The sequence below is a fragment of the Bradyrhizobium sp. FW305-F6 genome (assembly GCF_058782905.1).
Genome location: NZ_JBYSYD010000002.1, coordinates 1,670,457 through 1,900,127 on the forward strand (window position 1 = coordinate 1,670,457; position 229,671 = coordinate 1,900,127).

Sequence of the window (229,671 nt, forward strand, 5' to 3'; positions counted from 1 at the left end):
GCAGAACGCGGTCAACATGATCGACGGCGCGCTGGCAAGGAGCGCGTGAGCGCGCTTCCTCTGTCATCGCCCGGCTTTGACCGGGCGATCCAGTACGCCGCGGCAGTGGTCATGAATCGAAAGGCCGCGGCGTACTGGATTCCCCGCCTTCGCGGGGAATGACATCGACTACTTTGGCGAAGCAGCGGAGTGACGCCGCTCAGATCGAGCGCAGCACGTAGCGCCGGTTGTCCTTCTGAACCGGGCGCGCGTTCATCGGATAGAGCTTTGCGAACGAGGCGACATCGCTTGCTGCCACCTGGATGGGGGTGGTCAGCAACAGCCATTCGACTACTTCCGAGCAGGGCGGCGTCGTCAGCGACCCGGGATAACGGTAGTAGCTCAGCTTCGTTGGCAGCAGGGCGTGCGGATCGATGCCTGCATCGGCCTTCACCGCGGGGCCTTCCGCCGCGGGCATGGTCCTGACGATCTTGCTGAACGCCGGGTTGGGCCTGCGCTCGGCCATCAGCACGCCGACCACGGCGAGCCCACCGGCGTCGTTGCGATGGACGAAATGCGCCTCCATCGGGAAATTCTTGCCGCCGATCATGTGCTCGCTCGGGCGATGGAAGTGCACCTGAAGCAGCTTGTACTTGACGTTGCCGAGCATCAAGCTGCTGCCTTCGGCGAAGTTGAGCTGGATCGTGTGCCCGTTGTTGACGATGGTGTCGGCGCTCCTGCCCCAGTTCAGTTTGAGAACAGGCAATTGCGACTTGATCGACCCCTCGATGTCGATCGGCGACTGTTGCGCGCCGACCGCGCAGGCCTTGTTGGCCGCATCGAGATCGCCCCACTTGGCCGGACCGCCGGCGCCCTCATAACTCCAATGCGTGCCTTCGGCGGCGAAGGCCGGCTTGCAGAGCGGACATAGTGCAAGACCCGCCAGGGCCTTCAATGCGTGACGGCGATTCATCGTATTCCCCTAAAATAAAGCCGGAAGCCGTAGTATCTGCCGGAACCTATGCGAGAGGGCCGGTGAGTCGCAATGGAGATCGGGACGAAATGCGGCCCGCAGAAATGCGGATCACAAAGCCGCACGGGTCATCATCACTGGCTCGTCCACACGATTCGCGCGATCCACGCCACTTCGCCCGACGCAATGGATCGCACGGACTGCGATGCACCGAGCGACTGCAGCTCCAGCGCCTTTGCGGTACGGCGCTTCAGCGTTGCGATCGTCAGCTCGCCCGCTTTGCTCCTCACCAGCACGCGATCACCTTTGCGCTTGGGCGCGCCGGGCGAAACCAGTACGATGTCACCGTCGCGATAGACCGGTGCGAGCGCATTGCCGGAAATCCTCAGCGCAAAGGCGCGGCTATCCTCGGTGGCGGGAAGCGCGATCGCGGTCCAGCTCCTGCCGGAGGGAAGGCCGACCTCGTCGAAAGCGCCGCTCGCCCCGGCCTGCGCGAAGCCGAGCAACGGGACCGAGCGGCCGTCGCCGGCGCCATCACCGTCGATCAACTTCGCAAAGCTGTCGATCGAGGCGCCGGCCGCAGCCAGCGCCTTCGCGATCGATTCGGTCGAGGGCCAGCGCTCGCGGCCGTCGGCGGTGACGCGCTTGGACCTGTTGAAGGTGGTGGGGTCGAGCCCGGCACGCTTGGCAAGGCCCGAGGGCGACAGTCCGGCGCGCGCCGCCAACCGATCCAGCGCGGCCCAGATCTGGTCGTGAGTCAGCATCCTCTGCGCTTTGGCCTGTCCGACCATGGAAGGTCTAGCCCGTCGCAACTCAGGAAAACTATCCTCAAATCAAGCGGTTTTCCGTTTTCCGCGCAAGAGGCGGCGGACGACAGCGTCTACAAGCGAAGCGGGTACCGGTTCGCCTCGAGAAGACATGTCAAAACAACAACCTGGAGCCTTTCCGCCCCGATTTCACCGGAACGGTAAGGCTTGAGGTCTTGAGTTCGGAAGGGGCGGCCTTTACGGTCGCGGCCGGGTTTGAAGGACCCGCGAGAGACCAAAAAACTCAAAAGACTCAAAGAACAAACAAGGCTGCGGTAGCGGTGGTCAAGATCTACAAAATCTGTCCGGCCTCGGCCTGGCGCGAGGCGGAACGGCAGGGTGTCTACCGGGGCAGCGCGGACGATGCGCGCGACGGTTTCATCCATTTCTCGACCGCGCCCCAGCTTTCCGAGACCCTGCGCAAGCACTATTTCGGGCAACGCGCGCTGTTCCTGGTCGAGGTTGACGGCGATGCACTCGGCAGCGAGCTGCGCTGGGAGCGCTCGCGCAATGACGAGCTGTTTCCGCATCTCTATGGCGAACTCGATCTCGGCGCAGTGATCGGCGTGATGAACCTCAGCATGCGCTCCGACGGCGGACACGACGTTCCGGAGCTTGCTCCGTGATCCGCGCGTTCGACGCCTTTTCGCTGCCGGTGCTGCGCTGGCTCGACCCCGAGGACGCCCATCGCCTCGCGATCCAGGGCCTGCGCTTCCTGCCGCCGACCAAGCCGCGCGCCGATGACCCCAAGCTCGCGGTGCGCGCCTTCGGGCTCAACTTTCCCAATCCCATCGGCATGGCGGCCGGCTTCGACAAGAGCGCCGAGGTGCCGGACGCGCTGCTGCGGCTCGGCTTCGGCTTCGTCGAGATCGGCTCGGTGACGCCGAAGCCGCAAGAAGGCAACCCGCGGCCGCGGCTGTTCCGGCTCGAACGCGACGAGGCCATCATCAACCGCATGGGCTTCAACAACGACGGCGCGGACGTCGCACTGCGCCGGCTCGCTGCGCGGGCGCAGCACGGCGGCATCGTCGGCGTCAATGTCGGTGCCAACAAGGATTCGCCCGATCGCGTCGCCGATTACGTCAAGCTGATCGAGACCTTCGCGCCGGTGGCGAGCTATTTCACGGTCAACGTCTCCTCGCCGAACACGCCCGGCCTGCGCAATCTCCAGGAAGGCGCACTGCTCGACGAGCTCCTCGCGCGCGTGATCGACGCGCGCGAGCGCGTCAGGCAGAAGGCCGGCGACACGCCGGTATTGCTCAAGATCGCTCCGGATCTCAGCCTCGCCCAGCTTGACGACGTCGTGCAAGTCGCGCGCTCGCGCCGCGTCGACGGCATGATCGTGTCCAACACCACGATCGCGCGGCCGAGCACGCTGCGGGAGCAGACCCGGGCGAAGGAGCAAGGCGGCCTGTCCGGGCGGCCGCTATTCCGTCTGTCGACGCGCATGGTCGCTGAGACCTATGTCCGTGTCGAGGGCGCGTTCCCGTTGATCGGCGTCGGCGGCGTGGACTCCGGTGGCGCCGCGCTGACCAAGATCCGCGCCGGCGCCAGCCTGATCCAGCTCTATTCGTCGCTGGTTTACAAGGGCCTCGGTCTCGTCGACGAGATCAAGCGCGACCTCACCTCGACGCTGCTCCGCACCGGGCGGGATTCGCTGTCCGAGATCGTCGGCGCCGATGCCGCGACGCTGACCGCGGAAGACTGGCCGGGGGTGTGAGGCCCTTCCAGTGCCCCGGACGCAGCGCAGCGCGCCGACTTCGGCGTGGTGCGCTACAGAGCCGGGGCCCATGTGGCGGCGCTCTGGGTCCCGGCTCTGCGCAGCAGCGTTTCACGCTGCAGCGCGTCCGGGACATGAACATTTCCTCGCAGCGCTCGCCTACGGTCTCGAGAACGTCGCCCGATACAGCGCCTGGTATCTCGCACCTTGCAGGCCACCGCGCGCGACGTAGAACGCGATCAGCGCGCACCACAGCCCGGTGTTGCCGAGGGATTGCAGCGCCAGCCAGACGCCGAAGAAGATCGCGAGCGAGGCCAGCATCAGATTGCGCATCTCGCGCGCCCAGGTGGCGCCGACATAGATGCCGTCGAAGCCGAACGCGAACACGCCGGGGATCGGCGCCAGCACGATGAACGGCAGGAACTCGCGCGCAGCACGGCGAACTTCCTCGCTGGCCGTCATGACATTGATCAGGTTGGGACCGAACAGCGCGAACAGCACCGAGACGACAATCGCGAAGCCGAGTCCCCACAGCAGCACCAGTCGGGTGGAATCCAGGAAACCTTTTGCGTCGCGTGCCCCCAGCGTGCGGCCGCAGAGTTGCTGGGCCGCGTTGCCGATGCCGTCGAGGAAGAAGGCGCTGACCAGCAGGAAATTGTTGAGAACGGAGTTCGCCGCCAGCGTCACGTCGCCGGCGCGCGCGCCCTTGGCGGTGAAGAACAGGAACACGGCGATCAGCGCCGCTGTGCGGATCAGGATATCGGTGTTCACCGCCAGCAGCCGCATCAGCTTTTCGCGGTCGAACAGCGTTGCACGGGGGACGGCGAAGCCACCGGCGGCGAAGCGTCGGCACACGATCAGGCCGAGCACGAAGCCTGATGTCTCCGACAGCAGCGCGGCGATCGCTGCGCCGGCGATGCCGGTGTCATAGACCAGCACCAGCAAAATCGTCGCCGCCATGTTGACGAGGTTGATGACGACCTGCAGCGCAAGCGCCGGATTGGCACGGCCTTGTCCCACCAGCCAGCCGAGGATGACGTAGTTGGCGAACGCGAACGGCGAGGACCAGATCCGGATCATGAAGTAGGTCTTGGCGGCCCGCGTCACGCCGTCGCTGCCACCCATCAGGTCGAACAGCACGCCGGCGAGCGGAAGTTGCAGCACGATCAGCGCGAGCCCGATCAGGCCGGCGACGATGAAGCCGCGCACCAGGATCACGGTCTGCTCCCGCGTCTCGCCGGCACCGAGCGCCTGCGCGGTAAACGCCAGCGTGCTCATGCGCAGGAAGCCGAACAGCCAGAACAGGCAGTCGAAGATGATCGAGGCCATCGCGACGCCGCCAAGCAGCGCGGCATCATCGAGCCGCCCGATCGCGGTGGTCGAGACCACCCCGATCAGCGGCGTGGTCAAGTTCGCGACCATGGCCGGTCCGGCAATGGCGAACACTTGTCGGGAGCTGATCCTGGGATGAACCGGCGCGTGCATGTCAGAACACGAGCACCATGCCATCTTCGGCGGCGAGGTGCTCGACCTCACCCAGGCGCGACAGCATGTCGTCGCTCATATGGGTGAGGACGAGACGTTTTGCGCCGATTGCTGGCAAGTGCTTTTCCAAGGTCTTCAGGCTGAGATGGTTCTTGGCCACCTTCTCGTACATATAGGCCTCGGCAATGAAAAGGTCCGCGCCATGCGCCAGCGGAATGAGCGTCTCCGTCCATTCGGTATCGGCGCTGTAGGCTAGCGTGCGACCCCCGGCCTCGACGCGGTAGGCCAGGAAAGGTCCGCCGGATTCGCCGTGCACCACCGGATAGGGCGTCACCGTCACCGCGCCGAAGATCCGGCTCTGCCCGGGGGCGAGTTCGACGACATCAAGCTCGAAGCGCTGCCTGGTCTTCGAGGAGTGCTCGAATAGCGCCTCCATCACCTCGCGCAGCCGCCGCTCGATGCCTTGCGGGCCCGCGATCGTGAGCGGCCGCGTCCGCCGCGAGAATTGCGCGTCGAGCAGGAGGAACGGCAGCCCGGCGAAATGGTCGCCGTGGAAATGCGTGATGAGGACGAGATCGATCTCGTCGCAAGCGATCTCCAGACGCTTCAGCGCCGGCAGCGCCGACGCGCCGCAATCGATCAGGAAGCTGGCCTCGCGCCCGGAGACGTGGAAGCAGGTGTTGAGCCTGCCGCCGGAGCCGAAGGCGTCACCGCAGCCGACGAAACGCAATTGCATCGGCTGCGAGCTCCCAAATCCTCACCGGCCGCGCGGCGCGCCGAACACGCGCGACAGCAGCCAGATCGGGATCACGATGACCGCGCCGAGCAGGAAGTAGCGCCACAGCCAGTTCACGGTGTCGAAGCCGAGATCCCAAAGACGCTGGAACAAGAGGCGGATGCTGTAGAGGATGTTCCAGGGATCGAACCCGATCGCCGCCAGCACGACGCCGACCAGGATCGAGAGCAGCACCAGCCGGAACGCGACGGCCAGCGGCGAGCCGCCGAGAAAGCGGTGCAGGCCGTCGCTGCGGCCGGCCGGCAAATCTCTGACGTCTTGGACCATCGCAAACTCCCGAAGCGGATTCGAGCCCATTATAGGCACGGCGAGGGACATGGGGAACCCGCAAGGGGCCGTCAATCGGGTTACCGGAGTTTAATTCGGGCATACGCGCGCGTCTGTTGTGGCGCGCTGCTGGCCGTGGGCGCGTCACCTCTCCCACGAGCGGGAGAGGTCGGCGCGTAGCGCCGGGTGAGGGCTTTCTCCTCTAGGGGGTACTCTTGATAATCCCACCGCGGAGACATCCCTCTCCCCAACCCTCTCCCGCGAGCGGGAGAGGGAGCGGACCGTTGTCTTGGCGCGCATCGAGCCTCACACCTCGATCTCCGCCGCCTCGCCCTTCAGCATCTTCTCCAGCGTCTCCAGCCTGTCTGCTTCCCGTGGCGGCTTGTCCCAGCGCAGGCGGCTGATGCGGGGGAAGCGCATGGCGACGCCGGACTTGTGGCGCGGCGAGCGCTGCAGGCCCTCGAAGGCGACCTCCAGCACCAGCCCCTGGTCCGGCTCGTGAACGACATGGCGAACCGGGCCGAACTTTTCCGTGGTGTTGCGACGGACGAAACGGTCGATCTGCAACAGCTCCTCGTCGGTGAAGCCGAAATACGCCTTGCCGACCGGCACCAGCTCGTCGCCGCTATCGCGCGCGGTCCACACACCGAAGGTGTAGTCGGAATAGTAGGACGAACGCTTGCCGTGGCCGCGCTGTGCGTACATCAGCACGGCGTCGATGATGTGCGGGTCGCGCTTCCACTTCCACCACTGGCCCTTCGGCCGCCCCGGCAAATAAGGCGCATCGCGCCGCTTCAGCATGACGCCCTCGACGGCATCCGCATCCTCGCCGGCGCCGGCGCTCGCGGGATCCGCGCGCACGGCGGTCAGCGCCTCCCAGCTCGTGAAGGCAATGGTGGGCGACAGATCGATGCGGGAATCGTCGAGCTTTCTGATGAAGATTTCCAGCCGCTCGCGCCGCTCGGCAAAAGGCAGCTCGCGCATATCGTTCTCGTCGTCGCCGAGCAGATCGTAGGCGCGCAAGTGAATGGGAAACTCCTTGATCAGCTTCGGGGAGACGACCTTGCGATTGAGCCGCTGCTGCAGGACGTTGAAACTCTGCACGCGGCCCTCGCGCAGGATCAGAAGCTCGCCGTCGATCGCGCCGGGCAGGCGCAGCGACGGCACGAGATCCGGAAAGCTCCCCGTGATGTCCTCGCCGGTGCGCGAATAGAGCCGCGCCGTGATGTGCCCGCGCTCGTCGCGGCCCGCCACCGCCTGCACGCGGATGCCGTCCCATTTCCATTCGGCGATGTAGTCGGCGGGATCGAGCGCGGCGAAATCGCTGTTCTCGATCGCATGCGCGAGCATCACGGGACGGAACGGCGCGGGGTCGCGATTGATCGGCTTGTCTGCGCGCCCCTCCAGCCAGGCGAACAGCTCGAGATAGGGCGGTGCAAGGCCAGGCCAGACCAACTCGACCTCATGCGGGTCCTTGTCGCCGAGCGCGGCGGCCGCGGTCTTGGCAAGGCGCGCGGAAATGCCGATGCGCAGTGCGCCGGTGACGAGCTTCAAGAGCGCCCAGCGACCGGTCTCGTCGAGCTCGTCGAGCCAGCGCTCGAGCTGCCTCGGCAGCTCGCTCTTGCCGAGCGTGCGCAGCGTCGTGACGACCTCGGTGAGCGTCGGGGGCGGTGGGTTGTTGTGGGCGGCGAGCGCCGTCTTCGGCCACATCAGCGCCACCGTCTCGGAGAGGTCGCCGACATAGTCGTAGCTCAAACCGAACAGCACCTCGTCCGTGCGCGATGCGATGAGATCGCGGATCAGCGCGGGCTTGGCGTGCTTGAAGCTGAGCGCCCCGGTCAGCGCGGCCAACGCGTAGCCGCGGTCGGGATCGCCGGTCTCGCGGAAATAGCCGGTGATCAGGCGCAGCTTGTTGTTGCGGCCGGGCTCGTAGGCGAGCCGGTCCAGGAGTTCGGCGAAGCGGTTCATGCCTCGCCCTCGCCTTGAAGCTGGGCCTCGCCCTCTTCCTCATCGCCATAGCCGACGAGATCGAGCGGCTGCGCTTTCAGGCCCTTGCTCCGGCACCAATGCACCAGCGCATCTTCCTGCCCGTGGGTGACCCAGATCTCGCCTGCGCCGGTCGCGCCGATGGTGGCGGTGAGGCCGTCCCAATCGGCATGGTCGGAGATCACCAGCGGCAGTTCGACGCCGCGCTGCCGCGCGCGGGCGCGCACCCGCATCCAGCCCGAGGCGAACGCGGTGACGGGATCGGGAAAGCGCCGCGTCCAGAGGTCAGACGTCGCCGAGGGCGGCGCCAAGGTGATGGTGCCGGCGAGCGCCGCCTTCTTCATGCCCTTCGCCGGCCTGAGCTCGCCGAGTTCGATGCCGCGGCTCTGATAGTAATACGTGATCTTCTCCATGGCGCCGTGCAGATAGATCGGCGCGTCGTAACCGGCCTGACGGATCAGCTTGATCACGCGCTGTGCCTTGCCGAGCGAATAGGCGCCGACGAGATGCGCGCGTTCCGGAAACAGCGCGACGGAGGCAAGCAGCTTTTTGACCTCGGCGCTCGCATCGCCATGCCGGAACACCGGCAGGCCGAAGGTTGCCTCGGTGATGAAGACGTCGCAGGCCACCAGCTCGAACGGCGCACAGGTGGGGTCGGGCGCGTCCTTGTAGTCGCCCGAGGCGACGATGCAGGTATCCTTGCAGGTCACCGCGATTTGCGCCGAGCCGAGCACATGGCCGGCCGGATGAAACTTGACCTTGACCTCGCCGAGCCGGACCTCCTCGCCATAGCGGATGGCTTGCGTCGATCCGGCGAAATTTTCGCCGTAGCGCAGCCGCATCATGTCGATCGTTTCCTGCGTCGCCAGCACGGCGCCATGGCCGGCACGGGCATGATCGGAATGGCCGTGGGTAATTACGGCCCGCTCCACGGGACGGACAGGGTCGATATGGAAGCCGCCGGGCTTGCAGCACAGGCCGGCGGCAACTGGCAGCAGGATGTCTTGGGGACGCATGTGAGACATATAGGAGGCAGCCGCTCCAAATTAAGCTGTCCTGCGCGCTTGACCCGCGCATTCATCCTCTTAAAGAGTCCTCGTTTTGACGAGATAGTTCCAATGCCGCTCCGCCTGTTCCAGTCCTCCGGCGACCTCATGGCCGACCGTCGCTTCGAGTTCGCGCGCGACCTCCAGCTCAAGGGCGATCTGGCCGCGGCGGCCGATCTGATCGAGCAGGCCATCGAGCTAGCACCGAACTTCACCTCGGCCTGGTTCACGCTCGGCGAGATCCGCCAGCAGCTCGGCGAACGCGACAAGGCGATCGCGGCGTTCCGGAAAGCGCGCGAGTCCGATCCTGAGGATCAGCACGGCGCCGGCCTGCACCTGATACGGCTTGGCGACACCGAAATGGCGGAGATGCCCAAGGCCTATGTGCAGGCGCTGTTCGACCAGTACGCGCCGCGCTTCGAGCACGTGCTGGTCAACGACCTCGGCTACCGCGCCCCTGGCCTGATCTTCAAGGCGGTGCTGGCGGCGCGCGTTGCAGCGAGGAAGCCGGCCTTCTTCAAACGCACCATCGATCTCGGCTGCGGCACCGGACTTGCAGCCGCGGCCTTCGCCAGGCAGGTCGATCATTTCGTCGGCATCGATCTCTCGCCCGGCATGATCAAGCAGGCGCGCGCGACGAATCTTTATGCCGAGCTCGAAGTCGCCGACATGATCGAAGGATTACGCACCAAGAGTGACGCGAGCGCAAACCTCGTCGTCGCTGCGGATGCGTTCGTCTATCTCTCCGATCTCGCGCCGGTGCTCACTGAAACCAGGCGCGTGCTCGCACCAGGCGGCGTGCTCGCCTTCACGGTGGAGACCTACGACGGCAGCGGCATCGTTCTCGGCGCGGGCCTGCGTTATGCCCACTCGGCGGAATATGTCCGTGGTGCGATCGGCAGGGCCGGCTTGAAGCTGCTGACCCTGGAGCCGGCCTCGCCGCGCACCGAGAACAACGAGCCGGTGAGCGGCCTCGTCATCGTCGCCGAGAAAACTTGAGTCTAGGCGCTGGCACCTTGCGATTTTGAGCGTCATTGCGTCGCAAAGCGGCGACTTCCCACTTGCGAGCCGAGCTGCGATGCCAGCACAATGGACTCGCTAGGGAGAAACAAACAATGACGAAGAATCCATCGCGGCGCGATTTCAGCGCTGCTGCGCTCGCCACCATCGCCGCATCCACCTTGCCCGCGCCGTATGTCTGGGCCGCGGAGAAGAAATACGATGCCGGCGCCAGCGACACCGAGATCAAGATCGGGCAGACCGTGCCGCATTCCGGGCCCGGCTCGCTCTACGGCGTGCTCGGCCGCATCGGCGAAGCCTATTTCCAGATGCTGAACGAGAAGGGCGGCATCAACGGGCGCAAGGTCAAGTTCCTCACCATGGACGACGCCTACAGCGCGCCGAAATGCGTCGAGGCCACGCGGCGGCTGGTCGAGCAGGAAGAGGTGCTCGCACTGTACGGCTCGCTCGGCACCGCGCCGCAGACCGCCGTGCACAAATACCTGAACTCCAAGGGCGTGCCGCAGCTCTTGCTCAACACCGGCGCGTCGAAGTGGAACAACCCGAAAGAGTTCAAATGGACGATGGCGGGCCTGCCGCTCTATCCGACCGAGGCCCGCATCCTGGCGCGGCACGTCGTCGCCGTGAAGCCGAACGCCAAGGTCGGCATCCTCTACCAGAACGACGATTTCGGCCGCGACTTCCTCGGTCCGTTCAAGAAGGTGCTGGCCGATGCCGGCGGCACTGCGCAGGTGATCATGGAGCAGACCTATGATCTCACCGAGCCGACCGTCGATTCCCAGCTCATCAATCTCTCGAAGTCGGGCGCCGACGTCTTCTACAACATCTCCACGGGCAAGGCGTCCTCGCAGTCGATCCGGAAAGTCGCCGAGCTCGGCTGGAAGCCGCTGCAGCTGCTGTCGGCAGGCTCGACCGGCCGCTCGATCCTCAACGCCGCGGGCCTGGAGAACGCCACCGGCATCGTCGCCATCCGCTACAACAAGGAGGTCGGCCTGCCGAAATGGGAGAAGGACCCGGACGTGATGGCGTTCGAGGAGCTGCGTAAGAAGTACACGCCGGCGATCGATCCCGACAACACCATCGCCTTCGCCGGCTACGGTCAGGCCGTGACCATGGGCGAGATCCTGCGACGCTGCGGCGACGAGCTCACCCGCGCCAACGTGCTGAAGCACGCCTCGACGCTGGCCGGCTTTCATTCGCCATACTTCCTCGACGGCGTCACCTACAGCTACACGCCCGACAATTACACGCCGATGAAGACGCTGTTCATTTCCACCTTCACCGGCAAGGACTGGGACATCTCCGACAAGCCGATGTCGGAGTAAAGTCGCGGAGCGGCTCGTTCACCTCTCCCGCTTGCGGGAGAGGTCGGCGCGAAGCGCCGGGTGAGGGCTTTCTCCTCTAGGGGATTGTCCCATTGCGGAAACACCCTCTCCCCGACCCTCTCAGGCCAATCGCATATGGGGCTTTGAAAGATCCGAGCGCGCGCCTCGCCCTTCGAGACGACCGCTTCGCGGTCCCTCAGGGTGAGGCTGAGTGGCACCAGTGTGCGCTGAAACCAGCCCAACACGCTTGGTCCTCATCCTGAGGGCCAGCCAACGGCGGGCGTCTCGAAGGATGGCCACAAGCAACATCGCTCCCATATGCGATGGTCCTGCGCAGGCGGGAGAGAGAGCGCACCTTCGTCTTTGCAGCGATCGAGCCTCATTTCATCGCGCTCTAAGCGGGGACACCAACCGATACGCAGCCTTGGCGTTCACACCAAAAGCCTTGTCCCGCACACGGCTGCCAAGCCTCGCCAGGCAATCCTCCAGCGCGGTCTTGATCTCGCCGTAGCTCCCGGCGAGCAGGCACACCGGCCAGTCCGAGCCGAAGATCAGCCTGTCCTCACCGAAGCAGCTCGCGGCGTGCGCGACGAATGGAAACAGGCGTTCGGCATCCCAATTGTCCCAGACCGCTTCGGTCGCCAATCCCGAAATCTTGCACCAGACATTGCCGCACGCGGCCAGCGCGGCGATGAGCTCGACCCATTCCGCGCTGCCGCCTTCGGCGATCGGCGGCTTGGCGGCGTGGTCGAGCACGAAGCGCGCGTCCGGGAAGGCCTGCGCGGTTGCGATCGCGGCGGGCAGCTCGCGGCTGCGAACGAGTAAATCGTAGGTGAGATCGCGGGCGAACACAGCCGCAAGGCCGCGCTGGACGTCCTCGCGCCGCAGCCAATCAGGATCGGCCTCGTCGTGCACCTGGTGGCGGATACCGACGAGCTTGTCCCCGCCCGGCAGAGCGCGCAGCCGCTCGAGCGTTTCGTCGAGCGCGCCATCGGTCAGATCGGCCCAGCCGACCACACCGACGACGAAGGAATTCGCCTGCGCGACGCGCAAGAACTCCTCGGTCTCCTCCAGAGAGGAGCGGCATTGCACCACGATGCTGGCCTCGATGCCGCTTGCCTGGAGCAACGGCGCGAGATCGGCCGGACCGAAGGCGCGGCGGATCGGCGCGAGTTCAGGCGCGTCCATCCAGGGATAGTCGGCGCGCACCGGGTCCCAGAAATGCTGGTGGGCATCGATGATCATGCCTCACGCTCCCGCCGGCAGCGGCGCGCGCGTATCGACGAGCTTCCGCGCACGCAGCTCCTGCCAGAACGCGGCCGGCACCGCCAGCTCCGACATCGCGATGTTGTCGGCTACCTCGGCCGCGTTGCGCGCGCCCATCACGGCGACCGTCACTGCCGGATGGGCCATGCAGAACTGGAGAGCTGCGGCTTTCAGCTCGGTGCCGTGCTTGCGGCAGAGCGCGTCAAGCTCCAGCGCGCGCTCAACCAGCGCCGCATCGGCGTCCTGATAGTTGAACTTTGCGCCGGTGTGCGGATTGGCCAGGATGCCGCTGTTGTAGATGCCGCCGAGCAGAATGCCGATGTTCTTCGCCTGACAGAGCGGAAACAGCGCAGCCAGCGCGCCCTGGTCGAGCAGCGTGTAGCGGCCCGCGAGCAGGAAGCCATCGACCGGCACCTCCTCGGCAAAGCGGACCAGCATCTCCGACTGGTTCATGCCGGCACCGATCGCCTTGACGGTGCCGTCCTCGCGCAGGCGCTGGAGCGCACGGAAGGCCCCCGTGACGGCTTCGTCATGGTGATCGTCGGGATCATGCACGAGCAGAACGTCGACGCGGTCGAGCCCGAGGCGACCCAGGCTCTCCTGGACCGAGCGCATCACGCCGTCGTAACTGAAATCGAACACCGGCCGCTCGCGCGGTGTGCCCTTGTAGTGTTCGTCCTCGCCGTGCGCGCCATCTGGTGCGCGCAGCAGGCGGCCCACCTTGGTCGAGATGACGTAGGAGTCGCGCGGCTGTTCCCGCAGAAAAGCACCGAGCCGCCGCTCTGCGAGGCCGAAGCCGTACAGCGGCGCGGTGTCGAAGAAGCGGACGCCGAGCGACCAGGCGCGTTCGATCGTGGCTTGCGCATCGGCGTCGCTGACGGGGGCGAACAATCCGCCGAGCGGGGCGGACCCGAGCCCGATTGAGGTGACGTCGAGAGCGCCGAGCCGTGACCGTTTCATTTCCACGCCTTCCAACAGTCTGGCTTCCAGCAATCATCACCCCCGCTCGCGGGAACCGCAAGCGGGGAGATATGCAGGAGCGCCGGGGCCGATAGCGCTCCTACTTCAACATCTGCGCAACGTTGTCCTTGGTCACGAGGTCAAGGCCGGTATAGACGATCTCCGGCACCTTCTCGCCCTTCTTGATGGCAAGCAGCGTGTCCATCGCCTTCTCGCCCATCTCAAACGGACGCTGGCCGACCAGCGCATTGGCATAGCCGTCGCGCAGCAGTTCGAGCTGCATCTTCAGCGTATCGGCGACGACCAGCGTGAACTTGCCGGAATCGATGTCCTTCTTGTTCCTGCTGGCGAAGGCCTTGAAGCCTTCGGGGGCAAACATCGGCCAGCCGCCGATCGGAACGATGGCGGCGAGATCGGGCGTTGCGGTGCGCATGTCGGTCATCTGCTGGACGGCGAGCGCGGGATCGTCGTTGCAGAAGGTCGGTGAGCCCGCGACCTCGGTCCATTTCGAGCCCTTCAACGCCTCGCGCACGCCGTCGACGCGCTCGGCGAGGTTCTTGGCGCCGGGACCGCCCGAGACCATCGCGTATTTGCCACCGTCAGGCCGCATCTTCAGCAATTGCTTGCCGAGCGCGACGCCGAACTCCTTGTTGTTGGTGCCGATATAGGCGATGCGCTTGGAGCCCGGCGCGTCGGCATCGAAGGTGATGACCGGAATGCCGGCGGCGGTCGCCGCCTCGATCGACTTGGTCATGGCCGCGACGTCGGCGACCGAGATGGCGAGACCATCGACCTTCTGCGTGATGAAGTCCTGGATGATCTGGGCTTGCGTGGCAGGCTCGTGCTCCACCGGGCCCTTGTAGATGCACTCGATGTTGCCGAGTTCCTTGGCGCGCTTCAGGCAGCCGTCGCGCGCGAAATCGAAGAACGGATTGTTCATCGCCTTCGGCACGATGACGAAGCGATAGTTCGCGGCGAATGCCGGCGTTGCCATCATTGCCACGGCGATGCCGGCCAGAAGCAGTTTCCTCATTGTCTCCTCCATCCTTGTTGGTGCCTATCCTCTCGAAAGCGCCGGGAAGCGGACAGGCGGCGTTTTATTTGCCTTCCCGAGATGATGTCATTTCAGCTCATCCGCGAGCGGATGCGGTCGACCAGCACGGCCAGGATGATGATCACGCCCACCAGCGTCTGCTGCCAGTAGGAACTGACTTGTGCCAGTACGAGCCCATTGCGGATCACCTCCAGCAGCACGCAGCCGACGATCGCCCCGAGCGGGCCGCCGATGCCGCCAGCAAGATTGGCGCCGCCGATCACGGCCGCCGCGATCACGTTGAGCTCGTAGGACGTCGCCATGTTGGCCGGCGCCGACCCGAGCCAGCCCGAGATGATGATGCCTTGCAGGCCGGCAGCGAGCGCGCAGATGACATAGACCTCGATCTTCACCCGGACCACCGGGATGCCGGTCAACTCCGCCGCCTTCTCGTTGCCGCCGAGCGCGAAGACATGGCGGCCGAACGAAGTGTGGTGCAGCACCACGGCCATCGCCAGTGCGAGAATCACGAGATAGATGAACGGCACCGGCACGCCGAGCACGTCGCCCGAGGTCGCTGCGTAGAAATAATCGGCGTCCGGCCCGCCCGGAAAGCTGCCACGGCCGTTCGAGACGACATAGCCGAGCCCGCGCACGATCGAGAGCATGCCGAGCGTGGTCACGAAGGGCGACAGGCCGAGCACCGCGATGCAGAAGCCGTTGACGAGGCCCGCGATCAGCGCGACGCCGAGACCGGCTACGACCGACACCAGCAGGATCAGGCCGGGTACATTGGCGAGCACGGTCTTGCCGTCGGCGGCCATGTGCACCAATGGCGAGCCGGGCGCGGACAGCTCGGTCATCACCATCGAGGTGATCATGGCCGAGAAGCACATCATGGAGCCGACCGACAGGTCGATGCCGCCGGTGATGATCACGAAGGTGACGCCGAGCGTCGCAATGGCAATGAAGGAGAAGTTCTTCGCCACGTTCTGCATGTTGCCTTGGGTGAAGAAGTAAGGGCTGGCGAAATGCATGATCACCAGCAGCAGCGCCAGCGCGAGCAGGACGTAGCCGGTCTGCGAGGCGAAGATGCCGCGCTGCCACCACCTGATCTTGCCGACATTGGTGAAGCTGATCGGGGACTCCATGGGCATGGCCATCACGCCGCCTCCTTCGCGCCGGTGATGAGGGCGGTGACTTCCTCCGGAGAGGTCTCTTGGATCGACTTGTCGGCCCGCTTCTCGCCGCGACGCATGACGATGACGCGGTCGCACACGGCGAAGACATCGGGCATGCGGTGCGAGATCAGCATCACGGCGACGCCTTGCTCCTTCAGCCGGTGAATGAGGCCCAGCACCTGCTCGACCTGGCGCACCGAGATCGCCGCGGTCGGCTCGTCCATCATGACAAGCCGGGCATTGGACAGCCGGGTGCGCGCGATCGCGACGGCCTGCCGCTGGCCGCCGGACATCTGCCTGACGAGATCGTCGGGGCGTGTCTCCGAGCGCAGCTCGCCGAACAGCTCCAGCGCGCGCGCCGCCATCGCCTTGTGGTCGAGCAGAGCGACGGGTCCGAATTTGCGCTTCAGCTCGCGGCCGAGGAACACGTTGGCGGCGGCCGTGAGATTGTCCGCCAGCGCGAGGTCCTGATACACGACCTCGATGCCGACGGCGCGAGCATCGACCGGCCGGTTGAAATGGACCGTATTGCCGGCGAAACGGATCTCGCCGTGACTGGGGCGGAAATTGCCGGCGATGATCTTGACCAGCGTCGACTTGCCGGCGCCGTTGTCGCCCATCAGGCCGACCACTTCGCCCGGCTGGACCTGCAGATCGACGCCGTGCAGTGCGCGGATGGCGCCGAACTCCTTGCCGATGCCGGAGAGCTCGAGGACCGGGGTCACGTCAGCATGTGCCATCAGCGGACTTTCCTCAGACATGACGGTTGACCAGGGATTCCAGGTATTCCTGCCGGCCCGAGCGCGGCTGCGGATCGAAGCCGGGCGCAAGCGCACGGTCGGCCAGATCAGCGAGCGACCGCTGGCCGGCGAGAATGGCGCGGCCCTCGGGGCCGGACCATCCGTCGTAACGCTGCGCAAGCGGCGCGGTGAGCACGCCGGCATCCAGCATGTCGGCAGCGGCGAGGAACGCCCGCGCGCAGGCATCCATCGAGCCGACATGGGCATGGATGAGATCATCGGGATCGATCGATTGCCGCCGGATCTTGGCATCGAAATTGAGCCCGCCCGTGGTGAAGCCGCCGTGGTTCAGGATCTCGTGGAACACCAGCGTCAGCTCCGGCACGTTCATCGCGAACTGGTCGGTGTCCCAGCCGAGCAGATCGTCGCCGCGATTGATGTCCAGCGAGCCGAACACGCCGAGCGCCTCGGCCAGCGCGACCTCGTGATGGAAGGAATGGCCGGCAAGGATCGCGTGGTTCTGCTCGATGTTGAGCTTGACGTCCTCGAGCAGGTCGTAGCGTTCGAGGAAGCCGTAGCAGGTGGCGACGTCGAAATCGTACTGATGCTTGGTCGGCTCCTTCGGCTTGGGCTCGATCAGGATCGGACCTTTGAAGCCTATTCTGTGCTTGTGCTCGACCACCAGCGAGACGAAGCGGCCAAGCTGGTCGAGCTCGCGCTTGAGATCGGTGTTGAGCAGCGTCTCGTAGCCCTCGCGGCCGCCCCACAGCACGTAGTTCTGGCCGCCGAGCCGGTGCGTCACCTCCAGCGCGGCGCGGACCTGGCCGGCGGCATAGGTGAAGATCTCGGGGTCCGGATTGGTCGCCGCACCCGCCATGTAGCGGCGATGCGTGAACAGGTTCGCGGTGCCCCAGAGCAGACGGACCTTGCTCGATGCCATTTTCCTTTCCAGCAGATCAGCTATGGCGTTCAGATTGGCGACGGACTCGGTGAGCGAAGCGCCTTCCGGCGCGACATCGACGTCGTGGAAGGTGAAGTAGGGCACATCCAGCAGGCGGAACAGCTCGAAAGCGGCATCGGCCTTCGCGCGCGCCATCGCCATCGCATCGCTGCCATGGTGCCAGGGCCGCAAAAAGGTCTCGCTGCCGAACGGATCGCCGCCGGGCCAGCACAGCGAATGCCAGTAGCAGACTGCAAAGCGCAAATGATCTTCCAGCCTGCGGCCATGCACGAGGCGGTCCTTGTCGTACCAGCGGAAGGCGAGCGCGCTGTCTGTCTCCTTGCCGCCGAAGGCGACGGGTGCGCTTGCATCGAAGAATTTGGTTGGCGCGTTCACTTAAAAAGACTCCTTCAATGCGGGATAAAGCGCGCGCCAATGACGATAGGCCTCGTCATAGGCCGCAGCGACTGACGCGCGGGGCGTGAAGCTCGCGAGCCGCCGCGGACGGGTGCAGACCTCTGCGGGGTCTTCGCCGGTGGCGGCGAGCCGGCCAAGCCTGGCGGCGCCGAGCGCGGCGCCCACCTCGCCTTCCTCGACGCGATGGACGACAATGCCGAGCACGTCGGCGCAGACCTGCGCCCAGATCGGCGAGCGCGAGCCTCCGCCGACGAGATCGAGTTCGGTGATCGGCCCGCTGGCCGCGCTGAGCGCCGCCAGATTGTCACGGGCCGCAAAGGCCACGCCTTCGAGCACCGCCTGCACGATCTGGCCCCGGTTAGTCGCGCTGCGCAGGCCGACGAACGCGCCGCTGGCGGCAGCATCGTTGTGCGGCGTGCGCTCGCCGTCGAGATAGGGCAGGAATTTGATCGGGCTTGGCCCATTAACTCGCTCGCCGAGCGGCGCCAGCAGCGCTGCAGCCGGAGTCTGCATCACGGCTGCGAGCCAGGCGAGCGAGGCCGCCGCCGACAGCATCACGCCCATCTGATGCCAGAGGCCGGGCAGCGCATGGCAGAAGGCATGCACGGCCGATGCCGGCGCCGGGGCGAAGCGATCGGTGACGCGGAACAGCACGCCCGACGTCCCCAGCGACAGGAAAGCATCGCCGGGCGCGATGGCGCCGAGCCCGATCGCGCTCGCCGCATTGTCGCCGGCACCGCCCGCAACCACGACGTTTGTCGACATGCCCCAACGTTGCGCGTAATCGCGCGCGAGCACCGCGCTCACCGCATTGCCCTCGACGAGACGCGGCATATGGTGGAGATCGAGGCCGGTGGCGTGCAGCAGCAAAGCCGACCAGCGGCGAAGGCCGACGTCCAGCCACAGCGTGCCCGCGGCGTCCGACATGTCCTCGACCATCTCGCCGGTGAGGCGATAACGGACATAGGCCTTTGGCAGCAGCACCTTTGCGAGGCGGTCGAACGTCCCTGGCTCGTGCCGTGCCACCCAGAGCAGCTTCGGCGCCGTGAAGCCAGGCATCGCCAGATTCCCGGCGATCGCGTGCAGCGATGGACAGCGCCGCTCCAGCGTGGCGCATTCGGACTGCGAGCGGCCGTCGTTCCAGAGGATGGCCGGACGCAGCGGACGGCCGTCCTCGCCCAGCAGCGTCGCGCCATGCATCTGGCCCGACAGCCCGATGCCGCGGACCTGCGCGACGTCGCGCGGATGGCGGGCGGCGAGGTCGTCGACCGCGCCGACGGCCGCATCGACCCAGGAATCGGGATCCTGCTCGGACCACAGCGGCGCGGGATGCGACAGCGCAAGCTCGCGCGCCGCCGTCGCGACGACCGCGCCGGCTTCGTTCACGAGTACCGCTTTCACACCGGATGTGCCGATGTCGATCCCGAGATACAAATCATCCTCCCTTCTTCCTGCCGCGGTGCGCGATCTTGCGTCGCTTTCTCCGTAACGGGCCGTTGCCGAATTCACCTGCCGCTAGGGCAGATTGTCCCGCATCACGATGTCGATCCTGATCTTCTCCTGCTCGCTCAAGATCGGCTCGCCGCGGGCGAGCGCGAGCAGCACGCGGACGGCCGCGCGCGCTTCATGTCCGGGGTTCTGCGAGATCGCCGCGTCCATCAATCCCTGCAACAACAGCCGCCGCGTCAGCGCGGTGACGTCGTGCCCGACGAACACCACGTCGTGGCGACCGGCATCGCTCAATGCCTTGGCAACGCCTTGCGTGCCCGCGCCGACGTTGTAAAGGCCGACGATGTCGGCATGCTCGCCGAGCAGCCGCGTCAGCAGTTGCTCGGAACGGTCGTCCTCGTCGCGCCCTTCCAGCACTGGCAGCACATCGAGGTCAGGAAATTCCGCCGTCATCACCTGGTTGAAGCCGAAAATTCGCTCGGCATGGTCGCGCAGCCCCTGCGATCCCGCGACGATCGCGACCTTGCCGGACCTCTGGCCGACCAGCCGACCGACCAACGCGCCGGCGGTGCGGCCCGCCGCGATGTTGTCGATGCCGACATAATGATGCCGGCGCGAGGACGGCACGTCGGAGACCAGCGTCACCACCTTGGTGCCGGCATCGACGAGATCGTTGATGGCGGCGCGGACGATGGGGTGGTCCAGCGCCACCACGGCGACGCCGTCGTAGCCGCCCGACAGCGCTTCCAGCGACGATGCCAGCACGGGGGCGTCGAACACGTCGGTTGCGATCATCTCGACATGGAGGCGGCGAGCCGACAGCCAGGCCGCCATCTCGCCGAGATAGGCCTCGATCTGCTGCATGAACGGGTTCGGCCCCGACGGCATCACGAACGCAAAGCGGCGGGCGCGGCCGCGGGCGAGCTCGGCTGCGGCCACATGCGGCTGGAACGAATTGCGTGCGATGGCTTCCTTGACGCGCCGGACCGTATCCGGGCGGACCCCCGGCCTGTTGTGCAGGACGCGATCGACCGTGGCGAGACTGACACCGGCCTCGCGGGCAATGTCCTTCAGCGTTAGCGCGGTCGCGGTGAGGGTCTCGGCCATGACTGAAGGCTAGCAGAGGTGTTTTGAGGTACGCAACTCATTTTGAGGAAATGAACGTCATTTGCCTTGCCCCGGTGCCGAGCAACAGTTGAAGAAATTGAGGCCTGACGCCGGACCGCCGGCTCAGCTGGCGCTCAGATCGAGCGTCAGGAACAGGCTGTTGGGATCCTCGGCGTAACCCTCGAAGGGGCTGCAGAGGACGAAGCCGTGCGCCTGATAGAGCGCATGGGCCGGCCTGAAATAGGCCCATGAGCCGGTCTCGAGGCTGAGCCGCCGCAAGCCGCGCGCCCGAGCTTCCGCGATGATGTGACGGAGCATCTGGCCGCCGAATCCGCGCCGCCGCGTGGTCTGGAGCGTGTGCATCGACTTGACCTCGCCGTGGCTGGCCGAGAGCGTCTTCAGCGCACCGGTGGCAACGAGTTGATCGCCGTCCCAGCCGGTCCAGAACGCGACATCGCTCGCCCGAAGGCCCGCCAGATCGAGCGCATGGGCGCTCCCCGGCGCGGTCTGCGCCCTGGCTGCGGCGACGTGATGATCGAGCAGCGCGATGACACGGGGATCAAAGGTGTCGCCGGTGCGGATCTGCATCGTCATGATCTCCACGCTCTCACATCTTGCCGTAGGAGGCGCCGCGCCGCGTGATGATGACATAGCGCGCATCCTGCTTGGTCTCGTTCTCGAACATCACCGCGCGCATCACGTCGAAATCCAGACAATCGCCCTCACGCAGCCGCACCGCCTTGGCATCGATATGCACGGCGATGGTGCCCTCCAGCATCAAAAGCTGCTGGGTGAAGGCGTTGCGGCCCCAGGGGCTGTAGGACACCCGGGCCCCCGCCGGCAGGTCGACGACGATGATCTCGATGCCGCTCGCCGCATCCGGCGGCGAAGCATGCCGCCGGCGATAACCGCTGTCAGGGTCGCGCCAGAGCGGCTGATCCGCCAGCCGCACCAGGCGCTCCGGCGGCTTCGCGGTGAGCGCGACGACATCGCTGAGCGTGACGTCGAGCGCCGCGCAGAGCTTGTTCAGCAGCGCCGCCGTCGCACTGCTCTGCGCCCGCTCCACCCGCCCGATCATGGCCCGGCTGACGCCGGAGCGGCCTGCAAGCTCGTTCAACGTCATGCCCGCCTGCGTCCGCAGCGTCTTCAGGCGCCGACCGATGGCGCGATCGAGTTTTTGCTGGTCCATGGGTTTCATTGCAGGCGTCGCCGGGCATCGTACCGAACACGGATCGAGAGCTTACTACGGAGCGCCATGAATCCCGGATGTCTGAGGCGAACATATTAGAATCTTGGACGGCACCGCCACCCGGACGGATTCGGCTCCGCCAGGCATTAACCCTCTGCCTACCCATTTTTCTCATTGGAGAAGATCGCCTCGATATCCTGCCTGCCATCGAGCACTCGCATCTCAGCCCGGTCATCCTTCAAGCGGTAGAAGACGATTTGCGGAGCGGCGGCCAGCGAACGCAAGCCTGACCGGATTTCATCGCGTGCCCGCCCCGCGAAGGGGAAATCCTCGATGAGGGTGACGGCCTTCCCGATCGCGCGCAATATCTTGTCGGCGGTCCCGGTTCCTGCCGCGTCGGCGTAATAATCCCAAAGGCGATCGATATCCTCGACAGCTTCCGGTGACCAAATGACCGGAAGCCTATGCTCCACCATGCCGTGAGTTCTTTTCGCGAAGAAACTCTTCCATATTCAGGGTCTCGCCCTTGCCTGCATCGAGCGAATGGATGCCCCGGTCGATTTCAGACCGAAGGGCGCCGAGCTTTTCGACATGCGAAAGCAATTTCCGGCCAATCTCTTCCTGATCGGCGGCCGGTAATCGGGAGATTTGCGCAATCGCTTGTTCGAGTGTCCTGACCATGGCTTGAGCCTACCATATAGTGGTCGGATCGAAAACTTGGAGCGGGCGAAGGGAATCGAACCCTCGTATGCAGCTTGGGAAGCTGCCGTTCTACCATTGAACTACGCCCGCGATGCGCGCCTTGCGCCCCACTGATTAGCCGAGACGGCGTCTGCCGCCAAGCGCTTTGGCGCCGCGGCCCGGACGCTTGTTAATGTCCTGGAAAGATTCCAGGTGCGCCGGATTGTGGCGGTGTTATGATCTGATGTCTGGGCGAAACGTGCACTGAGTGGGGCGTGTGCATGGCGGGGCGGGCGTACGCGATATTCGACACGGCGCTGGGGCGCTGCGGCATCATCTGGAGCAGCACCGGCGTGGTCGCCGTGCAACTGCCGGAGGCGCGGGAGATCGATACCCGCCGGCGGATTTTTCGGGTTCATCCCGAGGCGCGCGAACAGCGCCCATCTGAGAACGCCGAGCTTGCGATCGAAGGCATCACAGGCCTGCTGCAAGGCAGCGATCCGGATTTTTCCGAGGTCAGCCTGGACGCCAGCGGGGTGCCCGGTTTCAATCGGCGCGTCTACGAGTTCGCCTGCACCATTCCCCGCGGGGAAACGCGCACCTATGCCGAGGTCGCCAGGGCGCTGGGTGCCTCCGGCGCGGCATATTCCGTAGCGCAGGCGATTGCGAAGAATCCCTTCATGCTGATCGTGCCCTGTCACCGGGTGCTGGAAACAGGCAATTATACCGACCGGCTCTCGCCCTATGGCGGCGTGATCTCCAAGCGCCGGCTGCTGGCGCTGGACGGCGCCCATCCCGTCGCCAGCAAGACGCTGTTCGAGGTGCTGCTCCCGGTTGCTCCGCCCCGCGCGCCCACCTAGATAAGGCGGATGGACGCGACCACCCTGCTGACGACGCCGTCGATGGCCGTCTCCGAATTCCGCTGCGATGCGGGGCCGGACGAAAGGCCGTTTCCCGAGTGCCGCACTGGCCACTCCATCGCCTATGTCCGCTCCGGCAGCTTCGGTTGCCATTGCCGTGCCGGTTTCTTCGAGCTGGTGGCGGGCTCGATGCTGGTCGGCGCCCCGGGCGAGGAATACACTTGCACTCATGAGCACGTGTCCGGCGACGTCTGCCTGTCGTTCTTTCTCGGCGAGGAGCTTGTCGACTCCCTCGGCGGACGGCGCGAAGCCTGGCAAATCGGCGCGACGCCTCCGCTGCCCGAGCTGATGGTGCTCGGCGAACTCGCCCAGACGGCAGCAGATGGCAACAGCGACCTTGGGCTCGACGAGATCGGCCAGATCCTCGCTGGCCGGTTCGTCGAAATCGTCTCGGGCAGAGCGCGCAAGCCGGCGACGCCGACCGCACGGGACCGCCGCCGCGCGGTCGAGGCCGCGCTGTGGATCGACGACAACTCGCATGCGGAGCTCGACCTCGAGCAAGCGGCAAAGCAGGCGGGCCTCAGCCCGTTTCATTTCCTGCGGCTGTTCTCGCGCGTGCTCGGCGTGACCCCGCATCAATATCTGGTGCGCTCGCGGCTGCGGCACGCCGCGCGCAGGCTCGCCGACGAAGACATCGCCGTCACCGACATCGCCTATGACGTCGGCTTCGGCGATCTCTCCAACTTCGTCCGTACGTTTCATCGCGCCGCAGGCGTGTCGCCGACGAAATTCCGGCAGGCGTCGAAAGGGGAGCGCAAGATTCTCCAAGAGCGTCTCGCCCTCAACTGACTAGGGTCGTCTCCGGCGCGCGCCATCCGCGGCGCGCTTTTCGCAATGGAGACGAACATGTACGACCACATCGGATTGCGCGTTGCCGATCTAGACGCAGCCACGCGCTTCTACACCGCGGTGCTGGCGCCGCTCGGTTACGTCCTGTGCTCCAGCGGCGACGGCTATGCCGGCTTCGGGCCGAAGGGCGAGCCGGCGCTGTGGCTGCACCTGAACAAGGGCCGGAAGGCCGACGGCGTCCACATCGCCTTCCGCGCCGGGGATCATGACGCGGTCAAGGCGTTTCATAGCGAGGGCATGAAGAGCGGCGGGCGTGACAACGGCGGCGCCGGGCCGCGGAAGGATTACAGCCCGACCTATTATGCGGCGTTCCTCATTGATCCCGACGGCAACAATGTCGAGGCGGTTTGTCCGTAGAGGCGCAGGCCATCGCAGCACAAATGCCGTCATTCCGGGATGGCGCGTAGCACCAGCCCCGGAATCTCGAGATTCCGGGTTCGGCTCTTCGAGCCGCCCCGGAAGGACTTCCGACGCTGGCGGCGGCCGGATCATTCACTGTGAGTTGTCTCACAGAAGCCCGCCCTCGGCGGCCGTAACCATGCCCCCGTGCGTCCGGTTGGCTCCGCTCTCCCGGCGGCGCCACGCACGTGAGGAGCATGCCATGAGAGGTGCGGACAAGGTGATCTGCCAGGCGGCCGCCGTGCTGCTGCTGTTTTCGATCTCGAGCGTGCCGGCAAAGGCGCAATTCCTCGGCGGCGGCGGTGCTGGCGGCGAGGACATGATGACCCAGATGGCGCCGGTGCTGGAGATGATGAAGGCGAAGATGGGCAAGCGCCGCTTCGCCATGTTGATGCAGACCATGGGCCCGATGATGAGCCGCATGATGGAGAACGGTGGCGGCGGGTTCGGCGGCATGATGGGTGGCGGCCTTGGCGGCATAGGCGGCGGCGGCTTCGGCGCGCCCAACTATGGCGGTTACACGCCGATGAGCGGTGGTTATATGCCGGTCGGGATCGGCAGCATGGGCGGCGGCGACATCATGGGCATGCTCGGCGGCACCGGCGGCAGCGACATGATGGCGATGATCCCGCAATTGATGCGGCTCGCCAATACCGGCGGCGGCCATCGCCGCCACAAGCGTCGCTAGTCGACAACAAGAGCAGGCGCGACCGCGGGCTTGCGCTCGTGCGGTCCCCAGCGTGTCAGCATCACGCTGGAGCATGACAGCAGGCCGAGCACGACCATCGAGCTCGCGGCCAGCCAGAAGAAGCTCTGCGCGCTGGCCTCGTGCGTCGACAGCCACCAGCCGACACCCGCGATGTAGATCAGCCGCGCCGTCTGCGCCAGCACGGGACCGATCACCTTCGCCGCGCCTTGCGAGGAGAAATACATCGTCGTGGCAAGGCCGAAGAAGGCGTAGAACGGTCCGACCGTCGAGAGATATTGATGGCTCGCCGCGCGTACGGCTGCACTGTCCGTGAACATGTTGATCCAGAGATCGGGAAACATCGCAACGAGGCAGGCCGGCGCGCCCACGGCCACGAAGGCGGCAGCACTGGCGATCCAGGCGACGCGCCGTGCGCGCGCGATGCGGCCTGCACCGATTGCCATCCCGACCATCGGCACACAGGCGATGCCGAACGAGAACGCGATCGAGGTCAGCAGAAATTCGAGCCGCGCACCGATGCCGTAGCCGGCCAGAATCGCGGTGCCGAATTTCGCCAGCATGTGGGTGAAGATCGAGATCGTCAGCACCGATTGCAGCGGCGAAAAACAGGCGACGGCGCCGACCTTCAGGATGTCGAAGAACATCGCCCATTGGACGCGCAGGCCGCGCAGCTTCAGAGTGATGCGCGCGCGGCCGGAGAACAGGTACCAGCTCATGATGCCGATGTTCATGATGTAGGCGATCAGCGCGCCGGCGGCGACGCCGCGCATGCCAAGCTGAGGGACCGGGCCGAGCCCGAGGCCGAGCGTGCCGCCGAGCACGATCTGCCAGGCCGCCGAGTTGAGGATCAGGAACGACGGCAGCTTCATGTTGCCGGTGCCGCGCAAAATGCCCGCCATGGTGTTGAGCAGCCAGGGCAGCACAGCGCCGCCGAAAAACACCTGCGTGTAGGCGATCGCATGCGTCAGCACTTCACCGCGACCGCCGAGCATTTCGAGCACTTTCGGTCCGAAGATCAGCATGCCCAGCATGAAGACGAGGCCGAAGCTGATGCCGATCAGCAGGGCATGCACGGCAAGCGTGCCGGCGCGCTCGCGATTCCCCGCGCCGAGCGCACGCGCGATGGCCGAAGCTACCGCGCCGCCCATGGCGCCGCCGGACATCGTCATGGTCAGAATGATTGTCGGAAACACCAGCGCCATCGCGGCCAGCGCCTCGACGCCTAGCCGACCGACATAGGAGGTTTCCGCAATCACCACGCAGATGCCAGCCGACAAGCCGATCGCGTTGGGCCAGGCGAGCGAAAGCAGCGTGCGCAGGATCGGCCCGTCCGTGAGCGCGCTCCTGACCGACGGCGGAGGCGGGGGCAGCGGGCGCTCTTGCTCATCGACCGGGATTTCGGCGATGTCGGACATGTCCTCTCCCGGGCACGGGCGCCGTTTGCGGCGCGGCATTGAACAGGTGCCAATATCTATTCGCGCCCACGGCGCGACACGGGCTTAGCACGGCCCAGCGCGATTCCGCCTGCGCCGGGTGCAGGCGTGCTCTGCGACAGCACATCTCGATCGTGAAGCTACCCGATCGTCCAAATCAGCGGCGGCCGGCCGCCTGCTGACGGCCGCAGATGCACACCGATATGCCGCCCGCATCCCGCAGCGAGGCCCTCGACCAGTCCCTCCAGCACCTTCGCGCAGCCGGGATGATAGTCAGCGATGTCGTCCATCAGCTTCCAGCTCTGCTGGCCGATTTCGAACGTGCCTTCCGATGATGTCATCTCGGCCGCATCGTCCTGCGCCGCGAACAGCGCATTCAGGAACGATGCGAATTCTCGCGCGCCGCCGCGACCCATTGCCAGCGCCGCCGCGACCTCGTCGAAATACTGCATGCCGATCAGCTTGCCGGTGAGGCGCAGCAGGTAGCCGGCGTCCTCCGGCCCGAACAGCTGCACCATCACGGGAGCGGCCGTGCGCACATATTCCATCGCGTAGTTGCGATAGGCTTTCTCCAGGCGCGGCCTTGGCCAGCTCGCGACCGGCAGCGCCGGCGCAGTCTTCGCGTCGAACAGCGGCGCTTCGAGGTGACGCGCGAACACGAGCCGCTGATCGACTTCGAGCGAGTGGTCGTATTGACAATAATAGCCTTCGAGCCCGTCCTGGCCGTCGACGCTCTGCTTGGTGCAGACGAAGCCGAGCCTGAGATCGCCGAGCGCGACGCCGTTGTTGGCGTGCCAGCCGCGCAACATCGCACGCGAGACCTCGCCGGGAATGCCGCAGATCGCGGTGCCCTTCCAGATCCAGCGCGGCGGCGGATAGCGGATCCAGGCTTTTGTGTCGCTCTCGTACATGTACTCGACGTGCACGCCGCCGATCCAGTTGGAGAGGTAGTGATATTGCGCGGCGGCGACCGCGGGCGGCAGATGATCGATCCCGAGCTTCTTCAGACCGGGAAGGAAGCGCTCCTGCTGCTGGCGGCGGAAGACGCGGAAAACGAACTCGGCGGCGTCAGCGGTGCCGCGGCGCGTGACGACGGTGAGGATGAGCCCGGTGAAATAGGCGTGATAGAGATCGGCGACCGCGCGCCAGCGCTTCCATTGGGCTTCTTGCGCTGCGTCTGATGCGGCGGCCATGTTCGCTCCCGATCTTTGATTTTGATCGAGTGTGTCACCGCAGCTTGCCGCAGGCAACATGACCCCCATGCAGGGCGCCCTGCGCGGCCGCCCGCCAATTCCGCTTCACGAAGTTTGCGGCGGCGGCTGTCATCGCCCGCGCAGGCGGCGATCCAGTATTCCAGAGGCAGTTGCTATTGAACTCGAGGGCCGCGGCGTACTGGATTCCCCGCCTTCGCGGGGAATGACAGCGCTGGATTATCGCTACACCCGAAAATGCTTGGATAGTTTGAGGCCCTGCGCCTGGTAGTTGGAACCGATACGCTGGCCGTACATCGCGTCAGGGCGGCCCAGCATCTTCTCGTAGACGAGGCGGCCGACGATCTGGCCGTGCTCGAGGATGAACGGCACTTCGCGCGAGCGCACCTCCAGCACGGCGCGCGCGCCCTGCCCGCCCGCGCCGGCATAGCCGAAGCCGGGATCGAAGAAACCGGCGTAGTGCACGCGGAATTCACCGACCAGCGGATCGAACGGCACCATCTCCGCGGCGTAGTCCGGGGGCACCTGCACCGCCTCTTTCGACGCGAGGATGTAGAACTCGCCGGGATCGAGGATCAGGCTGCCGTCGGGCCGCGCCGAGATCGGCTCCCAGAATTCCTCCACCGCGTAGCCCGCGCGGCGATCGACATCGACGACGCCGGTGTGGCGCTTGGCGCGGTAGCCGACGAAACCGCTCGCCTTCTCGCCGGACAGATCGACCGAGACGGCGACGCCGCCGGACAGATCGGCATCGTCGATGTCGACCAGACGTTCGCTGGCGTGCAGCGCATCGAGCTCGTCGGCATTGAGGATGGCATCGCCGGTGCGGAAGCGCACTTGGCTGAGGCGCGAGCCTTCGCGGACCAACACCGGAAACGTCTTCGGGCTGATCTCGGCATAGAGCGGGCCGTGATAGCCGGCGCCGATCATGTCGAAGCGGCGGGTGCCGTCGGCGATCACGCGGGTAAAGACGTCGAGCCGGCCGGTGGAGCTCTTCGGGTTGGCGGCCGCGACGATCTCCGGCGGCAGCGCGAGGCTCTCCAGCAGCGGCACGATGTAGACGCAGTTGGTTTCCAGCACCGCACCGTCGGCAAGGCTGAACTCGTGCAGCTTCAATTCGTCAATACGCTCGGCCACGGTGGCGCCGGGACCGGGCAGGAAGCTGGCACGGACGCGATAGGCGATGTCGCCGAGCCGCAGATCGAGGCTGGCCGGCTGGATCTGGCTCTCGATGAAGTCGTAGGCGGGCAGGATGAGACCTTCTTCCGCCATCGCCGCGATCATGCGGTCGGGCAGGATACCATTGGCGTCGGCGGCGACCGTGAACGTCAACCGGGGGTCCTCATCAGGGCTCAAACGCATCCGGACATGCCGGGAAATACAGGTCTTTTACGGCTATCCGATGGACGCCTTGACGGAAAGGGCATTGCGGAATATGAGCATCACTTATCCCGTGGTGATTTGAGCCGGCCGGCTTGCAGCCACGTTAAATAAGTCGCTAAACAGGCCGGGGACCTCTGTGATCCCGGCCCGTGGAGATATCCAGGCCGGTTTTTTTGTGACCGTTTTCGACGCGGCGGTCATGTCGGAGGTACCTATGTCGAAGTCGCCTGCTGCCTACCGTCCCGAAACCCGCCTGGTCCATTCCGGCACCCTGCGCTCGCAATTTGGCGAGACGTCTGAGGCGCTGTTCCTGACCCAGGGCTACGTCTACAACAGCGCCGAGGAGTGCGAGGCCCGGTTCAAGGGCGAGGATCCCGGCTTCATCTATTCGCGCTACTCCAACCCCACCATCGCGATGTTCGAGCGCCGCATGATCGAGCTCGAAGGCGCCGAGGCCGCCCGCTCGGCCGCAACCGGCATGGCGGCGGTGACAACCGCGATCCTGGCGCCGCTGAAGGCCGGCGATCACGTCGTGGCCTCGCGCGCGCTGTTCGGCTCGTGCCTCTACGTGATCCAGGACCTGCTGCCGCGCTACGGCATCGAGACCACGCTGGTCGACGGGCTCGATCTCGACCAGTGGCAGCGCGCGCTGCGGCCGAACACCAAGACGTTCTTCCTGGAGAGCCCGACCAACCCGACGCTGGACGTGCTCGACATCCCCTCGATCGCCGAGATCGCGCACAAGGGCGGCGCGCGCCTGGTGGTCGACAACGTATTCGCGACCCCGATCTGGCAGAGCCCGCTGGCGCTCGGCGCCGACGTCGTCGTCTATTCCGCGACCAAGCACATCGACGGCCAGGGCCGCTGTCTCGGCGGCATCATCCTGTCATCGGAAGCCTTCATCGCCGAGCACATCCACAACTTCATGCGCCAGACCGGCCCGTCGATCTCACCGTTCAATGCCTGGGTCCTGCTCAAGGGCCTGGAGACGCTCGGCGTGCGCGTGCGCGCGCAGACTGACACGGCCGGGCGCATCGCCGAGGTGCTGGCGAGCCATCCCAAGATCTCGCGGCTGGTCTATCCGGGCCGCGCCGATCATCCGCAGGCGGCGCTGGTGAAGAAGCAGATGCGCGGCGGCTCGACGCTGGTCGGCTTCGAGGTGAAGGGCGGCAAGCAGGCCGCGTTCCGCGTGCTCAACGAGTTGAAGCTGGCCAAGATCTCCAACAATCTCGGCGACGCCAAGAGCCTCGTCACGCATCCGGCGACCACGACGCATCAGCGCCTGAAGCCGGAAGACCGCGCCGCGCTCGGCATCAGCGAAGGCTTCATCCGCTTCTCGGCAGGGCTCGAGCATGCCGATGATCTGATCGAGGATCTGACCGCGGCGCTGGAGAAGGCGTGAGACGACGGAGGTCTGGTAGGGTGGATTAGCCGAAGGCGTAATCCACCTCTTCTGCATCCGCGGGGAAAGACAGTGGTGGGTTACGGCTTCGCCTAACCCACCCTACGCAGCCTACGGCAGCGTGCCTACATCGGCCGGTACGTCCTCACGTCCGCCGGCACGTTCACACCCAGCTTGATCTGGCCGACCGAACGGATGATGTCGTCGCCGAGCAGCTGGGCGAAGCAGGCGTAGCCCCAATCGTTCATGTGCAGGCCGTCGGCGATGACGAAGTTCTCGACCGGGATCGACTGGTTCTCGTGCCAGTCGCGCATCACCTCGAAGCGCGGGAAGATGCCGACGTGGCGAAGCTCGGCGACTTTGCCGAGCATGTTGATCATCTTGCCGGCGCTCTCCTTGCGCTGGTTGACGGCCGGCGAATATTGCGGATCGACCAGCACGATGTCGGTGCCGCCCGCGGCCTGGATGCGGCTGATGCCTTCCTCCACCAGCTTGACGGTCTCGCCGGGATCGAGATTGCGAAGCACGGCGTTGGTGCCGACCTGCCAGATCACGAGATCCGGATGCCTGTCGATCACCTGCGTCTGCAGGCGCTTCATCATCTCGGGGGCATCCTCGCCGCCGACGCCGGCATTGACGACGGTGATGTCGGCGGTCGGGTAGTGCCGGCGCAGCTGCGCGGCGAGACGATTGGGGTAATTGAACTCCGGCGAGCTCGCGCCGAACCCTTGGGTCGACGACGAGCCGAACGCGACGATGACGACGGGCTGGCCGGCGACCAGCTTACTTGCCACGTGGGGCAGTGAGCCCACCGCCTTCGAGCCGCCCTTCGGCGGCAGGCAGGGCACGCGGTTGAAGATGTCGGCGGCGGACTTCGCGACCTCCTTCACCTTGTCGATGGCGCGAGACGTGACGCCGCGCGGCTCGGACGACCTTGCGGCAACGTTGGTCTGGGACGGCGGAGCGGGCGCAGGATCAGCCGACTGGGCGGGTGCGGGGGTCGGCTCTGCGGCTGGCGTCTGCGCATGCGAGGCCGGCGTCAGCAACAACAGCGCCGCCGCGGCGGGCACGGCCAGCCATGTCGTCAGGCAAAAAGGGCGGAGAGAACTCATTAACGCTAGACCTCAATTTTGCTGCTGCGCCGGCTCCAGACGGGCTGCGTCGATCACGAACTGCGCCAGTGACCGGCCAAGGCAATCATGGACCTGCTTCGCAAGCTCGGGCCCGCGGGACGGGCTGAACAGGTCGAACTGGCCCTGATCATTCCACTGCCGCATGATCGAGAAACGATCGAACAGCGGGATGTCATGCTCCTGCGCCACCACGCGCATATTATCTAGGAAAGGCTGTGCCGAAATCATCGTTTCGGTGCGGGGACTGTACTGCAAATTCATCAAGACGACGTCAGCCCCTGCCTTTTGCAGCGCAACAACACCGTCGGTGACCGCGCTACGAAATTCGTCGGGATCGATGGATCGGATAGCATCCACGGTCCCGGTCTGCCAGATCACCAAAGTAGGCGTTTTTGCTTCCATCAGCTTAACGAAGGTGGACGCGGTCTCCTCTGCCGTTTTCTTGCTCTGTATTTCTACGGAGACGTGCACGACCTCGGACGGCGGCAGCTTTTCCTTGAGGATCGCCTCCATGCGCGCCGGGTATGAGCTGCTTTCCGACGACGGAATCGTGGTCGAGCGGCTGCCGATGACCAGGATATCGAGCGGTTTGCCGGCCTTGACCGCATCCGCGACCTTGGGCAGCTGGCTTTCGCTGGAGAGCAGATAGGACGGCAATTCGCAGGCCGCGGGCACAGGGGATGTGGCAGGTGCGGCCGTGGTGGGTGAGGTCGTGACAGGCGTGGACGCGGCATCGCCCGCGCGCGCCAGGGGCGCGGCGAGGCCACAGCATAGCAGAACCAGGCTCAGGAGAACCTTCGCCTTCATCAGCCCCCTCCCGCCAGATCGGCGTTGCCGACGGCGTTCTTGGTTTTCGCACCGCTCTTGTCAGCCACGCGCTTGTACCATGAAATCACCCAGGCGACCCCCCACATGATCAGGACTCCGGAGAGACTAATCAACGCATGCATGGCCGGGCCGCCGGAGACTTCGGCAAGCACGAAATGGCCGGCAAAGGCCAGGAAAACGCCGAGGCAGAAGATCTCGAGGGAATGCTGCCCGCACAGGATCAGCGGCCGCAGCCAGGGCGACTTCAGGCCCGGCCAGTCCCGTGGCAGGAAGCGCACCGTGAGCGCGGCCAGCGCCAGGAAATGGATGAAGCGCAGCACGTCGAGGTCGGTCTTGTTGATCGGATACATCCACTGCTCGATCCGCTTCGGCATGAACAGGGAGAGCTGCGGCACATACCAGGTCAGCGTCACGTAGAACGCCGCGACGAGATAGGCGATCGCCATCCACATCGTAACGCGTGACGACAGAATGCGCGACATGCGCCGCGCACCTCCGAGCGCACACCATGCCCCGAACACGAACAGCAATTGCCAGGCAAAGGGATTGAAGGCCCAGAAGCCGTTCGGATAGGCCGACAGATAGAGATCGTACTCCCAGGTAACCGCGTAGAGCAGCACCGAAAGCCCGAGCGTGACGTCGGGCCGCCACTTCATCGACCACAGGATCAGCGGCAAGGCCAGCATCAGCACGATGTAGAGCGGCAGCACGTCCATGTTGACGGGACGAAAACGCAGAAGCAGCGCCTGCACGATGGTGACATCGGGCTGCTTGAGGAAGTCCATGATGCCCATCTCTTCGGTATAGAGCGGGTTCTCGAAGCGAGTCGCCACGTATGAGATCTCGGCGAGGAAGATCGTGAACAGGAAGACGTGGGCGACGTAGATCTGCCAGACGCGGCGCAGGATGCGCGCGGTGGCGATAAGTACGCCGCTCTCCAGCATCGCGCGGCCGTAGACGAAGGCCGCGGTGTAGCCGGAGATGAAGATGAAAATCTCCGTGGCGTCGCTGAAGCCGTAATTGCGGATAGTGAACCAGGTCAGCAGGCTCGCCGGCAGATGGTCGATGAAGATCAGCCACAGCGCGAGCCCCCGGAACAGATCGAGCCTAAGCTCGCGCTCGCCGATGGCGGGCAGCGTGATGGCCGGCGCGGCCGCGCGCGGCCTCGTCCCCGCAGGCTTGGTCCCCGAGATGGTCGATCCCGTCACCTGGTCGGCAATGCTCATCGGGGCTCAAAACCCTTCCGCAAATCGACGTTTCAAGCAGTGTACCGGCCCCGCCGATCTCTCGCAAAGCGGCCGCACGCAGCGAGGTCTCCTACCCTTCCAATTCTGGCGGGACGATGTCGCCTAAGCCGCTTGAGGGGTTTGGTTCCCGGCGGCGGATTCGGTATGATGGAGGTCATGTACCGCGCCGTGACCCGCCAGATTGAAGTGACCGTCGAGCCGAACTTTGTTCCGGAGCAGTCGTCGGCCGACCGCTCCCGCTATTTCTGGTCCTACACCATCGTCATCACCAATTCGGGCGACGAGACCGTCCAGCTCAAGACCCGGCACTGGATCATCACCGATGCCTCCGGCCGCCAGCAGGAGGTAAAGGGCGAGGGCGTGGTGGGCGAGCAGCCGGTCCTGGCCCCCGGCGAGCGCTTCGAATACACCTCCGGCGTGCCGCTCTCGACCGCCTCCGGCTTCATGACCGGCCGCTACCAGATGGTCAGCGAGACCGGCGAGCGCTTCGAGATCGACGTGCCGGCGTTTTCGCTGGACAGCCCCGACAGCAAGCGCGTGCTGAACTGACCCGCCGCTCTGGCGGCAAGCGCAGCACGCCCACATTTTCGGTCGTCCACCGAGCCGTTCTTCACATCACGCGGATCGGGAACACCATCCGAACGCCTCGCCCGGCAGGAAAGAGGGCCTCGAGCACCACGGTATCCGATCCGAGATAGCCACGCTGCGAGGTGTAGACGGCCTCGACGCCGGGCACGCGGCGGCGGTTGCAGACGCTGCGGATATTGCTCTCGGCGAAACGCGGAAACACACCGATGTTGCGGATCTTGACGCTGCCGTGCTCGGGCGCCTGTGCGACCCGCAGCACGACCGTACCAGCGGAGGTGCAATCCGGATTGGTGGCGGAGGCCTGATAGAGCATCAGCGGCCGGCCGGAAGCGACCACCTTGCCGGCGGGCGCCGCACCGACCGACAGCAACAACGCAGCAAGCACGCCCAAGACAATTCGCATCGTATCCCCCAGCCCCAATTGGACAGGATGATACACGCCGAAATTGCCCTGCGTCGAGAGAGCACGCAGGTTTGTGGGGACGGCTCTTTAGAATTCTTCTGACGGTGGCGGCGTCAGCGAAGGACGAGTGCTTAGGCGTCCTCCACGCCCGCCTCGTGCGGCGTGAACTGGTAGACCGACGAGCAGAACTCGCAGGTGACGACGACCTTGTCGTCCTTGACCATTGCGGCGCGATCGTCGGGCGAGAAGCTCTTCAACATCGAGGCGACCGCATCGCGCGAGCAGGAGCACCGCGCCTCGAGCGCCTGCGGATTGAACACGCGCACGCCGCGCTCGTGGAACAGTCGGAACAGCAACCGCTCGCCCGAGAGTTCGGGATCGATCAGCTCGACGTCCTCGACGGTCTCGATCAGCGAGCGCGCCTCGACCCAGGCGTCGTCCTCGGCAACGCTGTGCACCTCGGTGCCTTCAGGCGCATCACCGGGATGCAGGTCGGCCTGCCGCGCGCGCTCCGGCGCTTTCGGCAGAAACTGCATCAGCATGCCGCCGGCGCGCCAGCGATGCTTGCCGCCGTCGTTCGAGCGCCATTCCTCGCCGACCGCGAGGCGCACGCGCGTCGGGATCTGCTCGGAGCGCAGGAAATATTCGTGGGCGGCGTCTTCGAGGCTGCCCCCGTCGAGCGCGACCAGCCCCTGGTATCGGCTCATATCCGGACCCTGGTCGATGGTCATGGCGAGATGACCGCGTCCGAGCAGCGTGCCGGAATCCCTCGCCGTGCCCAGCCGCGAGGCATCGAAGCGGGCATAGGCGCGCAGATGGTCCGGCGCATTGTAGTCGACCACCAGGAACGACACCGGACCGTCGGTCTGGGCCTGGAGGATGAAGCGGCCTTCGAATTTCAGCGCCGAGCCGAGCAGCGTCGTCAGCACGATGGCCTCGCCGAGCAGCTTGCCGACCGGCGCGGGATAATCGTGCTTGGTGAGAATGTCGTCCAGCGCCGGGCCGAGCCGGACCAGTCGCCCGCGCACGTCGAGCGCGTCGACCTCGTAAGGCAGCACGGCATCGTCGATCGGAACCGCGGATGGCGCGCGAACCGGGCCTTCAGGCCCGGCTTTCATGTCAGGGGATTGGGAAACCATGGCGCATTATCTGGGGTCGGAGGGCGGAAATGGAAGGGGCGTGGGGAACCTCAAACTCAGTGTCGTCCCGGGGGCGCGCAAAGCGCGAGCCCGGGACCCATAACCACAGGGTGACGTTATTGCGCGAGATGACAACTCCGAGTCATCGCCAAACTCAATCCTGTGGCTCTCGCGACGAGCGCAAGCGCTCGCGCGGAGGTCCCGGATCGGCGCTTCGCTTCGCTGCGCTTGTCCGGGACGACAATTGCTTGTGAGGCCGCAGCCGGGCTTCCAGCGCACCTACTTCACTGCGTCGAAACACCAGGCCAGAATGCCCTTCTGTGCATGCAGGCGGTTTTCGGCCTCGTCGAACACGACCGATTGCGGGCCGTCGATCACCTCATCGGTGACCTCCTCGCCGCGATGCGCAGGCAGGCAATGCATGAACAGCGCATCTGGCTTGGCCAGCGACATCAGCTTGCCGTTGACCTGGTAGGGCTTGAGCACGTTGTGGCGATGCTCGCCCTCCTTGTCACCCATCGACACCCAGGTGTCGGTGACGACGCAATCGGCGCCGCGCACGGCGGCTTCCGGATCGGTGCCGAGCACGATCGGCGCGCCGGTCGCCTTGATCCAGTCGCGCATCGCCTTTTTCGGCGCGAGCTCCGGCGGCGTCGCGACATTGAGCTGGAACTTGAAGCGCTCGGCAGCATGGGCCCAGGACGCCAGCACGTTGTTGTCGTCGCCCGTCCAGGCCACCGTCCTGCCCTCGATCGGGCCGCGATGCTCCTCATAGGTCATGAGGTCCGCCATCACCTGGCAGGGATGCGAGCGTCGCGTCAGCCCGTTGATAACGGGCACGGTGGCGTTGGCCGCGAGCTCCAGCAACGCGTCGTGATTGAGGATGCGGATCATGATGGCGTCGACATAGCGCGACAGCACGCGCGCGGTGTCGGCGATGGTCTCGCCGCGGCCGAGCTGCATCTCGGCACCGGTGAGCATGATGGCTTCGCCGCCGAGCTGGCGCATGCCGACGTCGAACGAGACGCGGGTCCGCGTTGAGGGGCGCTCGAAGATCATCGCCAGCGTCTTGCCTTCGAGCGGCTTGACCGGCTGCTGCGCCTTCTGCTTCGCCTTCATCGCGGAGGACGCCGCGAGCATGCGCTTGAGCTCCGACAACGGCAGCTCGTTGATGTCCAGAAAGTGCTTCGGGGTCTTGTTGGGCGTCTGGCTCATCAGCTTGCCGCCCGCTTGGTCTGGCTGGACGAGATCGCAGTGCAGGCACGTTCGAGCCTGATGACGCTGTCCTCGATCTCGGCTTCAGTGACGATCAAAGGCGGCAGGAAGCGCACGACATTGTCGCCGGCACCGACGGTGAGCAGTTTTTCGGCGCGCAACGCCGCAACCAGATCGGCGGAGGGCACCACCGCCTTGATGCCGACCAAGAGCCCCTCGCCGCGCACCTCGCTGACGATGCCGGGGTGTCGGTCAACAACGGAGGCGAGCTTCTGCTTGAGCAGCAGCGACATCTTTTGCACATGGTCGAAGAAGCCGGGCTTGAGCATGACATCGAGCACGGCATTGGCGGCCGAGATCGCGAGCGGATTGCCGCCGAAGGTCGAGCCGTGCGAGCCGGGCCCCATGCCGGCGGCCGCCTCCGCGGTCGCCAGCACCGCGCCGATCGGGAAGCCGCCGCCGAGCGCCTTGGCCAGCGACATCACGTCGGGTGTGACGCCGGTACGCTTGTAAGCGAAGAGATCGCCGGTGCGGCCCATGCCGGTCTGCACCTCATCGAAGGCGAGCAGGAGGCCGCGCTCGTTGCAGAGCTCGCGCAGCGCCTTCAGGAAGCCGGCAGGCGCAGAACGAACGCCGCCCTCGCCCTGGATCGGCTCGATGAGAATGCCGGCGGTGTGCGGGCCGATCGCCTTCTTCACAGCCTCCAGATCGCCATGCGGCACCTGGTCGAAGCCGTCCATGGGCGGACCAAAGCCCTCGAGATATTTTGCAGATCCGGTCGCAGCGAGCGTCGCCAGCGTGCGACCGTGGAAGGCGCCCTCGAAGGTGATGAGGCGATAGCGCTCCGGATGCCCCTTGGAGAAGTGATGGTGGCGCACCAGCTTGATCACGCCTTCCAGCGCCTCCGCGCCGGAATTGCAGAAGAAGACGAAGTCCGCAAAGCTCTCGTTGCAAAGGCGCGCCGCGAGCTTTTCGCCGTCCGGGCTCTGGAACAGGTTCGACATGTGCCAGAGCTTCGTCGCCTGCTCCTGCACGGCCTTGACAAGCTCCGGATGAACATGACCAAGCGCATTCACCGCCACGCCCGAAGTGAAATCGAGATAGCGATCGCCGTTGGTGGCGATCAGCCAGCAGCCTTCGCCACGCTCGAAACCGAGGTCGGCCCTGGCGAAGACGGGGAGCAAATGCGGCGCTGCGCTGTTAGTCATGACGGCCACTTGAATGTTGCGGACGGTATGACGCGCGCATTGCGCAACGCACCACTGACCGGCCCCGGAAAACGAAACGTGCCGCCTTTTAAGGGCGGCACGTGGCACTATCTTATGCTTGGCAAGACGGGTGTCAATGCCACCCGGAAAGCCTCGCGAAACGCTGAATCCGTAGTCTTGCGGTGCCGATTTTGCGGGGTTTTCACTACGGAACATGTGGAAGCGAGTCTGCGGACTCTTGCGCGAGAGTCACGCCATATTGTAGCGTTTGGACTGTCAGATACGACATCTCGTGCAGCAGTTCTGATCCCAAGAGTCCTCATGTACCGGCGTAACGTTCGGGCGTCTTGAGCGCGCCCGGCGAGCCTTAAGGGATTCTGGCGGCACGGGTTTTTCACGGCTTAGGCATTCGCTGCGAAGGCCCCAGGATGGCAGGCGCGCAGCGAGGGAAAGGGTGCAATGACGGTTTTGACCTGGTCCGATGATCGCGTCGAGCAGCTGAAAAAGCTTTGGGAGGCCGGACTTTCGGCCAGCCAGATCGCGGCGGAGCTCGGCAATGTGACCCGCAACGCCGTGATCGGCAAGGTGCACCGGCTCGGCCTGTCCGGTCGCGCCAAGAGCCCGTCATCGGCAGCGCCGCGGCCGCGGAAGGCGCGGCCCGCGCAGCACATGATGCGGGTGACGCGGCCCGTCGCGCGCGGCAACACCGCGCTGGCGCAGGCCTTCGAGGTCGAGGTGGAGGCAGAGCCTGTCACCTACGACAACGTGGTGCCGATGAGCCAGCGGCTGTCGCTGCTGGAATTGAACGAGGCGACCTGCCACTGGCCGGTCGGCGATCCCTCGAGCCCGGATTTCTTCTTCTGCGGCGGCAAGGCGCTCTCCGGCCTGCCCTATTGCGCCCAGCATTCGCGCGTGGCCTATCAGCCCGCAGCGGACCGGCGCCGCGCAGCACCAAAGCCGGGCACGCGGTGAGTTCGTTAATCTACCTGATGGCAGTCGTGAAGCGATCACGGCTCCAGTAACTCGGTGTCATCCCCGCAAAGGCGGGGATCCATAGCCACAGGGCGCAGTCGTTGCGCGAGATGGTCATTCCGAGTCTTCGCCAAACCTCGTCCTGTGGTTATGGATCCCGGGCTCGCGCTGCGCGCGCCCCGGGATGACGGCGAGATTGAAGCCGCAGCTCGCTAATCCGAGATCAAGAAACTCAGGTCTGCTCCGCCTTCGCGAAGCGATCGTCCAGCGCGTAGCCGGCGCCGCGGACGGTGCGGATCGGGTCCTGCTCGCGGCCTAGGTTGAGCAGCTTGCGCAGGCGGCCGATATGGACGTCGACGGTGCGCTCGTCGATGTAGATGTCGCGTCCCCAGACGCTGTCGAGCAGCTGCTCGCGCGAGAACACGCGGCCGGGATGCTCCAGGAAGAACTCCAGGAGGCGATATTCGGTCGGGCCGAGGTCGATCGGCCGGCCCGAGCGTGCCACGCGGCGCTTGTCGCGGTCGAGCTCGATGTCGCCATAGGCCAGCACGGTGGCGAGCCGCTCGGGGCTGGCGCGCCTGAGCAGGCCCTTCACGCGGGCGAGCAGCTCCGGCACCGAGAACGGCTTGACGATGTAATCGTCGGCGCCGGTCGCAAGTCCCCGCACCCGCTCGCTCTCCTCGCCACGCGCGGTGAGCATGATGATCGGCAGCTGCTTGGTCTCCGGGCGGGTGCGCAGGCGCCGGCACAGCTCGATGCCCGACAGGCCCGGCAGCATCCAATCGAGCACGATCAGGTCGGGAATGTGCTCCTTGAGGCGGGTATCGGCATCGTCGCCGCGCATCACCGTCTCGACGTCATAGCCGTCGCCTTCGAGGTTGTAACGAAGAAGCTCTGTGAGAGCTTCCTCGTCCTCAACCACCATAATGCGTGCGCCCATGGTGTCGTCGCTCCTTAAGGTCTTCAGGTATTCGGTATCGTCGTGGCGAAGGTCGTCATGTCGCCCTTCGGCCGCTTGTCGGTGATCGCCTGGCCCTCGATCATGTAGAACACGGTCTCGGCGATGTTGGTGGCATGGTCGCCGATCCGTTCGATGTTCTTGGCGCAGAACATCAGGTGGATGCAGAACGAAATGTTGCGCGGATCCTCCATCATGTAGGTGAGGAGCTCGCGGAACAGCGAGGTGCAGATCGCGTCGACTTCCTCGTCGCCCTTCCACACCGCCATCGCCGCCGGCAAATCGTGCGCGGCATAGGCGTCCAGCACCGACTTGACCTGCTGTTGCACGAGGTCGGTCATGTGCTCCAGGCCGCGGAACAGCTTCAGCGGGTGGAAGTCCGTCTCCAGTGCTGCGACGCGCTTGCCCATGTTCTTGGCGAGGTCGCCGATGCGCTCGAGATCGGTCGCGACGCGCATGGCGCCGACGATCTCGCGCAGGTCCACCGCCATCGGCTGGCGGCGGGCGATCGTGAGCACCGCGCGCTCCTCGATGCGCTTCTGCAGCGTGTCGATATCGGTGTCGGTGGCGACGACGCGCTGGCCGAGCGGGACGTCGCGGCGGATCAGCGCGTCGACGGAATCGACGATCATGCGTTCGGCGATGCCGCCCATTTCGGCGACCAGGCGCGTGAGTTCCTGGAGGTCGCTGTCGAAGGCCTTTACGGTATGTTCAGAACCCATGTTCCGTCTCCTCAGCCGAACCGGCCGGTGATGTAATCCTGCGTGCGCCGGTCTGTCGGCGACGTGAAGATCTTGCTGGTGTCGTCGAACTCGATCAGCTCGCCGAGATACATGAAGGCGGTCTTGTCGGAGACGCGCGCCGCCTGCTGCATGTTGTGGGTGACGATCGCGATCGTGTAGTTCTCGGACAGTTCCTGGATCAGCTCCTCGACCTTGGCGGTCGAGATCGGATCGAGCGCCGAGCAGGGCTCGTCGAACAGGATCACCTCGGGCCGCACCGCGACGGTGCGGGCAATGCAGAGGCGCTGCTGCTGACCGCCGGAGAGCGAGAGGCCGGAGGCGTTGAGCTTGTCCTTGACCTCGTTCCACAGCGCGCCGCCACGCAGCGCCTTCTCGACCCGGCCGTCCATCTCGGATTTCGAGATCTTCTCGTAGAGACGGATGCCGAAGGCGATGTTCTCGTAGATCGTCATCGGGAACGGCGTCGGCTTCTGGAACACCATGCCCACGCGCGCGCGCAGCAGGTTGAGGTCGAGCTTGGGGTCGAGGATGTTGGTCTGGTCGAGCAACAGCTGACCGTCCGCGCGCTGGCCCGGATAGAGATCGTACATCCGGTTGAAGATACGCAGCAGGGTGGACTTGCCGCAGCCGGACGGGCCGATGAAGGCCGTGACGCGGTTGGCGCCGAGCACCAGGTTGATGTTCTTCAGCGCGTGGTGATCGCCATAGTAGAAGTTGAGGTTGCGCGCCGTGACCTTGGCGGGCGCCTCGGGAAGCGGCTGCGAGCCGGGGTGAACGGTCGGCGCACTGACGGAAACAGACATTTCACTCATTTCGGAGTCCTCTCGGCGCCGATGATGCGCGCGCCAATGTTAAGGGCAAGCACGGTCAGGGTAATCAACAACGCGCCGCTCCAGGCGAGCTGCTTCCAATAGGCGTAGGGGCTCTGCACGAAATTGTTGATGGTCACCGGCAGGTTGGCCATCGTCTTGTCCAGGCCCAGGCTGAAGAACTGGTTCGAGAGCGCAGTGAACAGCAGCGGCGCCGTCTCGCCGGCGACGCGTGCGGTGGCGAGCAGCACGCCGGTGATCAGGCCGGCCCGTGCCGCGCGATACGCGATGCGCTTGATCACCAGCGAGCGCGGCAGTCCCAGCGCGCTGGCGGCTTCACGCAGCGGATTCGGCACCAGCAGCAACATGTCCTCCGTGGTGCGCACCACGACCGGGATCACGATGACGGCGAGCGCCAACGCGCCTGCAATCGCCGAGAAGCCGCGCATCGGCACCACCACCGCGCCATAGATGAAGAGGCCAATGATGATCGAAGGCGCCGACAGGAGAATGTCGTTGATGAAGCGGATCACCGAGGTCAGCTTGTCGTTGCGGCCGTATTCGGCAAGATAGGTGCCCGCGAACATGCCGAGCGGCGCGCCGATGCCGACGCCGATCGCGGTCATGATCAACGAGCCGACGATGGCGTTGCGCAGGCCGCCCTCGGTCGATCCGGGCGGCGGCGTGTCGGCGGTGAAGACCTGGAAGCTGAGCCCGGCCAGGCCGTTGTAGAACAGCGTGACCAGGATCAGCGCGAGCCAGGTGACGCCGAACGCGGCGGCTGCGATGCAGAGACCGCGAATGATGATGTCTCCGCGGCGGCGGCGTGCATAGATCGGGTTCATGGCTTCACTTCCCGGCCTTGGTTTCGAGGCGCATCAGCATCAATCGGGCGGCTGCGAGCACGAAGAACGTCAGCACGAACAGGAGCAGACCGAGCAGGATCAGGCCGGACTGGTGCAGGCCGTCGCTCTCGGCGAACTCGGAGGCGATCGCCGCCGAAATCGTCGTGCCCGGGGCGAAGATCGACGAGGAGATCCGGAACGAGTTGCCGATGATGAAGGTCACCGCCATGGTCTCGCCGAGCGCGCGTCCCAGCGCCAGCATGACGCCGCCGATGATGCCGACGCGGGTGTAGGGGATCACCACGCTGCGGACGACTTCCCACGTGGTGCAGCCGACCCCATAGGCGGCTTCCTTCAACACCGGCGGCACCGTCTTGAAAACGTCAACCGAGATCGAGGTGATGAAGGGCAGCACCATGATGGCGAGGATCAGCGCGGCGTTGAACAGGCTGAGATAGGACGGGGGACCGGCGAAGATCGCGCCCAGCACGGGAACGCCGTCGAACACGCTGATCATGAATGGCTGGAAGGTGTTGGCCAGGAACGGGCCCAGCACGAAGAAGCCCCACATGCCGTAGATGATCGAGGGAATGCCGGCGAGCAGTTCGATCGCCATGCCGATCGGGCGGCGCAGCCATTGCGGACAGAGCTCGGTGAGGAAGATCGCAATGCCGAGACCGACGGGAATGGCGATCAGCATCGCGATGAAGGAGGTGACGAGCGTGCCGTACATCGGCCCGAGCGCGCCAAGCACAGGCGGATCGGCCGAAGGGGCCCAACGCTGCGTCCACAGGAACGACAGGCCGTATTCCTTGATCGCCGGGAAGGCGCCCACGATCAGCGAAATGATGATGCCGCCGAGAATGAGCAGCACCGAGATCGCAGAAAGCCGCGTGATCCAGTAGAAGGTGACGTCACCCAGCTTGAACGCGCTCAACGCCTTGGCGCGGTCATACGGTCCGGCAGCATCAATTACATTGCTCTCGACAGCCATCTCAGCCACGCCGATCCCCTATTTTACGTCACGCCATATACACGCCGCCAATAGAGGCGGTCATGTCGACAATCTGTCCCGCGCGCTCGGGAAAGTTTAACCGGGCCCGCGAGGTGCGCGGCCCGATGGGAGATACTCCCAACGGACCCGGAATCTCGAAGGCTCCGGGCTCTCTCGCTTCACTCGCGCCCCGGAAATACGGGGCGCGAGCTTCGCGACGGTGCAATCAGCTCTTAATTTCCGACGACCACGTCTTCTCGATCTGCTTCACGACCGAGTCGGGCATCGGGATGTAGTCGAGCTCCTCCGCCATCTTGTCGCCCTTCTCGAACGCCCACTTGAAGAACTTGATGGCTTCCTGGGATGCCGCCTTGTCGGTCGCATCCTTGTGCATCAAGATGAAGGTCGCACCCGTGATCGGCCACGACGTTTCGCCCGGCTGGTCGGTCAGGATCACATAGTAATTCTTGGAGCCGGCCCAGTCGGCATTGGCGGCTGCAGCCTGGAAGGCCGCAACGGTCGGCTGCACGGTCTTACCAGCCTTGTTGATCAGGGCACCGTAGGTCAGCTTGTTTTGTTTGGCATAGGCATACTCGACATAGCCGATCGAGTTCTTGGTCTGGCTGACATTGCCCGCGACGCCTTCATTGCCTTTGGCGCCTACACCCGCTGGCCACTCGACGGCGGTACCGGCACCGACCTTCGTCTTCCACTCGGCATTGGTCTTCGAAAGGAAATCGGTCCAGATGAACGTGGTGCCGGAGCCGTCCGAGCGACGCACGACGGTGATGGCGTCCGAGGGGAGCTTCACCTTGGGGTTAAGCTTGGCGATCGCTGGGTCATTCCACGTCTTGACCTTGCCCAGATAGATGTCGCCCAGCAACTCACCAGAAAACACCAGCTCGCCCGACTTGATCCCTTCGAGATTGACGACCGGCACCAAGGCACCCATCGCCTGCGGCCACTGGATCATTCCATCCTTTTCAAGTTGCTCGGACTTGAGCGGCATATCGCTCGCGCCGAAGGTCACGGTCTTGGCCTGGATCTGCTTGATGCCGCCACCGGAACCGATCGACTGGTAGTTCAGACCGTTGCCCGTCTCCTTCTTGTAGGCGTCAGCCCACTTCGAATAGAGCGGGAACGGGAAGGTCGCGCCGGCACCCGTGATGTCAGCGGCAAGCGCCACCGTCGTCGATGCGGCGACCAAGCCGACAGCGACCATCGTCTTGATGAAATTCATGCTGGTCTCCATACAGGGGAGCGAAGCGCCATCAGCGCCCGATCGCGCTCCCCGCGCCGCCCCGTTTAGGAGCGGACCGCTGTGCTTTTACGAAGGTTACGTGACAGTTGGATGACACAGTCAATCCATTGAAATCACTGAGATTTCAGCTCGCGACGGGAGCCTTTCCCTGAGGAAAACAAGCGGTGAAGGTGGCGCCCTGTTTGGGCACGCTTTCGATCAGAAGCCGGCCGCGATGACGGTTAAGAATATGTTTCACCAGCGATAATCCGAGCCCGGTGCCGCCCTGCGAGCGGCTGTCGCCGACATCGACCCGGTAGAACCGCTCGGTCAGCCGTGGCAGATGTTCCGGAGCGATGCCCGGGCCGAAATCGCGGACCATGATCCGGATTTCCTGAGTTCCGTCAGCGGCCGGGGCTTGATTCAGCGACACGATGACGCGTCCGCCCGAGGCGCCGTATTTGAGCGCATTCTCGATCAGGTTCTCGAACAGGCGAAGCAGCTCCTCACGGTCCCCCGCAATCATCACCGGTGGGTCCGGCAGTTGGATCTCGACCTCGACCTGACGCTCGCGCGCCAGCGGCTCGAGCCCGTCGGCGACCTGGCGGATGATCGGGATGAGATCGACCAGGGTGTCGGGCCGGACATGGGCGGACAGCTCGACCCGCGACAGCGACAAGAGATCGTCGATCAGGCGCGCCATGCGGGTGGCCTGGTTGTGCATGATGCCGAGGAAGCGCTCGCGGGCCTTGGGATCGTCCTTGGCCTGGCCCTGGAGCGTGTCGATGAAGCCCGACAGCGCGGCGAGCGGCGTGCGCAGCTCGTGGCTGGCGTTGGCGACGAAGTCGGCGCGCATCTCTTCGACCCGGCGCAGCGGCGTCTGGTCGTGGAAGGTCATCAGCATGCATTTGTCGGCGCCGCCGAAGCTGGTCGGCACCGGCACCGGCGTGATCATCAGCTCCATCCAGCGATCGACCGGAACGTGGTCCAGATAGGTCGCGCGCCGCGCCTCGGTGGTCGCGATCGCCTCGCGCAGCGCCGTGATGATCTCCGGCGAGCGCAGTGCGAACTGGGCCAGTTCGTTCCGGCGCAGTGCCGGCGCGAGCTGGGCGGCGGCGGCATTGAGATGGATGACGCGACCCGCGCGGTCGAGCAGCACCGCCGGATCCGGCATGCCGGCAACCACCGCGGCCACCGCCGCGCTCTCGACCGGGTTGATGCGCCTGACGTCGTCGCGGGAGGCCGCGGGATCATGCAGCCGCCACGGGATCAGGGCTGCTGCTGCGATGCAGAGGAACACGATCGCGGCGTGCAGCGCCGACAATTCGCCCAGCGAGACCACGATGGACAGCGCCAGCGCCGCGGCGATCAGGATGATGGTCGAGTGCCGCAGCCGGTCGGACCAGGGCTGGGCGGGGGGAGAAGATGGGGCGTCGATCGCCATCTGGGCGGCTTCTCCTTGAGGCGTTGCGCCGGTCAGGCGCCGCCGTCGCTGCGCTCTCTCGCATAGGCGGCTTCACGCGCCGGGCCGGGGTCGAGCTTGAGCGCCGCCTGTTGCAGGCGCTTCGAACGTGCGCCGATGATAACTTCTCGAAGCGTCAGCAAGATTACAGACAGGACGAAGGGGGAGAGATAATACAGGATGCGGAACAGGAGCATGCCGCCCAGAAGCTCCTCGCGGTCCATCTGCCAGAGGCCGACCAGCATGGCGGCGTCGAACACGCCGAGCCCCCCCGGGGAATGGCTGGCAAAACCGAGCAGGGTGGCAGAGACGAAGATCACCGCTACCACGACGAAGCCGACATGGGGCTCGTCCGGCACCAGGACATACATCGCCAGCGCGCAGAAGCCGAGATCGACGATGCCAATCGCGATCTGAAGCAGCGTCAGCGGGCCGCCCGGCAGCACCACGGTCCAGGGGCCGCGGCCGACCACCCGCGGCTGGGTCCAGACCCAGACCACGTAGCCGATTAGCGCCACGATGATCATCAGCGCCAGAGTCCGGTTCAGCCAGGGCGGAAGCTGGTCGATCGAAGCGGCGGCCTCCGGGTGATAGGCGATGCCGAGACCGAGCACCGCGGCATTGCCCAGCCAGAACGTCAGGCCGGCGAGGAAGCAGATCTTTGCGACGTCGATCGCGTTGAGGCCATAGGCCGAATAGATCCGGTATCGCACTGCGCCGCCGGTGAAGACGGAGGCGCCGACATTGTGGCCGATCGAATAGCTGGTGAAGGCCGCTAGCGCATTGATCCGGTAGGGCACATGGCCATGGCCGATCGCGCGCGTGGCGAAGAGATCGTAGAAGGTCAGGGTGAAGTAGCCTGCGGCGACGAACAGCGCCGCCATCGCAATCTGGCTCGGCTCGGTGCTCTTGATCGCTTCGAGCACCTCGTTGAAATCGATGCCGCGCAGCATGTGGTAGAGCACATAGCAAGCGATGCCGATGACCGCGACGCTGATCACAACTCCAAGCTTATGCAGGATTTGCTTCTGGCGCAGAAACGACGTCGCCCTGCGTATGGCTTCCAGCATCTAGACCTCGAACAACGCTTCAGCGGCCAGGGTGGCCGGCGGACAGGCGGACGACGCACAGGCACTCAACGAACCCTCGCCGCCGGCTCCGGCGTCGCGCATGCCCCCTGCCCTTCCACTAGCCTGTTTTCGGGCGGAGTGGAATTCGCCAATTCGAACAAAAACACGTGCCTTCAGTATTTTAGGCAGGGTGACGGCTCCCGGTGCAGGGTTTGACGCCTTCGGCGGCAAGGCTTGACGCGAATCTCCATGGCAATCCTGCGCAAGCGCCATGAAGTTTTGATGATTTCGGCCGCACAATGTTCCGTCACGCCTTAAGTCCACGTCAATCTATGGGCCCGACCTGCCTGTTGAAAGAGGGGGCGATCGACGCGGCCGGCCACCGCCTTGTGATGCGCCGAAAGGCCGCGGACACATCTCGTCCCCTTGGGGGAGGGTGCACAGCAACATCACAGAGAGGCAGGCGGGGCGGTGCGCGAGACCACGCGGTCGCGCAGCCAGGCACCGATGGTGCAGCCGACGAGATAGCAAGCGAACATGATCAGGCCGAGGTCGAGCCAATAGCCGAAACGGCCGGGGACCACATGGGCGAGCGAAGCCGCGACCAGGGCGACAGCCAGCGCGGCGAGCCACCAGGCCGTCACCTTCGAGGTACCCTTGCCGCGCTGGACCACCGAGATCCAACCCATGCAAAAGCCCAGCAGCAGCGAGCCGATCAGCCAACCCAGATGAAACGAGACGAGATAGGGCATCGTCACCTCACCAGAAATTCGATGCGGCGGTTCTGCGCCTTGCCCTCATCGGTATCATTGCCGGCGACGGGCTGCGTGCTGCCCTGGCCCACCGCAGTGAAGCGGCTGGGGGGCAGGCCCGCCTTGACCAGATAGTCGATCACCGCCTGGGCGCGCTTTTCGGAGAGATCCTGGTTGAAGGAGTCCTCGCCGTCGGCGTCGGTATGTCCCACGACCTCGATATTGACGGTGGGACAGCGCAGCGCCGTCTCGATGAGGCGATCGAGAATACCGGCTGAATCGGGATCGATCTCCGCGCGCTTGTTTGCGAAGCGGATCTTGCTCTTGGTCAGGAGCTCGGAGAACAATTGCTGGCACACGGTGCCGTCGACCGGACCTGCCGCGGGCTTCACCGTGATCTCCGGCTTGTACTGCCAGTTCTTCGGGAAGTCCTTGCCCAGCCCTGCGCGGATCTCGGCGGCGGCGCCCTCGTAGAGCGCATCGCCCGACAGCTTCACCTCGCGATCGGAGACGACGAGCGTTCCGGTCGACAGCCGCGACAGCGCGCCGAGCGCAGCGACGACCGCGGTGTTGAAGGCGCCGGGTGCGCCGATGCTGGCCTTGAGATTGTCGACGACCTTTTCGGTGAAGAACTTTCGCGAGGCGCTGGTGGCGATCGCGGCGTGGACGTTGTTGTCGGGAACATAGCCGGTTAGCGTCACCGTCGCGGCGACCGGGTCCTTGTAGGCCTGGAAGATGTAGGGCGGCGCCTTGATTTCGTTGGCGGCAATCGAAAAGCCCTCGGGCAGGTTCTTCAGCGCCGCCGCAATCGCCTCCCGGCCGCCGAGCTCGCGCGCCATGCCGGACAGGTGGACCTTGGTGTCCGTGATCGTGATCTTGCCGTCCTTGAGCTTGCCGATCTGATCCAGGAGCAGCATCGCGGTGGCCTCGAACCGTGGCGGCGCGCCGCGCGCCAGCCCCATCTGGTCGGCGACCTCGACACCGCCGACTTCCTTTCGGGCCGCCTCGGTCAGCCGGGCCTTCATCGAGGGCAGAGGCGCGGAGCCCGACAGCGTCACCCGCACCACGTCGCGCTCGGCGTTCCAGACAAACGGGTTGGCCTCAGGAACAAGGCGGGTCCGGTCGTCGACCAGTCGCACGCCGGGGACGGTTTCGACCGCCGTCACGGCGTCGCGGCGCCCCTCCTCGGAAAACGCCTCCGCGGCCAGCCGGACGTCGCGGCCATCGACCGCGATCCGGGTCTTGTCCAGAACGGTATCCTTCAACGCCGCCGAGCTGCGGGCCGACAGATCGGCCTCGACCGGTAACGTATTGTTCCAGGCCGCAAATCCCCACATGACGACCAGAGGGATCAACCCCAGCCACCACTTGCTGGCCCACGAGAAAAGCTTCTGCATTCGACGACCCGAACTCTGGAAACGGAGACAAAACAAACCCTTGGCAGGCTGTCAAACCGGAAATGGGGCCTGCCTGGCGAACCTCCGTGGACAATCGGACTAACTTTTTCTTCAAGGGTTCTTCCGTAAGTTGAGGACGGAATGCCAGAGCCTCCGGCCGGTCATGAAACAACTGCGTAACAACGTCATCCGTGCCGGGCTGGGAGCACTCTATTTCAGCGGGGCGCACCACCTGTTGCGCCCGCTCCTGTCGGGCGTCGGCGCCATCTTCATGCTGCACCATGTGCGGCCGGCGCGAGAGGCCGCGTTCCAGCCGAACCGGCACCTCGAAGTCACCCCCGAATTCCTGCGCGCCACGCTGTGCCATTTGCGCTCGCGCGAGATCGACATCGTCAGCATGGACGAGCTGCATGAGCGGCTGGTGCAGGGCCGGTTCGACCGCCGCTTCGCCGCCTTCACTTTCGACGATGGCTATCGGGACAATCTGGAGCACGCATTGCCGGTGCTGCGCGAATTTGACGCGCCGCTGACGGTCTATGTGACGAGCGATTTTGCCGAAGGGACCGGACGGTTGTGGTGGACGGCGCTGGAGGCCGTGATCGCCGGGACCGAGCAGATCGAAATCCAGATCGGCAATTCCGCGCTGCGGCTCGATGCGACGACGCCGGCAGCCAAGCAGGCGGCGTTCGACCGCCTGCATGACTGGCTGCGCGCGCTGCCGGGCGAGCAAGATCTTGCGCGCGAGATCGGAGCGCTGTGCACGAGGTACGGTGTCGACATGGGAGCGCTGTGCCGCAGCCTCTGCCTGTCCTGGGCCGAGCTGAAGACCTTTGCCGCAGATCCGCTGGTCACGATCGGCGCGCACAGCATCAGCCATTGCAACCTCGCCAAGCAGGCGGAAGACGCAGCCGCGCAGGAGATGGCCGTGAGCCGCGCGCGGATCGAGCAGGCGCTGGAGCGCCCCGTAATGCATCTCGCTTACCCCTATGGCGACCGCGAGGCTGCGGGGATGCGCGAATTCGCCCTTGCCGCCGCGGCCGGCTTCAAGACCGCGGTGACGACGCGGCCCGGCATGCTGTTCGCCGAGAATGCCGGCCACATGACCGCGCTGCCGCGCGTTTCGCTGAACGGCAATTACCAGGACGCGCGCATCCTGCCGGTGCTGACCTCGGGCGCTGCGACCGCGATGTGGAACGGCTTCCGCCGCATCGCGGCGGCATAGCGGGTCACGCTCCGCAGCCGCGGAGATTGACTCCCCCTCCCGCCCCGCTCACAACGGGCGCCAACCCAGGGAGGCATCATGTTCAACGATCTGTTCTCGCTCAAAGGCCGTGTCGCGCTGGTGACCGGCGGCTCGCGCGGCATCGGCAAGATGATCGCGGCGGGATTTCTCCATGCCGGCGCAGCGAAGGTCTACATCACCGCGCGCAAGGCCGGCCCGTGCGAGGCCACCGCCAACGAGCTCACCGCGCAATATGGCGGCGAATGCATTGCGTTGCCGATCGACATCTCCACGGTCGCCGGCTGCGAGCTGCTCGCGAGTGAATACGGCAAGCGCGAGTCCAGGCTCGACATCCTCGTCAACAATGCGGGCGCGGCCTGGGGCGCGGAGTTCGACGAATTTCCCGAGAGCGGCTGGGACAAGGTGATGAACCTCAACGTCAAGGCGCCGTTCTTCCTGACCAAGTCGCTGGCGCCGACGCTGCGCGCGTCAGCGAGCGCTGAACGGCCGGCGAAGGTAATCAACATCGCCTCGATCGACGGCATCTTCGTCAATCCCGGCGAGACCTATTCCTATGCCGCGAGCAAGGCCGGGCTGATCCATCTGACGCGGCGCATGGCGGTGAAGCTCATCCCGGACCACATCGTCGTCACGGCGATCGCGCCGGGCCCGTTCAAGTCCGACATGAACCGCGCCGCGCGCGACCACGCCGACGAGGTCGCAACGCGCGTCCCCGTGGGCCGCATCGGCACCGACGAGGATATGGCGGGCGCTGCGATCTACCTGGCCTCGCGCGCCGGCGACTACGTGGTGGGAGCGACCATCGCGGTTGACGGCGGCATCGTTTATGCGAACCCGGGGATCAAGGGCAGCGGGTGGGACAGTGATTGATCCGCCAGCCTCCCGTCACATGCGATGGGGCTCAAAACCAAAACGTCGAAAACAACCCCATGCACAGTAGAATGCCCCTTGATCGATGAGGGATTTTCGAACCGCGCGGGGACGACCCGCGCAGCCGCGATGATGTTGACACGCCGGGCAAAACACGACCGAGCTGTGGCCGGATATGACGCGGGCCACGGCTCCAGCACGACGGTCTCTGGGTCCGTGTTCCCCTCGCGGGTGTGACACCACCGGTGGACGGTCACGCCCGGCGAGCCAGGAAATGGAGCCCGACGAGCGCGGGCGAGCCGAGCAGAAGCCATGACGCGGCGTCCCAGAATCCATCGCCCAACAATGCGAAGGTCAGGCCGAGCGCGGAGATTGCTGCGATGACGACCGGCCAGCGATAGACGGCCCAGACGGTGTGGGTGCCCTGTCGTGTGCGTGGCATCATGCGCCCCCGACGCGTTCGACGCCGAGCACGCGTTCGGGCCGTCTCACCCGTGCCGAACGCCGCTTGCCCGAGAGATAAAGGCCCGTGACCAGAACCATGATCGTGAAAACGTCCAGCACGGCCCACACGATCTTGAGCGGCGTTCCGCCATAGTCGCCGAAATGGAGGGGCTGGGACAGCAGCAGCGTCTGGACGTACCACGGCATGTCGCGCGTGTCGGTGAACGATCCATCGCTCGCATCGATGAGCACGGGCTTGAGCAGCCTTGAGGTGACCGGCTCGTTCCCGCGCATGAAGATGGCATAATGACTTCTGCTGGAGAACACGGAGCCGGGATAGGCGACGAATGACGGGGTCATGTTTGGCAGCCGCGCTCGTGCCGTCGCGACGGCCGCTTCGACCGAAGCGAGCTTTGCCGGGCGCGGACGACCGCCGTGCTCTCCGACCATTTCCGCGAGCTGGCCATATTGCCAAGCCTTGATGAGCAGATCGGCCCAAGTGTTCAATACCCCTGTCGAGCCGACAACCAGAACCCACAGGATCGTCACGGCGCCGAGTAGATTATGGACATCGAACCATTTGGCGAGCTTTGACCGGCCCTTCCGAATGGTGCCGAAGCTCATCTTGCGCATTGCCGGGCCATACACCACGACGCCTGAGACCACAGCGATCAGAAACAGGACGCCCATCACACCAAGGAACAGCTTGCCGGGGAGCCCCAGAAACATCTCGGTATGCAATCGCAGGAGGACGTACGTGAGACGGCCGCGGATGTCGGGCTCGTCCAGGTAGGCGCCCGTCGTCACATCCATCCTCAAATCGCGATTGTCACGGAAATCGGCGTCCGGCGACTTGGCGATGCTTACAAGCAAGGCCTCCGGCTCGTCCCTGTCCCACAGCAAGAACTGGATGAATGCGCCCGGCAGGACAGCGAGGGCATTCTTCTCGATGACATCCAGACTGGCGAGCGGCCTGCCGGGGATGATCGCCGTTGCCTTGGTCTCTTCGTAAAGGAACTCGTCGATCTCGTGATGGAAGATGAGCGGCAAGCCGGTGATGCACAGCATCAACAGGAACAGCGTGCAGACCAGGCTGCTCCATCGATGTATCCATGACCACGTCCTGATCGCCGAGCGTTTCACTTGGTCACGAGGCTCGTCTGCAGCGGTCTTTCGGGAGCCGGCGGCCACTTGTAGCTCAGCGTGCCCAACACCGTCCGCGCGATGCCGAGCCCGCAATTGTTGGTGCCGAAGCAGTTGGTCACGTAGTAGGTGTCACCCACATTCGTGACGTTCAAGCGCGCCGTCAGACCTTTGAGATCGTTGCGGAGGTAGCCGAAATCGTACGAGAGAGCCGCGTCGAACACCGTCGAACTCGGCACGAGCAAGGTGTTCAGCGCATCGCCGTAGCTGTTGCCGACGTGGCGCACGCCGCCGCCGACGCCCAGCCCGCCGAGCGCCCCCGAGCGGAAAGTGTAGAACGCCCATAGCGAGGCGGTTTCGAGCGCGACGTTGGGCTGATAGAGCCCGACGGTTCCCTCGGTGCTCGCGGTGACCTTGGGAACGAGGCGCGAGTAGCCCGCGACCAGATCGAGCTCCCGGTTGAGACTGACCTTGGCCTCCAGCTCGACGCCCTTGACGTTGACCGCACCCGTCTGTGTCTGAAACTGCGGCAGGGCCTGGTCCGTCGTCAGGACATTGCGTTGATCGGTGTCGAAAAGCGCGGCGGTGAACAGCGCGTTCATGAATGTCGGCTGGTACTTGACGCCGACCTCCCGCGTCGTGCTGGTTCTCGGCCTGAACGGATTGCTGAAGCGGTCGGTGCCGGACGTCGGGTCGAAGCTGGTGGCGTAGCTGACGTAAGGCGCGACACCGGCGTCGAAGACATAGGATAATGCGGCGCGATAGGTCGTCGCGATGTCGGTCTTCCGCACCACGGAGCTTGCCAGATAATCGTTGAGTTCCTGGTCGGCGTTGTCGTAGCGGCCGGTCAACGTCAGAACCAGCCGATCGAACTTCGCTTGATCCTGCAGGTAGACGCCGGTCTGCTTGGTGGTGGTCCGATTGTTGGTGAAGGGCAGGTAGAGAATGTTCTGAGGTACGCCGTAGACCGGATTGAAGACATCGATCGGCGTCGCGCCGGCGCCGAGAGTGAAGCTGTACGATGACGATGTGTCGTAGTAGTCGATCCCCGCGAGGACCTTGTGACCCACGGGGCCGGTCGCAAAATCGGCCTGGACCTGGCTGTCTATGGCACCCTGGTCGGACTTCTGCCCGACCCGCAGGTTTGCGCGCGGTACCGTGCGAAAGTCCGCCGCCAAGGGCCCGAACGGCGCGAAGCTGTCGATATTGGACTCCAGTCGTGCAAGGCGGGCATTCTGGCGGAACTGAAAAACGTCGTTGAGGCGGTGCTCGAAGGCATAGCCGATGGCGTCGTAGCTTAGATTGCGAAAATCATTGTCAGGTTCGCCGAAATATCTGCTGTAAGGAATCTTCCCGTTCGGATTGAACAAGGCCGAACCGAATCCGGGAGCATATTGCTGATAGCCGCGACCGCTTTCGCGCTGCGTCGAGGCGAGCATCGTCAACGTGGTGTCGACGGTCGGCCGGACGGTGACGCTCGGCGCGAGATAGTAATTGTTGTCCTGGACGAAATCGAGCTGCGTGTCCGACAGCTTCCCTGAACCGACGAACCGATAGGACAGGATCGGATCGACAGGACCGCTGAAATCGAAGAAGCCCTCCTTCCGGTTGAAGTTTCCGAACCGGACTCCGACCTCGTTCTGCTGGTGGTCGGTCGGACGCTTGCTGATGACGTTGAGAAGGCCGCCGGGAGGGGTTTGGCCGTAAAGGCTCGACGACGAACCGCGCAGCAACTCGATGCGCTCGACACCGTATGTGTTGATCCTCGGCACCACCTCGGTGGCGACGTCGCCCAGGGTCCGGAGGCCATCCACGTAGGTCGGCACGGCGAATCCCCGCACGACCGGAAGGTCGTAAAGGGAATTGGATCCGTATGTGCCGAGCATGACACCGGGTGTGTAGAGAAGCGCCTGGGCCAGGTCGGTGGCGCCGCGCGCGGCGATTTCGTCCTTGGTCACGACCGAGATCGACTGTGGAGTCAGGAGCAACGGCGTATCCGTCTTGGTGCCGGTCACGCTTTGGCGCGCTACATAGCCGACGGCCGGCCCCGTGCCGCGTTCGGGCCGCGCCCCCTCGGCGTTGAGGTTCGGCGTCGACGCTTGTTGAGACGCGACGGTGCGCCGCGCCACCGCGCGGGTCCGAGCCGCTCTTTGTCGCGACGCCGCTGCCGTCGAGACGCGTGGTTTGGGGGCTTCCACCGTCACCGGCGGCAGGGTCGACGATTGGGCTTCTGCGTCGCTCCAGGTGCCCAACGACAATGCAAGACAGCTGACTGCGCCGACAACGGCGGTCTTGGAAACATCATTCCTTCGCACAAACACACCCCGAACTGATCGCCAAACAACTTGGCTTCCCCGCTGTTCGGTTTAGCGAGACCTCATCACGAGTGCATCGGGACGTGGCGTTAGAATAACTTCAAAATCATATTCAAGCGCGCCAGCCTCATGTGCTAGATTGCCAGAGCGCATCGACGATTTAGAACGAGTCTAGATCGATGACGCAGAGCGCTGCTTTCAAAGAACCGAAGCGGGCCTTCGACCTGGACATCGCGATGCCGATCTCTCCCCAGCCGATCTACGCGAGCGACATCACATCGCTCTCGACGCCGGGTTCATCGGTCACGGTCGCAACGGCAAAGGCCACGAACCTCGAACGGCCGCTCGCACACGGATGGATCGATGAGGCCGTGATACAGCCGGGCTTCGAGGTCTTCGCCGCAAGTTATGACAGCCACGCGGCGTACAGCGTCAATACGACCGCCGAGGCGGGCTTTTTCTTTGGCTTGAACCTTGGTGACGTCGACAGCGCGGACGTGCCGAAACAGGAGCTCCACCTCCCGAGCGGCACCTTCGGGACCATGTCGCTGGACGAACCTCTGGCCATCCGCTTGCATCGCGGCGAGAGGAAACATCAACGGCGATGCGGCATCACCTTGCGTCCAGAGTGGATCGCGTCCGGCATGTTCGAGCGGTTCGAGGATTCCGGCATCATCGCCAGGACGGTGACCCGACGCGGCATATCCGAAGCGAGTGCGGCTTCGACCGGCCTGCTGTCTGCTGCCGCACGATTGTTCGCGGCGTTCGAATCCAGGGGACCATTGGCCACGTTGCGCCGGGAAGCGGCAGCGCTGGGATTCCTTGCCGAGGCCTTCACCGGCGCCGACGAGTCGCGGCAGTACCGGCCCGCGGCCCGGATCGAGGTCGCAAGGATCAGGCGCGTGAAGGACATGCTGGACAGCCTGGCGCCCGATGTTGAGATCAGCCTCGTCGCGTTGGCGGCCGCGCATGGAATGAGTGTTCGCTCGTTGTGCCGCCACTTCCGGATGACCTTCGGCACGACCGTGTTCGCTTACGTCGCGCAGCGGCGCATGGACCGCGCGCGCACCGCCTTGGAGCGCGATGGCTTCACCGTCGATCAGGCCGCCTATATCGCCGGCTTCGCTCACTCATCCAATTTTTCGTCCGCTTTTCAGCGGCGTTACGGCTATCGGCCCGGCAAGGGATCATCCTGGAGGCGGAGCGAGTAGCGCTACCACGCGCCTGAAAAGCCGGATGCAATCCTCGCTGTCCAATCGCCCAGGCGCATGTCGGGCAGGCCTGAAGCCATTTCCATGGCGCGATGGACCGATCCCACCGTCGCCGAGAGCCGATTGCAGATGAGAGCAACGACCGAAAGCTGCTGATCGGCCCCGGCACACCCTGTTTTGGAACCGATGTGGCGTCACGGTGACAGCCATTTGCTAGAAACCGGATATCCTGCGAAGCACTCTGCAAGGGGGCAGACTGGGCTTGCAATATGATGAAGCTTATCGCGACGCTCGCCATTTCGGCGGCACTCACCGGATCGGCTGTTGCGGCGGACCTGGCCGCCCGGCCCTACACCAAGGCGCCGGTCCCTGCCGTCTACGACTGGACCGGTTTCTACGTCGGCGCCAACGGCGGCGGCGGCTGGGCTCGCAAGTGCTGGGACATGTTCTCCCTGTTCGGCGCGCCCCGCCCGGTGGCGACCGAAGGATGCCACGATGCGACCGGCGGCACGGTCGGCGGACAGATCGGCTACCGTTGGCAAGCCAGCAACTGGGTCTTCGGCCTCGAGGCGCAAGGCAACTGGGCTGACTTCAACGGGTCCAATGCCAGCCTCGTGTTTCCCGCCCCCTTTGGCCAGATCAACCGCAGCAAGGTTGACGCGTTCGGCCTGTTCACCGGTCAGGTCGGCTACGCCTGGAATAACGTCCTTGGATACGTGAAGGGCGGCGCCGCTGTCGCCCACGACAAGTACGAGGGTATCGACATCCCGACGAACGCCGTGTTCGATCGTGCGAGCGAGACCCGCTGGGGCGCCGCCGTCGGCGCCGGCATCGAATATGGCTTCGCCCCGAACTGGTCGCTCGCGGTCGAATACGATCACCTGTTCATGGGCAAGCGCGACATCGGTTTCAACTTCGTGCCGCCCTTTGCGGGGCCATCGCGTGGCGACACCATCCGTCAGGATATCGACGTGGTCACCGCCCGCATCAACTACCGCTTCGGCGGCCCGGTCGTCGCCCGCTACTGACCGGAAGACGCCCTCTCTGACAACAAAGCCCCGGTGACGTACGGGGTTATTGCGATCGTTTGATGATCCGTCGATCAGTGACGGCGTATGCGCGATGGGATCAGGTTTGATTGGGCGTCACCGGCGGTGCACGCCCTCGCCCGCTTGCGGGAGAGGGTTGGGGCGAGGATTTTTCCGCATTGGGATTCTCCCCTAGAGGAGAAGCCCTCACCCGGCGCGCGGGACGATGCTTCGCATCGCCCGGACGCGCCGACCTCTCCCGCAAGCGGGAGAGGTTGCACCGAGCCCGCGGCAATCGATTCGACCTGACGCGATTCCGATTAACAGCCGTTACGACTCGATCTTCACGTATTCGAAATCGCCGGGCTTGTTGTCGATGCCGACCTTGGGCGGCGAGATCCAGGAGGCGAACTGGCCGATCTCGGTGACGGGCTGCATCAGCGAGGTGATGAAGTCGCCGTCGCTTGCCGAGGGCAGCCATTCGTCCTTGCGCTTGGCCCAGGTGGCATCATCGATCAGGATGCCGTCCGGCGTTGCATGCACGTCCTTGAACTCGCCGATGTGGCGGTGGAACGCGACGTTGGGAAGCTTGAGCTGGAAATCATAGCCCGCAGTCGAGATCACCTTGTTCCAGCGCAGCATGCCCTTGACGCAATCCTGGCTGTAATCGTCGCGCAGGCGCATGTTGAGCGCGGTCAGCGCCGGCTCGTCGACCAGCTTGATCTCGCCGTTGATCAGCTTGAGAACCGGATAGGTGGAGCTCTTGAGCTGGTGGTCGTCCTCGATCTGGGTCTCGTGATAGCGGCCCTTGATGCCGGCGTTGAAGGCGTTGGCCGCGTTGGTCGAGACTTCCGAGCCGAACAGGTCGAGCGACAGCGTGTAGTGCAGGTTCAGCTTCTTCTGGATGGTCGGCAGGTCGATCACCCCGAGCGCGCGCACCTTGGCGATGTCCGTGGGATCGGTGATGCCGGCCGCGCGCATCGCATCGCAGGTGCGCTGCACGACACGGGTGATCCCGGTCTCGCCGACGAACATGTGATGCGCTTCCTCCGTCAGCATGAAGCGGCAGGTGCGTGACAAGGGGTCGAAGCCCGACTGCGCCAGCGAATGCAGCTGCATCTTGCCGTCGCGGTCGGTGAAATAAGTGAACATGAAGAAGGACAGCCAGTCCGGCGTCGCCTCGTTGAAGGCGCCCAGCATGCGCGGCGCGTCGGCATCGCCGGACCGGCGGCGCAGCAAATCGTCGGCTTCCTCGCGGCCGTCGCGGCCGAAATATTTCTGGAGCAGATAGACCATGGCCCAGAGGTGGCGGCCTTCCTCGACGTTGACCTGGAACAGGTTGCGCATGTCGTAGAGCGAGGGCGCGGTCTTGCCGAGATGGCGCTGCTGCTCGACCGAGGCCGGCTCGGTGTCGCCCTGGATCACGATCAGGCGGCGCAGCATGGCGCGATGCTCGCCCGGGACTTCCTGCCAGGCGGGCTCGCCATAGTGCTCGCCGAACGGAACGACCCGGTTCTCTTCCTGCGGCGCAAGCAGGATGCCCCAGCGATATTCGGGCATGCGAACATAATCGAACTTGGCCCAGCCGCGCGGATCGACCGAGTAGGCGGTGCGCAAATAGACCAGCGATTCCTGGAAGCCTTCCGGGCCCATGTCGCTCCACCAGTCCATATAGCCGGGATGCCAGCCCTCCAGCGCTTTCAGCACCTGGCGATCTTCGGCGAGATTCACGTTGTTCGGAATCTTGGTCGAGTAGTCGACGTTCATGATGTTCATGTTCATGGCCGTGCTCCTTGCGATCTCTTTCCGTCATGCCCGGCCTTGTGCCGGGCATCCACGTTCTTGCTTCCTCGAGCCAAGCACGTGGATGGCCGGGACATTTGTGCGAAGACGCGCTTCGCGCTTTTGCCCGGCCATGACGCAGTGAATGTCATCACACCCGCGTCATATCGAATTTCGGCTTCTGGCCGCTGCCGTAGCGGCGCAGCGCGCCTTCCTCGCCGACGGCATTGGGGCGCTGGAAGATCCAGTTCTGCCAAGCGGTGAGGCGGGAGAAGATCTTCGATTCCATGGTCTCGGGACCGACGAAGCGCAGGCTCGCTTCCATGCCGGTGAGGCTGTCCGGCGAAAAGCTGGCGCGCTCCTCCAGGAACACGCGAACCTCGTCGTCCCAGTCGATGTCGTCGAGTGCGAAGGTGACGAGGCCGAGCTCCTCCGCCTGCTCCGCGTCGAGCGCGGTGCCGAGCGTGGCTTCCGCGCGCTCCACATCGGACGGATCGGCCTGGAAGCGCGATTGCAGCCGCGTCAGGCCGTGGCTCATCGGATACGGACCGAAATTCATGGCGGATAGTTCGATCGACGGCGGCGGGCGGTTGTCGCCCTGACGCGTGCCGATCAGCATATAGGAGCGGTCGGCGGCAAACACGAGTTCGGCGAGCGTGCCGGCAAAGCAGGAGCCGGGCTCGACCAGCGTCACCAGCGTGCGCGAAGTAACGTCGATGCGCTTGAGCACCCGCTTCCAGTAATGCCTGATCTCGTTGACCAGCCAATGCGCCTTGTTGGCTTCGAGGAAGGCGTCGCAGCTGAGCACATGGGCGCGCTCGCCATGGCTCTTGAACACCAGCATGGCGATCTCGAGCTCGTTGATGCGCAAATGCAGGATGGCGTCGTCGAGCTCGCGCGCGACCTGGAGCGGCCAGAACGAGGCGCCTTGCGCCATCATGCCGTCGATGTCGGCCGGCGGCGCGGCCTCCGGCGCCTTGATCGAGATGGTGGCGATCCGCGCCGCGCGATCGATGTCGACGGTGACGAAGCCATAGCGGATGCTGGTCTCGTCGATCACGCGCTGGAGCGGCGTCAGCGCGATGCCCTTGCCGCTGCCCTTGCGTTTCGAGGCTGCCGCGAACTCCTTGGCGCGCTCGGCGATCCTGGCTTCCAACTTGGAGTTCGGCGCGATCTCGTCGACGAGGCGCCACTGCACGGCGCGCTTGCCCTTCACGCCTTCCTCGATGGTGCAGAAGAAGTCGGCGTGGTCGCGGCGCACCTTGCGCTTGTCGACCACGCGCGTGAGGCCGCCGGTGCCGGGCAGTACCGCGAGCAGCGGCACCTCGGGCAGCGCAACGGCGGACGAGCCGTCATCGGCGAGGATGATGTGATCGGTCGCGAGCGCCAGCTCATAGCCGCCACCGGCGGCGGAGCCGTTGACGACGGTGATGAAGCGCTGGCCGGAATTCTCAGAAGAATCTTCCATGCCGTTGCGGGTCTCGTTGGTGAACTTGCAGAAGTTCACCTTGTGGGCATGGGTCGAGCCCGCGAGCATGCGGATATTGGCGCCGGCGCAGAACACGCGGTTCTTGGCCGAGCGCATCACCACGACCTTGACCTCGGGATGCTCGAAGCGCAGCCGCTGGAGCGCGTCAGCGAGCTCGATGTCGACGCCGAGATCGTAGGAATTGAGCTTGAGCAGATAGCCCTCGAACAGGCCGCCGTTCTCGTCGACATCCATGGTCAGCGTCGCAACGTCGCCCTCGACCGCGAGCTTCCAATGCTTGTAGCGGGACGGTTCGGTCTGGAAATCGATGAATGTCGCGCCGCCTGCGAGGCGCCGATCTTCCCCGGCCATGGGTCACCCTTAAGCTTGCTTATGCATTCTAGATCGTTAGATGCACAATAGTGCATCTTGTAGGGTTAGTCCAGCCCGAATGTCGGACCTATATGCACTTTGCTTCATCCAGCCGCGCCCGTGCCTCATGCCGCCTGAAGCCCTGGATCGTCCCGCAAGGCGGCCTTGGCGAACGGCACGATGGCCTCGAGCGTCGGTGCGGCGGCCTCGCGATGCGGCGAATGCGCGGCCCCGGCAATGATTTTCAGATCGACGGGGCAGTAACATTCCTCCTGCGCGATCTCGGCCTGGCGCAGCGTCCCATATTGATCGTCGACGCCCTGCACGATCATGACGGGCACGCGGATATAGGCGAGGTATTCCGAGATATCCCAATCGCGGAATTTCGGATCGAGCCAGGCACCGTTCCAGCCGTAGAACGCGTTGTCGACGTCCTTGTGCCAGCGCGCCAGCTTTGCCCTGAGGTCCGTGGTTTCGAACGTCGTCTTGATCGCAGCGATCGATTTGACCGAGATGTCCTCGACGATGAAATGCGGCGCGATCAGCACGAGGCCGTTCAGGCGATGATCCTGATGCGCCCCGGCATAGATGGTCGCGATCGAGGCACCGTCGGAATGGCCGAGCAGAAGGCCGCGCTTGAAGCCGATCGCGTCGAGCAGCTTCGGCAGCACGTCCAGCGCCTCGCGCTGCATGTAGTCGAGCGGTCGCGGCAGCGCGGCCGGGCTGGACTGGCCATAGCCTGCGCGCGAATAGGCGAAGATGCCGGCGCCCGTGGCCTGCTGCAGCTTCTCAGGGAAATCGCCCCAGAGGCCGACGGAGCCGAGGCCTTCGTGCAGCATGACGATGGTGGGGGCGTCTGCAGATTGCGGCGCGAGCCATTTGTATTCGAGGCTGGCGGTACCGATGCTGAGGAAGCCAGTGGGGGTGAGGTTGGTCATGGTCGAATTCCCATTCCTAGCCAATGCCGAGTTGCCCACCCTCCCCTGGAGGGGGAGGGTCGATTCACAGCGAGCGCAGCGAGATGTGAAGCGGGGTGGGGTGACAGTCTCTCCACGTCCAACAGTGCCCGAGTGGAGAGATGACCCCCCCCACCCCGCTCGCGCTGCGCGCGATCGACCCTCCCCCTCCAGGGGAGGGTAAGAAAGCGAGCCGCCGCCTGCACCATCAATGCGTCCCTTCCCGCAGCTTGAAGCGCTGGATCTTTCCGGTCGCGGTCTTCGGCAGCGACTCCACCACATCGATCCAGCGCGGATATTTCCAGGGGCCGATCTTCTGCTTGACGTGCTCCTTGAGCATCTCCTGCAACTCCGTCGTCGTTGCGCCCGGGCGCAGCACCACGAAGGCCTTCGGCTTCAAGAGGCCTTCCGGATCGGCTTCCGGTATCACGGCGGCTTCCAGCACGGCTGGATGGGTGATCAGCGCGCTCTCCACCTCGAACGGCGAGACCCAGATGCCGGAGACCTTGAACATGTCGTCGGCGCGGCCGCAGAAGGTGTAGCGGCCGTCGCTGTCCCGGACGTATTTGTCGCCGGTGCGGGTCCACGGGCCCTCGAAGGTGCGGCGGCTCTTGTGGCGCTGATTCCAGTAGCCCTCGCCGGCCGAGGGCGCATCGACCAGGAGTTCGCCGACCTCGCCGTCGGCGACGTCCTGTCCCGCTTCGTTGACGAGCCGCACCGCATAGCCCGGCACCGGCTTGCCCGAGGAGCCGTATTTGATGTCGCCGGGCGCGTTCGACAGGAAGATGTGCAACAGCTCGGTCGAGCCGACGCCGTCGAGAATGTCGACGCCGAAGCGCGCCTTCCAGCTGTTGCCGACGGATTCCGGCAGCGCCTCGCCGGCAGAGGTGCAGATGCGCAAAGCCTTGCCGCCGCGCTCGCTCTTCATGGTTTCGTCGTTGAGCATCGACGCGAACAGCGTCGGCACGCCGTAGAAGATCGAGGGGTTGTAGCGGTTCATCAGGTCGAACATGCGCGCCGGCGTCGGCCGCTCGCTGTTGAGGATCACGCTGGCGCCGACCGACATCGGGAAAGTCAGCGCATTGCCGAGGCCATAGGCGAAGAACAGCTTGGCCGCGGACAGACACACGTCGCTCTCGCGAATGCCGAGCACCTGCCTGGCGTAGGTGTCGGCGGTCGCCTGCAGATTGGAATGGATGTGGCGCACGCCCTTCGGCATGCCCGTCGACCCCGACGAATAGAGCCAGAACGCCGGCTCGTCCGGATGCGTCGTGGCGGTGGTGAACCGGTCGCTCTCGCCGGCAATTTCCTCAGCGAGCTGCTTGTGGCCGTTCTGCTTGGCGCCGGAGACCACGACATGCTCGAGATCCGGCATGCGGCCGACGACGTCCTTGATGACGGGATAGAGCGCTTCGGACACGAACAGCACGCGCGCGCGGCAGTCGGCGAGGATGTAGGCGTACTGGTCGGCCGTCAGCAGCGTGTTCAGCGGCACCGGTACGATGCCGGCGCGAATCGCGCCCAGAAACACGATCGGGAAATCGATGGTATCCAGCATGATCATGGCGACGCGCTCCTCGCGGCGGACGCCGAGCCGGCGCAGCATGTTGGCCGCGCGCCGGGTCTGTTGCTGGAGCTCGCCATAGCTGAGCCGCGAGACGGTGTCGTCGAAGGCGAGCTTGTTGCCGCGGCCCTCCTCGACGTTACGATCGAGCAGCCAGGTCACCGCATTGTAGGATCCCTCGCTCACGGACATCTCCCCCGAATTTAGAATTATAATTCATAGAAAGACACCACGGCGGCTTGCTGTCAATGCCAGCAGGCATTATGTTTCATTAAAGCGCGCCGCAGGACTTCCTTCAAGAGGACATCCGTAAAGAAGGCTCATGAGCGAAAGTCCCGACGCCGAATCCCGCTTCCTCGAACAGCTCGGCCAGCGTGTGCGCACCATGCGCGCGCTGCGCGGCATGTCGCGCAAGGTGCTCGCCAAGGTCTCGGGGATCTCGGAGCGCTACATCGCGCAGCTCGAAAGCGGCAAGGGCAACGTCTCAATCGTGCTGCTGCGCCGCGTCTCCGACGCGATGGGCGCGCATCTCGAAGACCTGCTGCCCTCGCCCGATCCGACGCCGGACTGGCAGATGTTTCGCGATCTGCTGCGCAAGGCAACGCCCGCGCAGATTGCCCAGGTCAAGGATCTGCTCTCCGGCGGCAGCGCAACCGCGCCGCGGCGCGCACCGTTCTGCGGCATCGCGCTAATCGGCCTGCGCGGCGCCGGCAAATCCACCCTCGGCAAGATCCTGGCGAAGAAGATCGGCTGGAGCTTCGTCGAGCTCAACAAGGAGGTCGAGCAGCAGAACGGGCTCTCGGTCGCCGAGATCATCGCGCTGTACGGCCAGGAAGGTTTTCGCCGCATGGAGCAGGCCGCGCTGCAACAGCTGCTGGCGCGCAACGAGCTGATGGTGCTGGCCACCGGCGGCGGCATCGTGTCCGAGCCCCTGACCTTCGACCAGGTGCTGACCTCGTTCTACACGATCTGGCTGAAGGCCGAGCCCGAGGAGCACATGGCGCGCGTGCGCCGCCAGGGCGATCTGCGCCCGATGGCGGATGACCGCTCCGCCATGGCGGAGCTGCGCAACATCTTGCTCAGCCGCGAGCCGCTGTATTCGCGCGCGACCGCGGTGGTGGATACCGCGGGCCTCTCCGTCGATGCCGCCGCTGCGCGGCTGATTGATGCGGTACGTCCCGTGCTGCAGAACGAAGCCCGCAGCTTCGGGCTGCGCAGCGTGGCGCTGTAGGCAGGCTGGACCTCGCCAGAACCACACACTCCGCTTAGGTGCGCTTGTCCGGGACGACAGCGAGGCTTTTGCATGGCCTGCGGCAACGCTATATCAGCGCTCAGCAGCAAGCTTTGGGTAGACGATGACCTCCACCGACGCCACCACGTCCATGTTCGAGCGGATCGGCGGCCGCGCCACGATCGACACCCTCGTCGATCGCTTCTACGACCGCATGGACAGGCTGCCGGAGGCGAAGGTCATCCGCGCCATGCATGCGGACGACCTCGGCCTGATCAGGTACGTGCTCAAGCGCTATCTCACCGAATGGACCGGCGGCCCGCGGCTCTATACACCCGAGAAGGGCCATCCGCGGCTGCGGCAGCGCCATTTCGGCTTTGCCATCGGCGATGCCGAACGCGACGCCTGGATGCTCTGCATGCGCGGCGCGATGGAGGAGACGATCACGGACGGTGCCGCGCGCGCCGAACTCGACAAGTCCATATCCGGCTTGGCCGACTGGATGCGCAATCGGCAGTGAGCTGCTCACCGGGACGTAGCCCGGATGAGCGGAGCGACATCCGGGGTCTTGGCTTCCCGGGTATCGCTTCGCTCACCCGGGCTACGATACTATGCTGTGTGTGACAACGGAGGCCCTGCATGGACGCGAGCGTTGCGCCGGAGGTGATCAGCCGGCCTGTCCCGGCGCACATGGCCCATGTCGTTTCCTCGATTTCCTTTTACCGGGAGCGCGGGCTCGCCCTGACCGGCTTCCGGCACGCTGCGCCGCTCGCCGTGCCGTTGCTCGTCAGTCTCGGAACCCCGTTCCGCATCGCTCTCGGACGGGAGCCCGGCGATGCCGACACGCAGCCGAGCTTCGCTGCCGGCCTGTTTCCAGGACCCGTGCGCATCGAATCCGACGGCCGCGCCATGTGCGTCCAGATCGACTTCACTCTGCTCGGCGCCTATCGCTTCTATGGCGGCGCGGTGCCCGATCTGACGGCACGCATGGTCGATATCGGCGATCTGCTGGGCCGCCAGGGCCGCGACCTCGGCGAAATGGTGGCGGAGGCGGATGGATGGCAGCGACGCCTCGAGATCATCGAGGCCTTCGTGCTCGCGCGGGCGGTCCACGAGCCCTCCCCCGCGATCGCTGCGGCGCTCGGCCGGCTCGGGCGCAGCGCCGGGGCGGCGCGCATATCGGACATCGCGACGGACATCGGCTGGAGCCGCAAGCATCTCGCGCGCCGGTTTCACAACGAGATCGGCGTTTCACCGAAGACGTTGGCGCGGATGCTGCGCTTTCACCGCGCCTGCCAACTGGCGCGCATCGGCGATGCGCGAGGCTGGGCCGGCATTGCGATCGAGGCAGGCTATGCCGACCAGGCGCATCTGGCCCGCGACTTCAAGGAGTTCAGCGGCGAAAGCCCGAGCGTGTGGGCCGCGAGGCTGGAGCAGCTGGATCCGCGCCTGATCCGCGAAGCCGGCGGATAGTTCTGAGGTCCCATTTGTTCAAGCCGCAGGCGAGCGCACCACTTAGACTTCGTGCGCAACCGAAGCGGAGAATGCCATGTCCAGCTCAGTCCCGATCGAAGCGCCGCGCCTCTATCACACCATGCGCTGCAAGGACGCCGAGGCGATGATCGCCTGGCTGAAGGACGTCCTCGGATTCACCGAACGCGTGATCTACAGGCGCGAGAACATCATTGCGCATGCCGAATTGTCGTTCGGGTCATCCATCCTGATGCTCGGATCGGATCGCCCGGATGGCTACGGCAAGAGCGTCGGCGGGCTCGACGGACGCCGAACCGACGCGGTGTATCTGGCCGTCGATGATCCCGACGCGCTCTATGCCAGGGTGAAGGCATCCGGAGCCCGCATCGAAATGGAACTGCAGAACACGGATTACGGCAGCCGTGACTTTTCGGCCCGGGATCCCGAAGGGGGCCTCTGGAGCTTCGGCACCTATTGGCCGAAGGTCGGCGAAGACCCGCTGTAGGGCTGACTGCGCTCACCGGGATGCGCGAGCGGGTCTCAAATCCCCAGATATTTATGCTGTAGATCCGGCTCGGCCATCAGCTCGTCGGAGGTGCCGCTCCATACCGTCTTGCCGCGCTCGATGATGTAATGGCGGTCGCAGATGCGGGCGAGGTGGTCGACATTCTTGTCGACGACCAGGATCGACTGTCCGCGGCTCTTGAGCAGCGACAGGCAATTCCATATCTCCTCGCGGATCAGCGGAGCGAGGCCCTCGGTCGCCTCGTCCAGGATCAGCAGCTTCGGGTTGGTCATCAGCGCGCGGCCGATCGCGAGCATCTGCTGCTCGCCGCCGGAAAGCTGGTTGCCCATGTTGGACGCGCGTTCGGCGAGGCGCGGAAACATCACGTAGATCGAGCCCAGCGTCCAGGGATTGGGACTGTCGAAGCGGTCCGCGGCGGCGGCCACCAGGTTCTCGCGCACGGTGAGATTCGGGAAGATCTGCCGGCCCTCGGGAACGAGGCCGACGCCGAGCTTGGCAATTCGGTAGGACGGAAGCTGCCTCACCTCGGCGCCCGCGAAGCGGATGCTGCCCGCGCGCGCCGGCGTCAGGCCCATGATGGAGCGGATGGTCGTGGTCTTGCCCATGCCATTGCGGCCCATCAGCGAGACCATCTCGCCCGGCTTGATCGACAGCGACAGGCCGAACAGCACCTGGGACAGGCCGTAGCAGGTCTCGATGCCGTCGACGTCGAGCAGCGTGTCAGCCATGGTGCGTCACCACGTGCTGGTCGCCGAGATAAGCCCGCTTGACGTCCTCGTTCGCCCGGATCGCGGCGGGGTCGCCGGAGGCGATGACGCGGCCATAGACCAGCACCGAGATGCGGTCGGCGAGCGCGAACACCGCCGGCATGTCGTGCTCGACCAGCACGATCGAGACCTCTTTGCGCAGCTCCTGGAGCAGCTTCACCATGCCCTGGGATTCGGTGACGCCGAGACCGGCCATCGGCTCGTCCAGCAGCAGCAATTTCGGCTTGCTCGCGAGCGCGACGGCAAGCTCGATCTGGCGTCGCTCGCCATGGCTGAGCTGAGACACGAGCACATCGGCGCGATGGGCAAGACCGACGCGATCGAGCGCGGCATGGGCGGCATCGCGCAGACCCTTCTCCTTGCGCGCATTGGCGAAGAAGCGGAAAGACGTGCCGGCATGGGCCTGCGCCGCCAGCGCGACGTTGTCGGCGGCGGTGAAGTCGAGCAGCAGCGAGGTGATCTGGAACGAACGCGCCAGGCCCAACGCGCAGCGGCGATAGGCCGGCAGATAGGTGATGTCGCGGCCCCCCAGCGAGACGCTGCCGGAATGCGGCTCGAGATGCCCGGTGAGCTGGCTGATCAGCGTGGTCTTGCCGGCGCCGTTCGGGCCGATGATGGCGTGCAGCTCGCCGGATGCGACATCGAGCGAAACGTTGTCGGTCGCGACGATGCCGCCGAAGCGGCGCACCAGCTTTTCGACGCGGAGCAAGGGTTCAGCCACGGCCAACCCTCCCCAGCGCACCCATGATGCCGCCGCGGCCGAACAGCACGATCAGCAGCAGCAGCGGGCCCAAGATCAGTGCCCAATATTCGGTGATCTGCGACAGCAGCTCTTCCAGCAGCAGGAACACCACGGAGCCCATGACCGGTCCGAACAGCGTGCCCATGCCGCCGAGGATCACCATCACCATGAGGTCGCCGGAGCGCGTCCAGTACATCACGGCCGGGCTGACGAAATCGGTGTTGTTGGCGAGCAGCGCGCCGGCAAGGCCGCACATGGTACCGGAGATGACGAGGCAGACCAGCTGGTAGCGCTTGGCGGGGAAGCCGATCGCCTGCATGCGCTGCTCGTTGGAGCGCAGGCCCTGCACGACGAGGCCGAAGCGCGAATTGACGAGGCGCCAGATCAGGAAGACGCCGCCGAACAGGCAGGCGAGGCAGAGATAGTAGAATTGCGTGCGGTTCGACAGGTCGATCAGGCCGGAGAAGTCGCTTCGCGTGTAGATGGTGAGGCCGTCATCGCCGCCGTAGCGGGCGAGGCCTGAGGCGACATAATAGGCCATCTGGGCGAAGGCGAGCGTGATCATGATGAAGTAGACGCCGCGGGTGCGAAGCGAGAGCGCCCCGATCACCAATGCGAAAATCGCGGAGGCCGCGAGCGCCACCGGGAACTGGATGAAGCCGGAACCTATGCCTTCCTGCGCGAGCATGCCGACCGCGTAGCCGCCGATGCCGAGATAGGCGGCGTGGCCGAAGCTCATCAGCCCGGCGAAACCCATGATGAGGTTGAGGCTCGCCGCCGCCAGCGCCAGGATGATGATGCGCGTGAATAGCGTCAGGATGAAAATGTTGCCGGACAGATGCGAATAGAGCGGCAGCAGCACGAGGCCCGCCAGCATCAGGGCCGTGACGGCCTTGCTCACAGTCAAACCCTTCATCGACGCAAGCTCTTCATCGGCGATTGGCCGGAAACAGCCCCTCCGGCCGCACCACCAGCACGATCGCCATGAGCAGGTAGATCAGCATGGACGACAGCGCGGGCGCGGCGGTGGAGGCGGCGGCGCCGCTCAGCACCTGCCGGAGCAGGTTCGGCAGGAAGGCGCGGCCGAGCGTGTCGATCATGCCGACGAAGATCGCGGCGAGGAACGCGCCGCGGATCGAGCCGATGCCGCCGATCACGATGATGACGAAGGCGAGGATCAGGATGTTCTCGCCCATGCCGATCTGCACGGTCAGGATCGGCGCCTGCATCAGGCCGGCAAGGCCTGCCAGCGCCGCGCCAAGCCCGAACACCAGCGTATAGAGCAGCTTGATGTTGATGCCGAGCGCGCCGATCATCTCGCGATTGGAGGCGCCGGCCCGGATCAGCATGCCGATGCGGGTGCGCATCACGCCGAGATAGAGCAACAGTGCGACCAGCAGCGCCACGACGATGATGGCGAGACGATAGGCGGGATAGTGAATGCCGGGCAGGATCGGCACCGGCACCGTGAGCCAGGCCGGCAGCGGCAGCGCGAGGCCGGCCGGGCCCCAGATCAGCCGCACGGCCTCGTTGAAGAACAGGATCAGGCCGAAGGTCGCGAGCACGTGGTCGAGATGGTCGCGGCCATAGAGATGCCGCAGCGCGCTCACCTCCAGCACGATGCCGAGCACCAGCGTCGCCCCCAGCGCCAGCAGCGCGCCGAGCAGGAAGCTGCCGGTCCACGCGGCGAAGGTCGCGGCGAAATAGGCGCCCATCATGTAGAGCGAGCCGTGCGCGAGGTTGACGAGATCCATGATCCCGAACACCAGCGTCAGGCCAGCGGCGAGCAGGAACAGCAGCAGGCCGAACTGCAGACCGTTCAAGAACTGTTCGACGACGAGCAGCATCAGGACTCTTTCAGGCGCATACGCACGCGCGCCGATGTTCGAACACTGTCGCCATCAGTGAAAGAGCTCCCCCTGCCTGTTCAAGGCCGAAAAATGGGTAATGGCAGTATCGTTCCGAGGCAAGAGCGATTCGACACCAAACATGCACTTTGTTGCATGCGGGTGCATGCGACCGAGACGCGCCTCGCAATGCAAAAATGCTGCCGCGCCGGCTGGGGCAACCTGCCGCAGCCAAATGATCCCTTCTTGCCGCATGCCGCGGGGCAATCGGATATGACCCGCGCAGGCGTGGCACGATCGTCTCCACATCGTCATGGCCGGGCTTGTCCCGGCCATCCTCTGCTCCGAAAGTTCAATCTACTTGTGGAAGAAGTGACCTCGGGCTACACCTCAACGTGTCCGAAGCGGGAAAGCCACGATGCAAGACGAGGACATCGCACTCAACAGCGTGCTCGGCCTTGAATTGAACCGCGTGTTTTTCGCCGTCCACGACACGGCCAACAAGCAGAAGATCATCGAGTTTGCGCGCAAGGTGCTGCACGGTGAGCGCGCTGAGCTGACCGAAAGCGCATTGCCCGAGGGACCGGCAAGCTAAGCGGAGCCACGCGGCGTGCCATTGCCGTCGGCGAGCTACTCCACATGCCGTTTCAATCGTGACGCATGCAGTCGGTGGATCGCACCGGACGACGCCAATCACTCGTTCTTGGACACGCCACGACTGAGCGAATTGGAAGGTGGGTTGCCTTCCGCTAATCAGGCGATCTGTTCTTGAGGTCGATCAGCGCACGGCGGCCGACCGACGTCAGCCCCTCCAGCGCGGTCGTACCGGACCGGGCCGCTTCCATCAGCTGCTCGGCAATCAGTTTCCTGCTCTCGTGATCGCCACCGTGCCTGACGTGACTGAAAGCTGCATCGAGTGCCGCATCCAGCATGGTTTGCATGCGGCCTTCGAACTCGCTCATCCCGTCGCTGCCCCCCTCAGTACTCCACCGGAGCAAACGTATGGACCGGTAAGGTAAAATCGTATGTTCACAAGTGCACGTACGGGGGGATGATTGGTCGCGACCAGGGGGAGAGATCAGTGCGACAGCGCTGCCCGAGAACGGCAGACGGGACGAACAGCCAATCTCAGCTGCAAATAGCTGCGCCAGGGAGAGGCAATACAACCGATATCAAGGAAGTTTGTTCCGAGGCGAGGCGGAAAAATTGCATCAGTACCCCTCTAGGCGGCCCGTCGTTCTTTGCTTAGAAAATGCCGGGAACCAGGACTGGGGCATGACAGACGGCATCACGAAATCTGCGACCGGCATCGAAGGCTTTGACGATCTGACACTTGGTGGGCTCCCCACCGGCCGGCCGACATTGGTCTGCGGCTCAGCCGGTTGCGGCAAGACATTGTTCGCTTCGACATTCCTCTTCAACGGCGCGCGGCTCCACGACGAGCCTGGGGTCTTCGTGACGTTCGAGGAGCGGCCCGTCGACATCGTCGCCAACGTTGAATCGCTTGGCTTCGATCTACAAGGATTGATCGATCAGTCGCGAATTCACATCGAGCACATCGAGATCGATCCATCGGAGGTCGCTGAAATCGGCGACTATGATCTCGAAGCCCTTTTCCTGCGGCTCGAATTCGCCGTCGACCAGATCGGCGCCAAGCGCATTGTGCTCGACACGATCGAAAGCCTGTTCTCCGCGTTTTCCAACCCTGCAATCCTGCGTGCCGAGATCCGTCGCCTGTTCGACTGGCTCAAGCAGAAGGGCCTGACCGCGGTCATCACCGGCGAGCGCGGCGACGGCACCCTGACACGTCAGGGCCTCGAGGAATACGTCTCCGACTGCGTGATCCTGCTCGATCACCGGGTGGAGAACCAGATCTCGACGCGGCGCCTGCGCATCGTCAAATATCGCGGGACCGCCCACGGCACCAACGAATATCCGTTCCTGATCGACGAGGACGGGTTCAGCGTGCTGCCGGTGTCCTCGCTCGGCCTCGGCCACATGGTCTTCGACGATCGCATCTCGACCGGCGTGCCCGACCTCGACGCCATGCTGACCGGCGGCGGCTTCCATCGCGGCAGCAGCATCCTGCTCACCGGCGTCGCCGGCGCGGGAAAGAGCTCGCTCGCCTGCATGATGGCGGACGCCGCCTGCCAACGCGGCGAGCGCGCCCTGTATCTGTCGTTCGAAGAAGCCGAGGCGCAGACCGTCCGCAATATGAAGTCGATCGGCACCGACCTCGGCAAATGGCTGAAGAACGGTCAGATGCGCTATATCGCCGCGCGCCCAACCTTCTATTCGCTCGAAATGCACCTTGCGATTATGCTGCGCGAGATCAACAGGTTCAAGCCGCAGCTGGTCGTGCTCGACCCGATCTCCGCCTTCACCGGCTCGGCCGACATCGCCGAGGTGCAGGCGATGTTGCTGCGCATCGTTGATTACCTCAAATCCAACGGCATCACCGCCGTTTTTACCCATCTGGCGAGCGTCCAGCAGGCGGAAACCGACGCCGGCCTGTCGTCGCTCATGGACGGCTGGATCCTTCTGCTGAACCGCGAGGCGAGCGGCGAGTTCAACCGCGAGCTCTATCTGCTGAAGGCGCGCGGCATCGCCCATTCCAACCAGGTCCGCGAGTTCGTGATGTCGAGCGACGGCATTCACCTGCTGGAGCCCTATCTCGGCGAAGGCGGCGCTCTGACCGGTTCGGCCCGCCGAAACGAGGAAGCGCGGGCCCGGCGCGCGGAGATGAACAGGCGGGCCGAGGTCACGCGCCTGCAGGACCAGGTGACGCAGCGACGGCGACGCGCCCTCGCTCAGATCGAGGCGCTCCAGGCCGACATCGATGCCGACGAGGCTGAACTCAACCGCCTCGTTTCGGCCGAAACACAGCACCTCCAACAGAGCCGGGACGACGCCGCAGCAATCGCGCGGGGACGGGGAATGGACATTCCTCCCGGCAAGACGAGATAGGACTGAACCATGTCCCAAGCAGGCAACGACCCCGTGAAGCTCGTCCTCTACGTCGCCGGCGAGACACCGAAATCGCTCGCCGCGATCCGCAATCTCGAAAAGATCTGCTCCGAGCACCTCGCCGGCAAGTACAAGGTCGAGGTCGTCGACCTCAAGAAGCAGCCGCAACTGGCCCGGGAGCACGGCATTGTCGCGATCCCGACCCTTGTGAAGGAGCTTCCGGTGCCCATCCGCAAGATCATCGGGGACCTTTCCGACACCCAGAAGGTTCTCGTTCATCTGTCGGTTGAGGAATGATGTCGGTGGTATCGCTCGCATCCGCGTTGACCCGGGAAGAACTCGAAGCCCGTCTCTATGAGGCCGAAGAGACGCTCCGGGCCATACGCGAGGGCGAGATCGATGCCGTGGTCATCAAGGGCGGCACCACCGAACAGGTCTTCACCCTCGAAGGCGACGGCCAGTCCTACCGCACCTTCATGGAAGCGATGGACATCGGCGCCGCGGCCTTCGACGCCGAGGGCCAGTTGCTCTATGCCAACCAGGCGTTGTGCAAATTGCTGGACCGGACGGCGGGCGAATTGTCGGGGCCGGCACTGATGGACATCCTCGATGCCGTCAATCAGACCACGTTCCGCCGCCTCCTGACGCAGGCGTTGAAGGAGCGTCAATCCGCCGAAATCCACGTTCGCATGGGCGACAGCGAGCGCATCTTCCTGCTCACCGGATCCCCGATCGACTTCGGTATCGTGGACGGCGTCGCGATTACCTTCACCGACATCAGCGAGCGCGAGCAGATCGCCGCAGCCAAGGAATCCGAGCGGTTGGCTCGGTCGGTACTCGCCTCGGCCAACGAGGCCGTCATCGTCTGCGACCGTTCCGGCAGGGTCACTCACATCAATGCGGCCGCCGAGCGGATTTGCGCGGAGGCGCCGATTGGAAGACCGTTCGAGGAAGCGATCGAGCTGACTTTCGCCGATGCGTCCGAGCTGATGTCGGGCGCCGATATCGTCGCGATGGCCGCCGGCGGCACGCCCGTGCAAGGGCTGGAAGCGGCGGTGAAGACATCGGCGGCCGACGTCACCGACGTCATGATCAGCGCAGCGCCGCTTGTCGTATCCGGCGAACGGACGCAGGGCTGCGTGGTCACGCTGGTCAACCTGTCGCAGCGCAAGGCCGCCGAGCGCCGGCAGGCCCTTCTGATGGGCGAGCTCGACCATCGCGTCAAGAACACGCTGGCGATGGTGCTGGCGATCTCCGCGCGCACCGCATCGCACGAGCGTACGATCGAGGACTTCCAGAAATCCTTCTCCGGCCGCATTCAGGCGCTCGCGGCCACCCACACGCTGCTGTCCAATGCGTCATGGGAGAACTTGCAGATCAAGGACGTGCTTCGTGTCGAGCTTGCGCCATACGCAACACTCTCCAGCGGGCGCATCACCATGGAAGGCCTCGATATCTCGGTGGACTCCAAGACGGCGGTCTCCCTCGGGCTCGTGTTCCACGAACTGACGACCAATGCGGTGAAGTACGGCGCGCTTTCGACCCGGTCCGGCAAGCTGTCGGTTCGCCGGATCGGCCTGCTCGAGGACGGCGCTTTGCAGATCGAATGGGCAGAGAGCGACGGGCCGCTGGTCACGCCGCCGACGACATCAGGCTTCGGGCAGACACTGATCTCGCGCAGCCTGGGTAGCGGTCCGAACGGCGGCACGAAGCTGGAATTTCGCCCGAGCGGCGTGGTCTGCCAGATCGTGATCCCGCAATACGGCCACTTCCTGTCCTGAATATTGCCTCGGGCGACGGCGCCGCTCACGCGGCAGGACACCTTCTCCCGCGAGGGCCGGGGCAATCGCATATGCTTTCACGGGACTGTCCGCGGGCTTGCTCCGCCTCTCCCGCTTGCGGGAGAGGCCGACGCGCTCGCAGAGCGCGGCGGGTGAGGGCTCTTACCGAGCAGGGACACACTCGGCAAATTCTCGACGACCCCAACGCGGAGATACCCTCTCCCCGACCCTCCCCCGCAAGCGGGGGAGGGAGCCCAGTGCCGATGCCGAAGCATCGTTCACGCCATATGCGATTGCCCTGCGGCGAGGGAAGAAGGTGCAGCGTTCGTTCCGCGCGAGTTCAGTTCACTTCATCTTGCACTTCTCGTGGAAGTGATCCTGGTCGTTCTCGACGATGGTGGCGACGGTCTTCAGCGCGAGCTGGCCTTCGGAATCCTTGACCACGTCCTGGAGGTAGAAGTTCTGGATCGGGATGTGGTTTTTGCCGAACTTGAACGCGCCGCGTAGCGACTTGAAATTGGCCTTTTCCATCTCGGCCCTCATCGCGTCCTTCTTGCTGGTATCGCCCTTCACCGCGACCACCGCGCTGTCGATGAGCTGGGCGGCATCATAGGATTGCGCGCCATAATAAGTCGGCCTCAAGCCGGGATACTTCTTGCGGTAGTCGGCGACGAAGCGCTTGTTCTGCTCGTTGGGAAGGTCGTTGACCCATTCCTGTGCACCGGGCACGCCAAGTGCGTTCTCCTTCTGCAACGGCAGCGACAGCTCGTCGACCGTGAAGGCGGTATAGAGCGGCATCGTGCTCTTCAACCCGGCCTGCGCATATTGATTGAGGAACTGCACGCCGGCAGCACCCGGGTAGAACACGAAGATCGACTCCGCGCCGGAGGCGCGGGCCTTGGACAGTTCGGCGGAGAAGTCGAGCTGGCTCGGCCAGACCGTGTATTCCTCGCCCTTGACCTCCCCCTTGAACGTGCTCTTGAGGCCGGCGAGCATGTCCTTGCCGGCGGCGTAGTTCGGACCGATCAGAAACACGCTCTTGACGCCCTTCTGGTTCATGTAGAGGCCCATGGCGGCGGGCGTCTGGTCGTTCTGCCAGGAGGTCGAGAACACGTAAGGGCTGCAGAGTTCGCCCGCGAGCTGCGACGGGCCGGCATTGGCCGAGATCAGGAAGGTCTGCGAATCCACCGCCGTCTTCAGCGAGGCGAGCAGCACGTTCGACCAGATATAGCCGACGATGAAGTCGACCTTGTCCGACTGCACCAGTTTCTCGGTCTTCTGCTTGCCGACGTCGGGCTTCTGCCCGTCGTCCTCGTAGATCACCTCGACCGGCTTGCCGCCCATCTTGCGGCCGAGATGGTCGAGCGCGAGCTCGAAGGAATTGCGCATGTCGTTGCCGATCACGGCGGTCGGGCCGCTGAACGTCGAGACGAAGCCGATCTTGATGGTGTCTCCGGCGAATGCCTGATTTGCCAGCACGAGCGCCGCTGCGCCCGCCAGCCAAAATGCCGTCCTCATAACCACTCCCTCCATATTATCGGTCCCGGAAGCGGGGTGATCGCCGCTCCAAGCCTGTTTCTATTGAACGCAAAATCTGTCGAGCCGCCAATGGCTCAGCGCCTGCCCCTGCACCATATTTCGCCCTGATTGGCGATGGCAAGAAATATAATTCTACTCACTTGGACCAATGCCGATTGGGGGCTGCGGCGCCTTTTCACGCCGGATTGATACATGCGGCCTATGCGGCGATTGATGACGTCTATTGGACCGCGCAACCCAATCGGCACTTAAATGAGGGAGAGCAGCAGCGAGATTCGAGGGTTCATCATGGCCGCAAATCCCCATCGCGTCGTCATCGTCGGCGCCGGCTTCGGCGGGCTGGAGGCGACCTACCGGCTTGCGGGCGCCCCGGTCCAGATCACGCTGATTGACCGCCGCAACCATCATCTGTTCCAGCCGCTGCTCTATCAGGTCGCGACCGCCTCGCTGGCGACCAACGAAATCGCCTGGCCAATCCGTCACCTCATGCGCGACCGGCCGGAGGTGACGACGCTGTTTGCCAGCGTCAACGGCGTCGACACGGCACGCCGCAGCGTGCTGATCGACGACGGCAGCGAGGTGCCCTACGACACGCTGGTGCTCGCCACCGGGGCGCGGCACGCCTATTTCGGCCACGACGAATGGGAGCAGTTTGCACCCGGCCTGAAGACGCTGGAGGATGCGACCACGCTGCGCCGGCACATCCTGCTGGCGTTCGAACGCGCCGAGCGCGAAACCGATCCCGCCAGGCGCGCGGCGCGGCTGACCTTCGTCATCGTCGGCGCCGGCCCGACCGGCGTCGAACTCGCCGGGACCATCGCCGAGATGGCGCATCACACCCTGCCCGACGATTTCCGCAACATCGACACCCACAAGGCCCGCGTGGTGCTGATCGAGGCGGGGCCGCGCGTGCTGGCCGGCTTTCCCGACGACCTCTCGGCCTATGCGCAGGCCTCGCTGGAAAAGATCGGCGTCGAGGTCGTGCTCGGCCAGGCCGTCACCGAGATCAATCGCGAGGGCGTGGTGTTCGGCGGCAAGCTGCTCGAGGCCAAGACACGAATCTGGGCCGCCGGCGTGCGCGCTTCGCCCGCCGCGGAGTGGCTGGGCGCACCGAGCGATCGCGCCGGACGCGTGCAGGTCGCGGCCGACCTGACCATACCTGATCATCCCGAGATTTTTGCGATCGGCGACACGGTCAGCATCAACGCCTGGAATGGCAAGCCGGTCCCCGGCATTGCGCCGGCCGCCAAGCAGCAGGGCCGCTATGTCGCCGAGACGATCAAGGCGCGACTGCGCGGCGCTGCGACCGGCCCGTTCCGCTACAAGCACGCCGGAAGCCTGGCCCAGATCGGCAAGCGCCTGGCGGTGATCGATTTCGGCAAGGTGAAACTGCGCGGCGCCATCGCGTGGTGGATCTGGGGCATCGCCCACATCTACTTCCTGATCGGCCTGCGCCACAGGCTGAGCGTCGCGCTGAGCTGGCTCTGGATCTACGCCCGAGACCAGCGCGCGGCGCGGTTGATCACGCAGGGATCGAGCAAGGTGGTGTAGGGCTCTTCGTTTACCCTCCCCTGGAGGGGGAGGGTCGGCTCACATGGAGCGCAGCGAAATGTGAGACGGGGTGGGGTCACGGTCTCTCCACATCCGACACTGCCCGCTTGGAGAGATCACCCCGCCCCGCTCGCGCTGCGCGCGATCGACCCTCCCCCTCCAGGGGAGGGTGAAAGCAGACTGCGCTCGCTGCTAGCTACTTCACCAGCTCACATCCGCCTTCCGCCAGCGGACGGAACGCCTGCTCCGCGGGAATCGTGGATACCAGCTTGTAATAATCATACGGATATTTCGACTCCTCCGGTTTCTTCACCTCGAACAGGTACATCGGGTGTATGACGCGGCCGTCCTGGCGGATGGCGGTGTCGCCGAACAGCTTGTCCTTGCCCTTGAACTTCTTCATCTCGGGCACGACCTGCTTGGCATTGTCGTTGCCGGTGGCGGCGACCGCGTTGAGATAAGCGAGCGTCGAGGCGTAGACGCCGGCCTGGTTGCCGCTGGGCATCTTGCCGTTCATGCCGGGCCGCGCGGCGAACCGCTTGGCGAACGCGCGGGTGTCGTCGTTCATGTCCCAGTAGAAGGCTTCCATGAGCTGGAGCCCCTGCGCGACCTTGATGCCCATGCCGTGGATGTCGTTGATGAAGAGCAGGAAGGCGACGAGCTTCTGGCCGCTCTGCTGGATGCCGAACTCGGCGGCCTGCTTCACCGCGTTGATGGTGTCGCCGCCGGCATTGGCAAGCCCGATCACCTGCGCCTTGGAGCCCTGCGCCTGCAACAGGAAGGACGCAAAATCGGAGGTGCCGAGCGGATGCTTGGACGAGCCGAGCACCTTGCCGCCATGCGACTCGATGTATTTCTGCGCTTCCGCCTCGATGCCCTTGCCGAGCGCGTAATCGACCGTGAGGAAATACCAATCCTTGCCGCCGCGCGACACCATCGCGGCTGCCGTGGTGTTGCCGGTCGCCCAGGCGTCGTTGACCCATTGGATCGTGTTGGGCGAACAGGCCTTGCCGGTGAGATCCGAGCTCGCGGTCGAGGATGCCAGGAACGTCATGCGGCTGTCGCGCAGAAGCGCGTTGATGGACAGGCCGACGGCCGAGTTCGGCACGTCGACAATGGCGTCGACGCCTTCGACGTCGAGCCATTTGCGCGCGATGGCGTTGCCGACATCGGCCTTGTTCTGGTGATCGGCATAGACGATCTCGACCTTGATGCCCTTAGCCCCGCCGTTGAAGTCCTCCGCAGCCATGCGCGCGGCCTCGACCGAGCCCATGCCATTGGTGTCCTGGAAGATGCCGGAGATGTCGTTGAGCACGCCGATACGCACGACGTTGTCGGATATCTCGGCACTCGCGGCGCCTGTGACCAGGCTCGCGGCCAGCGCAAACGTCCACTTCAGATGCTTCATCTTGTCCCTCCCTGTTTGGTCGATTGCCGGTCTTTGCCGGCGCGTTCTAAGAAAATCAGACCTGCCGCTCGGGCAGCCTCAGCACCAGCCCGTCGAGCTCGGGCGTGATCGTGATCTGGCAGGACAGCCGGCTGTTCGGCCGCCGCTCGGCGGCGGTGCCGTCGAGCAGCGCGTCCTCGTCATCCGCCATATCGGGCAGGCGCGCGAGCCAGCTGTCATCGACGTAGACGTGGCAGGTCGCACACATGGCATTGCCGCCGCATTCGGCCAGAATGCCGTCGAGGCCGTGGCGGGTCGCCGCCTGCATGGCACTCTCGCCGTCGCCGGTCTCGACGCGGTCGGACTTGCCGTCTGGATGGATGAAGGTGATGGCGGGCATGAGCTCCTCGTCAGGCCGGGGTGATGGTGACAGGCAGGCTGTCGAGCCCACGCAGCGTGTTGTTGAAGCGGCGCTTCGGCTCGCCGGTGACCTCGATCTTTGCGATGCGCCGGGCCAGCGCGGTCAGCATCACCTCGCCTTCGAGGCGGGCGACGAGCTGGCCGACGCACATGTGGATGCCGGAGCCGAAGCCGACATGGCCGGAGGTGCGGCGGGTGATGTCGTAGTCATCTGGTTGGTCCCAGCGCCTGGGATCGCGATTGGCGGCGGCGAGGAACATCAGCACTTTCTCGCCTTCGCCTATTCGCGCGCCGGACAGCTCGACCTCCCGCGTGGTGGTGCGGAAGAAGGTCTGCACCGGGCTTTCGAAGCGGACGGCCTCCTCGAAAGCGCCGCGCGCCAGCGTGAGATCCTCGCGCAGGCGCTGCCATTGGTCGGGGAAGCGCGCGAGGCAATAGACCGCGGCACCGATGCCGTTGACGGTGGTGTCGAGCCCGGCCGACAGCAGCGAGCGCACCAGGAGCGGCGCCTCGGTGGCCGTGATGGCCCCCTCGTCGACCTGTGCATGAATGCAGGCGCCGAAGCCCCCGGGCGCGAGGTTGTCGCGCTGGCACTGCTCGGCGACATAGGCCTGATGCGGCGTCGAGCGCTCGATCGCCTCCTGGCGCAACCGGTTGGGCGGTCCGAACGCGTTGAACACGACGCTCGCATAGGGAATCAGGTGCTCGCGGCCCTCCGGCTTGAGTCCGAGCGCATCGGGAAAGATCGACAGCGGGTAAGCCTCCGCGAGATCGGCGATGGCATCGAAACTGCGCTTCTCCAGCAGCACATCGACCCGCGCCTCGGCTGCCGCCGCGAAACGATCGCGCACTTGCTTCATCACGGTCGGCGACAACACCTTCGACAGGACGGCACGGGTTCGCGTGTGCGCCGGCGGATCGGCCTCGAGGATCAGGCTCGGCGGTCTCCACGGAGCTTCCTTCTTGAAATCGGACAGGCCGACGCCGCGGCTCGAGCAGAAGGTTGCGGGATCGTTCAGCACGGCGTGGACCTCGGCATAGCGCGCCACGCCGTAGACGTTCCACTTGTCGAGATAGACCACGGGGCCGGCTTCCCGCAGCAGCTCATGCGCGGGATAGGGGTCGGCAAAAAAACTCATGTCGAAGGGGTCGACGTCGAGATGCGGGACACCCGATCCCGCTGAGCCAGATACGGTCATGGAAGACCTCTCCCATTTTGATCTTGTGAAAGGATGACGCATGCCTTTAGGTCTCCCGATCCGCCGCGAGTCAGAAACCCGACATGCCGCCGTCCTCGACCAGAGCCCGCCACAAGCCCGCGCCCAACGATGCGGGACCAACGCTCGATCTCGAACGTTACGTCCCGGCGTTCATTACCTTCATCGCCAACAAGCTCTCGAACAGCGCGACCGCGTTCTATCAACGGGAGTTCGGCGTCAACGTCACGGAATGGCGGATCATGTCGCTGCTGGCGATCGAGCCGGGCATTCCGGCTTCGCGCATCTGCCACGTCATCGGCTTCGACAAGGGGCCGGTGAGCCGGACACTGTCGGGATTGGAGAAGCGCGGGCTGGTGTCGATCCGCACCGATCCGAACGACGGCCGCACCCATTCGATCTCGCTGACGACGAGGGGCCGCGCCACCCATGACAAGGTGATCGTCGCTGCGTTCGAACGTGAGCGGCGGCTGCTGTCCTGCCTCAGCAAGGACGAGCGCGAGGTGCTGATCGACCTGCTGCGCCGGTTGCACGAGAATCTCGGCGCAGTCACCGGCGGCACCGGGGCCTGACCCGCCGCGCGTCAGGCGGCACCCTCCGACAGTTCCAGGCATGCGCCGGCGCTTGCCGGCGGCACCATTCGTGCCGAGCATCGTTTCCTCCAGGATCAGACGCGGCAGTTTTCCCGCCGTCATCGCTTCCTGGAACGGTTCGCACAAATTAGTTGCTTAGGCAACAAAAGAATCGGCAGGATATTGCGACAGGGTTGCTGCCTTTTTCGCGCTCGTCGTCATTCCGGGGGCGCGAGCAGCGCGAACCCGGAATGACGGCGGAATGTGGCTTCGCTAGCTCGCTCGCTCCCACCCGATCCACTCGCGCGACGCATCATCGCCCAACCGCGCCACAGCTTCCGCACGCCGTGTCAGCACGGCGCGCTGGTTGATGTAGCCCTTGTCGGTGATCTCGCCGCCGTCGACCGATGGCGGCTCGGCGAGCAGGAGCGCGCGCGTGGCGTGGCCGGAGGAGTTTCCGCTTTGCTGTTTCAGCCTTGCCAGCCCCTGCGCCACCGCACTCCTGACCTTGTCATGCGCCAGCGCGTCGGCCACATCCGCCGTCTCGGGCAGGCCCGCGTGCGCGCGGCAGGCCGCGATATTCGGAAACACCAGGAAGCGCACCTCGTCTCCGCCATGGCCGGTCACGACGATGTCCTGCGCGAGCGGCGCCAGCGCGGCGATGCCGGCGACACGCAAGCCGCCGACGTTGACCCAGGTGCCGGAATTGAGCTTGAAGTCTTCGGCAACGCGCCCGTCGAAGAACAGGCCGCGCTCGGGCTGCGCGGGATCGGCAAGCTTCACCGCGTCGCCGATCAGATAGAAGCCCTCCTCGTCGAACGCCTGCCGGGTCAGTTCGGGCGCCTTCCAGTAGCCCGGCGTGACGTTTGGGCCGCGCACCCGCACCTCCAGCTTGTCGCCGGAGGTGACGAGCTTCAATTCGGTGCCCGGAATCGGCACGCCGATATTGCCGGAGCGCTCCGCGAGAAAATGGCAGTCGGTGGCGAGCGGCGAGGTTTCGGTCGATCCCCAGGCCGAGACCATCGGCAGCGCACGACCGACGGTCCTGATCGAAAGCTCTGCCAAGGCATCCCACAGATTCTGCGGCAGCGCGGCGCCGGCATAGAAGGCGAATTTCACTTCGCCGAAGAAGCGGCGGCGCAATTCCTCGTCGCTGCGCAGCGCCGCGATCAGCATGTCGAAGCCGCGCGGAACGTTGAAATAGACCGTCGGCATCACGCTCTTCAGATTGGCGAGCGACGTCGCGAACAGGCCGGGGGCAGGCTTGCCGCCGTCGATATAGAGCGAGCCGCCGTTGCGCAGCACGAGGTTAAAATTGTGGTTGGCGCCGAAGGTGTGGCTCCAGGGCAGCCAGTCGAGAATGACGAGATTGCCGCGGCTCTGCTCGAGGAAGGTCCAGGTCTGCGCCTTGGCCTGCTGGCTCGACGTCAGCATGCGCTGGGTGTTGACGACCGCCTTGGGCGTGCCGGTCGAGCCGGAGGTAAACAGGAATTTTGCGATCGTGTCCGGTGTGAGCGCGGCAAAGGCTGTTGCAACGTCGGGCGTCTCGGGCGTTGCGGCGACCGCATCGAATGACAGCGCATCGGCATCGTCGGCATTGCCGCTGATGATCTCCGCATCGTGCATCGGCTTGATGGCGGCCAATGCTACCGCGAACGGCTTGGTCGCAGAGACATAGATCGCACCCGGACCGAGCAGCGCGATCATGCTCTTGAGCTTGTCGAAATCCCTGGACATGAGCGAATAGGCCGGCGAGATCGCCGCCGAGGGCACACCGACATGCTGGGCGGCGAGTGCAAGCAGCGCATGGTCGATGCTGTTGTCGGAGAGGATCGCGAGCGGGCGCTCGGCGCTGAGCCCTTGCGCCAAAATCCAGGACGCAGCCCCGCGCACCCGCCGCAGCGCCTGCGCATAGGTGACGGTGGTCCAGGGCGCTTCGACATTGCCGCGTTCGGCCAGAAAGACCGTGTCGGGCGTTTGCTGCGCCCATTGCTCCAGCCAGTCGCCGATGCAGCGGGCACTCTCGCCGAGAGGCTCGGGCGAGCGCAGCACGATGCTGCCGTCGGGCCGATGCTCCGCGACGGTCCGTGGGCTTGCGAACAGGCTTGCAGCGTCACGAGCTGGGGCGAGTGTCATGCGCTTCCTCCTCCACCCGATCCGGGATCGGCCGCGGCCTCGTTCCGGGCCGCCTTGGACATAATGTTGGGTATGGCAATTGTTGTCGTCAACAACAATCTTCCGCGAGGCCCGTCGAGGCGCTAAGGTCGCGCGACAGGAGACAGTGACGTGACGTCCTCAGCAGTCCGGGCCAACATCCGCCCTTCTTTACGCAAGCGTGCCGGCGCCGCATCTCGCGACGTCGCCGACGATGTCGGCCTCGACGCCCTGGCCGGCCACGCCGGCTATGCGGTGCGGCGTTTCCAGATCTGGATCTTTCAGGACTTCATCAAGACGCTCGGCGAGGTCGACATCCGGCCGACGCAATATTCGGTGCTGACGGTGATCGGCGCCAATCCGGGCCTGTCACAGATGGCGGTGGCCAAGCGCCTCGGCATCGAGCGCGCCCGGCTGGTGCATCTGCTCGACAGCCTCGAACAGCGCAAATATCTCAAGCGGATCAAGTCGAAGGCGGACCGGCGCTCCCATGCCCTGCACCTCACCGCGCAGGGCGAAACGGCGCTGGCGATATTCAAGCGGCTCGCGGCCGAACACGAGCGGCACGTCGAAGCGAAGATCGGCAAGGAGAACCGGGCGCAGTTGCTCCGGATCCTCTCCGGCTTCACCTGATCCCGACTGCTCATGATTTGTGCAGATGCTCGCCAGGACGCGCCGACGCGACCGCTCCAGGGTTGGCCGGAACATCCGCGAAGCCATTGATTGCACGATCATATCCGGAGTGGTCACCGTGCCCGGATAATGTACACAATGGCACATCGCTTGCTTTAATGAGCAAAGACGAATTGCCGGAGTTTTTTATCGCCATGGGCGCTGAGCAGCCTGAAACAGTCGCCGCGATTGTGGCCGCGCATCGCGCGGGCGCGCTAACACCGGCGCAGACGATCGCGCGGACCTACCGGCGCATCCGCGACCACAATGATCCCGCCGTGTTCATCAGCCTGCGCGAGGAGACGGACGCGATCGCGGAAGCGGAGAAGCTCGCCACCCGGGCGGATGCGGCCAGCCTGCCGCTCTACGGCGTGCCGGTCGCGGTGAAGGACAATATCGATGCGCTCGGCTTTCCGACCACCGCAGCCTGTCCTGCGTTCTCCTATACGCCCACATACGACTCGACCGCCGTACAGCGCTTGCGTGCGGCGGGCGCCATCATCATCGGCAAGACCAATCTCGACCAGTTCGCGACCGGCCTCGTCGGCGTCCGTTCGCCCTACGGCATCCCCAGGAATTCGATCCGCGAGGATCTCATTCCCGGCGGCTCGAGCTCGGGCTCGGCCACCGCGGTCGGCGCCGGGCTGGTGCCGCTGTCGCTGGGGACCGACACGGCCGGCTCGGGCCGCGTGCCGGCGATGCTCAACAACATCGTCGGGCTGAAGCCGAGCCTCGGCATGATCTCGACCGCGGGCCTGGTGCCGGCCTGCCGCACGCTGGACTGCATCTCGGTGTTCGCGCTGACGGTGGACGATGCCGCGCTCGCGCTGTCGGTGATGGCCGGCCCCGACCAGGCCGACCCGTTCTCGCGCGACCGGCCGCTGGGTGCGCTCACGCCCTTGCCTGCAAGCCTGCGCCTGGGCGTGCCGCGCCAGGGGCAACTGATTTTCTTCGGCGACAAGGACTCGGAAGCTGCTTACGGCGAGGCGCTGAAACGATGGGCTGCGCTCGGCGCCACGCTGGTCGAGTTCGACCTCGAGCCGTTCTACGAGACGGCGCGGCTGCTCTATGAGGGCCCGTGGGTGGCCGAGCGCTATCTCGTGATCAAGGATCTGCTGGCGTCCGCACCCGACGCCATCCATCCCGTGACGCGCGAGATCACCGCCGCCGGGGCACGACTGAGCGCGGCCGAAACCTTCTCGGCGCTGTATCGTTTGCAGGGCCTGCGCAAGATCGCCGAGCGAACGTTCGCAGGCATCGACGCGCTGGTGCTGCCGACCGCGCCGACGGCCTACACGACCGCGCAGGTGCTGGCGAATCCGGTCGAGCTCAACAGCCGGCTCGGCACCTACACCAATTTCGTCAACCTGCTCGACCTCTGCGGCCTCGCCGTGCCTGCCGCGATGCGCAGCGACGGCATTCCGTTCGGCATCACGCTGCTCGCGCCGGCAGGACGTGATGCGCTCCTGGCCAGCATCGGACGGGTGTTCCATGCGGATACGAAGCTCACGGTCGGTGCGAAAGGTGTGGCCCATCCCCCGCTCGCGCCGCTTCCTACGAACAGCGACGACGAGATCCCGATCGCAGTCGTCGGCGCGCATCTGTCGGGCATGGTGCTCAACAGCGAACTGACGGCGCTGAACGCAAAGCTGGTCGAGGCAACGAAGACCGCGCCGGACTACAAGCTCTATGCGCTCAAGACGACACCGCCGAAACCGGGCATGCTGCGCGTCGAGGCCGGCAAAGGCGCTGCGATCGAACTGGAGATCTGGTCGCTGTCGCCGTCGGCCTTCGGCAAGTTCGTCAACGCGATTCCATCGCCGATGGCGATCGGCACGGTGCGCCTTGCTGATGGTCGCAGCGTGAAGGGATTCCTCGTCGAACCGGAGGTGCTGGGCGAGGCCCGCGATATCACCGGGTTTGGAGGATGGCGGAAGTTCATGGCGGAAGGTGCGCGGCGGTGAGAGGTCCCGTGTCCCGGACGCGATGCGGCACGTAGTGCCGCTTCGCAGAGCCGGGACCCATGAAGCAGCACGGGAAATGGATAGGTGGGTCCCGGCTCTGCGGGACACGAGACCGTCCTATACCGACACCGCGTAGATCTCGTACTCCCCGCGCACCAGCTCGATATGGGCGCGCATGGCCGCTGCGGCACCCTGCTTGTCGCCGCGCATGATGGCGATGACGACGCGGTCGTGCTCGGCTTGCGACTTGGCGAGGCGGCCAAGATTGCGAAACTGGGCGCGGCGGAACGGCTGCACGCGCACGCGCGTCGCCAGCGTGATCTCGGCGATGTAGCCGTTCTGCGATCCCGCATAGATCGCGTTGTGGAAGCGCTCGTTGACCTCGTGAAAACGCTCGGGATTGCCGGTGTAGCTCAGCACCCGCAGCTCCTCGTGGACCGCCTCCAGGCCGTGACGCTCCGCCGCCGACATGCGCTCGGCGGCAAGGCCCGCGCACAACGCCTCGAGCTCCGCCATCGCCTCGAACATGCCCTTCAGCCGCTCGATCGACGGCTGCGCTACCACCGCGCCGCGATGGGGCCGCGCCTCGACGAGGCCACTCGCAACCAGCTGACGCAGCGCCTCGCGTACCGGGGTCCGCGAGACGTTGAATCGCCGCGCGATGTCGGTCTCGTCCAGCGGCGCGCCCGGCGCCAGCATCCCGCGCACGATCTCGTCGGCGAGTTGAAGACGCAGTTCCTCGGCACGAGTGACCTTCTGCAGCGACGGAAGTGCCCGGTCGACGCGGGGCACCACCGGCTCGGCCGGCAATGTCCCGGGCGGAAGATCGTCAAGCGTCATTCGATCAGGTCTCTTTCGGCTCGTCGATGATGCTGACATGGGCGGCGACGACGCGCCAGCCCTCCGGAAAACGTATCCACGTCTGCATCTGCCGGCCGACCTTGCCGGGCGCCGTGTCGCGATAGAACAAGGTGGACGCCACGGCCGTGTCGCGGCCGTAGCTCGTGATCACCGTCTTGGCGGTGCGGCGGTTGAGGCCGACCGGCGAGCGGGCGGCGCGGAAGCCCGAGATGGCCTCGTAGCCATAGAGGTTCTCGCCGATGCCGTAGCGCAGCGTGCGGGGATCGTTGCGGAAGAGCTCACCGAGCATCGCGACGTCGTTGTTGACCAGGGCCTGCTCATAGCGGTCGAACGCGGCTTTGACTTCCGCGATCACCTCGGGGAGATCGATCTCCATCTCAAATTCCTCGTGGGGGAGGCGCCGCGACGACGCCCATCTTCTCCAATGCGTGCGCAACGCGCAACGCAATGTCCTCGCGCCAGGGCGCGGCGATGATCTGCACGCCGATCGGCAGCGGTTCGAGCGGCACCGGAACCGCGACGACAGGCAAGCCGATGAACGAAATCGGCTGGGTGTGGATGCCGATATTGGCGCGCACCGGCAGCTCGACGCCGTCGAGGTTGAAATTGACCTGGCCGAGCTTCGGTGCGGTGCAGGGCGTCGCCGGGGCCAGCAGCACGTCGACCGACTTGAATATCTCGGCGAGCTGGGCGCGATACCAGCGGCGGAACTTCTGGGCGCGGTCGACCAGCGAGGCCGGCACCATCGCGCCTGCGATCAGCCGGTCGCGCACCGCGGGATCGAAATCGTTCGGACGCTTGCGCAGGCGGTCGAGGTGCAGGGATGCGCCCTCGGTGGTGGTGATGACATAGGCCGCCGCGCGGGCGCGCGAGGCTTCGGGGACATCGACGATTTTGGTCGCACCGAGCGCCTTGGCGACACGGTTGACGGCTTCGACCGCTTCCGGAAACACGTTGTTCTGGAAGTGCCCGCTGGCAATGGCGATGCGCAGGTCCGAAACCGGATTGGCGAGCAGCGGCAGCGTCGGTTCCAGGCCGCGCGTCGTGCAGGCGGCATCGTCCTCATCCGGTCCCTGCATCACGTCATAGGCAAGCGCGAGATCGGCGGCCGAACGCGCGAACGGGCCGAGATGATCGAGGCTCGCCACGAACGGGAACGAGCGCGCGCGCGACAGCCGGCCGTAGGTCGGCTTCAGGCCAAAGATGCCGCAGAACGAAGACGGCACCCGGATCGAGCCATTGGTGTCCGAGCCGAGCGCGATCGGCACCAGCGCGCCGCCAACGGCGCTGCCCGAGCCGCCTGAAGAGCCGCCGCTCATCCGCGTGGTGTCGTGCGGATTGCGCGAGGGCCCGTCGTGGATGTTCTCGCCGGTGAAGTCGTAGGCATACTCACCCATGTTGAGCGCGCCGACGAGGACGGCGCCGGCGGCTTCCATGCGCTCGATCAGCGCCGCGTCGCGCTTGGCGGGTGCGAGGTCGCGGTTGATCTTCGAACCCGCGCGGGTCGAAACCCCTGCGACGTCGAACAGGTTCTTGACGGCGAACGGCACCCCGGCAAGCGGGCCGACGGGCTTGCCCGCGGCGATGTCGGCATCGACCACACGTGCTTTCGCGCGGGCGCGTTCGGCAGTGACATCGGTGAAGGAATTGAGGACACCGTCGTGCTGCTCGATGCGCGCGAGCGCAGCTTCGGTGGCATCGAGCGCGGACATCTTGCCGCCCGCAACCGCATTTGCGATGTCGGAGGCCGTCTCTGGCTTGGCGGACATGGCGTCAGGCCGTGAAGATCGGCGCGGGCTCGGTCTCGTCCGGCAGCGCGAATTCGTCGACCAGACGGCCAAGCCGCAGCGAGACCTCGAGGTTGGCGCGCACGGCAGGCCGCCAGGCCTCCTCGATCGGCAGCGCCAGCGCTTTCGATACGGCGTCGATATAGTCGTCCAGGGGTTCGGCCATCACGCTCTCAAGCTGATCTCAGTGCACCGGCAACGGCGGATGCGGGATCGCCGTCAGCAGTTCCTTGGTGTAGTCGTCCTTGGGATCGCTGAGGACCTGCTCGGACGAGCCCTCCTCGACGATCCGTCCCGTCCGCATCACAATGACACGATCGCACAGCAAGCGCACCACATTCAAATCATGCGAGACGAACAGATAACTCATACCTAGCCGCAGCTTCAGGTCCTGAAGCAAATTGAGGACAACCGCCTGGACCGAAACGTCCAGCGCCGCGGTCGGCTCGTCCAGGATGACGAGCTTGGGATGCAGCGCGATGGCGCGGGCGATGCCGACGCGGGCCTTCTGGCCGCCGGAGAGCTGATGCGGGAAGCGGTCGAGCAGATTGTGCGGCAGCCCGACCATGGTTGCCAGTTCCTCGCAGCGGGCGCGCAGGGCGTCGCGCCCCCTGATGTCCCCCAATTGCATGATCGGGTCGGCGATGGCGCGCGCGGCGGTGAAGCGCGGGTTGAGGCTGTCGGTGGGGTCCTGGAACACCATCTGGATCCGGCTGCGTTGCGGCAGCCGGGCAAAGGACGCCGGCTGGATGGCGCCGATGTCTTCGCCGTCGAACTGGATCAGGCCGGAGGTCTGGTCGAGCAGGCGCATGACCATCATCGAGGTCGTCGATTTGCCGCAGCCGGATTCGCCGACCAGGCCGACGCTTTCGCCATGGCCGATCGCAAAGCTGATGCCGTCCACGGCGCGGAAGACATCCGGCTCCACCGGCGGCTTGCGGCCGAACAGCTTTCCGAGCGTGGCGGTCGCGCCCTGGCGAGGATATTCCTTGACGAGCTTTTCGATGAGGAGGAGGGGCTTTGGATTCTCGTCACCCCCGGGCATGACCCGGGGGTCCATCGATTGAGACGAATCTTGCGAAGCGTGATGGATGGCCGGGTCAGGCCCGGCCATGACGGCCGAGGCTTGCGAAGCGCCCTCCTCTTCCGGCAGCAGGTCGCGCAGGTTCACGCCCAGCCGCGGCGTCGCGCGCATCAGCTTCTTGGTGTAGGGGTGCTGCGGGTTCGCGAAGATGTCCGCCGCCTTGGCGGTCTCGACGACGCGGCCCTTCTCCATCACCACGACGCGGTCGCAATAGGCGGCCGCAAGGCCGAGGTCATGCGTGATCAGGATGGTCGACATCGCGCGGCGCTTGGTCAGCTCGACGATCAGGTCCATCACCGCCTTCTGCGTGGTGACGTCGAGGCCCGTGGTCGGCTCGTCCGCGATCAGGAGCTGCGGATTGCAGGCGAGCGCGAGCGCGATCACGACGCGCTGGCACATTCCGCCCGACAGTTCGAACGGATAGGCGTGGTAGCGCTCGCGCGGGCGGGCGATCTTGACCTGCTCCAGCGCCTCGACCGCCTTCTCGCCGTGATCGGCGACCTGGGCCTGCTGCACATGGGTGCGCAAGACGTCCTCGATCTGGTCTCCCACTTTCCGGATCGGGTTCAGCGCCGCGCGCGGGTTCTGGAAGATCATCGAGACTTCGCGGCCGCGGAGGTCGCGCATCTGGTCTTCGGTGGCCGCCTTGACGTCGATGCCGGAGAACATCACCGAGCCCTCGGCGATCCGCCCGGCGCGGTCGAGGATGCGCATCACCGCGTAGGAGGTCACCGATTTGCCGGAGCCCGACTCGCCGACGATGGCGAGCGTCTCGCCCTTGGCGACGGAGATGTTGACGTGCTGCACCGCCTTGACGATGCCGCGGCGGGTGGTGAATTCGACCGTGAGATCCTGGACATCGAGCAGGGGCTGGGCGGTCATGCGGGCCTCCCGTCACTCAAACGTTCGAAAACAACCCCATGCACAGTAGAATGGCGACTGAAATCATTGGAGAATTCTAGACGGAGGTCCATCATCACGTCCTCCGCTGGGGATCGACGATGTCGCGCAGGCCGTCGCCGAGGAGATTGAAGCAGAACACCGCGATCATCAGCGCAAGGCCCGGGAATAGCGCAATCCACCATTCGCCTGAGACCATGAAGCCGGCGCCTTCAGCGACCATGATGCCCCATTCGGCGGTGGGCGGACGCACGCCGAGGCCGATGAAGGACAGGCCGGCGGCGTTGAGGATGGCGTAGCCCATGGTCAGCGACATCTGCACGATCATGATCGGCATGATGTTGGGCAGGATGTGCACCAGCAGGATGCGGAATTCGCCATTGCCCGAAAGGCGCGCGGCCTGCACGAAGCCGGCATTGCGGCGGACATTGGCCTCGGCGCGCGCGACGCGGGCATAGAGCGGGAAATTCACGATCGCGGTGGCCAGGATGATGTTCTGCACGGTGTTGCCGAGCGCGGCGACGATGCCCATCGCCAGCACGAACAGCGGGAACGCCATGATGGTGTCGGCGATGCGGCCGACGATGCGATCGGTCCAGCCGCCGAAGTAACCGGCGGCGATGCCGGCGAGCCCGCCCATCAGGAACACCAGCGCGACCGAAGCGATCGCGATGAAAAAGTCGAGGCGCGTGGCGACGATGACGCGGCTGAAGATGTCGCGCCCGAGTTGGTCAGTGCCGAACCAGTGCGCGGCGGAAGGAGGCTTTAGCGCTGCGGCGGTGTCGGAGGCGAGCGGATCGTACGGCACGACGTAAGGGCCGAAGATGGCCGCGACGAGGATCACGATCAGGAGCGCGAAGGCGAAGCCCGTGACCTTGTTCTCGCCGAGCACGTAACGGGTCTGCTCGAGGATCGCGACGAGGCCGGAGGTGCGGGCGGGACCGGCAGGTTCGACAGCAGGCGCGACGGAGCTCATGGTTTCACCCCTGGTGCTTCATGACGAGCTGGAAGTTGGCTTCACCTCTCCCGCTTGCGGGAGAGGTCGGCGCTCCGGGCGATGCGAAGCATCGTCCCGTGCGCCGGGTTAGGGTTCTCTCCTCTTGGGGGTTCTCGCCCGCGGAGACACCCTCTCCCCCGCCCTCCCCCGCAGGCGGGGGAGGGAGCGCACCGGTCGCGTGGCTCGCATCGAATGCGATCATGGCTAGCCTTCCAACCGCACGCGCGGATCGATCACGCCATAGAGGATGTCGATGATCAGATTGAGCAGCACATACATCACCGCCATGGTCAGCACGAAGCCCTGCACCGGCGCGAAGTCCGAGGAGATCAGCGCCTCCACCGCGTAGGAGCCGATGCCCGGCCAGGCGAACACCTTCTCCACCAGCACGTTGGCCCCCAACAGGAACGAGAACACCATGCTCAACGTGGTGATGACAGGCAGCATCGCGTTGCGGAAGGCGTAGGTGACGATGACGGTCGCAGGGGACAGGCCGCTGGCGCGCGCCGTGCGGACGAATTCGGATGCCAGCACCGCCAGCATCGAGGCGCGGGTCATGCGTGCGATCGGAGCCAGCGAGAAGATCGCGAGCGTGGTCGCAGGCAATAGGAGCTGGCTCAGCGCCGAGCGGAACGCTTCGAGATCGCGGGCGATCAGCGTGTCGATCAGATAGAAGCCCGTCACCGTCGGCGGCGCGCTGTAGAACACATCGAGACGGCCGAGCGGCGCCGGCGACCAGCCCAGGCGGAAGTAGAACACATAGACCAATACGAGTCCGGTGAAGAACACCGGCAGCGAGACGCCGGCCGTCGTGGTGACCCGGCAGAGATGATCGATCCAGGACCCCGGTCGCGTCGCCGCGAGCACGCCGAGCGGGATCGCGATCACGACCGAGACGATGAGGCCGAGCAGCGTCAGCTCGGCCGAGGCCGGCAGGCGGTTGCGGATCTCGGCGGCGACGGGCTGGCCTGTGGTGAGCGAGTTGCCGAAATCGCCATGGGCGAGATCGTTGGTGTAGCGGAAGAACTGCTCGATCAGCGGCCTGTCGAGGCCGAGCTTCTTGCGGATCTGCTCGACGGCTTCCTTCGTCGCGGCGGGGCCGGCGAAGTAGGCGGCGGGATCACCCGGCAGCGCGCGCGTCAGCAGGAAGGTGACGATGACGACGCCGATCAGCGAGGGAATCGCGAACATCAGGCGCTTGCCGATCATGGTCAGCATGGGGTGCTCCTGCGCATGTTGCGCACGCCGCTTGCCGCGTACACCGCCGCATCCCCTCCCCCCTTGTGGGGGAGGGTTAGGGAGGGGGGTAGCTCCGCGATAGGTCGGAGTTCGTGGCCACCCCTCTCCCCAACCCTCCCCCACAAGGGGGGAGGGAGCCCGAAGAGCGTGCTCACCTCACCCATGACTCACCCCTTTGCCATCGCGCGATAGTCCAGCCTGCGGTGGAACCAGTATTGGTAGCCGCTGATGTTCTTCTGCATCGCGACGTTGACGAAGGGCTGGTAGAGCGGGATGCGCGGCACGTCGGTGAAGGCGAGATCGACGAAGCCCTTCACGTCCTTGTCGTAGGTCGCGGTGTCGCCGGTCGAAGCGGCGGTACGCGCGCCGTCGATCAGCTTGTCCATCTCCGCCGACTTGTAGCTCATGGTGTTGAAGACGGAATTGTTGCCGTGATAGCACCAGTAGAAGAAGTATTCGGGGTAATCGAGCCAGCCCGAGAACACGTTGGTGAAGAGCGGCATCTCCTTCTTGTTCAATTCGGTGCGCCAGTTGGCGCCGGGCACCTTGTTGATGGTGGTCTTGATGCCGAGCTGGGCGAGGCTCTCCTGCACCAGCACGCAGAGCGGCTCGTTGACGCCGGCGAAGTTGAGGTCGAACGAGATCGTGGTCTCGAAACCGTTGGCGTAGCCGGCCTCGGCCAGCAGCGCCTTCGCCTTCGCCATGTCGGTGTTGTATTTGTGCTGTTGCGGCCAGGCGACCTCGGTGGCCTTGTCCGCGGGCGCGCCGAACATGGGATTGCCGAGCCCGAACAGCACGGCATCCATGATCTTCTGGTACGGCATCGCATAGGCCATGGCCTGCCGCACCTTCGGATTGTCGAACGGCGGCTTGGTCACGTTCATGCCGATATATTGGATGCCGTTGGAGAACGGCAGCGACACCACGTTGAGCTTGCCGCTCGCCTTCATCTCCTGAAAATCCTTGAACGGCAGCTCGTAGGAGATGTCGGCATCACCACGCTCGAGCAGCGCACGGCGATTGCCGGCCTGCGGCACCATGCGCCAGATCACGCGCTTGATCTTGGGCAGGGGTCCGCCGACCCAGTCGTCATTGCGCTCCATGATCACTTCAGTGCCGGCGGTCCATTTCGTCACCTTGTAAGCGCCGGAGCCGGCGGTCTGCTGCTTGGTGAACTCGAGACCCCAGGGGTCCTTCTCGCTGGCGTTCTTCTTCACAAGCTCGGAATTGACGATGCAGGGCACGATGACGGCGAGATCGGGGATCGTCAGCCTGTCCTTCTTCAGAAAGTCGACGCGCACGGTGTGATCGTCGATCACGACGAACTGCTCGGGCTTGGTCAGCGAACCCGCGCTCATCTGGAAGGTCGGGAAGCCGCCGACGCTGACGGCGCGGTCGAGCGACCATTTCACGTCCTTCGCCGTGACCGGCGTGCCGTCGTGGAATTTGGCTTTCTTCTTCAGCTTGAAGGTGACCGACATGTCGTCGATCTTGAAATCTTCGGCGAGCTCGCCCTTGAACTTGTCGCGGTCGTAATAGGGCACGCCGCCGGGGCCGCTCTTCATCTCGTGGCTGATCAGGCGGTCGTAGCAATTCCAGGACACCTCATAGCCGGGCACGTTGGTGCCGATGCCGTGGATGTCGAGATTGTTGGGGCCGCCCTCCGAGACGATCAGCAGCGTCTCCGAGCGGGCATCGGCCTGCGCGGACGAAATGACGGACGGCATCGCCGGGAGCGCCGCGCCAGCGGCCAGTCCGGAAACGGATTTGAGGAAATCGCGGCGCTTCATGGAATCGCTCCAACGCAATGGTTTTCGTTGGAACCGGATTCGCAAGGTTCGTGCCAAGGCTTAACGGAGCGTTACGGCGGCCCTAAGCTATTGGTGTAGCGGGAAATTCTTGCCTTGACAGGATCTGCCGGGGAAGTGGCGCGGCTCGCAATTGCATACAAAGACAGGCAAATGACTAAAACTTAGGCTAAAGAAAGGATCAGCTCATTCGAGAGGCGACGGCAGGAATCATCTAGCCGAGCTGTCATTCCGGGGCGATGCACAGCATCGAGCCCGGAATCCATCGGGCGACAGAACGCGGGCACAATGGATTCTCAGGTGCGCAATTGCGCACCACAGTTCGCCGCTCCGCGGCGCCCCGGAATGACGGGAAAGTGCGGCGCCCTCAGCCGGGCCAGATCAGCTCCTGCAGCTCGACCAGATCATCCACCCTCTCCTGCCAGCCGTCGATGCAGATATGCGCGTTGAGGTCGCTGGCGCGGTGCAGCAGCATCAGGGCCATCAGGCGGCGCTTGAGCGCGAAATCCGGCTTCGCATAGCCAAAGCCTTCGAGCAGGCTCTTCACCCGGCCCGGCCGTCCCGCCGCCATGAAGGCGCTGGGGCCAAGCAGGTCGTAGTCGCGCCATCCGGTGAGGACGTCGCCGAAATCGAACAGGCCTTTGAGCGACCATTGGCCGTCATCGCAGGCGAGCAGAAAATTCTCGGGGATGTATTCGCCGACCAGGATCACCGGCGGCGCGTCCATCGGGATCAGCGCTGCCGCATCGCGCAAGAGATCGTCGAGACCGGCGAGGAATTTCGGTGCAAGGCCGAGACGGGTGTGCCGCGCGCGGCAAGCCTGCATCCGGGCGCGGATGAATGCGTCCCAGCGCGGCTCGATGGCCACGAGCTCTCCGAGCGGGGCGCGCTGCACGCTCGCGATGGTCTCGCCGATCTGGCGCAGCAAGCGCTCCTTCTGGTCTTCCGGCAGCGAGGGCCAGACCTCCGAGCCGAGCGCGCCGGAAAGGCGCGTCATGACCAGATAGGGCCAGCCGTCGCGCGTTCCTTCTGCGACGATCTCGGGGATCGGCAGCGAGAGGCGGCCGGCGAGCTGCATCAACGAAGCGCGCTCGGAGACGAATTGCGCGCGCAAGAGCGGCGGGAAGATTTTCAGGATCAGCTTGTCGCCGAGGCCGACGACGAGGTTGGTGCCGGTCGCAAAGACGCGCGGCGTGCCGGTGTGGAGGCCGTGGCTGCGCGCGATGTCGAGCGCGATCGGGAGCCATTGCGGGGACGCGGAGCGGAAGGCGCGGAGGCTTGCGGCGTCGGTGAAGTCAGGGAGTTGTTGCAATAGCGCAAAGCTCATCCGCAATCGCTCGCGCGAGGTGGCTTTGTTTGATTCAGTGCCAGCCCAGGAAATGGTGCACCTCTCCCGCTTGCGGGAGAGGTCGGCACGTAGTGCCGGGTGAGGGCTTTCTCCTGTTGGGGATTGTCCCGATGCGGAGACACCCTCTCCCCAGCCCTCCCCCGCAGGCGGGGGAGGGAGCGCACCGTGCTCGCGGCGACAGCCTGGCTCATTCGCGACCCCGCTACCGCTCGGGGCTGGCCCGCTCGAACTGGCGCAAGAGCTTGTTGCCGCGCTCGACGGCGGAATCCAGTGCTGCCTGCGCGCTCTTCTGGCCGGCGAAGGCCTGCTCCAGCTCATCCTCGATCGCGCCGCGGATCAGGACGAAAGAGCCGAGCCGGATGCCCTTGGAATTCTCCGTCGGCGGATTGAGCGTGACCTGCTCGAACGAGATCGCCGAACCCGGATTGCGTTCGTAGAAGCCTTGCGACTTCGTCAGCTCGAAGGCGGCGCGGGTGATCGGCAGGTACCCGGTGTTCTGGTGCCAGGCAGCCTGTACGCCGGGCTGGGACAGATAGGCGAAGAAGCGCGCCACGCCCTTGTATTCCTCGCGCGGGCGGTCGCGCAGCACCCACAGCGTGGCGCCGCCAATGATCGAGTTCTGCGGCGCGCCCTTCACGTCCGGCCAGTACGGCATCATGCCGGTGCCGATCTCGAATTTCGAGTTCGCCCTGATGTCGGCGCGCGTCGCCGAGGAGCCGATGAAGATGCCGCATTCGCCCTTCTGGAAGCGCGGCTCGGCCGACTGGCCGCGGCCGCTATAGTCGAACAGTTTCGTCTTTTGCCATTCGGCGAGCTGGGTGACGTGCTTGACGAGAGGCGGATTGTTGATGGTCAGCTCCGCATCGAGGCCGACAAAACCGTTCGTGCGCGTGGCCAGCGGCAGATTGTGAAACGCCGAAAAATTCTCGACATGGATCCAGGACGGCCAGGAGGTGGTGAAGCCGCAAGCAGCGCCACGGTCGCGCAGGCGCTTGGCGGCGGCAGCCAGTTCAGGCCAGGTCTTCGGTGGCGTCTCCGGATCGAGGCCGGCATCACGGAACAGGGTCTTGTTGTAGTACAGGATCGGGGTCGAGGAATTGAACGGGAAGGACAACAGATTGCCGGCCGCGTCGGTGTAATAGCCGGAGACTGCGGGCAGGTAGTCGCCAAGCGAAAACGGCTCGCCCTGGTCCCGCATCAGGCTGAACACCGGATAGATCGCGCCCTTGGCCGCGGTCATGGTGGCGGTGGCGACCTCGTTGACCTGGACGATCGCGGGCTGACTGCGCGAGCGGAAGGCGAAGATCGCGGCCGTCACCGTCTCCGTGTAGTTGCCCTTGTAGACAGGCACGATGCGGTAATCGGACTGCGAGGCGTTGAAGTCCGTGGCGAGTTTCTCCAATTGCCGGCCGAGCTCGCCGGACATGGCGTGCCACCACGCGATCTCCGTGGCCGCCTGCGCCTTCGAGATGAAGGTGAGAGCCGCGAGGGCGGCAACGACCGGCAATAGGCGCAATGCTGAAATCACGACGGCTCTCTCATCTGGCGCGGCATACGGCAACCGTCCCTGCTTAAGGCGCGGCATATCCGCTTTCAATCGGAATGAGCAACGGCCGCGCCGCACAATCCTGGCCTCGCCACGGCACAGGATGGCCTCCCCCGACCATCTGGTGGAGCCGCGTCCGATGGGCCGTAGAGCCCCAGCTTGTCAGTTTGACGGGTTTTCTTTACGCGAACCGCTATCCACTTCGCTTTGAAATCGCTTTAGATTGCATTGAACCTTTTGCTCCCGCCATAGACTTCACCACTGAGGGGTTAGTGTGCCAGTGCTGAGCCGTGCCGAACTCTCGCGGACCGGGGTGATCTTCGTCGCGCTTGTGCTCGCCGTCTGGACGACGGGCGCCGGCGCGCGCGAATTTCGCGCCGCCGACACCCAGGCCGAGGATTACCCGACCGTCCAGGCGCTGCGCTACATGGGCGCCCTGATCGCCGAGCGCAGCGGCGGCCGCCACGAGGTCAAGGTGTTTCACTCCCGTCAGCTCGGCGAGGAAAAGGAGACCATCGAACAGACCCGGGCCGGCGCGATCGACCTCAACCGGACCAACGTGGCCCTGATCGGCAATTTCGTCCCGGCCATGAACGTGCTCGCCATGCCGTTCCTGTTCCGGTCCATCGAGCACATGCAGAAGGTGCTGGACGGGCCGATCGGCAGCGAGATCCTGAACAGCTTCGAGCCCTACGGCTTCGTCGGGCTCGCCTTCTACGATTCCGGGGCACGGTCGATCTACAACGGCGTCCGCCCGGTGAGGAACATCGCAGACCTCAAGGGATTGCGGATCCGGGTGCAGCAATCGGAGTTGATGAGCCAGATGATCCGCGCGCTCGGTGCCGAGCCGGTCGAGCTGGCTTACGGGCAGGTGCTGACCGGGCTCGCCAATCACCTGATCGACGGCGCCGAGAACAACTGGCCATCCTTCGTGACGACGGACCATTTCAAGCATGCCGGCTACTACACCCTCACCGAGCACACGATGAGCCCCGAGGTCCTGGTGATCTCGCTGAAGGCCTGGCGGAGCCTCTCGCAGGACGAGCAGAAGATGTTCCGGGAGGCGGCGCAGCGCTCCAGCCTCTTCATGCGCGAGAAATGGCGCGACCTCGAGGAGCAGTCGCAGCGCAAGGCGCAGGACGCCGGCGTCACCATCGTCAGGGAGATCGACCGCAAGCCGTTCTTTGACGCCATGGCCCCGATCTACGCCAAGGCCGCGGGCGATCCCGCGGCGGCCGCGCTGATCGAACGCATTCGCAAGGTGGAGTGAGCCGCGTTGGCTGCACTTGGACATCACGAGCACGCGGAGCGGCCGCCGGGCCCGGCCGGGCAGCTGCGCGCGCGTCTCGTCGGCGTGCTGCGCGCGGTGCCGATCCGCTGGCGCATCCTGTCGATCGCGGCGCTGAATTCCGCCGTCGTGGTGGTGCTGGTGGCGATGATCTGGAACGGCGCGCAGGTGCTGGGCTCGGCCTGGGACGACGTGCGGCAGGTGCGCGAATCCGACCGCATCCTGGCGCTGCTCGAAAGCGAGACGGGCCGCCTGCACAATCTGATCCACCGCTACATCAACCAGCCGAGCCCGGACCTGTTCGCCGAGATCCTCCTGCTGCGCGAGGCGGTGCTGGGCACGCTGTCCAACCGCGCCGCCAAGGACCCGATGCTGTCGGGCTCGGTCGAGGAGCTGGAGCGCACCACCGACCGCTTCCTCAACGGCTTCGGCGAGCTGCGCGGCGTGCAGGCCACCATCGCAAAGACCTATGAGGAGCAGGTGCAGGGCCCGGCCCGGGACATGGCCGGCCTCTATTCCATCATCGAAGGCGCCACCGGCCATCGCGACGCGCTGATCTGGCCCTCGCTCGGCAAGTCGCGCGAGGCCTTCACCGCGATGCTGGTGGCGGCCAATTCCTACTATCTGTCGCAGTCGGCAGGCGCGGCCGACGACGCCCGCCGTCACACCGAGACGATCGAGAAGACCATTCCGGTCATGATCGATCTCGCCGACAACGATCTCCAGAAGATGGCCTTGCGGCGGCTCGCCTCCCGCACCGCAGCGCTGCGCGAAGGCTTTGCCAAACTGTCCGAACAGCTCGCGAGCCGCACCGAGCTGCTGCGCAACACCATCGACGCCAGCCAGGCCGAGGCGATCGGGGCCATCGACGACCTCTCGACCAAGATGCGCCAGCGCGAGCAGAAGGCGCAGGAGACGTTCGACCGCACGCTGGCCGACATTTCCCGCCGGGTGCTGACGATCGCGATCATCTTCCTCGGCATCATCCTCACGGCGGGCGTCCTGATCGCGCTGTCGATCCGCCTGCCGCTGCAGCAGCTCATGACCGCGATGCGCGCGATCACGCTCGGCGACCTCCACCGCGAGGTGCAGGGCACCAAGGCGAGAGACGAGGTCGGCGCCATGGCGCGCGCGGTCGAAGTGTTCCGCGAGAACGCGATCGCCAAGCGCGAGACCGAGGACGAGCTGCGCGCGTCCAAGGAGAAGGCCGAGAGCGCGCTGCTCGAGCTCAATACCGCGCAGCAGAATTTGATCGACGCCGAGCGGCTGGCCGCGCTCGGCGGCCTCGTTGCGGGCGTCGCCCACGAGGTCAACAACCCGATCGGCATCAGCCTGACGGTGGCCTCGAGCTTTGCCCGGCGCACCGAGATCTTCGAGGCCCAGCTCAGGGGCGAGGGCGGCCTGCGCCGCTCGCAGCTGGAGGAGTTCGTGCAGTCCTCGCGCGACGCCTCGCAGCAGCTGGTCGCCAATCTCCAGCGCGCCGGCGAGCTGATCCAGTCGTTCAAGCAGGTCGCGGTCGACCGCTCCCATGCCGAGCGGCGGCAGTTCTCGTTGAGCGAAGCCACCGACCAGATCATCGCCAGCCTCAAGCCGGTGCTGAAGCGCTCCCCGATCACGCTGCAGGTCGACGTCCCCGAGGGGCTGCTGCTCGACGGCTATCCCGGCTCCTACGGCCAGATCCTGACCAATCTGTTCCTCAACGCCGCCAACCACGCCTTCGCCGACGGCCGCGCCGGCACCATCGCGATCTCGGCCCGGCCGCGGGGGACCGACGACATCGAGGTCATCTTCAGCGACGACGGGGCCGGCATGACCCCGGACGTGCAGCGCCAGGCCTTTGACCCTTTCTTTACCACCCGGCGCAATGAAGGCGGCACGGGACTTGGCCTGCATATCGTCTATAACCTCGTCACCCAGCAGCTCGGCGGTCGCATGATGCTGGAATCCAAGCTGGGACAAGGCACTACTTTTCGCATTATCATGCCCCGCGTCGCCAAAGGCGGCGCGCAGAGCACAGAAAGTGACGGGACTTCTCAATGGCCGAACAGGACGATGTCCTCCACCTGATCGACGATACCGGTACCGCGTCGGAGGATGCCAATGCCCGGAAATGGAAGATCGCCGTCATCGACGACGATCCGGCCGTGCATGACGGCACCCGTTTCGCTCTCTCCGATTACAGCCTGAACGGCCAGGGCCTGGAGATCCTGTCGGCTTATTCCGCGGCGGAAGGCCGCAAGCTGATGGCCGCGCACAACGACATCGCCGCCGTGCTGCTCGACGTCATCATGGAGACCGACGTCGCCGGCCTCGAGCTGGTCGAGTTCATCCGCAACGAGATCCGGAACGAGACCGTCCGCATCATCCTGCGCACCGGCCAGCCAGGCCAGGCGCCGGAGCGGCGCGTCATCGTGCAGTACGACATCAACGACTACAAGGCCAAGACCGAGCTTACCGCCGACAAGCTCTTCACCTCGCTGACCGCGGCGCTGCGCTCCTACCAGCAGCTCGAGCGCATGGTGCAGACCCGGCGCGGGCTCGAGATCATCATCGACGCGGCTTCGACGCTGTACGATTTCAAGTCGATGCAGCGGCTCGCCGAGGGCGTGCTGACCCAACTCGCTTCGCTGCTCAACGTCGATTGCGCCGGCATCCTCGTGCTGCGCGACAATGGCGGCATCGATCCCGAGCTCTCCGTGCTCGCCGGCAGCGGCTGCTACAGCCGATTCATCGGCACCACCACGTCGAAGGCGCTCGATCCCGATCTGCGAGCGATGGTGGAGGCCGCGTTCCAGCGCCGCAAGAACGAATTCGCCGACCACCGCAGCGTGATCTATTTGCGCACCGGATCGGGCCGCGAGGTGGTGGTGCTGCTGCAGGCCGAGCGCGAGCTGTCCGAGACCGACCGCTCGCTGGTCGAGATCTTCTCGAGCCGGCTCTCGATCGCCTTCGACAACGTCATCCTCTACCAGCAGCTTCAGGACGCCAACACCCAGCTCGAGGACCGCGTCGCCCAGCGCACCCGCGCGCTGATGCAGGCCAATCGCCGGCTCTCGGCGCAATGGCTGCGGCTGCAGCGCGCCAACGGCTTCAAGAACGAGATTTTGGGCACCGTCGCGCATGACCTGAAGAATCCGCTCGGTGTCATCCTCGGCCGCACCGAGATGCTGAAGGAGCTGATCTCGACCGGCGCCTCGGAAGGCGGCGTGGTCGCCCAGGTCGACCACATCCGCGACGCCACCAAGCGCCTGACCACGATGGTCGACCATCTGATCTCGGACGCGATGGCCGATGCCTTCGACATCACCATCCGCCGCGAGCCGGTCGACGTCGCCGCGCTGGTCAAGGAGGTCGCCGACGCCAACCAGCCGCTCGCCGTCAACAAGCAGCAGGCGATCAGCGTCACCGCGCCGGCCAACATCGTCACCATGTGCGACATCGACCGCATCCGCGAGGCGATCGACAACCTGATCAGCAACGCCATCAAGTACTCGCCGATCGGCGGCAAGATCGGCGTCGAGGTCGTCCACGAGGGCAGCGACACCATCGTGCGCGTCAGCGACGAGGGCGCCGGCCTGTCGCCGGAGGATCTCGGCCGCCTGTTCGGCCGGTTCCAGCGGCTGTCGGCCAAGCCGACCGCCGGCGAGAGCTCGACGGGGCTCGGGCTCTCCATCGTCAAGCGGATCGTCGACATGCATGGTGGCGAGGTCACCGCCGACAGCGAGGGCCCCGGCAAGGGCTCGACCTTCACCATCACCCTCCCCGCGACCGAAATGCCGTGATGCAGAGACCATGACCCAAAGCCAGCACATCATGATCGTCGACGACGAGGCGCCGGCCCGGGAGATGGTCGGCGATTACCTCAAGATGCACGGCTTCACCGTGACGCTGTGCGACGGCGGCAAGTCGTTGCGCGCCGCGATCCAGGGCAGCATGCCCGACCTCGTCGTGCTCGATCTCAACATGCCCGAGGAAGACGGGCTCTCGATCGTCCGCGACCTCAAGAGCCGGATCAACGTGCCGGTCATCATGCTGACGGCGACGGCGAGCCCGATCGACCGCGTCGTCGGGCTCGAGCTCGGTGCCGACGACTACGTCGCAAAACCCTGCGAGCTGCGCGAGCTGATGGCGCGCATCCGCTCGGTGCTGCGGCGGAGCGTGCCGGCCAAGGCGGCCGCGCCGGATTCTGCGGCGGCCAAATCGGACAAGGAGCAGCTGGTGCGGTTCGGCACCAAATGGCTCGATCTGGAAGCCCAGGCCTTGCGCGACGACGAGGGCAACGAGCATCCGCTCACCGCGTCCGAGTTCGGGCTGTTGAAGGTGTTCGCGGCCAATCCGAAACGCGTGCTGTCGCGCGAGCGCCTGCTCGAGCTTGCCAACGCGCGCGACGCCGAAGCCTTCGACCGCGCCGTCGACCTGCGCATCATGCGGATCCGCCGCAAGATCGAGCCCGACCCGGCCAAGCCGGCCGTGATCCGCACCATCCGCGGCGGCGGCTATCTGTTCTCGCCGCAAGGCGAGAAGGCGTAAGTCGCGCCCGACGTCATTCCGGGGCGCCCGAAGGGCGAACCCGGAATCTCGAGATTCCGGGTTCGATGCTGCGCATCGCCCCGGAATGACGGGGCAAGTGGCGCAACCGAACGCAATCCCTCAAAATACGTTCCCGCTGCTCCCGTCCGCCTCGAAATCCCCATCCCCGTATTTCCCGTACATTGAAATTCCAAGGTTTTTTGCCCTGAATGTTTCGTCGCATCCCGTCCGACGAAACAATTTGGCGGCGCACGAAACCATTTTCCCCTTTTCGTGCAGACGTCCCGAAACGTTGGCTCATTAACACTTCGGCTCAAGGAAACGCCGCTCGGTTGCGGCGCTACGGGGAGCCAAGTCATGCCGAACGTCATTGCCATCAACGCCCAAGCCAGCCAGAGCATCATTGCCGCTCAGGCGACCTCGGACGACATGCTTCTGGAGAGCATTGCCGACGGCAACCGGACGGCCATGCACATCCTTTATTGCCGTCACAATGTGCGGGTGTACCGCTTCATCCTGCGCATCGTGCGCGACGCCACCACGGCGGAAGACCTCGTCAGCCAGGTGTTCCTGGACGTGTGGCGCACCGCCGGCCAGTTCCAGGGCCGCTCGCAGGTCTCGACCTGGCTGCTCTCGATCGCCCGCTTCAAGGCGCTGACCGCGATGCGCCAGCGCCGGTTCGAAGACATCGACCAGGAGGATGTGCGCCAGATCCCCGACGGTCACGACACGCCGGAGACCTCGCTCGACCGCAGCGACACCAGCGCCATCCTGCGCGCCTGCGTGCAGAAGCTGTCGCCGGCGCATCGCGAGATCATCACCCTCGTCTACTACCACGAGAAGTCGGTGGAGGAGGTCGGCCAGATCATCGGCATTCCTCAGAGCACGGTGAAGACCCGGATGTTCTATGCCCGCAAGCAATTGGCCGATTTGCTTAAGGGCGCCGGCGTCGATCGCTTCGCCGCGTAAATCGAACGATTTCAAAGAGATAGGACAGAGCTCCAGCCCTGTCCCGGACACGAAAGCGTTACCGCCGACGAAACAATTGAAACAAGCGACAACATCAGGCGGAAAAACTTCCCCCCTATAAAGCTCACATACGGTTTCGTTAAACCTCCCAAGACCTCCAGCGACCCGGACGATGCCCCCGTCCGGGTCGTTTTGTATTTGAGGGTGACGCGGCCCTCCCCAACGACCGCGCCGTCACGACCGCGTGACGTCGCGTAACGTGCGACGCGCCAGACGCGAACTGCCCTCGTGACCCCATCCACGAGGGCCAATGCTCGATCTCCTCTTCGCTCTTCTCGCCGGCATTCTTACCATCGCCGCGCCCTGCACGCTGCCGATGCTGCCGATCCTGCTCGGCGCCTCGATCGGGCGCGTCGGGCATCTGCGGCCGGCGATGATCGCGCTCGGCTTCGTCGTCTCGTTCTCCGCAGTCGCGCTGGCGCTCGGTGCTATCACGCAGCTGTTCGATTTCGACCCGAACGTGCTGCGCGAAGCCGCATCGGTCCTGCTGCTCGGATTCGGCCTGCTGATGCTGTGGCCGGCGCCGTTCGAGTGGCTGTCGGCACGACTCAATGGCTGGCTCGATCTCGGCAGTTCGAACGGCGCGCAGCGCGAAGGCGCACTCGGTGGCCTCGTGCTCGGCACCACGCTGGGCCTGGTCTGGACGCCCTGCGCCGGCCCGGTGCTCGGATCGATCCTGACGCTGGTCGCGACCTCGAAGGATGTTGCCTGGGCCGGCACGCTGCTGGTCGCCTACGCCATCGGCGCGGCCATCCCGATGCTGGCGATCGCCTATGGCGGACAGGCCGCGGCCACGCGCGTGCGCAGCCTCGCGCGCATCACGCCGCGGCTGCAACAGGGCTTTGGCGTCGTGGTGATCGGCTTCGCCGTCGCGGCGTATTTCCAGTACGACACGCTGATCGTGGCGTGGCTCACCCGTTTCTATCCCACCGGCCAGATCGGCCTCTGACCGTCGAAGATTTCACCCGGAGGACGCTTCCATGACTCTTAAACTGCTCGCTGTTTCCGCCGCCCTGATCGGCTTCACCGTCACCGGCGCCGTCATCCCCGGAGTCTGCGACGAGGTTTCCCGCGCAACACCGCTCCACGTCGCCGCCGCAAGCCAACAAACCGCGCCCGATTTCACCGGCATCAACAACTGGTTCAACTCGAAACCGCTCAGCATCGCCGATCTTCGCGGCAAGGTCGTGCTGGTCAACTTCTGGACCTATGGCTGCGTCAACTGCGTCAACACGCTGCCGCACGTCACCGGCCTCTATGCCAAGTACAAGGACAAGGGCCTCGTGATAGTCGGCGTACACACGCCGGAATTCCCGTTCGAGCGGTCGGCCGCGAACGTACAGGCCGCGCTGAAGCGCCACGGCATCACCTATCCGGTGGCACAGGACAATGATTCCAAGACCTGGAACGCCTATCGCAACCAATATTGGCCGGCGCAGTACATCATCGACCGCAGCGGCAAGATCGTGTTCCAACACGCCGGCGAAGGCAGCTATGACCAGATCGAGCGCACAGTGGCGAGGCTGCTGAACCTCGACAGCTGACCGCAGGGCGAGCACGCGGCCGGCATCGGTTGTCGCCCTTGTTGCTTGACTCCACGGACCCGTCCGTGGAGTTTCGCGCCATCGGAATCAGCCGCCCGCAATGGACGACACGACCAGCCATAGCGACATCCGCCTTCGTGAAGGCTCCTCGATCGCACAGCGGCTGATCATGGCCGGCTGTGCCGCCGCGGTTGCGTTGTGCTTCACGCCCGGCCTATTCACACACGACACCCTGGAGATCATCATCTCGTCGGCAGCTCTCCTCGTGGGGGCGGGGTTCGTCGTCGGCATCATGATGGCGCCGGCGGTGGTGTGGATCATCACGCCGAACGAGATCCTGATCGGGCATCAGCGTCCGTTCGGAAAACTCCAGACCCGGGTCGTCGGGAAGAACGACATCACGGCACTGCAGGTCCCCGGCAGCAAGCGGGTGAAGGCCCGCTTTCAACTCGTCTTCACGCTGCACTCGGGAGAGCGCCTGACCTCGCCGCCGATCGCCGACGTCACCCATGTCCGTGACACCGTGGCGTGGATCGCGACGCATTTCGACGTTCCCAACGTCGAGGAGCCGGTCAATCCGCTCGACGCCAGCAATCCCGAGATGCATCTCGGCGAGCCTCTCGAGCCGTTTTCACCGCGGGACATCCGCATCGTCGCCTTGATCGCCGTGACGCTGTGCGCCATTCCCTATGCCTACAAGCTATGGCGCGGCCTCGCCCCCACCCATGTGGACATCCTGCTGCTGCCGCTGGGGGCAATCGCCGCATTCACCGTCTATCGCCATGCCAACCGCGCCACCGGCGCGTTCTGGATCATCCGGCGCAACGAGATTCGCGTCGAGCGCCTGTGGGGCGACGGTGCCCTGCGCGCGGACCATATCGCCGGCCCCGACGTGAAATCGATCACGGTCGAGCGCCGTGGCCGCTCCGAGGACGAGCACTGCATCGTGGTGATCCGGCTGCATTCGGGGCGGCGGTTTCGCAGCCCCCGCGTCGGCTCGCGCGTCGAGGCCCGCGCCGTGGCCACGGAGATCGTCAGGCGGCTGGGGATCGCCGCGGAGAACAACAAGATTTGAGTCGCTTCGATTGCCAGTTGTCGAAGTTGGCCATTTTCGGCGAGCTCAGTCTGGAGCCTCTCCCGCTTGCGGGAGAGGTCGCGCCCACCGGGTCGCGCCGAAGGCGCGCCCGATGACAGGCTCCGGCGCGGGTGAGGGTTCTCTCCTCTGGGGGAGTGTCCCTTTGCGGGGACACCCTCTCCCCAGCCCCCGCAAGCGGGGGAGGGAGCGGGCCGCCGCTGCGGTAAAGCCTAGGCTTTTCGCGCCATACCCGGTTTGTGGTATTGCCTGACCGCTTCAAAAAACCAAAGTATTCTCGTGACATACAAGGACGTCACGCCATCAACTTGCCATGAACTTGCCCCTCAGGTTTGATGGTTCCGAATGATTTACGCTGTGGCAGCGGGGAGAGCTTGAAATGACGGATTTTCGTCGCCTGACCGGGATTTTCGTGGCTGCGATGGGACTGGTCCTGTCCACGCCGCATGCCTTCGCCCAGCAGCCGGACCGCGGCGACGAGCCGGGCCTGATCGCCGATGACGGTTACCAGCTCGAGCCGGAATGGCAGAAGCAGGTGGTCTACTTCCGCACCACCGAGCCGCCGGGCACGATCATCGTCTCGACCGCCGAACGTCACCTCTATCTGGTGCAGCCCGGCGGGCGCGCGATCCGCTACGGCATCGGCGTCGGCCGCGACGGCTTTCAGTGGCAGGGGCTGGTGACCATCACCAACAAGAAGGAATGGCCGGACTGGACGCCGCCGCCGGAGATGATCCAGCGCCAGCCCTATCTGCCGCGCTTCATGGCCGGCGGCCCCGGCAATCCGCTGGGAGCGCGCGCGATGTATCTCGGCACCACCGTCTACCGCATCCACGGCACCAACCGACCCGACACGATCGGCACCAAGGTGTCCTCGGGCTGCTTCCGTCTGGTCAACGCCGACGTCGCCGACCTCTACGATCGCGTTCCCGTCGGCACCAAGGTGGTCATCCGGCAGAAGCCCGAGCTCTAAGGTCATGATCCCGGCATGATCGCTTCGGACGGCCATAGCGCGCCTTGCGCAAACGCGCCCGTCCGGATCCGGATCATGCTCTCCGTCCTCGCCTGATTTCTTTTCCCGGTTTTTCGAGAGAGCAACATGATGCGCACTTTTCGTGGCGGCCTGCTGATCGGGCTCGCCCTCGCCGTGCTGATCGCCGTCGGCGCGATCATTTATGAATTCTACGACACCCGCACCTTGAAGCGCACGGTTCGCCGCGGCGAGGTGCTGTGCGGCGTCAACAAGGGCCTGCCGGGCTTCTCGATCCCCGACGACAAGGGCAACTGGACCGGCTTCGACGTCGATTTCTGCCGCGCGGTGGCCGCCGCGATCTTCAATGACCCCGGCAAGGCGAAGTTCATCGCGCTCGACGCCAACGAACGGTTCAAGGAACTGCAGAGCCGCAAGGTGGACATCCTCTCGCGCAACACGACGTGGAGCATGGCGCGCGAGCTCGACTACGATTTGTATTTCCCGGCGGTGGCCTATTACGACGGCGTCGGCTTCATGGTGCCGCGCGCGCGCAACAAGGAGACTTCGCTGGAACTGGCCGACAGCAAGATCTGCGTGCAGAACGGAACCACGACGACGCTCAACGTCGCCGATTACTTCCGCGTCAACAACATGAAGTATGAAGAGGTGAAGTTCGATAATCTCAACGACGTCGTGAAGGCCTACGACAGCGGCAAGTGCGACACGTTCTCCGCCGACGTTTCTCAGCTCTATGCTCTGCGGCTGAACCTGACGAAGCCCGGCGACCACATGATCCTGCCGGACATGATCTCCAAGGAACCGCTCGCCCCCGTCGTGCGCCAGCGCGACGACGACTGGATGATGATCGTGAAGTGGACGCTGTATGCCATGATCAACGCCGAAGAGCTGGGTGTGACCTCGGAGAACATCGACGAGGCCTTGAAGTCGAAGAAGCCGGAAGTGATGCGCCTCGTCGGCACCGAAGGCCGTTACGGCGAGCAGCTCGGGCTGACGAAGGACTGGGCGGCGCGCATCATCCGCCACGTCGGCAATTACGGCGAGATGTACGACCGCAACATCGGCGAGAAGTCCAAGCTGAAGATCCCCCGCGGCATGAACCAGCTGTGGAACGCCGGCGGCGTGCAATACGCGCCGCCGATGCGGTAAGGAATGTCTCCGGCGAAGCGTCGTAGGGTGGGTTAGCTCTGCAGAGGCACGTGGTGCATCTGCTGAGCGTAACCCACCATGCTTCCGCGTATACCGAACGAAGTTGGTGGGTTACGCTTCGCTAACCCACCCTACGAGAGCGCCTCAATACCCCCGCGCCCGTGCCAGCTGCTCGGTGTGGTAGTTGGCATCGCCGAACAGCTCCTCGCACACCCGCGCGCGCTTCATGAAGAAGCCGATGTCGAACTGGTCGGTCATGCCCATGCCGCCATGCATCTGCACGCCTTCCTGCACCGCGCGCGTGGCGGTGGTGCCGGCGCGGGCCTTGGCGACCGCGACGGCGGCTGCGGCCTTGGCGACGTCGGCGTCCAGCGCCTGCAGCGCCTTCATGGTGGCGGCGCGGGTGATCTCGATGTCGACATAGAGTTCGGCGGCGCGGTGCTGCAGCGCCTGGAATTCGCCGATCAGCTTGCCGAACTGCTTTCTGCTCTTGAGGTACTCGACGGTGCGGTTGAACACTTCCTCGCTGAGACCGACCATCTCGGCGGCGACCGCGCCGCGGCCGATGTCGAGAACGCCATCGAGCAGGCCCGCCGCCTGATCGACCTCGCCGAGCACGCTGTCGGCAGTGACCTCGACATTGGCGAACTCGATCCGCGCGGCGTTGTGCGCGTCGACCATGATGGTGCGTTCGATCGCCACGCCCTTTGCTTTGGGATCGACCAGGAACAGCGTCTGGCCCTCGCGCTCGCCGGCCGATCCGGCCGTGCGCGCGGCGACGATGAGGAGGTCGGCGACGTGGCCGTCGACCACCAGCGCCTTGGTGCCGGAAAGCTTGAAGCCGTTGCCGGCGCGCACGGCTTGAAGGCTGGTCTGGAGCGGGCGATGCTTTGCGCCCTCGTCGATCGCGAGCGTCGCGAGCAGTGACCCGCTCGCGATCTTCGGCAGGTATTCCGACTTCTGCGCGGCATTGCCGCCGCGGTTGAGCGCAGAGGCCGCGACCACGCTGGTGGCGAGGAAGGGCGAGGGCACCAGCGTGCGGCCGATCTCCTCCATGACGACGCCGGCCTCGACATGGCCAAGACCGCTGCCGCCGAACTCTTCCGGGACCAAAAGACCGGCGAAGCCCATCTCGGCGAAGGCGTGCCATAGCTCTTTGGAGAAGCCGATCCGGTCCTTGCTGTCGCGCAGATGGCGCAGGTGCGACACCGGCGCCTTGTCGCTGATCAGCCCGCGTGCGCTGTCGCGGAGCATCGATTGTTCTTCGGTGAGGACGAGGGCCATGTGTGTGCTTCCGGTTCGAAATCTATGTTGTCTCGTCATTCCGGGATGCGCCGCAGGCGCAGGCCCGGAATCCATACTCCCGATTGGTGGTTATGGATTCCGGGCTCGCGCTATGCGCGCCCCGGAATGACGGGTGGTGAAAGCGTCGCTCACGCCCCCGGCAGGTCCAGGATGCGCTTGGCGACGATGCCGAGCATGACCTCGGAGGTGCCGCCCTCGATCGAGTTCGCCTTGGTGCGCAGCCAGGCGCGCGGCTTCGCGCCTTGCCCTGAACGCTCGCTCTCCCATTCCAGGGCATCGACGCCGCCGGCGGACATCAGGATCTCATGGCGTCGCTTGTTGAGCTCGGTGCCGTAATATTTCATGGCCGAGGAGAAGGCGGGATGCGCCTGTCCCGCCTTGGCGAGATCGACCGCGCGTTCGGCGCAGGCAGCCAGCGCGGCTTCATCGACATCGAAGCGCGCGATCTCGCCGCGCAGCATGACATCGTCGAGCCTGCCTTGCCCATCGGTGCCGACGGTGTCGGCCGCGATCTGGCCGAGCGGACGGCCGATGCCGCGCTCGCCCATGCCCGAGATCATCGCGCGCTCGTGCTGGAGCAGGTATTTCGCGACGTCCCACCCGCGGTTGACGGTGCCGACCACGTGCGACTTCGGCACGCGGACATTGTCGAAGAAGGTCTCGCAGAACGGCGAATAGCCCGAGATCAGCAAGATCGGCTTGGTCGAGACGCCCTTGGACGTCATGTCGAACAGGATGAAGCTGATGCCGTCATGCTTCTTCGCCGCGGGATCCGTGCGCACCAGGCAGAAGATCCAGTCGGCGTAATTGGCGTAGGAGGTCCAGATCTTCTGGCCGTTGATGATGAAGTCGTCGCCGTCGCTCTCGGCGCGGGTCTGGAGCGAGGCGAGATCGGAGCCGGCGTTCGGCTCGGAATAGCCCTGGCACCAGCGGATCTCGCCCGCCGCGATCTTCGGCAGATGCTCCTTCTTCTGGGCGTCGTTGCCGTATTTCAGGAGCGCCGGCCCGAGCATCCAGATGCCGAAGCTCGACAGCGGCGGCCGGGCGCCGATCCGCGCCATCTCGGCGCGCAGCACCTTGTGCTCGGCAGCGCTTAAGCCGCCGCCGCCGTATTCCTTCGGCCAGTCGGGCACGGTCCAGCCCTTGTCGCGCATGCGCTCGAACCAGACGCGCTGCGGCTCGGACGAGAACTTGGCGTTGCGCCCGCCCCAGAACACGTCGGCATCCGAGGTTGCAGGCTTGCGCATCTCCGGCGGGCAGTTGGCCTCCAGCCAGGCGCGCGTCTCGTTGCGGAATGTTTCGAGCTCGGCGGTTTCAGTGTCGCTCATGGTCGTTTCCATCAATCAAAAGACTTGTTGGGCACGACTCTGGGCCAAGCCCCCGCGGAATTCAACCACTTCCGCGAGCCGCATTCGGCTATAGTCCGCGGCAAGACGGTGCTTGAAAACAAAGAGGAAACGAGGATGCGCCTGAAACTTCTTTCGCCTGGCGAAATGAACGAGAGCCAGCGGCAGACCTATGACGAGTCGATCGCGGGCAAGCGCGGCCAGCCGCCGCCGCCGATGATGGCCTGGCTCAACAGCCCGGAGATGGCGCGCCATGCCACACGGCTCGGCGAGGTCATGCGCTTCGACACGATCTTCCCGGCCAGGCTTTCGGAGATCGCGATCCTGGTGACGGCGCGGCACTGGACCGCGCATTACGAATGGTACGCGCACAAGCGCCTCGCGCTCGCCGGCGGCATGAAGGCCGAGATCATCGATGCGATCCGGGACCGCCGCCCCCCCGACTTCGACGATCCCATGGCGAAGATGATCTACGACCTCGCAAAGTCCCTGCACGAGGGCCACGGAGTCGAAAAGGGACTGTACGACGAGGCGGTGAAGCTGCTCGGCGAGCGCGGCGTGGTCGAGGTGATCGGGCTGTGCGGCTATTACACGCTGGTGTCGATGACGCTGAACACGTTCGAGTTCGACCTGCCCGAGGGCGAGGTGTCGGAGCTGGCTTAGAGCGAGTGCAGCCGGTGTTCACCTCTTCCCAGCGGGGAGAGGTGGACCTCTGCCCGGCGCTGACACCAATTGGTCTCCGTTCGGAAACGATGGGTTTCGGGATCGGCCCGTAGCGCGCTCCCCGCGCCGAACTTATGTCCATGCCTTCAAGGGAGCATTCACATGTCGGATAACCAGGCGATTCCCGCCGGCACCAGGATCGGCCACGTCCACCTCAAGGTCGCCGATCTCGATCGTGCGCTCGCCTTCTATTGCGGCGTGCTCGGCTTCGAGCTGATGCAGAAGATGGGCTCGGGCGCGGCCTTCATTTCGGCCGGCGGCTATCATCACCACATCGGGCTCAACACCTGGGAAAGCAAGGGCGGCTCGCCGCCGCCGCCCGGCACGACCGGCCTGTATCATACCGCCATCCTCTATCCGACGCGGCCGGCGCTGGCGGATGCGCTGCACCGGGTGCTCACGGCAAGCATTGCGCTCGACGGCGCCAGCGACCACGGCGTCAGCGAGGCGCTCTATTTGCGCGATCCTGACGAGAACGGCGTCGAGCTGTATTGGGACAAGCCGAAGGAGCAATGGCCGCTCGGGCCGGACGGCAAGCTCGCGATGTTCACCAAGCGGCTCGATGTGGAGGGTTTGCTGAGGGAGCGGGAGGCGTGATGCCGTAGGGTGGGTTAGGCGAAGCCGTAACCCACCATGCTTCAACAAATGCAGAACAAGATTGGTGGATTACGCCTTCGGCTAATCCACCCTACGAGAGCCTGCCCTTGGCTTCCCTCGCACCATGATCAGCGCAGCCGCGGCCACCTCCAGCGCGACACAGAGATAGAACGGCAGCGTGTAGCCGCCGGACCAGTCACGCAGGGCGCCGACGATGCCGGGGCCGAATGCGTAGGTAACTTGGTTGATCGCGGTGTTGAGGCTGATCAGCACGCCGAACGAGGCGCTGGCGAACTCCCGCTGCACGATCAGCGACGGCAGCGTGATCAAATTGCCGACAGAGAAACCGAACAAGGCGCAGGCCGCGATCAGCACGTAGTCGTTTTGCAGGTTGATGACGACGACAAGCGCCACGGCCTGGCTGAGAAACGACAGCGCGGACGCCAGGCGCTGGTTGAGGCAGTCGATCACCAGCGAGAACAGCACCCGGCCAACCACCGCCATCGCGGTCAGCACGGCGACGGCCACGGCCGCACGCTCGCGGCCGATCACGGGATCGAGGAACGAGATCAGGTGCACGATGAAGCCGACCTGGGCGAACAGAACCAGGGCGAAGGCGACGGTCACCGTGAGGAAGCCGACATCCCGCAGCGCCCAGGCGCGGATCTCGGTCGACGATTGCGGCTTCGCCTTCGCTGCCGCGTGCCAGCCATGATGTTCGGGCGGACGGCCGACGGCAAGCAGGATGACCGGCAGCAGCAACACCAGCATGGCGCCGGCCGTGGCGTACATCGCGCTGGCAAAGCCGACATGGCCGATCAACATCACCAGCAGCGGCACGCCGACGATGCCGCCGAAGCTGGCGCCATTGAGCGCGAGGCTGATCGCCATGCCGCGCTTCTGGTCGAACCAGAGGCTGATGGTGTTGGTGATCATGGCGAGACTGGTGCCGGCCCAGCCGAAGGCGAGCACGGCATCGGCAAGATAGAGCTGCCAGGGCTCGCGCACGGCGCCGATCGCGACCGCGGCCGCCGCCATCGCCAGCGTGCCAACGACCAGGCAGAGCCGCGGACCGTATTTTCGCACGGCTTCGCCGACGAAAACGACCAGCAGCGCGCCGAAGAGATAGAAGAACGTCGTGCCCGACGAGATCAGCGACGCCGACCAACCATGGGCGCGCTGCAGCTCGGCGACGTAGACGCTCTGGCCGTAGAAGCCGAGGCCCCAGCCGAAGGTGGCGAGCAGGAAGCAGACCGCGACGATGCGCCAGCCTTCGTAGCGGAGCGAGGATTCGTCGATCTTGGGCTGTTGAGGGTCATCGAGCATGCGTTGCTTCCCCACCGTCATTCCGGCGCGATGCGAAAGCATCGAACTATGGTGCGCAATTGCGCAGCTGAGACTCTCGAGATTCCGGGTTCACCCTTCGGGTGCCCCGGAATGACGGCAACATTTGAAGCCGTCGATGGCCGGAACAGGCCCGGCCATGACGACATCTAACCGACCCTCACCCGAAAATCACTTCGACGGCGATCGAAGCATCAACGCTGCTGACAACCTCCCGCCACTCACACCGCGTCAGGAAACTCGCCCATGGCCGCCTCCAGCCGCGCCTTACGGCGCTTCGCCCAGGAGACCAGCGAGAGCACGGCGAGGCCCAGCACGACAGGCGGGAACACCACCAGGTTCACCGCGGACCAGCCGTAATTGGCGAGCAGCTGGCCCGAGGAGAACGAGCCGATCGCCATCATGCCGAACACCAGGAAATCGTTGAAGGCCTGCACCTTGTTGCGCTCCTGCGGCCGGTGCGTCTCCAGCACCAGCGCGGACGCGCCGATGAAGGAGAAATTCCAGCCTACGCCGAGCACGACGAGCGTAGCCCAGAAATGCATGGCGGTGAGGCCCGACAGGCCGATGCCGGCCGCGCCCGCTTCCAGCAACAATCCGGCGGCCACGATCTTGGGCGCACCAAAGCGGGCGATCAGCGAGCCCGTGAAGAAGCTCGGCCCGTACATGGCGACGATGTGCCATTGCAGGCCGAAATTGGAATCGGACACCGACAGGCCGCACAGCTTCATCGCGAGCGGCGCCGAAGTCATCACCAGGTTCATCATGGGATAGGCGATCACGCCGCACAGCGCCGCCGCGATGAAGCGCGGCTGCGTCACGATGGTGAGCAGCGGCCGCCCGCCATGCAGATCTGCCGGCGCGGGCTTGGGCATGTCGACGCCGGCGACGATGCCCATCGCGACCAGCGCGACGGCCGCCTGCACCAGGAAACTGAAGGCAAACAGATATGGCTGCCAGACGTCCATGGTCCACTGCACGAGCTGCGGACCGAGCACCCCGGCGAACACGCCGCCCGCCATCACCCAGGACACCGCCTTGGGACGGTACGCCGCGCTGGCACCGTCCGCGGCGGCGAAGCGATAGGATTGCGCCACAGCGCCGTAGAGGCCGCCGAGGAAGGTTGCCAGGCAGAACAGCACGAACGAGCCGCGCAGGATCGCGAACGAGCCGAGCAGGCCTGTGAGCGTGCCGAAACCCGTGCCGATGACGAAGGCGGCGCGGCGGCCGAAGCGGCGCGAGATCGCGCCGGTCGGCAGCGTGCCGGCGGCAAGCCCGACCACATACATCGAGATCGGCACGGTCGCGAGCGACATGTCGGGCGCGAGCGTGGCGCCGACGATCGCGCCGGTGGCGAAGATCACGGCCGAGTTGGCGCCGGTCAGCGCCTGCGCGGCGGCAAGGCGCACGACGTTGGCGCGCACGCGGGCATCGGCGGCGATCTCATTGGCTGCAGTCACGTCAAGCATCGGGATTTCCGCCCCAACGGGCTTTCCAGGGAATTTTCATAGGCCTTGTTGATTCGCGGCACTATGGAGAGGCGGGAGAGGGCCGGCAACCGGCGCAAACGGGCGCGGGCCATGCCCCTGACGCAATCGGCGGGATGATAGCGGCGCGCGAGCTTGACGGCTTGCGCTCGATCAAATCCTATCCGCCGCGATCCTCCCGGGAGTTACGTTTCATGTCCGTCGACGACAGGCCCACGCTTCGCGCTCCCGACGACGATCCCTGGCTGTGGCTGGAGGAGATCGAGGGCACACAGGCGCTCGATTTCGTCGAGCGTCAGAACAGCCTGACGCTCAGCGCGTTCGGCGGCAAGGCCTTCGAGCACGACCGCGATCTCCTCGCCGCGATCTATGACCGCCCCGACAACATTCCCTATGTCAGCCGGCGCGGCTCCGACCTGCACAATCTCTGGAAGGACACCGCCAACCCGCGCGGCCTGTGGCGGCGGACTTCGCTGACGGAATTTCGTAAATCCACTCCCGCGTGGGACATCATGCTGGACATCGATCAGCTCGCACGCGACGAAGGCGAGGACTGGTTGCTGAGCGGGATCGCCACGATGCCCGCAAGCTCGCGCGCCATTCTGAGCCTGTCGCGCGGGGGCAGCGATGCCGTGACGCTGCGGGAATTCGACTTGGAGACGAAGCGCTTCTTGACCGACGGCTTCACGCTGCCGGAAGCGAAGGGCGGCGTCGACTGGCTCGATGCCGACACGCTGCTGCTGTCGAGCGCCCATGGCGAGGACATGGCGACGAGCTCGGGCTATGCGCGGACGGTTCGGCTGTGGCGGCGCGGCCAGCCTGTCGATCAGGCGGAGGTGATCATCGAGACCGCGGCCGATCACATGGTGATCCACGGCATGGCCGACGACACCGGACCCGAGCCGCGCGTCTGGATCGTCGACCAGATCGACTTCTTCAACGGCGCGATCTGGCTGCGCGATGCGGACGGTCGCATGACGAAGCTCGATCTGCCGACCGGCGTCTGGATGCAGGCGCACGGCGACTGGTTCGCGATCAAGCTGCGCGAGGACTGGACTGTGGAGGGGAGAACCTATGCCACAGATAGCGTGCTCGGCATCTCGCTGGCGGCATTCCTGGACGGCAGCCGCGATTTTGCCGTGCTGTTCGAGCCGGCACCGCGTCGCGCTTTGCAAGGCCTGTTCTGGACGGCGGGCAAGCTCGTGCTCTCGATTCTCGACGAGCTGCGCCCCCAATTCGAGGTCTGCACACCATCCGCCGCGGGCTGGAGCCGCGAGACGCTGCCGGGGTTGCCCCGGATCGGCGTCGTCGACGTCTGGACGCTCGATCGCCATCCCTCCGAAAGCAACGGGGATCTGCTCGCCAATGTACAGGACCCGCTCACGCCGCCATCGCTACTGCTGATCGAGCGCGGCGTCGCCAGCCCGATCGTGCTGAAGCAGGCGCCAAAGACATTCACCGCCGAGGGCCTCACAGTGACCCAGCACGAGGCGGTCTCGATCGACGGCGAGCGCATTCCCTATGTGCAGACGGGCCCCGCCGGGGAGACCGGCGATGCGCCGGTCTATATGAGCGCCTATGGCGGCTTCGGCCTCGCGGTGAAGCCGTATTACAACGCATCGCTCGGCAAGCTTTGGCTGGAGCGCGGCGGCACGACGGTGCAGGCGAATCTGCGCGGCGGCGGCGAGTTCGGGACGCGCTGGCACGATGCCGGGCGGCTCGCCGGCAAGAAGCTCTCGCACGACGATTTCGCCGCGGTCGCTGCCGATCTCGTCCGGCGCGGCGTGACGCAGCCGAAACGCATCGCTGCGCAGGGCGGATCGAACGGCGGCATCCTCATCACCAACATGCTGGTGCGCTATCCCGAACGCTTCGGCGCGCTGTTCTGCACCATCCCCCTCATCGACATGCGCCGCTACACCAAGCTGCTCGCCGGCGCGAGCTGGATTGCCGAATATGGCGATCCCGACAAGCCCGACGAGTGGGAGTGGCTGAAGACCTACTCGGCCTATCACAACGTGAAAGCCGGCCAGCCCTATCCGCCGATCCTGATCGCCACCACGCGGCGCGACGACCGCGTTCATCCCGGCCACGCCCGCAAGATGGCGGCAAAGCTTCAGGCGATGGGTTACGAGGCCTGGTTCTACGAGCCGGCCGCCGGCGGCCACGGCTACGGCAAGGACAACAGGGAGCGCGCGAGCTTCGAGGTGCTGGGTTTTCGGTTCTTGAAGGAGAGGATCGGGTGGAAGGATGGGGAGACGTGACGCCGTCTTGATCGCATCAGCGCGAGCCCGGCGACCGGGTTCTTGCCTCTCCCGCTCGCGGGAGAGGCCGACGCGCTCTAAGAGCGCGGCGGGTGAGGGCTTTCTGCTCTAGGGGATTGTTCCGTTGCGGAGACACCCTCTCCCCCGCCCTCCCCCGCAGGCGGGGGAGGAAGCGCGCCGCCCTTGTGGCTAGCGCGCAAACACAAGCGTCAGATTGTTCGCGGGCATCTCGATCGCATCGAGCAGGCTGAGGCCGACTGCCTTTGCCAGCTTCTCCACGTCGCCGATGTCACGCACGCCCCATTCCGGATTGCCTTCGCGCAATGAGGTGTCGAACACCGCATTGCTGAGCGCGGTGTGCTTGCCGTCGCGCTTGAAGGGGCCGTAGAGGAACAGCTTGCCGTCGTTGCGCAGATATCGGCCGGCGCCGGCGAACAGGCCTTCGGCCACCGCCCAGGGTGCGATGTGAATGACGTTGGCGCAGAACACCGCGGCAAGGCTCGTCGGCCCCTGCCCGCTCTTCATCTCCGAGGACCAGTCGGGATCGGTGAGGTCGATCCTCAGAGGCGGGCGGATGTTCGGCAGGCCCGCATGCACGCGCCAGGCTTCGATGCTCTTGAGATGGCGCTGGTTGAGATCGCTCGGCCACCAGATCAGGCCGGGCGTGTGGCGGGCAAAATGAACGACGTGCTGGCCGGTGCCACTGCCGAGTTCCACGACATTACCGGTCGCACCGGCGAGATGTTTCTCGAGCGCGGCCCAGATCGGCTCGTAATTGCGATGGAAGGCCGGCGCATCGAGCCGGCCGTCCGACTCGACCCGGCCGCCATCCCTGCCAAATTCGACGACATATTCAGCCAAGTGACGTCCCCAAAAAATGCGAACCAGTAAAAGAAGCCGAAAGGGCCAAACGCCCGAGAATAATTTGCTAGCCCAAGCCCATCCGATGAACGAACTATCCCATCGGTTGCAATGCGGAGGATATTAACTCCATTTTGCCGCGTGCATAGTCTTGATTGTCAGGCTCTCGCCTTTGTGCTTTTGAACCATTCCGCAAACGACATCATCGACATACCGCTTTCGGGACGATGCCTTGACCGCCTTTCCTTGCAAGCCCGCTTCGCTTGCTGCGCTGGCCCTGCTCGCCGGCGCGGCGATCGCCCCGGCGGGGGCGCAGTCCGCAGCGACTGAGGGCCGGAAGCTCGCCTTCGATCGCGGCAAGGGCAATTGCCTGACCTGCCACGTCATCAAGGGCGGCGATCTGCCCGGAACGATCGGGCCCGAACTGAAGGACATCAAGGCCAGATACCCCGACCGCGACGAGCTGTTCGCAATCATCTTCGACGAGACCAAGCGCAATCCGCAGACCATGATGCCGCCATTCGGCAGAAACCGGATTTTGACCGAACAGGAGATCAACGCGATCGTTGATTTCCTGCAGACCCTGTAACGGCCCGCGGCCGAGGAGATTCGAGATGACCACGATCAGCGGCCCTCATGCGACGCGGCGCCTGATCCTTCAGGGCGCAGCTTCGGTCGCGTTGCTCGGCCTCGGCAATCTGCCGTTCGGGCCGGCGCGCGCCGCGGCGAACGACAAATATCCGGAAGATGCCTTCAAGCAGAAGAACGAGGCCGACGCGATCAAGGCGCTTTACGGCAAGACCGCCGAGCCGTCGGACAAGGTCAAGCTCGATGCGCCGGAGATCGCCGAGAACGGCGGCGTCGTGCCGATCTCGGTGACGACGACGCTGGACAAGGTCAGCTCGATCTCGTTCTTCGTGGCGGAGAACCCGAACGCGCTGGCGGCAAGCTACAGGATTCCCGACGGCACGATCCCCGCCGTCGCCAACCGGCTGAAGATGGCCAAGACCACCAGATTGACCGCGATCGTGGAAGCCGACGGCAAGCTCTACAGCGCGACCAAAGAGGTCAAGGTCACCGTCGGCGGCTGCGGCGGCTAAGCGAGGCAATTCGACATGGCATCCAGCATTCGCGTGCGCGCAACGTCCAACGGCGACATCACCGAGGTGCAGGCGCTGATCCAGCACCCCATGGATACCGGCTTGGTCAAGAATCCCAATGGCGAGCTGATCCCGGCCCACTTCATCCAGGAGCTGAAGTTCGAATGTAACGGCAGGGACGTCTTCGTCGCCGATTGGGGCACTGCGGTCTCGAAGGACCCCTACGTCAAGTTCAGCTTCAGGGGCGCCAAGAAGGGCGACGAGCTCAAGATCTCCTGGACCGACAACAAGGGCGGCTCGGACACGACCACCGCGAAGATCGCGTGATGAAACGACACGCCGCGATTCTGCTCGGCTCGGCTTTGGCCGCACTGGCTTGCGCAGCAACGGATGTGGCCGCAGCCGACAAGGTCGATCCCGTCGCCGATGCCAAGGCGTTCCAGAACTTCTTCTTCCAGAAATTTCCTGATGTGAAGCACGAGGATTTCGTCAACGGCCCGTATTCCATGGACGAGGGCTTGAAGCGGCAGTGGCAGGAGAAGGAGGAATTCCCTCCTTACGAGTTCGCGCTCGAGGCCGGCAAGGAGATGTTCTCGACCCCGTTCAAGAACGGCAAGACCTATGCCGACTGCTTCCCGAGCGGCGGCATCGGCATCCGCCAGAACTATCCGTATTTCGACGAGAAGGAAGGCAAGGTCGTCACGCTGGAGCTCGCGCTCAACCGATGCCGCGAGGCCAATGGCGAAGCGCCCTATTCCTACGTCAAGGACGAGATGGCCTCGCTCACCGCCTACATGGCCTATACTTCGCGCGGCAAGCCGATGGACATCAAGATTCCCGACGATCCGCGCGCGCTCGCGGCGTTCGAGAACGGCAAGCGCTATTTCTACAGCCGGCGCGGCCAGATGAATTTCTCATGCGCGAGCTGCCATGTGCAGAGCCCGGGCGAGCGCATCCGCGCCGAGACCCTGGCGCCGGCGCTCGGCATCCTCAACGCGATGCCGATCTACCGCTCCGAATGGAGCGGCATGGGCACAACCAGCCGCCGCTTCGTCACCTGCAACAGCCAGACGCGCGCGGTTCCGTTCGAGCCGCAGTCCGACGAATATCGCGATGTCGAATATTTCCTGTCCTACGTCGCCAACGGATTGCCGATCTCGGGACCGGGAGCACGGCCATGAAGCGGTCACTTGCTCTCGCCATGCTGCTCGTCTTGAGCCTTGCGCCATCCGCGCGCGCGGCCAATGAGGCGGACTACAAGGCGGCCTATGCCGCCGCCGAAGCCGCCTCCAAGGAGGCGGCCGGCATGCGCAATCAATGGACCGTGACCGTATCTGCGTTGGCGGCAGCGAAGAAGGCGGCCGATAGCGGTGATTTCGACCGTGGCATTGCGGCAGCCAAGGAGGCCGAGGCGCTGGCGAAGGCGTCGATCTTCCAGGCCACGTCCGAAAAAGAAGCCTGGAAGACGATGGAAATCCGCTAGATTGCACATAGGTGGAACAGTCGAGCTGCCGGAGTAAGATGAGATCACTTCAGCTTGCGCAACGAGGGAGGTGCGCTCCCTCTCCCGCTTGCGGGGGAGGGTTGGGGTGGGGGTGTCTCCACAAGCGAGGGCCCCAATGAGGAGAGAGCCCTCACCCGGCGCCATAGCCGATGCAGAGCATCGGCGTCTTAAAGAACGGCGGCCAGAAGGCCGCCTATGCCGACCTCTCCCGCACGCGGGAGAGGTTAAGCAAGCGATCCGCCGCCGCGATTTCCTGAAGAGTGCAGGCCTTGCCGCCGCGACGCTCGGCCTGCCGCGGCTGGCCCGCGGCAACGAGACCACCGGCATCTACGACATCGAGCGGTTCGGCAACGCGCGGATCCTGCACATCACCGACACGCACGCGCAGCTCAATCCCGTCTATTTCCGCGAGCCCAGCGTCAATATCGGCATCGGCGAGATGGCGGGACGGCCACCGCATCTGGTCGGCCGCGCCTTTCTCGAACGGTTCGGCATCCGCCCCGACAGCGCGGATGCTTATGCCTTCACCTGCGTCGAATTCGAGAAGTCCGCAGGCCGCTTCGGCAAGCTCGGCGGCTTCGCCCATTTGAAGACCCTGGTGGATCGCTTGCGCGCCGATGTCGGCGAGCGGCGCTCGGTGCTGGTCGACGGCGGCGATCTCTGGCAGGGCACGGGGCTCGCCAACGTAATGCAGGGCCGCGACATGGTCGAGGTCGCCAATCTGCTCGGCATCGAGGCGATGACCGGGCATTGGGAATTCACCTATGGCGAGCAGGCGCTGCGCGACAATCTCGAGCGCTTCAAGGGCGAATTCCTGGCGCAGAACGTGTTCCTGACCGAGGAAGCGGCGTTCAACGACGCGCCCGCCTTCGACAAGGCCACGGGACGCGTGTTCAAGCCGTCCACGATCAAGGAGCTCGGCGGGCACCGCGTCGCGATCATCGGCCAGGCCTTCCCTTATACTCCGATCGCGCATCCCAAGAGGTTCACACCGGACTGGAGCTTCGGCATCCGCGAGGAGGAGTTGCAGAAGCATGTTGATGCCTTGCGCGCGACCGACAAGGTCGATGCCGTCATCCTGCTGTCGCACAACGGCATGGACGTGGACCTCAAGCTCGCGGGCCGGGTCGCCGGCATCGATGTTATTCTGGGCGGCCACACCCATGATGCCGTGCCGCAGCCGATCGCCGTGAAGAATGCGGGCGGCACGACGCTCGTCACCAATGCCGGCTCCAACGGGAAGTTCTTGGGAGTGCTCGATCTCGCGCTCGACAGCGGCAAGGTCGGCGATGTCAGGTATCATCTGTTGCCGGTCTATTCCGAGCTGCTGAAACCCGATCCGGCGATGGCCGAGCTGATCGGCCGGGTCCGTGCGCAGCACGTGGCCGACTGGTCGGAGAAGATCGCGACACCGGACCGGCTGCTCTATCGCCGCGGCAATTTCTCCGGCCCGATGGACGAGCTGATCTGCGCGGCGCTGCGCAGCGAGCTCGATGCCGAGATCGCGTTGTCGCCGGGCTTCCGCTGGGGCGTCACCGCGCTGTCGGGACAGGCGATGACCATGGAGGATCTGCTCGCGCAAACCGCGATCGCCTATCCCGAGACCTATGTGCAGGAGATGACGGGAGCCGAGATCAAGGACCTTCTGGAGGACGTCTGCGACAACCTCTTCAACGCCGATCCCTACTACCAGCAGGGCGGCGACATGGTTCGCGCCGGCGGGCTCAGCTACACCTGCACGCCCGACGCTGCGATCGGCGCTCGCATCGCCGAGCTGAGGCTCGGCAACGGCAAGGCGCTCAACGCGAGCCATCGCTACAAGGTTGCGGGCTGGGCCTCCGTCAACGGCCGGCAGGGCGCGCCGGTGTGGGACGTCGTCGGCAAATATCTGCGCTCGGGCCGGATGATGCCCGAACGGCTCGGCTCCGGCGTCACGCTGAAAGGCGTCGAGGGTAATCCGGGGGTTGCAGGACGCGGATGATGCCCTCGAAGCTGTTCCGCTCGATGCTGCTGGCACTGCTCGTCTGCGCGACGGCGCTGCCCGCTCCGGCGCAGCAGGTGCCGCTCCAGGACAAGCCGTTCGCGGAGCACAAGATCGTGCTGCAGCTCTCCGATGGCGATCCAAACAAGCAGGCGCTGGTGCTGAGCGTCGCCAACAATCTGCTGAAGGCCTACGGCCCCGACAAGATCGCGATCGAAGTGGTGGCGTTCGGCCCGGGCATCGACCTGCTTCTCGCCGGCAGCCAGCGCCGCAAGCAAGTCGAAAGCCTGATCGCGCAAGGCGTACGCTTCGACATCTGCCTCAACACCGTCGATACGATCGCGCGGGAGACAGGCAAACGGCCGGAGTTCATCGAAGCGGCCACGCCGGTGCAGGTGGGCGTCGGGCAGATCCTGTTCCTGACAGAGAACGGCTACACGTTGGTGCGGCCGTAGGCGGCATCCCGAGTTATGATACTCCGCCGCCACACCAGGTGTCATTCCCCGCGGAGGCGGGGAATCCAGTACGCCGCGGCCCCTCCGTATTACACGAACGTCTGTGGATACTGGATCGCCCGGTCAAGCCGGGCGATGACAGTGGTGGGTGGGCGGCCGCGCCCGCAATAAGAATCTTCTAAATTTCATTGTAGACACAGTAAATTACTTCTCCTTCTGGCCCATATTGGAGTAGAATCCTCGAAATCAGTTCCACTGCCGGGCTTTCTGCCATGATCTTCCGCCAGCTCTTCGACAGCGTTTCGGGCACCTATAGCTATCTGCTTGCGAGCCGCGCCGGTGGCGAGGCGCTGATCCTCGACCCCGTGCTGGAGAAGGTCGATCGCTACTGCCAATTGCTGCGCGAGCTCGACCTCAAGCTGGTGAAAGCCGTCGACACGCATCTGCATGCCGACCACGTCACCGGCCTCGGTGAGCTGCGCGACCGCACCCATTGCATGACCGTGATGGGCGACCAGACCAAGGCCGACGTCGTCGCCATGCGCGTCGCCGACGGCGACAAGGTGACGATCGAAGGCATGTCGCTCGACGTGATGTACACGCCGGGCCACACCGACGATTCCTATTCCTATCTGATGGGCGACCGCGTCTTCACCGGCGACACGCTGTTGATCCGCGGCACCGGCCGCACCGATTTCCAGAACGGCTCGGCGCGCGCGCAATACGATTCGATCTTCAACCGCCTCCTGAAACTGCCGGACGAGACGATGGTGTTCCCGGCCCACGACTACAAGGGCGACACGGTCTCCACCATCGGCGAGGAGAGGCGCTACAATCCGCGGCTCCAAGTGCGTTCTGTCGACGAATATATCGAGCTGATGGCGAACCTGAAGCTGCCCAATCCGAAGATGATGGATGTGGCAATCCCGGCCAACATGCATGTCGGCCTGCATCAGGAGACTTTGGAGAAGGAAGGCCGCGCGCTCAGCGCGATCGAGGCGATTCGCAGCCTCGGCCGGCCCGACATCCTGCTGGTGGACTTGCGCGAGACCAACGAGCGGATGAAGCACGGCATGCTCGAAGGCGCGCTGCACACGCCCTACCCTTCCGTCGAGGAGAGCCTCAAGCCCGGCGGCATGCTGCGCGAGGTCGTGGCGGCTACGGGGCGGCGCGTCGTGTTCTTCTGCGCCTTCGGCGAACGCTCGGCGATGGCCGTGGCGGCGGCAAAGGACGCGGGACTTCTCAACACCGCCCATATCGCCGGCGGCATCGATGCCTGGAAGAAGGCGGGCGGGCCCGTGCTGCATTGACTTGCGATGGGTCGGGATCTGCACATATGTACCGGGTAGGAGCGGATGCAGCATCACCATCCGGGAAAATCATGGCCAAGATCGGCAAGCTGAGCGAGCCGCCCAGATTCGTTGACGACAAGACCGCTGAGAAGAAGCGGCCAGACAACGAGGCGCAGGTGCCACCGCCGCCCCTCGATGACGAGGACTATGAGGACGGTGATATGGCAACGCCCAAGCGCGACCGCTACGGGCCGGATGACGATCCGCTTTAAGTGGCAGCCTGCGCTCCACCCTTTGCTGTCGTCCCTCGCCCTCGCTAGCTGCCATGCGCCTCCGTTCATGGACAAATAACCGCTCTCCCCGATAGTTTGCGCCTCCATTCGGGAGTGAAACGGAACTGCCATGGTCGACGTTCTCGCCGCACCGCAGCAAGGCAAGGCGGACAGCGCGCTGCGCACGCTGACGGGAATCTCGATCGCGCATTGGGTCAGCCATTTCCATCTGCTGGTGCTGCCGATGCTGTTCCCGTTCCTGAAGGAGAAGCTCGGCGTCGGCTATATCGAGCTCGGCTTCTCGCTGACCACGCTCGCGGTCGTCTCGGGCCTGACGCAGGCGCCGACCGGCTATCTCGTCGACCATTTCGGCGCGCGCAAAATCCTCCTGATGGGGCTGACGCTCGGCGGCTGCGCGCTGATCCTGCTCGGCCTGCATCTCAGCTACGCCTCGCTGATCGCCTGCGCCGTGCTGCTGGGCCTTGCCAACAGCGTCTATCATCCCGCCGATTACGCGATCCTGGCCGAGCACATGGACGAGGCGCGGATGGGCCGCGCCTTCTCGGTGCACACCTTTGCCGGCTATCTCGGCGGTGCGGTGACGCCGGCGATCATCGCCGCGCTGGTCACCCTGTCCGGCGGTGTCGGCGCGCTGATCGCATCGGGCGCGGTCGCGATCCTGGTGGCGTTGCTGCTGATCGTGATGGGCATTCCCGAGGCCGGCGCGCACAAGACGAAGCCGGGTGGCAAGCACGCGCCGAAGCAGGCGGTGATCACGCCGGCCCTGATCACGCTGACTGCGCTATTCATGCTGCTCAGCCTGTCGGTCGCCGGGATCAACAATTTCGGCGTCGTGGCGCTGATGAGCGGATACGGCATTTCCTATTCGATCGCCAATGTCGCACTGACCGCGTTCCTCGGCGCCAGCGCCGCGGGCGTGCTCGCCGGCGGCTTCCTCGCCGACCACACCGAGCGTCACGGCTATGTCGCGGCCGCCTGCTTCGCAGTCAACGCAGCAATCGTGCTGCTGATCGCGCTGGTGACGCTGCCGGGCTGGGTGCTGACCGCCACCATGGCGACCGCCGGCTTCCTCTCCGGCGTGATCGCGCCCTCACGCGACATGCTGGTGCGCAATGCGGCGCCGGCCGGCGCTGCGGGCCGTGCCTTCGGCATCGTCTCCACCGGCTTCAACCTCGGCGGCATCGTCTCACCCCTGCTGTTCGGCTGGATCATGGACCAGAGCGCGCCGCATTGGGTGTTCGGCGCGTCGGTGATCTTCATGCTGGCGACGGTGGTGCTGTCGCCGTTCACGGAGCGGCGGACGGCGAAAGCGAATTGAGTGGCGCGGCGGCCGCTTACCCTCCCCTGGAGGGGGAGGGTCGATCGCGCGTAGCGCGAGCGGGGTGGGGTGATCTCTCCACTCGGGCACTATTCGTCGCGGAGAGACCGTCACCCCACCCCGCTACGCATTGCGCTACGCTTCATGCGTAGCGACCCTCCCCCTCCAGGGGAGGGTAAGAAAGAGCCCGCCCCGTCACGTCGGCGACACCGCGCCCTTCAGCGCAGCCGGCTGCGGGGCGGCGCCGCGGGTGAGCCTCGCCTTTTCCGTGTTTGGCCACAGCAGCAGCAGGCCGATCGCGCCGGAGCCGATCATGACCACCGCATTGATGGTAAAGCCGGTCATGTAGCCGTCGAGCATGCTGCCGGCGCGCTGGATCACGGTGCCCATCACGCCCGGCGCAAACATTCCCGCCAACGTGTAGAGCGCGCCGTAGATGGCGATCACCGCGCCGCGCTGCGAGACCGGGGTAAACTCGCCGAGCATCGGCGGGCAGACCACGTAGATCGCGCCGCAGAGGCCGGAGCCGACGACGAGCAGCGCGATCTGCAGGCCCGCGCCCTCGACATGCGCCATCGCGGCGAGGATCAGGCCGCCCATGATCAGCGGCACCGAGCCGAGCACGCCGCGCGAGATGCGCGTGGTGTAGCCCCGCGCCGTCATCACCTGCGAGATCCAGCCGGTGAGGAGGACGATGGTGGCGCCGAACACCCAGGGCAGGACCGAGATGATGCCGGCCTCGCTCTGCGAGAAGCCGAGGCCCTGGACGATGAAGGGCGTGAACCAGGTGAGGCCGAGCGACAGTGCCCAATAGGCGCCGAAGGTTGCAAACACGCAGCCGAGGAAGGTGCGCGAGGTCAGAAGCTGCACATAGGGAATCTTCGGCTCGGTGACGGCAAGGACCTCCGTGTCCTCCAGCGGCCCCTCCTTGCCGAGCGCGAGCCAGGCGGCGACCCAGATCAGGCCGACGACACCGAGCGCGCCGAAGGCGTAGTGCCAGGAATGGTTCACGATGATCCAGTTCAGCGCGGGCACCGCCAGGATGACGCCGAAGGCTGAGCCCTGCGAGAGGATCGCGGTCGGCAGCGTCCGCTTCTCGTCCGGGAACCATTTGTAGATGGCGTGGGCGGCGACCGAGAAGGCCGGTCCTTCGCCCGCGCCCAACACGATGCGGCAGATCAACAGCGTGGTGAAGGAGACGGTGCCGACCATCGGGAACTGCGCCAGCGCCCAGATCACCGCCATCGCCAGCAGCACCCAGCGCGTCGGCACCTTGTTGACGATAAAGCCGACGACCATGGCCGAGATCGAGAACAGGAAGAAGAACGATTGGCCGAGGAAGCCGAATTGCTCGGGGCTGAGCTTCAGCTCGGTCATGATCGGCACCCCGGCGAGACCGACGACGATCTTGTCGGCGAAATTCACCACCATGAAGAGGAACAGGAGAAAGGTGATGGTCCAGGCGCCTTGTGGCGTTTTGTTCGTCCTAGCCGCCGCGTCGGGCGTTCCCTGAGCGCTCATCATTCTCCCCGCATCTCTTTTCGGCACTTTTTTGATTTGGCCGTCTTGAAAGCTAACAGCGGCTGTACAACCAACGCAACCCGGCATTTCCGCAGCAGGTGTGCTACGCAGCAATTCCGTAAATTCCGTCCGGCGCCATTCATCGTGTTGAGTATCCGAAACCTCTCCAAGACCTTCTCCTCGGCCGGCGAGCCGGTCCATGTGCTGCGCGGCGTCGATCTCGACCTCGGACGCGGCGAACGCGTGGCGCTGACCGGCGAGTCCGGCAGCGGCAAGAGCACGTTGCTGCATTTGATTGCGGGCCTCGATGCAGCCGATGCCGGTACGATCACGCTCGACGGGATCGAGGTCACCAGGCTGTCGGATACGGGACGCGCCAGCCTGCGGCGCGACCACGTCGGCCTGGTTTTTCAGCAGTTCAACCTGATCCCGAGCCTGTCGGTCGCGGACAATCTCGCCTTCCAGGCCCGGATCGCCGGCCGGCACGATGCGGCCTGGACCAAAGAGCTCGTCGAGCGGCTCGGGCTCGGCAGCCTGCTCAAACGTTATCCCGAGCAAATATCGGGCGGCCAGCAACAGCGGGTCGCGATCGGCCGGGCACTGGCGACAAAACCCTTGCTTCTGCTTGCGGACGAGCCGACCGGCAATCTCGACGAAGCCACCGCCGAGGACGTGCTGGCGTTGGCGCGCGACCTCGTCGCACGCACCGGCTGCGGCTTCCTGATGGTGACGCATAGTCTGCATCTCGCCGCCACGCTCGACCGCCACGTCACCCTGCATGCGGGACGGATCGCATGAGGCGCGCGCTGTGGGTGCTCGCGGTGCTGCTCAGCCATTGGCGGCGTCACAAGATGCAGTTCGCAACGCTGCTGATCGGGCTGATCGCGGCGACCGCGCTGTGGAGCGGCGTGCAGGCGATCAACCAGCAGGCCCGCAATGCCTATGACCGCGCCGCCGCAACTTTCGGGGGTGCTCGCACGGCGATGCTGGTCGCGCCGAACGCAGCGACCTTTCCGCAGGAGTTGTTCGTCAAACTCCGCCGCGCCGGCTGGCCGGTGTCACCGGCGCTGGAGGGACGGATCCAGGTCAACGGGCGCTCGGTGCGGCTGCTCGGCATCGAGCCGGTGACGCTGCCAGTTGACGTCGGCAATGCGCCCCGGCTGGGGGCAGCGGATCTCAGCAGTTTCGTGGCGCCGCCCGGCCAGACGCTGGTGGCGCGGGAGACGCTGGCCGATATCAAGGAGGCGGAGGGTGCGGCGCCGCCGATCAGCAACGGCGCAGAACTGCCGCCCTTGCGCGTGCTGCCCCAGCTCGCGCCCGGCGTGCTGGTGGTCGATATCGGTGTGGCGCAGCGTCTCCTCGACAAGCCGGAGCAGGTCTCTCGGCTCCTGATCGGCAAGCCCAGGGGCAAGCCGGCGCCGCTCGCCAGCGTCGTCGGCGATCAGTTGCAGCGGATCGAGCCGAATGCCGAGACGGAGCTGGAGCACCTCACCGACAGCTTCCATCTCAATCTCACCGCGTTCGGGCTGTTGTCGTTCTTCGTCGGCCTGTTCATCGTCAACTCGGCCGTCGGACTCGCCTTCGAGCAACGGCTACCGATGCTACGGACCTTGCGGGCCTGCGGCGCCTCGGCGCGGCTGGTCAACACGGTGCTGGTGGTCGAGCTGGTGGCGCTGGCGCTGGTCGCCGGACTGATCGGGCTCGCTTGCGGCTATTTCATTGCGGCGGCGCTACTGCCCGACGTCGCGGCTTCGTTGCGCGGGCTGTATGGCGCGCAGATCCCGGGGCAGCTCAGCCTGCGCGGCGAATGGTGGCTCGCCGGCCTCGGCATCAGCATTGCCGGCGCGCTTGTGGCAGCCGCGACCAGCCTGATCAAGGCCGTCAGGATGCCGGTGCTGGCGACGGCGCAGCCGCGCGCCTGGCAGCAGCGGCAACGCCGCTGGCTGATGCTGCAGAGCATCGCCGCCTGCGCCATATTCGCGGTCGCGCTGCTGCTGCTTTTTTACGGCCAATCGTTGATCGCAGGATTTGGCGTGCTGGCAGCGCTGATGCTGGGCGCGGCGTTGATCCTGCCGGCCTTTCTCGAACTCATGCTGCTCGCCGGCCAGCGCGCCGCGCGAGGGCCGCTCGCGCAGTGGTTCTGGGCCGACAGCCGGCAGCAGCTCTCCGGATTGTCGCTGGCGCTGATGGCGCTGCTACTCGCGCTTGCCGTCAATGTCGGGGTCTCGACCATGGTGGCCACGTTCAGCCGCACCTTCCTCGGTTGGCTCGACGGGCGGCTCGCCGCCGACGTCTACATCAGCGCCTCCGACAATGCGCAGGGCACCGCGATCCGCAACTGGCTGAAGCAGCGCGGCGATGTTCAGGCGATCCTTCCGGGCGGACGCGCCGAGGCGCAGATCCGGGGCCAATCCGTCGAGTTGCTCGGCCTGCCCGATCACGCGCTGTACCGCGAGCGCTGGCCCATGCTGGAAACCGCACCGCGCGCCTGGACCCGGCTGGTGCCGGGCAACGCCGCCTTCATCAGCGAGCAATTGAGCCGCCGGCTGAACGTGCAGATCGGTGACGTCGTCGAGGTGCCGGCGCCGGGCGGGAGCTGGGAGCTCGATATCGTCGGCATCTATGCCGATTACGGCAACCCCAAGGGGCAGGTGACCGTGAATGTTGCCGCGCTGATTCGGCAGTTTCCGCAGACGCCGCAGACGCGGATCGGGCTGATCGTCGCGAGAGAACATATCCCCGGCTTGATCGCGGCCTTGCAGCAGCAGTTCGGGCTCGACGACCGCAGCGTCGCCGACCAGGCAACCGTGAAGGCGGAGTCGATCCGCATCTTCAACCGCACCTTTGCGGTGACGTCGGCGCTGAACGCGTTCACGCTCGGGGTTGCCGGCATCGCTCTGCTCACCAGCCTGCTCACGCTGGCCAACTCCCGCCTGCCGCAACTCGCGCCGCTATGGGCGATCGGCATCACGCGGCCACGCCTTGCCGCGATCGAATTGACCAAGACGCTCTCGGTGGCGCTGTTCACGGCGCTGCTGGCCGTGCCGCTCGGCCTCGTGGTGGCGTGGTGCCTGGTCGCGATCGTGAACGTGAAGGCGTTCGGCTGGCGGCTGCCGTTCCACGTGTTTCCGCTGCAGCTGATCGAGCTGGTCGCGGTGGCAATGCTCGCCTCGCTGCTTGCCGCGCTGCTGCCGATGATCCGGCTGGCGCGGATGCAGCCGGCGAACCTCGTCAAGGTGTTTGCCAATGAGCGCTGACGCAATCTCGCGGCGTGCCTTCGCCGGCGGCATCGCAGCCCTCGCGCTGACGCACCGCGCCGGCGCGCAGGGTTATGCCGGGCTCGGCGAGACGGCCGACGGGTTCGCCAAGGTGACGCCGGGAAAGACCTTCACCTTTCCCGGGGATCACGGACCGCATCCGGAGTTTCGGATCGAGTGGTGGTATCTCACGGCGAACCTCACAGACAGCAGCGGCGCAGCGTGCGGCCTGCAATGGACGCTGTTCCGCCAGGCGGCGCAGGCCGGGCCGCAAGGCGAAGGCTGGGCCAACCGGCAGGTGTGGATGGCGCACGCCGCGGTGACGCGCGCCGACACCCATCGCTTCTCCGAGACGTTTTCACGCGGGGGCGTCGGGCAGGCCGGCGTGACGGCCAAGCCGTTCGATGCCTGGATCGACGATTGGGAGATGAAGGCTGTCGGGCCCAGCGACGACCGCACCCTGGCGCCGCTGACGCTGAAGGCGTCCGGCACCGATTTCAGCTACACACTGACGCTCGAGGCCGATCTTCCGGTGGTGTTGCAGGGCGACGGCGGCTACAGCCGCAAGTCGGAACGCGGCCAGGCGTCCTACTACTACAGCCAGCCGTTCTACCGCGCCCGCGGCACGCTCGTGATCGATGACAAGCCGGCCAATGTCTCCGGCCAGGCCTGGATGGACAGGGAATGGAGTAGCCAGCCGCTCGATTCCGACCAGACCGGCTGGGACTGGCTGTCGCTGCACCTGGCATCCGGCGACAAGCTGATGCTGTACCGGCTGCGGCAGAAGGACGGCAGAAACTATCCGTTCGGCAACTGGATCAATGCCCGTGGCGAGACCCAGATGATCGCGGGCGACGACATCCAGATGATCCCGAAGGTTACGGTGGAGGTCGCCGGACGCAAGGTGCCCGTGGAATGGCAGATTGCGATCCCATCGCGATCGTTCGCGATCTTCTGCAAGCCGCTCAATGCCAACGCCTGGATGGGGACCGGATTCTCTTATTGGGAGGGACCGATCAGCTTTGGCGGCACGCATGAGGGCGTTGGCTATCTCGAGATGACCGGGTATTGAGGCGCAATCTCTTCAAGGGGGTTTGCGATGTATCATCTCACCGCTCTCGTCACGCTGCTGGCGATCGCGTTTTATCTCTTCGTCGCCATCAACGTCTCGCGGGTGCGGACGAGGACCGGCGTCAAGGTGCCGGCGATGTCGGGCCATCCGGATTTCGACCGTGCCTTCCGCATCCAGATGAACACGCTGGAATGGCTACCCATCTTCCTGCCGGCGCTGTGGCTGTTCGCGATCTATGTCAGCGACGCCATCGCGGCCGGGATCGGCGCGGTCTGGATCATCGGCCGCATCGTCTATTTCATCGGCTATTCGCAGGCGGCGGCCAAGCGCGGCCCGGGCTTTGCGATCCAGGGCATCGCCGCCATGGCGCTGTGGGTCGGAGCGCTGGGGGCGGTGGTGCTGCGGATGGTGAAGTGAAACACCCGCCTCCTGTCCCGGGCGCGGCGCAGCGTTTCACGCTGCAGCGCGTCCGGGACACGAGAGCGTCACTTCGTCAGCGGGCAGCCGCTTTCCTTCGCGGTGAAGAAGGCCTTGTCGCCGGGGACGGTGGCGAGCAGCTTGTAATAGTCCCACGGCTTCTTCGATTCCGAGGGCTTCTTGACCTCGAAAAGATACATGTCGTGGACCATGCGGCCGTTCTCGAGCACCTTGCCGCCTTGCGCGAAATCGTCGTCGACCGGCAGCTCCTTCAGCTTCTTGGCGACGGCATCCGGATCCTTGGTGCCGGCGGCCTTGACTGCCTTCAGATAGCTCAGCGTTGCCGAATAGGTGCCGGCCTGGATCATATTCGGCATCCGGCCGGTACGTTTGAGGAAGCGTTCGCCAAGATTCCGGCTCTTGTCGTTGACGTCCCAGTAAAAGCCTTCCGTCAGCACCAGCCCCTGCGCCGCCTGCAGGCCGAGGCCATGCACTTCGGCGAGCGTCATCAGCAGCCCGGCGAGCTTCTGGCCACTCGCGACGATGCCGAACTCGGACGCCTGCTTGATCGAGTTGGTGGTGTCGAGGCCGGCATTGGCGAGGCCCACGATCTTCGCCTTCGAACTCTGCGCCTGCAGCAGGAAGGAGGAGAAGTCCGAGGAGTTGAGCGGCACGCGAACCGAGCCGACCACCTTGCCGCCGTTGGCGGCGACGATCTCGCTGGTGTCCTTTTCCAGCGCGTAGCCGAAGGCGTAATCGGCCGTGAGGAAGAACCAGGTGTCGCCGCCGGCCTTGGTCAGCGCACCGCCGGTGCCGACGCCGAGCGCGCGGGTGTCGTAGGCCCAGTGGAAGCCGTAAGGCTGGCAAGCGTCCCCTGTCAGCCGCGAGGTCGCGGCGCCGACGACGATGTCGATCTTCTTCTTTTCCTTGGAGAGCTCGTGGATCGCGAGCGCGACCGAGGACGTCGTCAGCTCCGTGATCATGTCGACGTTCTCGACGTCGTACCAGCGCCGCGCGATCGAGGCGGCGAGGTCCGGCTTGTTCTGGTGGTCGGCGGTGACGAGCTCGACCTTCTGGCCGAGCACCTCGCCGCCGAAATCCTCGATCGCCATCCTGGCCGCCTCGACCGACCATTTGCCGCCATAGTCCGCGTAGACGCCGGACTGGTCGTTGAGGATACCGATCTTGACGCCTTGCGCGGAGGCCGGCGCGGCGAGAAACAATGTCGAGGCCGCTGCGGCCAAAAGTGCTGATTTCATCCGTTTATCTCCCAGCAGTCTTCTGTTTTGAAATCGCGCGAATAGTAGTGAAGAACGCCGTATGTGCCCATCCGTTTCGTGTTGATCGTTAGTATGGGATTCTGCGCACCAAGCTCCCGCTGTCGTCCCGGGGCGCGCGCAGCGCGAGCCCGGGATCCATAGCCACAGGGAGACGTTTGGCGAAGACTCGGAGTTACCGGCTTCGCCCCAAACTCCTTCCTGTGGTTATGGGTCCCCGCCCCCCATGCGCAATTGCGCACTAGGCGGGGACGACAGCAGAGAAAGAGGATATGCCGGTGGCCACAGCTAGCACTCAAGCAGCCGCCACCTCCGGCTTCTTGCCCTCGTTCCGCCCCTCCGCCAGGTTCCGCACCACCACATAGAAGATCGGCGTGAACAACAGGCCAAACAGGGTGACGCCGATCATGCCGAAGAACACGGCGACGCCGACGGCCTGGCGCATCTCGGAGCCGGAGCCGGTCGAAATCACCAGCGGCAAGACGCCGAGGATGAAAGCGAACGACGTCATCAGGATCGGCCGCAGCCGCAGGCGGCAGGCCTCGATCACGGCTTCCAGCCGCGGCCTGCCCTCGTTCTCGATGTCGCGCGCGAATTCGACGATCAGGATCGCGTTCTTCGCCGCCAGTCCGACCAGCACGACGAAGCCGATCTGGGTGAGGATGTTGACGTCCTGGCCCATGATGCGCACGCCGATGGTGGCAGCGAGCAGGCACATCGGCACGATCAGGATCACCGCGAACGGCAGGGTCCAGCTGCCATATTGCGCGGCGAGCACGAGATAGACGAACAGCACACAGATCGGGAACACGTAGAGGCCGGCATTGCCGCCGGTGACCTGCTGATAGGACAGGTCGGTCCATTCGAACGTGAAGCCGCTCGGCAAGGTGTCGTTCGCGAGCTGCTTGATGGCGTCGAGCGCGGTGGTCGAGCTGACGCCCGGCGCCGGCTCGCCCTGGAGCTCGGAGGCCGCATAGAGATTGTAGCGGGCGACGCGGTCGGGACCGGAGACGTCCTTGAACTCGACCACGCTGCCGAGCATCACCATGTCGCCGGCGGCATTGCGCGTGCGCAGGCGGGCGAGATCGCTCGGTTCTTTCCGGAACGGAAAATCAGCCTGCGCGGTGACGTGATAGGTGCGGCCGAACAGGTTGAAGTCGTTGACATAGGTCGATCCGAAATAGGTCTGGATCGTGTCGTTGATGTTGGAGATGGGAACGCCCAGCTTTTGCGCCTTGGTGCGGTCGATGTCGACGAAGAGCTGCGGCGTGTTGGCCGTGAACGGCGAGAACACCGAGGGAGCGAGCAACGCGGGCGATTTGCGCGCCGCGGCGACCAGTTCGTCGGTCGCGGCTGCGAGCATTTCGGGCCCGCGGCCCTGGCGGTCCTGGATGCGGATGGCGAATCCTCCGCCCGTCCCGATGCCGGGCACGGCCGGCGGCGGAATCACGATGATGAACGCGCCCTGGATCGCGGACAGTCGCTTGCGCAGCTCGACCGTGATGGCGTTCGCAGACAATCCCCTCTTGATCCGCGCCTCCGGCTCGTCGAACACCGGGAATAGCGCAGCCGCGTTGCCTGCCTGGGTGCGCGTCGCGCCGGAGAAGCCGGCGAAGGCGGCGACACGGACGATGCCGGGCGTATCCAGCGCAATCCGCTCGATCTCGCGCACGACTTCCGTGGTGCGCGCCAGCGACGCCGCCCCGGGCAATTGCACGGAGACGATGACGTAGCCGCGATCCTGCGCGGGGATGAATCCTTGCGGCGTGGTCACGATCAGCCAGCCGGCGCTGCCGATCAGCACGACGTAGATCAGGAGCATCACCACCGAATGCCGGATCACGAAATCGGCGAGCCCGGCATAACCGTGCGCGAGCCTATCGAAAATCCGATTGAACACACCGGTGAATGCGTTCCAGCCGCGCGCGATGATATTCCAGGCCGCCGGCGGGCGCTTCTCCTGGTGCGGGGTGAGGATCAGCGAGGCCAATGCCGGCGACAGAGTCAGCGAGCAGAAGCACGAGATCGCGGTCGCAACGGCGATGGTGACGGCGAATTGCTGGAAGAACTGTCCGGAGATGCCACCGAGAAACGCGGTCGGCACGAACACCGCGCACAACACCAGTGCGATCGAGACCAGCGCGCCGCCAACCTCCTCCATGGTTTTCAGCGCGGCATCGCGCCGGCTCATGCCATGCTCGAGATGACGCTCGACATTCTCGACCACCACGATGGCGTCGTCGACGACGATGCCGACGGCGAGGACGAGGCCGAACAGCGTGAGATTGTTGATCGAGAAGCCCAGCGCCGCCATCACCGCGAAGGTGCCGACCAAGGACACGGGAATCGCGATGATCGGAATGATCGCGGGACGCCAGCCCTGCAGGAATACCAGCACGACGATGACCACGAGCAGCATGGCCTCGTAGATGGTCTTGATCAGCTCGTGGACGGACTGGGCGATGAACTCGGTCGGATTGTAGCCGATATTGTAGTCGAGGCCCTTCGGGAAGCTCTCCTTCAGCCGCGCCATGGTATCGGTGATGTTCTTCGCGGTGGCGAGCGCGTTCGATCCCGGCCGCTGCGTCACCAGCATGGCGACCGCTGATTTGCGCAGCAGGAAGCTGTTGGTGGTGTAGGAGAGCGCACCGAGCTCGATGCGCGCGACGTCGCGCAACCGCACCACCCGGCCATCGGAGCCGGCCTTGATGAGGATCTCCTCGAACTGCTTCTGGTCCTTCAGGCGGCCCGTGAACGTCAGGTTCGGCTGAAAGGCACGGTCTGCGATCGGCGGCTCGGCGATCTGGCCGCCCGCGATCTGGACGTTCTGGGCGCGGATCGCCGCCAGCACCTCGGCCGAGGTCAGGCCGAGATTGGCGATGCGGTCAGGATCGAGCCACAGCCGCATCGAATAGTCGCGGGCGCCGAAGATCTGGATGTCGCCGACGCCGTCGAGGCGCAGCAGCTGGTCGCGAACCTGGAGCAGCGCGTAATTGGAGATATAGAGCTGGTCGAAAGTGTCGTCCGGCGACAGCATGAACGCGACCATCAGGATGTCGGGCGAGTTCTTGCGGGTGGTGACGCCGTTGCGCTGCACCTCCTCGGGCAGCCGCGGCTGCGCGATGGCGACGCGGTTCTGCACCAGCACCTGGGCCTTGTCGAGATCGGTGCCGAGCTTGAAGGTTACGGTGATTGTGAGCTGGCCGTTCGAGGTCGCCTGGCTGTAGAGATACAGCATGTCCTCGACGCCGTTGATCTCCTGCTCGATCGGAGCTGCGACCGTGTCGGACACGGTCTGCGCGGAGGCGCCCGGATATTGCGTGGTGACGACGACGGTCGGGGGCACCACTTGCGGATATTCGGAGACCGGCAGCGTCGTGTAGGCGAGCGCGCCGACGATCAGGAGCACGATCGACAGCACCATCGCCAGGATGGGCTGATTGATGGAGAGACGCCCGAGGTTCATGGCTTGCCACCGGCCGGAGCTTGTGCGGTCTGCGGTGCAACCTTGGCGCCGACGCGGGCACGCTGGACGCCGTTGACGATGACCCGATCCTCCGCCTTCAACCCCTCACGGATCACGCGCAGGCCGTCGTCCAGAGGCCCGAGCACGACGGGACGCGCCTCGACGGTGTCGTCGGGCTTGACCACGAACACGATCTTGCGGGACTGGTCGGTCGCGATCGCGGCATCCGGGATCAGCAGCGCCTCATAGGGCGCGCTGGCGATCAGGCGGACGCGGCCGAACTGGCCGGGCAGGATCGACTGATCGGTGTTCTTGACGACGGCGCGGCTGCGCAGCGTTCCCGTGGAGACGTCGAGGCGGTTGTCGAGGAAGTTGATGGTGCCTTCATGCGATGGCTTGGTCTCGCCGACGAGAGACACTTGCACCGGGTTCGCCGTATCGCGCGAGCTCGGGCGGCGGCCTTCGAACCACAGCTTGCTGTATTTGACGAAGGTCGCTTCATCCATGTCGAAATAGATATAGATCGGATCGAGCGTCACGATGGAGGTCAGCAAGGTCGACGATCCGCTGTCGCTGCCCTGCACGAGATTGCCGGGGCTGACGAGATGGCGGCTGACGCGGCCGGTCAGCGGTGCGGTCACATGGGTGAATTCGATGTTGAGCTTGGCGGCCTTCAGCGCGCCTTCGGCCTGCGTCGCGGCGGCATGCGCGGCTTGCAAGGCCTGGCGGCGCTGGTCGACGACCTGCTCGGAGACCGCGCTGGTCTGCACCAGGCTGAGGCCGCGATCGAGCTCTCGCTTGGCGAGCTCCACCCTGGCGCGCGCGTCCGCCAGCTGCCCTTCCGCCTGCGTGGCCACCGCCTCGAACGGGCGCGGGTCGATCACGTAGAGCAGATCGCCCTGACGCACGATGGCGCCGTCCGTGAACTCAACCGAGTTGACGAAGCCGCCGACGCGCGGCCGCACCTGCACCTCTTCCACCGCCTCGAAGCGGCCGGTGAACTCGTCCCAATCGGTGACGGTGCGCTTGACCGGCTGGGCGACCGTCACTGCCGCCGGCGGCGGGGCCGCGGCCTGCGAGGCCGGCTGACCGCAACCGGTGAGCGCGAAAGTCGCAACGAGCAGCGCAGCGATTGCACTCGGTCGGGCCAGACCGAAATCGTGGCTTCTGGCAAACTGCTCGCTTCCATCCGGTCCGCTCATCCCAGGTCCTCGTATAATGCCGCAGAAAGCACATGGTACGCCTCTACCTGCGGGCGCCACAAGATGGGACGCCAAGATGAACTCTTCAAGACCGCGATGCGCGCAAGGCTCGGAAAAGGACCCTGGCCGGAAGGCGGGTTGACAGAGAGATCGCCGGCCTCGCACGAGGCGATCGGCGGGCGAATGCGAATGGCGTTATCCGCCGGACTCCTGAAGGGGAGCGCACGATCTTTCGCGCTGCGCCTGCGCCCGTCCCCTGCAGGGTAGGGCAATCGCATATGAGCAGTCCCCCTTTGGGCACGATAGTCTCCACATCGTCATGGCCGGGCCGTAGCCGCTTCGGCGCGGCGAAGGCCCGGGCATGACGACCTCTGGTGAAGGTGCAGGGAGGGTAAGGGCCCCCAGCGTCTTCGCACATGACGGGAGGCGGCGGCTCGGCTAGGTTACCCCCTACAAAACAAGACGATTTTGTCCGGGAGGACAGACGTGCACCAGGGACGTGTCGTTTTCGGCGCGATCGAGGAGGTCGTGTTCGGCCATCCTGCGGCCGATGCCATCGTCGCGCAGATGGACCGGCTGGGAACACGCCGCGCCTTCCTGATGGTCTCCGGCACGCTCAACCGGCAGACCGACGAGATCGCGAAGATCAGGCAGGCGTTGGGCGCGCGTTGCGCCGGCCTGTTCGACGCCATGCCGGCGCATACGCCGCGCGAGGCGGTGATCGCCGCGGCGAATGCGGCGCGCGAGGCGGATGCCGACCTCATCGTCACCGTCGGCGGCGGCTCGATCACCGACGGCGCCAAGGCGGTGCAGCTTTGCCTCGCCAACGGCATCACCGACATCGACGGCATCGATCGCATCCGCGTCCACGGGGGCGTCGCACCCGACATGACCGCGCCAACCGTGCGGCAGGTCAGCGTGCCGACCACGATCGCCGGCGGCGAGTTCAGCGCGATCGCCGGTGTCACAGACCGCAAGGCGAACGTGAAGCAGATGCTGCGGCATCCGCTCGCCGTGCCGCGCGCGACCATCCTCGACCCCGCCCTCACCGTGCACACGCCGGAATGGCTGTTCCTGTCCACCGGCATCCGCGCAATCGATCATTGCGTCGAGGCGATCTGCTCGCGCGAGACGCATCCCTATGCCGACGCGCAATCGGTGAAGGGCCTCGCCATGCTCGCTGACGCGCTGCCCCGGGTGAAGGCCAATCCATCCGACCTCGATGCGCGGATGGACGCGCAGATCGGCACCTGGTTGTCGATGGGCGCGCTGTCGGCCGGCGTCCCCATGGGCGCGAGCCACGGCATCGGCTACGTGCTGGGCGCGGCCTTCGACGTGCCGCACGGCTACACCTCCTGCGTCATGCTGCCGGCGGTGATGCGATGGAATGCGCGCGACAATGCCGAGCGCCAGATGATCGTCGCCGCCGCCATGGGCTATCCAGGCCACGACGCCGCCGATGTGCTCGATGCCTTCATCCGTTCGCTCGGCATGCCGCGCAGTCTCGCGGACGTTCGCGTCTCCCCGGAGCATTTCGACGCGATCGCCGAACAGGCGATGCGGACGAACTGGATTCCGCGCAACCCGCGCAAGATCGAGAGCCCCGCCGACGTGCGCGACATTCTGATTCTTGCCGCCTGATCCAAAGCCGGAGGTTCGATGTATACTGGTACGCATGCCCGCCTGCGCCCGCTCCAGCCCGCCTTCATCATGGCGGCGACGGGCGAGGCCGTCACCTATCGCGAGCTCGAGGCGCGCAGCAACCGCTTGGCGCACCTGTTCCGCAAGCACGGCTTGAGGCGGCTCGACCACTACTCGATCTTCATGGAGAACAATTCCCGCTACCTCGAAGCCTGCGGCGCGGGCGAGCGCGCCGGGCTCTACTACACCTGCATCAACTCCTTCCTGACGCCGGGCGAACTCGCCTATCTCCTCGTCAACAGCCAGTCGAAGATCCTCATCACGTCCATGGCCAAGCTCGAGATCGCGCGCGAGGCGATCAAGGCCTGCCCCGACGTCGAGCTCTGCATCGTCGCCGACGGCCCGGGTGAGAGCGAACGCATCGTCGGCCTGGCGGAGGTGACGGCGGAGATGCCGCCGACGCCGATCGCGGACGAATGGCTCGGCACGGCCATGCTCTATTCGTCCGGCACGACGGGACGGCCGAAAGGCATCCTGCGGCCGCTGCCGGAGGAGCCGCCGAAGCACAATCTGCCGCTGTTCGATTTCCTCACCAAGCTCTGGCACTACCGGGAAGGGATGGTCTACCTGTCGCCCGCACCGCTCTATCACTCGGCGCCGCAGGCTGCCGTGAACCTGACGATCCGCATGGGCGGCACCGTGATCATCATGGAGAGCTTCGACCCCGAGCGTTACCTCCAGCTGGTCGAGCAATGGGGCATCACCCACACCCAGCTGGTACCGACCATGTTCTCGCGCATGCTGAAGCTGCCGGAGGAGGTGCGAGCGCGTTACGACCTGTCCTCGCTGGAGATCGCGATCCACGCCGCCGCGCCCTGCCCGGCCCTGGTCAAGGACGACATGATCAAATGGTGGGGACCGATCATCCACGAATATTACGGCGCCACCGAGGGCCTCGGCTTCACCGCCTGCAACAGCGAGGAATGGCTCAGCCATCGCGGCACGGTCGGCAAGGTGCTGCTCGGCGACCTGCACATCCTCGACGAGGACATGCGGGAGTGCCCGGTCGGCACGCCGGGCCAGATATGGTTCAAGACGGCAACGCCGTTCGAATATTTCAGCGACCCGGAGAAAACGAAGGAGGCGCGCTCGGCCGACGGCAGCATGAGCACGGTCGGGGACGTCGGCTATGTCGACGAGGACCGCTTCCTCTACCTCACCGATCGTGCGACCTTCATGATCATCTCGGGCGGGGTGAACATCTATCCGCAGGAATGCGAGAATCTGCTGATCACCCATCCGAAGGTCGCGGACGCCGCCGTGTTCGGCGTGCCCAACGCAGACCTCGGCGAAGAGGTGAAGGCGGTGGTGCAACCGATGTCCGGCGTGGTGCCGGGCCCCGCGCTCGCGGAAGAGTTGATCGCCTTCTGCGCAAAATCGCTGTCGCGGCAGAAGGTGCCGCGATCGGTCGATTTCGAGAAGGAGTTGCCGCGACTGCCGACGGGCAAGCTGTACAAGCGGCTGCTGCGGGACCGCTATTGGGGCAACAAGGCGTCAAGGATCGTGTGAGGGCTTCCGCGGCGTAAGGTGCGCAAGCAAGCGCCCACACACGCAACTGTCGTCCCGGGGCGCGACGAAGTCGCGAGCTATGATGCGCAGTTGCGCATCTGAGGACCCATAACCACAGGGAGTGGCTGTTGCGCGTGACGGCAACTCCGAATCCACGCAAAACTCCTCCCTTGGCTTATGGATCCCGGATCTGCGCGCGCTTAGGGCGCGCTTGTCCAGGATGACAGCGGAGGTTGTTGATGCAACCTCGCGCAACATCTGCACAGGACTCACCTCTTCGCATCTGCACTCTCGCATCGGGAGAGAAAATCCCGCGGCCGTCCGTCGTCCGAAGTGTCGAGGGCACGGCTGCGCCTTGCGGGTTGCCTCAATGCGCGCGCCTCGCTATCGTCGCGACCAACAGGCCGCAAAAGGCCAACGTCCAGGGAGGATGAGCATGCGGAGCGTGTGGGCGCTCGCCGCAATGGCGGCGCTATCTGTGCTGACGGCCTCAACCGCGACGCTGGCCGGCGAGCCCAAGCAGGGCGGCATCTTGCGGATGTATCACCGCGACAGCCCCGGCAATGCCTCGATCCATGAAGGTGCGACCTACTCGCTCAATGTTCCCTTCATGCCGGTATTCAACAATCTCGCCATCTACAAGCAGGACGTCGCGCAGAACAGCATGGACAGCATCGTCCCCGAGCTCGCGGAGAGCTGGGCCTGGGTGAACGACAACAAGACATTGACCTTCAAGCTGCGCCAGGGCGTGAAATGGCACGACGGCAAGCCGTTCACCTCGGCCGACGTCAAATGCACCTTCGACATGCTGATGGGCAAGGCGCAGCAGAAGTTCCGGCAGAATCCGCGCAAGTCCTGGTACGACCAGGTGAACGACATCTCTGTCAACGGCGACCTCGAGGTTTCCTTCAACCTGAAACGGCCGCAGCCTTCGCTGCTGGCGCTGCTCGCCTCGGGTTACACTCCGGTCTATCCCTGCCACGTCTCGCCGGCGGAGATGCGCACCAATCCGATCGGAACCGGACCCTTCAAGTTCGTCGAGTTCAAGGCCAATGAATCCATCAAGCTGACCCGCAATTCCGATTATTGGCGCAAGGGCCGGCCCTATCTCGAGGGCATCGAGCTCACCATCATCCCGAACCGCTCGACCGCGATCCTCGCCTTCGTCGCCGGCAAGTTCGACATGACGTTTCCGACCGAGGTGACGATCCCGCTGGTGAAGGACGTCAAATCGCAGGCGCCGAACGCGATCTGCGAGATCGCGCCGACCAACGTGTCGACCAACATCATCGTCAATTCGTCCTCGCCGCCGTTCGACAATGTCGACATCCGCCGGGCCATGGCGATGGCGCTCGACCGCAAGGCTTTCATCTCGATCATGTTCGAGGGTCAGGGCGACATCGGCGGCACCATGCTGCCGCCGCCGAACGGCCTGTGGGGCATGCCCAAGGAGATGCTGGAGGCCATTCCCGGCTACGGCCCCGACGTGAAGGCCAACCGCGAGGAGGCGAAGAAGCTGATGCAGAAGGCCGGCTATGGTCCGGACAAGCATCTCGCCGTCAAGGTCTCCACCCGCAACATCCCGATCTATCGCGATCCCGCGGTGATCCTGATCGACCAGCTCAAGTCCATCTACATCGACGGCGAGGTCGACGTGGTCGAGACCGCGAACTGGTTCCCGAAGGTCGCGCGCAAGGACTACATGATCGGGCTCAATCTCACCGGCAACGCCGTGGACGATCCCGACCAGTCCTTCTACGAGAACTATTCCTGCGGCTCGGAGCGCAATTACACCAATTACTGCAACAAGGAGATCGAGAAGCTGTTCGACGTGCAGTCGCAGGAGACCAATGTCGAGAAGCGCAAGAAGCTGGTCTGGGACATCGACAAGAAACTGCAGGAGGACGTCGCACGCCCCATCGTCTTCCACAGCCGCATGGGCAGCTGCTGGCAGCCCTACGTCAAGGGCCTCACCGTCATGACCAACAGCTCCTACAACGGCTATCGCTACGAGGATGTGTGGCTGGACAAGTAGCCCACCCCACGCGCGGCTGACGGGTTCGACGGGAGGCGGTGCATGTTTGCCTATCTGGTGCGGCGCCTGCTGCTGATGCTCGTGACCCTGTTCGGGATCTCGATCGTCATCTTCTTCCTGCTGCGCATCGTGCCCGGCAACATCGTCGACATCCTGTTCGCCGCCGCCGGCTATGTCGATCCCGCCGACAAGGCCAACCTGGAAAAGGAGCTCGGCATCGACCGGCCGCTGATCGTACAATATTGGCACTGGATCAGCGGTTTCCTGCGCGGCGACTTCGGTTACTCCTACGTCTCGGAGAAACCGGCGCTTCAGGAAATCCTGCCGCGGATCCCGATCACGGCAAAGCTCGCCGGCCTTGCGCTGCTGTTCTCGGCATCGATCGGAATTCCGCTCGGCGTCATCAGCGCGGTGAAGCAGGGGACGAAACTCGATTACGCACTTCGCGTCGTCAGCCTCAGCGGATTGTCGCTGCCCTCGTTCTGGCTCGGCCTGCTGATCCTCACCGCGTCGGTGGCGATGTTCAATCAGATGCCGATCTTCAATCCCAATCCGCAGAGCTGGCTCGAAGCGTTCGCCACCTATGCCGTGCCGGCCGCCGCCGTCGGCTTCCGCAGCGCGGCCCTGACCATGCGCATCACGCGATCTTCGATGCTGGAGGTGCTGAGGCAGGACTATATCCGCACCGCCCGCGCCAAGGGCGCCTCGGAAGCGGCAGTGAACTATCAGCACGCGCTGAAGAACGCGATCCTGCCCGTGATCACCGTGATCGGCATCGAGGCGGCGTTCCTGATCGGCGGCCTGATCGTGACGGAGACCGTGTTCAACATACCGGGCGTCGCGCGCTATCTGGTCGAGGCGATCCGCTGGCGCGACTATCCGATCGTGCAGAACCTCGTGATGTTCATCGCGGTCGTCGTGGTGTTCGCCAATTTCACCGTCGACATGCTCTACGCGGTGTTCGATCCGCGGATCAGGTACACGGATTAGCTGCATGAGATCCGAACAATCTGACGCGACGGCGGTGCTCCACCTCTCCCGTAGGGACAGGCCGGACCGCATCGAAAGATGCGGTCCGGGTGAGGGGTTACACTCCGTCCTGAGACCTGAGCCCCCTCACCCGGCGCTGCGCGCCGACCTCTCCCCGGTGGGGAGAGTTGTTTCTCCCAGCGGAGAGGTACATGGCCGCGATTGACTTCGACGTCGAACTACGGCGGGCCGGGGCATATGCGACCGGCGGCTGGCGGCGCGTGCTGTTCATGGCGCAGCGGCATGTGCTTGGCGCGGCCGGGCTCGTGATCATGACGCTGTTCGTGCTGACCGCGATCTTCGCCGATGTCATCGCGCGTTATGATCCGCTGACGGTCGATTCCGCCCGCGCGCTGGCGCGCCCGAGCTGGGCCCACTGGATGGGCACCGATTCCTTTGGCCGCGACGTGTTCAGCCGCATCATCCACGGGGCGCGGATCTCGCTCGCGGTCGGCATCGGCTCGACCGCGCTCGGCGGCATCATCGGCGTGATCGTCGGGCTCACCTCGGGCTATCTCTCGGGCTGGGTTGATCTCGTGTTCCAGCGCGTCTCCGACGTGCTCCAGGCGCTGCCACTGCTGGTGCTCGCGCTGATCATGACCGCGGCTCTCGGCCCGTCCCTGCCGAACGTCATCATCGCCATCGCCATCCCGCTGATCCCGACCGTGTCGCGCGTCATTCGCGCCAATACGCTGGCGCTGCGCGAGCAACCGTTTGTCGAGGCCGCCAAATCGATCGGCATGAGCGAGACGCGGATCGCGCTGCGTCACGTGCTGCCGAACACGCTGGCGCCGCTGATCGTGCTCGCCACCGCCCAGCTCGGCTCGACCATCCTGACCGAAGCCTCGCTGTCCTTTCTCGGTCTCGGCATTCCCGAGCCCTATCCGTCGTGGGGGCGCATGCTCTCCGAATCCGCTGCCGAATATGTCCGCACCGCGCCGTGGCTGGTGATCTTCCCCGGGATAGCCATCAGCCTCGCGGTGTTCGGCGCCAATCTGTTCGGCGACGCGCTGCGCGACATCCTGGACCCGAGGCAGCGCGGCTGATGGCTGATACATCCGATCTCGTGCTCGACGTGAAGAACCTGAAGACGGTGTTCTTCACCAATTCCGGCCTGTTCAAGGCTGTCGACGATCTCTCCTTCAGCGTGGGGCGCGGCGAAACGCTGGCGATCGTCGGCGAATCCGGCTGCGGCAAGAGCGTCACCGCGCTGTCCTTGATGCGGCTCGTGCCCGATCCGCCCGGCCGCATCGTCGGTGGTTCCGTCACGCTCGAAGGCACCGAGCTGCTGGCGCTGGATGAGGCGCGGATGCGGGCGGTCCGCGGCAATCGGATCTCCATGATCTTCCAGGAGCCGATGACCTCGCTCAATCCGGTGATGCGGATCGGCGACCAGATCGTCGAGGCCGTGCGGCTGCACCGGAACATCACGTCGAAGGAGGCGCAAGGCATCGCGGTCGAGATGCTGCGGCTGGTCCGCATTCCCGAGCCGGGGCGGCGCGCACGAGAGTATCCGCACCAGCTCTCCGGCGGCATGCGCCAGCGCGCGATGATCGCGATGGCGCTGGCCTGCCGGCCGGCGCTGCTGATCGCCGACGAGCCGACCACGGCGCTCGACGTCACCATCCAGGCGCAGATCCTGGCGCTGATCCTCGACCTCCAGAAGGAGCTGGGCACCGGGCTGGTGCTGATCACCCACGATCTCGGCGTGGTAGCACAAACCGCGCAGCGCGTGATCGTGATGTATGCGGGGCGCAAGGTCGAGGAAGCCAGTGTCGAGGCGCTGTTCGCCGCACCGAAGCATCCCTATACGCGCGGACTGATGGCCTCGATCCCGGCCGTGCCGGCCTCCGGCGTCCCCGCGCAGGCGCGGCTGAACGAAATCCCCGGCACGGTGCCGTCGCTGGTGCGGCTGCCGCAAGGCTGCGCCTTCGCGCCGCGCTGCAAGCTCGCCATCAAGCGTTGCGAGGCCGAGTATCCGCCGCTGGCGGACTGGGGCGGCGGCCATCTCGCGGCGTGCTGGCGCGCGGAAGACGTCGCGGAGGTGGCATGACCGAGGCGCTGCTCGAAGTCACCGATCTCAAGAAATATTACCCGGTGCGCGCGGGCGTGCTCCGCCGGCAGGTCGGCACCGTGCACTCGGTCGACGGCGTCTCGTTTTCCATTCATGCCGGCGAGACGCTCGGGCTCGTCGGCGAATCCGGCTGCGGCAAGTCGACGGTGGCGCGCAGCGTGCTTCGCCTGGTCGAGCCGACCTCGGGCCGGATCCGTCTCGACGGCGAGGACATCACCCGCCTCTCCAAGGCGGCCCTGCGCCCGCACCGCCGCTCGATGCAGATCGTGTTCCAGGATCCCTTTGCTTCGCTCAATCCGCGCATGAATGCGGGCGACATCGTTGGCGAGCCGCTTGCCGTGCACGGCCTTGCGACCGGCAAGGCGCTGGAGGCACGCGTCGCAACACTGTTCGAGCAGGTCGGATTGCGGCCCGACCAGATGCGCAACTTTCCACACCAATTCTCCGGCGGCCAGCGCCAGCGCATCTGCATCGCGCGCGCGCTGGCGCTGGGACCGCGCCTGATCGTCTGCGACGAGCCGGTCTCGGCGCTCGACGTCTCGATCCAGGCGCAGGTGATCAACCTCCTGATCGACCTGCAGCGCCAGCACGGCTTCTCCTACCTCTTCATTGCGCACGATCTCGCCGTGGTCGCCCATATCAGCCACCGCGTCGCCGTGATGTATCTCGGCCGCATCGTCGAGATCGCCGGCAAGGACGAATTGTTTCGCAATCCCAGACATCCCTACACCCAGGCGCTGCTCGCCTCCGTCCCCGTGCCCAACCCGCTGGCGAAGAAGCTCGCGCCACTGGTCGATGGCGACGTGCCGAGCCCGGTCAATCCACCGTCAGGCTGCGCATTCCACACCCGCTGCCGGTTTGCGATGGCGCGATGCAAAACGGAACGACCGGCGCTGCTGGATGCCGGCGACGGGCATCAGGTGGCGTGTTTGCTCAATGACGGGACGGGGCAGGGCCAGTAGGGCGCAACGCCCGGATCACCGGCCAGGCCGCGAGCGCGGCGGCGAGGTGCTTGAGCGTGTGGCCCGAGACCATGTGCCCGGTCGCTTCAAACAGCGTCACATCGCCAACTCGAGAAGCTTGGCGAGCACATAGAAGAAGAGCACGCCGCCGAGGGGCACGCCAACTGCGCCCGGCCGCGGGCGTGTGAACGCGAGGCCCATCGCCAGCGCCATGCCGCCGAACTGCACGACCACCCAGGGCGTGAGATTCTCGCGCGCCACCCAGGCAGCCAGCAGGCCCGCGATCATTGTCAGCACCAGCACCGCTTCGCCTGCGCGCGTGCTGATCCGTTCGCTGGCCGCGATGCCAAGAAAGCCTGCGAACGCCACCGCCATGCCGAGACGATCGGCGACGAGCCGCTCCGGCACGTCGGGGTCGAGATGATAGAAGCCCGAGCCCAGGCAAGTGAGGATCAACCCGACGAAAAACCAGCTCGCCCCCACCGGCGCATCTTGCCGGGCGCGCAGCCGCTCCGAGCCCCACACACCCATGGCGAGGAAGGCGAGATTGCTCAGCACATCGCCGGCGTTGGGTATGCCGAGCCAGGCGCGGCTGTCGACGAAGTGCGGGATGTGCCAGGCGGAGGCGGGCATCGCGGGCGCCAGCAGCGCGGTGAGGGTCAGGGCGAGGAGCGCACCGCCCAGGTATTTTTCGCGGGCATCCAGCCGGCCGACTGCGAAGCGGCGCGCTGCTGAAGGCAGCCTGGCAGGGGTCGCTCCTACGGGGTGATCGACGGGCAGCATGCGCAGCTCCAATGATTGAACATCGTTCAATATTGGTAGCGCATGATTGAACAATGTTCAATGCGCCCGAAAAGAAGTTCTTGTGAACCGGTAACTGGCAGAAATAGCTGGATTTTCGTTCGATCTGCCTCGCGTTGCTTCGCGGCTCGCCATTGTGGGGAGGCTACCTCGCACCGATCTCCGCCACGATCCGGCCCGTCGTGACCTGGTCGCCCTCGGCGACGTCGATCGCGCTGACCACGCCGTCGATACCAGCCTTGTGGACGTGCTCCATCTTCATCGCCTCGAGCGTCAGCACCGGCTGGCCGGCGGCGACGCGGTCGCCCGGTTTGACCAGGACGGCAACGACGCGGCCGTTCATGGCAGCGCGAACCTTGCCATCACCACCAAGCGTCGCAGCAGCTTTCGGCGCGGCCAGTGTGAGATCAATCACGACGAGCGGGATGCCGCGATGCTGGAGGTAGAGCCGATCGCCATCGCGCAGGAATTTTGCGCTGTCCATCACGCCGTCGTGGCGAAAGCGGATCACTTCCGCCTCGAACTGGTCGATCTCGAACCCGTCCCGGCGATCGCCTGTCGCGACGGTGTAGCTGCCGTCGCGCTCACGCGTGATGTCGAGCTCTTGCGCATGGCCGCCGATTTCGATTTTCGCCGGCAGCGGAAAGGTGGCGGCGAGGCTCCTCCCACTTTGCCACGATGGCGCGCGCGGATTGGTGACGTAGAGCAGCAGGCCCGCCAGCGCTGGCTCGAATGCTGCGTCCGCCCGCGGCGCAAGCAGCTCGTCGCGGTGGGTGCCGATGAACGCCGTCGTTGCCTCGCCCCTGGCAAAGCCGGGATGACGCAGGCAGGACAACAGGAACGCCTGGTTCGTGGTCACGCCAAACGCCGTGAGCTGCTCGAGGCCGACGATCAGCCTGCCCCTCGCCTCCTCGCGCGTGGCGCCGTGGCTGATCACCTTGGCGATCATGGAATCGTAGAATGGCGGGATCACCGAGCCCGATTGCAGCGCGTGCTCGACGCGGATGCCGTCCGGCACCTGCCAGCGCGCCATACAGCCGGATTGCGGCATGAAATCCTGCGATGCATCCTCCGAGCACAGCCGCACCTCGATGGCGTGACCTTCGAAACGAATGTCCTGCTGTTTCACCGGCAGCGGCTCGCCGCGGGCGACGCGCAATTGCAGCTCGACGAGATCGAGCCCGGTGACGGCTTCCGTGACGGGATGCTCGACCTGGAGCCGCGTGTTCATCTCCATGAAGTAGAACGCGCCGCCCGCATCGAGCAGGAATTCGAGCGTGCCGGCGCCCTCGTAGCGGAGCGCCTTCACCGCTGATACAGCGACCTCGCCCATCCTGGCTCGCAGCTCCGGCGTCACGGCGGGCGACGGCGCCTCCTCGATCAGCTTCTGGTGCCGCCGCTGCACCGAGCAGTCGCGCTCGCCGAGATGGATGGCATTGCCGTGGCTGTCGCCGAACACCTGGATCTCGATGTGGCGCGGGTTCTGGATGGCGCGTTCGAGGATGACGGTGGGATCGCCGAACGCGGCTTTCGCCTCGGAACGCGCACTGCGCAGCGCATCGGGAAACGAGGCCGCGTCGGAGACCAGCCGCATGCCCCGGCCGCCGCCTCCCGCGACCGCCTTGATCATCACGGGAAAGCCGATCCTCCTGGCTTCGGCGAGCATGACCTCGTCGCCCTGGTCCGCACCTTGGTAGCCGGGCACGCAGGGCACGCCGGCCTTCTTCATGATCTCCTTGGCGCCGGCCTTGTTGCCCATCGCCTCGATCGCCTGTGGCGACGGGCCGATGAAGACGAGACCGGCATCCTTGCAGGCCTGCGCGAAGTCTTCGTTTTCGGCGAGGAAGCCGTAGCCGGGGTGAACGGCATCGGCGCCGCTCGCCTTGGCCGCGGCAATGATCGCGGGAATGTTGAGATAGGATTGCGCCGGCAGGGCTTCGCCGATGCGCACGGCCTGATCCGCCTGCTTCACATGGAGCGCATCGCGATCCGCATCCGAATAGACGGCGACGACACCGAGGCCGAGTTTTCGCGCGCTCCGAATCACGCGGAGTGCAATCTCGCCGCGATTGGCGACCAGAACCCTGAAGAACGGCCGGTGCTGCACTGATCCGTTCCTCATGGGCGGGCCACCGAGAATTGCATGCGCTGCGGCGTGCGCGCATCGCCCTCGCGGCAGATCGCGAGCACTTCCGACAGTACCGCGCGGGTGTCGCGCGGATCGATCACGCCGTCGTCGAGCACGCGGGCGCTGGTCGAGAACACGTCCATCTGCCCATCGAACACGCCGATGATCTCAGTCTTCATGGCCTCCAGTCTGTCCTTCTCGATCGGCTTGCCGCGGCGCGCCGCGGCGGCCTCGGTCACGATCGCCATGGTCTCTGCGGCCTGCTCGCCGCCCATCACGGCAGTCTTGGCATTGGGCCAGGAGAAGCAGAAGCGCGGATGGAAGCCACGACCGCACATGCCGTAATTGCCGGCACCGAACGAGGCGCCGCAATAGATGGTGATCTGCGGCACCGTCGCCGAGGTGACGGCCTGGATCATCTTGGAACCGTGCTTGATCATGCCGGCTTCCTCATAGGCCTTGCCGACCATGTAGCCGGTGGTGTTGTTGAGATAGAGGATCGGCGTGCGGGTCTGGCAACAGGCCTGGATGAAGTGCGTGGCCTTGTTGGCGCCGGCGGGATCCAGCGGGCCGTTGTTGGTGATGATTCCGATGGCCTGCCCTTCGATACGGGCATGGCCGCACACCGTGGCGGGCCCGTAATTCGGCGCCATCTCGGTGAAGTTGGAATCGTCGACGATGCGCGCGATCACTTGTTTCATGTCGACGGGACGCTTGTGGTCCATCGGCATGATGCCGAGCAGCTCGTCCTGGTCGTAGCGCGGCGGCTTGAATTCTGGCGTCAGCCGGCCGGGGCGCTCCCATTCCAGGGCGGCCATGATCTCGCGCGCGATGCGCAGGGCGTCGCGATCGTCTTCGGCGAGATAGTCACCGAGGCCGGAGATCTGCGTGTGCATCTCGGCGCCGCCGAGCTCTTCCTCGGTCGCGATCTCGCCGGTGGCGGCCTTCAGCAGCGGCGGCCCCGCGAGGAAGGCGCGGGTGCGGCCGCGGACCATGACGATGTAGTCGGACAGGCCTGTTTGATACGCGCCGCCCGCGGTGGAGGAGCCGTGCGTGACGGTGACAACCGGCAGACCCGCAGCGGAAAGCCGCGCCAGATTGCGAAAGATGTTGCCGCCGCGGATAAAATCCTCGACGCGATAGCGCAAGAGATTGGCGCCGGCGCTCTCGACCAGCTGGACATAAGGCAGCTTGTTCTCCAGCGCGAGCTCCTGCACCCGCAGGGTCTTGTCGAGGCCGTAAGGCTGCAGCGCCCCGGCGTCGATACCGGCGTCGTTGGCGCTGACCATGCAGCGGATACCCGAGACGAAGCCGATGCCGGCGATGACGCCACCGCCGGGCACACTCTTGTTCGGATCGGGCACGTCGAACATGTAGCCCGCGAGCGTCGACAGCTCGATGAAGGGCGCTCCGGGATCGAGCACCAGCGCGACGCGCTCGCGCGGCAGCAATTGTCCGCGCTTGTGGAAACGGTCCTTTGCCGCCGCCGACGCCGCCCGCGTGCGCTCTTCGAGCGCGCGCATGCGATCGATCAGGCCGAGCATGCCGTCACGGTTGGCCTGGTAGGCGGCGCTGCCGGGGGAGATGGTGTTTTCGAGGATGGACATGACAGACCTTGATCGTCATTCCGGGGCACGCGAAGCGTGAACCCGGAATCTCGAGGTTCCGGGTTCGATGCTGCGCATCGCCCCGGAACGACGGGGATATTCAGCGATTCGTCCCAAAGATCTTGCGCGCTTCGGCCGGGCTCGCGATCTCGCGGCCCGCTCGCCTTGCGCAGGCGGCGACGGCTTCGATCAGTTGCCCGTTCGAGGTCACCTTCTTGCCGTCGGCGAGATAGAAGGTGTCCTCGAGGCCCGTGCGCAGGTGGCCGCCGAGCTCGGCGCAGCGCTGGTGCAGCGGCCAGATCTCCTCGCGGCCGATGGCGGTGACCTGGAAATGCGCTTCGGGCCGCTTCAGCTTGATCAGGATCGGCAGCAATTCAGGGTCGGCAGGCATGCCGGAAGCGACGCCCATGACGAAATTGTATTCGAGCGGCCCCTTGTACATGCCGACTTGGGTGTACATGCCGACGCAGCGGACAATGCCGACGTCGAAGCACTCGAACTCCGGGATGGTGCCGACCGCGTTCATGACGTCGAGATAGTCCTTCACCTTCTCGACCGCATTGTCGAACATCATCGGCGGCCAGGCCCAGCTGTTGTCGGCCTTCACCTTCAGATAGTTCAGCGAGCCGGCGTTGCAGGCGGCAATCTCTGGCTTCGTTTCGCGGATGCAATCGAGCGCGCCGGAGTAGTTCGGCCCTGACACGCCCGAGGTGTGGTTGATGATGACACCGGGGCAGGCTTCGCGGATCGCCTGCTGGATCTCCTTGCTGACCGCAACCTCCCAGGACGGCAGGTGTCCCTTGCCCGGCGCCTGCTGCCGCAAATGGATGTGCATGACGGAGGCGCCGGCGTCGAATGCAGCCTTGGCCTCGCGCGCCATCTGCTCGGGCGTCACGGGCACGTTGTGCTGCTTCGGGTCGGTGAGCACGCCGTTCAGCGCACAGGTGATGACGGCCTTGTCGGTCATGCCAAGATATCTCGCACGTTGAGAATTCAACGCTTGCGATCATGGGACGCGAAGCATGCGGCTTCTTGCGCGGAGAAGCTGGGAAAAACGACGAATTCGTAGGGTGGGTTAGCCGAAGGCGTAACCCACCACTGCCTGCCTCCGTGGAAATTGAAGAGGTGGGTTACGCGAGCAGCTGCGCTTCGCGCATCTGATCGGCTAACCCACCCTACGAAGTTACGAAGCCTCCGCCATCCGCACCGTCTCGGTGCTGCGATAGATCGCAAGGTCGCGCGAGCCGACGAAGATCGCGCGCGGCTTCAAGCCGTAGAAGCGACGGATCGAGTGGCTGAAATGCGTGGAATCGGGATAGCCGATGTCCTGCGCGAGATGGGCGAGGTTGAGGTCCTGGTTGGCGAAGTGCAGTAGATGCCGTGCGCGCTTCCAGGCGCGGAACGAGCGGAAGGAGATGCCGGTCTCTTCCTTGAACAGATGCAGGAAGCGCGAGGCCGAGAGGCCCGCCTCCGCCGCACACGTATCCGCCGTCACCGGCTCGCCGGAGAAGCGTCCGATGCGGGCGACCGCACGCATCACGCGGGGATCGAGCACGCGGCGCGGCAGCGCTTCGCCAAAGCACATCTCATCGAACTCGGCGGTGGTGATGTCGCCGTAGCGGCGCTGGCGCAGCAGCGCGTAGGCGGCGAGAATTTTGCGGGCATAGAAGGCCTTGTCCGGACCGCGCAGCCGCTCGGCCAGCGCCTCGATCACGCCATCCGGCACGCTCTCCGGCTCCAGCGTCACGCTGACGACGGTGCGATAGTCGCTGGCGATGGTGTGCCGCTGGTTCGGCAGGGTCACGACCAATTCGTCCGAGGTATGGACGTCGTCGACGGTCAAATGCAGACTGGCCTTCACCGCCACATAGACGTGGCAGCTACCGGGGGTGCGCTTGCGGGGACGGCCGAGCAGCCCGGCATAGAAAACGCGCTCGGGCGTGATCAGCATCAAATGGTCGGATTCGCGACCTTTATCTTCCATTGGGATCCTCCTCGCGCGGCTCTCTGGCCGCTGCGGACGGAGGTCACCTTAGCGGAAATTTGGGCGCTGTCACGGTGGGATAGCGCTGTCATCGCGCGCAAAAAATCGTCGTTCCGGCGACGGTCCGCAGGACCGAACCTCAGGTGGGCAATTGCGCACCGGGGAACCTCGAGATTCTCAGGTGCGCGACGGCGCACCGGAGTTCGCGCTATTGCGCGCCCCGGAACGACCGTGTCCGCAGTTACGCCCTCACTCTTGGCGCAACATTCTGCTCGGCACCCGCCTTTTGCTCCGCAGCAACGGCGCGCTTGAAGCCGTCGCGCTGCTGGAGGCGTGCCCAATAGGCTGCGACATTTGGCCCAAAATCCTTGGCCAGCCCGATGTTACTCGCCAGGCGAAGCGCGTAGCCGATGACGATGTCCGCGGCGGTGAAGCGGCCGGCGCACAAAGTTTCGGCATTTGCAGTCGCTGCCTCCACGGCTCGCAGGCGTCCCAGGAACCATTTGGCGTAGTCGCCGGCAACCTGCGGATTGCGCCGTTCCTCCGGCTCGAGCTGGCTGTATCGCAGCACCAGCGTTTGCGGGAAGGTTAACGTGGCGTCGCTGAAATACATCCAGTTCAGGAAGGCGCCGTAAGCGGGTTCTTCCGGACCGACCATCAGCGGCGTCGGGGCGTATTTGATGCCGAGATAATGGCAGATGCCGGAAGATTCCGTCATCTTCGTCTCGCCATCGATCAGGAAGGGAATCGTACCGAGCGGATTGAGCGCCAGATAGTCCTTGGCGAACACCCGCGGCGGGAATGGCAGCATCTTCAATTCGTACGGCAGCTCCATCTCCTCCAGCATCCAGAGCGGACGGAACGAGCGCGCAGCGTCGCAATGATAGAGCGTGATCATCAAGCACTCCCTTTGCTGCCGGGCAACGTGCCCATCATCTTGCACAGGACCATCAGCATGACCTCGTCGGCACCGCCGCCGATCGAGGTCAGGCGGCTGTCGCGATAGGCGCGGCTGACCGGCGTCTCGTTGGTAAAGCCCATTCCGCCCCAATATTGCAAGCAGGCGTCAGTAAGCTCTCGGCCGAGCCGGCCGGCCTTGAGCTTGGCCATGGTCGCAAGCCGCGTCACGTCTTCGCCCGCCACCAGTTGCTCGGCGGCGCGATAGATCAGCGCGCGCAGCAGCTCGACCTCGGTCTGCATCTCCGCAAGCTTGAAGTGCACGACCTGGTTGTCGAGGATGCTCTGGCCGAAGGCTTTGCGGTTGCGGGTGTACGCGATGGTCTCGTTGATGATGTATTCGTGCGACTTCAGGCAGGCCGCCGCGCCCCACAGCCGCTCCTCCTGGAACTGGATCATCTGGTAGGTGAAGCCCTTGCCCTCCTCGCCGATCCGGTTGCGCTTGGGCACGCGGACATTGTCGAAGAAGATCTGCGCGGTGTCGGAGGAACGCATGCCCATCTTGTCGAGCTTGCGCGCGACAGTGACGCCCTTGCTCTTCATGGGGACGCAGATCAGCGACTTGTTGCGGTGAACCGGCCCGTCGCCGGTGTTGGCGAGCAGGCAGATCCAGTCGGCCTGGGTGCCGTTGGTGATCCACATCTTGCCGCCGTTGATGACGTAATCGTCGCCGTCGGAGCGCGCACTCGTCTTGATCGAGGCGACATCCGAACCTGCGCCCGGCTCGGAGACGCCGATGCAGGCGACGTAATCGCCCGAGATCGACGGCGCCAGGAATTCGCGCCGCACATCATCGGAGCCGAACCGCGCCAGCGCCGGCGTCGCCATGTCGGTCTGCACCCCGATCGCCATCGGCACGCCGCCGCATGTGATGGCCCCGAGCTCCTCGGCCATCATCAGCGCGTAGGAATAGTCGAGACCCGAGCCGCCGAATTCGGTGGGCTTGTTCAGGCCGAGGAAGCCGAGGCTCCCCATCTTCTTGAACAGCTCGTGGGCCGGGAAGATGTCGGCCTTCTCCCACTCATCGACATGAGGATTGATCTCATTGGCGATGAATTTCTGCAGAGAGCGGCGGATGTCGTCGTGGTCGGCAGTGAATAGCATTTCGTCCTCTCGTCATTCCGGGGCGCGCGCAGCGCGAGCCCGGAATCCATTTCTCCAAGGTGTCTGCGGCCCGATGGATTCCGGGCTCGCTCCGCTGCGCTTCGCACCCCGGAATGACAGCCGTAGTCACAACCCCATCTGCCTCGAAGCCAGATCCTTCATGATCTCCTCGGTGCCGCCGCCGATGGCGTTGACCTTGACCTCGCGATAGATGCGTTCGGCCTTGATGCCGCGCATGAAGCCGGCGCCGCCGAAGATCTGCACGGCCTCGGAGGCGCAGAACGCCATGGTCTGCGTCGCCTGGTTCTTCATCATGCAGATCTCCGCGACCGGGCTTTCGCCCTGCTCCAGGCGCCAGGCCAACATCTCCAGCATTGCTTGCGAAGCCGCGACTTTCTGCGCCATGTCGACGATCTTGTGCCTGATGACCTGATGCTGGGCAAGCGGCTTGCCGAAGGTCTTGCGCTCCCTGGCGTAGGCGACCGCCTCGTCGAGACAGACCCGGGCGAAGGCAGTGCAGCTGGCCGCCATGCCCATGCGCTCGCTGTTGAAGTTCTGCATGATGATCTTGAAGCCCTGCCCCTCCTCGCCGATCAGGTTTTCGACCGGCACGCGGCATTCGTCGAAATGCAGCGTCGCGGTGTCCGAGGCCCACCAGCCCATCTTCTTCAGCTTGGTCCGCGACAGGCCGGGCGTGCTGCCTTCGATCAGGAGCAGGCTGACACCGCCGGCGCCCTCGCCACCGGTGCGCACCGCCACGGTCAGATAATCGGCGCGCATGCCTGAGGTGATGAAGGTCTTCTCACCGCTCACGACGTAGTGATCGCCGTCGCGCCGCGCGCGGGTGCGCAGGTTCGCGACATCGGAGCCGCCGCCAGGCTCGGTGATCGCGAGCGCGGAGATCTTCTCGCCCGCCAGCACCTGCGGCAGCACACGGGCCTTCACCTCGGGACGCGCGGCACGCGCGATCGGCGGCGAGCCGATGGTGTGACTCATCAGGCTGGCGCTGACGCCGCCGGCCCCGGCCCGCGCCAGCTCCTGGCTCGCCACGATCTTCATGAACTGATCCGCCGCGATGCCACCAAACTCCTCGGGGAATCCCAGTCCCAGAAGACCAATCTCGGCCGCCTTGCGATAGAGCGCGCGCGGGAATTCACCGGCCTCGTCCCACTCATGGGCGAACGGGGTGATCTCCTTCTCGACGAAACGGCGCATGACGTCGCGGAAGGCATCATGCTCGGCGGTATAGAACGGGCTCTTCATCGCACTCTCGCCCTGTTGGCGGATTCGCCCGCCCACCATGGCTGGAACATTTGCCATTCACTTGCGCGGAGTGGCTGGCCATGTGAGCTGCTCCACCGCAGCCCATGACCTAGCAACTCCACGCAAGACGATTTTCGTCCCGCACAGGCTAACTCCGGATCAAAAAAGTTACTGCACAAACTCCGGCTGGCGCCGGCGCCATACCGGGCATTCTGCACGGGCGGCAAGGTGGAGGGCGGCCCCGACCGCCGAGGGAGGACTTCTTGGCCGTTCGCTACTACGACTGGATTGCCCATCATGGCCGCCGCACGCCGAACAAGGTTGCGGTGATCGACCTCGCGAGCGAGCGCCGCTTCAGCTACTCGCAGCTCGACGCCCGCGTCTCGCGCCTCGCCTCGTTCCTGCGTCACACGTTGAAGGTCTCGCGGGGCGACCGCGTCGCCGTGCTGGCTCTGAACACGACCGATACGCTGGAGGTGCAGTTCGCCTGCGGACGGCTGGGTGCCATCTTCGTGCCGCTGAACACGCGTCTCACCGTTCCCGAGCTCCAATTCATCACTGCAGATTGCGCGCCGAAGGTGATGATCCACGATGCCGACCTCGCCGAGACGGCGCTCGCCGTCGCAAAGCTCTGCAACGTTGCGACCAGCCTGCTGCTCGGCCCCGGCGGCACCTATGAAGCCGGTATCGCCGACGCGAAACCGCTCGACCGCGCCGAAGACGTCACGCTCGATGACGTCTCCACCGTCATGTACACCTCGGGCACGACGGGGCACCCGAAGGGCGCGACCATCACCCATGGCATGACGTTCTGGAACTGCGTCAATCTCGGCGGCCCCGCCTGCATCGGGCCGGCCTCGGTGCTCCTCACCGTGCTGCCGCTGTTCCACACCGGCGGGCTGAATTGCTACACCAATCCGGTGCTGCACGCCGGCGGCACCGTGATGATCATGCGCGCCTTCGATCCCGGCACCGCGCTCGGCCTGATCGACGACCCCGCGCAGGGCATCAACGTGTTCTTCGGCGTGCCGGCGATCTACCAGTTCATGGCGCAGCACCCGGCCTTTGCGACGACAGACCTCAGCCGGCTGATCGTCGGCGGTGTCGGCGGCGCTCCGATGCCGGTGCCGCTGCTGAAAGTGTGGGAGGCGCGCGGTGTCGCGCTACAGCAGGGCTACGGCATGACCGAGACTTCGCCCGCCGTACTGGTGCTCGACCGCGAGGATGCCGCGCGCAAGGCCGGCTCTGCCGGCAAACCGGTGCTACACACGGAAGTGCGCATCGTGCGCCCCGACGGCAGCGACGCCGATGTCGGCGAGCTCGGCGAGCTCTGGGTCAGAGGCCCCAACATCACGCCCGGCTACTGGAACCGGCCTGAGGCGAACAGGACCTCCTTCACCGACGGCTGGCTTCATACGGGCGACGCCACGCGCGTCGACGAGGAGGGCTTCTACTACATCGTCGACCGCTGGAAGGACATGTACATCTCCGGCGGCGAGAACGTCTACCCGGCCGAGGTCGAGAACGTCCTGCATCAGCTCGGTGCCGTCGCCGAAGCTGCCGTGATCGGCATCCCCGATGCACAATGGGGCGAGGTCGGCCTTGCCATCGTCGCGGTCAAGCCCGGCCAGAAACTGACGGAGACCGAGGTTGTCGCCCATTGCGCGGCCAATCTGGCGCGCTTCAAATGCCCGCGCCAGATTCGCTTCGTCGATGCCTTGCCGCGCAACGCCACCGGCAAGATCCACAAGCCGACCTTGCGCAAGGAGTTTTCTGTCGCCTCCGAGATCGACAAGAAGGTGGCTACAGCCTGATCGAAGCGCCCTCCGGGGCGCTTTTCCTTTTGACGTGCCTGCCCAACCCACAAGAAACGCCAAGGAATTTCCATGAAGAACAAGAAACTCGCTCTGCTTGCCGCGGCGACGGCCCTGACCTTGATCTCGGTTCAGGGCGCCTTCGCACAGAAGAAATACGATACCGGTGCCAGCGACACCGAGATCAGGATCGGCAATGTCGAGGCCTATTCCGGTCCCGCTTCCGCCTACGGCATCATCGGCAAGACCGAGGAAGCCTATTTCAAGATGATCAACGACCAGGGCGGCATCAACGGCCGCAAGATCAACTGGATCTCCTATGATGACGGCTATTCGCCGCCGAAAACGGTCGAGCAGGTCCGCAAGCTGATCGAGAGCGACGAGGTGTTCCTGGTCTTCAACGCGCTGGGCACGCCCACACAGACCGCCGTGCAGAAATATCACAACGCCAAGAAGGTCCCGCAGCTTTTCCTGGCGACCGGCGCCAGCAAGTGGAACGACCCCAAGGGCTTCCCCTGGACCATGGGCTTCCAGCCGAGCTACCGGGTCGAAGCGCGGATTTTCGCCAAGTACATCCTGCAGGCGAAGCCCGACGCGAAGGTCGCGATCTTTTATGCCAACGACGATTTCGGCAAGGACTACGTCGCCGGCATCAAGGAGATTTCGGCGACAAGGCCTCTTCACTCATCGTTGCGGAAGAAAGCTACGAGACCAGCGAGCCGTCGATCGATTCCCATATCGTCAAGCTGAAGGGCACCGGCGCGAACGTCTTCGTCAACATCTCGACGCCGAAATTCGCGGCACAGGCGATCAAGAAGATCGCCGAGCTCGAATGGAAGCCGATGCATCTGATGACCGACGTGTCGATCTCGATCGGCGCGGTGATGAAGCCCGCCGGCTTCGATGCGTCGGAAGGCGTGCTGTCGGCAAGCTATCTGAAGGACGCGTCCGACCCGCAATGGAAGGACGACGAAGGCATGAAGAAGTTCATGGCGTTCATCGACAAGTACATGCCCGGCGCCAACGTCTCGGACACCAACGTCGTCTATGGCTATGCCGCCGCGCAGACCCTGGTCCAGACCTTGAAGCAGTGCGGGGATAACCTCACGCGCGAGAACGTGATGAAGCAGGCCGCGAGCCTGAAGGACTTCGCGCCCGATACGCTGATCCCCGGCATCAAGATCAACACCGGCCCCAACGACTTCGCACCGATCGAGCAGCTCAAGATGATCCGCTTCAAGGCGGGCCAGTGGGAGCTGTTCGGCGACATCATCAGCGCCGAGACCGGGGGCTAGTCCGGACCGGTCGGATACGCTCGCGACAGATAGCGGCCAAAAAAGGCCGCTATCTTTTCAAGTGAACGAGATCGAGCGAGGTTATGCCGGCAAGAACAGCGCGAACGGCTCTTCCACCGTGCGGCGCAGGTGCTTCCGGTACAGCTCATAGTTGGCATCGCCGACGGCGACCCGTCCCAAAGACGGGTTCGCAACATTCCTGATCGGCACATAGGCGATCGGCGCGGCGATCGGCGTGAGCTGCGAGCCGGGCCCGGCGCGGAGCGTCGAGATGATGCCGTACATCTCGCCTGATACCGTCGGCCGCGACACCGTGATCACGCGATGCTGGCCGTGCTTGATGATCACGAGGTAGATGAAGCCGGACTGATGGGGAACAGCCACCTCGCCGGTATGCTCGTAAGCGGCATCGGTCCGATCGCCCTCCCGAAAAACCAGCGAGGAGACCTTCGGCTCCCACGCGATCTCGGTGCGATAGGCGAAGATCGCATCCTTGTCGCCGAACGACGGTCGCAGGGTGATGTAGACGTCCTCGAGCCAGGTCACCGCGCGATGGGCATAGGAGCCCAGACTGTCGGGCGCGACGTCGTTTGCGGCCGGTGGCGTCGCCACGACAACGCTTCTGCGCAAGGAGACACCGAGCGCCTGCTCCAGCCGGACTGTCGTCGCCAGCGTGAACGGCCGCCGGCCGCCGAGCACCTTCTCCAGCGTCGACAGGCTGAGCTTGGCCTGCTCGGCCAGCGCCTGCCGGGAGATCCGGCGCCGGGCGAGCTCCTCGCGAATGGTCTCGGCGATCTCCCGGCTCTGCTCGTCCGAAAGCTGCTTGTCGGTGATCTTATCCTGCATCTGCATCGTCGGCCCTGCCCTGGGGGGCCATCCTAGCAGGGCGGACAAACCAGCACAAAACCGCACATGGCCACCCGGCGGCGGCCTGCCGGGGGCCGGCCGCGGCGGAACATTACCGATCATTCTGCTCGCGACATCAGTCCCTCCCGGCGGATGCTGAAGGCCAGCAAACATGTTTCGGGAGCAGGCCAAATGGACACCTTCGACACCGCCGAAAGCGACGATCACCCACTCTTGAGCCGGCTGATCAAGGTCGGATTGTTTCTCCTCGCCCAAGGCGTCGCGGTGATGCTGATCGCTTTCCTCGCTCTGCTGGTGAGCTTCGGGACGAGCTGGTCGGCAACGACCGAACGGGCCAGCCTGCTCCAACCGGGCGAGGCGCGATCGGGCAGCCTGTTGCTCAAGGAAGACGGCGCCACCCTAGAGGCGATCCGCCTTGGGACCGACATCGACATCACAGTGTCTGGCCCGACCTTGCGCGCCCGCGTCACACAGGCATTCCGCAATCCGACCAAGCATTGGGTCGAGGCAACCTATGTCTACCCGCTCGCGGCCGGCGGCGCCGTCGACACGCTGAAGATGGTGGTCGGCGATCGCATCATCGTCGGCGACATCAAGGAGCGGCAGCAGGCGCGCGTGATCTACGAGGAAGCGCGGCGCGCCGGCCGGAAGGCCGCGCTCACCGAGCAGGAACGGCCGAACATCTTCACCAACTCGGTCGCCAATATCGGTCCCGGCGAAACCGTGCTGGTACAGATCGAGTACCAGGAGCCGGTGCATCAAGTCGGCAACGAATATTCGTTGCGCCTGCCGCTCGTGGTCGGCCCGCGCTACAATCCCGCGCCGATCGTCCAGAGTGTCGACTTCCGCAAGGATGGCTCGGGTTGGGGCGCGGCGACGTCAGACCCGGTGCCGGATCGTGACCGCATTTCGCCGCCTGTGCTGGATCCCGCCAGGAATGCGCCGGTCAACCCGACCAGCATCACGGTACGCCTCAAGGCCGGCTTCGCGCTCGGTGAAGTCAAGAGCCACCATCACAACGTGAAGATAGAGAGCCCGGACAACACGACGCGCGTGGTCACGCTCGCGGACGGCACCGTGCCGGCCGACCGTGACTTCGAGCTGACCTGGAAGCCGGCTGCGGAAAAAGCGCCCTCGGTCGGGCTGTTCCGCGAGCGCGTCGGCGATGCCGAATACCTGCTCGCCTTCGTCACCCCACCGAGCGCAGAGCAGGCTGCGCAGACGCCGCTGCCGCGCGAGGTGGTTTTCGTGATCGACAATTCCGGCTCGATGGGCGGCACCTCCATCGTCCAGGCCAAAGCGAGCCTGCTCTATGCCCTCGGCCGCCTGCAGCCGCATGACCGCTTCAACGTGATCCGCTTCGACGACACCATGGACGTGCTGTTTCCGGCCTCGGTGACGGCGGATGCCGCGCGTGTCGCAGAGGCGACCTCGTTCGTCGGCGCGTTGCAGGCGCGCGGAGGCACCGAGATGGTGCCGGCGATGCGCGCCGCTCTCACCGACAAGCTCGGCGAGGCCGGCATGGTCCGCCAGGTCGTGTTCCTGACCGACGGCGCGATCGGCAACGAGCAGCAATTGTTCGATGCGATCACGACGATGCGCGGGCGCTCGCGCGTCTTCATGGTCGGCATCGGATCGGCGCCCAACACTTATCTGATGACCCGCGCCGCAGAGCTCGGCCGCGGCGCCTTCACCCATATCGGCTCCGCCGAGCAGGTGGAGGAGCGCATGCGCGGCCTGTTCGCCAAGCTGGAAAATCCGGCGGTGACCGGCCTCACCGCACGATTCTCGGAGGCCAAGGCCGACGTCACGCCGGCGATCATCCCCGACGTCTACCGCGACGAGCCGCTGGTGCTGGCGGCCAGGCTCGACAAGCTCGCAGGCTCGCTCGAGATCAAGGGCCGCGTCGGCGACCATCCGTGGACGGTGACGCTGCCGCTGCAAAACGCCGCCGAAGGCAGGGGCCTGTCGAAGCTCTGGGCCAGGCGCAAGATCGCCGATGCGGAGGTGGCGCGCACCCTGCGTGAGATCACACCCGAAGATTCCGACAAGACGATCCTGGCGCTGGCGCTCGACCATCAGATCGTCACGCGGCTGACCAGCCTCGTCGCCGTCGACAAGACGCCGAGCCGTCCGGAGGGCGCACCGCTCATGCTCAGCGAGCTGCCGGTCAATTTGCCCGCGGGCTGGGACTTCGAGAAGGTGTTCGGCGAGCGACCGCATCCGACGCCGGCACAACTACGGGAACGCCATGCCGACGCGCGCAATCAGCCGGCAACGCGACGGCCGACGCCTGCTGCGCCCGACGCGATCCGCCTGCCCAAGACCGCGACCTCGGCCGAGTTGAAGATGATCGCTGGTTTCATCCTCATCGTGCTCGCCTTGATCCTGTTCGTGTTCAACCGGCGTCGGCCCTTGCTCACCGACGCCGCTTGAGAGAGGAGCCCCCGAACTCCTCTGTTAGCGCGCGCGGCTGCCCGTCCCTTCAAAACGGCCGCGCGCGCCATTTTTCATCGTCATTCCGGGGCGGCTCGCAGAGCCGAACCCGGAATCTCGAGGTTCCGGGTTCTCGCTGCGCGAGCCCCGGAACGACGAAACAAGAGATACACAATGCCCCGCCTCATCTCTCCCCTGGTACTGACGCTGATCGGGCTCATCCTGTTCGGTGACGGCGCTTATATCCATGCCAAGGCCTGGCTGGCGCAGGTGCTGCTGGAGCGGGCGTTCGACCGGAGCGTGGCGACCGGCATGGCGGTGAAGCCCTGGTCGTGGGCCGACACCTGGCCGGTCGCGCGGATCGAGGTCAAGCGGATCGGTGCCAGCGCGATCGTGCTGGAGGGCACCAGCGGCCAGGCGCTTGCGTTCGGGCCGGGCCATATCAGCGGAACCGTGGCTGCAGGCGAGCGCGGCGTTGCCGTCTACGCAGCGCATCGCGACACGCATTTCCGCTTCCTGCGGAATGTGTCCCTCGGCGAGGTCATCGATGTCACGCGCAATGACGGCAAGCATTTTCGCTTTCGCGCGGATTCCTCGGCCGTCGTTCGTTATGATGCGTCGGGCATCGACCCCGCAACACGGGAGGCCGAGCTCGTGCTCACGACCTGTTGGCCGTTCGACGCCGTCGTGTCCGGCCCCGAGCGCTACGTCCTGCGCGCCACCTTGATCGAAACCAATGATCGAAGTCGATGAATACGATCCGCAACGCTCGACCGCAACGCTTCTCATTCCATTGCACGGCATACCGCATGGTTGCCACTCCAGAGAACTCGCCATAGAACAGAGCGACGCACCGCCAAGAACAACAACAGGTGAGGTCGGAAATGGAAGCTCAGGTGCCTGCCGGGTCGGTTTCGCAGTGCCGATGGTCTCCACCGCCTGACGCGGCCGGTGTCGTCAAGGGCATCCATGCGATGCTGCACCCGCAAAATATCGTGCTGGTGGGCGCGACCGACAAGCCCGGCAATTATGCCGAGCGTATCTGGAACAATCTGGTCAAGTACGGGTTCGAAGGCGGGCTCTATCCGATCAACGCCAAGCGCGATACCGTCTGGGGCGTTCCCTGCTACAAGGACTTTGCGAGTCTTCCGGAGAAGCCCGATCATGTGCTCGTGCTGGTGCCTGCGCGCTTCGCCGTACAGGTGATCCGCGACGCTGCCGCGGCCGGCGCGCGTTCGGCCACCATCGTCACCTCCGGCTTCAGCGAGCTGCAGGATGACGAAAGCCAGAAGCTCGCTGCCGAATTGCAGGCGGCCGTGCGCGAGACGGGGCTCGCCGTCACGGGCCCGAACTGCCTCGGCAATTTGAGCGCCGGCGAAAAGCTCTTCACCAATATCGACGATCGCATCGTCACCATGGAACAGGGCGCCGTGGCGATCGCCGGGCAATCCGGCGCCATCGTCATGGCGATCCGCCAGGCGCTGGAAGACCGGGGTGTGGGCGTCGGCTACATGGTGACCACCGGCAACGAGGCCGGCCTCGAGACGCCAGATCTGATGCGCTATTTCGCGGAGGATCCGAGCATCAAGGTGATCGTCGTCTACCTCGAAGGCGTGCGCAACACCAAGGCCTTCCGTGACGCCTGCAAGGCGGCGCGCGCGGCGAGCAAGCCCGTGATCGCGCTCAAGCTGGGCGCCTCCGAAGGCGGCCGCGCCGCGGCGATGGCGCATACCGGCGCGCTCGCCGGCTCGATCGAGACATTCGACGCGATCGCGACGCGCGAAGGGGTGATTCGGGTCGGCGGCCTCGACGAGCTGATAGAGACCACCGAGTGCTTCGTGCACGCGGCCGTTCCAAAAGGCGATCGGCTCGCCGCCGTAACGCTCTCCGGCGGCAAGCGCGGCATGCTGATCGACGCGTTCTATGCCGAAGGCCTGGATTTCGCGCCGCTGAGCCCGCATGTCAGCGCGGAGCTGGCGAAGATGCTCGGCCCCGGCTCGATCGTCGGCAATCCGCTCGATGCCGGCTTTGCCGCGGTGGTCGATCCCTCTGTCTACATGAAATCGATCAAGCTGATGATCGACGATCCCGATATCGACATCGTCATCGTCGATGCCGAGCTGCCGAAGGCGCCGCATGAGCTGCGCGAGCGCAATTTACGCATCGTCGACGAGATGGCGAGCAAGGCGGGCAAGCCGGTGATCTATATCAGCGCGATGTCGATCGGCTTCACCGAATACACCAAGGATTTGCGGAAGTCGTTGCCGCATCTCGCCGTCATGCAGGGCCTGGACCGTGCGGTGACCGCCATCAAGTCGCTGCTCGACTACGCCAAGCTGCGCAAGGAGGTGCCCGATATCGTCTCAAGCTCGAAGCCCGCCGCGCGCGCCGTGCTGGAGAAGACGTTGACATCGGCGACCGGCGCGGCGCTCGACGAGGTCGCCTCGAAGAAGCTGCTCAAGGCCTACGGGATCCCGATCTCGAAGGAGGCGATCGCGCAGACTGCGGCGGACGCCGTGAAGATTGCCAAGCAGATCGGATTTCCGGTCGTGGCAAAACTCGTCAGCGCGGAAATCCTGCACAAGTCCGACATCGGCGGCGTGGTGCTGAACCTCAACAGCGCAGCCGAGGTGAAGAAGGCGTTCACCGACATCACCGCGCGGGTGGCGAAGCTCAAGGGCAAACCAAAGCTCGACGGCATCCTGATCGCGCAGCAGGTCAAGGCCGAGCTCGAGCTGGTGATCGGCGCCTCGCTCGATGCCGAGATGGGTCCCGTCGTGCTGTTCGGCACCGGCGGCATCGACATCGAGTTGATGAAGGACGTCGCGCTCGCCGGCGCGCCGCTGGACGAAGCCGAAGCACGGCTCCTGATCGGCCGCACCAAGGCCGGCATCAAGATGCGCGGCTATCGCGGCAGGCCCGCCCTGCACGAGGCCTCGGCGGTCAAGGCGCTGGTCGGATTGTCCAACCTTATCGCGGATGCAGGCGATCGCATCGCCTCGATCGACATCAACCCGTTCCTGATCAACACCAGGACGGGGGTGGCCGTCGATGCCCTGATCGTGTTGAACAATGCTGCCGCCAGGCGGGCCGGGGGACGCTGATGCCGCGTCGTGCCGTAGGGTGGATCAGCGCAGCGTAATCCACCGATTCGGTGCAACGGCGCGCGAGGCGTTGGTGGGTTACGCTACGCTAACCCACCCTACGTACTATCGCGGCCTTCTTCCAACCTTCCCGCTTTGGCTCTAAACTCAGCCTCATGGCACGCGCGAGCAACCTTGTAATCGGAACGGCAATGCTGGCGGCGATCGCCGTGGCATTCGGCAGCGTGCTCGGCGTGCAGAAATGGCGCAGCATCCAGAGCCGCAGCCAGCTGCGAGTGGTGTTCGAAGGCGGCTCCGCCAGCGGCCTGCGCCGTGGTGGGCCGGTCAATTTCGACGGCGTCCCGGCCGGCCAGATCCTGTCGATCAAGCTGGACAGTCCCCGCAGGATCGTGGCGCTGGTGTTGCTCGACAACACCGCGCCGATCCGCAAGGACACCGTGGCAGGCATCGAGTTCCAGGGCCTCACCGGTGTCGCTGCGATCTCGCTGATCGGCGGCGCCCCATCCGCGCCGCCGGTGCCGCTGGATGCGGACGGCATCCCCGTGCTGACGGCCGATCTCAGCGACGCCGAAACCATCGTCGAAACCCTGCACAGCGTCGACCGCGCCATCGTGACCAACGCCCCCGCGATCAAGGACGGCCTGCACACGTTCGAGACCTATACCGCTGACCTCAGAAGCAAGGGCGCGGAGATCGATTCGGTCATGGCCAAGGTCGACAGCGCCTTTGCGGGATTCGACAAGGCGGTCGCGAAGATCGAAGGCGTGGTGCCGGGTTTCGTCGACGGCAAGGCCGACGAGCTGTTCGAGAAGATCCAGGGACTGCACGAGCTTGCCGGCGTCATGAAGAAGAAATCGGCCAGCTATATCGAGGACATCCGCCGTTCCCTGCTCGACGTCAGCGAAACCGCCAATAGGATGGCGGGAACGCCCGTGCCGCCGCGGCCTCCGCGCAGGCCCGAAGAGAAGAAGCGATAGCACTCTTTCTTGCCCTCCCCTGGAGGGCAGGGCTATCGCATATATCCCGCTGCCCGAGCTGAACGCGCGCCTCGTCCTTCGAGACGACCGCTTCGCGGTCTCCTTAAGATGAGGCTAAGTAGCATCAGAGCCCGTTGAACCTGGCGCAGCAACCTCGATCCTCATCCTGAGGGCCCGCCAACGGCGGGCGTCTCGAAGGATGGCCGCAGGCGAGATCGCTCCATATGCGATTGCCCCGCCCCTCCAGAGGAGAACGCGGAGCCGCGAGCAGATCAATAGTTACTGGCTGCCGCGCCGTTCGGGATGCCGTCGATCGGGCACTCGTCGGTCCCCGGCGTCGAGCGCGTCATCGCTTCCACCATATCGCGCGTACCCTCGGGATCTTTGATCCAGTTCTTGTAGAAATCGTAAGGACAGGCCGCGACGCCGCGCGGGCTGTCGCCGGAATTGATCATGCCGGTATAGCCGCGGTGAACCAGCTTGTAGAGATGGTTCTGCGACTGGCCGTTGCGGCGGGCGTCGCGGATCAGATGCTTCGACAGCTGCGCATACTGAATGCCGTAATCCTCCTCGCCGCACTCGCCGAGCGTGCGGCCGTCGAAGCCGATGATGGCGGAGTGTCCGAAATAGGAATAGACGCCATCGAAGCCGGCGGCATTGGCGACGGCAACGTAGACGTTGTTCGCCCAGGCCATGGCCTTGGAGATCATGACCTGCTGCTCCTTGGCCGGATACATGTAGCCCTGGCAGCGCACGATCAACTCCGCGCCCTTCATGGCGCAGTCGCGCCAGATCTCCGGATAGTTGCCGTCATCGCAGATGATCAGGCTGACCTTCAGGCCCTTCGGTCCGTCGGAGACATAGGTGCAATTGCCGGGATACCAGCCCTCGATCGGCACCCACGGCATGATCTTGCGATATTTCTGCACGATCTCGCCCTTGTCGTTCATCAGGATCAACGTGTTGTAGGGCGCCTTGTGCGGATGCTCCTCGTGGCGCTCGCCGGTGAGGGAAAACACGCCCCACACCTTGGCCTTGCGGCAGGCCTCCGCGAAGATCGCGGTCTCTTCGCCCGGCACCATGGAGGCGGTCTCATACATCTCCTTGGAGTCGTACATGATGCCTTGCGTCGAATACTCCGGGAAGATCACGAGATCCATGCCGGGCAGGCCGAGCTTCATGCCGACGATCATGTCGGCGATCTTGCGGGCGTTATCAAGCACCTCGGCCTTGGTATGCAGACGCGGCATCTTGTAATTGACCACCGCGACGCCGACCGTGTCGTTGCTGCTGGAAATGTCGCCGTGAAGCATGTCGATCGCTCCTGTACTGACTTGCTGGTCCGGATCGCCGCCGTCAGGCGACCGCGAAGGTTAGTGACTGATCATCCAGGGCCGCGCCGTCGGAAAGCCCTTGGCGCCGCTCCCGGTCTTGGTCATCAGACGGGCCGGCTTCTTTCGGTCGCTCGATCCCTTGCTCTTGACGGTCTTGCCCGACGAGCAGCAGCCGCAACCGGGGCCGTGCGAGGCCTTGTACTGTGCGAGGGTCTGCGGCGCGTGCGTGCTACGCTCGTTGACGGCATGCGCCTTGCGCTTGTCGGCGGGCATGCAGAAGAAATTCGGTGCGGTCAGGATGACGCGGGGCGCCATGGTCTCGCAATGCGGGCAGCTTTGCGGATCGTCACATTCCGCCATCGGGCGCAGGTCCTTGAAGGGACCGCAATCGTCACAGAGATATTCGTAGACCGGCATCGCGTCACCTACGTTCTTGCTCGTTCACAACTCGCTATCACCATTCGCGTGGAGACAGCTCCTCACCCCAAACCCTCTCCCCGTAAGAACGGGGAGAGGGAGCGCAAGCGTCACTTGTCCGGCGATATCGGCATCTGGATGTCGCCGGTGATGTGTTTGATGGGCCCTGCCGCCGACGGCATCACGTCGAAGTCGAATATCTCCGTCGGTAGCCACAGCGTGGCGCAGGCGTTGGGCACGTCGACCACGCCGGAGATGTGGCCCTGGCACGGTGCGGTGCCGAGAATCGAATAGGCCTGGGCGCCGGAATAGCCGAACTTCTTCAGATACTCGATCGCATTCAGGCAGGCCTGGCGATAGGCGATGTGGACGTCGAGATAGTGCTGCTTGCCGGCCTCGTCGACCGAGATGCCCTCGAAGATCAGATAGTCCTTGTAGTTCGGCGTGATCGGCGACGGCTTGAAGATCGGGTTCTTGATCCCATACTTCGACATGCCGTCCTTGATCACCTCGACCTTCAGGTGCAGCCAGCCGGCCATCTCGATGGCGCCGCAGAAGGTGATTTCGCCGTCGCCCTGGCTGAAGTGAAGATCGCCCATCGACAGACCGGCGCCGGGCACATAGACCGGGAAGTAGATCTTCGAGCCGCGCGAGAGATCCTTGATGTCGCAATTGCCGCCATGCTCGCGCGGCGGCACGGTGCGCGCGCCTTCGGCGCCGATCTTGGCCTTGACGTCACCCTTGGCGCGGCCGCCATGGGCAGTCGGCGCGAACGGCGGATTGGCAAGGCCGGGAACGCGGGTCGGATTGGTCGAGATCAGCTCGGCCTCGCGCTTGTTCCAAGTCTCCAGCATCTTGGGATCGGGCAGGCAGCCGATCAGGCCGGGATGAATGAGACCAGCGAAGTTCACGCCGGGCACGTGACGCGACGAGGTGTAGAGGCCCTTGATGTCCCAGATCGATTTCTGCGCCAGCGGGAAATGGTCGGTGAGGAAGCCGCCGCCGTTCTGTTTGGAGAAGAAGCCGTTGAAACCCCACAGGCTCTCCTTCAGCGGGCCGACGTCGAGCAGGTCGACGACGAGGAGGTCGCCTGGCTCGGCGCCCTTGACCCCGATCGGACCCGAAAGGAAGTGCACGATGGACAAATCAATATCGCGCACGTCGTCGGCGGAATCGTTGTTCTTGATGAAGCCGCCGGTCCAGTCATAGGTCTCGATGATGAAGTCGTCGCCGGGATTGACCCAGGCCACGATCGGAATGTCGGGGTGCCAGCGATTATGCACCATGTCGTTTTCATAGGCCGACTTGGTGAGATCGACCTTGATCAGTGTCTCTGGCATCGAGAGGCTCCCCTTTGACTACGGTTGGTTAGACGGACAGATATTTCGAGACCTGTGCGGCATCGACGGCGTCGCGCGGATCGTCACGCACGATCTCTCCGTTCTCGATCACCAGAACGCGATCGGCGATGTCGAGCGCGAAGCTCAGCACCTGTTCGGAGACGACGATCGAGAGGCCCTTCTCGTCGCGGATGCGCTTCAACGTGCGCGCCATCTCCTTGATGATCGAGGGCTGGATGCCTTCGGTCGGCTCGTCCAGCAGCAGCACCTTCGGCTTGGTCGCCAGCGCACGCGCGATCGCCAATTGTTGTTGTTGCCCGCCGGAAAGATTGCCGCCGCGGCGGCCCTTCATCTCCAGCAGCACCGGAAACAATTCGTAGATGTCGTCAGGCACCTCGGACCCACCGGACACGACGAGCCCGGTCTCGATGTTCTCCTTCACGGTCATGGTGGAGAAGATCATGCGGCCCTGCGGCACATAGGCGAGGCCCTTGGCGACGCGCTCGAAGCTCTTGAGATTGCCGAGCTCGGCGCCGTCCATGCTCACCGAGCCGCTTTTCGCAGGCAGGATGCCCATCAGCGACTTCATCAGCGTGGTTTTGCCCATGCCGTTGCGGCCCATGATCGCCACGATCTCGCTCGGCGCGACCTTGACGTTGAGCCCGTGCAGCACCTCGCTCTGGCCGTAGGCGACGTGAAGATCGGAAATTGCCAGCATCTTTGGCTCCTAGGCTCGGTGTCTCTTCACCTCTCCCCGCCGGGGAGAGGTCGCGCCGAAGGCGCGGGTGAGGGGGCACAGTTTTCTGGAGGAAGCGAAGCCCCTCACCCGAATGGCGCTTGACGATGCTTCGCATCGCAAGGAGCCATTCGACCTCTCCCTATGGGAGAGGTGGACGGAGATCGCCGCGCGTGCTTGCCCCTTACTCACCATCGTCAGTGCCCCAGATAGACTTCAACGACCTTGGGATCGTTCTTCACCTTCTCCATGGTGCCCTCGGACAGGATCTGGCCCTGGTGCAGCACAGTGACCTTGTGTGCGATGTCCTCGACGAATTTCATGTCGTGCTCGATCACCAGCACCGAACGGTTCTTGATGATGCGGTTGAGCAGTTCGGCGGTCTTGGCACGCTCGGATACGCTCATGCCGGCGACGGGCTCGTCCAGCATCAGCAGGTCCGGATCCTGGATCAGCAACATGCCGATCTCCAGCCACTGCTTCTGGCCATGGCTGAGCTCGTCCGCATAGGTGTTGAGCTTGTCATTGAGGAAGATCATTTCCGCGACCTCCTCGACCCGGTCCTTCACCAGCTGGTCTCGCTGAAACGTCAACGAACCGAACACGGTGCGGCCACGCGGGAACGAGATTTCGAGGTTCTCGAACACGGTGAGGTCCTCGAACACCGACGGCGTCTGGAACTTGCGGCCGACGCCGGTCTGCACGATCTCGTTCTCTCTCATCTTCGTGAGCTCCTTGCCACGAAACTGGATCGAGCCCGAGGTCGCCTTGGTCTTGCCGCAGATCAGATCGAGCACCGTAGTCTTGCCGGCGCCGTTGGGGCCGATGATGACGCGGATCTCGTTCTCCTCGACGTAGAAAGAGAGATCGTTGACCGCCTTGAACCCGTCGAACGACACGGTCAGTCCGGAGACCGCGAGCAGGAAGTCCTTGGGCTGATGACCGACGAGCATGATCTACCTCCTCACTCTGCCGGCGCGCCGTCGGCGACCGAATTGCCGTTCCAGCCCGACTTCGGCTTGCGTGCAAACAGCCGGTCGATGCGCGGCTGCACGTAGTCGGCCCAGAGTCCGGACAGCCCGTTCGGGAAGGCAAGCACGACCGCGATGAAGAGGGCACCGAGGCCGAACAGCCAGAGTTGCGGAAACGATTCCGAGAGGCTGGTCTTGGCGAAGTTGACCAGGATGGCGCCCCAGATCGCGCCGAAGATCGACATCCGTCCGCCGACCGCGGTGTAGATCACCATCTCGATCGACGGCACGATGCCGACGAAGGACGGCGACATGAAACCGACATTGAGCGCGAACATGGCGCCGCCGATCGCAGCGAACACCGCCGCCATGCAGAAGGCGAAGATCTTGAAGTTGGCGACGCTGTAGCCGGAGAAGCGGACGCGGTCCTCCTGCTCGCGCATCGCGACCAGGATGCGGCCGAGCTTGGTCAGGCGGATGAACTGCGCGATGCCGATGCAGGCGAACAGCAGCACCACTTCGACAAAATAGAGGATCACCTTGGCGTGGTCGGGGCGGATGTCCCAGCCCTTGAGCGTGCGCAGGTCGGTCATGCCGTTGATGCCGCCGGTATAGCCCTGCTGCCCGACGATCAGGATCGTCAGGATCGCCGCGACCGCCTGGGTGATGATCGCAAAATAAGTGCCGCCGACGCGGCGCTTGAACATCGCGGTGCCGATGATCAGCGCGAACAGGCCGGGGACGAGGATGATGGCGAGGATGGTGAAGGTGAGGCTGTGAAACGGCTGCCAGAACAGCGGCAGCGCCGTGATCTGATTCCAGTCCATGAAGTCCGGGATACCAGGCGTCGACTGGATCTTGGTGTTCTCGACGCTCGAGGCCTCGAGCTTCAGGAACATCGCCATGCAGTAACCGCCGAGGCCGAAGAATACGCCCTGCCCCAGGCTCAGGATGCCGCCATAACCCCAGCACAGCACGAGTCCGAGCGCGACAAAGGCGTAGGTCAGATATTTCGCGACCAGATTGAGGCGGAACACGTCGAGCGTCAGCGGCAGTATCACGAACAGCACCGCGGCAAGGGCAATGAAGCCCATCAGTTCGGATCGATTGAAGAAGCGTGAGTTGATGATCATGACTTGCCTGCTTCTCGTTATTTGCGGACCTTGAGGGCGAAGAGACCCTGCGGCCGCAGCATCAGGATGCCGACGACCGCGAGCAGCGTGAGCACCTTGGCCATCGAGCCGGACATGAAGAATTCGAGGGTCGATTGCGTCTGCGAGATCGAGAAGGCGGAGGCGATGGTGCCGAGCAGGCTGGCGGCACCGCCGAACACGACGACCAGGAATGTATCGACGATGTAGAGCTGACCAGAGGTCGGACCGGTCGAACCGATCATCGTGAAGGCGCTGCCGGCGACACCGGCGATGCCGCAGCCCAGTCCGAAGGTGTAGCGATCGACCTTCTCGGTGTTGATGCCGACTGCGCCGGCCATGATGCGGTTCTGCACGACTGCGCGCACCTGGCGGCCCCAGCGCGACAAGTAGAGCACATAGGCGACCGAAACGGTGATCAAGAGGGTGAGGCACATCACGAAGATGCCGTTGATCGGCACCTCGATGCTGTCGGTGACCTGCAGCGAACCGAGCATCCATTGCGGCAGCTCGACGCCGACCTCGCGCGCGCCGAATACGGAGCGATAGGCTTGCTGCAGCATCAGGCTGAGGCCCCAAGTGGCGAGCAAGGTGTCCAGCGGGCGCTTGTAGAGGTGCCGTATCAGCACCCACTCCACCAGCATTCCCAGCGCGCCGGCGGCGAGAAAGGCGAGGATCATCGCGAGGAAGAAGTAGCCGCTGAACAGGCTCGGCAAATAGGCCTGGAAGAGATTCGAAGTCATCCAAGTGACGTAGGCCCCGAGGATCATGAACTCGCCATGGGCCATGTTGATGACGCCCATCTGGCCGAAGATGATCGCGAGACCGAGCGCCATCAGAACGTAGACGGAGAACAGGATCAGTCCGGCAAACCCCTGCATGACGAAGATGGAGCCGAGATCACCAAGCGAGTAGTCGCCAAACATCGATGTCCTCCGTCAGGAATAAGGGTCCCGCGTCGCGATGCAGAGTCGCGACGCGGGGTCTTGAGGCATGGACTTGCGATCCACGCCAGGGAGCGGTTTGCCTTGGAGAAAGTGCGGCGGGCGCCGCGTCTCTTACGGGTAACGCTTCTTACTGGTAGCCCTTGGGGAACGGATCCGGCTCGACGAGATCGGCCGTCTCGTAGATCAGCTCGAACTGGCCATCGAGCTTGGCGCGGCCCACCCGGGTCTTCGACCAAAGGTGATGGTTCTCGTGGATGCGCACATAGCCTTCCGGCGCGCCCTTGAACTCGACGTCCTTAGAAGCCGCGGCAATCTTGTCGACGTCGAAGGAGCCGGCCTTCTCGACCGTCAACTTCCACAGCCACGGGCCGAGATAGGCAGCCTGGGTGACGTCTCCGATCACGGTCTTCTCGCCCCACATCTTCTTGAAGGCCGAGACGAAAGCCTTGTTGTTGGCGTTGTCGAGCGACTGGAAGTACTTCATGCAGGCATAGGCGCCCGCGATGTTCTCGCCGCCGATGCCGTCGATCTCGTCCTCGGTCACCGAGATCGTCAGCAGCGCCTGCTTGGAAAGATCGATGCCGGCAGCCTTGAGCTGCTTGTAGAACGCGACGTTTGAGCCGCCGACGACGTCGGTGAAGATCACGTCCGGCTTGGTCAGCTTGATCTTGTTGATCACCGAGTTGAACTGGGTCGAGCCCAGCGCATAGTATTCCTCGCCGACGACCTTACCCTTGAGCACGTTCTCGACGTGCTTGCGCGCGATCTTGTTCGAGGTGCGCGGCCAGATGTAGTCAGAGCCGATGAAGAAGAAGGACTTGGCACCCTTCTCCTTGGCGATCCAGTTCAGGCCCGCCAGAATCTGCTGGGTCGCTTCCTGGCCGGTGTAGATCACGTTCTTGGATTGCTCGAGGCCTTCGTAGAAGGTCGGGTAGTAGAGCATGCCGTTGTACTGCTCGACGACCGGCAGCACCGCCTTGCGGGAGGCCGAGGTCCAGCAGCCCATGATCGCCGCAACCTTGTCGTTGACGAGGAGCTTCTTGGCCTTCTCGGCGAAGGTCGGCCAGTCGGATGCGCCGTCCTCCTGGATGAACTTGATCTTGCGGCCGAGCACGCCGCCCGCCGCGTTGATCTGCTCGATCGCTAGCTTTTCGGCCTGGATCGAGCCGGTCTCGGAGATGGCCATGGTGCCGGTCGCCGAATGCAGGATGCCGACCGTCACTTCGGTGTCGGTGACGGCGAGACCCGTGGTGTTGACCGCCGAGGTCGCCGGGGCCTGCGCAAATGATCCCCGCGGCAGCATCGTCATGGCCGGCACGGCGGCCATCCCCAGCAATAATTTGCGCCGAAGCGGCGACAATACGCCCTTGTTTGCTTCGTCCGACATGAGCACCCCCACTTTTTGTTCGAGAACACGCGATTGGTGCCGTGAGGATGGCTCGGATTTGGGGGCCGAAGCATACGTGAGATCGCGTATACTGCACCGCAAAATGCCGACGTAGGCTTTTGGTACGGAAATTGCGAGGGCTCCGGGCCGGTATCGGAAGTGGGGTAAAGCGTGGCAGGGCGGCAGCGAATAGACCGCGTCAGGCGCCAGTACAACCAATGGGTCGCCAACCAGACGCTGGAAGACTATGCGCTGCGCTTCACCGCGAAGAGCGCGCGGCGCTGGTCGGCCGCCCGGGTCGCCAACACCGCGCTGGGCGCGATCTCGTTCCTGGCAATGGAGGCGATCGGCGGCACCATTACGCTGAACTATGGGGTCACCAACGCGACTGCCGCGATCCTCGTGGTCTCCCTCATCATCTTCTGCTGTGGGGTGCCGATCGCCTATTATGCCGCTAGATGTGGCATCGACATCGACCTGCTCACGCGGGGCGCCGGCTTCGGCTACATCGGCTCGACGGTGACCTCGCTGATCTACGCCTCCTTCACCTTCATCTTCTTCGCGATCGAAGCCGTGATCATGGCGTCCGCGCTCGAGATGTGCTTCGGGATCCCGCGTCCGATCGGCTATCTCATCAGCGCCGTCGTCATCATCCCGCTGGTGGCCTACGGCATCACGCTGATCAGCCGGTTCCAGTTGTGGACGCAGCCCCTGTGGGTGATCCTTCACATCATTCCGTTTGCCGCGATCGCCTGGCACAACCCGAACTCATTCACGGAATGGCGCAAGTTTTCGGGCGAGCACGGCGATCTCACCGGGCATTTCGACCTGTTGCTGTTCGGCGTCGCAGCCTCGGTGGTGTTCTCGCTGGTCGCGCAGATCGGCGAACAGGTCGACTTCCTGCGATTCCTGCCGCGCGACCGTCGCGCCTCCAGGATCTCCTGGTGGGTGGCGATGATGAGCGCAGGACCGGGCTGGATCGTGCTCGGCGCGCTGAAGCTCCTGGCAGGCTCGTTTCTCGCCTTCTTCGCGCTCAGCCACGGCGTGCCTCCCGAGGAGGCCGCAGAGCCGGCGCATATGTATCTCGAAGCGTTCCGCTATGTGCTGTCGCAGCCCGAGCTCGCGCTGGCGCTGACCGGCACCTTCGTCATCCTGTCGCAGGTGAAGATCAACGTCACCAACGCCTATGCCGGCTCGATCGCCTGGTCGAACTTCTTCTCGCGCCTGACCCACAGCCATCCAGGGCGCGTGGTGTGGCTGGTCTTCAACGTCATCGTGGCGCTACTGCTGATGGAGATCGGCGTCTACAAGGCGCTGGAGCAGACGCTCGCGCTTTATTCCAACGTCGCGATCGCGTGGGTCGGCGCGCTGGTGGCCGATCTCGTCGTCAACAAGCCGCTTGGATTGCGGCCGCAGCAGATCGAGTTCAAGCGCGCACATCTCTACGACGTCAATCCGGTCGGCGTCGGCGCCATGACGATCGCAACCATCGTCTCCATCAGCGCCTTCTACGGCCTGTTCGGACCTACCGCGAAGGCGCTGTCGGCCTTCATCGCACTCGCAGTGGCGTTCCTCGCCGCGCCGTTGATTGCCTGGGCCACGGACGGCAAGTACTACATCGCGCGCAAGCCGAAGCGGAGCTGGCAGAACCTCGAAGCGATCCAGTGCTGCATCTGCGAGCATTCGTTCGAGCCTGAGGACATGGCCTCCTGCCCCGCTTACGCCGGTCCGATCTGCTCCTTGTGCTGTTCGCTGGATGCGCGCTGTCACGATCTCTGCAAGCCGCACGCACGAATCCAGGCGCAGGTGTCGGAGACGCTGGGCAGACTGATGCCACAGCCGATCTACGCCCGCATCAACTCGCAGCTCGGCCACTATATCGGCGTGTTCGTGGTCTCCGCCGGCCTCGTCGCGCTGGTGCTGGGCCTGATCTATCTGCAGACGTCGGCGAGCGTGCATGGCGACAACGCGATCGTTTCCGACGTGCTCTGGAAGGTGTTCTTCTCGCTCAGCATCATCATCGGCGTGGTCGCGTGGCTGTTCGTGCTGGCGCAGCAGAGCCGTCGCGCCGCCGAGGCCGAGACGCGGCGGCAAACCACGCTGCTGATCCAGGAGATCGACGCCCACAAGCGCACCGATGCCGAGCTGCAGCGTGCCAAGGAGGTCGCCGAATCCGCCAACCTCGCCAAGAGCCGCTATGTCGTCGGCCTGAGCCACGAGCTGCGCTCGCCGCTGAACGCGATCAGCGGCTATGCCCAGTTGCTGGAGCAGGATGCGACGCTCAGCACCAAGCCGCGGGACCAGGTCCGCGTCGTCCGCCGCAGCGCCGACCACCTCTCCGGCCTGATCGACGGCATCCTGGACATCTCCAAGATCGAGGCGGGGCGGCTGTATCTGTCGCGCGACGAGGTGCGCTTGAGCGAATTCCTCGACCAGCTCGTCGGGATGTTCCGCCTGCAGGCCGCTGCGAAGGGTATCGACTTCGTGTTCCGGCGGCCGTCACACCTGCCGCGCGTGGTCTATGCCGACGAGAAGCGGCTGCGCCAGGTGCTGATCAATTTGCTCTCCAACGCGATCAAGTTCACCCAGTCCGGCAGCGTGCAGTTCGTGGTGCACTACCGCAGCCCGGTCGCGGAGTTCGAGGTGATCGACACCGGCCCGGGTATCCGGGCCGATGATCTCGAGCGCATCTTCGCGCCGTTCGAGCGGGGGGCGCTCGGCGTCTCGCAGCCGCAGACCGGCACCGGCCTCGGGCTCACCATCAGCCGCCTGCTCGCGGGCGTCATGGGCGGCGACATCAAGGTCACGAGCACGGTCGGCACCGGCTCGACCTTCAAGGTCAAGATCCTGCTCTCGGAAGTCATCAATCCACAGCGCATCGCGCCGGTGGAGGCGCCGGTCTCCGGCTATCACGGTGCGCGCAAGACCATCCTCGTCACCGACGATGATCCCGTGCATCGCGATCTCCTGCGCGAGGTGCTGACGCCACTCGGCTTCATCCTGCTCAGCGCGCCAGACGGCGCGGGCTGCCTTGCGCTGGCGCAGCATTGCCGGCCCGATCTGTTCCTGCTCGACATCTCGATGCCGGCCATGGACGGCTGGGCCGTCGCGGAGGCCTTGCGCGCGAACGGCCACCATCAGGCGCGCATCCTGATGGTGTCGGCAAGCGCACTCGAGGCCCACGGCGCGCCGCTGGCGCAGCCCTTCCACGACGGATACCTGATGAAGCCGATCGACATCCCGCGGCTGCTGGAGACGATCCGCCAGTTGCTCAAGCTCGAGTGGCAATACGGCTCAGGCGAAGTGGCCGTGCCACTCTGGCGTCCCGAGACCGGGTCGAGGCCGCCGCAGCGGCACATCGAGGCGCTGATCGGACTGGGCCAGATCGGTTACTTCAAGGGCATCCAGCTGAAGCTGGACGAGATCGGTAGCGAGCACCCTGAACACGCCGACTTCGTCGCGCAGATGCGGTCGCTGGTCGATCGCTTCGATCTCGACCAGTACATGGCCACATTGAAGACGTTGCATGCTTATGAGCATTGAAGCGAAGAAGCGCGACGTCGCGCTCGTCGTCGACGATTCCCCGGAAACATTGCGGCTGCTCACCGACGCGCTCGACGGCGCCGGCATGACGGTGATGGTGGCGCTCGACGGCGCCGCCGCGATGCGCATCGTCGACCAGATCACGCCCGACATCGTGCTGCTCGATGCCGTGATGCCGGGCATCGACGGCTTCGAGACCTGCCGCCGGCTCAAGCGCGATGCCGGTCTCGCCAATGTCCCCGTGATCTTCATGACGGGCCTTGCCGAAACCGAGCACATCGTGCGCGGATTGGAGGCCGGCGGCGTCGACTACGTGACCAAGCCGATCGTGATCGAGGAGATGCTGGCGCGCATCCGCGTCCATCTCGGCAATGCCCGGCTGACCCAGAGCGCGCGCACCGCGCTCGATGTCTCCGGCCGCTTCCTGTTCGCGGTCAATCGCCACGGCAACGTGCTTTGGGCGACGCCGCAAGCGCAGAAGCTGCTATCCGACCATCACGGTGCGCAGGCCGAGGACTTCGTCCTGCCGCCAGCGCTGCTGCAATGGCTGGAGCAGGCCAAGGCCAAGGGCAGCGCGAAGTCACAAGCAGTCTCTCTGCCCGACAATCCACAACTGCGGCTCTACTACATGGGCGAGACCGCGCCGAACGAGTTCCTGCTACGGCTCTCCAGGGAATCCGGCACTGCGCTGCCGCCTGAATTCAGCAGCGAGCTCGGCCTCACCACCCGAGAGGGCGAGGTTCTGGCATGGCTCAGCAAGGGCAAGACCAACCGCGACATCGCGCAAATTCTGGGCCTCAGCCCGCGCACGGTCGACAAGCATCTGGAGCAGATCTACGCCAAGCTCGGCGTGGAGAACCGGACGGCCGCCGCGGCGATCGCGGCGAATGCGACCAGGCGGAATTCGTGAGCGGCTCTGCGGGTGAGTTGGTACGCCCCTTCGCCTAACGAATGGTGTCGTCCCGGACAAGCGCGCCTCAAGCGCGCGCCGATCCGGGACCCATACCCACAGGGAGATGTTGGGCGAAGGCTCGGAGCGGCCAGCCCGCTCCATAACCACTCCCTGTGGCTATGGGTCCCGGGCTAGCTTCGCGCCCCGGGACGACAGCGGGGTGTGGGGTGAACGTCGCCACCCGTTACATCGACATCTTCAACTATACACAAACGCCCTGTCGTCGAGATCCGTCTTCGGGATCTCGTCCTTTTCGGTCCAGTAGTCCTGGCTGTGCTGCCACTCCGGCTTGTCGCCGCGCTTGGGCAGCAGATCCATGTTGCGCATCATGTAGCCGGGGTTGAAGTTCTCCGGATCGATCCAGGGCAGGATCGGCATGTTGTGGTCTTCGGGGCGCAGCTTGACCTCGACCTTCCTGGCACCTTTCGCCTTCATGTGCCCGAGCAGCCGGCAGACGAAATCGGCGACGAGATCGACCCGCAGCGTCCAGCTGGCGCGGAAATAGCCGAACACCCAGACCATGTTGGGCACGCCCGTGAACATCATGCCGCGGTAGGTGACGGTGTCGCCGAAAGCCAGCGGCTTGCCGTCGATTTCGAAGGCGATGTCGCCGAGCGCGGCGAGGTTGAAGCCGGTCGCAGTGACGATGATGTCGGCCTCGAGCACCTTGCCCGATTTGAGCTGGATTCCGTTCTCGACGAAGCATTCGATCTCGTCGGTCACGACCGAGGCCTTGCCGCTGGCGATGCCCTTGAACAGGTCGGCATCCGGCACGAAGGCGATGCGCTGCCGCCATGGCCGGTATTTTGGCGTGAAATGGGTCTCGACGTCGTAGTCCGGGCCGAGGATGGCGCTGATCTGGCCGATCAGCTCCTTCTTGACCTGCTCGGGCTTGGACACGCAGAGCTTCGTGAACGCATCCTGCTCAAATAGTATCTTTCGCCGCACGATCTCATGGATCCATGTTTCGTCGACCTGAAGCCGGCGCAATTCTTCGGCGATCTCGATGGCGTTACGGCCGAGCCGAAAGTAGGTCGGCGAGCGCTGCAGCATGGTGACATGCGCGCATCGGTCCGCGATGTTCGGCACCAGCGTTGCCGCCGTTGCGCCCGAGCCGATCACGACGACCTTCTTGTTCGCAAGATCGATATCATCGGGCCAGGTCTGGGGATGGACGATGCGGCCCTTGAAGCGGTCCATGCCCTTCCACTCCGGCATATAGCCTTCCGAGTGGCGATAATAGCCCTGGCACATCCAGAGGAAATTGGCGGTGAAGGTCCTGGGCTCGCCGGTGTCAGTCGTCACCGCCTCGATGGTCCAGAGATTCTGCTCGCTCGACCAGCTGGCGGAATTGATCTTGTGCTTGTAGCGGATGTGGCGCGCGATATCGTTATCGTCGATCACCTCTTTCATATAGGAGAGGATTTCCTCAGCGGTCGCAATCGGCGGGCCGACCCACGGCTTGAAGCTGTAGCCGAAGGTGTGGAGGTCGCTGTCGGAGCGAATGCCGGGATAGCGATGTGTGCTCCAGGTGCCGCCGAACGTTTCCTGCGTCTCCAGGATGACGTAGCTCGTGCCCGGAAGCTGCTTCTGGATGTGATAGGCGCTGCCGATGCCGGAGATGCCGGCGCCGACGATCAGCACGTCGAAATGTTCAGAAGCCTGTTTGGCCGTAGCGTGACTGCGAACAGCGACATTCATTGTTGCTTCTATGCCTTGCTTGTTTTTGTGGCCGCCCTTGACCGGACGGCGCGTTTCCTCCGCGACTGGCATGATCACCCGCCGCGCTTCCGCTTCAAAATGACATAGATCAAGCCGCGGTCCAAATCACAGCGCCGCACCCCAGCTCCGCGCGGTCTGCAAGATCCAGTCGCGATAGAGCGTCAGGGGCGTCACACCGGTCAACCCGCCGCAGCCGTCGCCGGCGTTCGGTCCCGTCGCCCAGCTGATGACCCCGACAAGCACGGCTCCGTTCGGCTTGTCCTCGAACACGGGGCCACCGGAATCGCCGGTACAAGCTCCAATTCCGTCGCGAACACCGTTGGTTACGGGATCGACCAGGCGGATCTGAAGCGTGCCGGGCTGGCCCGTGACGACGAGGCCCGCGACGCGTGTGGCCCCGCCGCTCCTGCCATCACCGCGTATGGTGACCCCAGTACCGGCGATGACGAAGCGGCTACCGACCCGGATCGGAATTTGCGGCGTGCCGACCGGCACCGTCGATTTTCCCTTAAGTGGAATTTCCAGCTGCAACAGCGCCACGTCCGCACCGGCGCGATGTACCTGCGCTTTGTAGCCCGGATGGATCGCGATGGCGCGAACGTTCAGTAGTTGAGGCTCGCCTCCGCTGCGATCGACGATCTTGTAGTCCGCGCCCGCAGGCACGCAGTGCGCGCCGGTCAGTACGATCTTCGGCGCGATCAGGGTGCCCGTGCAAGAATTGCCGCGCGAGCCGACGATGGTGACGACGGCGCGCGCGACACCATCGGCCTGCGGCGTACCGCCGCCGACGATGGCATGAGCGGGTGTGGCGAGCAGCAGCGCAGTCGTGATGAACGTGGCAAGCTTCTTCATGGGAACACGTGTCGGATCGGCGGCGGCGGAACGCTTCGGACTGGCCCTTGCCGATAGCGCATGCTAGCCCTCTTGGAAAGGAATTGACGAGGGCGGAATATTGACGATTGAGGCTGTGATCTTTGATTTTGGCGGCGTGCTGACGAGCTCGCCCTTCGAAGCGTTCACGCGGTTCGAGACCGAACGCGGCCTGCCCGCCGACATCATCCGGCGCACCAACGCCGCCAATCATTTGGAGAACGCCTGGGCCAGGTTCGAGCGGGCTGAGGTGGATATCGAAACGTTCGATCGCCTGTTTGCCGAGGAGTCGCTGGCGCTCGGCGCGGAAGTGCGCGGCCGCGACGTGCTGCCGCTGCTGCAGGGCGATCTGCGTCCGGAGATGGTCGAGGCCTTGAAGCGCATCAAGGCGCAATTCAAGACCGGGTGCATCACCAACAACCTCCCTGCCAATGCGATCGGCAGCCTGACAGGGCGCTCGCTCTACATCGCCGAAGTCATGGTGCTGTTCGACCACGTCATCGAATCCGCCAAGATCGGCCTGCGCAAGCCCGACCCGCGCATCTACCAGCTGATGGTGGAGACGCTGAAGGTCGATCCGAACAAGTGCGTCTATCTCGACGATCTCGGCGTCAACCTGAAGCCCGCGCGCGAGATGGGCATGACCACGATCAAGGTGACGAGCGGCGCGCAGGCGATCGCCGAGCTCGAGAAGGCGACGGGGCTGAAGCTGGGATAGGCACCTCGTCGTTGCGAGGCACGATGCCGTAGGGTAGGCAAAGCGAAGGCGTGCCCACCACAAGCAGATGGTGGGCACGGCGCTTCAGCGCCTTTGCTCACCCTACGTGGGGCTACTCTGCCGCGGTCGCAATCCGCTCCGGAAACGCCGCCGCCAGCGACGCGCGATCCGGCTTCAACACGCCGCGCTCGGTGATGAGACCGGTGACGAGCCGTGCCGGCGTCACATCGAAAGCATAGTTCGCGACCGGCGAGCCCTCAGGCACGATACGTACCGTCTCCAGTCTTCCGTCCGCGGTGCGCCCGGTCATATCAGTCACCTCCACCGCGCTGCGCTGCTCGATCGGGATGTCACGGATGCCGTCATGAACGGCGAAATCGATCGTCGGCGACGGCAGCGCGACGTAGAACGGCACCCCGTTGTCGTGCGCGGCGAGTGCCTTCAAATAAGTGCCGATCTTGTTGCAGACATCGCCGTTGGCGGCGACACGGTCGGTGCCGACGATGGCGAGATCGACCATGCCGTGCTGCATCAGATGGCCGCCGGTATTGTCGGCGATCACCGTGTGCGGCACGCCATGATGGCCGAGCTCCCAGGCTGTCAGCGAAGCGCCCTGGTTGCGCGGGCGTGTCTCATCGACCCAGACATGGACCTTGATGCCTCGCTCATGCGCGAGATAGATCGGCGCGGTCGCCGTGCCCCAGTCGACGGTGGCGAGCCAGCCGGCGTTGCAATGCGTCAGCACGTTGACCGGGTCGCCCGGCTTCTTCGCCGCAATCGCCTCGATCAGCTTCAGGCCGTTGCCGGCGATGCCGCGGTTGATCTCGACGTCCTGCTCGACGATCTCGTCGGCCCGCGCATAGGCGGCTTCCGCTCGTTCGATTGGGTCGATCGGCGCCAGCGTCGTGCGCATCTCGTCCAGCGCCCATTTCAGATTGATCGCGGTCGGCCGCGCCACGACAAGCGTGTCATAGGCCCGTTTCAGCCCGGCGTCCGAGGCATCCTCGCGCATGGCGAGAGCCATGCCGTAAGCCGCCGTCGCGCCGATCAGCGGCGCGCCGCGCACCAGCATGTCGCGGATGGCAACGGCCGCATCCTCGCAAGAGGTCAGGCGCGCGACGATGAACTCGTGCGGCAGCCGGCGCTGATCGATCGCGCCGACCGACCAACCATCACGCTCGCGCCAGATGCTGCGGAAATGCTTGCCGTCGACCTTCATGGCATTCGGCCTTTCGTCTCAACTACGCAGGATACGCCCCGCGACCGCATCGAGCTTCTTCAGAAGCTCCGGATCGCGCGCCTCGGGCGCGGTGATCAGCGCGGTGTCGAGCGCACGGTCGGAGCCGATCGGGCATGGCTCGTGCTCGCGCGGAAAATCCTTTGCCAGCCGCGCCACCAACGCTTTGGCCTTGTCGGCGTTGGACGTCAGCACGCGGATGATGTCCTGGACGGTGACGGCGTCGTGATCGGGATGCCAGCAATCGAAATCCGTCACCATCGCGACGGTGGCGTAACAGATCTCCGCCTCACGCGCGAGCTTGGCCTCGGGCATGTTGGTCATGCCGATCACGGAATAGCCTGATGTCTTGTAGGTCATGCTTTCCGCGTAAGTTGAGAATTGCGGCCCTTCCATGCAGACATAGGTGCCGCCGCGCGCGACCGCGATGCCCTCGGCTTCCGCGGCCGCGGCCAGATGGATGCGCAGCCGCGGCGAGACCGGATGGGCCATCGACACATGGGCGACGCAGCCGCGGCCGAAGAACGAGCTCTCGCGCTTGTGGGTGCGGTCGACGAACTGGTCGACCAGAACGAAGGTCCCGGGCGGCAGTTCCTCTTTGAAGGAGCCGCAGGCCGAGAGCGAAATCAGGTCGGTGACGCCGGCGCGCTTCAGCACGTCGATATTGGCGCGGTAGTTGATGTCGGAGGGCGACAGCCGGTGGCCCTTGTCGTGCCGGGGCAGAAACACGATCGGCAGGCCGGCGATGGAGCCGCGCCTTACCGGAGCCGACGGCTCGCCCCAGGGACTTTTGATCACGTCTTCGCGCGCATCCTCGAGGCCCGGCAGGTCATAGATGCCCGAGCCGCCAATGATGCCCAATACCGCCTGCGTCATGCCCGCTCCACCCTGTCCAACGCATGTGACAGGGTAACGCTATGCCAGTTTTGCGGCGGATTTGGAACGGGGTGCAGGGTGGCGCTGTGAGCAGAAGTGACGCCGCCCGGCGCACCTCCGTCTCACACCATCCCTTCGGCGACCACCATGTAGTTCACGTCCATGTCGGACGAAAGGGACCATTTGTCGGCGAAGGGTGAGTAGACGACGCCGGTCTGCTCGGTGACGACGAGGCGGTTGTCGAGCAGGTGCTTTGCGAGCTCGTCGGGGGTGACGAATTTGTTCCATTCGTGGGTGCCGCGCGGCAACCAGCGCAGCACATATTCGGCACCGACAATGGCGAGGGCGAAGCTCTTCCAGTTGCGGTTCAGGGTCGAGACCACCATCAACCCGTTCGGCTTCAGCATCGAGGCGCAGCGCTTCAGGAAGACGCCGACGTCGGTGACGTGCTCGACCACCTCCATCGCCAGCACGATGTCGAAGCGCTCGCGCGGATCGATCTCCTCGACCGTGGTGCAGCGATAGTCGATCGGCAAATGGCTCTTGTCGGCATGCAGCTTCGCCGCGGCGATGTTGCTTTGGGAAGGATCGATGCCGATGACCTGCGCCCCCAGGCGCGACAGCGGCTCGCACAACAGGCCGGCGCCGCAGCCGATGTCGAGCACGCGCAGGGACCCGAGGCAGTTGAGGCTGCGCACGTTGCGCTCGAACTTGCGGCAGGCGGCGTCGCGGATATAGCCGAGCCGCAGCGGATTGATCCGGTGCAGCGGCGCCATCTTGCCCTTGGGGTCCCACCACTCCGCCGAGAGCTTTGAAAATTTCGCGATCTCGGCGGCGTCGACGGTCGAGCCCGGCTGGGCGGTGGCGGAAATGTTTTGCTGCATGCTCATGATTGCGCGCGGTCCTACCGCGTTGTGATCGAACTACGGAAGGCGAGCGGCGAGGCGATGGTCCTGATCGTCTCCATCCCCTCCCCGACGCCACGAATCGTCACGTCGCCGTAGTTGAGAATACGTCCAAGAATGGTCTGGTCGACGTCGACGCTCTCGACCTTGTCCAGCGCCATCTCGAAGGTCCGGCGCTTGATGAAGCCGGTCTTGTGCACGACCCTGAGGTTGGTGACGTCGGTCTCGGTGGTGAAGCGATGGAACCAGCCTTTGATGGTCCAATACAGGGCTGCCAGAGCCACGAGACCTGCGGCCCCGAGGCAAAGCAGGACGAGCCAGTCGACCATCGCCTGCCGCGACAGGATGAACAGGGCGAGAGCCACAATCCAGGCCAGGATGGCCGGAAAGTAGAAAATCCAGTGCGCATTGGTCGAATACAGCACCCGCTCGCCGGGCTGCAGGATCTCGTCGATGTAACGCGCCATGACCTCGGTTAACCCACTACCCACCTGCCCCCGCAGGAACCCGCTTGCCCCCGGCCCCGGCGCTATGTATACGCGCGGTCGGTGTCCGCGAGGCAGCCGTCCAGTGCGGGTCACCATACTGATCCTTATGAAGGAATGCACGCGTCGTCATGAGCCGCCTCGTGATGAAATTCGGCGGCACGTCCGTCGCCAATATCGAACGGATCCGCAACGTCGCACGCCATGTGAAGCGTGAGGTCGATGCCGGCCATGAAGTAGCCGTGGTCGTCTCGGCGATGGCCGGCAAGACCAACGAGCTGGTCGCCTGGTGCACCGAGGCCTCGCCGATGCACGACGCGCGCGAATACGACGCCGTCGTCGCCTCCGGCGAACAGGTGACCTCGGGTCTTCTTGCCATCGTGCTCCAGGGCATGGGCATCCAGGCCCGCTCCTGGCAGGGCTGGCAGATCCCGATCAAGACCAGCGACGCCCATGCCTCGGCCCGGATCGAGGACATCGACGGCAGCGAGATCATCAAGCGCTTCAGGGAGCGCAAGGAGGTCGCGGTCGTTGCCGGCTTCCAGGGCATCAATCCCGAGACCAATCGCATCACCACTCTCGGCCGTGGCGGCTCCGATACCTCGGCCGTGGCGATCGCCGCCGCCGTCAAGGCGGACCGCTGCGACATCTACACCGACGTCGACGGCGTCTACACCACGGACCCGCGAATCGTGCCGAAGGCCAAAAGGCTCGACAAGATCGCGTTCGAAGACATGCTGGAACTGGCCTCGCAGGGCGCCAAGGTGCTCCAGGTCCGCTCGGTGGAACTCGGCATGGTCCACAACATGCCGATCTTCGTCCGCTCGAGCTTCGACAAGCCCGAGGATATCGACCCGCATGCCAACCAGCCGCCCGGCACGCTGATCTGCAGCGAGGAGGAGATCATGGAAAGCCACGTCGTCACCGGCATCGCCTTTTCAAAGGACGAGGCCCAGATCTCGGTGCGCCAGATCGAGGACAAGCCGGGCGTGGCCGCCTCGATCTTCGGACCGCTGGCGGATGCCAACATCAATGTCGACATGATCGTGCAAAATGTTTCCGAGGACGGCAAGACCACCGACCTCACCTTCACCGTGCCGGCCGCGGACTACACCCGCGCGAAGGATACGATTACCGCCGCCAAGGCCAAGATCGGTTATGCCCGCCTCGACACCGCCACCGATGTCGCCAAGATCTCGGTGATCGGCAGCGGCATGCGCAGCCATGCCGGCGTCGCCGCCCAGGCGTTCTCGGCCCTCGCCGGGCGCAATATCAACATCCGGGCCATTACAACCTCCGAGATCAAATTCTCGGTCTTGATCGACACCGCCTATACCGAGCTTGCGGTGCGCACCCTGCACACGCTCTACGGCCTCGATCAGGCTTGAAGCGAGCCCGGCCGGAAAACCGCTTTGCGCTTTCCGGACCATGCCTGGGCTAATTTTCTCTTAGCGGTCGCAGCAAACGCTTGGGTGTACACACCTTCGCGTTTGGCAGGCGTTTTGCTTGGCAAAACAAGCCTCAATTCGCTATACGGCGGACAGGGTGGGCTGCCGCAGACTGTGTCCCAGTTCAGGCGGCGCTGATTCGGTACAATCGCTAAATCTCAAGTAGATTTGGACTTGTGCCTGCGCCGGACAAGCAATTCGGTTGTTTTTCTGGAATTTTGGGCCAGCCGCCGGCCGAAACCGCCGGGCCCGGCAGACGGAGGAGATTGACGGTTCATGCGGAGCGCGTCGGGAGGTCCCCGCGTCTTGTTGAGACGGCTCCGCGAAACCATGGCGGAGCAGGTCTCGGCCCAGGAGCGGCTGGACAAGATCGTGGTGCTGATCGCCGCCAACATGGTGGCCGAGGTTTGCTCGGTCTACGTGCTGCGCATCGACAACACGCTCGAGCTCTACGCCACCGAAGGTCTCAACCGCGAGGCGGTGCACCACACCGTGCTCAGCGCCCATGAGGGCCTGGTCGGCCTCGTTGCCAGCGAGGCGACGCCACTCAACTTAAGCGATGCGCAGAGCCACCCTGCCTTCTCGTTCCGGCCCGAGACCGGCGAAGAAATCTACCACTCGTTCCTCGGCGTGCCGATCCTGCGGGCCGGCAACACGCTCGGCGTGCTGGTGGTGCAGAACCGCGCCAAGCGCAATTATGTCGAGGAGGAGCTCGAGGCGCTCCAGACCACCGCCATGGTGCTGGCCGAGCTGATCGCCTCCGGTGAATTGTCCGCCTTGGCGCAGCCCGGCCAGGAGCCGGCCGCGCGCCATTCGGCGCAGAAGGTCGGCGCGATCCTGTCGGAAGGCATCGCGCTCGGCCACGTCGTGCTGCACGAGCCGCGCGTCGTCATCAAGGACTATATCGCCGAGGACCTGCCGAAGGAGATCAAGAGGCTCGACACAGCGCTCACCAAGCTGCGGGCCGATCTCGACCGTATGCTGGAGCGCGGCGACGTAGCCGAAGGCGGCGAGCACCGGGAGGTGCTGGAAGCCTACCGCATGTTCGCCAACGACCAGGGCTGGTCGCACAAGCTGCACGAGGCGGTCGCCACCGGCCTCACCGCGGAAGCCGCGGTCGAGCGCGTGCAGTCGGACACCCGCGCGCGCATGCTGCGCTCGACCGATCCCTATCTGCGCGACCGGCTGCATGACCTCGAGGATCTCGGCTACCGCCTGATGCGGCAATTGGTCGGCCAGGATCACGCGCCCTCACGCGAGCAATTGCCCGACAACGCCATCGTCATCGCCCGCGCGATGGGCCCGGCGGCGCTGCTCGACTACGACCGCAAGCGTCTGCGCGGCATCGTGCTGGAGGAAGGCACTGCCAATTCCCACGTCTCCATCGTGGCGCGCGCGCTCGGCATCCCCGCGGTCGGCGAAGTGCCGAACGCGCCCGGCATCGCCGATCCCGGCGACGCCATCATCGTCGACGGCACCTCGGGTTCGATCTATGTGCGGCCGTCGCAGGAAGTCGAGGCCGCCTTCGCGGAGCGCGTGCGCTTCCGTGCCCGCCGTCAGGCGCAATATCTTGCGCTGCGCGACCGGCCCTGCGTCACCAAGGACGGCCAGAAGGTCGAGCTGATGATCAACGCGGGACTCGCCATCGACCTGCCGCATATCGAGGACACCGGCAGCGCCGGCATCGGCCTGTTCCGCACTGAGCTGCAATTCATGGTGGGCCAGAGCCTGCCGCGCACCAGCGACCAGCTTGCGCTCTATCGCACCGTGCTGGATGCCGCAGGCCCCAAGCCTGTGACCTTCCGCACGCTCGATATCGGCGGCGACAAGGCGCTGCCCTATATGGAAGCGGTGATCGAGGAAAATCCCGCGCTCGGCTGGCGCGCGATCCGGCTCGGGCTGGATCGTCCCGGCCTGTTGCGCGGCCAGATCCGCGCGCTGCTGCGTGCCGGCGGCGGTCGCGCCCTACGCATCATGTTCCCGATGATCTCGGAGGTTGCCGAGTTCGATTCGGCCAAGGCACTTGTCGAGCGCGAGTTGACATATCTGCGCCAGCACGGCCACACGCTGCCTGAACGAATCGACATCGGCACCATGGTCGAGGTGCCGGCGTTGCTGTACCAGCTCGACGAGCTCCTGAAGAAGGTAGACTTCATCTCGGTTGGCTCCAACGATCTGTTCCAGTTCCTGTTCGCGGTCGACCGCGGCAACGCCAAGGTTTCCGAGCGTTTCGACACCATGTCGGCGCCGATCCTGCGCGCGCTCCGCGACATCGCGCGCAAGTCCCATGCGGCAAAGAAGTCGCTCTCGCTCTGCGGCGAGATGGCGTCGAAGCCGATCGGCGCGCTGGCGCTGATCGCACTCGGCTACCGGTCGCTGTCGCTCTCGGCAACCGCGCTCGGCCCGGTCAAGGCCATGGTGCTCGATCTCGACGCCAAGAAGGCCGAAGCGATGCTTGGCCCGCTGCTGGACGCGCCGGCGGGCAGCGTCTCGATCCGCCAGAAGCTGACGGAATTTGCCGAGGCCGAAGGCCTGGCCTTGTAGCGAGCCTGTCGCCGCTTTCCGCCGCCGCGCCACCTTCCGCTCTTTGAGACCGAACCGATGTCGTCACTCCCCGAAGCCAAACTGGACGTCCTGCTCGCGCACCACGCCTCGCTCGAGGCCGAATCGCTCGGACAGCTCGCCTCGGAGCGTTACGTGCAGATCACGCGCGAGCTCGCCGAGATCACCCCGCTGATCGAGGCGGTGAAGGCCTATCGCTCCGCGGTCAAGGAGCTCGCGGACACCGAGGCACTGATCGCCGATCCCGCGACCGATGCCGAGATGCGCAGCATGGCGGAAGCCGAGCGCGACGCGCTGGCGCCGAAAATCGAGGAGCTGGTCCAGAAGATCCGCGTCGCGCTGTTGCCCAAGGACGCCATGGACGACCGCAACGTCATGCTGGAAATCCGCGCCGGCACCGGGGGTGACGAGGCCTCGCTGTTCGCCGGGGACCTGTTCCGGATGTACGAGCGCTTCGCCAGCCTTCAGGGCTGGAAGGTCGAGGTGATCTCGGCGAGTGAAGGCACCGTCGGCGGCTACAAGGAAATCATCGCGGAGGTGCAGGGCCGCGGCGCGTTCTCCAAGCTCAAGTTCGAATCCGGCGTGCACCGGGTGCAGCGCGTGCCCGATACCGAGACGCAAGGGCGCATCCACACCTCGGCCGCGACGGTGGCCGTGCTGCCGGAGGTCGAGGACGTCGACGTCGACATCAAGAACGACGACCTGCGAATCGAGACCATGCGCGCGCAAGGAGCGGGCGGCCAGCACGTCAACAAGACCGAATCGGCGATCCGCATCACCCACATCCCGACCGGCATCGTCGTGATGATGCAGGACAGCCGCTCGCAGCACAAGAACCGCGCCTCGGCCATGAACATCCTGCGCTCGCGCATCTACGACGCCGAGCGCCAGCGCGTCGACGCCGTCCGTTCGGCCGAGCGCAAGGAGAAGGTCGGCTCCGGCGACCGCTCCGAACGCATCCGCACCTATAATTTCCCGCAAGGCCGCGTCACCGACCACCGCATCAACCTCACGCTCTACAAGCTGCCTCAGGTGATCGCGGGCGAAGCGCTGGGCGAATTGATCGACGCACTGACGACCGAGCATCAGGCCGCACAGCTCGCCGCCCAGGGCGCGGCGGCCTGAGGCGTGAGCAACCCCTTCACCGGACAATCGATCGAGGGCGCGCGGCGCGCGCTGTCCGCGCAACTGAGATCGGCAGGGCTCGACGACGCCGAACTCGACGCGCGCATCCTGATCGGGGCCGCGCTCGGCCTCGACCTCACCGGCCTGATCGCGCAGGCGGCCCGCCCTCTCACCGCGGCCGAAGCATCGCGGCTCGCGCAGCACGCCCAACGCCGCATCGCCGGAGAGCCGGTGGCGCGCATCCTCGGGACGCGCGAATTCTGGGGGTTGCCGCTACGCTTGTCGGAAGCAACCCTGGTCCCCCGCCCCGACACCGAGACCGTGGTCGAGCTTGCGCTCGAAGTCCTTCGCGAGCGGCAGGCATCTCACCCGCCACGCATTGCCGACATCGGCACCGGATCGGGCGCGATCCTGCTCGCGCTGCTGCACGAAATTCCGGATGCGTCCGGTGTCGGCACCGATCTCAGCCAGAACGCGCTCAGGACCGCCAGGGACAATGCTGTCGCGCTCGGCCTCGCCACCCGTGCCGGCTTCATCGCCTGCTCCTACGCCGCGGCGCTCGGTGGCCCGTTCGACCTCATCGTCTCGAATCCGCCCTATATTCCCTCGGCTGAAATTCCGAAATTGAGTGTCGAGGTGCGCGAGCACGATCCGCATCTGGCGCTCGACGGCGGCAATGACGGATATGACGCCTATCGCGCTCTGATCCCGCAGGCGAGCGAGCGTCTCGCCCCCGGCGGAGCCCTGATCGTCGAGGCCGGACAGGGCCAGGCCGAGAATATTGAAACCTTGATGAGGGGTGCCGCGTTATCGGTAGACAGGTCCCCCAAAGCCGACCTGGCGGGCATTCCGCGGGCCGTGTCGGCCCGAAAAATGCCTCCATAAAAGCCGGATTGGGCTGCAAAAAACCTCTTGGAATATCGCCTGGGAACGACTACGTTCCACTCAACACATCGGTGCCGGCCCCGTAGACCTACGGGCGAAAGCCGGGCTCTCGGGCGAGAGCTTTACTGATTAAAGGTTCCAAGCCGCAGGTCCTGTTGAGCGCGATAGCCATTGGAGCTGCGCTGCTCTCCGACCGCAAAGTGAACGAAAGCCTGATATTGCGCCGAAACACTTACGCAAGACTGCAGGGCTTGTTTCGGCAAGCGAAATGAATGGGTTCGCTGGCAATGGATGCTGGCGGGTGGGGAACGCGTCTTTGTTGAACGCGACGGTCGACGAATATCTGCAGGGTTCGATCCCTCCTGCGCGCAGTGCGCGCGCGAGATGTGCGCCGCTGTTACCAAGTCACTCCTAGCAATCAGTAATGCGTGCAACCTTTAGGGCTGGAATTAAAGGCAGGACATGAGAAACGGTCAAAACAAGCAGCGGATGCGCAACCGCAACAACAATAACAACAACAACCGGCGCGGCCAGAACCCGATGACCCGGGTTTACGAGTCCAACGGACCTGACATCAAGATTCGCGGCACCGCTTCGCACATCGCCGAAAAGTACCTCCAGCTTGCCCGTGACGCGCGCTCCTCCGGAGACCCCGTTGCCGCCGAGAACTACTATCAGCACGCCGAGCATTATTTCCGCCTGATCGCGGCGGCCCAGGAGCAGTTCCGCCAGAACCAGCAGCCGCGCGGCGACGAGCCCGTCAGCACAAGCGACGACAGCGAGGACGACGGCGAGAATTTCTCGGCTTTCGGCCAGGAGCCGGGCTTCGTCCCGCAGCCCCAGCAGCAGCCCTTCATGCGCGACCGCGACGGCCAGCGCGATCACCACCAACGTGATCACCAGCCGCGCGACAATCAGCAGCAGCCCTATCAACGCGACAATCAGCAGCCGCGCGAGCATCGCGAACGAGAACATCGTCCGCAGCCGCAATATCAGCCGCAGCCCCTTCCTGCGAACCAGCCGCAGCCCGTCATCGCCGACGCCGGCGGCGTCGACCGGCTGCCCTCCTTCATCACCGGCGCGCAGCCCCAGGTGAGCGGTGGTCCGAGCGGCGGCGTGAATGGCGGTCAGGGCGGTTTCGAGGGCGGTGGCGGCGAGCGCTATCCGCGCCGGCGCCGGCGGCCGCATGGTCCGCGCCCCGAGCGCGAAGCCGCGCCAGTCGCCTCCAACGACGAAGTCGCCCCGGGCGAGTAGCCTCGTCTGATCTCCCGATCTGCAATCGTCCCGGCCTCGCGCCGGGACGATTGTTTCAGCTGCGTGTCACCGTGTTTGACGACGGCACCAGCACTGGCTTGGCCAGCGAGGGAATCAGCCGCGCTCGCTCGCGCTTTGCAGGGATCGCGCGGTAGACCTGCTTGGTCGCCTCCACGATATGGACGCCGGCAAAGGGCAGCGACAACGCGACGCCGGCACGCTCCCACATCTGGGCCGATCTCAAGACCCAGCCACCGGCATAAGGCGGCATGAACAGCGCCTCGCCCCAGGCGGTGGGCGTGAACCAGGTCTGGCGCAGCAGCTCGGTGATCTGCGAGCGCGAATAGGGCCGGCCGTGGCCGAACGGCGTGCTGTCGGTACGGGTCCACACGCCCCGCCGATTCGGGATCACGGCGATGACGCGCCCCGACGGCGACAGCACGCGCCACACCTCGCGCAGCAACGCGGCCGGATCGTCCGACATCTCGAGCGCGTGCACCAAGAGGATGCGGTCGACCGCGGCGTCGGGAAGCGGCAGCGAGAATTCGTCCACCAGCGAGGCCAGTGCCGGCCGTCCCGTCGGCCATTTCAGGACGCCCTGGGCCGCCGGCATGAAGGCGATGCAGCGCTCGGCATCCTCGCGGAACAATCCGAGGTAAGGCGTGGGGTAGCCGATCCCGAGCACGCGCTGGCCCTTGGCGCCCGGCCAGCGCTCCCGGATGCCGCGATTGATCATTTGCCGCGCCACGATCCCGAGGCGGCGCGAATAGAACTCGCGAAGGTCGACGACGTCGATGGTCATGACCGCAATGTAACATGCGCCGGGTCGCGCCCGCGCGCCGAATATTGCATTGCCTGCGCAACGTTAACGCCATATTTGTCGGACGGGGCTGAGCGCGATGGAGATGACATGGCCGCCGAAATTCGTACTTTCAGCTGTTTAAACGACAATTTCGGTTATCTGATCCACGACGTGGAAACCAAGGCGACCGCGTCGATCGACGCGCCGGAGGCCGGCCCGATCCTGAAGGCACTGGAGCGCGAGGGCTGGCAGCTGACCGACATCCTGATCACCCATCATCACGGCGATCATGTCGGCGGGGTCGCCGAACTCAAGCAGAAATACAATTGCCGCGTCGTCGCGCCGCACGACAAGACGACCGAGATCGCGAATGTCGATCTGCGCGTCGCCAATGCCGATGTGGTCAAGATCGGCAATCTGCTGGCGCGCATCGTGGAGACGCCGGGTCATACCCTCGACCACGTCTCCTACGTGTTCGACAATGAGAAGACGGTGTTCGCCGCCGACACGCTGTTCTCGATCGGCTGCGGCCGCGTGTTCGAGGGCACCTATCCGATGATGTGGGATTCGCTGCTGAAGCTGCGGGCGCTCCCCGACGACTTCAAGCTCTATTGCGGCCACGAATATACGGCGTCCAACGTCAAGTTCGCGCTCACCATCGAGCCGGACAATGCCGCGCTGCAGGCGCGCGCCGCCGAGGTGGCGAAGCTGCGAGCCGAGAACAAGCCCACGATTCCCTCACTGCTTGGTGACGAGAAGCGAGCAAATGTGTTCCTGCGGGCTGATGCACCCGAGGTCGCAGCCAGGCTACACATGAAGGGCGCTGAAGCCGCCGCGGTGTTCGGCGAACTGCGCGAACGTAAGAATAAATCCTGAAGCAAAGTCCTGAAGAACGAATCCTGATGGGATCGATGCCGACCGCAGCCGAGATCATCGCGCGCCTCGAACTCCGCCCGCATCCCGAAGGCGGGCATTACCGCGAGACGTTCCGCGATCAGGCCACGGACGCCAACGGGCGGTCGCGCTCGACCCTGATCTACTTCCTGCTCGCACGCGGCGAGCGCTCGCACTGGCACCGCGTCGATGCGGTCGAGACTTGGCATTATTATGCCGGCAGCCCGCTGACGCTTCGTATCGCGCATGAGGGCTGCACGCAGCACGAGGTACGGCTCGGCAGCGACCTGGTCGGCGGCGAACGGCCCCAGGCCATCGTACCGGCGCAGGCTTGGCAGATGGCGGAGACGACGGGCGAGTGGACGCTGGTCGGCTGCACCGTGGCGCCCGCATTCGAGTTCGCAGGCTTCGAGCTCGCGCCAAAGGGCTGGGAGCCGGAACTCCACTGTCATTCCGGGGCGCAGCGCAGCGGCGAGCTATGATGCGCAATTGCGCATCTGAGAATCCATTTCACCACCATTGACGCGGACAGATGGATTCCGGCCTCGCGCTTCGCGCGCCCCGGAATGACGATTACCTTTTCCTGAGCACCATGTCCTTGGCCGCGATCAGGCCGCCGCCGGCAATGAGGATCGCAGCAAGCGCGATGCTGGCGCTGGCCTTGGCAAAACCGGCAGCGATGAGGAAACCCGTCGAGAGCAGCGGGGTCGCGTAGGAGGCGGCGCCGAGCACGCGGATATCGCCGCGCTTCATGCCGATGTCCCAGGCGTAGAAGGCGGCACCGACAGGGCCGATGCCGAGCGCGATCACCGAGAGCCATTGCAGCGTGGTCTCTGGCCACACCGTGGTTTCAAGCAAACCATGCATCAGCGCGGCCAGCACGGCCGTGGCGAGGCAGAACCCCGCGACCGCGTCGGTCGGCACCGCTTTCAACCGGCGCGACAGCACCGAATAGATGGCCCAGACGAACGCGGCGATGAAAGCCGCGATCAATCCCGGCACCGCGCCCGGCGCGAAGCCGGAGGTGTTGCCGGCGAACAGCAGCACGGTGCCGACGAGGCCGAGCACGGCGCCGATGATGTGATGCGCGGCCAGCCGCTCGCCGGGCAGGAACGACGAGAACAGCACGATCAGGAGCGGCCACAGGTAATTCAGAAGGCCGGCTTCGGCCGGCGGTGCGAAGCGTAGCGCGAGAAAATAGAGCGCGTGGTAGCCGAACAGGCCGCCGACGCCGACGACCCAGACGACGAGCGGCTGACGCAGGCTTTTCGCCGCCTCGCTCCGCCCGATCCAGGTGAGCAGGCCGACGAGACCGCCGATCGCAAACGTCATCGCGGCGAGCTGAAACGCCGGGATCCTGCCGGTCGCCACCGTCATCATCGACAGCAGCGACCACATCAGGATCGCGGTCAATCCGATCAGCGTCGCGGTGCGGGGAGTCATTCCAGGAGCCTCGTCATTCCGGGGCGGCTCGAAGAGCCGAACCCGGAACCTCGAGATTCCGGGCTCGCCGCTGGCGCGGCGCCCCGGAATGACAGGGGATCATGCTCGGGACAAGCCCGGGCATGACGATGTGGAGAATATCAACCCACGTGATGCGATCGCATCACACCATGTACTGGCCGCCATTGACCGTCAGGGTCGAGCCAGTGATGAAGCCGGATTCGTCGGCGGCGAGGAAGACGACGGCGCGCGCGATCTCCTCGGGCTCGCCGAGCCGGTTGGTCGGGATCTGCGGGATCACGTTCTTCTCCAGCACGTCCTTCGGCACCGCCTGCACCATCTCGGTGTTGATATAGCCGGGGCAGATCGCGTTCACGGTGATGCCACCCTTGGCGTTCTCCAGCGCGAGCGCCTTGGTGAAGCCGATGTCGCCGGCCTTCGCCGCGGAATAGTTGACCTGGCCGAACTGCCCCTTCTGGCCGTTGATCGACGAGATCGAGATGATGCGGCCGAACTTGCGTGCGCGCATGCCTTCGATGACTTGGCGCGTCATGTTGAACAGCGAACCCAGATTGGTGTTGATGACGGCGTTCCACTGCTCCAGCGTCATCTTGTGAAAGGCGGTATCGCGGGTGATGCCGGCATTGTTGACGAGCACCTCGATCGGACCGAGATCGGCCTCGACCTTCTTCACGCCCTCGGCGCAGGCCTCGAAATTGCTGACGTCCCATTTGTAGACGGTAATGCCGGTCTCGGCCTTGAACCTCTCGGCTGCCGCGTCGTTGCCGGCATAGCTCGCCGCAACCTTGTAGCCGGCGGCCTTCAGCGCCTTGCTGATCGCAGCACCGATGCCCCGCGTACCACCCGTCACCAATGCAACCCGTGCCATGTCGTATTCCCTTCCCTTGGACTCTTCGGACGTTTCTGACGTACTCGTTTTTAGCTACGGATTATGCGGTTGGTTTGACGGACATCAAGAACAAAACGCCCGGCATCGAGCCGGGCGTTTTTCTTTAGTCGAGGCTTGCGCGGTTGCGAAGAATATTTGATTTGCAACCGCTGCCTCTTTAGTCGCGTGCAACGCACCAGCTGACGTGTGCGGCGCACGCGTCAGCTGCGTGTCAGAACGTCGTCAGTCACGCGCCAGACACATCGCGATACCCATGCCGCCGCCGATGCACAGCGTGGCGAGGCCCTTCTTCGAATCGCGCTTCTGCATTTCGTGCAGCAGGGTCACCAGCACGCGTGCGCCGGACGCGCCGACCGGATGGCCGATCGCAATCGCGCCGCCGTTGACGTTGACCTTGGAGGTGTCCCAGCCGAGGTCCTTGTTGACGGCGCAGGCCTGCGCCGCAAAGGCTTCGTTGGCCTCGATCAGGTCGAGATCGCCGACGCTCCAGCCGGCCTTCTTCAGCGCCGCGCGCGAGGCCGGGATCGGGCCCGAGCCCATGATCTTGGGATCGACGCCGGCCTGAGCCCAGGACACGATGCGCGCGAGCGGCTTCTTGCCTTCCTTCGCCGCCTGCTTGGCGGTCATCAGCACCACGGCAGCCGCGCCGTCATTGATGCCGGAGGCCGAGCCCGCGGTCACCGTGCCGTCCTTCTCGAAAGCGGGCTTGAGCTTGGCCATCGCGTCGAGGGTGGCGCCATGACGCGGATATTCGTCGGCGCTGACGACGACGTCGCCCTTGCGGGTCTTGATGGTGACGGGGACGATCTCGTCGTTGAACTTGCCGGCCTTCTGCGCGGCCTCCGCCTTCTGCTGCGAGGCGACCGCGAACTCGTCCTGCTGGGCGCGCGTGATCTGCCACTGCCGTGCGACGTTCTCTGCGGTGTTGCCCATGTGGTAACCGTTGAAGGCGTCCCACAGGCCGTCCTTGATCATGGTGTCGACCAGCTCGAGGCCGCCCATCTTGACGCCGCCGCGCAGATGCTGGGCGTGCGGGGCCATGCTCATGGATTCCTGGCCGCCGGCGACCACGATTTCGGAATCGCCGTTGAGCAGCGCCTGATAGCCGAGCGCGACCGTGCGCAGGCCCGAGCCGCACAGCTGGTTCACGCCCCAGGCCGGGCTCTCCACCGGGATGCCGGCGGCGATCGACGCCTGACGGGCCGGGTTCTGGCCTTGGGCGGCGGTCAGGATCTGACCCATGATGACTTCGGAGACCCGGCCGGGCTCGATGCCACCACGCTCCAGCGCGGCCTTGATGGCAATGGCGCCGAGGTCATGGGCGGGAAGGGTCGCGAACGCTCCGTTGAAGCTTCCGACCGGGGTGCGGGCGGCGCTGACGATGACGACATCGTCTGACATGGGGCATCTCCTGGGGCTTGAGGTTCTTGTGAAGGGCAGGCGGGGCTGGAAAAGCGATCGCCAGTCTTGTCAGCCATCCTGTTAACGTCGTTGAGGCATGTCAATCGGCGGGCCGCCGAATTCATACCGCACCGCATTCAAAATAGCGTTCTTGGCGCTTTCGCAAGCACGATTTTGCTCTGCGATTAACCGTGCCGCACAAAACGGTAGCGTGAGCCCTTTGAAAATGCTTATTTTGTTGCGTTGCGTACTCTTCCCGCCCTGCGGCATTGCCCGGCAGGTTCCCGTTCTCCGCGTTTGCAAGTGAGAGCCCATGGCGAAATCAGACCAACCCACCACCATCAAGAAATACGCGAACCGCCGGCTCTACAACACCGGAACGAGCACCTATGTCACGCTGGAAGACCTCGCCGCCATGGTCAAGGACGGCGAAGATTTCCTGGTCTATGACGCCAAGACCGGCGACGACATCACCCGCTCCGTCCTCGCCCAGATCATTTTCGAGCAGGAGAACAAGGCCGGCCAGAACCTGTTGCCGACCACCTTCCTGCGCCAGCTGATCCGCTTCTATGGCGACAGCATGCAGATGGTGGTGCCGAAATATCTGGAGCAGTCGATCGCGACCTTGACCCAGGAACAGGAGAAGTTCCGCAAGCAGATTGCCAACACCCTATCCGGCACTCCCTTTGCTCCCTTGGAAGAACAAGTCCGCCGCAACATGGAGCTGTTCCAGCAGACCTTCTCGATGTTCAAGCCGTTCGCTGCGCCCCGGTCGGCCACCACTCCGGAACCGGCGCCCGATGCGAGTGCCGAGGCGCCCAAGGACAGCAATATCGACGAACTGCGCCAGCAGATGAAGGAAATGCAGGAACGCCTCGAGCGGATGTCGAAGAAGGAAGAGTAGCTTTTTATGCGCGCCGGCTCCGCGCGAGCCGGAGGACGAGCCTTGTCTGACCGAAGCACGCATTGGGACCAGGTCTACGCCACCAAGGGCGAGGCCGAAGTCAGCTGGTATCAGGACAGCCCTGCGATCTCGCTGGCGATGATTCGCACAGCCGGCTCCGATCGTGACACGGCCATCGTCGATATCGGCGGCGGCGCATCGCGCCTGGTCGATGCGTTGTTGCAAGACGGATATGGCGATCTCGCCGTCCTGGATCTATCCGTCAATGCTCTCGAAGCGGCGAGGAAGCGCATCGGTCCGGCCGCTTCGACGGTCGACTGGATCGTGGCCGATGCCACGACATGGCACCCGACCAAGACCTACGATGTCTGGCACGATCGCGCAGCATTTCACTTCCTGACCGACCCGCGCGACAGGGCGGCTTACGTCGAGCGCCTGCGGTCGGCGCTCGCGCCCGGCGGACAAGTCATCATCGGCACGTTCGCGCCCGATGGTCCGGAGAAATGCAGCGGCCTGGCGGTGCAGCGACACGACAGCACGAGCCTCGCAGCGGAACTGGGACCGGAGTTCGAGCTGGTCGAGACGCGCAGCGAGACGCATCGCACGCCGTGGAATTCCACGCAGGCGTTTCAGTTCAGCCGGTTTACGCGAAGCCTCTAGAAACGGTGTCATGCCCCGGCTTGACCGGGGCATCCAGTACGCCGCAGCTTATCGAGGAATCACAACTGTCTCTGGAATACTGGATCGCCCGATCAAGTCGGGCGATGACAGCGAAATGAAGGCAGCTACGCCGCCAGCTTCACCGCATGCGCGAAATCCCAATAGAGTTTGCGCGCCCTCGTGTAGAACGGCCCCGGCTTCAGCTCGCGCTCGTCGATGCGGATCACGGGCGCGACCTTTGCGAAATTGCCGGAGGAAAAAATTTCGTCGGCGGCGAGAAAATCGGCATAGCGCAGCGTCTTCTCGACCACAGTGACGCCATCGGCGCGAAGCAGGCTGATGACGCGCTGGCGCGTGATGCCGTTGAGGAAGGTGCCATTCGGCGCCGGCGTGAAGACGACGCCGTCCTTGGCCATGAACACGTTGGAATTGCCGAACTCGGCGACGTTGCCGAGCATGTCGAGCATCAGCGCGTTCTGGAAGCCGCGGGAAGCTGCCTCCGCGAGCGCGCGGGAATTGTTCGGGTACAGGCAGGCGGCCTTCGCTTCCACCGGCGCGCATTCGGCCGTGGGCCTACGAAACGGTGACAGGGTGATGGCATTGCCGACGGGTTTTGGCATCGGCGCCTCGTAGATGCACAGGCACCAATTGGTGGTTTCGGGGTCGAACAGCACGCCGCCGCCCGAACCGTTCTGCGCCCAATACATCGGACGGATATAGAGCTCGGCATTCGCCGGAAAGCGGGCAATGCCTTCGTTCGCGAGCGCCAGCCAGGTACCGGTGTCGACCACCGGCTTCAAACCGAAATTGACCGCGGACTGGTTGACGCGGGCGACGTGGCAGTCGAGATCGGGCGCCACACCCTCGAACGCGCGCGCGCCATCGAATACGATGGACCCGAGCCAGGCCGCATGCGTTCGCGGTCCCATGATCGGCACGTTGCCGTCGTGCCATTTGCCTTCGAAGAAGGTCCAGCTCGGCGAATATGCGATGGGCTTCTTGATCTCGGCCATATCAGGCCTCCCCTTGGAACCATGCAGCACTATTGTCCCAATTTCTAAACGATTTGCTGCGGGGACATCGTGAGGTACCCTCACCCCGTGTGAGAGAAGGGGAAGATCGATGCCACTCGATCCGCTCGCAAAGCGTTTGTTGACCATGATGGCGGCGGCCGGACCGCAGGCGCAGAGCCGGCCGAGCGTGGAAGCGCGGCGACAATCCCTGGCAAAGCTGATGCAGTTCGCGCGCGCCGAGGCGCCTGATGTCGCGACCTCGGACGGCACGCTGCCGGGCCGTGCCGGCGAACTGCCTTATCGCCTCTACGCGCCGGCCGGCACCGAGGAGCCCGCACCAGGCTTCGTGTTCTTTCACGGCGGCGGGCTCGTCGCCGGCAGCATTGCCACGCACGACCGCATCGCGGCGGCGCTGGCGCATGCCACTGGCTGCCGCCTCGTCTCGGTCGATTACCGGCTCGCCCCGGAGCACCGATTCCCCGCCGCCGTCGACGACGCCATCGATGCCACCGAATGGGTGGCGCGCGAGGCGGCATCGCTCGGCATCGATGCAAATCGCCTGGTGATCGGCGGCGATTCCGCCGGCGCCACACTTGCCGCGATCGTGTGCCAGGAGGCGGCGCAGTCCGCGGGCCTCTCCATCGCCGCGCAATGCCTGATCTGCCCGGTGCTGGACTTCGAGGAAATCTCGCCCTCGCGCGAGGCCTTTGCCGAGGGCCACCTGATCGATCGCATCACGATCGAGGCCGATCTATCCGACTATCTGCCCGATGGCATCGACACCGCAGATCCGCGCATCTCTCCGTTGCGCGCGACACGGCTCACCGGCCTGCCGACCGCAATCATTCACACCGCCGAGTACGACCCGATGCGCGACGAAGGCAATGCCTATGCCCGCAAGCTGCTCGCCGCGGGCGTTGCCGTCGAGCACGTCTGCCACGACGGCATGGTTCACAATTTCCATGCCATGGGCGCCATCCTGCCGCAGGCCCAGCTCGTGCTGTCGCAGATCGGAGAGCAGGTGCGGCGGGCGGTGAAGGCGTGACAACGCGAGTCACACGCGCGCGTCGAGCACGGCCCTGGCCGCCACAACATATTCAGGCCAATGCGCGGCCGCGTAACGCTCCGCCTGCCGTGCGCAAGTCACGTCCGGCGCATGCGCCGCGGCAATCATGCGCGCATAGCGTTCCTCGGCAACCGTTACATCAGGGACCGGCGGCATGGTTGTGGCGGCAACAGTGGTCGGAGCAACGGCGAGCCCCGCCAGACCGGTGAGCAGGATACGGCGTGACGTCTTCATGGCCGGCGTCTTCATGGCTGTCGTCCTTCTATTGTCCGGCTTCAGTCGGGCCGTCGACTGTGTCAGCGCGATCACAGCAGGGTAACCGCAGGCGTCCGTGTCGTCCATCAACGCTTGACCACGGAAGCGATCACGTTCCATCTAGCAACGGTTTCCCTCCAAATCGCCACGCGTCGGATCGTTCCGTGACCCATCGCAACCCGTCCCGTCGCCCGGTCTTGCGCGCCATCGCCATGGGAATGCTGTGCCTGAGCCTGCTGTCTCTGGCGATCCCTACAGGCGCGGCCTTCGCGGCCGAAGATGAGGAGGACGAGCCCGCCAAGCCGGCGGTGCCAAACATCTATCTCGACCTTCGCGCCAGCTACGCGAAGATCCCGGCAGGCACGCTCGGGCTCGGTTTCGGCACCACCTCGCTATCGACCGCGCTCCAAACCCTGGCGTTGCGTCGCGGCACGGCGCTGCCGAACGGCTTGCCGGCGGCAAAGGCCATCGCGATTGACCTGCCACTGACCGTCGACGTCAGCGACCGCGTCTCGCTCTATGGCGGCGTGTCGGGCTCGACCGCGGATATCGGCGGCGGCTGGTCGACGTTCGACATCACCAGCTGGAACATCGGCGTGCAGGCCGACCTGTATCAGCAGAACGGCGGCAGGATTCCGACCATAACCCTGCAATCGACCCTGACCCAGTCCGTCCCGAACGAGCAGGGCATGACGAACTCCTTCAACAACATCCTGGAATTCGACTACGCGCTCGACGAGGACGAGACGCGGGGCTGGCTGGCCGGCATGCAATACACCTACACCACCATCGCCACCCCGTTCGCCAGTATCCGGCCCAACACGATCCTCTATGCCGGCGGCTATTATCAATGGCCGAGCAACTGGAAGTTCACCGGGCGCCTCGGCGTGCAGTCGTTCGGCGGCGCGCAGCTCGCCGGACGGACGCTCGCGGAGTCCTTCACCCAGCCGGTCCTGCGGCTCGACCTCGATCGCATGGACGACAACGACAACCGCCTGTTCGGCATCACCGCGCAGATCGCGTGGACGCCAAAGCCCGCCTATCAGGTGACGCTGCGAACGCCGCTTTACGCCGTGCGCAATTAATCCGGCACGGGCACGTCGAACGTGTTGAGCGTGACCGAGACCATGCAATAGATGCCGACGAGATAGGACAGCTCGGCCGCGCCGTGCTCGCCGAACTCCTTCACCGCGGCCCGATATGTCAGCTCCGGCAGCACGCCGCCGCTGACCAGTGCCGAGGCCACATCGTAGGCAACCGCCTCCTGTCTGGTGAGGTCCACGGGCCGCTGACCGGCGACGATGGTCGCGAGCTTGTCGTCGGAGAGGCCACGCTGCTCGGCCACCAGCACATGGGCATAGAGTTCGTAGCCGGAGCGGAAATGCGAGCCGGTGACGAGAATCGCAACCTCGCGCACCGGCGCGGGCAGCAACGGGTTGGATGCGACCGCTTTGACCAGCTCCCATACCGGCTTGCCGAAACGCGGTTCTCGGATCCAGGGATTCCAGGGCCCGAGCAGCGCGCCGTCGTCGCGCATGTTCACAAAGCCCTTGAAATGATCCTGCATGCCGGCTCGCATGTCGTCATAGAGCGGCTTCTGTTCGTCGGTCAGATCTTTTGGATCAAGAATGGGAAGGCGCACGGTGAAAATCTCCTTGTTGAGAAGGAATGACGGTCGCCTGCATGCCAGCGCGTGGCAAGTGAAGTTGCCGTGACGTCCGCTCAGAACTCCAGTGGTGCATTGTCGACGACTTCCTTCATCACGAAGAAAGTTCGGGTCTGGCGCACGCCGGGCAGCGCGATCAGCTGCTCGCCGTGGATGCGGTTGAAATCCTCCATGTCGCCGACCCGGATCTTGAGGAAGTAGTCGAAGTCGCCGGCGACGAGATGGCAGTCGAGCACGAATTTCAACTTGGCGATGGCCTGCTCGAAGGTGGCGAAGCTCTCCGGCGTCGAGCGGTCGAGCACGACGCCGACCATCACGAGCGTGCCCTTCGCCACCTTCTTCGGCGCAACCATGGCGCGCACCGTGGCAATAAAGCCGTCCTGGAACAGTCGCTGGGTGCGGCGATGGCAGGTGGCGGGGCTGATGGCGACGGTCTCGGCCAGCTCGGCATTGCTGAGCCGGCCGTTATTTTGCAGCAATCTCAACATCTTGAGATCAATTCGATCGAGCCGGGCAGACATGAAAGAACCTTCCGGATATTCTGCATAGAACGGAAGAAATAATGCCATATTGCTTCGGTTCTGCAAGATGTGGCGCAGTAGTGGCGCAAAATTTGAGAGCACATTCTTCGACGCCAATGCTAGCGACCTCCCAGAACCACGCAGCAACGGGATGACCTATGAAGCTCGACCAATTTGCACGCTATCCGCTGACCTTCGGCCCAACGCCCATCGAAAAGCTCGAGCGCTTGTCAAAACATCTCGGCGGCAACGTCGAGGTCTATGCCAAGCGCGAGGACTGCAATTCCGGTCTCGCCTATGGCGGCAACAAGCTGCGCAAGCTCGAATACATCATTCCGGACGCGATCGCCTCGAACGCCGACACGCTGGTTTCGATCGGCGGCGTGCAGTCCAACCACACCCGCATGATCGCCGCGGTCGCGGCCAAGCTCGGCATGAAGTGCCGCCTGGTGCAGGAAGCCTGGGTACCGCACGAGGACGCGGTCTATGACCGCGTCGGCAACATCATGCTCTCGCGCATCATGGGCGCCGACGTGCGCCTGGTCGACGACGGCTTCGACATCGGCATCCGCAAGAGCTGGGAGCAGGCAATCGAGGAGGTGAAGGCGGCGGGCGGCAAGCCCTACCCGATTCCCGCCGGCGCCTCCGTGCACAAATTCGGCGGGCTCGGCTATGTCGGCTTCGCCGAGGAGGTGCGCAAGCAGGAAGCCGAGCTCGGCTTCAAGTTCGACTACATCGTGGTCTGCACCGTGACCGGCTCCACCCATGCCGGCATGCTGGTCGGCTTTGCGGCGGATGGCCGTGCGCGAAAGGTGATCGGCATCGACGCCTCTTTCACGCCTGATCAGACCAAGGCGCAGGTGCTCGAGATCGCGCAGAATACGGCAAGACTCGTCGAGCTCGGCAAGGAGCTCGTCGCCGACGACGTCGTGCTGATCGAGGACTACGCCTATCCCGCCTATGGCGTGCCGTCGGAAGAAACCAAGGAGGCCATCCGCCTCACCGCACGCCTCGAGGGCATGATCACCGACCCCGTCTACGAGGGCAAGTCGATGCAGGGCCTGATCGATCTTGCGAAGAAGGGCTATTTCGAGAAGGGCGCGAAGATCCTCTACGCCCATCTCGGCGGCGCGCCGGCGCTGAACGGATATGCGTATGCGTTCCGGAACGGGTGAGTGAAGGCGTAGCTCTCTCGCCTCTTCTCCACTGTCGTTCCGGGGCGCGACGAAGTCGCGAGCCCGGGACCCATACGCCGCAGCAATCGTTTTGCGAAGATTCGTGATGGCCAGCCTGCCGTCACCGCATCGGCCTGTGGTTATGGATCCCGGATCTGCGCTGCTGCGCTTGTCCGGGATGACGGCGGAGTTTTTGGCTCGCGCCCTACCGCGTCCTGATGATTTGCAGCAGCTCGTCGCCGTAATGCTCAAGCTTCTTGTCGCCGATCCCCGGCACGTTGCGAAGCTCGTCCAGCGTCGTTGGCCAGGCCCGGACGATGCCGTCGATGGTGGCGTCGTGCAGCACCACATAGGCGGGCACGCCACGTCCGCGGGCGACATCCGAACGCCAGGATCGCAGGCGCGCGCGCAGCTCGGGATCGACATCGCCCTGCGGCGCGCCGGCCGCGGGCGCGAGATCGCCGCGGCGGGATTTGGTGCGGCTGGACCGGACCCGGGTGCCCGGCGCCTCCTCACGCAGCCACACCTCGGTCTCGCCGCGCAGGACACCGCGCGAAGAGTCCGTCAGCTTCAGCGCGCCGAACGCTTCGCTGTCGCTCTGCAAATGGCCCATCGCCACGAGTTGGCGCAGCACCGTGCGCCACTGCTTTTCGTTGAGCTCGCGGCCGATGCCGAACACCGACAGCTTGTCGTGGCCGAACTGCGTCACCTTCTCGGTCAGGCGCCCGACCAATACGTCGATCAGGTGCATCGCGCCGAAGCGCTGCCCGGTGCGGTAGACGCATGAGAGCAGCTTCTGCGCCAGCACCTTGCCTTCGCGCATCTTGGGCGGAGTCAGGCAATTGTCGCAATTGCCGCAATTCTCGGCCATGACGATCTCGCCGAAATAGGCGAGCAGCCGCCGGCGCCGGCAATGCGGCGTCTCGGCGAGACCGACCAGCGCATCCAGCTTGCCGATTGAGACCCGCTTGAACTCGTCGGAGGCGCTGGACTCGTCGATCATGCGGCGCTGCTGCACGATGTCCGAGAGCCCATAGGCCATCCAGGCCGCCGACGGCTTTCCGTCGCGGCCGGCGCGCCCGGTCTCCTGGTAATACGCCTCGATGCTCTTGGGCAGGTCGAGATGGGCGACGAAGCGCACGTCGGGCTTGTCGATGCCCATGCCGAAGGCGATGGTCGCGACGATGACGATGCCGTCCTCGTTGAGGAAGCGGTCCTGATTGCGTGAGCGTATGCTTCCGTCGAGGCCGGCGTGATAGGGCAGTGCGGCAATGCCGGCGTCCTGAAGCGCGGCGGCGACCTCCTCGACGCGGTTGCGCGAGAGGCAATAGACCACGCCGGCATCGCCCATGTGGCGCTCGCGGATAAACTCCTTCAGCTGCGACACCGCGTTGCGCTTGTCGACGATCTCGTAGCGGATGTTGGGCCGGTCGAAGCTGGAGACGAATTGCGGCGCTTCCGTCAGCTGAAGCCGCTCGACGATCTCCTTGCGCGTCAACTCGTCGGCGGTTGCGGTCAGCGCGATGCGCGGCACGTCGGGAAAACGCTCGGCGATGACGGAGAGGCCGACATATTCAGGGCGGAAATCATGGCCCCATTGCGAGACGCAATGCGCTTCGTCGATGGCGAACAGCGCCACCTTGGCCTGCGCCAGCAGCGACAGGAAGCGCGGCGTGACCAGCCGTTCCGGAGCGACATAGAGCAGGTCGAGATCGCCCGCGAGCAGGCGCCGTTCGACGTCGGCCGCCTGCTGCGACGTCAGTGACGAGTTCAGCGCGGCGGCATTGACGCCGGCCTCGATCAGCCCGGCGACCTGGTCGCGCATCAAGGCGATCAATGGCGAGACCACGATGCCGCAGCCCTCGCGCAGCAGGGACGGAAGCTGATAGCACAGCGACTTGCCGCCGCCGGTCGGCATCAGCACGAGGCAATTGCCGCCACCTGTGACATGCGCGATGATCTCGTCCTGGGCGCCGCGAAAACCCGGCAGGCCGAAAACGGAATTCAGCACCGAGAGCGCATCGCGGCCGTTGGCGGGCGCAGGCAGTGGAGCCGTGGAGGGAGCGGACATGAGCGGAACAGGTTAGGCCGAGAGATTCATCACAAGGCCAGTCGCATGCTGGCGCCGGTGTGGCAAGACTGTTTGGAGGCGAGCGACCGCAGCTTACGAGGAGAGGGTCGGGTTGAGCGGCATTTCTCCGCAGATGAGATGCATGTGAGGCCTGTACCCCCTCACCCCGGATCGCAAGGCGATTCGACCTCTCCCCCGCGAGCGGAGAGAGGTAGGCCTACGCCCCGATCCGTCGCAGCGCTTCAGCCACCGTCACGATCGGCATGTTGCGCTTGCCGGCGGCTTCCAGCGCATGGCGCATCAGGTGCGGCGTGCAGCCATAGGGGCTTGGCTGGTCGCTGACGTCGTGACCGTAGAAGATCAGCCAGCCGCCGCTTGACACCGCCTCGTCGAAATAGCGATCGACCCCCGCCTCGTCGATTTCGCAATCGACCAGCGGCGAGGCGCGCAGGAATTGGAGATCGATGACATCGCTGTTGACGCCGGGAAGAATGCCTCGCGCGGAGCGGAAGGCTTTAGCGAGTTGCGGCTTGCGCCAGACAGAGGCGATCCCGTAGGGGTAGGCAAAATTCTCCAGCGTGATCGAGGAATCGATCCCGTGAAAAAACGAGCGATTCCGCTCGATCTCGCGGGCCATCGCCGCCTCGTCGAGCTTGGCCGAGTTCCGGTGAGAATAGGTATGGCAGGCAATCTCGTGGCCGGTGTGGTGAAGCCGCAGGATCGCGTCATTCGACAGACCGTGCCAGTGGGCCGATGGCTGATCGATCAGGCTGCCGGCGAGATAGAACGTCCCGCGGCCACCATGTTGCTCCAGCAGCGCGGCGCCCTCGCCTGCGGCGCTATCGGGAGCATCGTCGAAGGTAAAACTCACCATCGGCGCATGCGCGGGCAGTCGGTGCGGCGCGGCGCGGAAATGCCTGGCCAGCCGATTGCTCACACGTCCCTGAAGTGCCGACCACACGCTACGTTTCCTGTGATTCCCGATCCCGCCACTGAAACATTCACGCGCAGCTTGGGGCAACCCTAACGCCAGGGTAATCCTAACGCGCACCCAACACTGCTTCGACTTAACGAGCCGCCACCGGCGCGTCGGCGTCCGCGCCGAGATAGCGCAACCAGTTGCCAAATAGCACCGCCGCCGCGTTTCCCGCGCCGATATCGTTGCGCAAGTTCAACCTGGGCAACTCGTTGGTGAGTGCCGGATGGCGCTGGTGCGCCGCCTTCCTCTCGAAGCGAGCCAGCTTCTCCTCGGTCGCTGCGTCAAAATAACTCACCGGCAGGCGCGGATAGCTGTCGCGCTCGCGCGCGAGATAGCGGCCGATGTCGCGCAGATATTCCCGCTGGAGCGATAGCGCGTCGTATTCCGGATGGCCCTGGAAGAACACGAAGCGGCTGGCATATTGGCGAACGAAAACGTCGACGCCGGCCTGCTCCGAGCGTGTCAGCACCCGATAGCCGGCTTGCACAAGATCGCTCTCGGCGATCTCGTTCAAGCGCGAATGCGAGACCTTGAAGGGCGCAGGCGCAGCACGGGTCAGCGCATCGCTCGCGACGATCTCGCAATCGAAAATACCGTGACATTTGGCCGACAGCTGTCGCCGCTCGATGCCGTCGAGATGCAGCACCGCGGCGTGCGCGGCAAGGCACGACCAGATCGTCGAGCGCGTATGGGTCTTGGCCCAGTCGATCAGCCTGGTGAGCTCCTGCCAATACGGCTCCTGGTCGAGCCTGGGCGCGATCGGCTCTGCGCCGGTCACGATCAGCCCATCGAACTTGCCGTGCTCGAGAACGGAAAGATCGGAATATTCGCTCTCGACATGCCACTTCGCCTCCGTGGACCGCTTCACGCCGGGAAGCGAGAAGCAGTGGAAGCGGATGCGGCGTGGGCCTGCTGCGGCTTGGAGCAGCTTCATGAACTGCCGCTCGGTCGCCTTCAGCGCCGGATCTGGCATGTTGTTGACGAGCCCGATCGAGAGTTCAGCGCCGGCATCGCGCGCGAGATCGTGCGCGGCCGGCACCAGCGCCGGGCCCGCGATGACGTGATCCTTGTCGATCAGGATCGTCATGGGCGCCGCCGCCTACTCCGCGGCCTCGAGGCGCGCCGACGAGCAGGCCTTCTCGAGCGCCTGGTCGATATCCTCGATGATGTCGGAGACATGCTCGATGCCGATCGACAGGCGGATCGTCTCCGGCAGCACGCCGGCAACGCGCTGTTGCTCCGCCGACATCTGCCGGTGCGTGGTCGATGCCGGATGGCAGGCGAGCGACTTGGCGTCGCCGATATTGACGAGCCGCGTGATCAGCTTCAACGCATCGTAGAAGGCCTTGCCGGCCTCCATGCCGCCCTTGATGCCGAAGGTAAACAGGGAGGAGGCGTTGCCGTTCAGGTACTTCTGCACCAGCGGATAATAGGGACTATCCGGGAAGCCGCTGTAATTGACCCAGGCTACACGGGGATCGCCGCGCAGGAATTCTGCGACTTTGCGCGCATTCTCGACATGGCGCTCCATCCGCAGCGCCACGGTCTCGACGCCCTGGAGCAGCAGGAAGGCGTTGAACGGCGACAGCACCGAGCCCATGGTGCGCTGATAGACGCTGCGCGCGCGCTCGATATAGGCGGTGCGGCCGAAGCGTTCGGCGTAGACGAGGCCGTGATAGGACGCATCCGGCTTGTTGTAGGCCGGGAAGCGCTCGGCGTATTTGGCCCACGGGAAATTCCCGGAATCGACGATGGCGCCGCCGAGCGTGGTGCCGTGACCGCCCAGGAACTTGGTCAGCGAATGCACGGCAATATCCGCGCCGTAATCGAACGGCTTCAGCAGGATTGGCGTGGCCACCGTGTTGTCGACGATCAGCGGCACGCCATGCGCATGCGCGACCTTCGCCAGCGCCTCGATGTCGCAGACATTGCCGGCGGGATTACCGATGGTCTCGGCGAACACGGCGCGGGTGTTCTCGTCGATCAGCCTCGCGATCGCCTCGGGATGGTCGCTCTCGGCGAAGCGGCCGGAGATGCCCTGCCGCGGCAGGATGTGCGAGAGCAGCGTGTGCGTGGTGCCATAAAGCTGCGGCACGGAAACGATGTTGCCGCCGTGATCGGCCACGTTGACGAAGGCGAAATGCAGCGCCGCCTGGCCGGTCGCGACCGCGAGCGCGCCGACGCCGCCTTCGAGCTGGGCGATGCGCTTCTCCAGCACTGCGCTGGTCGGATTGGCGATACGGCTGTAGCGAAACCCCTCGGCCTCGAGATTGAAGAGGGCCGCGCCATGATCGGCGCTGTCGAAGGCGTAGGCGGCGGTCTGGTAGATCGGCACGGCAACGGCGTGCGTGCTGGCTTCGGGTTCGTAGCCGGCGTGAATAGCAATCGTCTCGTTGCGCATTATGCCACCTCCGCGTGGAGCGGGCCGCACTTATTAGCCTGTATGAGGCATGTGCGTTGTCCGCCCTCTTCTGTTAGAGGCGGGTGGTAAAGCGGACAATAATTCGTATAGAGATCGAGGAAGTAACCCTAACGCTTGCCGGCGAATTGGCCGTGATTCCGGTTAAATTCGATTAACCGATCGCGCCCTGCCTTGCTCGGCGTCATCCATCTCACAACTGCACGGCGAACTCCCCTCGCCCACGGGAGCATCGTCAACGTAGCCGCGCTTGCTTGGGCTTAAGCCATGTTTTCCCAAAGGCGGTGGGTGAGCACGCCGACGCGCTTCTCGATCGCGGCCGCGGCGTCGAGTGCGAGATCCTCGCGGTAGCGCCCGGCGATCAGTTGCACGCCGATTGGCTTGCCGTCATGCAGCGCCACCGGCACCACCGCGCCGGGCAGGCCCAGCACGTTGATGGCGGAGATGAAGCGGATCTCGCCCCAGAAGATCTCGCGCACGCGCTCGGCGCTGATGGTGTCCTCACGCGGGCCGGGCGTCGGCTTCACCGTGGTCGGCGCCAGCACCACCGGATATTCCTCGAAGAACAATTGCCAGGCGCGGATATGGCCGCTGCGCGCGGCAGTCGCCTGCATCCAGCCCTTGAGATCGAGCACGTTGGCCTTGGCCTTCATGCCGCCCCAGGCCTTGTGGAAGTCCTCCGAGGTGACCTTCAGCATGCCGGCCTCCTGCATCACCACGGTCTCGTTGGTGATGATGTCGCACCAGGTCTGCCAGACACCGTTGATGTCGGGCACCTCGACCTCGCTGACGCGATAACCGGAGCGCTCGAGATGGTCTGCGGCCTGGCGCAGCGCCGCGGAGACGGAGGGATCGACGTCCATGTCCTCGGGGATCTTCGCCAGCGCGACCTTGATCGGTCGCTTCGGCATGTCGCCGATCAGCGGTGCCGGCACCCACCAAGGGTCGCGCGGATCGCGCTGACTCATCGCCTCCAGGGCGAGACGGACGTCGGCGACATGGCGGGCCAGCGGCCCCTGCGCCGACATCAGATGCGCCAGCATCGGCCGTTCGGCCGTTGCGCTGGCGTTGAACGCGGGAATGCGGCCCTGCGTCGGCTTGATGGTGGCAACGCCGTTGCAATGTGCCGGCCAGCGCAACGAGCCGCCGATGTCGTTGCCGTGCGCGATGGTGCCGATGCCGGCCGCCACCGCCGAGCCGGCGCCGCCCGAGGAACCGCCACACGTGATGTCGGGATCCCAGGGGTTCAGCGTCAGCCCATGCAGGGGATTGTCGGTGAAGCCGCGGAAGGAGAATTCCGGCGTGTTGGTGAGGCCGATGACGATGGCGCCGGCCTTCTTGAGATTGCACACCACCGGGGAATCCGACGGCGCGACCAGGTTCTTGTTGGCAGGCACACCGTTGAAATTCGGCCGCCCTTCGTAGTCGACATTTTCCTTGATGGTGATGGGCACGCCGTGCAGGAGGCCGAGCTCGCCGCCTTTTGCGCGCTGCCTGTCGGCCGCATGCGCCGCCTTCAGCGCCTCCTCACCGAGGTCGACGACGACCGCATTCAGCTTCGGATTGACGGCGCGCATCCGTTCGAGATGCGCCTCGACGGTCTCGACGGCAGAGATGGCGCCGGAGCGGATCGCGGCCGCGGTCTCCACCGCCGACCATTGCCAGGCCTGTCCCTTGGGGCGACGCGGTGCGGGGGGCCTCTGTGTGGCCGTCTTCACCTTCCTGGCGACGACGGCCTTGCGGCTCGCGCTGGCCTTGCTCGAGGTCTTCGCCGCTTTCGTCGAAGCACTCTGCTTGGTCTTTTTGGTCTTCTTGGTCGCCTTCTTCGCCACGTCGCATCTCCTGAAATTGCGCCGCAGACGTTACGGATGGCGAAAGCGCGTGTACAGGTGGGTTTTTGCATGGCGCGATGGCGCGACGCGGCGAACTGTCCGCGTCGCGCCTCTGCGCTACTCGGCGGGGCAGGCCGCGATGGCCGCAGACGCGCGATCGAGCCGGCGGCTCCACAGCGCCAGCACGAGGCCTACCGCGGTGATACCGGCCGCGACTACAGGTAGCGCCGGAAGACTGAGCCCCCGATCGATGGTGACGCCGCCGGCCCAGGCGCCGAGCGCGTTGCCGAGATTGAACGCGGCGATGTTGAGGCTGGAGACGAGCGTGCGGCCGCTGGGGCCCGCCGCTTCCAAAACACGAAGCTGCAGCGGGGCGACGGTCGCAAAGGCCGCGATACCCAGCAGCAGGATCAGCGCGATCGCCGCGATCTTGACCGACAGCACGGCCGCCAAGCCCAAGCAGCACGACCGTGAGCGCGGCGACCACACCGAGGAGGCGCTGCCGGCCCCCGTGGCTCGCCAGCGACGGCGAAGCCGCCCCCGTCTCTGCCTCGGCGGCGTCGGCCTCGCCCGCCTCGCCCTCTTCCACATCGGCCCCGACATCGGTTCCGGCCGCTTGGTCCCGGTGCTGCAAAGCTACAATCCCGGCGATCGCGAAGACATCCACGCCGTCTATGTCGGCCACGCCGCGCCCCTGCCCGCGCGCGTGCGCGCGTTCATCGATTTTCTCGCCGAGCACGTGCGGGTGAGCGATCCGACGTTGAAGCGCGTGGCGGATCCCGTGTATCGACAGTGACAGCTCGCCGACGAGTAAGTGGTTGGGAGTTCGGTCGCCTCGTCGACGGTGTGCGATGCGGCTGCTGGCGTCTTGGCGTCGGGCCGATGCTAAACGGCCTAATGGCAAAGAGACTGTACCTCCAGAGTGACTAACCTTTTGAGCTATTGCATGCGCGATTTCAGCCTTTCCATCGACCATGGATCACCGAGCGATTTATTTCAGCAGTATGGCCGTTGCCCAAGCCACTGCGCCTTTTTGGAAGAGGTGGCTGGGATACACGTTTTGACGCTGGCGTCCGTTCCTCTCCTATCAACGGGCCCCGGCCTGCCAGGGTCAATTGCAGCATTGTTACGGCACCGCTTCTCAAGGGGCTCGACTCACGCTGTCGGCATCTTTCTGCGCAACAGCGAGGCATCAAGCTTGCGGTTTAACGGGCGCCGAAATGCACTCCTCAGACCAAGCCTACCAACCGTGTCGGCTTACCTGAGTTTGATACATCAGCCACACACTCAGCTTGTCGGGTGCATCAAAATGATCGGTCCTCGGTCACTCATCACGATGGGTTACCGTTGCTAAACATGATCGGACGATAGAATGTCTTTTGAACGAAGCTCGATGATGCCGCTCGAATTCGCTACTGAACTCGGAAAGGTGATATCGGTCCCAAACTTATTTAGCCCTCTAGGAGACGTCCGAGACGAGGGCAGGCCCGCTATAAGCACCGCTGATTACTATCACTTGGATGGTTTGTATTGGCTAAGGCCGTACGATTTAGAACAATCGTTTGGCGCGTCGGGCGCGTCAATTAGCAGAAAGTTAGGGCGTAGGTATGCGTGGATTTTCAGCCCGGATCACGCTGACGAAAGGCATGGTTGGGGTGAGGATGGCACATCAACCTTCATCGGTTTCTCCGACGATCCCGCTACAATGCCCGACCCGAGCACGATGAGAAAGATCATCCCCTTCCGCGTTCGGTTCCCCGATGGTATCGAATATTTTTGTTTCCAAGTCCCGTGGTTAGTTCACAATCCAGATTGCAGTGAATTTCCTTTTCACCTCTACCTCGAAGGGCACAGCAACTCGGGGACGAATCAACCCAAAGAAGAGGAGATCCTCTTCCGATCTAGCGACCTAATTACATGGCATCCATACGGCGTCACGCACGCAGCAACGACCGGCAATGGGCTAACAGCATACCAAGTCGTCAGTCGGGCGAACACCGGCTGCTGGCTTTCAGTTGGAGCTGCCGATCCTATCAATGGCCGCCTAGGAACTACCGGGATCTGGTCGAGTGCAGATGGGCTCAAATTCACCCTTCAGAAAACGATCAATCGTTCTCATGGAGAGTTCAGGTACGATCGCCAGGGTGCACCTGACGTGGAGATCCGGGGCCAACCATATGCGATTTGCATTGAACATACGTCAGGCAAAGAGCGCTTCGTCTCTTGTGTGCCGGTTGATGCTGAGGGAAATTTAGGACCGACCTCCGCTCTCCCTGCGATCCGCATTTCCCCAGCATACGTAGGTAGCTATCCTGACCAAAATCATCTCCACTCGATCTCCGGGTACTTCGAAGATGGGGTCTACCATCTTTGGGCGGCGCATGGCTTCTTTGCGGACGTAGGTCTGACCTATGGCGCGTCTAACGAAAGAGGCGGTGGACTAGACGAGCAATATTTGGACTACTACGCTTTTGTCTTCGATGAAGAGGAAGCTTGGGCGGCTGCACCAAATGGGGTATCTGCCAAATGTCACGACGGTGTAGTTGAATTGCGCTGGCACGACCTCACCGGGCGCCGCCACCGTGTGTATCGCGGCGAAAAGAAGGAACAGCAATCAGTCTTGGTCGCAGAGGTTGAGGGCTCAACCGCGCTTGACCGGCCACCACTCGGGCGTTGCTGGTGGTACAGAGTTGTCCCTCTCAAAGGGGATGTTGAGCAAAAAAGCCGCGTCATCTCAGTTTATGCCGGCCAACATACAAGCTTCACCAATCATCACATACACCGCGCCATCACCGAAGGTGCTGCCCAACAATCCATAAGCGGTCCCTGGATCGATGAGGCCGTTACATGGCTCAGAAAAAACAATCTCCTAGATCATTTGCTTTTTTGGACCAATCCACGATTTGGGTATAAGCCACTGGAAGGTGCCATAGAGAAGATATTTGACTTAGGTACCACTAGGCTTCCTAGGGGTGGGGACTGCATAAGCTACAAGGCATACGCTGATCGAGGGTATTCTCTTCCAGGCGTTGCTCAAGGTCTTGAGTCTAATGTTTTTGTGTACGGCGGAGGAAGATCGAACAGCATCCGGCGGAAGACCCAACTGACATTTGCCGCGGCCTATCCTGCTAGCGATAGCAAGCGCACGTTATTGCGCTATGGTGACTTACCTTCCATTTCGCTTTCTCATGAGGGTCGCCGCGCAAACTTTAGAATTTCTTATCGGGATCCAAATCCAACGTCGAGGTTGATAAGACTATCGAGACTCCTTGTAAGAGCCCTTCGTAACCCAACGCCTTACATCAGGGTCTTACTGGGTCTTAAAGAGAGACGCCTGCCTGCATCCGGCTCTGCACTTCAAACCGTTCGGGACAAACTGGCGCGGCACTCCACAGGCCCACGCAATTACGAGATCCATGTATCCGTGCCAGTTGACGAAGATACTGAAGTGAATGTGGTTGCCGGAATAGTCGATCTAAACACTATGTCAGCTTACGCCGATGGTCGTACCACCGAGATTGGGCTTGACGGAGCAGTCGCGTCGGATATCGCCCGCAGTCACGGCAATGCGCTTCTGCGTTCAGGGAATTTTCCGACATCATCCGTGGACCTGACCCAATGTCTATTGAATGACTATTCTATACTGATCTTCGATACCGCGCTGTCTGAGGTTCAACTGAACAGCCTTTCTCGGCTGATCCAGCAGCAAGCGCATAAATAGCCGGAAAACTAGGGGGCTTCTGTCGAAAGTCGTAAAAATGCCGGCCGCCGCAGACTTTGGGTCATCCCAAATCACGGTAGGCTGCCGATGGCTATGCGGCTCTGATCAGGTTAAGGATTGCTCGTAGTTTCTGCATGAGCCGATAAGAATTTTGTTCAGAAATGGCTAGGTAAAGCAGAAGCCGCTATGATCACGGGCTCTTCTTGTTCATCAAGAGCGCGAATGGTGGAGTGAATGCAAACGGGATCCGACCTTCTCGCAATCCCGGTCTTGATTCAATATTGATAGGTAATTTGGCCGCGCTGGTGCGATGACGTTAACGATGCGTGAGTGACTGCTCGGCAGCTTCCCCGGAATGTGAAAAGGCTCACACGACAATCTCGGCTCTGCGTTACGTTCGGCCGGGGCGCACGAGGAGGCAGGTCATGGAGAGCACACCAGCCCAGCGTCCGATATGCCGACTGTTCGGTCAACTGGAGGTCTGGGGTCGCCACGGGACCCGCGTCGAGTTTCTCAGCGAACGCTCAAAGCACCTCTTTGCCGTGCTTGCCCTGCAGAAACGGGCACCGGTCAGCCGTGACGTCCTCGTCACGCGCCTTTGGGGCGATGGACCGGCCGAGCGTCTTCGCCGCAACCTCAGCACCGAAGTTTGGCGCCTTCGTTGCGCGCTCGCGAACGCCGGCGAAAATGCCTCGCAGTGGATCAACGCCCGGCCGGAATCGCTGTCCTTGTGTGCAGATGAGCAGGTATGGATCGACATTGAAGCGTTCGATCATTGCATCAAGGCGCCTTCGCCGCCGTCGATGTCGTCAAGCCCGCACGCGACATCGGAAGCCATCGAGCAACTCTATCGTGGGGATCTTCTCAGCGAACTCAACTACGATTGGTGCCTGACGGATAGGGAGGCCTTTCGCGGCCGCTTCCTCGCCTGTCTCGAGACCCAGCTCCTTGCGGCAAAGCACAGGTCCGATTGGGGAGAAGCCATCCGCATTTCGCGGCGTATCCTGGTCGAGGATTCCTTCCTCGAGCACATCCACCGCGAGATCATGCATTGCTACGAGATGATGGGCGATCGCGTCGCCGCGCTGAGGCACTACGAGAAGCTTCAGCTCGCATTTCGCCACGAGCTCGGCGTCTCCCCCACCCGTGAGACCACGGCGCTGTTCCACCGCCTGCGCGACGACGGGGCACAGCAACCGGATACGATCGCTCCAGCGGCGAAAGTGCACGGGGATTTCGAGCGCCGGCTCGAACTCATTCAGAAGCACCTCCATCAGCTCAACCAGGAAGTTCGGGCTTTCGCTTCGATCATGCAGACTGCGGCTCAGCCAAGGCAGTTGCACCAAGCCATCGAGATGCAGCCGGACATCGACCGGGCCGGAAAAATTTCTTCCGCATCCTAGTTTGTGAGACCCGACCACTCCGGTTGTGACCGTCGCGAGACACCAGCGCACGATAATCGGCCGGTGTCATGGAGAGCGGATGGAACCAGCCGCAAGCCTTGGCCGGCCGCATTTTTTGAATCCGAACCATCAATTGCGAGAAATGATCATGCCAAACTACAGAGCGTATATCGCTGCCATCGACCATTATCCAAACCCCGCCAACAACCTCCCGAGCTGCATCAACGACGCGAAAGCGTTCCAGCAGAAGATCACCGACGTCTACAAGTTTGCGGACGTTCGATTCGACTACGACGAAAAAGCCACCCTGCAGAACGTCGAGGCCGGACTGTCCTGGCTTTTCAACGGAGCGGGCTCGGACGATCGGCTCGTGTTCTTCTTCTCCGGCCACGGCTTCCAGGTCGCCCGGGGCCAGGATCTCGAAGAGGTGCTGTGTCTGTACGACCAGTTTCTGTTCGACAACGTGCTCAGCCAGAAGTCGCAGGCGGTCCCCCCTGGGGTCTTCACGCTGATATCGGACAGCTGCCACTCGGGCGGCATGTACAAGGTCATGATGACCGACGGCCACATGGACGTCGCCCAGACCAAGGTGCTCAAGGTCCCGCCCTTCATCGAGAACGACAAGGTATTCCTTGATCCGAGGAAGATCACTCAACTGCGCTACCGGCCCTTCTGCGCGCGGCACGGCGCGGCATCGAGGATCGACAATCGCTTCGGAACGACGGCCGGAAAGGAATTCGACGAGGCCGGCCAGTTGCAGATGAATGGAATGCTGCTATCCGCCTGCCTCGCAGACGAGACCGCATCAGCTTCGACGGCGAAGACCGGCGGAAAGTCGGCCTTCACCTACGCTCTCCTCGAGCAACTCACTGTCCTCGGCCCCGACGTCTCGAACCGGCGGCTTGTGGAAGGAGCGACCAAGATGCTGCGGGACCTCGGCTTCCGGCAGACACCGGTCCTCACCGAACCCGCCAATCCCGCTGGTCTGGCCGCCACGTCGTTCCTGCTGTTCCGAGGCCAGGCCGCGCCTGCCGTTTCTTCCCCCGACTGGATGACGAGGATCATCCAGGATGCACTCAGCAACCAGAGAAAGGATGCAACCATGATGCACGACAAATCTTACGGCCAGCCTGCTGCAAGCGGCGACGAAAAATTCTGGGGTGTGCTCGCAAACCTCGCCTCGGTGGCAGTGCCGGCCATCGTCGACGCGTTGCGGAAGGGTGATTTTGAACCGCAGAAGGACTTCACGGCCATCCCGGGCGGCGAGGAGAAGTTCTGGCGCACCTTGCTCAACGTCGTCTCGACCGCCGTGCCGGCAGTGGTGCAGGCCTTGCGCAAGGGCGGCTATGAACCACAGAAGGATTTCTCGGGCGGTCAGGAGAAGTTCCTCGGGTCCATCGTCGGCATCGCCACCCGCTGCATACCACCGCTGCTCCGCACAATCGCGGCGCAGGGGATTCAGCCGCAGAAAGATTTCGGCGGTGAAGAGAAGTTCTGGGGCGCTATCGCGAGCGCGGTCTCCGCGGCGCTGCCGGCCGTCATCGGCGCGCTCAGCAAGCAGGGCAACCCCGTCAAGGGATTCGAGGATGTGGCTCCCGGCGATCAGAAGTTCTTCGGAGCCATCGCGAGCGTTATCGGCACGCTCGGGCCGATCGTCATCCAGGCGCTGAGCAAGAGCGGCATCGATCCCCAGAAGGACTTCCAGCAGGCCGGGCAGGAGAAGTTCATCGGCGCGCTTATGAGCGTCATAGGTACGGTGGCGCCGGTCGTCATTCAGGCCCTGACGAAGAGCGGCGCCGAGCCGCAGAAGGACTTTGGTGGCGAGGAGAAATTCTGGGGAGCATTCGCCAACATCGTTCAGGCCGCGCTCCCGGCCGTGATCGGCGCGCTGCGCAAGGGCGATTTCCAGGAGGACAAGGGCTTTGCTCCGACGGGATCGGGAGCGGGCGCTGGCGATGAGAAGTTCTGGGGTGCGATCGCGCGCGTCGTGGCCTCTGCAATCCCGACGATCGTCGGTGAGCTGACCAAGAGCGGTGCTGGACCAAGCACGATCTCTCCGTCACTGGCTCCGAGCCTCGCTCCGAGCGGCTTGGCGATGCCGCACGACCTGGTCGCAAACGTCGTCTCTTCGACTTTGCCCCAGCTGCAGCGGACCTACTAGCCCCGTGAGAACCCCGCGCCTCCTGGCCCCAGGAGGCGCGGCCCACTGAAGGTGCGGCACGCGGGTTGCTGCCACTCCAGGCGCCCGCAGATTGTCAGGAGACGGTCATGGGTGATTTCGTTGACTTTGCGGGTGTTGCCGAGCAACGCGGCGACACCGTTCGGCTCGTATCTCTGGGCAATAACGGGGCTCTGCAATTCGCGTCACAGGACGTGAAGCTCGAGAACAATCGGGTCGCAGTGCGCCTCGGCGCCGTCGCCATCGCGATCGAGGAACCCGGCGACAGCAAGGTCGAGGACCGTCCGCCCGCCGATACGCTTCGCGACACCTGTCCAAGTGGAATTACGTGTTGCATCGGGTCCGTTCACATCTGTTGCGACGATTTCCGGGTGCTCGGGACTTGTATCGGTGCCTGGGGCTGCGCCCGTGCGCGATTCATTCCCTGATCTCGCCAAGGCGGTCCAGGGCGAGGGCGAACTCGTAAACCAAGAGCGTTGGTCAGCTATTTCGGGTCGGGAGTACGGCGGGCTGGCTGGCGGAGAGAGTGGGATTCGAACCCACGGTACGGTTTCCCGCACACACGCTTTCCAAGCGTGCGCCTTAAGCCACTCGGCCATCTCTCCGGAGCGCCCTCTCTTGAAGGGGCGCCGATGATTTTGCAAGGGATCGCCGGGAAATCGGATGAATTTTCCGCAACCTGTTGTATTAAAAGGAAAATATTTGGTGCTCGCCTAGCCCCTGAGCTTCCGGCCGGCTGAACCTGCGGCGGCTTCAGGACGACGATTCACCTGAGACCGGCGTACAGGCCGGGGGAGGCCGAGAACACAGCATGACCAGCCGCCAGACCGTCACTGCGCTGGGCCTAATTTCGGGCCTTTGCGTCGCGCTCGCAGGGCCTGCCAAAGCCCAGCTCTGCACGCGGCAGGGCGTCGATGTCCGCTGCGACGACGGACGGCGCGGGGTGCTTTCGGGCAACGCCATCCTCTGGCCGGACGGCACGCGGTCGAGCTCGGCGCCGCATCAGAGCGTGATCATCGGCAACAAGAGCTCGGTGCATGTCGGGCCCGGTGTGTTCGCCGGCCAGGGCAAGGGCGTGGTGCCGCTGGACGATCCCAACGCGCCGAACAAGCGACAATGTGCGATTCTGGATGGCGTGTCGTATTGCTATTGAGCTCTTCTTTCCTCCTGCCCTTACTGGCCCACAAGGGGAAAGGGCAAAGAACAGTCGAGGAAGATTGTCGAAAAGCTAGATCAACCGCACGCCTGATATCGCCGATTTTAACCAGCGCAGAGCCTGCGGCGGCTGGGTGGAGAGCGGGGCGATCGCAGCCTTCTCGGTGCGGCACTTTTCCAGCTCGGCGACGAAATCGGCCGACCATTGCTGGATGGTGTGGCTGCGCAGCTTTTTCATCATCGCGTCCCAGCGCATCTTGCGCTCGGTGAGCGGCATGGAGGCTGCGACCGCGATCGCACGCGCCATACCGTCGACGTCGTGCGGATTGACCAGCAATGCGGTGTCCAGTTCGTTGGCGGCGCCCGCGAATTTCGACAGCACCAGCACGCCGGGATCTGCGGGGTTCTGCGCGGCGACATATTCCTTGGCGACGAGGTTCATGCCGTCATGCAGCGGCGTCACCACGCCGATCTGCGCGGTGCGGTAAAGGCCCGCAAGCACGGCCTGACTGAAGCCCTTATTCAAGTAGCGGATCGGCGTCCAGTCGACCTCGCCGTGGCGGCCGTTGACGTCGCTGACGAGTCGCGCGACATCGTTCTGGAGATTGCCATATGCCTCGATACTGCCCCGCGAGGGGTTGGCGATCTGGAGCAGCGAGATGCTACGGGCGAACTGCGGCTGCTCGGTCCAGAGCCGGTCGAACGCGCTGATGCGGTTAACGAGGCCCTTCGAATAATCCAGGCGGTCGACGCCGATCGCGAGGCGCTCGCCGTTGAGGCTACGCCGCAGCCGCGACACGTCCGGATGCGAAGCCGATTTCGCGGCATAGGCTGCGAACTTGTCGGGGTCGATGCCGATCGGGAACACCTCGCAACGCGTGCGGCCGTGCTGCGACAGCACGACGCCGTCCTCGACGGAAAGACCAAGCTCGCCGCCGGCATAGCCGAGGAAGTTATGGCAGTCCTCCTGGGTCTGGAAGCCGAGCAGGTCGTAGGCCAGCATCGCCGTGATCAACTCGCGATGATTGGGCACGCCCTGCATCACCGCAGTCACGGGCCACGGCGTGTGCAGAAAGAAGCCGATCGGGTCGTCGACACCGAGGTCACGCAGCTCCGCGCCCAGCGCGAGGAAGTGATAATCCTGCACCCAGAACGCAGTCTGTGGCTTGCGGAAACGCATCAAGGCCCGCGCCATGAAGGCGTTGACCTCGCGATAGCTGACATAGTCGTCCCGCGAGACGCGGATCAGATCGCTACGCGAGTGGAGCGCCGGCCAAAGGGCCGAATTGGCAAAGCCTTCGTAATAGCCGCCGTAATGCGCCGCCGGCAGATCCAGCGTTGCGATGGCGCCGGTTCCGAGCGCCTCGATCTCTGCGAACGGTTCCTTTTGATGGCCATCACGCACGCGGCCCGAGGAACCCACCCAGATCGCACCCGAATGTTCCACCACCGGAAGCAAGGCTGCCGCGAGGCCGCCCGTCATGGGCTCGTTCGGTTTACCGCGGGCGACGCGATTTGAAACGACGACTAAGTTCACAGGTCGTCCCCTCCTGTTCATTCCACCCCGTTTAACTGCCGTTCATCAATATGGTTCCTGATCATCATTTCAACCAATTGAAACCAAAATCGGGCGTGCGCGTTGGAACTGGTTTCGCTTGCGGAACCCGCAGGAATTCGCTGCAAGAAAGCAATTTCCGGTCCTATTTCCAGCACGCATTGCGGCGCGCAGGGGCGCAGCGATGAAGGCATTGATGGCCGCAAAGTGGCGCCGCCCTGCTTTCACCTGGGATCAAGCAGGCGCGCAAGGAATGCACGCACATCCGCCGGCGCATCGAAATGGCCGTTGACGCCCATGGCGCGGCGGCCGACCGAAAAGGCGAGCCCGTTCATGTCGGGCATGATTGCAAACACGCTCTCGTCGGTGACGTCGTCGCCGATGAAGATCGGCCGACGCCCCTTGAACGGCTCGTGCATCATCAGCTCGCGCACCCCGGTCGCCTTGGTGAAGCCGGAATGCTTGATCTCGCAGACGAACTTGCCGGGCAGCACTTCGATCGGCGCATTGGGAAGATCGGCGCGGATTAGCGAAACGGCTTCGTAGATCGCCTTCTCCGCATGCGGAGCCAGACGGTAATGTAGCGCCAGCGAATAGCCCTTGTCCTCGAGCAGGATGCCAGGGCTGAGCTTGGCGACCGCCGCCAGGCGCCGCTTCAACTCCTTGTCAAGCGGCGGCGCGTGCACCGCCTCCGCTTCATTGTCCACCGACAGCCGCATCTCCGCACCATGGCCGCCGACGGCGCGAAACACGTCGGGTGCGAAGATCAGGTCGATGTCGTTGAGCGAGCGGCCGCTGACCAGCGCCAACGCGCCGGCGGTGCGCTCGGTCAGGTGCTTCAGAGTTTCCGACAGGCCCGGCGGCACCCACACCTCGCGCGGCGTCGGCATCAGATCGAGCAGCGTGCCGTCGATGTCGAGCAGGATGGCGGTCTCGTCGAGATGCGGCACCAGCGCATGCGGCACCGGCACAGCATCGGGCGCTTCGTCATCCGGCATGGTACGCTTTTGTTCCAAAGCCATCTCCGCAAGTTCCGATTTCATCAGTCTACTCCATAAAGGCGAGCGGCCGCGCAACGTCTTCGAGCGATTTTCGCTCCGCCGAGACAGCATAGCGCCATGCCACGATCGCAGCCGCGATCATCAGGACAGCTCCCAGCAGGTAGCCGGCGAACACGCTGTTGCGCGAGCCAGAGTCGATCAGTGCGCCGAACAGCGCAGGTCCGATCACGCCGCCGATGCCGGTGCCGACCGCGTAGAATACCGCGATCGCCAGCGCGCGAATCTCCAGGGGGAATGTCTCGCTGACGGTGAGATAGGCTGCGCTCGCGGCCGGCGAGGCAAAGAAGAAGATCACCATCCAGGCAATCGTCTGCCCCTGCGCGCTCAGCACGCCGATCGAGAACAGATAGCCCGACACCGCCAGCAACAGGCCCGACATGCCATAGGTGAACATGATCATGGTGCGGCGTCCCAGCGTGTCGAACAGGCGGCCGAGTAGCAGGGGGCCGAGGAAATTTCCGGCCGCGAACGGCAACAGGTACCAGCCGACATGGTTGGCGCTGATGCCGTAGAAATCGGTCAGCACCAGCGCGAAAGTGAAGAAGATGGCGTTGTAGAAGAACGCCTGCGCGCTCATCAGCACGAGGCCGACCAGCGCGCGCTGGCGGTAGGCCCCGAGCAAGGTGTGGACGACCTCCCTGATCGGCGTGTGATCGCGCATTTTCAAGCGAATCCTGGTGAAGCGGCCGTCGCTCGTGTCCTGGTCATGCCCGATCACCGAGCGCTCGATTGCGTCGACGATGGCATGGGCCTCGTCGGGACGGCCATGGATCATCAGCCAGCGCGGACTTTCCGGGATCCACATCCGCATCAACAGCACGGCGAGGCCGAGAATCGCTCCGATCAGAAACGCGAGGCGCCAGCCGAAATCGGGATCGATCACGGCAGGATCAAGCAGCACGATGGCTGCCACGGCGCCCATCGCAGCGCCGATCCAGAAGCTGCCGTTGATGACGAGATCGGTCCAGCCGCGATAGCGCGCCGGCACCAGCTCCTGGATGGTCGAGTTGATCGCGGTGTACTCGCCGCCGATGCCGGCGCCGGTGAGAAAGCGGAACAGTGCGTAGCTCGCGACATCCCACGACAGCGCAGTCGCGGCCGTTGCCGAGAGATAGAGCGCAAGCGTGATGAAGAACAGCTTCTTGCGGCCGATGCGATCGGTCAGCCAGCCGAAGCCGAGCGCACCGAGCACGGCGCCCGCGAGATAGGCGGAGTTGGCGATGCCGAGATCGAGATTCGAGAAATGCATCGATGGGCTTTGCTTCAGCGCACCCGAGAGCGCGCCGGCCAGAGTCACCTCGAGCCCGTCGAGAATCCAGGTGATGCCCAGCGCGAGCACGACACGCGTGTGAAATCCGCTCCACGGCAGTGCGTCCAGCCGCGAGGGAATGCTGGTCTCGACGACGCCATCGGTTGCGGTCTCCGCCGGGACGGCCGCCTTGTTCAGGGCTCGGCTCTGCTGCAATTCCATCGCGTTGTTGCGTCAATGGAAGCGGCCCCGGCTCACATGCGTGGACGAGGTCGATCCGATCATTGGGGGTGCGGCATTGTGCTTGCCACCTGCGACAACGCGCGCGATGTGCCCGGGTTCCGATCGGAGCGCCCGTCAGGGCCGCTCGTTTCCGATGGAGCCGCAGGGAGTTGACGCATGGCTCGCGTCAGAAAGACGACACAATCCCGCAACGGAGGAGAAAACGCCGGTCAGCATCTACTCCGCTATCGTCCCGGACAGACCGCGCCTTACGCCGCGCGGATATTGGCCATGAAGCGGTCGAGCTCGGCGCGCAGGCGGGTGCTTTCGCTCGACAGGGTTTTGGCCGAGTGCAGCACCTCCTCCGATGCCGAGCCGGTCTCGGCGGCGCCGCGGTTGACCTGGCCGATATCGGTGGCCGCGGTCTGGGTCCCCTGCGCAACCGT

General features: G+C 64.8%; 201 protein-coding genes, 2 tRNA genes, 3 pseudogenes and 1 riboswitch (1 of these 207 cut by a window edge). Of the genes and pseudogenes, 89 read left to right on the forward strand and 117 right to left on the reverse strand.

Features of this window, described 5'->3' with window-relative positions; translation table 11 throughout:
- Positions 1–49, forward strand: partial view of a lysine--tRNA ligase gene (locus AC3WLX_RS19260; RefSeq protein WP_492337129.1) — the final stretch only. It extends 1,595 nt beyond the left edge of the window; only the last 49 of its 1,644 coding nucleotides appear in the window; its start codon lies off the left edge, out of view; it ends in the stop codon at positions 47–49.
- Between the two features lie 150 nt (positions 50–199).
- Here AC3WLX_RS19260 and AC3WLX_RS19265 read toward each other — a convergent pair whose 3' ends face one another.
- Positions 200–952 (reverse strand): carbonic anhydrase, encoded by a 753-nt coding sequence (locus tag AC3WLX_RS19265; protein ID WP_492337130.1) that lies wholly within the window; start codon positions 950–952, stop codon positions 200–202.
- Positions 953–1,086: 134 nt separating this feature from the next.
- Positions 1,087–1,743 (reverse strand): S24 family peptidase, encoded by a 657-nt coding sequence (locus tag AC3WLX_RS19270; protein WP_492337131.1) that lies wholly within the window; start codon positions 1,741–1,743, stop codon positions 1,087–1,089.
- A 296-nt stretch (positions 1,744–2,039) separates the two neighbouring features.
- Between AC3WLX_RS19270 and AC3WLX_RS19275 the strand changes: the two genes are divergently transcribed.
- Positions 2,040–2,384 (forward strand): DUF952 domain-containing protein, encoded by a 345-nt coding sequence (locus AC3WLX_RS19275; RefSeq protein WP_492337132.1) that lies wholly within the window; start codon positions 2,040–2,042, stop codon positions 2,382–2,384.
- Entirely contained in the window at positions 2,381–3,478 is a 1,098-nt protein-coding gene (locus AC3WLX_RS19280; RefSeq protein WP_291628991.1) for a quinone-dependent dihydroorotate dehydrogenase, read from the forward strand. Before AC3WLX_RS19275 ends, AC3WLX_RS19280 begins: the two co-directional genes overlap by 4 nt.
- A gap of 159 nt (positions 3,479–3,637) precedes the next feature.
- Here AC3WLX_RS19280 and AC3WLX_RS19285 read toward each other — a convergent pair whose 3' ends face one another.
- From AC3WLX_RS19285 to AC3WLX_RS19305, 5 genes are all read right to left on the reverse strand, one after another.
- A complete protein-coding gene (locus AC3WLX_RS19285; protein ID WP_492337133.1) occupies positions 3,638–4,963 on the reverse strand; it encodes an MATE family efflux transporter in 1,326 nt (441 codons plus the stop codon).
- Between the two features lies 1 nt (position 4,964).
- On the reverse strand, positions 4,965–5,699 hold the full coding sequence (locus AC3WLX_RS19290) for an MBL fold metallo-hydrolase (RefSeq protein WP_492337134.1): 735 nt from the start codon (positions 5,697–5,699) through the stop codon (positions 4,965–4,967).
- A gap of 21 nt (positions 5,700–5,720) precedes the next feature.
- Complete coding sequence (locus tag AC3WLX_RS19295) at positions 5,721–6,026, reverse strand: DUF6460 domain-containing protein (protein ID WP_492337135.1); 306 nt, start codon at positions 6,024–6,026, stop codon at positions 5,721–5,723.
- Positions 6,027–6,332: 306 nt separating this feature from the next.
- On the reverse strand, positions 6,333–7,994 hold the full coding sequence (locus AC3WLX_RS19300; protein ID WP_492337136.1) for an ATP-dependent DNA ligase: 1,662 nt from the start codon (positions 7,992–7,994) through the stop codon (positions 6,333–6,335).
- A complete protein-coding gene (locus AC3WLX_RS19305) occupies positions 7,991–9,028 on the reverse strand; it encodes a ligase-associated DNA damage response exonuclease (protein ID WP_492337137.1) in 1,038 nt (345 codons plus the stop codon). Before AC3WLX_RS19305 ends, AC3WLX_RS19300 begins: the two co-directional genes overlap by 4 nt.
- 102 nt (positions 9,029–9,130) lie before the next feature.
- On the opposite strand from AC3WLX_RS19305, the gene AC3WLX_RS19310 reads away from it, so the two are divergent.
- Together AC3WLX_RS19310 and AC3WLX_RS19315 are read left to right on the forward strand one after the other, a co-directional pair.
- A complete protein-coding gene (locus AC3WLX_RS19310; protein ID WP_492337138.1) occupies positions 9,131–10,057 on the forward strand; it encodes a class I SAM-dependent DNA methyltransferase in 927 nt (308 codons plus the stop codon).
- A gap of 116 nt (positions 10,058–10,173) precedes the next feature.
- Positions 10,174–11,403 carry an ABC transporter substrate-binding protein gene (locus tag AC3WLX_RS19315; protein WP_492337139.1) on the forward strand — a complete coding sequence of 410 codons (1,230 nt, stop codon included), beginning with the start codon at positions 10,174–10,176 and terminating at the stop codon, positions 11,401–11,403.
- 384 nt (positions 11,404–11,787) lie between these two features.
- Here the strand turns inward: AC3WLX_RS19315 and AC3WLX_RS19320 are convergent, their stop codons facing one another.
- From AC3WLX_RS19320 to AC3WLX_RS19380, 13 genes are all read right to left on the reverse strand, one after another.
- Positions 11,788–12,648 (reverse strand): amidohydrolase family protein, encoded by an 861-nt coding sequence (locus AC3WLX_RS19320; RefSeq protein WP_492337140.1) that lies wholly within the window; start codon positions 12,646–12,648, stop codon positions 11,788–11,790.
- Positions 12,649–12,651: 3 nt separating this feature from the next.
- Positions 12,652–13,629 (reverse strand): aldo/keto reductase, encoded by a 978-nt coding sequence (locus AC3WLX_RS19325; RefSeq protein ID WP_492337141.1) that lies wholly within the window; start codon positions 13,627–13,629, stop codon positions 12,652–12,654.
- A 100-nt stretch (positions 13,630–13,729) separates the two neighbouring features.
- A complete protein-coding gene (locus AC3WLX_RS19330) occupies positions 13,730–14,662 on the reverse strand; it encodes a sugar-binding protein (protein WP_492337142.1) in 933 nt (310 codons plus the stop codon).
- Positions 14,663–14,754: 92 nt separating this feature from the next.
- Positions 14,755–15,825, reverse strand: a complete 1,071-nt coding sequence (locus AC3WLX_RS19335) for an ABC transporter permease (RefSeq protein WP_492337143.1) — start codon at positions 15,823–15,825, stop codon at positions 14,755–14,757.
- Positions 15,825–16,583 (reverse strand): ATP-binding cassette domain-containing protein, encoded by a 759-nt coding sequence (locus AC3WLX_RS19340; RefSeq protein ID WP_492337144.1) that lies wholly within the window; start codon positions 16,581–16,583, stop codon positions 15,825–15,827. The genes AC3WLX_RS19335 and AC3WLX_RS19340 overlap by 1 nt, the downstream gene beginning before the upstream one ends.
- 13 nt (positions 16,584–16,596) lie before the next feature.
- A complete protein-coding gene (xylA, locus tag AC3WLX_RS19345; protein WP_492337145.1) occupies positions 16,597–17,919 on the reverse strand; it encodes a xylose isomerase in 1,323 nt (440 codons plus the stop codon).
- Positions 17,920–19,374: a xylulokinase gene (gene xylB / locus AC3WLX_RS19350; RefSeq protein WP_291629802.1), complete on the reverse strand. Its 1,455-nt coding sequence runs from the start codon at positions 19,372–19,374 to the stop codon at positions 17,920–17,922.
- 81 nt (positions 19,375–19,455) lie between these two features.
- Entirely contained in the window at positions 19,456–20,496 is a 1,041-nt protein-coding gene (locus AC3WLX_RS19355; RefSeq protein WP_291629800.1) for a LacI family DNA-binding transcriptional regulator, read from the reverse strand.
- Positions 20,497–20,619: 123 nt separating this feature from the next.
- A complete protein-coding gene (locus AC3WLX_RS19360) occupies positions 20,620–21,084 on the reverse strand; it encodes a GNAT family N-acetyltransferase (RefSeq protein ID WP_492337324.1) in 465 nt (154 codons plus the stop codon).
- A gap of 19 nt (positions 21,085–21,103) precedes the next feature.
- Positions 21,104–21,685, reverse strand: a complete 582-nt coding sequence (locus tag AC3WLX_RS19365; RefSeq protein WP_492337146.1) for a helix-turn-helix domain-containing protein — start codon at positions 21,683–21,685, stop codon at positions 21,104–21,106.
- 158 nt (positions 21,686–21,843) lie between these two features.
- Complete coding sequence (locus tag AC3WLX_RS19370) at positions 21,844–22,161, reverse strand: type II toxin-antitoxin system RelE/ParE family toxin (protein ID WP_291623162.1); 318 nt, start codon at positions 22,159–22,161, stop codon at positions 21,844–21,846.
- Positions 22,148–22,366, reverse strand: coding sequence for a hypothetical protein (locus tag AC3WLX_RS19375; protein WP_197969052.1), 219 nt, complete (start codon positions 22,364–22,366; stop codon positions 22,148–22,150). Before AC3WLX_RS19375 ends, AC3WLX_RS19370 begins: the two co-directional genes overlap by 14 nt.
- Positions 22,367–22,403: 37 nt before the next feature.
- A tRNA-Gly gene (locus AC3WLX_RS19380) sits at positions 22,404–22,477 on the reverse strand.
- Positions 22,478–22,647: 170 nt separating this feature from the next.
- Between AC3WLX_RS19380 and AC3WLX_RS19385 the strand changes: the two genes are divergently transcribed.
- The 4 genes from AC3WLX_RS19385 (at position 22,648) to AC3WLX_RS19400 (ending at position 25,222) form a co-directional block, all read left to right on the forward strand.
- The gene (locus AC3WLX_RS19385; RefSeq protein WP_492337147.1) at positions 22,648–23,226 is read left to right on the forward strand and encodes a methylated-DNA--[protein]-cysteine S-methyltransferase; all 579 of its coding nucleotides are present in this window, start codon (positions 22,648–22,650) and stop codon (positions 23,224–23,226) included.
- Positions 23,227–23,235: 9 nt separating this feature from the next.
- Positions 23,236–24,075 carry an AraC family transcriptional regulator gene (locus AC3WLX_RS19390; protein ID WP_492337148.1) on the forward strand — a complete coding sequence of 280 codons (840 nt, stop codon included), beginning with the start codon at positions 23,236–23,238 and terminating at the stop codon, positions 24,073–24,075.
- A gap of 57 nt (positions 24,076–24,132) precedes the next feature.
- Complete coding sequence (locus tag AC3WLX_RS19395) at positions 24,133–24,492, forward strand: VOC family protein (protein WP_492337149.1); 360 nt, start codon at positions 24,133–24,135, stop codon at positions 24,490–24,492.
- Positions 24,493–24,736: 244 nt separating this feature from the next.
- The gene (locus AC3WLX_RS19400) at positions 24,737–25,222 is read left to right on the forward strand and encodes a hypothetical protein (RefSeq protein ID WP_492337150.1); all 486 of its coding nucleotides are present in this window, start codon (positions 24,737–24,739) and stop codon (positions 25,220–25,222) included.
- Here the strand turns inward: AC3WLX_RS19400 and AC3WLX_RS19405 are convergent.
- From AC3WLX_RS19405 to AC3WLX_RS19415, 3 genes are all read right to left on the reverse strand, one after another.
- The gene (locus tag AC3WLX_RS19405; RefSeq protein ID WP_492337151.1) at positions 25,219–26,658 is read right to left on the reverse strand and encodes an MATE family efflux transporter; all 1,440 of its coding nucleotides are present in this window, start codon (positions 26,656–26,658) and stop codon (positions 25,219–25,221) included. The two genes, AC3WLX_RS19400 and AC3WLX_RS19405, sit on opposite strands and share 4 nt — an antisense overlap.
- Positions 26,659–26,816: 158 nt before the next feature.
- Positions 26,817–27,869, reverse strand: a complete 1,053-nt coding sequence (locus AC3WLX_RS19410; RefSeq protein WP_492337152.1) for a hypothetical protein — start codon at positions 27,867–27,869, stop codon at positions 26,817–26,819.
- A 243-nt stretch (positions 27,870–28,112) separates the two neighbouring features.
- Positions 28,113–29,249, reverse strand: a complete 1,137-nt coding sequence (locus AC3WLX_RS19415; RefSeq protein ID WP_492337153.1) for a 2'-deoxycytidine 5'-triphosphate deaminase — start codon at positions 29,247–29,249, stop codon at positions 28,113–28,115.
- An 81-nt stretch (positions 29,250–29,330) separates the two neighbouring features.
- Positions 29,331–29,410: riboswitch (SAM riboswitch) on the forward strand.
- A 74-nt stretch (positions 29,411–29,484) separates the two neighbouring features.
- On the opposite strand from AC3WLX_RS19415, the gene AC3WLX_RS19420 reads away from it, so the two are divergent.
- A complete protein-coding gene (locus AC3WLX_RS19420) occupies positions 29,485–30,672 on the forward strand; it encodes an O-succinylhomoserine sulfhydrylase (protein WP_492337154.1) in 1,188 nt (395 codons plus the stop codon).
- Between the two features lie 125 nt (positions 30,673–30,797).
- Here the strand turns inward: AC3WLX_RS19420 and AC3WLX_RS19425 are convergent, their stop codons facing one another.
- Genes AC3WLX_RS19425 through AC3WLX_RS19435 form a run of 3 tightly spaced genes read right to left on the reverse strand, consistent with a single transcriptional unit; the run spans position 30,798 to position 33,859 of the window.
- Positions 30,798–31,784, reverse strand: coding sequence for an SGNH/GDSL hydrolase family protein (locus tag AC3WLX_RS19425; RefSeq protein WP_492337155.1), 987 nt, complete (start codon positions 31,782–31,784; stop codon positions 30,798–30,800).
- Between the two features lie 12 nt (positions 31,785–31,796).
- Entirely contained in the window at positions 31,797–32,612 is an 816-nt protein-coding gene (locus AC3WLX_RS19430; protein WP_492337156.1) for an SGNH/GDSL hydrolase family protein, read from the reverse strand.
- Entirely contained in the window at positions 32,612–33,859 is a 1,248-nt protein-coding gene (locus AC3WLX_RS19435) for an OpgC domain-containing protein (protein WP_492337157.1), read from the reverse strand. Before AC3WLX_RS19435 ends, AC3WLX_RS19430 begins: the two co-directional genes overlap by 1 nt.
- A 177-nt stretch (positions 33,860–34,036) precedes the next feature.
- On the opposite strand from AC3WLX_RS19435, the gene apaG reads away from it, so the two are divergent.
- Entirely contained in the window at positions 34,037–34,429 is a 393-nt protein-coding gene (gene apaG, locus AC3WLX_RS19440) for a Co2+/Mg2+ efflux protein ApaG (protein ID WP_291630349.1), read from the forward strand.
- Between the two features lie 61 nt (positions 34,430–34,490).
- Here the strand turns inward: apaG and AC3WLX_RS19445 are convergent, their stop codons facing one another.
- From AC3WLX_RS19445 to AC3WLX_RS19460, 4 genes are all read right to left on the reverse strand, one after another.
- Positions 34,491–34,871 (reverse strand): hypothetical protein, encoded by a 381-nt coding sequence (locus AC3WLX_RS19445; protein WP_492337158.1) that lies wholly within the window; start codon positions 34,869–34,871, stop codon positions 34,491–34,493.
- A 131-nt stretch (positions 34,872–35,002) separates the two neighbouring features.
- A complete protein-coding gene (locus AC3WLX_RS19450; RefSeq protein WP_492337159.1) occupies positions 35,003–36,010 on the reverse strand; it encodes an Hsp33 family molecular chaperone in 1,008 nt (335 codons plus the stop codon).
- A 279-nt stretch (positions 36,011–36,289) separates the two neighbouring features.
- Complete coding sequence (gene argF, locus AC3WLX_RS19455; protein ID WP_492337160.1) at positions 36,290–37,225, reverse strand: ornithine carbamoyltransferase; 936 nt, start codon at positions 37,223–37,225, stop codon at positions 36,290–36,292.
- On the reverse strand, positions 37,225–38,433 hold the full coding sequence (locus AC3WLX_RS19460) for an aspartate aminotransferase family protein (RefSeq protein ID WP_492337161.1): 1,209 nt from the start codon (positions 38,431–38,433) through the stop codon (positions 37,225–37,227). The genes argF and AC3WLX_RS19460 overlap by 1 nt, the downstream gene beginning before the upstream one ends.
- A gap of 459 nt (positions 38,434–38,892) precedes the next feature.
- On the opposite strand from AC3WLX_RS19460, the gene AC3WLX_RS19465 reads away from it, so the two are divergent.
- Positions 38,893–39,405 carry a GcrA family cell cycle regulator gene (locus AC3WLX_RS19465; protein WP_291629833.1) on the forward strand — a complete coding sequence of 171 codons (513 nt, stop codon included), beginning with the start codon at positions 38,893–38,895 and terminating at the stop codon, positions 39,403–39,405.
- Between the two features lie 232 nt (positions 39,406–39,637).
- Here the strand turns inward: AC3WLX_RS19465 and phoB are convergent, their stop codons facing one another.
- The 10 genes from phoB to AC3WLX_RS19515 all read right to left on the reverse strand — a co-directional run bounded on the left by phoB (position 39,638) and on the right by AC3WLX_RS19515 (position 49,675).
- Complete coding sequence (gene phoB / locus AC3WLX_RS19470) at positions 39,638–40,345, reverse strand: phosphate regulon transcriptional regulator PhoB (RefSeq protein WP_008143479.1); 708 nt, start codon at positions 40,343–40,345, stop codon at positions 39,638–39,640.
- Between the two features lie 23 nt (positions 40,346–40,368).
- Positions 40,369–41,085, reverse strand: a complete 717-nt coding sequence (gene phoU, locus AC3WLX_RS19475) for a phosphate signaling complex protein PhoU (RefSeq protein ID WP_492337162.1) — start codon at positions 41,083–41,085, stop codon at positions 40,369–40,371.
- 11 nt (positions 41,086–41,096) lie between these two features.
- Positions 41,097–41,918, reverse strand: a complete 822-nt coding sequence (gene pstB, locus AC3WLX_RS19480; protein WP_291621132.1) for a phosphate ABC transporter ATP-binding protein PstB — start codon at positions 41,916–41,918, stop codon at positions 41,097–41,099.
- Entirely contained in the window at positions 41,915–42,760 is an 846-nt protein-coding gene (pstA, locus tag AC3WLX_RS19485; RefSeq protein ID WP_492337163.1) for a phosphate ABC transporter permease PstA, read from the reverse strand. Before pstA ends, pstB begins: the two co-directional genes overlap by 4 nt.
- A gap of 4 nt (positions 42,761–42,764) precedes the next feature.
- Complete coding sequence (pstC, locus tag AC3WLX_RS19490; protein ID WP_291621136.1) at positions 42,765–43,754, reverse strand: phosphate ABC transporter permease subunit PstC; 990 nt, start codon at positions 43,752–43,754, stop codon at positions 42,765–42,767.
- 226 nt (positions 43,755–43,980) lie between these two features.
- Positions 43,981–44,994 carry a phosphate ABC transporter substrate-binding protein PstS gene (gene pstS / locus AC3WLX_RS19495; RefSeq protein ID WP_291621128.1) on the reverse strand — a complete coding sequence of 338 codons (1,014 nt, stop codon included), beginning with the start codon at positions 44,992–44,994 and terminating at the stop codon, positions 43,981–43,983.
- A 145-nt stretch (positions 44,995–45,139) separates the two neighbouring features.
- A complete protein-coding gene (locus tag AC3WLX_RS19500; RefSeq protein WP_492337164.1) occupies positions 45,140–46,438 on the reverse strand; it encodes an ATP-binding protein in 1,299 nt (432 codons plus the stop codon).
- A 32-nt stretch (positions 46,439–46,470) separates the two neighbouring features.
- On the reverse strand, positions 46,471–47,526 hold the full coding sequence (locus AC3WLX_RS19505; protein WP_291621125.1) for a lysylphosphatidylglycerol synthase domain-containing protein: 1,056 nt from the start codon (positions 47,524–47,526) through the stop codon (positions 46,471–46,473).
- Between the two features lie 449 nt (positions 47,527–47,975).
- Complete coding sequence (locus AC3WLX_RS19510) at positions 47,976–48,278, reverse strand: hypothetical protein (RefSeq protein WP_492337165.1); 303 nt, start codon at positions 48,276–48,278, stop codon at positions 47,976–47,978.
- A gap of 2 nt (positions 48,279–48,280) precedes the next feature.
- Entirely contained in the window at positions 48,281–49,675 is a 1,395-nt protein-coding gene (locus AC3WLX_RS19515) for an OmpA family protein (protein ID WP_492337166.1), read from the reverse strand.
- A gap of 163 nt (positions 49,676–49,838) precedes the next feature.
- Between AC3WLX_RS19515 and AC3WLX_RS19520 the strand changes: the two genes are divergently transcribed.
- Positions 49,839–50,897 carry a polysaccharide deacetylase family protein gene (locus AC3WLX_RS19520; RefSeq protein WP_492337167.1) on the forward strand — a complete coding sequence of 353 codons (1,059 nt, stop codon included), beginning with the start codon at positions 49,839–49,841 and terminating at the stop codon, positions 50,895–50,897.
- A 78-nt stretch (positions 50,898–50,975) separates the two neighbouring features.
- Entirely contained in the window at positions 50,976–51,788 is an 813-nt protein-coding gene (locus tag AC3WLX_RS19525; protein WP_492337168.1) for an SDR family oxidoreductase, read from the forward strand.
- Between the two features lie 253 nt (positions 51,789–52,041).
- Here the strand turns inward: AC3WLX_RS19525 and AC3WLX_RS19530 are convergent, their stop codons facing one another.
- Genes AC3WLX_RS19530 through AC3WLX_RS19540 form a run of 3 tightly spaced genes read right to left on the reverse strand, consistent with a single transcriptional unit; the run spans position 52,042 to position 55,504 of the window.
- Positions 52,042–52,230, reverse strand: a complete 189-nt coding sequence (locus tag AC3WLX_RS19530; protein WP_291621114.1) for a hypothetical protein — start codon at positions 52,228–52,230, stop codon at positions 52,042–52,044.
- Entirely contained in the window at positions 52,230–53,375 is a 1,146-nt protein-coding gene (locus AC3WLX_RS19535; RefSeq protein WP_492337169.1) for a PepSY-associated TM helix domain-containing protein, read from the reverse strand. The genes AC3WLX_RS19530 and AC3WLX_RS19535 overlap by 1 nt, the downstream gene beginning before the upstream one ends.
- Complete coding sequence (locus tag AC3WLX_RS19540) at positions 53,372–55,504, reverse strand: TonB-dependent siderophore receptor (protein WP_492337170.1); 2,133 nt, start codon at positions 55,502–55,504, stop codon at positions 53,372–53,374. Before AC3WLX_RS19540 ends, AC3WLX_RS19535 begins: the two co-directional genes overlap by 4 nt.
- Positions 55,505–55,869: 365 nt before the next feature.
- Between AC3WLX_RS19540 and AC3WLX_RS19545 the strand changes: the two genes are divergently transcribed.
- Positions 55,870–56,901 (forward strand): helix-turn-helix transcriptional regulator, encoded by a 1,032-nt coding sequence (locus tag AC3WLX_RS19545; RefSeq protein ID WP_291621108.1) that lies wholly within the window; start codon positions 55,870–55,872, stop codon positions 56,899–56,901.
- Between the two features lie 269 nt (positions 56,902–57,170).
- Positions 57,171–57,929, forward strand: coding sequence for an outer membrane protein (locus AC3WLX_RS19550; RefSeq protein ID WP_492337171.1), 759 nt, complete (start codon positions 57,171–57,173; stop codon positions 57,927–57,929).
- A 330-nt stretch (positions 57,930–58,259) separates the two neighbouring features.
- On the opposite strand, the gene boxB is transcribed toward AC3WLX_RS19550, so the two are convergent.
- The 4 genes from boxB to AC3WLX_RS19570 all read right to left on the reverse strand — a co-directional run bounded on the left by boxB (position 58,260) and on the right by AC3WLX_RS19570 (position 64,257).
- Complete coding sequence (boxB, locus tag AC3WLX_RS19555) at positions 58,260–59,711, reverse strand: benzoyl-CoA 2,3-epoxidase subunit BoxB (RefSeq protein ID WP_291621104.1); 1,452 nt, start codon at positions 59,709–59,711, stop codon at positions 58,260–58,262.
- A 151-nt stretch (positions 59,712–59,862) separates the two neighbouring features.
- The gene (boxC, locus tag AC3WLX_RS19560) at positions 59,863–61,551 is read right to left on the reverse strand and encodes a 2,3-epoxybenzoyl-CoA dihydrolase (RefSeq protein ID WP_492337172.1); all 1,689 of its coding nucleotides are present in this window, start codon (positions 61,549–61,551) and stop codon (positions 59,863–59,865) included.
- 125 nt (positions 61,552–61,676) lie between these two features.
- Positions 61,677–62,489 carry an alpha/beta fold hydrolase gene (locus AC3WLX_RS19565; RefSeq protein ID WP_492337173.1) on the reverse strand — a complete coding sequence of 271 codons (813 nt, stop codon included), beginning with the start codon at positions 62,487–62,489 and terminating at the stop codon, positions 61,677–61,679.
- 226 nt (positions 62,490–62,715) lie between these two features.
- Complete coding sequence (locus AC3WLX_RS19570; RefSeq protein ID WP_492337174.1) at positions 62,716–64,257, reverse strand: benzoate-CoA ligase family protein; 1,542 nt, start codon at positions 64,255–64,257, stop codon at positions 62,716–62,718.
- Positions 64,258–64,393: 136 nt separating this feature from the next.
- On the opposite strand from AC3WLX_RS19570, the gene AC3WLX_RS19575 reads away from it, so the two are divergent.
- The 4 genes from AC3WLX_RS19575 to AC3WLX_RS19590 all read left to right on the forward strand — a co-directional run bounded on the left by AC3WLX_RS19575 (position 64,394) and on the right by AC3WLX_RS19590 (position 67,280).
- Entirely contained in the window at positions 64,394–65,302 is a 909-nt protein-coding gene (locus AC3WLX_RS19575) for a helix-turn-helix transcriptional regulator (protein ID WP_492337175.1), read from the forward strand.
- Between the two features lie 124 nt (positions 65,303–65,426).
- Positions 65,427–65,822 (forward strand): group II truncated hemoglobin, encoded by a 396-nt coding sequence (locus AC3WLX_RS19580; RefSeq protein WP_492337176.1) that lies wholly within the window; start codon positions 65,427–65,429, stop codon positions 65,820–65,822.
- Positions 65,823–65,941: 119 nt separating this feature from the next.
- Positions 65,942–66,775, forward strand: a complete 834-nt coding sequence (locus AC3WLX_RS19585; RefSeq protein ID WP_492337177.1) for a helix-turn-helix domain-containing protein — start codon at positions 65,942–65,944, stop codon at positions 66,773–66,775.
- A 76-nt stretch (positions 66,776–66,851) separates the two neighbouring features.
- The gene (locus AC3WLX_RS19590) at positions 66,852–67,280 is read left to right on the forward strand and encodes a VOC family protein (RefSeq protein WP_492337178.1); all 429 of its coding nucleotides are present in this window, start codon (positions 66,852–66,854) and stop codon (positions 67,278–67,280) included.
- 35 nt (positions 67,281–67,315) lie between these two features.
- Here AC3WLX_RS19590 and AC3WLX_RS19595 read toward each other — a convergent pair whose 3' ends face one another.
- The 4 genes from AC3WLX_RS19595 to AC3WLX_RS19610 are packed head-to-tail and all read right to left on the reverse strand — an operon-like array spanning position 67,316 to position 70,657.
- Positions 67,316–68,029: an ABC transporter ATP-binding protein gene (locus AC3WLX_RS19595; RefSeq protein ID WP_291628563.1), complete on the reverse strand. Its 714-nt coding sequence runs from the start codon at positions 68,027–68,029 to the stop codon at positions 67,316–67,318.
- Positions 68,022–68,789 (reverse strand): ABC transporter ATP-binding protein, encoded by a 768-nt coding sequence (locus tag AC3WLX_RS19600; protein ID WP_291628561.1) that lies wholly within the window; start codon positions 68,787–68,789, stop codon positions 68,022–68,024. The genes AC3WLX_RS19595 and AC3WLX_RS19600 overlap by 8 nt, the downstream gene beginning before the upstream one ends.
- Positions 68,782–69,726: a branched-chain amino acid ABC transporter permease gene (locus AC3WLX_RS19605; protein WP_492337179.1), complete on the reverse strand. Its 945-nt coding sequence runs from the start codon at positions 69,724–69,726 to the stop codon at positions 68,782–68,784. Before AC3WLX_RS19605 ends, AC3WLX_RS19600 begins: the two co-directional genes overlap by 8 nt.
- A gap of 13 nt (positions 69,727–69,739) precedes the next feature.
- On the reverse strand, positions 69,740–70,657 hold the full coding sequence (locus tag AC3WLX_RS19610; RefSeq protein ID WP_492337180.1) for a branched-chain amino acid ABC transporter permease: 918 nt from the start codon (positions 70,655–70,657) through the stop codon (positions 69,740–69,742).
- Positions 70,658–71,075: 418 nt separating this feature from the next.
- Between AC3WLX_RS19610 and AC3WLX_RS19615 the strand changes: the two genes are divergently transcribed.
- Entirely contained in the window at positions 71,076–71,252 is a 177-nt protein-coding gene (locus tag AC3WLX_RS19615) for a hypothetical protein (RefSeq protein WP_492337181.1), read from the forward strand.
- 154 nt (positions 71,253–71,406) lie between these two features.
- Here AC3WLX_RS19615 and AC3WLX_RS19620 read toward each other — a convergent pair whose 3' ends face one another.
- Positions 71,407–71,619, reverse strand: a complete 213-nt coding sequence (locus tag AC3WLX_RS19620; RefSeq protein WP_492337182.1) for a hypothetical protein — start codon at positions 71,617–71,619, stop codon at positions 71,407–71,409.
- A gap of 313 nt (positions 71,620–71,932) precedes the next feature.
- Between AC3WLX_RS19620 and kaiC the strand changes: the two genes are divergently transcribed.
- The 3 genes from kaiC to AC3WLX_RS19635 are packed head-to-tail and all read left to right on the forward strand — an operon-like array spanning position 71,933 to position 75,405.
- Positions 71,933–73,624, forward strand: a complete 1,692-nt coding sequence (gene kaiC / locus AC3WLX_RS19625) for a circadian clock protein KaiC (RefSeq protein WP_291630333.1) — start codon at positions 71,933–71,935, stop codon at positions 73,622–73,624.
- Between the two features lie 9 nt (positions 73,625–73,633).
- Positions 73,634–73,921 (forward strand): circadian clock KaiB family protein, encoded by a 288-nt coding sequence (locus AC3WLX_RS19630; protein WP_291630331.1) that lies wholly within the window; start codon positions 73,634–73,636, stop codon positions 73,919–73,921.
- A 5-nt stretch (positions 73,922–73,926) separates the two neighbouring features.
- On the forward strand, positions 73,927–75,405 hold the full coding sequence (locus AC3WLX_RS19635) for a sensor histidine kinase (protein WP_492337183.1): 1,479 nt from the start codon (positions 73,927–73,929) through the stop codon (positions 75,403–75,405).
- Between the two features lie 345 nt (positions 75,406–75,750).
- On the opposite strand, the gene AC3WLX_RS19640 is transcribed toward AC3WLX_RS19635, so the two are convergent.
- Positions 75,751–76,923 (reverse strand): ABC transporter substrate-binding protein, encoded by a 1,173-nt coding sequence (locus tag AC3WLX_RS19640; protein WP_492337184.1) that lies wholly within the window; start codon positions 76,921–76,923, stop codon positions 75,751–75,753.
- 309 nt (positions 76,924–77,232) lie between these two features.
- Between AC3WLX_RS19640 and AC3WLX_RS19645 the strand changes: the two genes are divergently transcribed.
- On the forward strand, positions 77,233–78,495 hold the full coding sequence (locus AC3WLX_RS19645; RefSeq protein ID WP_492337185.1) for an NAD(P)/FAD-dependent oxidoreductase: 1,263 nt from the start codon (positions 77,233–77,235) through the stop codon (positions 78,493–78,495).
- Between the two features lie 196 nt (positions 78,496–78,691).
- On the opposite strand, the gene AC3WLX_RS19650 is transcribed toward AC3WLX_RS19645, so the two are convergent.
- Genes AC3WLX_RS19650 through AC3WLX_RS19660 form a run of 3 tightly spaced genes read right to left on the reverse strand, consistent with a single transcriptional unit; the run spans position 78,692 to position 81,501 of the window.
- Positions 78,692–79,903, reverse strand: coding sequence for an ABC transporter substrate-binding protein (locus AC3WLX_RS19650; protein WP_492337186.1), 1,212 nt, complete (start codon positions 79,901–79,903; stop codon positions 78,692–78,694).
- 55 nt (positions 79,904–79,958) lie between these two features.
- Positions 79,959–80,282, reverse strand: a complete 324-nt coding sequence (locus tag AC3WLX_RS19655; RefSeq protein ID WP_492337187.1) for a 2Fe-2S iron-sulfur cluster-binding protein — start codon at positions 80,280–80,282, stop codon at positions 79,959–79,961.
- 10 nt (positions 80,283–80,292) lie between these two features.
- Entirely contained in the window at positions 80,293–81,501 is a 1,209-nt protein-coding gene (locus AC3WLX_RS19660) for a cytochrome P450 (RefSeq protein ID WP_492337188.1), read from the reverse strand.
- Between the two features lie 83 nt (positions 81,502–81,584).
- Here AC3WLX_RS19660 and AC3WLX_RS19665 point away from each other — a divergent pair, with 83 nt between their 5' ends.
- On the forward strand, positions 81,585–82,091 hold the full coding sequence (locus AC3WLX_RS19665; protein WP_492337189.1) for a MarR family winged helix-turn-helix transcriptional regulator: 507 nt from the start codon (positions 81,585–81,587) through the stop codon (positions 82,089–82,091).
- Between the two features lie 273 nt (positions 82,092–82,364).
- Here the strand turns inward: AC3WLX_RS19665 and AC3WLX_RS19670 are convergent, their stop codons facing one another.
- Positions 82,365–84,227, reverse strand: a complete 1,863-nt coding sequence (locus AC3WLX_RS19670) for a feruloyl-CoA synthase (RefSeq protein WP_492337190.1) — start codon at positions 84,225–84,227, stop codon at positions 82,365–82,367.
- Between the two features lie 150 nt (positions 84,228–84,377).
- On the opposite strand from AC3WLX_RS19670, the gene AC3WLX_RS19675 reads away from it, so the two are divergent.
- Together AC3WLX_RS19675 and atzF are read left to right on the forward strand one after the other, a co-directional pair.
- On the forward strand, positions 84,378–84,878 hold the full coding sequence (locus AC3WLX_RS19675; protein ID WP_492337191.1) for a MarR family winged helix-turn-helix transcriptional regulator: 501 nt from the start codon (positions 84,378–84,380) through the stop codon (positions 84,876–84,878).
- A gap of 194 nt (positions 84,879–85,072) precedes the next feature.
- Positions 85,073–86,881: an allophanate hydrolase gene (gene atzF, locus AC3WLX_RS19680; protein ID WP_492337192.1), complete on the forward strand. Its 1,809-nt coding sequence runs from the start codon at positions 85,073–85,075 to the stop codon at positions 86,879–86,881.
- Positions 86,882–86,998: 117 nt separating this feature from the next.
- On the opposite strand, the gene AC3WLX_RS19685 is transcribed toward atzF, so the two are convergent.
- The 10 genes from AC3WLX_RS19685 to ugpB form a co-directional block, all read right to left on the reverse strand.
- On the reverse strand, positions 86,999–87,721 hold the full coding sequence (locus tag AC3WLX_RS19685) for a GntR family transcriptional regulator (RefSeq protein WP_492337193.1): 723 nt from the start codon (positions 87,719–87,721) through the stop codon (positions 86,999–87,001).
- A 4-nt stretch (positions 87,722–87,725) separates the two neighbouring features.
- On the reverse strand, positions 87,726–88,118 hold the full coding sequence (hpxZ, locus tag AC3WLX_RS19690; protein ID WP_291629123.1) for an oxalurate catabolism protein HpxZ: 393 nt from the start codon (positions 88,116–88,118) through the stop codon (positions 87,726–87,728).
- 1 nt (position 88,119) lies between these two features.
- Positions 88,120–89,511 carry an AtzE family amidohydrolase gene (locus tag AC3WLX_RS19695; RefSeq protein ID WP_492337194.1) on the reverse strand — a complete coding sequence of 464 codons (1,392 nt, stop codon included), beginning with the start codon at positions 89,509–89,511 and terminating at the stop codon, positions 88,120–88,122.
- 4 nt (positions 89,512–89,515) lie between these two features.
- Complete coding sequence (locus AC3WLX_RS19700; protein WP_036001861.1) at positions 89,516–89,695, reverse strand: DUF4089 domain-containing protein; 180 nt, start codon at positions 89,693–89,695, stop codon at positions 89,516–89,518.
- A gap of 18 nt (positions 89,696–89,713) precedes the next feature.
- Positions 89,714–91,495 carry a dipeptide ABC transporter ATP-binding protein gene (locus AC3WLX_RS19705; RefSeq protein WP_492337195.1) on the reverse strand — a complete coding sequence of 594 codons (1,782 nt, stop codon included), beginning with the start codon at positions 91,493–91,495 and terminating at the stop codon, positions 89,714–89,716.
- A gap of 94 nt (positions 91,496–91,589) precedes the next feature.
- Positions 91,590–92,489 carry an ABC transporter permease gene (locus AC3WLX_RS19710; RefSeq protein WP_291630364.1) on the reverse strand — a complete coding sequence of 300 codons (900 nt, stop codon included), beginning with the start codon at positions 92,487–92,489 and terminating at the stop codon, positions 91,590–91,592.
- Positions 92,490–92,714: 225 nt separating this feature from the next.
- Positions 92,715–93,728 carry an ABC transporter permease gene (locus tag AC3WLX_RS19715; protein WP_492337196.1) on the reverse strand — a complete coding sequence of 338 codons (1,014 nt, stop codon included), beginning with the start codon at positions 93,726–93,728 and terminating at the stop codon, positions 92,715–92,717.
- 188 nt (positions 93,729–93,916) lie between these two features.
- Complete coding sequence (locus AC3WLX_RS19720; protein ID WP_492337197.1) at positions 93,917–95,539, reverse strand: ABC transporter substrate-binding protein; 1,623 nt, start codon at positions 95,537–95,539, stop codon at positions 93,917–93,919.
- 385 nt (positions 95,540–95,924) lie between these two features.
- Positions 95,925–96,884, reverse strand: a complete 960-nt coding sequence (locus AC3WLX_RS19725; protein ID WP_492337198.1) for an aminoglycoside phosphotransferase family protein — start codon at positions 96,882–96,884, stop codon at positions 95,925–95,927.
- 223 nt (positions 96,885–97,107) lie between these two features.
- The gene (gene ugpB / locus AC3WLX_RS19730; protein WP_492337199.1) at positions 97,108–98,490 is read right to left on the reverse strand and encodes a sn-glycerol-3-phosphate ABC transporter substrate-binding protein UgpB; all 1,383 of its coding nucleotides are present in this window, start codon (positions 98,488–98,490) and stop codon (positions 97,108–97,110) included.
- A gap of 235 nt (positions 98,491–98,725) precedes the next feature.
- On the opposite strand from ugpB, the gene AC3WLX_RS19735 reads away from it, so the two are divergent.
- The 10 genes from AC3WLX_RS19735 (at position 98,726) to AC3WLX_RS19780 (ending at position 110,075) form a co-directional block, all read left to right on the forward strand.
- Positions 98,726–99,721, forward strand: coding sequence for a TRAP transporter substrate-binding protein (locus AC3WLX_RS19735; RefSeq protein WP_492337200.1), 996 nt, complete (start codon positions 98,726–98,728; stop codon positions 99,719–99,721).
- Positions 99,722–99,727: 6 nt separating this feature from the next.
- On the forward strand, positions 99,728–101,806 hold the full coding sequence (locus AC3WLX_RS19740) for a sensor histidine kinase (RefSeq protein WP_291625905.1): 2,079 nt from the start codon (positions 99,728–99,730) through the stop codon (positions 101,804–101,806).
- A complete protein-coding gene (locus AC3WLX_RS19745) occupies positions 101,776–103,521 on the forward strand; it encodes an ATP-binding response regulator (protein ID WP_291625903.1) in 1,746 nt (581 codons plus the stop codon). The genes AC3WLX_RS19740 and AC3WLX_RS19745 overlap by 31 nt, the downstream gene beginning before the upstream one ends.
- Before the next feature lie 10 nt (positions 103,522–103,531).
- A complete protein-coding gene (locus AC3WLX_RS19750; protein ID WP_291625901.1) occupies positions 103,532–104,269 on the forward strand; it encodes a response regulator in 738 nt (245 codons plus the stop codon).
- A 357-nt stretch (positions 104,270–104,626) separates the two neighbouring features.
- On the forward strand, positions 104,627–105,238 hold the full coding sequence (locus AC3WLX_RS19755; RefSeq protein WP_291625899.1) for a sigma-70 family RNA polymerase sigma factor: 612 nt from the start codon (positions 104,627–104,629) through the stop codon (positions 105,236–105,238).
- A 310-nt stretch (positions 105,239–105,548) separates the two neighbouring features.
- Complete coding sequence (locus AC3WLX_RS19760) at positions 105,549–106,247, forward strand: cytochrome c biogenesis CcdA family protein (protein ID WP_492337201.1); 699 nt, start codon at positions 105,549–105,551, stop codon at positions 106,245–106,247.
- A gap of 31 nt (positions 106,248–106,278) precedes the next feature.
- The gene (locus AC3WLX_RS19765) at positions 106,279–106,842 is read left to right on the forward strand and encodes a thioredoxin family protein (RefSeq protein WP_492337202.1); all 564 of its coding nucleotides are present in this window, start codon (positions 106,279–106,281) and stop codon (positions 106,840–106,842) included.
- A gap of 100 nt (positions 106,843–106,942) precedes the next feature.
- The gene (locus AC3WLX_RS19770) at positions 106,943–107,917 is read left to right on the forward strand and encodes a hypothetical protein (RefSeq protein WP_492337203.1); all 975 of its coding nucleotides are present in this window, start codon (positions 106,943–106,945) and stop codon (positions 107,915–107,917) included.
- Positions 107,918–108,314: 397 nt separating this feature from the next.
- Entirely contained in the window at positions 108,315–108,908 is a 594-nt protein-coding gene (locus AC3WLX_RS19775) for a L,D-transpeptidase (RefSeq protein WP_109142148.1), read from the forward strand.
- A gap of 129 nt (positions 108,909–109,037) precedes the next feature.
- Positions 109,038–110,075, forward strand: a complete 1,038-nt coding sequence (locus tag AC3WLX_RS19780) for an amino acid ABC transporter substrate-binding protein (RefSeq protein WP_492337325.1) — start codon at positions 109,038–109,040, stop codon at positions 110,073–110,075.
- A 144-nt stretch (positions 110,076–110,219) separates the two neighbouring features.
- Here AC3WLX_RS19780 and AC3WLX_RS19785 read toward each other — a convergent pair whose 3' ends face one another.
- Together AC3WLX_RS19785 and AC3WLX_RS19790 are read right to left on the reverse strand one after the other, a co-directional pair.
- Entirely contained in the window at positions 110,220–111,359 is a 1,140-nt protein-coding gene (locus tag AC3WLX_RS19785; RefSeq protein WP_492337204.1) for an acyl-CoA dehydrogenase family protein, read from the reverse strand.
- Positions 111,360–111,508: 149 nt separating this feature from the next.
- Entirely contained in the window at positions 111,509–112,708 is a 1,200-nt protein-coding gene (locus AC3WLX_RS19790; RefSeq protein ID WP_492337205.1) for an acyl-CoA dehydrogenase family protein, read from the reverse strand.
- 135 nt (positions 112,709–112,843) lie between these two features.
- Between AC3WLX_RS19790 and AC3WLX_RS19795 the strand changes: the two genes are divergently transcribed.
- Together AC3WLX_RS19795 and AC3WLX_RS19800 are read left to right on the forward strand one after the other, a co-directional pair.
- Entirely contained in the window at positions 112,844–113,389 is a 546-nt protein-coding gene (locus AC3WLX_RS19795; RefSeq protein WP_492337206.1) for a carboxymuconolactone decarboxylase family protein, read from the forward strand.
- Positions 113,390–113,551: 162 nt separating this feature from the next.
- The gene (locus AC3WLX_RS19800; RefSeq protein WP_492337207.1) at positions 113,552–114,046 is read left to right on the forward strand and encodes a VOC family protein; all 495 of its coding nucleotides are present in this window, start codon (positions 113,552–113,554) and stop codon (positions 114,044–114,046) included.
- 81 nt (positions 114,047–114,127) lie between these two features.
- Here the strand turns inward: AC3WLX_RS19800 and AC3WLX_RS19805 are convergent, their stop codons facing one another.
- Both AC3WLX_RS19805 and AC3WLX_RS19810 read right to left on the reverse strand, forming a co-directional pair.
- On the reverse strand, positions 114,128–115,372 hold the full coding sequence (locus AC3WLX_RS19805; protein ID WP_492337208.1) for an MFS transporter: 1,245 nt from the start codon (positions 115,370–115,372) through the stop codon (positions 114,128–114,130).
- A 239-nt stretch (positions 115,373–115,611) separates the two neighbouring features.
- A complete protein-coding gene (locus tag AC3WLX_RS19810; RefSeq protein WP_492337209.1) occupies positions 115,612–116,859 on the reverse strand; it encodes an MFS transporter in 1,248 nt (415 codons plus the stop codon).
- Between the two features lie 212 nt (positions 116,860–117,071).
- Here AC3WLX_RS19810 and AC3WLX_RS19815 point away from each other — a divergent pair, with 212 nt between their 5' ends.
- On the forward strand, positions 117,072–119,141 hold the full coding sequence (locus AC3WLX_RS19815; RefSeq protein ID WP_492337210.1) for a prolyl oligopeptidase family serine peptidase: 2,070 nt from the start codon (positions 117,072–117,074) through the stop codon (positions 119,139–119,141).
- A 189-nt stretch (positions 119,142–119,330) separates the two neighbouring features.
- Here AC3WLX_RS19815 and AC3WLX_RS19820 read toward each other — a convergent pair whose 3' ends face one another.
- Entirely contained in the window at positions 119,331–120,002 is a 672-nt protein-coding gene (locus AC3WLX_RS19820) for a DUF938 domain-containing protein (protein ID WP_492337211.1), read from the reverse strand.
- A gap of 232 nt (positions 120,003–120,234) precedes the next feature.
- On the opposite strand from AC3WLX_RS19820, the gene soxX reads away from it, so the two are divergent.
- The 10 genes from soxX to AC3WLX_RS19870 all read left to right on the forward strand — a co-directional run bounded on the left by soxX (position 120,235) and on the right by AC3WLX_RS19870 (position 127,945).
- Positions 120,235–120,591, forward strand: coding sequence for a sulfur oxidation c-type cytochrome SoxX (gene soxX / locus AC3WLX_RS19825; protein ID WP_492337212.1), 357 nt, complete (start codon positions 120,235–120,237; stop codon positions 120,589–120,591).
- Between the two features lie 25 nt (positions 120,592–120,616).
- The gene (soxY, locus tag AC3WLX_RS19830) at positions 120,617–121,102 is read left to right on the forward strand and encodes a thiosulfate oxidation carrier protein SoxY (protein WP_492337213.1); all 486 of its coding nucleotides are present in this window, start codon (positions 120,617–120,619) and stop codon (positions 121,100–121,102) included.
- A 15-nt stretch (positions 121,103–121,117) separates the two neighbouring features.
- Positions 121,118–121,429: a thiosulfate oxidation carrier complex protein SoxZ gene (gene soxZ, locus AC3WLX_RS19835; protein WP_291627144.1), complete on the forward strand. Its 312-nt coding sequence runs from the start codon at positions 121,118–121,120 to the stop codon at positions 121,427–121,429.
- Complete coding sequence (gene soxA, locus AC3WLX_RS19840) at positions 121,429–122,283, forward strand: sulfur oxidation c-type cytochrome SoxA (RefSeq protein ID WP_492337214.1); 855 nt, start codon at positions 121,429–121,431, stop codon at positions 122,281–122,283. Before soxZ ends, soxA begins: the two co-directional genes overlap by 1 nt.
- Positions 122,280–122,585 (forward strand): hypothetical protein, encoded by a 306-nt coding sequence (locus tag AC3WLX_RS19845; RefSeq protein WP_492337215.1) that lies wholly within the window; start codon positions 122,280–122,282, stop codon positions 122,583–122,585. Before soxA ends, AC3WLX_RS19845 begins: the two co-directional genes overlap by 4 nt.
- A 136-nt stretch (positions 122,586–122,721) precedes the next feature.
- Positions 122,722–124,587 (forward strand): thiosulfohydrolase SoxB, encoded by a 1,866-nt coding sequence (soxB, locus tag AC3WLX_RS19850; RefSeq protein ID WP_291627147.1) that lies wholly within the window; start codon positions 122,722–122,724, stop codon positions 124,585–124,587.
- The gene (locus tag AC3WLX_RS19855; protein WP_492337216.1) at positions 124,584–125,042 is read left to right on the forward strand and encodes a DsrE family protein; all 459 of its coding nucleotides are present in this window, start codon (positions 124,584–124,586) and stop codon (positions 125,040–125,042) included. Before soxB ends, AC3WLX_RS19855 begins: the two co-directional genes overlap by 4 nt.
- Before the next feature lie 272 nt (positions 125,043–125,314).
- Positions 125,315–126,352: an MBL fold metallo-hydrolase gene (locus AC3WLX_RS19860; protein ID WP_291627149.1), complete on the forward strand. Its 1,038-nt coding sequence runs from the start codon at positions 125,315–125,317 to the stop codon at positions 126,350–126,352.
- 71 nt (positions 126,353–126,423) lie between these two features.
- Complete coding sequence (locus AC3WLX_RS19865; RefSeq protein WP_492337217.1) at positions 126,424–126,606, forward strand: hypothetical protein; 183 nt, start codon at positions 126,424–126,426, stop codon at positions 126,604–126,606.
- 130 nt (positions 126,607–126,736) lie between these two features.
- The gene (locus tag AC3WLX_RS19870) at positions 126,737–127,945 is read left to right on the forward strand and encodes an MFS transporter (RefSeq protein WP_492337218.1); all 1,209 of its coding nucleotides are present in this window, start codon (positions 126,737–126,739) and stop codon (positions 127,943–127,945) included.
- A 195-nt stretch (positions 127,946–128,140) separates the two neighbouring features.
- Here the strand turns inward: AC3WLX_RS19870 and AC3WLX_RS19875 are convergent, their stop codons facing one another.
- Entirely contained in the window at positions 128,141–129,466 is a 1,326-nt protein-coding gene (locus AC3WLX_RS19875) for an MFS transporter (protein WP_492337219.1), read from the reverse strand.
- Positions 129,467–129,610: 144 nt separating this feature from the next.
- Between AC3WLX_RS19875 and AC3WLX_RS19880 the strand changes: the two genes are divergently transcribed.
- From AC3WLX_RS19880 to AC3WLX_RS19895, 4 genes are read left to right on the forward strand one after another with little or no spacing between them, the layout of a single operon-like run.
- A complete protein-coding gene (locus AC3WLX_RS19880) occupies positions 129,611–130,264 on the forward strand; it encodes an ABC transporter ATP-binding protein (RefSeq protein WP_492337220.1) in 654 nt (217 codons plus the stop codon).
- Entirely contained in the window at positions 130,261–132,723 is a 2,463-nt protein-coding gene (locus AC3WLX_RS19885; RefSeq protein WP_492337221.1) for an FtsX-like permease family protein, read from the forward strand. Before AC3WLX_RS19880 ends, AC3WLX_RS19885 begins: the two co-directional genes overlap by 4 nt.
- Positions 132,713–133,795 carry a lipocalin-like domain-containing protein gene (locus AC3WLX_RS19890; RefSeq protein ID WP_492337222.1) on the forward strand — a complete coding sequence of 361 codons (1,083 nt, stop codon included), beginning with the start codon at positions 132,713–132,715 and terminating at the stop codon, positions 133,793–133,795. Before AC3WLX_RS19885 ends, AC3WLX_RS19890 begins: the two co-directional genes overlap by 11 nt.
- 27 nt (positions 133,796–133,822) lie before the next feature.
- Positions 133,823–134,212, forward strand: coding sequence for an MAPEG family protein (locus AC3WLX_RS19895; protein ID WP_291624987.1), 390 nt, complete (start codon positions 133,823–133,825; stop codon positions 134,210–134,212).
- Between the two features lie 68 nt (positions 134,213–134,280).
- Here the strand turns inward: AC3WLX_RS19895 and AC3WLX_RS19900 are convergent, their stop codons facing one another.
- From AC3WLX_RS19900 to AC3WLX_RS19910, 3 genes are all read right to left on the reverse strand, one after another.
- Positions 134,281–135,471: an ABC transporter substrate-binding protein gene (locus AC3WLX_RS19900; protein WP_492337223.1), complete on the reverse strand. Its 1,191-nt coding sequence runs from the start codon at positions 135,469–135,471 to the stop codon at positions 134,281–134,283.
- A gap of 313 nt (positions 135,472–135,784) precedes the next feature.
- A complete protein-coding gene (locus AC3WLX_RS19905) occupies positions 135,785–138,955 on the reverse strand; it encodes an efflux RND transporter permease subunit (RefSeq protein WP_492337224.1) in 3,171 nt (1,056 codons plus the stop codon).
- Positions 138,952–140,157, reverse strand: a complete 1,206-nt coding sequence (locus AC3WLX_RS19910; protein WP_492337225.1) for an efflux RND transporter periplasmic adaptor subunit — start codon at positions 140,155–140,157, stop codon at positions 138,952–138,954. The genes AC3WLX_RS19905 and AC3WLX_RS19910 overlap by 4 nt, the downstream gene beginning before the upstream one ends.
- Before the next feature lie 486 nt (positions 140,158–140,643).
- On the opposite strand from AC3WLX_RS19910, the gene AC3WLX_RS19915 reads away from it, so the two are divergent.
- From AC3WLX_RS19915 to AC3WLX_RS19945, 7 genes are all read left to right on the forward strand, one after another.
- Positions 140,644–141,798, forward strand: coding sequence for an iron-containing alcohol dehydrogenase (locus AC3WLX_RS19915; protein ID WP_492337226.1), 1,155 nt, complete (start codon positions 140,644–140,646; stop codon positions 141,796–141,798).
- Between the two features lie 18 nt (positions 141,799–141,816).
- Positions 141,817–143,367 carry an AMP-binding protein gene (locus tag AC3WLX_RS19920; protein WP_492337227.1) on the forward strand — a complete coding sequence of 517 codons (1,551 nt, stop codon included), beginning with the start codon at positions 141,817–141,819 and terminating at the stop codon, positions 143,365–143,367.
- Positions 143,368–143,803: 436 nt separating this feature from the next.
- A complete protein-coding gene (locus AC3WLX_RS19925) occupies positions 143,804–145,402 on the forward strand; it encodes an ABC transporter substrate-binding protein (protein ID WP_492337228.1) in 1,599 nt (532 codons plus the stop codon).
- A gap of 42 nt (positions 145,403–145,444) precedes the next feature.
- The gene (locus AC3WLX_RS19930; RefSeq protein WP_492337229.1) at positions 145,445–146,392 is read left to right on the forward strand and encodes an ABC transporter permease; all 948 of its coding nucleotides are present in this window, start codon (positions 145,445–145,447) and stop codon (positions 146,390–146,392) included.
- A gap of 191 nt (positions 146,393–146,583) precedes the next feature.
- Positions 146,584–147,477, forward strand: coding sequence for an ABC transporter permease (locus AC3WLX_RS19935; protein WP_492337230.1), 894 nt, complete (start codon positions 146,584–146,586; stop codon positions 147,475–147,477).
- Positions 147,477–148,484 (forward strand): ABC transporter ATP-binding protein, encoded by a 1,008-nt coding sequence (locus AC3WLX_RS19940; RefSeq protein ID WP_492337231.1) that lies wholly within the window; start codon positions 147,477–147,479, stop codon positions 148,482–148,484. Before AC3WLX_RS19935 ends, AC3WLX_RS19940 begins: the two co-directional genes overlap by 1 nt.
- Complete coding sequence (locus tag AC3WLX_RS19945) at positions 148,481–149,467, forward strand: ABC transporter ATP-binding protein (RefSeq protein ID WP_492337232.1); 987 nt, start codon at positions 148,481–148,483, stop codon at positions 149,465–149,467. Before AC3WLX_RS19940 ends, AC3WLX_RS19945 begins: the two co-directional genes overlap by 4 nt.
- Positions 149,468–149,563: 96 nt before the next feature.
- Here the strand turns inward: AC3WLX_RS19945 and AC3WLX_RS19950 are convergent, their stop codons facing one another.
- The 8 genes from AC3WLX_RS19950 to AC3WLX_RS19985 all read right to left on the reverse strand — a co-directional run bounded on the left by AC3WLX_RS19950 (position 149,564) and on the right by AC3WLX_RS19985 (position 159,311).
- Positions 149,564–150,250 (reverse strand): hypothetical protein, encoded by a 687-nt coding sequence (locus AC3WLX_RS19950; protein ID WP_492337233.1) that lies wholly within the window; start codon positions 150,248–150,250, stop codon positions 149,564–149,566.
- Between the two features lie 163 nt (positions 150,251–150,413).
- Entirely contained in the window at positions 150,414–152,390 is a 1,977-nt protein-coding gene (locus tag AC3WLX_RS19955; RefSeq protein WP_492337234.1) for an acetyl/propionyl/methylcrotonyl-CoA carboxylase subunit alpha, read from the reverse strand.
- On the reverse strand, positions 152,387–154,003 hold the full coding sequence (locus AC3WLX_RS19960; RefSeq protein ID WP_492337235.1) for an acyl-CoA carboxylase subunit beta: 1,617 nt from the start codon (positions 154,001–154,003) through the stop codon (positions 152,387–152,389). The genes AC3WLX_RS19955 and AC3WLX_RS19960 overlap by 4 nt, the downstream gene beginning before the upstream one ends.
- A gap of 100 nt (positions 154,004–154,103) precedes the next feature.
- Positions 154,104–154,970 (reverse strand): beta-keto acid cleavage family enzyme, encoded by an 867-nt coding sequence (locus AC3WLX_RS19965; RefSeq protein ID WP_291624433.1) that lies wholly within the window; start codon positions 154,968–154,970, stop codon positions 154,104–154,106.
- 216 nt (positions 154,971–155,186) lie between these two features.
- Positions 155,187–155,987, reverse strand: coding sequence for a helix-turn-helix domain-containing protein (locus AC3WLX_RS19970; RefSeq protein ID WP_492337236.1), 801 nt, complete (start codon positions 155,985–155,987; stop codon positions 155,187–155,189).
- 241 nt (positions 155,988–156,228) lie between these two features.
- Complete coding sequence (locus AC3WLX_RS19975; protein ID WP_492337237.1) at positions 156,229–156,885, reverse strand: glutathione S-transferase family protein; 657 nt, start codon at positions 156,883–156,885, stop codon at positions 156,229–156,231.
- Entirely contained in the window at positions 156,885–158,048 is a 1,164-nt protein-coding gene (locus AC3WLX_RS19980) for an acyl-CoA dehydrogenase family protein (RefSeq protein ID WP_492337238.1), read from the reverse strand. Before AC3WLX_RS19980 ends, AC3WLX_RS19975 begins: the two co-directional genes overlap by 1 nt.
- Before the next feature lie 126 nt (positions 158,049–158,174).
- The gene (locus AC3WLX_RS19985; RefSeq protein ID WP_492337239.1) at positions 158,175–159,311 is read right to left on the reverse strand and encodes an acyl-CoA dehydrogenase family protein; all 1,137 of its coding nucleotides are present in this window, start codon (positions 159,309–159,311) and stop codon (positions 158,175–158,177) included.
- A gap of 263 nt (positions 159,312–159,574) precedes the next feature.
- Here AC3WLX_RS19985 and AC3WLX_RS19990 point away from each other — a divergent pair, with 263 nt between their 5' ends.
- Together AC3WLX_RS19990 and AC3WLX_RS19995 are read left to right on the forward strand one after the other, a co-directional pair.
- On the forward strand, positions 159,575–161,125 hold the full coding sequence (locus AC3WLX_RS19990) for an acyl-CoA synthetase (RefSeq protein WP_492337240.1): 1,551 nt from the start codon (positions 159,575–159,577) through the stop codon (positions 161,123–161,125).
- Positions 161,126–161,197: 72 nt separating this feature from the next.
- Positions 161,198–162,420, forward strand: a pseudogene (locus AC3WLX_RS19995) (ABC transporter substrate-binding protein).
- Positions 162,421–162,501: 81 nt separating this feature from the next.
- On the opposite strand, the gene AC3WLX_RS20000 reads toward AC3WLX_RS19995, so the two are convergent.
- Complete coding sequence (locus AC3WLX_RS20000; RefSeq protein WP_492337241.1) at positions 162,502–163,272, reverse strand: helix-turn-helix transcriptional regulator; 771 nt, start codon at positions 163,270–163,272, stop codon at positions 162,502–162,504.
- A gap of 186 nt (positions 163,273–163,458) precedes the next feature.
- On the opposite strand from AC3WLX_RS20000, the gene AC3WLX_RS20005 reads away from it, so the two are divergent.
- The 4 genes from AC3WLX_RS20005 to AC3WLX_RS20020 all read left to right on the forward strand — a co-directional run bounded on the left by AC3WLX_RS20005 (position 163,459) and on the right by AC3WLX_RS20020 (position 169,804).
- Positions 163,459–165,723, forward strand: coding sequence for a marine proteobacterial sortase target protein (locus AC3WLX_RS20005; protein ID WP_492337242.1), 2,265 nt, complete (start codon positions 163,459–163,461; stop codon positions 165,721–165,723).
- Positions 165,724–165,897: 174 nt separating this feature from the next.
- Positions 165,898–166,476 carry a class GN sortase gene (locus AC3WLX_RS20010; RefSeq protein ID WP_492337243.1) on the forward strand — a complete coding sequence of 193 codons (579 nt, stop codon included), beginning with the start codon at positions 165,898–165,900 and terminating at the stop codon, positions 166,474–166,476.
- A 131-nt stretch (positions 166,477–166,607) separates the two neighbouring features.
- Positions 166,608–168,827, forward strand: coding sequence for an acetate--CoA ligase family protein (locus AC3WLX_RS20015; RefSeq protein ID WP_492337244.1), 2,220 nt, complete (start codon positions 166,608–166,610; stop codon positions 168,825–168,827).
- A 155-nt stretch (positions 168,828–168,982) separates the two neighbouring features.
- Complete coding sequence (locus AC3WLX_RS20020) at positions 168,983–169,804, forward strand: MlaD family protein (protein WP_492337245.1); 822 nt, start codon at positions 168,983–168,985, stop codon at positions 169,802–169,804.
- Positions 169,805–170,076: 272 nt separating this feature from the next.
- Here the strand turns inward: AC3WLX_RS20020 and AC3WLX_RS20025 are convergent, their stop codons facing one another.
- The 8 genes from AC3WLX_RS20025 to urtA all read right to left on the reverse strand — a co-directional run bounded on the left by AC3WLX_RS20025 (position 170,077) and on the right by urtA (position 178,087).
- Positions 170,077–171,117 carry an aliphatic amidase gene (locus AC3WLX_RS20025; protein ID WP_291624641.1) on the reverse strand — a complete coding sequence of 347 codons (1,041 nt, stop codon included), beginning with the start codon at positions 171,115–171,117 and terminating at the stop codon, positions 170,077–170,079.
- A 60-nt stretch (positions 171,118–171,177) separates the two neighbouring features.
- Positions 171,178–171,555, reverse strand: a complete 378-nt coding sequence (locus tag AC3WLX_RS20030; RefSeq protein ID WP_291624642.1) for an FmdB family zinc ribbon protein — start codon at positions 171,553–171,555, stop codon at positions 171,178–171,180.
- A 110-nt stretch (positions 171,556–171,665) separates the two neighbouring features.
- Complete coding sequence (gene fmdA / locus AC3WLX_RS20035; protein WP_157285379.1) at positions 171,666–172,895, reverse strand: formamidase; 1,230 nt, start codon at positions 172,893–172,895, stop codon at positions 171,666–171,668.
- Between the two features lie 28 nt (positions 172,896–172,923).
- Entirely contained in the window at positions 172,924–173,613 is a 690-nt protein-coding gene (gene urtE, locus AC3WLX_RS20040) for an urea ABC transporter ATP-binding subunit UrtE (RefSeq protein ID WP_492337246.1), read from the reverse strand.
- A 215-nt stretch (positions 173,614–173,828) separates the two neighbouring features.
- The gene (urtD, locus tag AC3WLX_RS20045; RefSeq protein ID WP_291630383.1) at positions 173,829–174,584 is read right to left on the reverse strand and encodes an urea ABC transporter ATP-binding protein UrtD; all 756 of its coding nucleotides are present in this window, start codon (positions 174,582–174,584) and stop codon (positions 173,829–173,831) included.
- A gap of 11 nt (positions 174,585–174,595) precedes the next feature.
- Positions 174,596–175,735: an urea ABC transporter permease subunit UrtC gene (gene urtC / locus AC3WLX_RS20050; protein ID WP_291630381.1), complete on the reverse strand. Its 1,140-nt coding sequence runs from the start codon at positions 175,733–175,735 to the stop codon at positions 174,596–174,598.
- A 17-nt stretch (positions 175,736–175,752) separates the two neighbouring features.
- Positions 175,753–176,679 carry an urea ABC transporter permease subunit UrtB gene (gene urtB / locus AC3WLX_RS20055; RefSeq protein WP_291630379.1) on the reverse strand — a complete coding sequence of 309 codons (927 nt, stop codon included), beginning with the start codon at positions 176,677–176,679 and terminating at the stop codon, positions 175,753–175,755.
- A 148-nt stretch (positions 176,680–176,827) separates the two neighbouring features.
- Positions 176,828–178,087 (reverse strand): urea ABC transporter substrate-binding protein, encoded by a 1,260-nt coding sequence (urtA, locus tag AC3WLX_RS20060; protein WP_492337247.1) that lies wholly within the window; start codon positions 178,085–178,087, stop codon positions 176,828–176,830.
- A 171-nt stretch (positions 178,088–178,258) separates the two neighbouring features.
- On the opposite strand from urtA, the gene AC3WLX_RS20065 reads away from it, so the two are divergent.
- Both AC3WLX_RS20065 and AC3WLX_RS20070 read left to right on the forward strand, forming a co-directional pair.
- On the forward strand, positions 178,259–181,630 hold the full coding sequence (locus tag AC3WLX_RS20065; protein ID WP_492337248.1) for a hybrid sensor histidine kinase/response regulator: 3,372 nt from the start codon (positions 178,259–178,261) through the stop codon (positions 181,628–181,630).
- Entirely contained in the window at positions 181,614–182,540 is a 927-nt protein-coding gene (locus tag AC3WLX_RS20070) for a response regulator (protein WP_492337249.1), read from the forward strand. Before AC3WLX_RS20065 ends, AC3WLX_RS20070 begins: the two co-directional genes overlap by 17 nt.
- A gap of 240 nt (positions 182,541–182,780) precedes the next feature.
- Here the strand turns inward: AC3WLX_RS20070 and AC3WLX_RS20075 are convergent, their stop codons facing one another.
- A complete protein-coding gene (locus tag AC3WLX_RS20075; protein ID WP_492337250.1) occupies positions 182,781–184,283 on the reverse strand; it encodes a flavin-containing monooxygenase in 1,503 nt (500 codons plus the stop codon).
- Between the two features lie 126 nt (positions 184,284–184,409).
- Positions 184,410–185,156, reverse strand: coding sequence for a S1 family peptidase (locus tag AC3WLX_RS20080; protein ID WP_291618913.1), 747 nt, complete (start codon positions 185,154–185,156; stop codon positions 184,410–184,412).
- A 100-nt stretch (positions 185,157–185,256) separates the two neighbouring features.
- Here AC3WLX_RS20080 and AC3WLX_RS20085 point away from each other — a divergent pair, with 100 nt between their 5' ends.
- The gene (locus AC3WLX_RS20085; RefSeq protein ID WP_291618915.1) at positions 185,257–185,892 is read left to right on the forward strand and encodes an HAD-IA family hydrolase; all 636 of its coding nucleotides are present in this window, start codon (positions 185,257–185,259) and stop codon (positions 185,890–185,892) included.
- A 112-nt stretch (positions 185,893–186,004) separates the two neighbouring features.
- Here the strand turns inward: AC3WLX_RS20085 and mtnA are convergent, their stop codons facing one another.
- The 4 genes from mtnA to AC3WLX_RS20105 all read right to left on the reverse strand — a co-directional run bounded on the left by mtnA (position 186,005) and on the right by AC3WLX_RS20105 (position 189,377).
- Positions 186,005–187,111 carry an S-methyl-5-thioribose-1-phosphate isomerase gene (gene mtnA / locus AC3WLX_RS20090; protein WP_291618917.1) on the reverse strand — a complete coding sequence of 369 codons (1,107 nt, stop codon included), beginning with the start codon at positions 187,109–187,111 and terminating at the stop codon, positions 186,005–186,007.
- 18 nt (positions 187,112–187,129) lie between these two features.
- Complete coding sequence (locus AC3WLX_RS20095) at positions 187,130–188,005, reverse strand: S-methyl-5'-thioadenosine phosphorylase (RefSeq protein WP_291618919.1); 876 nt, start codon at positions 188,003–188,005, stop codon at positions 187,130–187,132.
- A 122-nt stretch (positions 188,006–188,127) separates the two neighbouring features.
- On the reverse strand, positions 188,128–188,895 hold the full coding sequence (ubiG, locus tag AC3WLX_RS20100; protein ID WP_291618921.1) for a bifunctional 2-polyprenyl-6-hydroxyphenol methylase/3-demethylubiquinol 3-O-methyltransferase UbiG: 768 nt from the start codon (positions 188,893–188,895) through the stop codon (positions 188,128–188,130).
- A 14-nt stretch (positions 188,896–188,909) separates the two neighbouring features.
- On the reverse strand, positions 188,910–189,377 hold the full coding sequence (locus tag AC3WLX_RS20105; protein ID WP_291618924.1) for a PH domain-containing protein: 468 nt from the start codon (positions 189,375–189,377) through the stop codon (positions 188,910–188,912).
- Between the two features lie 149 nt (positions 189,378–189,526).
- Between AC3WLX_RS20105 and AC3WLX_RS20110 the strand changes: the two genes are divergently transcribed.
- The 5 genes from AC3WLX_RS20110 to AC3WLX_RS20130 all read left to right on the forward strand — a co-directional run bounded on the left by AC3WLX_RS20110 (position 189,527) and on the right by AC3WLX_RS20130 (position 196,669).
- Positions 189,527–190,783 carry an aspartate kinase gene (locus AC3WLX_RS20110; protein ID WP_291618925.1) on the forward strand — a complete coding sequence of 419 codons (1,257 nt, stop codon included), beginning with the start codon at positions 189,527–189,529 and terminating at the stop codon, positions 190,781–190,783.
- A 336-nt stretch (positions 190,784–191,119) separates the two neighbouring features.
- Positions 191,120–193,387, forward strand: coding sequence for a phosphoenolpyruvate--protein phosphotransferase (gene ptsP, locus AC3WLX_RS20115; protein ID WP_291618927.1), 2,268 nt, complete (start codon positions 191,120–191,122; stop codon positions 193,385–193,387).
- 57 nt (positions 193,388–193,444) lie between these two features.
- Entirely contained in the window at positions 193,445–194,530 is a 1,086-nt protein-coding gene (gene prfA, locus AC3WLX_RS20120; protein ID WP_492337251.1) for a peptide chain release factor 1, read from the forward strand.
- A gap of 3 nt (positions 194,531–194,533) precedes the next feature.
- The gene (gene prmC / locus AC3WLX_RS20125; protein WP_492337252.1) at positions 194,534–195,415 is read left to right on the forward strand and encodes a peptide chain release factor N(5)-glutamine methyltransferase; all 882 of its coding nucleotides are present in this window, start codon (positions 194,534–194,536) and stop codon (positions 195,413–195,415) included.
- 462 nt (positions 195,416–195,877) lie between these two features.
- On the forward strand, positions 195,878–196,669 hold the full coding sequence (locus AC3WLX_RS20130; RefSeq protein ID WP_492337253.1) for a DUF4167 domain-containing protein: 792 nt from the start codon (positions 195,878–195,880) through the stop codon (positions 196,667–196,669).
- A gap of 55 nt (positions 196,670–196,724) precedes the next feature.
- On the opposite strand, the gene AC3WLX_RS20135 is transcribed toward AC3WLX_RS20130, so the two are convergent.
- Entirely contained in the window at positions 196,725–197,471 is a 747-nt protein-coding gene (locus AC3WLX_RS20135; protein ID WP_291618936.1) for a class I SAM-dependent methyltransferase, read from the reverse strand.
- Between the two features lie 108 nt (positions 197,472–197,579).
- On the opposite strand from AC3WLX_RS20135, the gene gloB reads away from it, so the two are divergent.
- Both gloB and AC3WLX_RS20145 read left to right on the forward strand, forming a co-directional pair.
- A complete protein-coding gene (gene gloB, locus AC3WLX_RS20140) occupies positions 197,580–198,347 on the forward strand; it encodes a hydroxyacylglutathione hydrolase (RefSeq protein WP_492337254.1) in 768 nt (255 codons plus the stop codon).
- 35 nt (positions 198,348–198,382) lie between these two features.
- Entirely contained in the window at positions 198,383–198,847 is a 465-nt protein-coding gene (locus tag AC3WLX_RS20145) for a cupin domain-containing protein (RefSeq protein ID WP_492337326.1), read from the forward strand.
- A 91-nt stretch (positions 198,848–198,938) separates the two neighbouring features.
- On the opposite strand, the gene yddG is transcribed toward AC3WLX_RS20145, so the two are convergent.
- The 3 genes from yddG to AC3WLX_RS20160 form a co-directional block, all read right to left on the reverse strand.
- The gene (yddG, locus tag AC3WLX_RS20150) at positions 198,939–199,808 is read right to left on the reverse strand and encodes an aromatic amino acid exporter YddG (RefSeq protein WP_492337255.1); all 870 of its coding nucleotides are present in this window, start codon (positions 199,806–199,808) and stop codon (positions 198,939–198,941) included.
- 163 nt (positions 199,809–199,971) lie between these two features.
- Positions 199,972–200,697 (reverse strand): acetoacetyl-CoA reductase, encoded by a 726-nt coding sequence (phbB, locus tag AC3WLX_RS20155; protein ID WP_492337256.1) that lies wholly within the window; start codon positions 200,695–200,697, stop codon positions 199,972–199,974.
- Positions 200,698–200,940: 243 nt separating this feature from the next.
- Positions 200,941–202,119: an acetyl-CoA C-acetyltransferase gene (locus tag AC3WLX_RS20160; RefSeq protein ID WP_291618944.1), complete on the reverse strand. Its 1,179-nt coding sequence runs from the start codon at positions 202,117–202,119 to the stop codon at positions 200,941–200,943.
- A 313-nt stretch (positions 202,120–202,432) separates the two neighbouring features.
- Here AC3WLX_RS20160 and phaR point away from each other — a divergent pair, with 313 nt between their 5' ends.
- On the forward strand, positions 202,433–203,023 hold the full coding sequence (gene phaR, locus AC3WLX_RS20165; RefSeq protein WP_492337257.1) for a polyhydroxyalkanoate synthesis repressor PhaR: 591 nt from the start codon (positions 202,433–202,435) through the stop codon (positions 203,021–203,023).
- Positions 203,024–203,065: 42 nt separating this feature from the next.
- Entirely contained in the window at positions 203,066–203,683 is a 618-nt protein-coding gene (locus AC3WLX_RS20170; RefSeq protein WP_492337258.1) for a class I SAM-dependent methyltransferase, read from the forward strand.
- A gap of 125 nt (positions 203,684–203,808) precedes the next feature.
- On the opposite strand, the gene AC3WLX_RS20175 is transcribed toward AC3WLX_RS20170, so the two are convergent.
- Positions 203,809–204,696, reverse strand: a complete 888-nt coding sequence (locus AC3WLX_RS20175) for a branched-chain amino acid aminotransferase (RefSeq protein WP_492337259.1) — start codon at positions 204,694–204,696, stop codon at positions 203,809–203,811.
- Positions 204,697–204,805: 109 nt separating this feature from the next.
- Between AC3WLX_RS20175 and AC3WLX_RS20180 the strand changes: the two genes are divergently transcribed.
- On the forward strand, positions 204,806–205,741 hold the full coding sequence (locus AC3WLX_RS20180; protein WP_492337260.1) for an alpha/beta hydrolase: 936 nt from the start codon (positions 204,806–204,808) through the stop codon (positions 205,739–205,741).
- Positions 205,742–205,750: 9 nt separating this feature from the next.
- Here the strand turns inward: AC3WLX_RS20180 and AC3WLX_RS20185 are convergent, their stop codons facing one another.
- Positions 205,751–205,996, reverse strand: coding sequence for a hypothetical protein (locus AC3WLX_RS20185; RefSeq protein ID WP_492337327.1), 246 nt, complete (start codon positions 205,994–205,996; stop codon positions 205,751–205,753).
- Between the two features lie 218 nt (positions 205,997–206,214).
- Here AC3WLX_RS20185 and AC3WLX_RS20190 point away from each other — a divergent pair, with 218 nt between their 5' ends.
- A complete protein-coding gene (locus tag AC3WLX_RS20190; RefSeq protein ID WP_492337328.1) occupies positions 206,215–207,102 on the forward strand; it encodes a hypothetical protein in 888 nt (295 codons plus the stop codon).
- Here the strand turns inward: AC3WLX_RS20190 and AC3WLX_RS20195 are convergent.
- Positions 207,099–207,659 (reverse strand): carboxymuconolactone decarboxylase family protein, encoded by a 561-nt coding sequence (locus AC3WLX_RS20195; RefSeq protein ID WP_291618954.1) that lies wholly within the window; start codon positions 207,657–207,659, stop codon positions 207,099–207,101. The two genes, AC3WLX_RS20190 and AC3WLX_RS20195, sit on opposite strands and share 4 nt — an antisense overlap.
- Positions 207,660–207,739: 80 nt before the next feature.
- The gene (locus AC3WLX_RS20200) at positions 207,740–208,204 is read right to left on the reverse strand and encodes an Lrp/AsnC family transcriptional regulator (RefSeq protein ID WP_291618956.1); all 465 of its coding nucleotides are present in this window, start codon (positions 208,202–208,204) and stop codon (positions 207,740–207,742) included.
- Positions 208,205–208,362: 158 nt separating this feature from the next.
- On the opposite strand from AC3WLX_RS20200, the gene AC3WLX_RS20205 reads away from it, so the two are divergent.
- A complete protein-coding gene (locus AC3WLX_RS20205) occupies positions 208,363–209,379 on the forward strand; it encodes a 1-aminocyclopropane-1-carboxylate deaminase (protein ID WP_291618958.1) in 1,017 nt (338 codons plus the stop codon).
- 205 nt (positions 209,380–209,584) lie between these two features.
- Here the strand turns inward: AC3WLX_RS20205 and recQ are convergent, their stop codons facing one another.
- From recQ to AC3WLX_RS20235, 6 genes and pseudogenes are all read right to left on the reverse strand, one after another.
- Positions 209,585–211,450, reverse strand: coding sequence for a DNA helicase RecQ (gene recQ / locus AC3WLX_RS20210; RefSeq protein ID WP_492337261.1), 1,866 nt, complete (start codon positions 211,448–211,450; stop codon positions 209,585–209,587).
- A 217-nt stretch (positions 211,451–211,667) separates the two neighbouring features.
- On the reverse strand, positions 211,668–212,411 hold the full coding sequence (locus AC3WLX_RS20215; protein ID WP_492337262.1) for a polysaccharide deacetylase family protein: 744 nt from the start codon (positions 212,409–212,411) through the stop codon (positions 211,668–211,670).
- Positions 212,412–212,517: 106 nt separating this feature from the next.
- Positions 212,518–213,516 carry a homoserine O-succinyltransferase MetA gene (metA, locus tag AC3WLX_RS20220; RefSeq protein ID WP_492337263.1) on the reverse strand — a complete coding sequence of 333 codons (999 nt, stop codon included), beginning with the start codon at positions 213,514–213,516 and terminating at the stop codon, positions 212,518–212,520.
- Positions 213,517–213,528: 12 nt separating this feature from the next.
- Positions 213,529–214,830, reverse strand: coding sequence for an O-acetylhomoserine aminocarboxypropyltransferase/cysteine synthase family protein (locus AC3WLX_RS20225; protein WP_492337264.1), 1,302 nt, complete (start codon positions 214,828–214,830; stop codon positions 213,529–213,531).
- Between the two features lie 278 nt (positions 214,831–215,108).
- On the reverse strand, positions 215,109–216,680 hold the full coding sequence (locus tag AC3WLX_RS20230; RefSeq protein ID WP_492337265.1) for an amidase family protein: 1,572 nt from the start codon (positions 216,678–216,680) through the stop codon (positions 215,109–215,111).
- A 117-nt stretch (positions 216,681–216,797) separates the two neighbouring features.
- Positions 216,798–217,170 (reverse strand): annotated as a pseudogene (locus AC3WLX_RS20235) (MFS transporter); the annotation flags it as partial.
- On the opposite strand from AC3WLX_RS20235, the pseudogene AC3WLX_RS20240 reads away from it, so the two are divergent.
- The 5 genes and pseudogenes from AC3WLX_RS20240 to AC3WLX_RS20260 all read left to right on the forward strand — a co-directional run.
- Positions 217,153–217,476, forward strand: a pseudogene (locus AC3WLX_RS20240) (LysR substrate-binding domain-containing protein); the annotation flags it as partial. The pseudogenes AC3WLX_RS20235 and AC3WLX_RS20240 overlap by 18 nt on opposite strands.
- Positions 217,477–218,403: 927 nt before the next feature.
- Complete coding sequence (locus AC3WLX_RS20245; RefSeq protein ID WP_492337266.1) at positions 218,404–220,401, forward strand: hypothetical protein; 1,998 nt, start codon at positions 218,404–218,406, stop codon at positions 220,399–220,401.
- Between the two features lie 326 nt (positions 220,402–220,727).
- Entirely contained in the window at positions 220,728–221,804 is a 1,077-nt protein-coding gene (locus tag AC3WLX_RS20250) for an AfsR/SARP family transcriptional regulator (RefSeq protein ID WP_492337267.1), read from the forward strand.
- 148 nt (positions 221,805–221,952) lie between these two features.
- The gene (locus AC3WLX_RS20255) at positions 221,953–223,965 is read left to right on the forward strand and encodes a caspase family protein (protein ID WP_492337268.1); all 2,013 of its coding nucleotides are present in this window, start codon (positions 221,953–221,955) and stop codon (positions 223,963–223,965) included.
- Between the two features lie 107 nt (positions 223,966–224,072).
- A complete protein-coding gene (locus tag AC3WLX_RS20260; RefSeq protein ID WP_492337269.1) occupies positions 224,073–224,411 on the forward strand; it encodes a hypothetical protein in 339 nt (112 codons plus the stop codon).
- An 87-nt stretch (positions 224,412–224,498) separates the two neighbouring features.
- Here AC3WLX_RS20260 and AC3WLX_RS20265 read toward each other — a convergent pair.
- A tRNA-Ser gene (locus tag AC3WLX_RS20265) sits at positions 224,499–224,588 on the reverse strand.
- Positions 224,589–224,794: 206 nt separating this feature from the next.
- Here AC3WLX_RS20265 and AC3WLX_RS20270 point away from each other — a divergent pair.
- Positions 224,795–225,136, forward strand: a complete 342-nt coding sequence (locus AC3WLX_RS20270) for a hypothetical protein (protein ID WP_291626356.1) — start codon at positions 224,795–224,797, stop codon at positions 225,134–225,136.
- A gap of 75 nt (positions 225,137–225,211) precedes the next feature.
- On the opposite strand, the gene AC3WLX_RS20275 is transcribed toward AC3WLX_RS20270, so the two are convergent.
- The 3 genes from AC3WLX_RS20275 to AC3WLX_RS20285 all read right to left on the reverse strand — a co-directional run bounded on the left by AC3WLX_RS20275 (position 225,212) and on the right by AC3WLX_RS20285 (position 229,225).
- Positions 225,212–226,675: a trehalose-6-phosphate synthase gene (locus AC3WLX_RS20275; RefSeq protein WP_492337270.1), complete on the reverse strand. Its 1,464-nt coding sequence runs from the start codon at positions 226,673–226,675 to the stop codon at positions 225,212–225,214.
- A gap of 242 nt (positions 226,676–226,917) precedes the next feature.
- Entirely contained in the window at positions 226,918–227,736 is an 819-nt protein-coding gene (gene otsB, locus AC3WLX_RS20280; RefSeq protein WP_492337271.1) for a trehalose-phosphatase, read from the reverse strand.
- A 4-nt stretch (positions 227,737–227,740) separates the two neighbouring features.
- Positions 227,741–229,225, reverse strand: coding sequence for an MFS transporter (locus AC3WLX_RS20285; protein WP_291626349.1), 1,485 nt, complete (start codon positions 229,223–229,225; stop codon positions 227,741–227,743).
- Positions 229,226–229,671: the final 446 nt, after the last annotated feature.

Bases quoted from the DNA above. Each gene is read 5' to 3' on its own strand.
- AC3WLX_RS19685 (WP_492337193.1), bottom strand. From the start codon at position 87,721: ATGACGCTTGACGATCTTCCGCCCGGGACATTGCCGGCCGAGCCGGTG.
- AC3WLX_RS19640 (WP_492337184.1), bottom strand. From the start codon at position 76,923: ATGAGGACGGCATTTTGGCTGGCGGGCGCAGCGGCGCTCGTGCTGGCA.
- AC3WLX_RS20000 (WP_492337241.1), bottom strand. From the start codon at position 163,272: ATGCAGATGCAGGATAAGATCACCGACAAGCAGCTTTCGGACGAGCAG.
- AC3WLX_RS19565 (WP_492337173.1), bottom strand. From the start codon at position 62,489: ATGACCAACCTCACCCCCACTGGCTTCCTCAGCATCGGTACCGCCAGC.
- AC3WLX_RS19425 (WP_492337155.1), bottom strand. From the start codon at position 31,784: ATGAGTTCTCTCCGCCCTTTTTGCCTGACGACATGGCTGGCCGTGCCC.
- AC3WLX_RS19505 (WP_291621125.1), bottom strand. From the start codon at position 47,526: ATGCTGGAAGCCATACGCAGGGCGACGTCGTTTCTGCGCCAGAAGCAA.
- AC3WLX_RS20015 (WP_492337244.1), top strand. From the start codon at position 166,608: ATGGAAGCTCAGGTGCCTGCCGGGTCGGTTTCGCAGTGCCGATGGTCT.
- AC3WLX_RS19885 (WP_492337221.1), top strand. From the start codon at position 130,261: ATGAGGCGCGCGCTGTGGGTGCTCGCGGTGCTGCTCAGCCATTGGCGG.
- ptsP (WP_291618927.1), top strand. From the start codon at position 191,120: ATGCGGAGCGCGTCGGGAGGTCCCCGCGTCTTGTTGAGACGGCTCCGC.
- urtE (WP_492337246.1), bottom strand. From the start codon at position 173,613: ATGCTGGCAATTTCCGATCTTCACGTCGCCTACGGCCAGAGCGAGGTG.
- AC3WLX_RS19935 (WP_492337230.1), top strand. From the start codon at position 146,584: ATGGCCGCGATTGACTTCGACGTCGAACTACGGCGGGCCGGGGCATAT.
- AC3WLX_RS19370 (WP_291623162.1), bottom strand. From the start codon at position 22,161: ATGGTGGAGCATAGGCTTCCGGTCATTTGGTCACCGGAAGCTGTCGAG.
- AC3WLX_RS19360 (WP_492337324.1), bottom strand. From the start codon at position 21,084: ATGCAGATCCGCACCGGCGACACCTTTGATCCCCGTGTCATCGCGCTG.
- AC3WLX_RS20225 (WP_492337264.1), bottom strand. From the start codon at position 214,830: ATGCGCAACGAGACGATTGCTATTCACGCCGGCTACGAACCCGAAGCC.
- AC3WLX_RS19465 (WP_291629833.1), top strand. From the start codon at position 38,893: ATGACGGTTTTGACCTGGTCCGATGATCGCGTCGAGCAGCTGAAAAAG.
- AC3WLX_RS19575 (WP_492337175.1), top strand. From the start codon at position 64,394: ATGAGCGAAAGTCCCGACGCCGAATCCCGCTTCCTCGAACAGCTCGGC.
- fmdA (WP_157285379.1), bottom strand. From the start codon at position 172,895: ATGCCAGAGACACTGATCAAGGTCGATCTCACCAAGTCGGCCTATGAA.
- AC3WLX_RS19860 (WP_291627149.1), top strand. From the start codon at position 125,315: ATGATCTTCCGCCAGCTCTTCGACAGCGTTTCGGGCACCTATAGCTAT.
- soxZ (WP_291627144.1), top strand. From the start codon at position 121,118: ATGGCATCCAGCATTCGCGTGCGCGCAACGTCCAACGGCGACATCACC.
- AC3WLX_RS19500 (WP_492337164.1), bottom strand. From the start codon at position 46,438: ATGGCGATCGACGCCCCATCTTCTCCCCCCGCCCAGCCCTGGTCCGAC.
- AC3WLX_RS20205 (WP_291618958.1), top strand. From the start codon at position 208,363: ATGAAGCTCGACCAATTTGCACGCTATCCGCTGACCTTCGGCCCAACG.
- ubiG (WP_291618921.1), bottom strand. From the start codon at position 188,895: ATGAGCATGCAGCAAAACATTTCCGCCACCGCCCAGCCGGGCTCGACC.
- AC3WLX_RS19390 (WP_492337148.1), top strand. From the start codon at position 23,236: ATGGACGCGACCACCCTGCTGACGACGCCGTCGATGGCCGTCTCCGAA.
- urtA (WP_492337247.1), bottom strand. From the start codon at position 178,087: ATGTCGGACGAAGCAAACAAGGGCGTATTGTCGCCGCTTCGGCGCAAA.
- mtnA (WP_291618917.1), bottom strand. From the start codon at position 187,111: ATGAAGGTCGACGGCAAGCATTTCCGCAGCATCTGGCGCGAGCGTGAT.
- AC3WLX_RS20145 (WP_492337326.1), top strand. From the start codon at position 198,383: ATGCCGACCGCAGCCGAGATCATCGCGCGCCTCGAACTCCGCCCGCAT.
- AC3WLX_RS19515 (WP_492337166.1), bottom strand. From the start codon at position 49,675: ATGCAGAAGCTTTTCTCGTGGGCCAGCAAGTGGTGGCTGGGGTTGATC.
- AC3WLX_RS19605 (WP_492337179.1), bottom strand. From the start codon at position 69,726: ATGAAGGGTTTGACTGTGAGCAAGGCCGTCACGGCCCTGATGCTGGCG.
- AC3WLX_RS19445 (WP_492337158.1), bottom strand. From the start codon at position 34,871: ATGCGAATTGTCTTGGGCGTGCTTGCTGCGTTGTTGCTGTCGGTCGGT.
- AC3WLX_RS20075 (WP_492337250.1), bottom strand. From the start codon at position 184,283: ATGAATGTCGCTGTTCGCAGTCACGCTACGGCCAAACAGGCTTCTGAA.
- phoU (WP_492337162.1), bottom strand. From the start codon at position 41,085: ATGGGTTCTGAACATACCGTAAAGGCCTTCGACAGCGACCTCCAGGAA.
- AC3WLX_RS20020 (WP_492337245.1), top strand. From the start codon at position 168,983: ATGGCACGCGCGAGCAACCTTGTAATCGGAACGGCAATGCTGGCGGCG.
- AC3WLX_RS19330 (WP_492337142.1), bottom strand. From the start codon at position 14,662: ATGAGGAAACTGCTTCTGGCCGGCATCGCCGTGGCAATGATGGCAACG.
- AC3WLX_RS19710 (WP_291630364.1), bottom strand. From the start codon at position 92,489: ATGAGCTCCGTCGCGCCTGCTGTCGAACCTGCCGGTCCCGCCCGCACC.
- AC3WLX_RS19950 (WP_492337233.1), bottom strand. From the start codon at position 150,250: ATGCTGCCCGTCGATCACCCCGTAGGAGCGACCCCTGCCAGGCTGCCT.
- AC3WLX_RS20260 (WP_492337269.1), top strand. From the start codon at position 224,073: ATGGGTGATTTCGTTGACTTTGCGGGTGTTGCCGAGCAACGCGGCGAC.
- AC3WLX_RS19460 (WP_492337161.1), bottom strand. From the start codon at position 38,433: ATGACTAACAGCGCAGCGCCGCATTTGCTCCCCGTCTTCGCCAGGGCC.
- AC3WLX_RS20025 (WP_291624641.1), bottom strand. From the start codon at position 171,117: ATGCTTCACGGCGACATTTCCAGCAGCAACGACACGGTCGGCGTCGCG.
- AC3WLX_RS19585 (WP_492337177.1), top strand. From the start codon at position 65,942: ATGGACGCGAGCGTTGCGCCGGAGGTGATCAGCCGGCCTGTCCCGGCG.
- yddG (WP_492337255.1), bottom strand. From the start codon at position 199,808: ATGACTCCCCGCACCGCGACGCTGATCGGATTGACCGCGATCCTGATG.
- AC3WLX_RS19295 (WP_492337135.1), bottom strand. From the start codon at position 6,026: ATGGTCCAAGACGTCAGAGATTTGCCGGCCGGCCGCAGCGACGGCCTG.
- AC3WLX_RS19895 (WP_291624987.1), top strand. From the start codon at position 133,823: ATGTATCATCTCACCGCTCTCGTCACGCTGCTGGCGATCGCGTTTTAT.
- pstC (WP_291621136.1), bottom strand. From the start codon at position 43,754: ATGGCTGTCGAGAGCAATGTAATTGATGCTGCCGGACCGTATGACCGC.
- AC3WLX_RS19400 (WP_492337150.1), top strand. From the start codon at position 24,737: ATGAGAGGTGCGGACAAGGTGATCTGCCAGGCGGCCGCCGTGCTGCTG.
- AC3WLX_RS19550 (WP_492337171.1), top strand. From the start codon at position 57,171: ATGATGAAGCTTATCGCGACGCTCGCCATTTCGGCGGCACTCACCGGA.
- AC3WLX_RS19290 (WP_492337134.1), bottom strand. From the start codon at position 5,699: ATGCAATTGCGTTTCGTCGGCTGCGGTGACGCCTTCGGCTCCGGCGGC.
- AC3WLX_RS19955 (WP_492337234.1), bottom strand. From the start codon at position 152,390: ATGAGGAACGGATCAGTGCAGCACCGGCCGTTCTTCAGGGTTCTGGTC.
- AC3WLX_RS19435 (WP_492337157.1), bottom strand. From the start codon at position 33,859: ATGAGCATTGCCGACCAGGTGACGGGATCGACCATCTCGGGGACCAAG.
- AC3WLX_RS19430 (WP_492337156.1), bottom strand. From the start codon at position 32,612: ATGAAGGCGAAGGTTCTCCTGAGCCTGGTTCTGCTATGCTGTGGCCTC.
- AC3WLX_RS20005 (WP_492337242.1), top strand. From the start codon at position 163,459: ATGGACACCTTCGACACCGCCGAAAGCGACGATCACCCACTCTTGAGC.
- AC3WLX_RS19300 (WP_492337136.1), bottom strand. From the start codon at position 7,994: ATGAACCGCTTCGCCGAACTCCTGGACCGGCTCGCCTACGAGCCCGGC.
- AC3WLX_RS19310 (WP_492337138.1), top strand. From the start codon at position 9,131: ATGCCGCTCCGCCTGTTCCAGTCCTCCGGCGACCTCATGGCCGACCGT.
- AC3WLX_RS20105 (WP_291618924.1), bottom strand. From the start codon at position 189,377: ATGGCGCGTTACATCGACGAGATCCTGCAGCCCGGCGAGCGGGTGCTG.
- AC3WLX_RS20080 (WP_291618913.1), bottom strand. From the start codon at position 185,156: ATGAAGAAGCTTGCCACGTTCATCACGACTGCGCTGCTGCTCGCCACA.
- AC3WLX_RS20160 (WP_291618944.1), bottom strand. From the start codon at position 202,119: ATGTCAGACGATGTCGTCATCGTCAGCGCCGCCCGCACCCCGGTCGGA.
- AC3WLX_RS19405 (WP_492337151.1), bottom strand. From the start codon at position 26,658: ATGTCCGACATCGCCGAAATCCCGGTCGATGAGCAAGAGCGCCCGCTG.
- AC3WLX_RS19545 (WP_291621108.1), top strand. From the start codon at position 55,870: ATGACGCAGAGCGCTGCTTTCAAAGAACCGAAGCGGGCCTTCGACCTG.
- AC3WLX_RS19450 (WP_492337159.1), bottom strand. From the start codon at position 36,010: ATGGTTTCCCAATCCCCTGACATGAAAGCCGGGCCTGAAGGCCCGGTT.
- AC3WLX_RS19975 (WP_492337237.1), bottom strand. From the start codon at position 156,885: ATGATCACGCTCTATCATTGCGACGCTGCGCGCTCGTTCCGTCCGCTC.
- AC3WLX_RS19945 (WP_492337232.1), top strand. From the start codon at position 148,481: ATGACCGAGGCGCTGCTCGAAGTCACCGATCTCAAGAAATATTACCCG.
- AC3WLX_RS19980 (WP_492337238.1), bottom strand. From the start codon at position 158,048: ATGCTATTCACTGCCGACCACGACGACATCCGCCGCTCTCTGCAGAAA.
- AC3WLX_RS19375 (WP_197969052.1), bottom strand. From the start codon at position 22,366: ATGGTCAGGACACTCGAACAAGCGATTGCGCAAATCTCCCGATTACCG.
- AC3WLX_RS19410 (WP_492337152.1), bottom strand. From the start codon at position 27,869: ATGGCCGCCGCATCAGACGCAGCGCAAGAAGCCCAATGGAAGCGCTGG.
- AC3WLX_RS20010 (WP_492337243.1), top strand. From the start codon at position 165,898: ATGCCCCGCCTCATCTCTCCCCTGGTACTGACGCTGATCGGGCTCATC.
- AC3WLX_RS19970 (WP_492337236.1), bottom strand. From the start codon at position 155,987: ATGGAAGATAAAGGTCGCGAATCCGACCATTTGATGCTGATCACGCCC.
- AC3WLX_RS19340 (WP_492337144.1), bottom strand. From the start codon at position 16,583: ATGGCACATGCTGACGTGACCCCGGTCCTCGAGCTCTCCGGCATCGGC.
- AC3WLX_RS19930 (WP_492337229.1), top strand. From the start codon at position 145,445: ATGTTTGCCTATCTGGTGCGGCGCCTGCTGCTGATGCTCGTGACCCTG.
- AC3WLX_RS19870 (WP_492337218.1), top strand. From the start codon at position 126,737: ATGGTCGACGTTCTCGCCGCACCGCAGCAAGGCAAGGCGGACAGCGCG.
- AC3WLX_RS19780 (WP_492337325.1), top strand. From the start codon at position 109,038: ATGCGCACTTTTCGTGGCGGCCTGCTGATCGGGCTCGCCCTCGCCGTG.
- AC3WLX_RS19670 (WP_492337190.1), bottom strand. From the start codon at position 84,227: ATGACACTCGCCCCAGCTCGTGACGCTGCAAGCCTGTTCGCAAGCCCA.
- AC3WLX_RS19800 (WP_492337207.1), top strand. From the start codon at position 113,552: ATGTCGGATAACCAGGCGATTCCCGCCGGCACCAGGATCGGCCACGTC.
- AC3WLX_RS19355 (WP_291629800.1), bottom strand. From the start codon at position 20,496: ATGGCCGAGACCCTCACCGCGACCGCGCTAACGCTGAAGGACATTGCC.
- AC3WLX_RS19650 (WP_492337186.1), bottom strand. From the start codon at position 79,903: ATGAAGCATCTGAAGTGGACGTTTGCGCTGGCCGCGAGCCTGGTCACA.
- AC3WLX_RS19985 (WP_492337239.1), bottom strand. From the start codon at position 159,311: ATGAAGAGCCCGTTCTATACCGCCGAGCATGATGCCTTCCGCGACGTC.
- AC3WLX_RS20180 (WP_492337260.1), top strand. From the start codon at position 204,806: ATGCCACTCGATCCGCTCGCAAAGCGTTTGTTGACCATGATGGCGGCG.
- AC3WLX_RS19790 (WP_492337205.1), bottom strand. From the start codon at position 112,708: ATGAGCGACACTGAAACCGCCGAGCTCGAAACATTCCGCAACGAGACG.
- AC3WLX_RS19965 (WP_291624433.1), bottom strand. From the start codon at position 154,970: ATGACCGACAAGGCCGTCATCACCTGTGCGCTGAACGGCGTGCTCACC.
- AC3WLX_RS19715 (WP_492337196.1), bottom strand. From the start codon at position 93,728: ATGCTGACCATGATCGGCAAGCGCCTGATGTTCGCGATTCCCTCGCTG.
- AC3WLX_RS19590 (WP_492337178.1), top strand. From the start codon at position 66,852: ATGTCCAGCTCAGTCCCGATCGAAGCGCCGCGCCTCTATCACACCATG.
- AC3WLX_RS20245 (WP_492337266.1), top strand. From the start codon at position 218,404: ATGAGAAAGATCATCCCCTTCCGCGTTCGGTTCCCCGATGGTATCGAA.
- AC3WLX_RS19315 (WP_492337139.1), top strand. From the start codon at position 10,174: ATGACGAAGAATCCATCGCGGCGCGATTTCAGCGCTGCTGCGCTCGCC.
- AC3WLX_RS19865 (WP_492337217.1), top strand. From the start codon at position 126,424: ATGGCCAAGATCGGCAAGCTGAGCGAGCCGCCCAGATTCGTTGACGAC.
- phoB (WP_008143479.1), bottom strand. From the start codon at position 40,345: ATGGGCGCACGCATTATGGTGGTTGAGGACGAGGAAGCTCTCACAGAG.
- AC3WLX_RS19630 (WP_291630331.1), top strand. From the start codon at position 73,634: ATGTCCCAAGCAGGCAACGACCCCGTGAAGCTCGTCCTCTACGTCGCC.
- AC3WLX_RS19775 (WP_109142148.1), top strand. From the start codon at position 108,315: ATGACGGATTTTCGTCGCCTGACCGGGATTTTCGTGGCTGCGATGGGA.
- pstB (WP_291621132.1), bottom strand. From the start codon at position 41,918: ATGAGTGAAATGTCTGTTTCCGTCAGTGCGCCGACCGTTCACCCCGGC.
- boxB (WP_291621104.1), bottom strand. From the start codon at position 59,711: ATGAACATGAACATCATGAACGTCGACTACTCGACCAAGATTCCGAAC.
- AC3WLX_RS19395 (WP_492337149.1), top strand. From the start codon at position 24,133: ATGTACGACCACATCGGATTGCGCGTTGCCGATCTAGACGCAGCCACG.
- AC3WLX_RS19595 (WP_291628563.1), bottom strand. From the start codon at position 68,029: ATGGCTGACACGCTGCTCGACGTCGACGGCATCGAGACCTGCTACGGC.
- AC3WLX_RS19415 (WP_492337153.1), bottom strand. From the start codon at position 29,249: ATGCGTTTGAGCCCTGATGAGGACCCCCGGTTGACGTTCACGGTCGCC.
- AC3WLX_RS19580 (WP_492337176.1), top strand. From the start codon at position 65,427: ATGACCTCCACCGACGCCACCACGTCCATGTTCGAGCGGATCGGCGGC.
- atzF (WP_492337192.1), top strand. From the start codon at position 85,073: ATGGGCGCTGAGCAGCCTGAAACAGTCGCCGCGATTGTGGCCGCGCAT.
- soxA (WP_492337214.1), top strand. From the start codon at position 121,429: ATGAAACGACACGCCGCGATTCTGCTCGGCTCGGCTTTGGCCGCACTG.
- AC3WLX_RS19770 (WP_492337203.1), top strand. From the start codon at position 106,943: ATGGACGACACGACCAGCCATAGCGACATCCGCCTTCGTGAAGGCTCC.
- AC3WLX_RS19765 (WP_492337202.1), top strand. From the start codon at position 106,279: ATGACTCTTAAACTGCTCGCTGTTTCCGCCGCCCTGATCGGCTTCACC.
- AC3WLX_RS19525 (WP_492337168.1), top strand. From the start codon at position 50,976: ATGTTCAACGATCTGTTCTCGCTCAAAGGCCGTGTCGCGCTGGTGACC.
- AC3WLX_RS19940 (WP_492337231.1), top strand. From the start codon at position 147,477: ATGGCTGATACATCCGATCTCGTGCTCGACGTGAAGAACCTGAAGACG.
- metA (WP_492337263.1), bottom strand. From the start codon at position 213,516: ATGACGATCCTGATCGACAAGGATCACGTCATCGCGGGCCCGGCGCTG.
- AC3WLX_RS19620 (WP_492337182.1), bottom strand. From the start codon at position 71,619: ATGAGCGAGTTCGAAGGCCGCATGCAAACCATGCTGGATGCGGCACTC.
- gloB (WP_492337254.1), top strand. From the start codon at position 197,580: ATGGCCGCCGAAATTCGTACTTTCAGCTGTTTAAACGACAATTTCGGT.
- AC3WLX_RS19875 (WP_492337219.1), bottom strand. From the start codon at position 129,466: ATGAGCGCTCAGGGAACGCCCGACGCGGCGGCTAGGACGAACAAAACG.
- AC3WLX_RS19795 (WP_492337206.1), top strand. From the start codon at position 112,844: ATGCGCCTGAAACTTCTTTCGCCTGGCGAAATGAACGAGAGCCAGCGG.
- AC3WLX_RS19815 (WP_492337210.1), top strand. From the start codon at position 117,072: ATGTCCGTCGACGACAGGCCCACGCTTCGCGCTCCCGACGACGATCCC.
- AC3WLX_RS19890 (WP_492337222.1), top strand. From the start codon at position 132,713: ATGAGCGCTGACGCAATCTCGCGGCGTGCCTTCGCCGGCGGCATCGCA.
- argF (WP_492337160.1), bottom strand. From the start codon at position 37,225: ATGAGCCAGACGCCCAACAAGACCCCGAAGCACTTTCTGGACATCAAC.
- AC3WLX_RS19705 (WP_492337195.1), bottom strand. From the start codon at position 91,495: ATGACCGCCCAGCCCCTGCTCGATGTCCAGGATCTCACGGTCGAATTC.
- urtD (WP_291630383.1), bottom strand. From the start codon at position 174,584: ATGCTCGTCGGTCATCAGCCCAAGGACTTCCTGCTCGCGGTCTCCGGA.
- AC3WLX_RS19805 (WP_492337208.1), bottom strand. From the start codon at position 115,372: ATGCTCGATGACCCTCAACAGCCCAAGATCGACGAATCCTCGCTCCGC.
- AC3WLX_RS20185 (WP_492337327.1), bottom strand. From the start codon at position 205,996: ATGAAGACGTCACGCCGTATCCTGCTCACCGGTCTGGCGGGGCTCGCC.
- AC3WLX_RS19270 (WP_492337131.1), bottom strand. From the start codon at position 1,743: ATGGTCGGACAGGCCAAAGCGCAGAGGATGCTGACTCACGACCAGATC.
- AC3WLX_RS19365 (WP_492337146.1), bottom strand. From the start codon at position 21,685: ATGGACCAGCAAAAACTCGATCGCGCCATCGGTCGGCGCCTGAAGACG.
- phaR (WP_492337257.1), top strand. From the start codon at position 202,433: ATGGCGAAATCAGACCAACCCACCACCATCAAGAAATACGCGAACCGC.
- ugpB (WP_492337199.1), bottom strand. From the start codon at position 98,490: ATGCCGCGCCTTAAGCAGGGACGGTTGCCGTATGCCGCGCCAGATGAG.
- AC3WLX_RS19335 (WP_492337143.1), bottom strand. From the start codon at position 15,825: ATGGCCATGCCCATGGAGTCCCCGATCAGCTTCACCAATGTCGGCAAG.
- AC3WLX_RS19325 (WP_492337141.1), bottom strand. From the start codon at position 13,629: ATGAAACGGTCACGGCTCGGCGCTCTCGACGTCACCTCAATCGGGCTC.
- soxB (WP_291627147.1), top strand. From the start codon at position 122,722: ATGAGGAGAGAGCCCTCACCCGGCGCCATAGCCGATGCAGAGCATCGG.
- AC3WLX_RS19305 (WP_492337137.1), bottom strand. From the start codon at position 9,028: ATGCGTCCCCAAGACATCCTGCTGCCAGTTGCCGCCGGCCTGTGCTGC.
- soxY (WP_492337213.1), top strand. From the start codon at position 120,617: ATGACCACGATCAGCGGCCCTCATGCGACGCGGCGCCTGATCCTTCAG.
- AC3WLX_RS19785 (WP_492337204.1), bottom strand. From the start codon at position 111,359: ATGGCCCTCGTCCTCACCGAAGAACAATCGATGCTCCGCGACAGCGCA.
- AC3WLX_RS19845 (WP_492337215.1), top strand. From the start codon at position 122,280: ATGAAGCGGTCACTTGCTCTCGCCATGCTGCTCGTCTTGAGCCTTGCG.
- AC3WLX_RS19910 (WP_492337225.1), bottom strand. From the start codon at position 140,157: ATGAGCGGACCGGATGGAAGCGAGCAGTTTGCCAGAAGCCACGATTTC.
- kaiC (WP_291630333.1), top strand. From the start codon at position 71,933: ATGACAGACGGCATCACGAAATCTGCGACCGGCATCGAAGGCTTTGAC.
- AC3WLX_RS19750 (WP_291625901.1), top strand. From the start codon at position 103,532: ATGACCCAAAGCCAGCACATCATGATCGTCGACGACGAGGCGCCGGCC.
- hpxZ (WP_291629123.1), bottom strand. From the start codon at position 88,118: ATGGAGATCGATCTCCCCGAGGTGATCGCGGAAGTCAAAGCCGCGTTC.
- AC3WLX_RS19530 (WP_291621114.1), bottom strand. From the start codon at position 52,230: ATGCCACGCACACGACAGGGCACCCACACCGTCTGGGCCGTCTATCGC.
- AC3WLX_RS19385 (WP_492337147.1), top strand. From the start codon at position 22,648: ATGGCGGGGCGGGCGTACGCGATATTCGACACGGCGCTGGGGCGCTGC.
- AC3WLX_RS20285 (WP_291626349.1), bottom strand. From the start codon at position 229,225: ATGGAATTGCAGCAGAGCCGAGCCCTGAACAAGGCGGCCGTCCCGGCG.
- AC3WLX_RS19285 (WP_492337133.1), bottom strand. From the start codon at position 4,963: ATGCACGCGCCGGTTCATCCCAGGATCAGCTCCCGACAAGTGTTCGCC.
- boxC (WP_492337172.1), bottom strand. From the start codon at position 61,551: ATGGCCGGGGAAGATCGGCGCCTCGCAGGCGGCGCGACATTCATCGAT.
- pstA (WP_492337163.1), bottom strand. From the start codon at position 42,760: ATGAACCCGATCTATGCACGCCGCCGCCGCGGAGACATCATCATTCGC.
- phbB (WP_492337256.1), bottom strand. From the start codon at position 200,697: ATGGCACGGGTTGCATTGGTGACGGGTGGTACGCGGGGCATCGGTGCT.
- AC3WLX_RS19645 (WP_492337185.1), top strand. From the start codon at position 77,233: ATGGCCGCAAATCCCCATCGCGTCGTCATCGTCGGCGCCGGCTTCGGC.
- AC3WLX_RS19320 (WP_492337140.1), bottom strand. From the start codon at position 12,648: ATGATCATCGATGCCCACCAGCATTTCTGGGACCCGGTGCGCGCCGAC.
- AC3WLX_RS19905 (WP_492337224.1), bottom strand. From the start codon at position 138,955: ATGAACCTCGGGCGTCTCTCCATCAATCAGCCCATCCTGGCGATGGTG.
- AC3WLX_RS19960 (WP_492337235.1), bottom strand. From the start codon at position 154,003: ATGTCCATCCTCGAAAACACCATCTCCCCCGGCAGCGCCGCCTACCAG.
- AC3WLX_RS19700 (WP_036001861.1), bottom strand. From the start codon at position 89,695: ATGGCCGAACCCCTGGACGACTATATCGACGCCGTATCGAAAGCGCTG.
- AC3WLX_RS19520 (WP_492337167.1), top strand. From the start codon at position 49,839: ATGAAACAACTGCGTAACAACGTCATCCGTGCCGGGCTGGGAGCACTC.
- AC3WLX_RS19610 (WP_492337180.1), bottom strand. From the start codon at position 70,657: ATGCTGCTCGTCGTCGAACAGTTCTTGAACGGTCTGCAGTTCGGCCTG.
- AC3WLX_RS19925 (WP_492337228.1), top strand. From the start codon at position 143,804: ATGCGGAGCGTGTGGGCGCTCGCCGCAATGGCGGCGCTATCTGTGCTG.
- AC3WLX_RS20070 (WP_492337249.1), top strand. From the start codon at position 181,614: ATGCTTATGAGCATTGAAGCGAAGAAGCGCGACGTCGCGCTCGTCGTC.
- apaG (WP_291630349.1), top strand. From the start codon at position 34,037: ATGTACCGCGCCGTGACCCGCCAGATTGAAGTGACCGTCGAGCCGAAC.
- AC3WLX_RS19760 (WP_492337201.1), top strand. From the start codon at position 105,549: ATGCTCGATCTCCTCTTCGCTCTTCTCGCCGGCATTCTTACCATCGCC.
- pstS (WP_291621128.1), bottom strand. From the start codon at position 44,994: ATGAATTTCATCAAGACGATGGTCGCTGTCGGCTTGGTCGCCGCATCG.
- AC3WLX_RS19420 (WP_492337154.1), top strand. From the start codon at position 29,485: ATGTCGAAGTCGCCTGCTGCCTACCGTCCCGAAACCCGCCTGGTCCAT.
- AC3WLX_RS19720 (WP_492337197.1), bottom strand. From the start codon at position 95,539: ATGAAGCGCCGCGATTTCCTCAAATCCGTTTCCGGACTGGCCGCTGGC.
- AC3WLX_RS19920 (WP_492337227.1), top strand. From the start codon at position 141,817: ATGTATACTGGTACGCATGCCCGCCTGCGCCCGCTCCAGCCCGCCTTC.
- AC3WLX_RS20135 (WP_291618936.1), bottom strand. From the start codon at position 197,471: ATGACCATCGACGTCGTCGACCTTCGCGAGTTCTATTCGCGCCGCCTC.
- AC3WLX_RS20030 (WP_291624642.1), bottom strand. From the start codon at position 171,555: ATGCCGGTCTACGAATATCTCTGTGACGATTGCGGTCCCTTCAAGGAC.
- AC3WLX_RS19755 (WP_291625899.1), top strand. From the start codon at position 104,627: ATGCCGAACGTCATTGCCATCAACGCCCAAGCCAGCCAGAGCATCATT.
- AC3WLX_RS20175 (WP_492337259.1), bottom strand. From the start codon at position 204,696: ATGGCCGAGATCAAGAAGCCCATCGCATATTCGCCGAGCTGGACCTTC.
- recQ (WP_492337261.1), bottom strand. From the start codon at position 211,450: ATGTCCGCTCCCTCCACGGCTCCACTGCCTGCGCCCGCCAACGGCCGC.
- AC3WLX_RS19660 (WP_492337188.1), bottom strand. From the start codon at position 81,501: ATGACCGTATCTGGCTCAGCGGGATCGGGTGTCCCGCATCTCGACGTC.
- AC3WLX_RS19725 (WP_492337198.1), bottom strand. From the start codon at position 96,884: ATGAGCTTTGCGCTATTGCAACAACTCCCTGACTTCACCGACGCCGCA.
- AC3WLX_RS19810 (WP_492337209.1), bottom strand. From the start codon at position 116,859: ATGCTTGACGTGACTGCAGCCAATGAGATCGCCGCCGATGCCCGCGTG.
- urtB (WP_291630379.1), bottom strand. From the start codon at position 176,679: ATGTTTGGCGACTACTCGCTTGGTGATCTCGGCTCCATCTTCGTCATG.
- AC3WLX_RS19665 (WP_492337189.1), top strand. From the start codon at position 81,585: ATGCCGCCGTCCTCGACCAGAGCCCGCCACAAGCCCGCGCCCAACGAT.
- AC3WLX_RS19265 (WP_492337130.1), bottom strand. From the start codon at position 952: ATGAATCGCCGTCACGCATTGAAGGCCCTGGCGGGTCTTGCACTATGT.
- prfA (WP_492337251.1), top strand. From the start codon at position 193,445: ATGTCGTCACTCCCCGAAGCCAAACTGGACGTCCTGCTCGCGCACCAC.
- AC3WLX_RS20095 (WP_291618919.1), bottom strand. From the start codon at position 188,005: ATGACGCAGGCGGTATTGGGCATCATTGGCGGCTCGGGCATCTATGAC.
- AC3WLX_RS20130 (WP_492337253.1), top strand. From the start codon at position 195,878: ATGAGAAACGGTCAAAACAAGCAGCGGATGCGCAACCGCAACAACAAT.
- AC3WLX_RS19695 (WP_492337194.1), bottom strand. From the start codon at position 89,511: ATGTCCGCCAAGCCAGAGACGGCCTCCGACATCGCAAATGCGGTTGCG.
- AC3WLX_RS19900 (WP_492337223.1), bottom strand. From the start codon at position 135,471: ATGAAATCAGCACTTTTGGCCGCAGCGGCCTCGACATTGTTTCTCGCC.
- urtC (WP_291630381.1), bottom strand. From the start codon at position 175,735: ATGATCATCAACTCACGCTTCTTCAATCGATCCGAACTGATGGGCTTC.
- AC3WLX_RS19745 (WP_291625903.1), top strand. From the start codon at position 101,776: ATGGCCGAACAGGACGATGTCCTCCACCTGATCGACGATACCGGTACC.
- AC3WLX_RS19855 (WP_492337216.1), top strand. From the start codon at position 124,584: ATGATGCCCTCGAAGCTGTTCCGCTCGATGCTGCTGGCACTGCTCGTC.
- AC3WLX_RS20270 (WP_291626356.1), top strand. From the start codon at position 224,795: ATGACCAGCCGCCAGACCGTCACTGCGCTGGGCCTAATTTCGGGCCTT.
- AC3WLX_RS20255 (WP_492337268.1), top strand. From the start codon at position 221,953: ATGCCAAACTACAGAGCGTATATCGCTGCCATCGACCATTATCCAAAC.
- AC3WLX_RS20200 (WP_291618956.1), bottom strand. From the start codon at position 208,204: ATGTCTGCCCGGCTCGATCGAATTGATCTCAAGATGTTGAGATTGCTG.
- AC3WLX_RS19510 (WP_492337165.1), bottom strand. From the start codon at position 48,278: ATGCCCTATCTCGTCTCGTTTCATCTGGGTTGGCTGATCGGCTCGCTG.
- otsB (WP_492337271.1), bottom strand. From the start codon at position 227,736: ATGAAATCGGAACTTGCGGAGATGGCTTTGGAACAAAAGCGTACCATG.
- AC3WLX_RS20110 (WP_291618925.1), top strand. From the start codon at position 189,527: ATGAGCCGCCTCGTGATGAAATTCGGCGGCACGTCCGTCGCCAATATC.
- AC3WLX_RS19615 (WP_492337181.1), top strand. From the start codon at position 71,076: ATGCAAGACGAGGACATCGCACTCAACAGCGTGCTCGGCCTTGAATTG.
- AC3WLX_RS19655 (WP_492337187.1), bottom strand. From the start codon at position 80,282: ATGCCCGCCATCACCTTCATCCATCCAGACGGCAAGTCCGACCGCGTC.